Raw genomic sequence first — 216,761 nt, 5'->3', positions numbered from 1 at the left:
AATTTTATTAATTTATGAAAAAACTTCTACAGAGTTTGTTCATTTTGCTATTCGTGGCCACTACGGCTATGGCGCAAAACAGGACAATTACTGGTACGGTTACCTCTAAGGAGGATGGATTACCATTGCCAGGAGTGAGTGTAAAAGTAAGGGGGACTAATGTTGGGGTTTCTACAGGTGCAAATGGTAGATTCTCTTTATCAGTTCCATCTGGTGCAACGGCTCTTGAGTTCAGCTCTTTGGGTTTTAGACCACAATCAATCACTATCGGATCTTCAAATGTTGTAAATGCATCATTAGATGCAGATGCGACTACACTTTCTGATGTTGTAATCACAGGCTATGGTGTTCAAAAGAAAAAAGATGTTCTAGGCGCTACGTCAAGTATCGCTGCTAGAGATATCGAAAACAGGCCCATTGCATCTTTGGATAAAGCAATGCAGGGTAGGGCTGCAGGTGTTGTTGTTCAAGCAAACAATGGTATACCGGGTGGTGCTATTAATGTGAGGATTAGAGGTACAGGTTCGATTCAAGCAGGAACTCAGCCTTTGTATGTAGTTGATGGGGTTCAATTAAACACAAGAAATGATGCTTCGTTTACGCAATCGAATCCGTTGGCGTTTTTAAACACCAACGATATCGAATCTATCGACATTTTAAAAGATGCTGCTTCTGCTGCAATTTACGGTGCGCAAGCAGCAAATGGTGTGGTAATTATCACTACTAAAAAAGGTAAGGCTGGAAAAACTAAATTTAACTTCAACGCCTACGGTGGTGCAGCATCTCCGTTAAAAAAATTAGATGTGCTTAATACGCAAGATTATGTGACTTTGCGTGCTGAGGCGTGGAACAATCAGTATTTAGATGGTTATGAAGCTAACAAGCAATACGTTCTTGGTACAGAAATGAGGATACCAAATGGAGCTACTTTAACGCCTGCACAGATAGCGGAACTACGCACTTATAACTGGCAAGATGAAGTTTTCCAAAATGGAGTTATCCAAAACTATGAGTTGTCTGCAAGTGGGGGTAACGATAAAACTACATTCTATATCTCGGGTTCTTACAACGCAAGTGAGGCTGCTGTTAAAAAAGTAGACTTTAAGCGTGGATCTTTAAAATTAGATTTAAATCATAAGGCTACAGAGAGATTGAATATTGGTGCATCTATCAACTTATCTTCATTTGCGCAAGCTATTCCATTTTCAACAGATGGATCATTCTTAGGAAATCCAGCTTTTTCGGCATCTTTAATGATCCCTTCTAATCAAATTAGAAATGACGATGGTTCATATTTTGGTTTACTAGGTTCTGGACAAGTATTTCCAGGTATCTTAAATCAAAATATTGTTGCTGTTAATGATTACAATTCTGGTCAGCAAAAAAGTAATTTTGTAGTCGGAAATGTTAACGCGTCCTATTTAATTACTGATGGGTTAAGATTTGTTTCTTATTACGGTTTAGATTACAGAGCAGTACAAGGTAAGAGCTACAGAGATCCAAGAACAAATGATGGCTATGCAAGAAAAGGTTTAGGGCAGGTAGAAAGTATTTGGAATACTAACTTTCTTACTACTCAAACCTTAAATTACGATAAATCACTTAACAAACATAACATAAATGCTTTGTTAGGATTTGAATATAAATCTGAAATCCAAGAAGGCTTAAACGCTGCTGCAGATGGTTTTCCATCTCCTCAATTTACCTTCCTAAATTCAGCGGCGAATCCATTATCTACTGGTGAATTCCAATCAGAATTTAGAAGAATTTCGACTTTTGCTAGAGCTTCTTATAACTATGACAATAAATACTACGCAAGTGTAATTGCTCGTATGGACGGTTCTTCTAGATTTGGATCTAATAATCAATTTGGTTTTTTCCCGTCAGTTCAAGTTGGATGGAGTATTTCTGAAGAAGACTTCTTGAAAAGCTCTAATTTGATCTCTCTTTTAAAATTAAAGGCAGGCTACGGAACGACAGGTAATGACCAAATTGCAAATTTCGCTTCTAGAGGTCTTTATGGGTCTGGTGCAGTTTATAATGGATCATCAGGCATTACACCTACGCAACTTCCAAATCCAGATTTAAAATGGGAAAAGAACGAAACTATCAACGTTGGTTTAGATTTTGGCTTCTGGAAAAATAGAATTTCAGGTTCGGTAGAGGTTTACAATAGACTAAGTAATAACCTATTGTTAGATCAACCAGTACAATGGACTTCTGGTTACGGAGCTTTTACTTCTAATATTGGTCAATTGCAAAATAGAGGTATTGAGGTAGAATTGAAGTCTGATAACTTTAGATCTAGTGAGCCAGATGGTTTTAACTGGACATCTACCTTTATTTTTGCATATAATAGAAATAAGGTTAAAAAGTTGTATAGCGGTTTACAAGTTCTTCCTTCTGACCAATCTATTCGTGTTGGACATTCTATCGGAACTATTTTTACACAAAAATATGCCGGGGTAAATCCAGCAACTGGGCGTCCAATGTTTTACGATATTAACGACAATATCACATATTCGCCGGTATTAGCAGATAGAAGAATAATTGGTGATACTCAACCAGAATATACAGGTGGTTTTAATAACTTATTTCAATATAAGGGATTTGAATTAGACTTTATGTTCCAATATGAATATGGAAGAATTCAGAGTGATGGTCAATTAAGCTTTTTATTAGAAAATGGAAACAGAGCATTCAATACGCTTCAAGAAGCTTTTGACAATAGGTGGACTACTCCAGGTCAAATTACTACTTATCCAAGACCTTATAATAATGGTGTAGAGCCAGGAGGGATAAATCATGCAAGTGGTTCAAGCAGACTGTTCTTTAAAACTGATTACATTAGATTAAGAAGCATTACATTTGCTTATAACCTTCCAAAAACTTTAGCAAATAAATTGAAATTGAATAATGTTAGAGTTTATGCTCAAGGAACAAACTTATTTACCTATGACGATTACATGGGTTACGATCCTGAGTGGTTTAGTGCTTCTACAGGTATCATCCCTCAAGCTAAGAACTATACATTTGGTTTACAGGTAGGATTTTAAAAGAAAAATGAATATGAATAAGTTAAAAATATATTTTTCTATAGCTGTTCTTGGTGCTATGTCTTTCACAGGATGTAAAGAAGCGATAGAAACTACTGCAAGACAGTCTATTGATATTGAGACTGCATTGAATTCTAAAGAGAATGTCAATGCAGCTATTATTTCTGTTTATGCTAAACTTAAGTCTGCCAGAGTTTATGGTAGAGATTTAATCGCTTTTCCAGAAGCGCTAGCGGATAATGGTAGGTTCACCAATAGGTCAGGTAGATTTGCTAATGAGGCTAGGAATATTCCTTTGGCTCATTTTGCAGATTGGCAAAACTTATATTACGGAATTAATGAGGCTAATCTAATTTTAGATGCAATACCTTCATTGAATGTTACTCCAGCAGTTACTACCGCAGAAAGAAATGCATGGGAAGGTCAAGTTCAATTTTTAAGGGCTTTATTTTATTTTGAACTGGTAAGACAATATGCTTATGACCCAGGAGCAGTTGTGCCATCGCAAGATAGAGGAGGTGTTCCTATTATAACTAAGGGAGTTAAAACTTTACAAGATGCAGTTTTAACACTTCCTACTAGAGCACCAATAGCCGATGTTTATGCTTTGATTTATAAAGACTTAAAAGATGCAGAAGCAAAATTGGGAAATATTGGTCTATCTCCTGCGCTTGCAACAAAGCAAGCAGCACAAGGTTTGTTAGCTAGAGCTGCTCTTTACAATAAAGATTACGCTACTGCAAAAACATATGCAGATTTAGTTATTGCAAGCCAAGGCTCTAAATTACTTACTCCTAGCCAATATGTAAATGGTTGGAGAAATAAGGTTAATCCAGAGTCTTTATTTGAAGTTACGTTTACTATTAATGCTGAAAATATTGGCGTTAATGAATCGTTGCAAACTTCTTTCACTACTTTAGTAGTTGCTGGCAATAGAGCGCAAACAGGTGGTTTTGGTGATTTAGTTCCAACTAATACTTTACTAGCTGATTTAGGCATTACCGTTTCTGCAAATGGCGGTGCTGCTGCTGCAATTACTGCTAGAAATTCAGACGTGCGTAATTTGTTATTTGAGTTGGGTACAGCTGGTCGTGGTGCTCCTTTCGTAGAATGTACGAAGTATTTGGGTAAAAACGGATTTATCAATTTGGATAATGCTGTAGTTTTAAGAGTTGCGGAAATGTTCCTAGTAAGAGCAGAAGCTCAGTCAACTACTGGCTCGCCTGTTTTTGATGAGGCAGCAGCTAGGACAGATCTAATTAGAATAAAGCAGAATAGGTATACTGATTATGCGACTAGTGCACAAGCCATTACAGATGCTGCTTTGACAGGTACTTCGTTGCAAAATGAGATTCTTAAGCAACGCCGTATCGAGTTCGCATTTGAGGGACATAGATTTTTTGACTTGAAGCGATTAGGTAAGAATATTACAAAAACTCCTCATTATACAGATCTACTTTTTACTGACTATAGGATATTACCAAATATTCCTGCTAGAGAGGTAGATGGTAATCCAGATCGTTTAAAACAAAATTTTGGGTATTAAAAAAGTAAAGAAATGAAGAAAATATATATAGTACTTATAGCTCTTGCTACAGTATTAACTTCTTGCATAAAAAATGAGGATATAGTTGTAACAAATTCGGTATTAGAATTTGACGCGGCTTCATACAATGCAAAAGCCTTAAACAAGAACTATCCAGTTCTAAACCGTGTTCCTGGATATGGTAGACAAGTTTTTACAGCAACATCAATTGGTGGTTTACCTGCTGATCCTAACATTACCAGAGCTTCTGGAACAATTACTTTCAGGGTTAACTTGGTTGGTCCTCATGTTTCAACAGCTACAGAGGTAAAATATCGCGTAGTACCTGGTGAAACGTACGCTGGTTCTATAGCTGGTTTGGCTACCGCGGCTGATGCGGAGGCTGCTGTACAAGGTACGGACTATACTACTTCAGGTACTTTAACAATTCCAGCTAATTCTAGCTTTGGACTTTTAACAATTAATATTGTAAATCCAGGAGTAGCTTTGGCAAAAGAAAAGTTGATTGTACTTGAATTGAGTCCAGGCAGCATTAATCCTAATCCAAATTATTTTAGAATTGGGGTTGTAATTAATAAAGGATAATCCTATATTTATATGTAATGGGTGGTTAAACAACCACCCATTTTTATTTAATTACATTATGAAATATTTGTTGTCAATTGTTTTTGTTTTCGCGTCTATGACTTCATTTTCGCAAAATGATGTGGCAGATGCTAACGGCAAACCCTTTATTAAGAATTCGGTAGAGGTTTACGTGGGGAATCCATACTATACTACTTCCTTCAACAAAGGAAAGGTAAAACTAGCAAGTGGTAAATCGTTTGACAATTACGAATTGAAACTTGATGAGGTAAATAATCAAGTAATTTATAAAGGTGCTGATGGTAGAGATTATTCTTTTGTAGAAGAAGTTATCGCTTTTGACTTTAATCTAGATAATAAGAACTTATCTTTCATCAAAGCAGGAAAAGACAAGGCCTATTACCAGGTTTTACTAAATGGAAAAAACACTCTGTTAAAACGAAATGTGAAAAGTATTGCAGAGCGAAAACAGTATAGTTCTGCTACGACAGAAAAATTTATTCAGAGCAGAGTAAACTACGCTCTGTCTATAGATGATAAGTTCATAGAATTATCCGATAATAAACACTTATTGGAAACATTTTCCAACAATGAAAAAGCTCTTAATTTTATAAAAACCAACAAAGTTTCGGTTAAAAAAGAAGAGAGTTTAATTAAGTTGGTAACTTACGTGAATACGCTATAGGGTTACTTCTTATCCAAACTATATTTTCCCGGCCCGATAAAAATCAAGCTGACGAACACAATGCCAACCTCCATGGCATGAGAAGCGCCCATAATACCTTCGCCTTTGCCAAAGTGAACTGAACAAGGGTGGCTATCATCATTGTAAAAACTAATAACATATTTACCGGACGGAAGAATAAACCCAGCAACAGTAGGAAACCTCCTAATCCTTCTATAATAGCCATAAAGTCCAAAAAGCCGGAAAAATCAACATAACTATTATTGGCTTTAATATAGCTACCTACCTAGCCATAAAAACTAGCTATCGGCTATAGGTTAAAAGATAACAGAAAAGATAGCAAATCAATTCAAAAACACACTATTCAACAACATCTGCTTTCCACTCTCCCAAAAATTCCTAAAAATTAAGCCCGTAGCGAAATACAAAACCTGTCCCTTGCCGATTTCTTGTGCGCCATACAGCATACCCGAAGAAATTTTGCTTTTCACCTTTGCGCCTGCAACGCCCGCAACATAACTATCTGCTTTAAGTGAGCCTAAGTTGTAGCCGTTTTCTAAGGGCTCATAGATGTTGGCATCCGTTTTTAAGGTGAAGTAATATTTGCCAATGCCAAAACTTAAAGGATGTGTTTGATCTAGATACACTTTGTAAATGGCGCCTGGAATGGTATTGCTGAAATCATCATGATCTCTGGAAGTGTATTGCTGCGCATTTTTTGCCTCGGTAGCTTTAGGTTCTTCTTTTCGTTTGATTTGATACGGCTTCTTACCAACAAAGGCAGCAATGGCATCTTCTAATAATATCAATTTGCCTCCTGCAGTAACCCATGGCGTCAATTGATCTGCCAGTTTATCATTGTAATAGCCATCGGGCACGAGCAAGGTATTTACCTTATTGATGTCTAGATTAGCTACAGAGCTCACGTTGATCATCGATATAGGATATTTTAATTCCTGCTCGAAGAAATGCCAAATTTCTCCTAACGACTGCGACGACACTTCCGAGCCACTTAATACGGCTACTTTAGGTCTGCCCAATAATCTGTATACGGAAGAGCCAAAATCTTTCCCTTTTTCTACGTAGCCAGAGTTCAGCGTTTTAAAATCTGCATTTAGGTTAGCAAGCAGTTTTTCTAATTGAGCTTGGAAATTAGGCTTTCGTTTTTCATTTTCTGCTCTGTATATCAATAAAGTGCCCGCTTTGTAAGTAATGCCGCCAATTGTAAAGGCCTGTTCTGCCAATCTTACCTTAACTTCTTGCTGTTGCAAAGCCATTAGCACTTTGGCATCTTCCATCCCATTCCATGACAATATCCATGCGTAAGGTTTGGCTGTATGAAACGCATTTCTTTTCGGCTCTTCTATAAAGGAATGCGTACCCAACAAAATTTCCTTTACGGCATAGGCATTTAATCCATAAGCATAAGGCAATGCCCAAGCGGTGATATCGTAAGTATTAGAATCGGCAACGAATGTTTGCGGTTCAAAGAGGATATTGGCCAGCACACCGTGTTTCTGCGCAACGCTGATCACCATATCGTTACGCTCTAACTTAAATTGTTCTACTTTTTGGCTTTCGTAATTGTAGCCGTTTAGTGTGCGTTCTACCTTTTCAGCACCAAAGGCAAAGCCGATTTTATTCTTTGTGAGCAGCTCTGCTAACTTTCTTAATCTTGAAATATTTTGCGCTTTAACCACATAACTTTTATAGGTGGTTGCAGGCGTTAGGCTCTGCTCAAAAAACTTTCTAAACTCTAGCACCAGTTTCTCTGCATGAGCCGACGCCACTTCTATGGTAGACATCGAGGTGGTAAAATGGTGCGAAATACGATCTTTCAACGTCAACGTATCGCCGCTTGCAGTCACCACTGCCAATCCAGCCCTGCCGCTCCCAGCTTGCTCGTAGGTCATACCAATGGCACCGTTATATAGCGGATAGGTATCACCATAAGATGGATAGAGCAAATCGAAGCGTTCTTTTGTAAAATACTGCCAGCCGTTCTCATCAAAGTACTTCGCATTGTTTCTGCCCACTACCACCTGAAACTCCCGCTGCCAAGGCGTCACCGCTTGATGTATCGGCTCTGCCGCAGGTGCAAAATAATAAGGTTCATTATAACCTTGCTCGTGAAAATCGACATGAATCTGTGGCAACCATTGGTGATATTGTTTTAACCTTTGTTCGCTTTCTATTTGCGTTTGCCAAGCCCAATCGCGGTTCAAATCAAAATAGTAATGGTTTGTTCTGCCTCCTGGCCAAGGCTCGTAATGCTCTCTACTTGTAGGATCTGGATTTGGCATCGTTCCTGCCACACTATTATAAAAGTTCACATAACGTTCTCTCCCATCTGGATTTAAGCAAGGATCAATGATCACCACAGTATTCTTTAGCCATTGCTTAATCTTTTCATCCTTCGCTTCTACCAACGTATAAAGTACTTTCATTGCCGTTTCGGTAGAGTTAGCCTCGTTACCATGAACATTGTAGCTCAACCACACAATTGCTGGCTGTTTAGCGGCTTTTATTGTTTTATCATTGTTAGAGATGGCGATATTGTTGTTTCTAATCTGCTCCAAACTTTCCATATTCGAAGCATCAGAAACTACAGCAAAAAGTAACTCCCTGCCCTCATAAGTTGTACCGTAAGATTGCAATTTAACGTTTTTCGCCTTGCTGGATACATCCTTAAAATAGTCGACTACCTTTTGATGCGATGAAAAATGTGTACCCAGCTCATAACCCAAAAACTCATCCGGACTTGGAACTTGTGCGAATAAAGGCCAGGCAAAAACTCCCAACCACAATATTAGTAACGTTCTTTTCATACATCGCTGTTAAAAGCCACAGATACACAGATTTGATTTCAATAAAAAAGAGCAAGATAACTCTGCGACAAAAAATATTTGTGTATCTGTGGCTACATCAATAATACTAAAAGAATATTTGATTTCACCTAAGCATTCGTAATTTTACAAAGCATATTTTTAAACCAAAGCAATGACCAACATCGAACAGCTTTATCAGCATTACCTCAAACACCCTCTTATTTGCACAGATACCCGATCTATCACTGAGGGTTGCTTGTTTTTTGCCTTAAAGGGCGATAAGTTCGATGCCAACCAATTTGCGGAAAAAGCGGTGGAAGCTGGCGCTGCGTTTGCGATTATCGATAATCCAGATTTTGCCAAGGGCGATAAGTTTATGCTGGTAGATGATGTGCTTGAAACCTTACAAGAACTAGCGAAACATCATAGAAAGCAACTAAACATCCCTGTAATTGGCCTAACGGGTAGTAATGGCAAAACCACGACCAAAGAGCTGATTAGGGCCGTGCTAGCCGAGCATTTTAGCGTATTTGCCACCAAAGGCAACCTCAACAACCACATTGGTGTGCCTTTGTCTATTTTAAGCATAGCTGATACTGTAGAAATTGCCGTGATAGAAATGGGCGCCAACCATCAAAAAGAGATTGAGCTGTTGAGCAGCATTTCAAAACCTACCCACGGACTGATTAGCAACGTGGGAATGGCACATTTAGAGGGTTTTGGTGGTTTTGAAGGTGTAAAGAAAGGCAAAGCAGAACTCTATGCCTATTTGAGCGAAAGCAACGGTTATGCCTTCTTAAATGCGGCCAACAAAGATTTAACTGAAATGGTTATGAAAGCCAGCGTTACAAACGTTGTTCGCTATAATGTGGCCGAAGAAGGTGTGGTACAAGGAGTACTGAAAAACAGCGATCCTTTAATAGAATTTGAATGGAGCTACAATGGAGAAACGCATGAAGCAAAGGCAAATTTAACCGGCACTTATAACTTCGAAAATATATTGGCGGCCATCAGCATTGGTTGTTTCTTCGGCTTAAGTGCTGATGAAATTAACAAAGGTTTGGCAGATTACTTCCCTACCAATAACCGTTCGCAACTTACTAAAACAGAAAAAAACACTGTGATTTGCGATTTCTATAATGCCAACCCTAGCAGTATGGCTGCAGCAATCACCAATTTGAGTAGCTTAAGTGCTGCAAATAAGATTGCCATTTTGGGTGATATGTTCGAGTTAGGCGATGAATCTGCTGTCCAGCACCAGCGCATTATCGAGTTTGCTGTTAAAAATGAAATTGGCACCTTAATTTTCGTCGGTCATCATTTCTATAATGCCAAAGGCGATGTTGATGCCCACTTTTTCGCTACACCAAGCGAAGCTTCGGCATTCATCCAAACACAAGACTGGAAAGATTCGCTTATTCTTTTGAAAGGTAGTAGAGGAATGGCGCTAGAGCAGTTGCTTCCGCTTTTATAGCCCCTCTCTGCCTTCGGCATCTATTGATGATTTTATACATTTGTATTTTGGCATCAATGAGCTGCGTTTCACTTCGGTTCTCCCTAAAAGGGAGAGAAAAGGACTATTAGCGATAATACAGAGATACGATTAACCAGTTTCAACAATTAACCGATTAACCAAAAACAAATCAATTTCCCATATTCTGCAAGGCCTGTCTCAAATCCTTCTTGATATCTTCTGGCGTATTGGCGCTGGCCAACATCGCATTCGCAGTCTCTTTAAATTTATCGGTTTGCTTAGTTTTAATGTAGATAATCGCTTTTACGAAATCTTTAAGGTAAGCCAAATCAGCTTCTTTTGCAGGTACAGGAATGGCATTGAACTTTTCCAAATAGGAATCTAACTTCCCTTCTTCGAACAAGGTTGGGCCAAAACCCATCATGGCATTGCACACATGCTGATAACCAACTTTTGTTGGATTATCTATTATTTCACTAAACGCCGCCAAAGCTGGCTCTATTTCTTTATTCTCTAAGAAATACTGCGTTTTAAAATAATTGAAGACAAAGAACGATCGCTCTGGAACATATTTATCTAGGATACTTTTGATAGCTTCGAAATCAATTTCATCAGTTACCTGAACTTCTTCTGAAAGTGCAAATTGGATCGCCAAGCTTACCAAGCGTTCTTCAAAGTCATCATCGGTATACTTGCCTACTCTTAACACTTTACTTTTGTTATTTTTAAAGTAAGCTAAATCTTTTTCTTTTGGTAAAACGAAAGCATAGTTCATCAAAAGATCTATCAAATCAGCATCGCCTAAAATATCTGGCTTTGCCGCTATAAAATCCTTACTGATGTAACCAAAATCCTCGTCTTGAAGTTCTACTGCTTGTTTTGCAAATTTCAAAAACTGTGCATTCGTCAGCTTTGCTACACTCTTTTTAAGTGTGTAGTACTGTGTCTCTGGATTTTTTGCGGTTTTAGCCAAGGTTAGAAATTCGTTTGCCGCCACAAAACCTACCGCTTTATGCAGCATTACCCCATCTGGATTAATAAAAACTAGGTTTGGATAAGCTGAAACGTAGTAGCGATCTGCCAGCATTGCGCCTTCGCCCTTTTCCATATCGTACTTAACGTTGATGAAATTGGCGTTATAAAAATCGGCCACCGCCTGATTGGTATAGGTTTCTGCATCCATCTGTTTACACGGACCACACCAAGTTGCATAGGCATCCAAAAAGATGATCTTATTCTCCTTTTTCGCTTTCTCCAACACCGATGTCCAGGTTGGGTTTTCTAAAAACTTGATTTCGGCTGCTTTGGCACCAAAGGCTATCGTTAACAAACACAAGGCAAATAATATCTTTTTCATATAATCAATCAGTTTTCCAGTTAGCGGTTTGCAGTTAACCACCGAACAATTTACAATTTTAACCACAAAGGCACCAAGAGCACAAAGTTTTTCTTGATTAGCGAGACAATTAAGCCTATTGCGTCATTGCGAGGAATATCCCAATTAACCAGTTAAACGATTAACCAATTAACCTAAATTACTTCACTTCAATCCCCACATCGCTTACGCCTACCAACGGATTATCTCGCATATTTTGCTCTATTTCTATGCTGTACTTCCCGGTATCCGCAAAGCGATGATTTTTAAGCAAAGGAAAGGTGTAGGTGTACAAATCTCCAGAGCCTTTTCCTAACCAAACGCCATCTTCTTTAGCTACTTTAAACTGATAGCGTATTCTTTTACGGCTTTTGGCATCTTTCATTGTTGCCAAAACGTACAAATTCGAAAATCTGTATTCGGTATTGATACGCAGCTTAAAATTCACCTGATAAGACTTGGTCGCATCTTCAATATCAAACTCTGCTTTTGCCGAATTGGCATATAGCCAGCGGTTATTCTCCATACTTTGATTGGTATCAACTACAGTATCGAAATTGCAGGAAGAGAAAGTAAACAAAAGACAGAAGAAGGCGAAGAGTTTTAGCGACTTTCTAGCATAAAAGATTGCTTCTCCGAATTGTCGGAGCAGGCTGTTGTTCCTCCTCGCAATGACGTAGAAAGGAAGATCCTTGCGCTTTGCTTCCTCAAACACTTGGAATTCATTAAACACAACCTTATTCTCCATTTGGTTTTGGTCCTTGGTCTTTATTCCGTTCTCCTTGTTCCCTATTCTTATTGCGGTTTTTATTCCTATTTCTGTTGTTACGTTTTTGCTCTGTATTTCCACCCTCTGCCTGCGGTGTTTGCGGACCTTTAGGCGCATTGTCGTTAGCTTTAGCCTCTACAGGTTTTTGTTGTGGTCGCTGGTTTTGTTGCGGTTTGTTATTTTCCTGTCTAGGCTGATTTCTCTGGTTTTGATCTTGCTGAGGTCTATCTTGAGCTTTCTGTTGTTGTGGCCTATTTTGGTTTTGCTGTTTGTCTCTATTTTTAAAACTAGCTTGTCCGTTTCTGTTGCCACTGTTCTCTTTATCACCCCCTGGATTAGGCTGAGATCTATTTCTATCACGTTCTCCACGCTCTCCGCGATCTCTATCATTTCTGTTGTTGTTATTACGGTTACGGTTGTTTCTGTTTCGGTTCTTATCGTCTAAACGTGTTAAACTGTCCTGACCAACCACATTCTCGTAATCATGAACTTTCTCAACCACGGTAGTAGTTTTCAATTCTACGGCTTCATCTTTCAAGTTACTTGGTTTTTCGCCACGTTTATTCATTGCCATGATTTCTTTCACACGGTCAACTTTTAGGGGAATCCAATCTTCTTGATTAGCATAGCTGAACCACATCAGTTTTTTGAAGATATCTGTTTTCTGATGACGGGCAACACCAACCTCAGTTTGTAGTGATTCGATACGATCGGGAATATCCTTCAAAGCATCTAAATAAGTGTCTAGCTCGTAGTTTAAGCAGCACTTTAGCTTACCGCACTGGCCGGCAAGTTTTAGGGTGTTTAATGATAAATTTTGGTAACGAGCCGCAGCAGTAGAAACCGTTTTGAAGTTAGTTAGCCACGTAGAGCAGCACAATTCGCGACCACAAGAACCAATACCACCCAAACGACCCGCCTCCTGGCGCATCCCGATTTGGCGCATTTCGATACGAATACGGAAAGATTCTGCCATTTTTTTGATCAGCTCCCTAAAATCTACCCTACCTTCTGCAGTATAAAAGAAAGTCGCTTTCGTTCTATCACCTTGGTAATCTACATCGCTAATTTTCATGGAAAGCTTCAAATCTAAAGCTAGCGTACGTGCTTTGTGCATGGTTTCCCACTCCAGCCCTTTTGCTATTTTCCATTTTTCTACATCAGCCTCTGTAGCTTTTCTGTAAACCTTGCGGGTAACCTGATCTATCGGTGTTTTTCTGCGTTTCAATTGCGTACGCACCAATTCGCCAGTTAACGATACGTGACCAATATCGTAGCCACCAGTAGCACCTTCAACAGCAATTAGCTCACCTATTTCCAAATAGATATCATCGTTATTTACAAAAAACTCCTTTCTAGAGCCTTTAAATTTAACTTCGATAATTGGAAAAGATCTATAATTTGATGGCATATCTAAATTAGACAACCAGTCGTGTACTTCCATTTTTTGGCAGCCTCCAGTAAGGCAAGAGCCGTTACTTTTGCAGCCAGCGGGGGCGCAACCACCTCCCGTCGAGCAACTTCCACATCCCATATTACGTGTATATATATTGAGTCCCTTTCGGGAGCGTTTTAAATTTTATAATTTTTACCAGTTGTAAAGATACATCTAAAAACAGAATTTTCGGATTCGCATTACGTTCGATATGGTAATGTGCCTTTTCCAACTCGTTAATAAGCGCCTCTACCATAGCCATATTTAGCACAGCTGATAATTTTTTTGCCACTTCTAAGTGCTGAGGAGGCAGTTTTACCAAGGCTTGGGCACCACTGAGAATTAAACCACATTCGCGTAAAAAATTGATACCGTATTTGATGTAATTCTTCTGATTTTCCCTGCCCCAGCTTGCTGCAGTTTCGGTAAAAGCCATCATATCTGGCACTTTATTACTGTAGGCCATACGCAGCCACTCCGAAAAATAGCCTGCGTTGTTATTTACTTGATCTGCTAGTAAAGCATTGGCTTCAATCAAATTTCCATCGGCCAAAAAACTGTATTCTTCTGCCTGATGTGCCGACAAATTCGCTTTGTCCATCAAATATTGTTTCACTACCTCATCTGCCAGTTTAGGAATTTTAACTATTTGCGTACGCGACAAAATAGTGGTTAAAATTTGTTCCTGATTTTGGGCTATGAGAATGAACAAGGTGTTTGCAGGTGGTTCCTCGATAATTTTAAGCAAAGCATTGCCTTCTCGATCTAAATATTCGGGCAACCACATAATTAAAACCTTAGTCTCGGCCTCGAATGCTTTGTAGCTTAATTTCTTGATGATATCATGTGCTTCGGCAATGTTAATGTTGGCCTGTTTGTTATCCGCACTTAGTTTAGAACGCCAAATATCCAAATCGAAGTAAGGATTTTCTAGCACCATGTTACGCCATTCTTCCAACACATCAGTGGCTATTTTCACATCTTTCGATGCAAAAAAAGGATAGGAAAAATGTAAATCTGGGTGGATTAAACGCTCGTATTTACGACAAGACGAACACTCGCCGCAGCTATCCTCGGGTGTTTTTTGTTCGCAGTTGATGTATTGAGCATAGGCAATAGCGAGCGGCACAGCGCCACTTCCGGCAGGTGAAAGAAAGAGTTGCGCATGGCTCACCCTATTCTCTGCAACGGTTTGTAATAAGTGTTGCTTTACGCTGTCTTGTCCAATAATCTCTTTAAACTGCATTGGTGCAAAATAAGAAATTGATGCGAGATTTGGCAATGATTGGAGGAGAGAATGATGAATGATAAGCGGAAACGTTCGCTAATAGTCGCTTTTTGCGTATTCTTTCATGTGTGATTCATATGTTGCTTTTGTGTGTTTCATTTGTCATTCTTTTGCCGACCATGTATGATGGTGGTTGAAAACAGGCATTGCAGCAAGTGTTGCTTCTTGTCCAATAATCTCTTTAAAAGTGCATTGGCGTAAATAAGAAATAGATTATATACTTTCTCTAGCACAGAAAAACACTGCTTTACCTATATTTTCAATAGATCATTAGCATTTAATTTATTTCTATCTTTGTAATAGAATCATCCTAATATGCTAAAACACAGTGGTCTTATTTTTTTGATGTTCTTTGGCCTAGCACTAAATGCTCAAAGCACCAATGAAAAACAGATAAAAGAATATCTTAAAAAGTCAAGAAATTATAACATAGAATATAATTACTTGAAGGCGTTGGAGTTTTCCAAACTAGCCTATGATCTTTCAAAGAAAGATAATAATAAACTTCTGATTGCAGAAAGTGCTTACAAAATGGCTGCTTCAGCATCTTACTTAGGTTTGTCTGAACAGGCATTGCAATACGCAGAGGAAGCAAAACAAAATTGCCCCGATGACGATGTGCAATTAAAGGCTATCATCCTTGAAGTGTACGCATCTACTTATGATAAGCTTGGTATGCGTTCCGAATCGCTAAAAATGTACCACGAGTGTGCAAAACTTATCGCTTCTCTATCTCCAAAAAACAGATCAGATTCGTTAAATCTCGCTTCAGCCTATTATAATATAGCAGATCATTATACCGGGAAAAGCGCTAAAATTGGTGCAAAGTTTATAAAACTGGCAGACGAAATTTTAATCTTACTGCCCGAAGATCAAATGTCGATACAGCTTTCCTATTTCAGTTATTATAGATCAAAACACCTATTGGAAGCTGGAGAAAGTAAAAAAGCATATGCAGAAATGAAAAGTGCGGAAAGTTTATTAGATAAATACAAAAATCCCGTAAAGCACATGGTGTATATGGGTTACGCAAAATATTATGCCCAACAAAAAAAATATAAAGAAGCCTTAAAATATTACTTAGAAACAGTGCGGATTATGGAAGAGAATTCCATTCAGGAGCAAAGCTTTTCAGATATAGACAAGTTGATTTCAGATACATATACTGCACTCGGAAATGAAGAAAAGGCAAATATACACCTTAAAAAGCAAGCAGATTTTGATAAAAAAATAACCGAAAAACAAAAAAACGCGACAGATTCGGCAATCAAAATATTGATGAAAGATAAAGAAGAAGAACATTGGTCAAAGCAAAAAAAATTAATCCTTTCTTTAATATTTGCCGGAATTATACTTACTGTGCTTGCTTTTCTCTATATAAAAAACCAAAATAAAACTGAAAAATTTAAGACATCACTTGAAGAAAAAGAAGAAGTGGTGCAGGAACTTACTCAAAAAGTTAACGAATCTTTTGACGAGGTAGTAAAATTAGCAAAAGAAAACTCACCTAAGTTTTGGCCTCGTTTTCAAGAAGTCTATCCAAGTTTTTTAGGGAAAATGTTAATTCTTAGTGCTAAGCTCACCACTGCCGAACTTACCATAGCAGCTCATATTTATTTAGGCTTTACCACAAAGGAAATTTCAACTTATACCTTTAGGTCTCCAAAAACAGTAGAAACTATACGTTATAATTTGAGGAAAAAGATGGAACTTCCTTCGGATGATAATCTTACTGTGTGGTTAAGAAACTACGTCAATAGTAAAACATGATTAATTGTCTGCTTAAAATTTCTTCATAATTAATTGGTAAAGTTTTACACTTATTGAATTAGCACAAAACACAGACAGGTCATTTCTTATTGTCTCAGATTTACCAATCTATATGCAATCACTTGGCGTAATTCAATAAGCTTTCAATAAATCTATCATATTTCAACCATTTTAGGTGTTATTTAGAAAATATGGAGCAAATTTTCTCCATATTAATCTAATATTTCTGAGTTTTTGTAGTTAAAGTGGCGATTTTGCATATTTTTGCGCCGAGAATATGAAGATACCGTCCGAGAAATAGAATTTACCTACCAAAAATGAAAAACATTTATATTAACCTCCTCACCCTACTTGTATTTTTCTCTTTTTTTTGTAACGATGCATTAGCACAATGCACAGGTTGCTCTATAACGGGCCCAACAAGTGGCAATTTTACTTTTACCAGCAATGAAACCGTTTGCTTCTCTAGTAATGCTACTCTAGGAGATGTTGCTTTTCAAAACAATAGTAAGATATGCGTTGCACCGGGTGTAACCTTAACCATACAAAACAACGTTAATACTTCAAGCGGACAAAACATTACCTTTGAGATTGGTGGAACGCTCATATTCAATCAGTCCATTTCCATTCATGCTAATTTATTGGCAAATATCCAAAGCGGTGGTGTTTTAAGAGCTGGAAGCGGAGGAAATAATTTTGAGTTCAATGGGCAAACCAACACTTTAAATAATCAAGGTACAATACAGGTTGGGGTATTAGGATTTCAAAACTCGAACGCCACTAATATTATAGACAACCATGGCACACTAACGATAAATTCAAATATCAATGTTGCTGGAAACACCACCTTTAGAAACTGGAGCCTAATAAACGTTGGCTCTAGTTTTAATAGTAGTTCTGCCACCAAATATATCAATTGTGGTACATTTAATTCTAACAACGGCTATAACTTAAATGGCGGTACGGTAATCAACACCGGTACCTTTAACGTTACCTCTGGGCAAATAGATATAGGTAATAACGGAAAGCTGGAGAATTACGGAACACTTTACAGCGAAGGCACAATCAACGGTACAGGCACTTCTACGTTTTATAACGAAGGGCTAGCCAAGTTGAACAACCTTCAGCCTAACGGCGCAGTCATAAAAGGCCCAACCTCAAACACTAAGCTTGGGTATATTTACATCAAAAACTCAATTAACCCTAATGGTGCAAAAGTGGGGCCCAACCTCGACTTTACGAGATACACAAGTTATAATCCAGATGTTGCAGCCAGTTCCGGTTCCCAAGGCCAGTCGCAGATATTTAATTCGGCACCAGTATTTGTAAATGCAGCAGGCAGTACCGTGGCAAGTGCGGCATTGGCAAATGTTAGTTTTGCCTGTACAAGCTGTGCTGCACCGCAGGTAACTAATATTGGGCTTTGTGCTAATGTCGACGGCACATTGCCGCCACAAGCAAACGACGACACCTATAGCATAACCGCAGGCAGCAGCGCAGCAACAAGTGTTCTAAGTAATGATTTTGCTGTTTTTAACGGTGCGGCTGCTACCACTTCCAATGTTACGCTAAATCAAGTTTCTAGTACCAATTCGGGAGTTTCGGTTAATGCTTCGGGTATTGTTTCTGTTGCTGCGAGCGTACCTGCAGGAACATATACATTGGTTTACAGTATTTGTAGCACTGCCAGTACTTCGAGCTGTGATAATGCAACCGTAACTATAACCGTTATTGGGGGTTGTACCAATCCACCAGCTACGGGAACACCAGACAACTATACCCAGATAGGGATTTCGGATTTGGCGGGCTTTGGCAACGGGTGGCCTAAAAATGTACCTAACGGTTTTATAGCTATAGAATCTAAAGACAAAGGCTTTGTAATTACTAGGGTAGTGAATACTGCCACAATTGCTTCGCCAATAGAAGGAATGCTAATTTACGACAACTCGGCAGGCTGTGTAAAGCTCTATAACGGCACTACATGGAAATGCTTAGAAAAGAATTGTAACGTAAATTAAAAGTACATCAACAATATTGCGGAGCGGTTTTATAGCCAAGGCACAAACTAAATTAAAACGAACACAGTAAGCAGACCGCCAAATAAGCGATGTTGCTATGCAGAACTTTCTTTAACTAGACCTGATGGCAGCGGAAACCCCGCAGGCAAGTGCAGCGCATCCGAGGAGTTGTAGCGTACAGCAGGACGGACATTAATTGAAAAACAGGTATTGCTCTTCTAAAAATCAACTATTCGAACTAGTTGTAGGTTAAACCCAAAAGGAAAATCGTATGCCGATAACTATCGGGACTATTTGTTATCTTTGCGGCTCAAAATTCGATTACAAAAATGTTAAGAACAACTACTTGCGGTGCTTTGAGCCTTGAAAATTTAGGCGAAAATGTCACTTTGTGCGGCTGGATGCAGAACTCTAGGGATTTGGGCGGAATGACTTTTATCGATATCCGCGATCGTTATGGTATTACCCAATTGGTATTTAACATGAACGATAATGCCGATTTGTGCCAGCAAGCCCGTGAACTTGGTCGCGAATTTGTGATTAAAGTGAGCGGTTTAGTGGTTGAGCGCACCAATAAAAATAAAGACATCCCGACTGGAGATATCGAAATTAAGGTTACTACCTTAGAAATTTTGAATGCTGCTAAATTACCTCCTTTTCTAATTGCGGATGAAACCGATGGTGGCGACGATTTGCGCATGAAATATCGTTACTTGGATTTGCGCCGTAACCCGGTGCGTAATAACATGGTTTTGCGTCACAGAATGGCACAATCGGTACGTAGGTATTTAGATGGATTGGATTTTATTGAGGTAGAAACGCCTGTGTTGATTAAATCTACGCCAGAAGGTGCCCGCGATTTTGTGGTGCCTAGTCGTATGAATGCTGGCGAGTTTTATGCTTTGCCGCAATCACCACAAACCTTTAAGCAGTTATTGATGGTTTCTGGTTTCGACAGGTATTTCCAAATTGTGAAGTGCTTTAGAGACGAGGATTTACGTGCAGATAGACAGCCTGAGTTTACGCAAATTGACTGCGAGATGTCGTTTGTGGAGCAAGAGGATATCTTGAACACTTTTGAGGGCCTAATTAGAACTTTGTTCAAAGAAATTAAGGGTATTGATTTACCAGAAGTACCTCGTATGCAATACAGCGATGCGATGCGTTTATATGGTTCTGATAAGCCAGATACTCGTTTCGAAATGCTTTTTGTAGAGCTAAACGATATTGTAAAAGGTAAGGATTTTGCAGTTTTTGATAACGCAGAATTAGTGGTGGGTATTAACGCTAAGGGTTGTGCGCATTATACTCGTAAGCAGTTAGATGAACTGACTGATTTCGTGAAGCGTCCGCAAATTGGAGCTACTGGTTTAATTTACCTACGTCACAACGAAGATGGTTCGCTAAAATCATCGGTAGATAAGTTTTATAACGAGGATGAATTGAAAAAATGGTCGGCAGCGTTGCAAACTGAGCCAGGCGATTTAGTATTAGTTTTAGCGGGTGCAGTAAAAGAGAAAGTGCAAAAGCAAATGAACGAGTTGCGTTTAGAAATGGGTTCTCGTTTAGGATTACGCGATAAAAATAAGTTCTCGGCACTTTGGGTATTAGATTTCCCGCTTTTAGAATGGGATGAGGAAAGTGAGCGTTATCATGCCATGCACCATCCGTTTACTTCGCCGAAACCAGAGGATATTGCATTGCTAGATACCAAACCTGGAGAAGTGAGAGCAAATGCTTACGATATGGTATTGAACGGCACTGAAATTGGTGGTGGTTCTATCCGTATCCACGATAAAGAAACACAAGCTTTAATGTTTAAGCATTTAGGCTTCAGCGATGAAGAGGCTCAAAAACAATTCGGTTTCTTATTAGATGCCTTTGAATATGGCGCTCCGCCGCATGGTGGTTTGGCCTTCGGTTTTGATAGGTTGGTATCATTATTTGCTGGCTTAGATACGATTAGAGACGTGATTGCTTTCCCTAAAAATAACTCGGGCAGAGATGTAATGATTGATAGCCCTAGCACCATTGATGATAAGCAGTTGAAGGAATTGAAGATTAGTGCGGTTGGTTAGCAATTAGCAGTTTTCAGTTAACAGCTCAACAAAGCATAAAAACAGGAGCCTCGATTTACGTCGGGGCTTTGTTTTATAAACATTAAGGAGTTAGGAAGGATTAAGTTAGGCTCGTCGTTGCGAGGCACGAAGCAATCTTTCATGCATTTGGCACCGACGATAAAGATTGCTTCACCCCCTCTCAAAATCCTTACGCTTCAGTTCGCAATGACGAACATCAACACGGAACTACAACAAAAAAGCCTAGTCAATTTCTTAACTAAGCTTCATTTCTTAATTGTTTGAAAACCTTACGCGAGTATCATTTCAATATGTGGAATATCATCTTCCAGATACTCCTCGCTATCTTTTACAAAGCCAAAGCCTTCATAAAATTTCTTTAAATACAACTGCGCTCCAATCCGGATTGGGCGCTTGCCATGGGTTTCGTAAACTTTTTCGATACTCTTTTCCATTAAGGTAATACCTGCGCCAATGCCTCTATACCTAGAATTGCTCAAAACACGGCCAATGCTCGCTTCTACGAATGAAACTCCCGGCGGAACTATTCTTGTGTAGGCAGCTAAATTATCGCCATCCCAAGCCATTAAATGGTGGCATTTTAAATCTTTGCCATCTACGTCTTGATAGTTACAATGTTGCTCTACTACGAAAACCTCACTTCTTAATTTCAAAATGGTATAAAGTTCCTCTTTTGAAAGTTCTGCAAATGATTTGTAAGTCCAGGTTAATATTGGCGTTGACATAATTTGAATTAGTAAATGAGTAATTCACGAAATGATTAAATACCCGCTGATGCCGCGGATAAAAAAACACAGATTTTCGCTGAAACTATATCTGCGAAAATCTGCGTACAAATCTATTAAATCTGCGAGAAAATCGACAGCATGAATGAGTTAACTAACAGATTTCTCCTCATACTTCGTCGAAATGACGTAGTGGTTAAGCCAAGTTTCTACCAGCGTTTACAATACCGTAAACTGTTCTAATGGCTAATTTCTCGTAAGCTTGTTGTTTCTCCTTAGTTAACTCACTTTGCAACTTATCTAAAGCAAAATGTTGAATTAATACTAAAGGCAAAATGATTTTCTCACGCACAGCGATAGATTTCTTCTCTACTGGATAGTTTTCCATCAAAGTTTCGTGACCAGTCAACTTTAACAACATTGATTTAGAAAGTTCGAACTCATCATGTAATTGTTTCCAAAACGAACCGAACTGTTTATCGTTAGCTAAGTAAGCAGTAATCTCGAAATCAGACTTACTCATAGACATGATACAGTTATCTACAATCGTTTTAAAATAACCCGATTGATGATAGGTCTTTTGTACTTGCTCCCAATTGCCCAAATCTTCTTGCGTTTTCAAAGCTGTACCAACTCCGTAAAAACCAGGTACATTCTGCTTCAATTGGCTCCACGAAGTTACAAAACCAATGGCTCGCAAATCATCAAGCTTTAATTTAGTTCCAGCATTTCTTTTAACTGGTCTACTGCTAATTGTAATTTTAGAAAGCAAACTTAACGGCGATAATTTTTCTAAATATTCTAAGAACAATGGGTCGTTACGCAAATCGATATAAGCATCATAACTATCCTTCGCCATTTTGTTAAGGATATCGAAATTCTCCTTATCCAATAAAACATTATGTCTGCCTTTAACACCGGAAGAAATACCTGCGTTAATTAACTGTTCAATGTTAAACGCAGCACTATCCACAGAACCATATTGAGAACTGATGGTTTGCCCCTGAACCGTTAACTGAATATTTTTATTGGCAATTTCCTTACCCATTGAAGCATAGAAACGATGTGTTTTACCGCCTCCACGAGCAGGTGGACCACCCCTGCCATCAAAAAATGCCAACTGAATGTTGTGTTCTTCCGCAACTTTGGTTAATGCCACTTTTGCGGTAAATATCGACCAATTGGCCATTAAATAACCACCATCTTTAGTACTGTCAGAAAAACCTAACATGATATGCTGTTTTCCGCCCCTTAAAGCTAAATGCTTTTTGTAGAACGGATGCGTGTACAACTTCTCCATAATTTCGCCAGCACCAGTTAAATCATTAACGGTCTCGAATAAAGGCACAAAATCGATGGTTAAATCTTCCGCTTCCCAACCATTCCAAAGGAAAAGCTCCATTAATTGCAAAATATCACTTGCTTGCTGGCAGTTACTGATAATAAAACGGTGACAAGCCTCTTCTCCATTTTTTTGTTGGATATCCTTAATCTCAGATATCGTCTGCAAAGCATCTTTAATCAAATTATCTTGCTCGTCAGTATAAATGATTTTTGCCGTTCTAAATGAAATTGCTTTAAGTTTTTCCCCTTCCGACAATTCATCATAGTTTTCACTATACAATGAATTAATTGGTTTTTGGCTCCTACAATATTGATGCACACTTCTTAAAACTCGGCTATCTTGTCTGATATCTAATGAAGCGAAATGACAACGATAAAGTTCTACTTTCCTTAAAAGATCTTGTACAATGCTAACAAATAAACCATCATGGTCTTTATTCAAAGTATCAACAATATCATTTAAGTTTTTGATGATATAATCTGCGATATCTTTCTCTTCTACAGACTTGTTAAATGCATTTTCATAAAATACTTCTTGTAGCAAATTGATGCTATCTTCCACCCCTCTAAAAGTGATACGTCTTTTGATATTTCTAAAATCACGATAGTAACATCTGAACAAAATTTGGCGCAACATCTTAGAAACTTCCAAAGTGGTTTGCGCTTTCACGTTAGGATTTCCATCCCTATCGCCACCTGGCCAAAAACCTAGTTCGATTACTTTCTTAGGGTCTATGTGGTACTCACTTAATAACTGGTTCAATCCGGTTTGGATATTAGCGGCAGCAAAATAGAATACATTTTCTAAGTACCAAGCTAAGCTTAAAGCCTCATCTACAGGTGTCGGTGATTTTTTATTGAAGAAAGGTGTTTTACCCAATTGCTGCAATAATTGGTTAATCGTAGTGAAATCGTTGGTTTTAATTGCCGCAGTTAAATCGTTAATTATACCCAAAACCGGACCTGGGTAAAACTGCGTTGGATGCGCTGTTAGCACTAATCTCAAAGAGAATTCCTCTATTAGCTTGTCGATTTTTTCATGCAAATTAGCATCATCATTTGCTTTAAGGAATAACGCCCTTAAAGAACTTTGCTCATCACTCGTGTTCAATTTGGTAAACGAGGCGTCCTCGACAGCGTCAAATAATACCACCTGACGTTCGATATATTGAATAAATCTGAACAAAAGGTCCACCACACTGTTTTCGTCCTTATCGTGAACATATTTTTCGAAAAACTTTTCAATTAGTTCGCTCGGCTTCTCGTGGTTCTTAATACCTTCTTCACAGCTCTTAAAAAAAAGAGGCAAAAGTGTACCTGTATCTTTAATTTTATAAAACGGAAGCGTTAGAAACAAACTGTTGTACAATTCGAAACGAGAAATAACCTCGTTATTGAAATAGTATTCGCGTTGGCTGGGTTGATTTAATTGCATCCCGAAAAATAAGTTATATTTTCTTGTTACAAAAATAAAAATGGATTTTAACGAGTATTTTAGTAGACTTAAACTTCAGAAACTGTTTAAAAATGGAATAAATATTTGACCGGTTGAGTTTTTCGATAAATCGGAACAAGTTCAAGGACACCAAACTCTAGCGGGTCGCCATGGAGGGGTGTCCCCACCCGTCTAAGTATTTATTTTCATCGAAATTTAAACAGTTTCTCAAATTACATAATCGATTTGATTCTTTAATAAATAATCGCTACCTTGTACCTATGAAAGGTTAAACATATTAAATCTTTTAAAAGCATTACAGATCTTATTTTAAGTTTTGTAAAAATTGTTAATTTTTTGGGAAAAACGTCCCGACTTAAACGTCGGGACGTTTTATTTTAAACTCACGCCAAACTTTTCACAACCTACAGATTTAGCACTTTTGGGAATGCTTTTCCCCACATAGGGCATTCATGTTCACTCGCAAAAAGCTCATTTAGCCCCATTAGATGCCAAAAAAGTTCAGTTTTCAACTAAAACTAGCTATTAAGCAGGTAAAAACCCCCGATTAAAGGTACAATTACTCCTTTTGGCTCTGTCTTTGCCAAATAGAAAGAAATTTTAACTGAATCAGATGTCGTTGATCAATGCTATCCAACAATATTTAGAGCTAATTTCATCGTATCCCTTTGTACTCCAGGTGGCGTTGTATTTTATCTTTTTTAACAGCATTACTGCTATTACTTTTGTGGCATCTATCTATTTAATTCGCGGAAGAAAAGACAAAGAAGAAAAAATTGAAGAAGAGCTGTATCCATTGCAGAGAAAATTTGTGACAGAAAGGCTGGCAAACGAAGAAATTTTGATTAGCGAAAACATCCTAAACGATTACACAGAGGAAATAGGAAAGCTCAACAATAAGACATACGCCCCGTTGATTACCGCTGTCGAAGATCTCATTAAAACTGACGCAGGTATCATCGAAAATAAGAATTATCGCAACATCATTAAAGGACTTAAAATCGAGGAATATTTGATTAAAAAGCTAGATTTTTCTAATACTAGAGAACGCTTGAGAACTTTTCAATCTTTATCGATATTGGATTTGACAGTACCTGATTCTTCTATTTTACCCCATACCTACAGTAAAAACCCATTCCTTAGAAAGGAGTCTAGAAGCTCTTATCTAGCTATCAGTAACCACGATCCTTTTAAATTCTTTGATCAGCAAGACAACAATCTTAATTTTTGGGATCAAATTAACTTGTTAGAGCAGCTAGAAGCTCACCATAAACATAACTTACCTAATTTTAGCAAGTGGATTCTCTACTCAAAAAACAATTCGCAACTATCATTTATTATCAAAGCGGTAGCCTATTTCAACCAAAGTATTTCTGTGCCTTCATTGATCAACCTTATCGATACCGAAGATCACGAAATTAGAAAGGAAGCGATTATTGCACTAGGTGAAATGCGAGTATTCGAGGTAGAAGACAAGCTAAAAACAATTTATTATCACCAACCAGTAATTTGCCAAAATGCCATCATCGAAGCTATTCTATCTATCAACTCTGGCAATTCTTTGGACTTTTTAAAGTCTATTTACACTGGAGCGAACAATCTGGACACCAAAAAATTGATTGCAGAAGTAATTTACAAATACAGTACCGATGGCAAGATATACATCGAAAATTTATACACCAATGAAACAGGTTTCAACCGATTAATTATTGAGCATATCAAAAACCCTCTAATTCCTTCTAGGCTAAAATCTGCAAGAAAAAATTTGAGAAGACCAACTACCCAAATTGAAGAACAATACAATCACAACAATTTAAATTTTTCAATATAGTTTAGCTAGTCGTCACCACCCGTAACATGGACTCCACCGCCTTTAGTTTATTTGAATATTTCGTCTTTTTCTATGCGTCTTCGCTGTTCCTATCTTACTCGGTATTAGGCGTACTTTCTTTTATCAATATCATCCGGTACAAAACGTATAGCTCAAAATTAGACGATAAATTTTTGCTCAATTCACCACTTACACCTGGTATTTCTATTGTTGCGCCAGCATATAACGAAGAGAAAACAATCATCGTTAACGTAAAATCGCTCTTGACGTTAAATTATCCATTATTTGAAGTAATTATTGTTAACGATGGTAGTAAAGACAAAACCCTAGAGCTGCTAATTGAAGAGTTTGAATTGGTAGAAACGCCTTACGCTTACGTAGAAAGAATTAAAACCAAACCTTTCAAGCGTATTTTCAAATCTACCAACCCAAAATACAGTATTTTAACTATCGTAGACAAAGTTAACGGTGGAACCAAGGCTGATGCTTCAAATGCGGGCATCAATGCTTCGCAATATCCTTACTTTTTATGCACTGATGTAGATTGTATCTTACACCGAAATACCATGCTTAGGATGATTAAACCCATCCTTAACTCAAAAGTAGATACGATTGCTGTAGGCGCTACGCTTAGGATGTCGAACAGTTGTGATGTGGAAGATGGTACAATTACCCGAGTTAGACCGCCAAGAGCATTAATTCCACGCTTCCAGGAACTGGAATACCTTAGGGCCTATCTATTTGGAAAAATGGGTTGGGGATTGGTCAACTGTGTACCCAACATTTCTGGAGGATTGGGGCTTTTCAATACAGAAATTGCCATTAACTCGGGCGGTTATAGCGGCGAGTCGCACGCTGAAGACATGGACCTAACCACAAAAATGGCGGCCTTCATGATCAATAATAAGCGCAAGTACCACATCGACTACATTCCTATTTCTTGCTGCTGGACAGAAGGACCACCCAATATTCAAATCTTATCAAGACAGCGTGTAAGATGGGCAACTGGTCTGGCCCAAATCTTTGTTGTACATCGTAAAATTTTATTTAATCCACGCTATGGGCGTTTAGGCATGGTTGTTTTTCCTTTCATGTTCCTTTACGAATTTTTAGCACCAATTATTGAGATATTTGGTTTAGCATGGTTCATTTTACTCATCTTAAAGGGTGATGTGAATTGGAATGCGGCCATGTATATCTTCCTTTATTCATATTCATTTGCAATTACGATAGGAACATTAGTAATTTTATACGATAATTTTATTCAACGTCAATATAAAACGCTCTACGAAACTTTCAAGTTGTGGATCCTCATATTCGTTGAATCCTTCATCTACCACCCATTATTGGCTTTTTTCTCTGCAAAGGGATATTTCAACTACTTCACATCTCGCGAAGTAAAATGGGGCACTATGACAAGACAAGGGGTTAAAACAGTGAAAAAGGCAAGTTAATGAAGATCAATTTACACCGTACGTTTAAATATTTTGTGATGAGCACAATTTTCCTTTTGCTCATTAGCAATCTATCGGCTCAAGATTCATCTGACGAGTACTTCACTATGGCCAGAGTTGCAGGTTCCAAGGGTAATTTTGCAAAAGCAGCTACTTATGCCGAAAAGGGACTTAAAAAGTCACCGTTAGACATGGATATCAAAGAGTATCTGGGTAAGTGCTACATGGAGCTTGGACAGCTTGATAAAGCTCGCTTTACCTTATTGGAGGTACTGAAAGAAAGTCCTAGACGTGTTGACGCTAGACACTACCTGATTAACATTGAAACCCAAACCAAAAGATACTACAGTGCCGTTTGCTACGCTAATGAATTATTAGAAATTACCCCGTATAGCAAAGGGCTTTGGTTGAGAAAAATACAGCTTTATAGCTTAATGCAGAATTATGTAGAAGCAAACAGATCTGCCAAAAGATTATATCAAATTTTCCCTGAGGACAATGAAATTAAATCACTATACAACAACATTTTAAGAGAAGAAGTTACTCGCTTAAACAAAAGTAAAGACCTGCCTTCAAGCGTAGATCAGTTTGAGAAAATTATTGAGATTGCGCCAACAGACCCAGAGGGATATTTAAATCTGATTAACGCTTATACCAAGATGGGAAATTACTCTGCAGCACTTTCTATTGCCGATAGAGGTTTACAAGCGATCCCGTTTCATCAAGGTATTTTAGATAAGAAAATTGGGCTTTTGGATGAAACTCACGAGTATCAAAAAGCAATTGCAGTAATTGAAGAGCGCATGAGAAAAGGAGAAAGTGCGCACTATAAGCAGGTGCTAAACTACATGGTATCGAAAGCCGCTAGGTTTTACAAAAACTCAGATCCTTATGTGCTTTACTCTCGTATTTACGACCAAAACCCTAAAGACAGCGAAGCATTCGATTACCTTTTAAGCACATCTATATCAAGAGGTTACTTTACACAAGCTGAAGAACTGATTAACAAATCATTAAAGTCTAACCCCAACTCTAAAGATCTGTTGGCTAAACAACTTTATGTGTACGAAGCGCAGAAAGATTGGGAGCGTGCTGGAAATAGCATTGAGCGATTGAATACGCTTTATCCAAACGATGCGGATGTAAAAGAAAAATATCGCAATTGGACCTACCAGAAGGCAAAACTAGATTATAACGATCAGAACTACAAAGAGGCTTTATGGGGTTTCCTAAAAGTTTCGCAAACGCCAGAATACAAAAAGTATGCTGCACAGTATATTTTCGCCATCCACAATAACCAAAAAGCGTACGCTGATGCTTTAAAAACCATCAATACTTTAGTTGCTGATTATCCGCAAGAAAATCAATACATCCTTAATAAAATTGATTTATTGATGGCGATGAACGACTTTGAAAGTGCTTATAACTTGGCCAAGGAACAGCAAAGTAAAAATATTGATAAACCAGAATTTGCACACATGTATGCAACGGCTTCGCTGGGCTATATCCGTGATTTGAATAAAAAAGAGGATTTCGAAAAGGTGAAAACCATTGCCAACGAACTGTTATTGAGCGACCCGCAGCAAGTAGAAGCCTATAATTACGGAATTGGTGCTAGAGTAGCGATGAAACAATACGATGAAGCTATTGCGTTTATCCAATCAAAAACCTTTCAGATTGCACAACCGAAAGAATTTAAGCTAAAGTTAGCGGGTGTTTATGCCGAAGCTGGAAAGCACGAAAATGCAACTGCTTTGTTAAAGGAACTGCACCAAGAATATCCTTTTAACGACAGCATTAAAAATACTTTGGTAGAAGAAATGTTGGTGTATGCAAAAACATTGGACGACAGCAGCAATTTCGCTAAGAGCAAGGAAATTTATGGCGAAATTAGAACCGTAGATCCTAAAAATACCACTGCTGCAATTAAGCTAACCAATATTTTAATTGAACAAGGTGATTTAGCTAGATCGATGCAGATTGTTGATTCTACCTTGCTTTACAACAAAGATTATCCAGATTTACTATATCAAAAAGGTTTGATATTTGAGAAAATGGGCGATTTTAAATTGGCAAGGGAGTATCATCACAAATTTATGAAGCCTTTGGAAAAACCACAGGAACATAAAGACCGACTAGATTATCTGGAAAGCAAAGAGTTGAAAAACCAAGTGAATGTAAGTTACTTGAACACCACATCCGACTCGACGATTTTAAATACTTCGATTGCGAGTTTAGAGTATTTGAGGGACTTAAACAAGAATAACAAGCTGGTGATTAGAGGTAATTACGCCGGTCGAAAAACCGGGGCATCAGGACAGGCAGAAGTAGATTGGTACCACACCTTTAATAACAAAGCAAGTTTTCTTGCCAATGTGGGCGTGGCCAATGCCTTTTTTCCAAAACAAAAGGTCGCTTTCTCGTATTTTCAGCCTTTTGCAAAGGTATGGCAGGCAGAAATTGGCGCACGTTACGCCCGTATGCTCGATAACACTAGCTTTACAACAGGAGCAATTGGTATAGAGCGCACCTTTAATAATGTGTGGTTTAATGCTAAGGCTTTAATTATGACAGATGGACAGAACTTGTTTAATACCGTTTTTGCCCAATCTAGGTTTTTCATGAAAAACGAGCGAAATTATGTGGCTACAATGGCATCTATTGGTACAGTACCCGAAGACCAAAGATTACTTTTTCAAACGAATACCTTTACCAATTACATGAATACAATGGTGGGTGCAGGATATTACCATTTTATTAACGCAAAAACCTCTTTTGGCCTACAAGGTAATTGGTACAACTTTAAAGTTGCCGAAAATGCTTATGTAAACCAATACAATCTCTTTTTAACGCTTAGAACTAAGTTTTAAATCGTCGAAATGCAAACTAGAGCAAGTTTATTAGTTGTTATTGTGCTTTTGTTGATGAGCTCATGTGCCAAATCGAACGATTTTGTGATTTACAAAAGGGGCGAAATAAAGCCTGTTGTTTATTATCCGAATGGTGCTAAGACTGTAGCAGATGAATTTGTAAGCTTGTTTAGAAAGCTTGGGGAGGATTTGAGTTTGAGCAATCAGTCGCCAAGAATAGAAAAGCCATACATCAGTCTAAAAATTGATGCAAAAATAGACGGTTTTAAGCTTCAACAAACACAAAACGGATTATTGATTAGTGCTGGCACAGAAAAGGCACTGAAACAAGCCATCTACCACTTTTTCGGCAACTACACCAACCTTAATCAATTCATAGCTAACACGGCAAATTTAAATCAAGAAGCAATTGCTGTTCCATTGGGTTTAGATTATACCTCAGACAGTCCATTTTCGTATAAAGAGCCATATTTCGCGGAAAACTTTGACCAGCAGTTTAGGCTTTGGAACAACACCAACACCCTAGAAGAAAGTTGGGCGCTTTGGGGACACAACATTGGAAAGCTGATTAAGGTAACGCCTAAAATGTACGCTATAGTTGATGGTGAGCCAAATGAAGAACAGCTGAACTTTTCTAGCGTAGACCTACAAAAAGCCCTAGAAAGGGCAATTGAGGAGAAGCTACAGAACGAACCTAGCATCAATAAGTTCATGATCATGCCTTATGATAACGATTTGGTGTGTAACTGTGAATTGTGTTTAAAAGAAGGAAACAGCAGAACCAATGCTAGTCCGGCAGTATTTGCACTGATTGACAGATTAGCCGCTAAATTTCCAAAGGCAAGTTTTTATAGTACTGCTTATGTAAGCACCGAAAAGGCACCTCAAAAGCCTGCAAGGGAAAATGTTGGGGTGATGATTAGCACGATGTCTTTTCCAAAAGGAATTGTAATAGAGCGCTCAAATAAGGCACAACAGATCAGTCAATACTTTAAGAGCTGGCAAAATATTACCAAAAACATCTATTTGTGGGATTACGCCATTAATTTCGATAATTACTTTGAGTTCTACCCCACGGCAAGCACTGCACAAAGAAACCTTCAGTTTTATATCAAAAACGGTGTAAACGGCATATTTATGCATGGAAGCGATGAGGGTTCGTTTGCGGCTTTCGGCAACCTGAAAAGCTACCTCTATGCACAAATGTTAAGCAACCCAGATGCAGACCTTAAAAAGCACATCAATTTGTTCTTAGAAAACACCTATCCCACCGTCGGAAAAGAGCTGGCGACCTACTATATCAGCATAGAAGAACAAGCCTTAAAAAGCAATAAAACATTTGATATATATGGAGGCACTAAATTAGCTGTAAATAAATACCTTAAATACGATGAATTAGACAAAATATTTAAAATAATTTTAGCCAAAAAACCGAAAGTTCCTAATAAGGAATATAACCTTTTATTGATGTCTTTTGTGTTTCAAAAACTAGAACTATTAAGGATAAATGGTTTTAAGGAAAATGGTTACGCAACCTATCAAAACCAACAAAGAAAGTTAAACCCAGAAATTCAAGCTGATTTATCTCTTTTGAAGCAACTGAGTATAACAACTGGAATTAGTCGATACAATGAAATAGGTCTAAAAATTGGGGATTACATTAACGCCTGGAATTCGAGAATAGTGAATGCGTCATATCAAAACCTTCTTTATGGCAGGCAATTAAAAGTTAATACAGACTTAGACGAAGAATACAGCGACGTAACTATGTTGAACGATGGCGCCCTAGGTTTTGAAGACTATTACAACAATTGGCTACTCAATAGTTCAGCCAAGTTAGCTATCAGTGCAAATACTGAAGGGTTGCAAAAAGCTAGTACGGTACAAATCGACTTTTTGTACGATAAGAAACATAAAATTTATCCGCCAGAAAAAGTAAGCGTTTACATCGGAGATCGTAAATTTGAAACCGTACTAGGACAAAAAACAGAGCCAGAAGCGGGTAGAAAAATAATTAGGGCAATAATTCCTGTTAAAATTAACGCAAACGATACTTCGATTAAAATAGAGATCACTAAACAAAGTCAAAAGCAAAAAAGATCGTTTGCCTGCGACGAAATTATAATAAAATAGGATGAAGATAAACGGACATACCACTTGGCAGCGCAAAAAGCTCAGCATATCCATCTATTTAAGCATGGCTATTTTTGCATTCATGACGTTATCGGGATGCTCTGCCGACACTAAACAGAATTTAACCACTGTAAAAATAGAAGATCCTGAACGCAAGTACTTCCCTATTTTACAAGGGCAACGACAAAACATCAATGTAAAGGTTTTCAATACAGGTGACCATCCCTTGAAAATCTACGAGGTATATCCATCTTGCGGCTGCACGGTTGCTAAATATCCAACAAAATTAATTCCAGTGGGCGAATATGGCACCATAGAAATGGAATATAACAGCAACAAAAACTTGGGCTATGTTGGCATTTACACCACCATTAAAACCAATACCAAAGAAGGTTCGCAAACATTCTTTTTCGAGATTAACGTGGTGCCAGATCCACACTACACGAAAGATTACGAAGAGCTTTACAACGCAGACAAGGAAGCAAACAAAAACCTGGTAAAAGAACTGGTTGATGGTGCTGCAAATCAACAAGGCTATATCACAGATCCAAAGCAAATGCGAAAATTCCAATAATGTTCTCGCAGGCAAGCGAAAGGTTTCTGAAAATTATTTATAATTTAGGTTAGAAATACCACATAGACGCATAGATTTTTGATGACCTCATTAATGTGGTAAGTTCTTTAAACCAGACCAACCAAATTTAGCCGCTTGCCATGAGAAAGATATCCTTTTCTGCCTTAGCCTTTGTTTTCAGCATTGCATTTTTACTCTTCATCGCTTTTAAACCTAAAAATCAGCAAAGCTGGATAAGGATTAACCTTTTGGGTTACCAGCCTAAATCTATTAAAGTTGCCGTTTGGGCAAGCAAGGGAACCGAAATACCAACTAGTTTTGAATTGGTAGATCAAAAAACCGGAAAAACGGTTTACACCTCTAAAAACATTAAAGCGTTTGGCGCCTATGGTCCTTTCAAAACATCGGCAAGGTTAAACTTCTCTGATTTCAAAAAAGCAGGGAACTACTACATCAAGGCAGATGGCGTGAATTCTCCCGAAGTCATCATCAATGAAGATGCTTATAAAAACACGGCTGATTTCGCCCTGCGATACATGCGCCAACAACGTTGCGGTTACAATCCGTTTTTAAAAGATAGCTGCCATACGCACGACGGTTTTGTGGTGTATGGTAAAGAAGGTGGCATTAAAGACAGCACACATTTCGATGCTGTTGGTGGTTGGCACGATGCTAGCGACTACCTCCAGTACTCTACCACTACGGCCAACGCAACCTATCATTTGTTAATGGCCTATCGGGATTTTCCAAAAGCTTTTACCGACACTAAGTTAGCAACTGGACTGGATGGCAAAAATGGTGTTCCAGATGTGGTAGATGAAGCCAAATGGGGTTTAGATTGGCTGATGAAGATGCATCCACAGCCCAATATCATGTTTAATCAACTGGCGGATGACAGGGACCATATCACTATGCGTATTCCGAAAGAAGATAGCCAATATGGAAAAGGCTTTGAACGCCCGCTGTATTTTATTGATGGCAAGCCGCAGCAACGAGGCAAATTTATGAATGATACCAAAGGCACAAGTTCTACCGCAGCTAAATTTGCAAGTGCATTTGCCTTAGGAAGTGAAGTAGTTGGTCAATTTAACCATAACTATTCAGAAGATTTGGTTATGCTCTCTAAAACCGCCTACGAATATGCACTTAAGAAAAAAGGTGTAACGCAAACTGCATCTGTAAAATCTCCTTACATCTACGCAGAAGACAATTGGGTGGATGATATGGAACTGGCATTGTCACACATACAATTCCCTCCAAAAGTATCCGACCTAACAAATCCAACTAGCAAAGCAGGTATTTCTGAACTCGATTCTGCTTTCTTTTATGCTAAACAAGAACCTATCACACCTTGGCTAATTGCCGATACCGCCAAACATTATCAATGGTATCCGTTCATCAATTTAGGGCACTACGAGTTGGCCAAACAATCGGATGGCGATAGAAAACGAGAACTGATTGATTACTACAAACAAGGCATCACTCATGTGTGGAACAGAGCCAAAAACAATGCATTTTACAGAGGTGTGCCTTTTATTTGGTGCAGCAATAATTTAACGGTTGCTTTTGCGATGCAGTGCATGTGGTATAAGCAATTAAGTGGCGACGGCACTTTTTCGGAGCTAGAGCAAGCTAACTTCGATTGGTTGTTTGGTTGCAACCCTTGGGGAACAAGTATGGTTTACGGTTTGCCGAGCTGGGGCGATACACCTACAGATCCGCATTCTGCTTTTACGCATATCGGGAAATACCCAATTGATGGAGGTTTGGTAGATGGGCCAGTTTATACCAGCATTTACAAGAATTTGATTGGTATACAACTGACTAAGCCTGATGATTACGCCGAATTTCAAAGTGATTTGGCTGTTTATCATGATGATTATGGCGATTACAGCACTAACGAGCCCACCATGGATGGCACAGCTTCTTTGGTATATTTGCTAGCGGCTTACGATAGTAGAACAGACAAAGAGTTTTCGAGTTACAAAAAGGAACAAGGCGCAATTATTAGGGGCGATACTAAAGAAAAGCAACTCGCCATTGTATTTACTGGCGATGAATATGCAGATGGTAACAAGCAAATCATTGCCGCGTTAGATAAGGAGAAAATCAAAGCATCGTTCTTTTTTACGGGTAATTTTTACAGAAACCCTGCTTTTTCATCATTCATTAAAACTGCAAAAACAAAGGGGCATTACTTAGGCGCACACTCAGATAAGCATCTACTTTATGCCGATTGGAAAAAACGAGATTCACTTTTAGTGACTAAGCAACAATTTGAGGATGATTTGGCAGCCAATTATAAGGCGATGGAACAATTCGGCATTACCAAAAAATCTGCTCCTTACTTCCTCCCTCCTTTTGAGTGGTACAACCAAACCATTAGCAACTGGACAGAGGATTTTGGATTGAAGCTCATCAATTTTACGCCAGGAACTCGTTCTACTGCAGATTATACGTATCCAGAAATGGGCAAGTCTTACAGAAGTAGTGATGAAATTTACCAGTCTATTATTGAGCATGAGAAACAGCAGGGCTTAAATGGCTTTATTCTATTGCTCCACGTTGGTACCGACCCCAGAAGAAAAGACAAGTTTTATGATAAGCTGCCCGAGCTGCTTAAATATTTGAAACAAAACGGCTACAAAGCGGTTACAGTTAACAATTTATTGAGCAATACAACCAATTAATTCCGCTTTTTAAATTAAAAAATTTAACTTTGGCGCAAAAGTTTTAAAACATGAGCAATTCAGAAAATAACAACAATTTTGATTGGGTTTGGTATGTAATCGGTATGCTAGCGTTTGTGCTTGCTTTTTCTGCAGTTACTTTACATATTGGTTATCTATTCCTTGCAGCTATCATCGGTTTAATTTTCGGTGGGGTTTTCTTAAATGTGATTGTAAGAGGAAGACAAGAGCACTAGCCTTCCATACATCTATTTCTGTAAAGCTGTAAATCAAGATACACAACCAACAAAAATATTTTGATGAAAAAATTTAGCTTTCTAATGTTCCTTTTATTAGGAACTTTTGCTGTAAAAGCACAAAACGTAACTACGGCTGTAAACTTTCCTAAGGTAGACACTAGTCCTTTAGATGTGGTTTACTACCCTTTAAACACTACCAAGTCTAAAGATGCAATAGCACCAGTGATGCGTGTTTTATATTCTCGTCCGCAGAAAAAAGGAAGAGAGATTTTTGGCGTACTTGAACAATTCGATAAAGTTTGGCGCTTTGGGGCGAATGAAAACACCGAAATACAATTCTTTAAAACCGTAACTATTGCCGGCAAAAAAATAAAAGCTGGCAGATATAGTATTTTTGCTATTCCGAGCAAGGATAAATGGACGATCATCATCAACAAACAGAATGATAAATGGGGTGCATTTACTTATGATCAACAAAACGATGTTTTAAGAACTGACGTTGTGGTGAATAAGATCGAAAAAATGATAGAAGCGTTCTCTATTACTTTCATTGATGCCCCTGAGGGTGCAAATTTGGTAGCTGCCTGGGATAACACACAAGTTTTCTTACCAATCGCGTTTAAGAAATAAGAAATTGATATTTGAGAAAAGGGAGGATGGTTATTCTCCCTTTTTTTGTGCTGTAAAATAGTGTAATAAGTCAGCCGTCATTGCGAGGTGCGGCTTGTCCCGATTGTTCTCGGAAAGCGTCCGTTAAGTAAAAGTGCCTTAACTCTAATGTTTTAACTATCAAAAACTAATCAAGTACGCTTATCTATTCGCATTCTTTTAAAACTGATGCTGAAATAAATTCAGCATGACGGGAAGGGATACGTCACCCTGAATTTATTTCAGGGTCAGTTGGCTATATTTCATCTACAGTCCAACGCCATTAATCCGAGCAAATCAATCCAAAAGCGAATGTTGTAACCTAATAAAATGTGTTAAGAAGCACGCTGCTAAAGAGACTTACTTTTTACCTGCCTTCTTCATCCCTTTTTGTAGGAAGAAATCTAAATAGATCAATAACAATACTGCGTTTAGGAATACAAATACGCTTAAAGTTGTTGTATTCATTAGCCCGTCTAACTTAGATTCTAAATTGATGCTTGGCATAGTAACCTTAAAATCTGGCGTTGCGGTAGCAATTGCATAAACCAAAATACCGAATAAAGTGACAGAAAAAAATCCGCCGATGGCGTAAATGATACGAGAATCGACCTTTGTCTTCAACTTCACCGGTGCAATTTCTTGCTGCACCTTGTCCATCACATTTCGGGTGAAAGACATTGATGGCTCGTCAATTTCAAGATGCATTTGCAATTGCTCATTTACTTCCAATAATTGATGATATAGCTGCTTAAAATTGTCGTTAGTTTCCAATTTAGCTTCTATTTCGGCTTTTTCTGCATCGTTGCAGAAACCATCAATGTAGCTCCAAAGTTGTTCCTCTTGATTCATCATATCAACTCCTTTACTTCTTCTTTTAACAAAAGTTGTAATTTTTCTTTTAATCTGTGTCGTGCCCTATGCAATTTCACTTTAATAGTGTTAGGCTCCATTACTAAAGCCTCCCCAATCTCCTCTAAACTTTGCTCTCCTTTGTAAAACAGCGTGATAATTGCCGCATCATCTGGTAACAGCATATTTATGGCTTGGTTTAAGTATTTATAGGTCGATTTTTTTTCTACTGTATTGGCATCAAAAGAGCTATCGTTGTTTGCAACCTGCAACACCTGCTCCTCATCATCAATTGATGTAGAATTAAGCTTTTTCTTTCTTAGATAAGTCATCGCTGTTGTATAAGTGATGGTGTATAGCCAAGTAGAAAACTTAGATGTTTGCTTAAAAGTTCCCAAAGCTTTGTAGGCTTTGATAAAACAATCTTGCGCAATCTCTTCCGCATCTTCCCTATTTTTCGCAAACCGCAGCGCCAAAGTAAAAACAAACCGTTGATGACGCTTCACCAACATCGCATAATTAGCCGTATTTCCAGCTAAAATGGAATTGATAAGGTCTAGATCTGTCTCTACTTGCTGCATATTTAACCTTATGACGCGAGGTGTTGGAAGGAGGTTACAGCAAATTACAAATTTTATAGATGATTTGGTTAACTGTTGAAATCGATTAACTGGTTAACTGACCTAACGCTACTATGCATTCGATTTATTTGGTTAATCGGTTAATTGTTGAAATCGGTTAACAGTCTTGGACGACATTGCAAATTCGATTAACCAATTAACCTGTTCAAACAGTTAACCCAATCACATTTCAACCGATTAACCGAACTTAGTGCGATACTGCTTTTAAGCCAATAATTGAGCCGATTAAAGTGAAGATAAAAAAAATGCGCCAGAAGCTAGCAGGGTCTTTGAATATGAAAATGCCCATCAACACCGTACCTACAGCGCCAATGCCTGTCCAAACTGCATAAGCTGTGCCGATTGGCAATGTTTGAGTTGCCTTAATTAATAGCAGCATACTGATAGTTAGCGACACCAAAAAGCCTACAAACCACCAAGCCGCTTCAGTTCCGGTGGTTTCTTTTACTTTTCCTAAACAAGAGGCAAATGCAACTTCAAAAAGTCCGGCAATAATTAATATAATCCAATTCATGTTTTTAATTTCTGCTGCAAAAATGAGGTGTTTGGGGCGTAATTCCTTTAACAAATGATAAAAAATTGATGCTCTAATTTGAGAATTACTTAACTCTTTGATAAGGAAACTCCATTTTTCTTTTCTTTCCGCCAATGTCTCCTTCTATCCAAGCTAAAAGCTCATCTTTTCCTTTATTCTGATAAATGATTTGTTGAGGAAAGTCATGCTGTTTGTTCTCAAAGATGAAAGTATTGTTTACTGAAGATGCCAATTTAAAATCAGTTCTTCCTTCATTGCCCTTCTCGTAACCGGTTACACAAAAACACCAAGTACCTTTTACCTTTTTCAACACGATTGTTTCAGTGAGCACACTATCGCCTTTCTCGTTGAAACGATGCGAGCTGCCGGTTAAGCTATCGCGATGTTTTTGCCAGCGCTCCATAATTTTTCCTGTTTTGGTTTTCATTTCCCATTTCCCGATTAAAAAATCGAAAGACTTAAGGGTTGTTTTTTTAGCGGAAGCATAACATATTGTGCATACCAACACAAAGATTAAGTAGATTTTTTTCATAATTCCTGTTATTCTTTTCGTCATTGCGAGGCACGAAGCAATCTTACAAATCTAATTAAACGCTTTAAGATTGCTTCGTGCCTCGCAATGACGAGTTAGTTACTTACATAATTTTCTTCAACAACTTCAATACCCACTGCTTGGCATGGTACGGCGGATAAACCAGGCTATTAAAATCGATACTGCGCTGTTTAACCACGGTGCGTTCGTGAGAAAAGTTCTTAAATCCAAAAAAACCATGACTACTGCCCATACCACTATGATTTGCCCCGCCAAATGGTAGTTTTGGGTTAGCAATATGAACCAAAACATCATTAATACAGGTGCCGCCTGCGCTGGTAGATTTAATGATCTTTTTGATGCTTTTATTGTTGTTGCTAAAAATATAAAGTGCCAATGGTTTAGATTTTCCGTTAACAAAAGCAATAGCTTCATCTATATCTAAGAAAGGAACAATGGGCAAAATAGGCCCGAAAATCTCCTCTTCCATCAACTTCGCTTCGGCTGGAACTTGCGTTAAAACCGCAGGATATATTGTCTGACTTTTCTCATCAGTTTTACCGCCCCAGTTAATTCTAGCACCTTTATCAACCGCCTCGGTAATTAAACCGCTTAACCTTTCAAAATGCTTCTTGCTAATAATTTTCCCATAAACTTCTGGGTTTACTTCTTCCTTTGCTTTGAAGTACATCTCGGTAGTGAACTTCTTGTATAGACCAACAAATTCATCCAAGCGGTCTTGATGAATGAGCACATAATCTGGAGCTATACAGGTTTGTCCGGCATTTACCAATTTACCCCAAGCAATTTTTTGGGCAGCCTTTTCTAAATCAACAGCTGCATCTACAATGGTTGGCGATTTTCCTCCTAACTCTAATGTAACCGAAGTAAGGTTTTTAGCCGCTGCACTCATCACAATTTTGCCAATTTCGGTGCTTCCCGTAAAAAAGATATGATCGAAAGGCAGTTCCAACAACTGTTTAGAAACATCTGCATTACCTTCAATACAAGCGATGTGTTCTTCCTCAAAAGTGTCCAAAATAATCTTTGCGATAACTTTACTAGTTGCCGGACTTAATTCGGATGGTTTTACCATAACGCAGTTACCCGCAGAAATGGCAGAAATTAAAGGCGATATCACCAATTGGAAAGGATAATTCCAAGGAGCAATAATTAAACAAACTCCTTTGGGCTCGTAGTAAATTCTGTTTTTTGCAAATGGGTTGCTCATCGTTTTGCCAATGCGCTTCGGCGACATCCAGCTTCGCAGGTTACTAATGGCGAAATCAATCTCACCATAAATAAAAAAAAGTTCAGTTACCGATGCCTCGAAACGACTTTTACGAAGGTCTTTATGCAAAGCAAAATAAATGTCATCTTCATTTTCCCGAATGGCATTTTTCAGCTTTCGAAGTGTGTCTATTCGTTGCAGGGCATTACTTTGTCTTAGCACATATTGATGTGCCTGCTGATTTTTAAATACGCAGCCAATTCTGTTCATAAATACCTAACAAATAGCAAGAATAATTGTTAAACTTAGATAAATTCCTTCAAAACTTTTTTATAATTACAAGCAAATTAGCATTTTGTGCCTAAACAAGACCCCGTATACGATCATGAAGAATTATCTGTTTATTTTTTCTGCTTTATTCTTTTCCTTTCAACTCAAGGCGCAGACTTTAAAACCAGATGTTTTTGTGGTTGGAAATAGTAATGCGGCAGTGGCAGCAGCAATTCAGTCGGCACAATCTAATGTGAAAACTATCCTTTTGTTGCAGGCTGGTGGTTTCGATATTGAGCCTATTGGCAAAGACTTGCATTCTGGTGTACAGGCTACCTTTCTCCAAAAAATCAAATCCTTTAAAAAACAAAATGAGAGCGTTATTGAGAGCGTTATTGATAGCATAGCTGATGTAAAGTTTGACAAGCAGACTGCAAACCAGGTACTCACACAATGGACCGATAGCATTAAGAATTTAACCGTACTTAAAAATGTGCAATGGGTAAAAGCAGATAGATCTGGAAAAGGCTGGGTATTCAAACTATCGGACGGGAGAACGATACGTCCCAAAGTTTTCGTGAATGTTGCCGACCAAAAACTAAATACAGCACTAAAAATCGATGCTTCTACAGCAAACGCTTGGCACAAATTCGACTATGATAGCACCATCTATAAAACCAGTGTAGCTGCTGGAAAACACATTGGCGGTAGTACTAATACCATTTATTCTTTGTATCAATTTTTAATGCCGACCCAAGAAAATTTGGTTTATGTAAACGATGCTTCGAGTATGTTAATGGGGCAATCGGCAGGTGCTATTGCTGCCTATGCCGGATTTTTCAACCTAAAAACCTCCGAATCAAACTTAAAACGTATACAGGGGGAGCTAATTGCCTTTAATACTAACCTGGTCCCTTTTACAGACATAGGAGTAAAAGACGCCAATTGGAAAGCTATGCAAATGGTAGGCTTAACCGGAATGTTAAAAGCAGAAGTGGTAAATGGTAAATTGCTTTTCAATGCAGAAAAATTGGTTAGCACAGCTGATATCAGCCAAACCATGAAAGACCATTTTTACAAAGCCCAAATTTGGTTTGATGATCATAAAAGTGCTATCATTACCATTGATGCTGCCTTAGATCTCATTCGATATGTTGGCAATAAAGCGCCAGAAAGCATGCGTAAAGAAGTAGAAAAGAAATGGAAAACTACGTATGCTTTTGTATCAGATTTTAATGCAGGCAGGCAGATTTCGAGACGAGAATTTGCGGTATTGCTGCAAGATTATGCACCTCCGTTTAATGTTACGATTGATAAGACTGGGAAAATTTTGAGATAAAGCCCCTCTAAATCTCCCCAAAGGGGAGACTTTTAATCTAGACGCCCAATAATTTTGTGTTCTTCGTGTCTTTGTGGTTCATTAAGTCTGTAACATTTGTTTTGCGTGTTTTTGAGAACTGCTTTTTTGCATAACTTGCAAGCACAAGCATAAACTAAGCATGAAAAAGCTATCCTTTCTATTTTTCTTATTTGCATCTGTCGCAAATGCGCAAGATTTGGCGCCCTTAACTGTTTCGAAAATAATGCGGGATCCTAAATGGATGGGTACCTCGCCAGAAAATTACCGCTGGTCGGCAGATAGTAAGTCTGTTTATTTTGATTGGAACCCCGAAAACAATGATAAAGTACAACCTTATAAGTTAACTATAGCTAATCGAAAAGTAGATAAGGCAGAAAAAGATGATGCGGAAAAAAATGCTGTCATCAACTACGTTTACAATAAAGATAAATCTTTAGGGTTGCTAGAAAAAGGTGGAGATATCTACTTAACGAATATCAAATCAAAAAAAGAAACTAGATTAACCAGTACGTTGGAAAGAGAAAGCAGTGCCAAGTTTCTGTATAATAACGATGTAGTTTACCAAAGAGCAGATAACATTTATCAGTTGAATTTGGCCACAGGCGAATTAAAACAGCTCACCAATTTTGTAAAGGGAAAATTAGAAGTTCTACCTCCATCTACACGACCAACGGGAAGACCTAATCCCACTGGAACTTCACAACAAGATCTTTGGTTAAGAAACGACCAAACAGCATTGTTCGATATCATTAAAAAGAAAAATACGGAGAGTGGAAACAGAACAACGGGAAGAGGAAGGGGTTTCGGCTTTGGAAATGATGATGTAAAGCCTAGGGTAATTAAGCCAATACATTTAGGCGATGATTTTATGGGGGGCTTAACTGTTAGTCCAGATGGGAAGTACATAAGCTACAGGTTAATTAAACAAGCTTCTGGAAATAAAAATACTATTGTTCCAAATTATGTAACCGGCTCTGGCTATACAGAAGATATCAACTCTAGGGCAAAAGTTGGAGAAGCACTATCAACCTATACAACTTACGTGTTTAATATTGAGAAAGATTCTGTGTATGCAGTAAATGTTTCGCAAATACCCGGCATTAAAGATTTACCAGATTATGCAAAAGATTACCCAAAACAATTAGAAGAGCGTACGAAAAAGAACGAAGATAGAAAAGTAAACCTCTACGCAGTTAATTGGAACGAAACAGGTTCATTTGCAGTAATAACAGGCAGAGCACAAGACAATAAAGACTTCTGGATTTTAAAGCTAGATCCATCAACTGGAAAGTTAGATTTGATTGATCGACAAAGGGATGAAGCTTGGGTTGGCGGACCTGGAATTGCTCGTGATGTAAGATGGATAGACAATCAAACATTTTATTTCCAAAGTGAGGCAACTGGCTATTCGCATCTATATACCTACAATGTAACTACAGGCGAAAAAAAGCAACTTACTTCTGGCAAATGGGAAGTACAGCAAGTACAGCTTTCGAAGGATAATAAAACATTTTTCATCAAGGCGAACAAAGAGCATCCGGGCATAACTCACTTCTATAAATTAAATGTTAATGGAGGTGAATTGGCACAAATTACTTCTATGAAAGGCGGAAATGAGGTGACACTTTCGCCGGACGAAAAATGGCTGGCTATCAATTATTCTTATATGGACAAGCCTTGGGAATTGTACATTCAGGAGAACAAACCGGGTGCAAAAGCGGTTAAAATTACCAAATCCACTTCGCCAGAGTTTGACAGCTACCAATGGCGCCAACCAGATTTAGTATCGTTCAAAAACCGTCACGGCGATGATGTATACGCAAGAGTTTATCCTTCAAAAAAACCACACCCTAATAAGCCAGCAGTAGTTTTTGTACATGGTGCAGGCTATTTGCAAAATGTGCATTACTGGTGGAGTCAATATTTCCGCGAATATATGTTCAACAACTTACTGGCGGATAATGGTTACACGGTCATTGATATCGACTATACTGCTAGCTCTGGCTACGGTCGTAATCACCGCACCGGAATTTATCGCCACATGGGTGGAAAAGATTTGACTGACCAAGTTGATGGTGTAAAGATGTTGGTAGAGAAATACGGCGTTAATCCTAAAAATGTAGGTTTATATGGCGGTTCTTACGGCGGTTTCATTACACTAATGGCATTATTTAACGAATCGGATGTTTTTAGAGCAGGCGCAGCGTTAAGGTCGGTAACGGATTGGGCTCATTACAACCATGGCTACACTTCAAATATTTTGAACGAGCCAGTGAACGATCCGAATTCGTACAAAAAAAGTTCGCCGATTTATTTTGCAGACAAGCTAAAAGGTGATTTAGTGATGCTGCATGGTATGGTTGACGTGAATGTACATTTCCAAGACATCGTTCGTTTATCACAACGTTTTATAGAACTAGGGAAAGATAATTGGGAATTAGCTGTTTATCCTGTAGAAGATCACGGTTTTGTAGAACCAAGCAGCTGGACTGACGAATATAAACGAATTTTTAAACTGTTCGAAAATACATTGAAAAAATAATTCTTGTTAGCAAGGGATATTCTATATATGTTTAAAAATATTAATAAGACAATGATGTTTAGCATTTTTAAAAAGCGATTGATTTATGTAGTCGTCTTCTTTTCTTTCCTTTCAGCTAACGTTAGTAGCGCAAGCTCCCTAACTTTTAATCAAATTAGGTTCGAAAAACCTATTAAAGATAGTGTTATCAAAATTTTGGCTATTGGCAATAGTTTCTCTGAAGATGCCATAGAGCATTACCTATATGGTTTGGCTAAAGCTGGAGGTTACAAAGTGATTATCGGCAATCTTTATATTGGCGGCGCACCATTAGATCTACATGTAAAAAATGCACAAGATGACAAAGATGTTTACGAATATAGAAAGGTAAATCTTGATGGTTCGAAGCAAAAGTTTCCCAAGACGAGTATTTCAAAAGCATTAGCAGATGAAAACTGGAATTACATCAGTTTTCAGCAGGCAAGCCCCAAATCTGGATTGTTTGAAACCTACGTAGAACCACTGCCAATATTATTCAATTATGTAAAGGAGCGTGCAAAGAACCCGAAAGTGAAATATGTGTGGCACCAAACTTGGGCTTATGCACAGAACTCAACCCACAATGGTTTTGCAAGCTATAACAAAGATCAGATGCGAATGTACAATGCCATTGCAGATGCATCGAGTAAAGTAAAAACTTTAGTGCCTATAGATATTGTAGTGCCCGCAGGTACGGCAATTCAAAATGCTCGTACTAAACTAGGTGATGTGCTAACCAGAGATGGCTACCATTTGGATTTGAATGTAGGTCGTTATACCGCAAGCTGCACTTGGTACGAAGCCATTTTCAAAAAAAATGTAGTTGGCAATCTTTATAAACCTGAGAAAGTTAGTGGCGCTGATGCATTGATTGCTCAAAAGGCAGCACGCAAAGCGACCAAAAAACCGTACAAAGTTTCAAGAATAAAATAATTTTCCGCTTATTTCTGCAATTAAAGCCGCTAAACATGCGGCTTTAATTTTTTTCTTGCGTTTTCTTGCGTTTTCAAATTGGTTTTCGTAATATTATCCTATTGAAACTTAGCTCCTTATCCCAACGGCACCAAAAGCACTTAATTGTATACGTTTTTAGTGGATTGGTTGATTTGCGCTAGGTTCTAACCAAACGAAAAACTTTAACCACTAATTAATTAAAAACGTATGAAAAAACTTTTACTATCTTTTGCTTTTTTGGCTATTGGAGTTGCTGCTTCTGCGCAGACTTTACTCCTTAACACCGATTGGTATAAATTGAGAAGAGATGCCGAGGTTGTATTTGGAACCACTCAAGAAAGGTCTAGCATAGCCTATAATAAGTCTACAGATAAACTTTATTTAGTAGATAGAAACAATAAAATCCAAATATTGAATCCTGCTACTGGAGCATTGGCTTCTCCCTCAGAATTGCCTGTTCCGACCAATTTAGCTGCAACTTGGCCAGAGTCCTACAAGTTTAACAAATTAAGAGTGGCAGATGATGGAGCGATTTATGCGATTAACTTAGCTATAAACACTGACGCAAACAATAGAAAATTTTGCATTTATAGATGGGCTAGCGAAACAGATGCTAACCCTACAAGGGTTGAGTGGGCTGTAACTATTCGTAAAGGAGATTCTTTCGCTGTTACAGGAACAGGAAGTAATACAAAATTATATGTAGGAGGGTCAGGGAATGCGGTGATAACCGTTTTTGGAGTAGACGCTGGTGGAACAGTAAGTCAACTTTACGAGATGAGCACAACTACTAACAATCACGCTAGAGGAAGTATTTCGCCAATTTCAGCCAATGAGTTTGTAATAAATGGACCTTCGTCTGTAGGTATAAGGAAAGTAACACTAAATGTGGCAGGGACTGATATAGATAATAGCCAAACTACAACCTTTTTATCAACTGAAAATATTTTTTCAAATGCGGAATATTTTGTGAACGGAACAAAAAAATATGTGGCCCTATCGGGTTCAGTAATAGGAGGAACCCCTACAAACAATGCAGGAGTTAAATTTAAATTGTTTGATATCACAACCTTGGCTTCTCCTGTCTATCTCTCTTACGCCGAGCTTTTCCCAGAAACTCCTACAGCTGTAACAGGCGGCTCTAATCCAAATGGATATGCTGATGTAGCTATAAAAAGACATGCTAATGGTACACATACCTTTTTTCATCTAGTATTTGCTCATGGCCTCGCTTCGTACACTACAACAGTAACCCTTCCAGTATCCTTAACCTCATTTAACGCAGCTTTAGTAAACGGCCAAAGCACCTTAGCTTGGGAAACAGCATCAGAAACTAACAACAAAGGTTTCGAGGTATTGCGTTCTACAGATGGTAAAGATTTCACAAAAATTGGTTTTGTAGATTCTAAGGGGCAGAACGGCAACTCTTCTACAGCTTTAAGTTACAGTTATGTAGACCGTACCGCTAAAGCAGGTGTAAATTATTATCAATTAAAACAAATAGATCTTAATGGTGATAATGAGCTTTTTAAAGATGTTAAAAGTGTAAACGTGAGCTTAAATGGTTCAGATGTGGTAGTGTTTCCTAACCCTGCAACAACTTATGTGACCGTTAGCGCAGGTAGTGCAGATTTTAAAGATATTAAATACGAGGTTTTTGATGCAAGCGGTAAAAAAGTATTAAGCGAAAAGGCTACAGCCGAGCAGCAGGATATTTCTTTAAGTAAATTGCCTGCATCAATATACTTCTTAAAAATATCTAAAAATGGCGATGTTCAAAAGACAGTCAAATTAGTTAAGCAATAGGTTGTTAGTTAATATATGGGTTAATTTAATCCCGGCCAAATGGCCGGGATTTTTTATTATAATCAAAATCTAATCATAACTTGATAATTATAGCTTCTATCTATAACGCTATCAAGATTTAGTATAGCGGCGCCATTGTCGCAGCATAGTTTTTACCTTATCTTTGCGGCAAGAAAAAATTAAAAACAAAAATAATTATGAGTTTCGTAGGAAAAAAATTCCCAAGTATTACAGTTGATGCCATGTCTGAAATGGGTGACGATTTAAAAATCAACGTTTTTGAAGAAGCAGTAAAAAATAACTCTAAAGTATTGTTGTTCTGGTATCCAAAAGATTTCACTTTTGTTTGCCCAACAGAATTGCACGCTTTCCAAGCAGCAGTAGAAGATTTCAAACAAAGAAATACGGTAATTATTGGCGCATCTTGCGATACTAACGAAGTTCACTTTGCTTGGTTAAATACAGCTAAAGACAATGGTGGTATCGAAGGTGTAACTTATCCATTAATTGCTGATACACACAGACAATTAGCAGGTACTTTAGGTATCTTAGATCAAGAGGTTGAATATACTGAAGAAGGCGAAGAAATCTTCTCTGGTTCAAACGTATCTTACCGTGCTACTTACTTAATTGATGAGACTGGTAAAGTATTCCACGAAAGTGTAAACGATATGCCTTTGGGTAGAAACGTTAAAGAATATATTCGTTTAATTGATGCTTACGCTCACGTACAAAAGCATGGCGAAGTTTGCCCTGCTAACTGGGAAGAAGGTAAGTCGGCAATGAACGCTACAAGAACAGGCGTTGCTGAGTACTTAAGCGCTAACTAAGCAAAAGCTTAAAAATGGCTGTTTATTACAGCTGCATGTCACATTGAGCTTGTCGAAATGTTTCTTTACTGAGGCTTCGACAAGCTCAGCCTGACAAACCATATAACATTCTTTTTCAAAATCATTAAACTATGCGATTTCTTAAAACTGACACAGGACTGAAAGTAATGTGATTGCATAGCTATTAAATATAAAATCATGTTTTTAGAGTTAACAGAAGATAGTTTAAGCCAACACCTTTCGGACAATAAGAAAGTGATGGTACAATATGCAGCTTCGTGGTGTGGCAACTGCCGTATCATGAAACCAAAGTTTAAAAAATTAGCAGCAGAAAATGAAGATGTAGCTTTCTTAATTGTGGATGCTGAGAAGTTCCCAGAATCAAGAAAATTTGCTAGAGTGGATAACCTACCTACATTTGCAGCTTTTGAAAACGGCGCATTGGTAGAGCAAGTTCAAACCAATAAAGCAGAAGTTTTAACTGATTTATTTGCTAAAATAAAGTAATTATGAAGGTTCCAGTAATAAGACAGTTTTTTGAAAACTCAACGCCTGAGCAATTAAATGCAACACTTGAAGTATTGGAAGCGTTTTGTGAGTTTAGAGGTGTGAATGAAGCTGAAGTTGACGTAGCCGGAGAAATGATTACTAATATCTGTGGCGCTTTAGAAGTTCATACAAGTGTTCAAAGTGGTTTAGAGCCAAGAGAAGCTTTAAATGCGTTTTCTCAAAAAGTGATGGGTTCTATCGATAGATAGCAATCTCAAAATATAAAGTATGGCCTCGCAGTTTTAAACTGCGAGGCTTTTTGTTTTACTTCCTTTTAATTAATAGCAAGCAATTGGCATAATACCTACAAGTAAGTATCAATTTAGAGAAAAATACCAACTTTTAGGTATTGCCTAACGGGCTGATATTGAAGAAATTTGATTAAAAAGAACCCGTTATGAAAAAAATTTTACTAACAATTTTTATCGTATTGCTCACCACTATAGGCTTTGCGCAGTGGAGCAATAACCCAAATGCAAATACTAACATAGCTGCAGGATCAGCTGGCAGCAGAGTAACTTTAATATCAAATACTCCGGATGGTACGGGCGGACTAATAACCGTATATAGAGAAGAAATTTACAACCCCACAACTTTAACAACGAGTTATAAAATCTACGTTCAGCTTATTTCTCCTACTGGTGTAAAGCAATGGGGTACTAAGGGCGTTGGCATTACCGATTCTGAAAATGAAATTGGCTGGCCAGGAACTGTTAGCGACGGCAATGGAGGAGTGGTACTATTTTGGAATGAAAGAACTATTGCAGGGAACTATGAATCGGAGAAAATTTGTATGCAGCGCATTGATGCCAATGGAAACAGGATGTTGGGCCTTAATGGAATTGATGTTGTAACAGACATTAGTGAGTATGGTTTAGCAGAAAATATTGTAAGAGACACGGGAGGCAATTATGTTTTTGCTTACTCAGACTACGCGGACAACAAAATATATGCTCGCAAAGTTAATTCAAGCGGGGTACACCAATGGGGCGCACCAATTTTATTAAATGAAGGAGCTAATTTAGGTGAGGTAGAAGAAGGTTTAATTTATCCAGACGGATCGGGCTATATTTTTTTATGGATGTCGGAATATCAAATAGCGGGAGAATGGGGCGAAAGTATTTATTGGCAAAAATTAAATGCTGATGGCACAAAAAACGGATCAAATTTAATGCTCTATGACTTTCCTCCTGCAACAGGCTCAACAGATCACTCATTAGAAGGCTTGGCCTCCGATGGAAACGGAGGTTTTTATGTGGCATTAACAGAATATACTTCTACGGTGGCAAAACTCTATTTACAACACATTCTTAGTAACGGCACAAAAACATTTTCTGGCTGGGGTCTAGAAGTAGATGCTTCTATAGGAAAGTACAACGCAGGCGGCAATTACGTAAATTATGGCGTAGCCATTGCGAGTAACGGAGCTGGTGGAGCAGTAGTTAGTTGGACGGATACAAGGTCTGGAAATGATGGGCTCTATGCGCAGAGTTTTAACAGCGCAGGAACAAAGCTTTGGAACGGCGGAGCAGATGTAACTGTTTTTTCTAGTTTGGTATTGGGCGACTTTTATGGCAGTCATTTACAAGTAGATTCAGACGGAAATTTTGTGTTTATGGTGTCTAAGGATGCTGGCACCAATAATCGACATTTGTATGTTCAGAAATTGTCTTCGACCGGAACTGTACTCTATCCTGCTGGAGGAGTTTTTGCTGCCGGAAGAGCCTCAAGCAAATATGGTGAATTATTAGTTATCGGTAATAAAGCAGTTTTAGTTTGGGAAGACTACTTTTATGATAATGTAAATAACGAACAAGTTTATAGCATATATGCGCAAACGGTGTTCTCAGATGGCACACTGCCCGTAGAGCTAAAATCATTCAATGCAACGGCTAAAGTTTATGGTGCCTTGCTAGAGTGGCAAACAGTAACAGAAACAAACAGCTCACATTTTATTGTAGAAAAAAGTATCGATGGAATTAATTTCCAATCCATCAACACTGTTCCTGGCAAAGGCACTACTCAGGATAAATCTAGCTATCAATTTACAGATGCGAATTTTACCCAATCGGCGTATTACCGTTTAACTCAAGTAGACCATAACGGAAACAAAAAAGTTTACGATGATTTAGTGAAATATCTGAAAGCTTTTGGTAATACCGAAAAGATAGTTGTTTACCCTAACCCAACCGTTGCAAGTGTATTTGTTAAATCTAGCGATGCTACTAAAGGATTGACTGCAACTCTGATGGATTTAACCGGTAGAGTAATAGAATCTAAAAATACTTCGGGAACACAGCTCGAGTTTAGTGTAAGCAGGCTTCCAAAAGGAACTTATTTAGTTCAAAGTAAAGATGACAAAGGAACGTTTACAGAAAAGGTAGTTAAACAATAGAACCAAAAAGCCCCAATTTTTGAATTGGGGCTTTTTCTTAAAGATTTTTCCTATACAAATTATAAATAACCTGCTTATCAAACTCAGTGAGTGTATGGGCAATATCTGTTTGCACATAGTGGATTTTAAAAGCCTCAATTGCATAATTAGGACGGGCTATGTTATAACCAATCACCTTTAATCCAATCATCGGGTCAAAGTTTTCTGGAACACTATCCAAAACATCATCATACCATAAGCCATAACCTTGTTGCGCTAGTGTTTTCCAAGGGAAGTTCTTAGGGTCATTTTTTCTGCCCGGCGCAAAATCTGCGTGACCAATAAAGTTAGCTGTTGGAATGCTGTACTTTTTCTTCAAGGTCTTTAACAGAGCGCACAAGCTGGTGATTTGTGCATCTGTCCAAACATCTGTAGTGCCGTTGTTATCCATTTCTATACCGATAGAGCAAGAGTTCATATCTGTAACCGAGCCCCATTTACCAGCGCCAGCGTGTTGTGCCCTTAAATAGTCGTTCACCATTTGCACTACTTTGCCGTCTCTGCTTACCACGTAATGCGAACTTGTACCCGTACGTGGAATAGTGAAGGTTCGTAGCGTTTGCCCCAACGAATCTTGCGCTGTATGGTGGATCATCACAAAATTTGGCTTACGTATGCTCATATTTGTAGTACCCACAAAATACTGCTCGTTAAAAAGCGAATCTATCTGCTGATTTTCTGGTGGTGTGGCAGCAATAATTTTGGAAAAAGTCTTTGCGTTATTTTTGTAAATCTTATCGGTTGCCTTGTATTTGTAAGTACTACAAGCGGCAATTAAGATGGCGCAAGCGATGAACCAAAAGGTATGTGAAATTTTTTGTGGCTTCATTTTAAGGTGTGTTTAGTTTTAATACTAAATTAGCGGCATAATTTTTTACTAATTTAGTACATTCACGCAAAACCCCGAAAAAACAATCGCATATGCGCAAAATAAATATCAAAATTGCTAAAGGACTTCTGCTAGGAACTGCATTGGCAACCGCCCTTACTGCCTGTACAAGCAAAAATACTACAGAAGATAAGTCGGCGAAAAAAGAAGCAGATTCCCTAATAGAATACGTAGCCCAACGATTACCAATTTACGAAAAGGTAAGGCTAACTACAGATTTAAACCTCCTTACACCGAACGAACGCAAGATATTACCACTTCTAATTGAGGCTGCGCAAATTATGGACGAGCTTTTTTGGAAGCAGGCCTATCCGCAACGCGATAGTTTATTAGCAACTATTAAGGATGAAAAAACTCGGGAATTTCTTAAAATAAATTATGGTCCTTGGGATAGATTAAATGGCGACAAGCCCTTTGTTGCTGGCATTGGCGAAAAGCCGCTGGGTGTAACTTTCTACCCTTTGGATATGACGAAAGAGGAGCTAGAAAGGTCTGATGTAAAAGATAAACAAGGGCTTTATTCTGTAATTAGAAGAGAGGAAGGGAAACTGACCTCTATCCCTTATCATATCTATTTTGCTACAGAGCTTCAAAAGGCCAGTAGTTTATTAAAACAGGCGGCTTTAATAGCTGATGATGCAGGTCTTAAAAAATACCTCAACCTTAGAGCTGATGCTTTGGTAACCGATAATTATACCGCAAGCGATTATGCTTGGTTAGATATGAAATCTAACGGATTGGATATCATAATCGGTCCAATTGAGAACTATGAAGATAAATTGTTTAACGCCAGGGCATCTTTTGAAAGCTATGTGCTGATCAAAGATAAAGAGTGGAGCAAACGTTTAGCTAAATACGTTTCAATGCTTCCCGAGCTGCAGAAAGGCTTACCTGTAGATGCTAAATACAAAAAGGAAGTGCCCGGTACCGATTCGGAATTGAACGCTTATGACGTGGTCTATTACGCTGGCGATTGCAATGCTGGATCAAAAACTATCGCAGTAAACCTACCTAACGATGAAAAAATACAGCAGGAAAAAGGAACTCGCCGCTCGCAGTTGAAAAACGCAATGAAAGCCAAGTTTGATAAAATCTTAGTGCCAATATCGAATGTGCTGATTGACAAAGAACAACAGAAGCATATCAAATTTGATGCTTTTTTTGCCAACGTAATGTTCCACGAAGTGGCGCATGGTTTGGGAATTAAAAATACCGTAACCGGAAAAGGCATGGTTCGTACAGCTTTGCAAGAACAATATTCTTGGTTAGAAGAAGGCAAAGCCGATGTTTTGGGCTTGTACATGGTAACAGGCTTATTGAAAAAAGGCGAACTAGAAGGAGACATCAAAGACTTCTATACCACTTACATGGCTGGAATTTTGCGTTCGGTGCGTTTTGGCGCCTCTAGCGCACATGGAAAAGCGAACATGCAGTGCTTTAATTTCTTTCAAGAAAAAGGTGCTTTTGAGCGTAGTGCGCAAGGAACATACAAAGTTAATTACGATAAGTTTGCTACAGCAATGAACGAATTAAGTGCCGTTGTACTTGCTTTACAAGGGAACGGTGATAAAAGTGCCGTAGAAAAAGTACAAAAAGAAAGGGGAATTATCAAACCTGAATTACAAAGAGATTTAGACAAATTAGCTCAAAAAGGAATTCCTGTCGATGTAATTTTTGAACAAGGGGTAGACGTTTTAGGCATGAAATAAAAATTTTAACATTTTAAAAAAAGCGGCTTGACACATCATCAAGCCGCTTTTTTTATGTTTATTGCTACTGCATCAGAAAAATTTGAAAATTTCTTGTAACCTTTCATACTTCTTTTTCGTCTACTCGATACAAACTATAAGAAAGGCTTCGGCCCCTTAAAAAACTAAGCTAAATATTTTTAAACGCTAAAAAATGCACTAAATGCGTATGGGAATTTTTATGCCCAAAAAATAATATTAAAACACGACAAATGAAGAAGATATACTTTTTATTAATTGCTTTTTTTACCTCTACCTCACTATTTGCGACAGCTAATCATACCAAACAAGTTGATATTAACGGAACTGTATTAGATGAACAGCGCAAGCCTATAGATTATGCCACTGTTGGTTTATTTAAATCGTCAGATTCTTCATTGGTAAAGACTTCGATGACTACTCCTGAAGGCAAATTCAGCTTTCCAAACATTGTAGCAGGCACCTATTACATCAAAATTAACATGATGGGCTACCAAATCTATAAAGGCAAAAGCTTTGTAGTAGCAACTACTGCAATGAACTTGCCAGAAATATTACTCATTGCCAACAGCAAAACCTTAAATACAGTAAGCATTGTGGCTACCAAACCACTATTAGAGCGCAAAGCGGATAAAATGGTGATGAACGTAGAAAATAGTGCGGTTGCGGTGGGTTCATCGGCATTAGAAGTACTTCAAAGAGCTCCTGGTGTTACGGTAGATCAAAACGATAGAATTTCGATGCAAGGCAAACAGGGTGTATTAATTATGCTAGATGGCAAACAAACCTACATGAGCCAAGCAGATGTTGCTAATTTGTTGAGGAACATGCAAAGCTCAGAAATAGAAACTATCGAGCTGATTACTAATCCATCATCAAAATACGATGCTTCTGGTAATTCGGGCATCATCAACATCAAAACAAAAAGATCAAAAAATGGCGGTGCAAACGGAAGCTTTGTTGCAGGAGCAGCTTATGGCAAAAACTTAAGAGGAAACACTGGGCTCAACTTAAATTATAGAAATAAAGGTGTTAACGTTTTTGGAAGCTATAACTTCAATAAAGGAACAAGAAGTAACATCATAGATATCGATCGTATTTCTGCTGGCAACGCTACAGAGCCTGACACCTATTTCTCTCAAAAAGGAGGTGACGACCGTGATTTCGAAAACAATAACTTTAAAGTTGGTGCCGATTTCTTCTTGAATAAAAACAACACTATCGGTGTATTAGCAACGGGATATTTAAACAGCGGCTTGGAAAATGCATTCAACAGAACCCGCATTGGTAAATCGTTTACACAACTAGATTCTACGCTACACTCTAACAATACTCAAAAATCTAGCTACAGAAATTTTGCCTATAACCTAAATTACAAATCGGTTTTAGATACCACGGGCCAGGAGATTACTGCAGATGCGGATTATTCTAGATATAATGGCAGGGATAATGCCGAGCTGGTTAATCAGTACTTTTTCCCCGATGGTTCTCCGGTTAAACCGCAAGGGCGCTTAAGAAACAATAGCCCAAGTACAATTGACATTAAGGCGGTAAAGGTAGATTACGTTTTACCCATCAACAAAACAACCAAGTTTGAAGCCGGAGTGAAAAGTAGCTGGGTAGAAACAGATAACGATTTACGTGCAGAAGAGTGGAGAAGCAATGCTTGGCAAAACGATGTACGCAGAAGTAACCGTTTTGTGTACGATGAAAATGTAAACGCAGTGTATTCTAACTTTAGCAAGCAATTTAAAAATACGAGTGTACAATTGGGCTTAAGGATGGAACAAACCAATTCTAAAGGTCATTTAGTTACCACAAACAATGTGGTTGAACGCAGCTACTGGGATTTCTTCCCAACAGTTTACGTACAGCAAACCTTGTCGAAAAACCACCAAATTGGCGCATCGTATGGCCGCAGAATAGACAGACCTAGCTACGATGCTTTAAATCCATTTATTTACTATTTGGACCAGTATACCTACAACAAGGGAAATCCATTCTTAAACCCGCAGTACACCAACAATTATGAGGTAAATTATACCTTGATGCAGAAGTATTTCTTAAATATAGGATACAGCGTAACTGACGATGCCATTACCGAAGTAATTTTACCAGATACAGAACAAAAGGCTTTGTTTCAAACTAATGAGAACCTACAAACGCAAACTGTTTTATCGGCTAACTTAACCGTGCCAGTAAAAATTAAAAAATGGTGGACCATAAATAACAATTTGAATGTATTCCACATGGCTTTTGAAACGCCAAACTTACAAGGGCAAGCGCTAAAAACCGGACAAACTTCGTATCAGTTCCGTATGCAAAACAGTTTCATTATCATGGATGGTTTAACGGCAGAAGTTAACGCCAACTATGAATCGCCGTTAACCTACGGTACACTTGATCTGGAAGAAAGAGCTTTTGTTGATTTCGGTATCAGCAAGTCGATTATGAAGAAAAAAGGAACTTTGAGGTTTGCGGTATCTGATGTTTTTGACACGAATAGAACTAGATTGAGAAGTGCGTTTACCGGTTTAAACTATAACCTTTATCAAAAAAATGAAACGCAGCTGTTCCGTTTAAATTTCACTTACAGATTTGGTAAAAATGAGATTAAGCCCGCTCGTAGAAGATCTACAGGTACCGAAGCTGAGCAGGGAAGGATGAAGAATTAATTTTTTCTAGACTTACGAAGTTTTCAAAACTTCGTAAGTCTACTTTTTATACATCTACCTCCCAATCAACGAAACTACCATTCCTTCCAATTCATCAATATCAAATGGTTTAGGCAAGTAGCGCTCTGCTCCTGCTGTTGCGGCCAAGGTTTTAATGTCGTTATTTGCCGAGAAATAAATAACGGGGATTTCTTTATATACCGGATGTCTTTTAAGCTCTTGTGTAGCTTCAATACCACCTACATCTGGCAACCAATTATCCATTAAAATAATATCCGGTTCGTAAACAGATACCTGAGCAATAATATCATTAGAGGTAGATGAGGTTTTGGTTTCGTAACCCGCACCTTCCAATATCAAAGTGCAGAGATCCAAAATATCTTTGTTATCATCAAAAATAAAAACCTTTTTACTCATCTTTTTTAATTGTTTAGCGATAATGAATTGATATAATCAGCCATTTCGTCTATAGTTAAAATAGCTGATACATTTGCTCTTAAAATGGCTTGCTCGGGCATATACGTTACTTGTGCAGTTTCTGGATTTTGTACCAAAGTAGTACCTCCATTTTTTTTTGCAGCAATTAAACCGTTAACGCCATCGGCATTGGAGCCAGATAAAAGCAAACATGCCAAATTTTGCCCATAGGCATCAGCGGCAGACTGAAAGGTTACGTCAATAGATGGGCGAGAGTAATTTATTTTTTCTGAATAATCGAGCGAAAATGTAAAATCTTTTTCAATTAACAGATGATAATCTGAAGGAGCTACATACACATTTCCTGCCAATATTTTCTCCTTTTCATCGGCCTCTTTTACTTTAAGTTTGGTGCGGTGCGAGAGTAGATCTGTTAGTAATGAATCTGCACCTTGCTTGCGATGAATGACGATAATAATAGAAAAATCGAAATCTGGTTTAATGTCTGGCAGTACTTTTAAGAGCACATCTAAACTGCCAGCAGAGCCTCCAATTATCAATGCTTTTTGTTTTTTCATCAGCCAATTTTCCTCCAAACTTTATCAGTTTCCACTCTTTTGTAAGATTTGGAAACAGGTGAAAAATCGATGGTTTCTTTAGTTCCTAGTGCTAAATAACCTAGGTTTTCTAAGCTTTGGTCAAACAGTTGCAATACACGAAATTGCAGCGGTCTGTCAAAATAGATCAATACATTTCTGCACAGAATTAACTGGAACTCGTTGAAAGACCTATCGGAAACCAAGTTATGCGTAGAAAAAATCATTTTTGCTTTAAGTTCTGTATCAAATTTAGCTAAAGAATAACTAGCCGCATAATAAGAAGAAAAGTCTTTTGTTCCGCCAGAGGCAATATAATTTTCAGAATAATTTTTCATTTGGCTAAGTGGGAACATACCATTACCCGCTTTTTCCAATACTGTAGGATTAATATCTGTAGCATAAATTAGCGACTTATGGAGCAAATTTAGCTCTTTTAGTATAATGGCTACTGAATAAGCTTCCTCTCCAGTAGAGCAACCCGCCAACCAAATTCTAATAAACGGATAAGTATTTAAACTGGGCAAGATCTTTTCTCTTAACAAGCGATAAAAACTCGGATCGCGAAACATTTCGGTCACATTTACCGTAACGCCTTCCACAAAATGCTTGAAATAAACTTCGTCATTCAAAGTTCTATATCTGAATTCGGCAAAGCTTACATGCTTGTCTAAACTATATAATCTGGATAAGCGTCTTTTTAATGATGCCCTAGAGTAGCCCGTGAAATCGTAGCCATGCTGTTCGAGCACATCGTTGATTAAAATTTCAACTTGTTCGTCGCTTATTACTCCAGGGCTAGACACTATAGATATTTATTTAGCAGTTTAATAAGTTCGTCTACATTTACAGGTTTCGAGACATAGCCAACTGCACCAGCTTCTAGGCAGCGCTCTTTATCTCCAAGCATGGCTTGCGCAGTAACGGCAATTACCGGAACATCTTTCAACTGTTCGTCTTGCTGCATTTTTGACATTGCCTGATAGCCATCTAAATCTGGCATCATCATATCAAGCAGCACTACGCCAACATCATTACTTTTTCTGATAATTTCGAAACCCTCTTCTGCTCCATTGGCAGCTAAACAAGCATACTTTTTAGCAGTTAAAACAGCTTTTAACGCAAAAATGTTTCTGCTATCATCATCAATTATTAAAACTTTTTTCTGTTGTGTTTGCATATTTTATTACACAATTAAAGTTTATCGTAAAGCCAAACCCTTAACAATGAGATCAATTGATCTATATCTACTGGTTTCGAGATATAGTCAGATGCGCCCGCGGCAATACATTTTTCTCTATCTCCCATCATCGCTTTTGCGGTTACAGCCAATATTGGCAAGTTTTTGTAAGGAGCCATTGCCCTAATTTGTTTGGTAGTTTCGTAGCCATCTAACTCAGGCATCATCATATCCATTAAAACTACATCAACGTTTGGATTTGCCTTAATAGCTGCTAAAGCTTCCTTACCATCAGTTGCTGGCAAAACCTTCATTTTATGGGGCTCTAAAGCTTTGGTTAGCGAGAAAATGTTTCTCACATCATCATCGGCAATGAGCACAACTTTATCTTTAAGCACATCGGCTACATTTGGTAAAGTTTCCAATTTGCTTGGTTGCTTACCCTTATTTCCCTTTTCTTCTACTAAGTGTAAGAAAACCGCAGCTTCATCTAAAATGCGTTGATAAGAATGAGCAGTTTTCACTACAATAGAATCTGCATATTGCTTAATCCTTGTTTCTTCGCCTTTAGAAAGGTTTTTACCTGTAAAGATGATGATTGGCAGGTTTTCCAAGCCTTCACTTTTCTTGATGGTTTCTAAAGTTTCGTAGGCATTTTTATCAGGAATGCCCATATCTAGAATTACACAATCTACTTCTTTACGTTGCAAAGCTTCTATACTTTCATTGATGTTAGAAGCTACAATGGTCTGCAGATTTGCTGTGCCTAAATAGTGGCTTAAAGCTTGTGCGTGCTGTTTGTTTTCCTCTACAATTAAAACCTTCTTCGGATTTTTACTCAGAGCATATTCCAGCTTTTCAAAAATCAGTTTCATGTGTTCTAATGCAAAAGGTTTGTTAATGAAATCTACTGCACCTTTTTGCAAGCTCTCCCTTTTTGCAGAAAGCGACGACATGATGTGTACCGGAATATGTCTGGTTAACGCATTAGATTTTAGCTCGTCCATAACTTGCCATCCATCTTTAACTGGCAACTGAATATCTAACAATATTGCCAATGGATTGTATTTCTGAGCCATTTCTATACCCACATCGCCTCGAACAGCCACCAAGCCTTTATAGCTACGTTTTCTGGTGAAATCTAGTAGCGTTTTAGCAAAATAAGTATCATCTTCAATAATGAGGATAGCTTTATCTTCTGAGGTGATGTTATTTCGGTCGTCTTCTACATCTGCCGGAATTTTAGAAACAACAAAACGTTCATCTTCTTTGATCACTTGCGGTTGCTCTTCTACCACTTCAGTGGTAGTTTCAGCAAAAAATACTTCTTTCCTATCCTCGTAATTTGCTGGTATGGTAAGTGTGAAAGTACTGCCTTCGCCTTCCTTGCTTTCTAACTTGATGTTTCCTCCTAAAAGTTTTGCGAGCTGCTTGCTAATTGACAAACCTAAACCCGTACCTCCAAATTTACGTCGTGTAGAACCATCTGCCTGTTGAAAAGCTTCGAACACTAAGCCCTGTTTTTCTCTAGGAATGCCTATTCCAGTGTCAGCAACGGCAAAACTTAAGATATCATCTTTCTCGTTATAACCTATAGATAAGCTCACCTTGCCTTGTGACGTAAATTTAAAAGCATTAGATAAAAGGTTCTTCAAAATTTGCGACAAACGCATTTTATCGGTTGTAAAACTTGCTGGAGCATCACCAGAAACGCCGATTACTAGATCCAGGTGTTTATCTTTTGCAATAGGCATAAATAACGACCTAATATCTGCTGTAACTTCATCAATTCTAACATTGCCAATCTCCAATTCCATTTTACCTGCTTCAATCTTCGAAAGATCGAGAATTTCGTCAATTAAGCTTAATAAGCCTTGACCAGAACTTTGAATTACCGATGCGTATTCTGTGTATTCTTTTTGCAGTTCCTCACTTTCAGACATCAGCTTAGAAAGCAATAAAATTGAGTTTAGTGGTGTACGCAACTCGTGCGACATGTTTGCCAAAAACTCCGATTTATACCTCGTGCTTTGTTCCAGCTGCTCTGCTTTTAGCTTAATTTCTTGGTTACGTTCAGAAATTAACTGGTTTCTTTCTTCCAATAAACTGCTTCTTTCCTCCAGTTCCTGATTACTTTGTAGCAGCTCCTCTTGTTGCACTCGTAGTTCTTCTTCCGAAGCTTGTATTTTTTGCGTTTGTGCTTCCAGTTCGGCATTTAGTGCTTCCAACTCACTGTGCTGTGCTTGCAATTCTTCTGCCTGAGATTGCGTTTCTTCCAAGAAGTCTTGCAATTTTTTACGGTTCTGGGCCGCATTTACCGCAATACCAATGTTGGTAGAAACATTGGTCATAAACTCTATCTTACGCTGCGGATAGGCGTTTACCGTAGCCAATTCAATAACACCAAGCACCAAACCATTTCGTACAATTGGAAATGCTACTACGTTTGTAGGCTTAGTTTGTCCTGTAGCATAGCTGATGGTTACTTCGTTGTTTGGTACTTTTTCTAGCAAAATCAACTTCTCCGATTGGAAAGCCTGCCCCACCAAACCTTCGCCAATAGCAATCCTTTTTCTACTTTCGTTAAAATCTAGCGCATATCCGGTAAGTAAATGCAAATGTTGGTCGTCCTCTAAAATGTAGAAGGCACCTACCATACTTTTAGTGTGTTCTACTACAGCAATCAGCACGTCTTTAGCCAAACTCTCCACATCCTTATCCCCAACCATTTTATCGTTAAGTGTAGCTACACCTGTTTGCATCCATTCTTTATCTTCCAAAAGCGTAAACGAATGCTGTAAAGATTCGGCCATGCTGTTTAATGAACCCGATAGACTACCTAGCCCATCTTTAGATGTTTCGTGCAGCCTAACCTTATAATTTCCAGAAGAAATTTGATGCGCAATGCTCTTTATGGTATCAATTCTTTTAGCGGTATCTTCGTTAAGATGCTGCAATTGCTGAAATAATGAAACACGCTCATTAAACTCTGAACTTACTTTTTGGTAGAAAAATACCGTGCTAAGCACAGATAAAACCGCTGCAATTACAATTAGAATTGGAGAAAAACCAGCTAAAGTGTTCATCTCGGCTGTTTTTTCACCTAAAGATCGCTTTTCTTCTAATCTAATTTCTCTAATAACCCTGCGGGCATCGTCCATGTAAACTTTACCTTCTAAAAGTGTTTTTTCTAAAACCGTTCCTCGCTGGCGTTTGGTTTCAATGGTACTAACCAAAACTTCCATTCTTTTGCCAATAATGGTTTTAAGTTCATTTAACTTTTGTTGATGAAAGGCGTTGTCCTTTGTCGCTTCCATTACGATAGCAAAAAGCGAGTCGGTTCTTTTGATACCTCTTTCGTACGGATCTAAAAAAACTGTATTACCTGTTAATAAAAAGCCTCGCTGTCCTGTCTCAGCATCTTTTAACATGGATACGATATTGTCAACATCGTTGATGATGGCATTACTTTCTACCACCATATCGGCACTTTTAATGAGATTCTTTATACTAACAAAAGAAGCTACGGAGGTGATGATTAAAAGTAGCAAGGAAATTCCTAAACCAATGCGCAGGTTAGTTTTTAAGGATAGTTTCATCTATAAATAATATGCTGTTAAACTTCGGTGTTTAATTGATCTACCGGTATAGTAAAATAAAATTCGGAGCCTTCGCCATAAACGGATTTAACGTTAATTTGGCCTCCATGTCTTTTGATAATTTCAGAAGAGATGTAAAGACCAATACCTAAACCCTGAAAACGGTGAGAAGTTTCTTCAACACGATAAAATTTTTCGAAAACTCGTTTTATTTGCTCGGGCTGCATTCCTATTCCAGAATCTTTTACGCCCAAATAAAGTTCGCTGTTTTCCAAACGGACTTTCATGTGTGCTTCTGTTGTTCCTGGCGAATACTTAATGGCATTGGTTAGAAAATTAACCACCACTTGTTCTATCCTCATTTCATCGCCAAAAATTTTTGCATTTACTTTGCCTTCTTTAATGATTTTGAAATCTGGGTTAGACTGATGGATCACCTCAATGATACTATCCAACAAGGGATCGATATCGAAATACTGCTTATTGAACTTAAGTTTGCCACTTTCGATCTTAGAAATATCCAATAAATCGGCAATTAAACCGTTCAACTTTTCTAACTGAACTTGCGCCTTAGATAAATGGCTTTTAACCAAATCGATATCACCTTTGTTTAGTCCCCTTTCTAACAGTTGAATATATCCCTTTACGCTGGTTAACGGGGTTTTTAGCTCGTGACTGGCAATGCTAATGAAATCGTCTTTCTTTCTTTCCGCCTCTTTCCTAAATTCGATCTCTTCCAAAAGTGCTTTTTGCACTTCGTTAAGCTTACGGCTTTGTTCGTAAATACGATAAAAAGTTTTAATTTTTAATAGAAGGATGTTGATGTCTACAGGTTTCGTGATGTAATCTAAACCGCCTGAAGAGTAACCTTTGGCAATAAATCGAAACTCTGTATTTGCCGCAGATAGAAAAATAATTGCTGTTTCTTTTGCTTTGCTGTAGCCAGAAATTACTTCGGCCACCTCAAAACCGTCCATCTCGGGCATCTGTACATCCAAAATGATGAGTACATAAGAGTTTTTAAGCACTTTCTTTAGTGCTTCTTCACCCGAGTTGGCGGTATCTACTTCAAAACCATGTTTTTCGAGAACGTTTTTCAAAGAAATGAGGTTCTCTGGAGTATCGTCAACAAGTAAGATCATTCTCAAATGTAAATAAAAATGATTGGATATGAATTTTATTTACAACTTATGGTTTTGCCAGCCGTATGACTATCGGCGGTTGTTAAAAGTATCTCCTTGGTTAAAATCGCCGCTTTCGAATCCTTTTTTGAACCAGTACATGCGTTGTGCCGAAGTACCGTGCGTAAACGAATCTGGAACAACTTCGCCAGTAGCTTGCTTTTGTAACTTATCATCGCCTATGGCATTTGCTGCAGTTAAGGCTTCTTCTAAATCTCCGGGATCAAGTCTGAAGTTGTCAAGTTTTTGTGCATGATAAGCCCATAAACCTGCATAGAAATCTGCTTGTAATTCTAAACTTACTGATAGCTTATTGTATTCCGTTTCGCTCAATCTGCGGCGGGCACTTTGCACTTTCTCAGAAGTGCCCAACAAGTTTTGTACGTGGTGGCCAACTTCGTGAGCAATTACATAAGCTTGCGCAAAATCGCCAGCAGCACCAAAGCGGTTTTTCAGTTCTTCGAAAAAAGAAAGATCAATATAAACCTTGCTATCTGCAGGGCAGTAAAATGGACCAACAGCAGAAGAAGCGCCACCACAAGCGGTTTGTACGCCGTCTTCAAATAACCTTAATTTTGGTTGTTGATATTGCAAGCCGAGTTGGCTGAATTGCTGTTCCCAAACAATCTCTGTTGATTCTAATACACCAGAAACGAATTGACCTTGCTCATCGCCAGCTGGTACGCCTTGTTTCACTTCGGTTTGCTCGGAAGTTATCGGTAACTGATTTACCAAGCCTGTTAGGTCTTTGCCTAAAAACAAACCAATAATAACGATGATGATACCGATACCACCACCAAGCGCAACTTTTCCACCGCCGCCACCGCGACCGTCTTCCATATTGTTACTGCCCTTACCGAACCATTGCATAGTGTAGATGTTTAAATTTTATTTCAATTTAGGAATTAAATTCTGCAATCCCTTTAGCTATTCTGTTTTGAGTTTCCTCTTTTCCCAATAACTTCACAATATCGAAAACACCAGGGCCAAATTTACCACCAACCAACATAATTCGTAGCGGTAACATCACTTCTCCTGGTTTTAAACCTTTAGCTTCGGCCAATGCCTTAAAACTTGCCTCCAAGTCTACAGCACTCAGTTCGATATTTAATGTGTTAGCAAATTCATTGAAAAAATCTGCTTTTTCTGCGTTCCACTTTGGTTTTACCGCAGCAGAATCATAAGCAGGTGGAGTAACAAAAAAGTAGGCGGTTTGTGTTACAAAATCTGGCAATAAAGTACACCTATCTTTTACCATCTCTATTACTTCTGCTAGTTTTTGTTCGTCACGAACTTCAACACCTTCTTTATCTAGTTCCTTTCTAACGCTTAACGCTAAACACTCAACGCTGGCCGACTTAATCCACTCATGATTAAACCACTTTGCTTTTTCAAAATCGAATTTTGCCCCAGCTTTGCTAATTCTTTCTACAGAAAAACTAGCCTTCAGTTCTTCTAACGAGAAAATCTCTTTGTCAGTTCCATCATTCCATCCCAACACGCCTAAAAGATTTACAAAAGCTTCTGGCATAAAGCCCAACTCTTTAAATCCTTTGGTTAAATCGCCAGTTTTAGGATCAGTCCAATCCATAGCATAAACCGGGAAGCCTAATCTATCACCATCGCGTTTGCTCAGCTTACCGTTGCCATCTGGCTTTAAAATTAAAGGCAAATGCGCCCAAGCAGGCATTTCATCGGCCCAGCCTAAATATTTCCAAAGCAACAAGTGGATTGGTGCAGATGGTAACCATTCTTCGCCCCTAAAAATGTGCGATATTTCCATTGCCTTGTCATCCACAACCACTGCTAAGTGATAAGTTGGCATACCATCAGCTTTTAGCAAAACTTTATCGTCTACTAAATTGGCATCAAAACTTACTACGCCCCTAATCATATCGGTAAAAGTAACCTGCTCATCTGTAGGCATTTTAATACGAATTACATGAGGTGCGTTTTGCGCTAATAATTCGCTTACTTCGCTTTGCGTAAGTGTAAGTGAATTGCGCATTTGCATCCGACTTTTTTGCCCGTACAGGAAGTTAGGTTCTTCTGCTCTCTTGGCTGTTAATTCTTCGGAAGTATCAAAAGCATAGTAAGCGTAACCGCTGGCCACAAGCTGCTCTGCGTATTGGCGGTAGCTAGGTTTGCGTTCACTTTGGCGGTAAGGGCCAAAAGCACCTGGCTTTTGCGGACTTTCATCGGGTGCTATACCACACCATTCTAAACAATCTACAATGTATTGTTCTGCTCCTTCAACAAAGCGGGTTTGATCGGTATCTTCTACTCTTAGAATGAAAGTACCGTTATGTTTTTTAGCAAAAAGATAATTGAAAAGGGCTGTTCTAACTCCTCCTAAATGCAAACCACCTGTTGGGCTTGGCGCAAATCTAACTCTAACTTCTTTACTCATGTTTGTGTTTAATCGTTTGGCGTGACGCGTTTGGCGTAAAGCGTTAGGTTCGCTTATCGCTATGCGCAAAACGCAGACGCTGCAAAGATATGCTTTTCATCTTGATTAAGGTTTTTGAAAATACATCATAATTTGTGGTTTTTACGTTCTGATATTGTAATTTGGCAAAGCATGAATCCGTATCAGAAAAAAAAGCGTTGGAAATTGTTTTTATTGATGTTTGCCGCACTTATTGGCGCAGCGTCAGTTTTTTATTCTGATTTTTTCGTGAAGAAGATGGAACGCGAAGAAGCAACGCAATTCTTACTTTGGATTAAAGTTGCCGAACAGCGGATGAAAATGTATGATAACGAACAACTATCTGAAGTTTTCGAAACTATCAAAAAGAACAACAAAATGGATGTTATCATTACCAAGATGGATGGCTCCATTTATTTATGGGATGGTTTAGACACTAATAAAACGCTCTATCCCGATAATAAAACTAAGCAATACGATTCGGTTTATTTCGCAAGACAGCTGAGCAAGATGAAAGAACAGCATCAGCCAGCAAAAATGAAAGGCATTAACGACGAAGAACTCATTGCCTATTACAAAGATTCTAGCATTTTAACACAGTTGAGATTTTTCCCTTACATTCAGCTAGGTGTAATTGCTCTTTTCTTAATTACCGCTTACGTTGGTTTTAGTGCGGCAAGAAGAGCCGAACGAGATCAGGAATTTGTGGGTATGGCCAAAGAAACTGCCCATCAGTTGGGTACACCAATATCTTCGCTAATGGCTTGGGTAGAACTCATTAAGTCTCGATTTGATGCGGAAAATGATCCGCTGGTTGCCGAAATGGAAAACGATATTCAACGATTGGAGATTATTGCAGATCGCTTCTCTAAAATTGGTTCGATGCCAATATTGGAAGACCATGTGGTTCATGTGATCATCAATAATTTTGTGCAGTATTTCAAAGTTCGTGCATCAGACAAAATCAACTTTGTAATTACTGGAGATATGCAAGTAAGGGCAATGCTTTCGGCACCACTTTTTGATTGGGTGATTGAAAACTTACTGAAAAACGCAGTAAACGCCATAGATAACGATGGTACTATCACCATCAATATTATTGAAAATTTAGCTAAAGAAGAGGTTTTGATTGATGTAACCGATACCGGAAAAGGCATTCCACGCTCTAAATTTGATACTGTTTTTCAACCTGGATACACCACTAGAAAAAGAGGTTGGGGCTTAGGTTTAACTTTAACTAAAAGGATTGTAGAAAACTATCATCGGGGCCAAATCTTTGTTAAAGATTCGGAATTGGGAAAAGGCACTACCTTCAGGATTATTTTAAAAAGTAGCATTACTTATGAACCCACCACAAATACAGGATTACCCTCAGTGGTATAAAGGCTATATCGACCTAGTTGACGGTGATGTGTTGCAGATTTTGGAAACGCAAGCCGAAAATTTCGCTGCTTTTGTACAGCAACATGTTGATAAAGCAGATTATGCCTACGCTCCAGGAAAATGGACCATCAAAGAGATGTTTGGGCATATCATCGATACAGAACGTATCATGGTTTTTCGTTTAACTAGTTTTGCAAGAGCAGAAAAATCGGCTTTGCCTGGTTTTAACGAAGACGATTATGTTACTAATGCACATTTTAAGGATAGAAGCTTAGTAAGCCTGTGCGAAGAATTTGTATTGCTGAGAAAATCGAATATGTACCTGCTCAGCTCGCTTAACGACGAAGAATTAGATAGATCTGGCATCGCCAATGGCAATCCAATTTCAGTTAGGGCATTGGTTTTTATCTTGGCCGGCCATGTGATGCACCACAAAAATGTGATTATTGAACGATATTTAAACTAGCCACAGATGTACAGATATTTAGAAATAAATCTGTGTGTCCGTGGTTTTTACGACTTAATTTATGATTTGGTTTAAAGAATTTACTCCCGAAATGCTCAACAGTCGCCCTAAAAACCACATTGGTGCTTTATTGGGAATAGAATTTACCGAAGTTGGCGATGATTACTTGGTGGCAACCATGCCAGTAGATGAACGTACGCATCAGCCTGCGGGAATTTTGCATGGCGGTGCTTCGGTGGTGCTTGCAGAAACTTTAGGAAGTATCGCTTCCTATATGTGCATCAATCCTGATAAGTACATTGCCGTAGGTCTAGAAGTAAACGCTAATCACATCCGGCCAGTAAGTTCTGGATTTGTAAAAGGAATTTGCAAACCGCTACACATTGGCGGTAAAACACATCTTTGGGAAATTAAACTATATACCGATAAAGGTAAGATGAACTGTGTAAGTAGGTTAACTGTAGCTATTCTGCCGAAGCCGCAAATTTAGGAGTTTAACCATTTTTCCGTCATTGCGATAGTTTACTCCGATTTATCGAAGAGGAACAACAGCCTGCTCCGACAATTCGGAGAAGCAATCTTTCTTCTTAAACCTCAAATCAAACCATTTCTGCATTATCGTTGTTGTTGCCATAAATATAAAATCATGGTAAGCACAGCTGATATCATCAACAACAGTTCTTTAGTTTTTGTAAGCCCGGAAAAGGGTGGTATTTACCGAAAAGGAGAACCCGGAAAGTTCAAGTACGAAGATCACAAAGGCACCAAAATTACCGATGAAGCAGCACTAGAACGCATCAAAAAGTTGGTGTTGCCTCCAGCTTGGACCAACGTGTGGATTGCTCCCAAAAAGAATGGCTACCTGCAGGCCATCGGGACAGACGTAGCTGGCAGAAAACAATATCGCTACCATCCCGAATGGGTAAATAGGCGCTCGGACCATAAATATTTCCGTTTGTTAGAATTTGGAAAGGCACTGCCAAAAGCCCGTAAGCAAGTAGAAAAAGATTTGAAGCGCAGAAACTTCGACGAACGTAAGGTTTTGGCCATTTGTGTGAAAGTTTTGCAAGAAACACTCATTAGAATTGGCAGTTCTATTTACGAAAAAAGCTATAACAGTTATGGCTTAAGTACTTTGAAAGACAAACACTTTAAAGAAAAAGGCCATACGGCGACGCTGTGCTTTGTAGGCAAAAAAGGTGTTAAGCAAGAGATACAATTGACCAATAAAAGTTTGGCCAAAATGGTAAAAAAATGCAAAGACATGCCGGGACAAGATTTATTCCAGTTTTACACTAGCGATAATGAACGCAAAGCGGTAGACTCCGGAATGATTAACCAATACATTAGAGAAATAACTGAAGATGATTTCACTGCAAAAGACTTTCGCACTTGGGGCGGAACTTTAGAAGCGATGCGTCAGCTGGCCGTTTGTACCAACGAAAACCCAGAGATGTCTTCGAAAAAACTGGTGGTTGCCGCCTTAGATTGCGTAGCTGCTAAATTGGGTAATACCCGTGCGGTTTGCAAGAGTGCTTACGTGTACCCTATCCTATTGGAAGCTTTTGAAGTGGGCAATTTACAGCGTTATTTGAAAAAAATCGCCATTACAGAAAAAGACGAAAAGAAAGCGTTAAAAAACGACGAAGCGGTTTTGATTCAGTTTTTGAAGGCCGTAAAACGGAAGAAGAAATAGCGCTACATAGAAAACTTACGAAGTTTTTGAAACTTCGTAAGTTTAAATGCCATAAATTAAACCTAACCCGAGGTTTTAAAACCTTATAGGTTTTTTAGGTTTACCCCTGCTGATCAAGCCACTTCTTCTCTATCACATAAGAGCTGATTAGGCCCAAGCCGCCAAAAATAAAGATGCTTCCAAAATAAACTGCTACCGCCTGGCCTTCCTCTGCATTGGTCATATCATTTCCGAATAAACCTCTCACAGTAAATAACGATACCAATAAACCCAAGCCTATCCCCACCATCAACAAGCCAAATTTTAGGCTTATAAAAGGTTTAGGTGTCGATTTTTTCACCCCTGGGTCAATCCCTCTTTCAATCATGGCCATCTTTTCTTTATTGATAAGGTATCTGATGCCAAAAACTAATGCAAATGCGCCAACAAACATTGTGATGGCTACTAATTCTCCACTCATGGTTTTTATAATTTTTTGTTAAATATTCAATTGTTACGAACCGTGTTCTGTGAATTATGACAACAGCAAAAAAAATTAGGTTACACTATTCACATAAAAAAATTAAATTGTGCTTTAAAATCTCAGCCGTTGACCGTTATATCCAATAAGATAGATGAAATTTTTCTGTTGCCCGCAGCAGAAAAAGAATTGCTTTTAGCTCAATTTGAACAAATTTCTGTTAAAAAAGGAAGAATCTTGGTAAACGCAGGTAAAATTGAGCGCTATATTTATTTCATCGAAAAGGGAATTGCCAGAGCTTATGTAGATGCAGCTAAAGGGCAAACTACAATTTGGTTTGGCGAAGAAGGCGATATCATACTTTCCTACCTCAGTTTCTTTAAAGACAAACCCGGCTACGAAAGCATCGAGGTATTAGAGAGCTGCGTACTTTACAGAATTTCGGGTAATGTGTTGCAAACTCTGTTCCGTCAAAACATTCACTTAGCAAATTGGGGCCGTAAGTTTGCAGAACAAGAACTCGTCAAAACCGAAGAGCGTTTCATGAGCCTGCAATTTAAAACCGCGACAGAACGTTACCGCGATTTAGTGGAACAATCTCCTTCTATCTTGCAAAGGGTGTCACTAGGAAATATCGCCTCTTACTTGGGCATCACGCAGGTTTCGCTTAGCAGAATTAGAGCTAATAAAGGATAACGGCTATGCGACTTTCACAGAAGTCATCGTCAACGAACCTCCAACCGCCTTATCATTAAACAACAAAGCTTCTTCTTTATCGCTCTGCAAACCTAAAATGTACATTAGTGGTAGATAATGTTCTGGTGTTGGAATAGCCAATCTTACATCACTTCCCATTTGCTCAAAATTAATGAGCGAATGATGGTCTTTATTCAAAATTGCCGACTTGAATTTTTCGCTGGCTTCATGCGCCCAATCGTAACCGCCACCGTTAATCATTTCCCAACTAACCATACGCAGGTTGTGTACCATATTTCCGCTACCTAAAATCAATACACCCTTTTTGCGCAAAGCGGATAGTTCCTTTGCCAAATCGTAATGATATTGTGCACCCTTAGTATAGTCGATACTCAACTGCAAAACCGGAATTTCTGCATTTGGATACATATGTCTAACTACCGTCCACGCACCGTGGTCTAAACCCCAATCGTGGTCTAGTTCTACATGGGCCTTAGTAATTAGGTTTTTTGTTTCTTCAGCTAACGCTGGATTTCCAGGTGCTGGATACTGAACATCGAACAATGCCTGCGGAAAACCACCAAAATCATGAATAGTTGGCGGAAAATCCATTGCAGTTATTTTGGTTCCATTAGTAAACCAATGTGCAGAAACTACCAAAACTGCAGTTGGTTGAGGAATTGACTTCGCCATATTTGCCCAACCTTTGCTAAACTCGTTTACTTCGATGCCGTTCATTGGCGAGCCGTGACCCATAAATAAAGCTGGCATCACATCACTCTGTGATAGATTGGAAGTAAAATTCTTGAATTGACTTAGTGTGTTCATTTTGTTAAGTTTTACCCGCAGATTTTCGCTGATTTTTCCGCAGATAAACCAGATGTTTAAATCCGTGAAATCTGCGTTGTTTTCTGCGAAAATCTGCGGGAAATGCTTTTACTTTGCTTGCGCAAACTGCAAATTCAACGTAATGTTTACGTCTTTAGCAATGCCAGCACCAGTTGGGTCATATTTTACGTTATAATCTAAACGGTTAATTTTTGTAGTCGCCAAAAACCCCGCTTTGGTATTGCCTTGTTGATCTTTAGCCGTACCACCAAAAACAACAGTAAAAACAACATTTTTCGTTACATCGCGGATGGTCAGTTTACCAGCTAAAGCATAAGTATTACCTTTAATTTTTTTGAAGGAAGTGCTTTCGAAAGCTAGCTTAGGAAATTTCTCTGCATTAAAGAAGTCATCAGACTTTAAGTGGTTATCTCTTTGATCAACGCCGGTATTAATACTAGCCGCATCTGCCGTAAAACTAATCTTAGCATCAGAGAAATCAGCTTTAGATGAAATAAAACCTCCTTCAAACTTCTTGAAATTTCCATCTACAAATGAAATACCCGAATGTTTAACGGAGAAGTTAACAAAAGAGTGCATTGGATCTACTGTCCACTTTGTTTGGGCAAACGTTGCTATGCTTAAGCTCGTTGCTAATAAAAATAAGAATAATCTTTTCATGTCTTTTGAATTTTTAAATGTGAGGAATTTGGTCTCAACTATTTGAACACAAAGTTACAACAGCAAATAGCGCAAAAGGTTGATGTATGTTAAGAAAGGAAAGTTGTTCGGTTGGTATTTTCCCCACAGATTTACACGGATTTTAGGCGCAGATTTAAGAGAGAATTGACGTTTTTAAGAATGTTCCGAATTAAAGATTGGTTAAAAATCCCCTTCAATCTGCGGATTTCATCAGCGAAAATCTGCGGGAAACTAAATTTTATCTAGCGTCTGGCGTTTCAAATCTTGCTTAAATTGCGATGGTGTTAATCCAGCTTCTTTTTTAAACTGCGCCGACAAATGTGCAACGCTACTGTAGTTCAATTGAAAAGCAATTTCACTTAAGGTCAACTCGCCATAGCTTAACAACTCCTTGGCTTTTTCAATTTTTTGTTGGATATAATAATGCTCAATCGTATTATTTTCTTCTGATGAGAAAGTCGTACTTAACGAAGCGTAATCGGTCGACAGTTTGGCACTTAAATATTCGGAAAGATTTACTTTTAGAGGCTCTTTGCTGTAATGTGCCAACTCCACAATGACAGCTTTGATTTGTGTAACAATAGCTTTTTTCTTGTCTTCTAGCAATTCAAAGCCTAAGTTTTCCAATGCTGCCCTAATATCTTGATATTTCGAGATTGTTAAGTTAGCTTCTTGCAGGTTTACTTCTCCTAAAACTACATTGGAGGGATATAAGCCTTGTTTATTAAAAACATCTTCAACTGCCATTTTGCAGCGGTCGCATACCATATTTTTAATGTAAAGCTTCATCGGTTACTAAGGTAGCCAATTATTTGTTGTGCTTAAAACCGGAGATGATATTTCAACTTTAGGCAGACATTTTCTGCTTTTTAACACATAGAAACATAGATGTTACTGGACTACTTTCGAACTAATCGTAACTATGTATCTATGTGGTTTCATTTTTAAGGTTTTCTAAATAACTTAGCGGAAAATCAATTCGTCATGAAAAAACTTCTATTAATTTGCCTCTTATTTTGCTGCAGTTTTGCATACGCCGCAAAACCAAAATATCAATATATTAAAATTGCAACATCCAAAGGAGAATGTATTGTTAGGCTATACAATGAAACACCACTACATCGTGATAACTTCCTCAAACTAGCAAAAGAAGGTTTTTATAATGGTACTATTTTTCACAGGGTGATTAAAGATTTCATGATACAAGGTGGAGATCCTGATTCGAAAAACGCTACACCGGAAGCAATGTTGGGTAACGGCGGCCCAGGCTATACCGTTCCTGCAGAGTTTAGAGACAGCATTTTCCACAAAAAGGGAGTTTTAGCCGCAGCTAGAGATAATAACCCAGAAAAGGCATCTAGCGGAAGCCAATTTTATTTGGTACAGGGCAAAGTTTTTACAGATGAGCAGTTGAACAATGTTGAAAAAAACCGTTTGCAACATAAAATTCCTGCTAACCAACGTGAAGTTTACAAAACCATTGGCGGCACGCCACATTTAGATAGGAGCTACACCGCTTACGGCGAAGTAGTAAAAGGTTTAGAGATGGTTGATAGCATAGCCAGCGTAGAAACTGGTACGGCAAACCGCCCAAAAGAAGATGTAAAAATGACCGTGACGGTGTTGAAAAAACGGGAAGTGAGAAGATTGGAGAAAGAATTGAAAAAAGCGCAAAAAGAAATGGCTAAAGCCATTAAATCATAGCATCACAAATGAAAATCATATCATACAACGTAAATGGCATTCGTGCCGCAGCAACCAAAGGCTTGTTTACCTGGCTACAAGCTACCGATGCCGACATGGTTTGCCTACAAGAAGTAAAAGCACTAAAAGAACAAATTCCTGATATTTTAGCTTTGATTGAACACTTAGGTTACCATCACTATTGGTTTCCGGCAGAGAAAAAAGGCTACAGTGGTGTGGCAATTTTTACGAAAGTTTTGCCAAAGCACGTAGAGTTCGGTTGTGGCGAACCTTGGATTGATGCTGAAGGCAGAATTTTAAGGGCCGATTTTGAAGATTTCTCGCTAATGAGCGTCTACCTTCCATCAGGTTCTAGTGGCGACGAAAGACAGGTAAAAAAATACGAGTTCATGAAGTTTTTTGACAGTTACATTGGCGAACTTAGAAAAAGCTATCCAAACCTAATCATCTCTGGAGATTATAATATTTGCCACAAAGCAATTGATATTCATAACCCAAAATCTAACGCTAATTCATCAGGTTTTTTACCCGAAGAACGCGAATGGATGGAACTTTTCATCAACAATGGATTTATAGATACATTCCGTCATTTTAACCAAGACCCACACCATTACACTTGGTGGAGCTATCGTGCAGGTGCAAGAGGCAAGAACTTGGGCTGGCGTATCGATTATCACTTATCTACAAAAGAAATGGAAAACAGGTTAAAAAATGTACGCATTCTACCAGATGCATTGCATAGCGACCACTGCCCAATTTTATTGGAACTACAATAAAAGGTTAATCGGTTAACTGTTGAAATCGTTTAATCGCCCTGCAACAGTTAACCAATTCTACAGTTTAAACAATTAACCGATGCTAATCACCAATATCAAAGCCCTAGTCGGTGTACATCCGAAAGAAAAACTCTTTCTTCGCGGCAGCGAATTAAACCAATTGCCTATTTTAGAAAATGCTTGGCTATTGTTGGAAAATGGCCTAATTAAGGATTTTGGTTTGATGAGCAAAATCCCGTCTCAAATCTCAAATCTCAAATCTCAAATCTCGGCAGAAGACCGCTTCGTTTTCCCTTCTTGGTGCGATAGCCATACCCACATTGTTTTTGCGGCACCTCGTGAAGAAGAATTTGCTTTGAAAATTGCTGGTAAAACTTACGAAGAAATTGCAGCAGCCGGAGGAGGCATTTTAAACTCGGCAAATAAGCTTCAAAAAACAACTGAAGATGAACTTTTTGAAAGTGCAAGCAGCCGTCTAAAAGACATGATTAAACAAGGCACTGGCGCTGTAGAAATTAAAAGTGGTTATGGATTAACGGTAGAAAGCGAGTTGAAAATGCTTCGGGTTATCGAACGCTTAAAAGCCAAATTTCCAATTCCTATTAAAGCTAGTTTGTTGGCAGCACATGCTTACCCCACCGAGTTCAAAAACAACCACCAAGCTTATATCAATTTAATTATTAACGAACTTATACCGAAAGTTGCTGCAGAAAATTTAGCCGATTATGTTGATGTTTTCTGCGAAAAAGGCTTTTTCTCTAACGAAGAAACTGCACAAATTTTATCCGCAGCAGCTACTTATGGATTGAAACCGAAAATCCACGCCAACCAGTTATCTAGTTCTGGAGCTGTCCAAACAGGCATTGCTCATCAGGCTATTTCGGTAGACCATTTAGAAGAAACCGACGAGGAGGTTTTAGAAGCACTAAGCAATAGCGATACCATCGCAACGCTCTTGCCGTCTTGCTCGTTTTACATCAACATCCCATTTGCCAATGCCAAAGATTTAATAAACAACAATGCCATTGTAGCTTTGGCCAGCGATTACAATCCTGGTTCTACCCCATCGGGAAACATGAATTTTGTGGTGTCCTTGGGCTGTATCAAACTAAAAATGACACCCGAACAATCCATTAATGCTGCAACACTAAATGGCGCCGCAGCAATGGAAATGAGCAACGAAATGGGCAGTATCGCCATTGGCAAAAAGGCAAACTTATTTATTACCCACCCAATGACTTCATTAGCTTATTTGCCTTATAGTTTCGGTCAAAGCCAAATAGAAACGGTAATTTTAAACGGAGAGATTTACCATGGCTAGCTTCAAAGTTTTTTCGCAGGGCGATATTTTAAACCTCGTAAACAAACGTGACGGGGAAACCAAGCTTGGCGAAAGGGCACAAACAATTCCCCAAACTGCCGACCTATCACAAACTTCTGCCAAATTCGTCCTTTTAGGCATTCCAGAAGATATCGGTGTTAGAGCAAACTATGGTGTTGGCGGGGCACATACCGCTTGGAAACTTGCTTTAAAATCGTTCCTTAACGTACAAGAAAATGCTTTTCTAAAAGGGGAAGATGTTTTAGTGCTCGGCGAATTTGATATACCAGAAAATAACACAAGCGACGTTACTATCCTCAGAAAGGCTGTTGCAGAAATTGATGATCTGATTTTCCCCATCATTCAAAAAATAGTTGAGGCTGGAAAAATACCTATCGTAATTGGCGGCGGGCACAACAACTGTTATCCTATAATTAAGGGAGCTTCATTAGCCCTGCAAACCAAAGTTAATGTGCTCAATATCGATGCACACACAGATCTACGCACCCCAGAAGAAGGAAGACACAGTGGAAATGGGTTTAGCACAGCTATTAAAGACGGCTATTTAAACCAGTACCGCATCTTCGGATTGCACCAAAGCTATGTGAGTGAAGCCCAGTTAGACTTTATCTCCCAAAACGAAAGCATTAAAGCTGTTTATTTCGACGATTTACTGAACGAACACAAAGACATCTTGAACGAAGCGAAAAACCTCTTAAAAGACGTAAAATCGCCTTTAGGCTTAGAAATTGATTTAGATTGTATGGCAAGTATCTTATCTAGCGCTGCTACATCAAGTGGTTTTAGCTTAAACGAAGTAAGAAAGTTAGTTTTGCAGCTACAGAACAAATTTTCTTACCTACACATTTGTGAAGGTGCTTATCAATTAAATGATGGCAGAAAAGATGACACTATAGGCAAAACGATTGCTTATTTGATTAGTGATTTTATTAAAAATAATCTTCCCGCTGATAACCGCTGATTTTTTACGCAGATAACGCAAATCTCGCATCATCTTAAATCTGCGGTTCAATCTGTGAAAATCTGCGGGAAAACAAATTACAGCTCCTCGTCTTCGTAACGTTGGGCAGCCTTGGCCATAATTTCGATATCGGCTAACTCTTTTGCGGTTAAAGGCTCTTCTTGTTCCTGTAATTCAAACATCGCAATCATGGTTTCTTCGTATTGCTTCGCAGTAGTAATTCTAAAGTCCTTTTCCATAATTGTTATTTGAAATAAATTCAAAGGTATAAAAATTATATCCAAGAGTAATTATAACCGATAAACTTGCATAGGCGTAATACACAAATCCAAACGAACATCATCCTCGTGCACATCCGAAATAGCTTCTTTCTCAACTTCAAAAAGCGAAACGCCAACCTTCAATGTTTCAATTCCTGATAAAAATCTATCATAAAAACCTTTGCCATAGCCAACTCGGTAACCCCTCTTATCAAAAGCCAGCAAGGGCACCAAAACCATATCAATTTTACCTTCAAAAAGCACCGTAGTTTGAGGCTCTGGAATGTGATAGGAGTTTACCTTCAAATCTTCTTTACTAAAAGGATGATGGCTCATAGAATGATCTTCAAAATTTGCCCTTGAAACTACAATGTGGATATGGGGACGATTTTCCTGCAACCAATCAATCATTAAATAGGTGTCTGGCTCACGCTTTTTTACGATGGGCAGAAAAACGTGGATACTCGTAATGTCCGTGAAATCTAAGGTTTTAAACTGTGCCAACAGCAATTGGTTCATCACCAAAAACTCGTCGTCAGGTAATGCCTTTCTTTGTGCTAATGCTTGTTTTCTGAGGGTTGATTTTTCTGCCACATCTGGGAGTTTATTAGATTCTTCGCGACGCTCTGAATGACAACGTTTAGTGCTAAGTTATAAAAAATGGCCTTGGAAATCTATCCAAAGCCATCAATTTTATTAAAGATAAAAGAAAATAAATCCTGAAAATCTAAAAATCCTTAAATCCTGACACTATTTTACACGCTCTACATACTCGCCAGTACGCGTGTCTACTTTAATTTTATCACCTTGGTTTACAAACAAAGGAACTTTTACCTCTACGCCATTTTCAAGCGTTGCGGCTTTTAATGCGTTGGTAGAAGTGTCGCCTTTAACTGCTGGCTCTGAGTAAGTGATTTCAAATTCAGCGAAGTTGGGTAATTGCGCCATTATTGGCTCGTCGCTTTCCATAGAAACCAACACACTCATTCCTTCCTTTAAAAACTTGATAGCATTACCAAACAGTGCCTTTTCTACATTAAATTGTTCGTAGCTTTCGTTGTTCATTACTACTAAAGAATCTCCTTCTTCGTATAAATATTGGTAATCATTTGTCTCTACACGACAGATTTCTACCGCTTCGTCGGTATTCATACGGGCTTCTACAATTCTACCTGTTTTAATGTTACGGAACTTTCCAGTATAGAATGCGCCTCCTTTGCCCGGTGTGCGGTGGTTCCACTCATCAACAGTAACCAATTCGTTGTTTACTCGAAGAATGTTGCCTGTTTTTATTTCTGATGCCTTTGCCATTACAATTTTATCTAATAAGTACTTTTATTTTTTGACGCCGCAAGGTAAAAAACAATTTTTAAAATTTAGTACAAAAAAAGATGGCTTCGGGAACCACTCCGAAGCCACAATCAACCTAAACCTAAAACTAAACTATGAAAATTTATTTTACTCTTTCTACGTAATCGCCTGTTCTGGTATCAACCTTAACTTTATCGCCTTGGTTAATAAACATGGGCACGCGTATTTCAACTCCAGTTTCAACAGTAGCATATTTTAACGCACTTGTTGAAGTGTTGCCTTTTACTGCAGGCTCAGTGTAGGTAATTTCCAACTCTACTTTTTCGGGCATTTGCGCCATAATTGGTTCTTCACTTTCGAAAGCAACAATTACTGTCATCCCTTCTTTTAAGAACTTTACACCATCACCAAATAAAAACTTAGGCACGTTGTATTGTTCGTAAGTATTGTTGTCCATAATCACCAAGTAAGTACCATCTTCGTACAAATACTGATAATTATTGGTCTCTACGCGGCAAATTTCTACCTCTTCATCAACACGAAAACGATACTCTACCAGTTTGCCGGTTTTTACGTTACGCATTTTGGCTTGATAGAAAGCTCTTAAGTTTCCTGGCGTACGGTGAATAAACTCTTCAACCTGTATCAATTCTCCGTTAAAACGTAGAATGTTGCCATTTTTAATGTCAGATGCTTTTGCCATTTTTTTGAAATTTTAGGGTAAATATTCGCCCTTATTTCGTGGCGCAAAGGTATACACTATTTTTTAATTACACAATAGCAATTTAAAAATATTTTTTAGATGCGCTTTTAACAGGTTTAAACCTATATTTTGGCACATTTATCATATTAATTTTACTTTTTATAGTCTGATATATTTAGCTGAAATTTACAAAAATCGTACTCGTAAGACTGATTTGAGCCTACTAAAACCAATCTATCTTTTGTAAATTTCTCAACTAGATTTAGATACCATTCCGTGCCCTGGGTATCTAAGTTTGATGTGGGTTCGTCTAAAACCAAGATAGGCGAATTTGTACAAAAAGCCAAGGCCAGCTTTGTTCTTTGCTTCATTCCCGATGAGAAATATTTCAACGGCTTGTCTTCAGCTTTGCTCAGTGCAAGTAAATCTAAAACTGCAGCAGCATTAAAGCCTTCTTGGTAATCTTTAAATTTGAAATGGAAGTTTATCGTTTCTTGCAAAGTAAACTCCTCTATCAAATCTAAATAGGGCGCAGCAAGACTAATGGAATTGAAGATGTTTTCAGGAAGGATTTCTTTTTCATCTTTATAGGTAAGCTTACCTTCAGAAGGTGTGAGGTTGCCCAGCAAAACACTTAACAGAGTTGATTTTCCTGACCCATTTGGTCCAAGCACGGCATATTGTTGTCCTTTAGAAAAAACATAGTTGATATCCCTAAATATCCACTCTTTATTAAATCTTCTACCTAAATTCTCAAGGATAATTTTCATCAGGATAAAGGTTTTTTAAAAGGTGATGAAGCTAGCATGAGCTACAATATTGTAGCCATGTTGGTTGTATAGCAATTAGCTGCCAGAGCCAAAGCCTCTCATTACGCCTCTATTCGAGTTACGAATAAAATCAACAATCTCATCCCGAATTTCTGTTGGCTGAAACTCCGCTTCGATCACATCAAGCGCTTTGGTTACGTTGTTGTTCTTCACGAAAAGTACACGATAAATCTCTTGAATTTCATTAATTTGATCTGAAGAAAACCCTCTTCTGCGCAAACCTACAGAGTTGATTCCTACATAAGAAAGTGGTTCTCTTGCCGCCTTAACATAAGGAGGCACATCTTTACGTACTAACGAACCACCTGTTACAAAAGCGTGCGAACCTACTTTTACAAACTGGTGTATAGCAACTAAACCTGCTAAAACCACATAATCACCAATGGTAATATGGCCTGCCAAGGTGGTACTATTAGAAAAAATACAGTGGTTGCCTATGTGGCAATCATGAGCAATGTGCGAGTACGCTTGGATCAAGCAATTGCTGCCAACCACTGTTTTCCATTTATCTTTTGTTCCTCTGTTAATGGTAACGCATTCGCGGATAGTTGTGTTGTCGCCAATTTCGGCAGTGGTTACCTCTCCGGCAAATTTTAGATCTTGTGGCACACCAGAAATTACCGAACCTGGAAATATACGGCAGTTTTTACCAATACGAGCACCATCCATAATCACCACATTGGACCCAATCCAAGTGCCTTCGCCAATCTCTACATCTTTATGTATTACCGCAAAAGGCTCTACCACTACGTTATCCGCAATTTTAGCCTGCGGATGTATATATGCTAAGGGTTGTATCATTTTGTAGTCTCGCTATCTTTTACTTTTACAATTTGCGCCATCATTTCGGCTTCAACAACAACTTTGTCGCCAACCATACCAACGCCTTTCATTTGTGCAATACCCCTTCTAATAGGCTCCATTAAATCGCACCTAAACACAATAGTATCTCCTGGCAGTACCTGAGCCCTAAAGCGCACATTATCTATCTTAAGAAAGTAAGTAAGGTAATTTTCGGGGTCTGGAACCGTGCTGAGTACTAAAATACCTCCTGTTTGTGCCATTGCTTCAATTTGAATAACGCCAGGAAATACCGGTGCTCCGGGAAAATGTCCTTTAAAAAACTCCTCGTTCATGGTTACGTTTTTAACACCAACTACGTGAGTTTTGCTTAATTCAAGTACTTTATCTACAAACAAAAAAGGTTGTCTGTGAGGTAAAATTTTCATGATATCTACCACATCATACAATGGTTTTGCATTCACATCGTAAACGTTAACCTTTTTCTTTCCCTTTTCCTTCTTAATTGCTGCTTTAATCTTCTTAGCGAATGCCACATTTGCAGCATGACCAGGTCTTGCAGCCATGATATGGCCTTTCAGGTGCATACCAACCAAAGCCAAATCGCCAATCATATCTAATAGTTTATGACGGGCAGGCTCGTTCTGGTAGCGTAACTCCATATTATTTAAAATACCTTGCGGAGCAACATCAATTTCTTCGCGATTAAAGATTTTAGCCAAATGCTGAAGCTCTTCTTTAGTTACTTCTTTATCTACAATTACAATAGCGTTATTTAAATCGCCACCTTTAATAAGATTGTGTTGTAATTGGTACTCTAATTCGTGCAAGAAACAGAAAGTTCTACAAGAAGCAATTTCTTTTTTAAATTCGCCAATAGTGGTAATTCCGGCATGTTGGCTTCCCAACACAGGAGAATTATAGTCAATCATGCAGGTAAAACGATAATCGTCTAGCGGCATCGCAACAATCTCTACACTTCTCTCTGGCTCTGTATAAATAATATTATGAGGGATAGTAAAATATTCTCTATCAGCATTTTGCAAAGCAACACCTACTTGTTCTAAAGCATCAATGAATTTGATAGAACTTCCATCCATAATAGGAGTTTCAGGACCATCTACCTTCATCAAAACGTTATCCAAATCCATCCCAACCAAAGCTGCCATTACATGCTCTACTGTGCTCACACTTGCGCCGTTTTGTGAAATTGTAGTTCCTCTGGCTGTATCGGTCACATTATCGCAGTCAGCATCTATAATTGGTTCGCCAGGCAAATCAACGCGTTGAAATTTAAATCCGTGATTTTCTGGTGCTGGGCTAAAAGTTAAAGTTACGTTTGCTCCGGTGTGTAATCCAACTCCTTTAACTGAGATTTCGCCCTTAATAGTTCTTTGCTTAACGTTCATTATTGTGTTTGTGTTGTTGTCATTTTCTCTAAAGTAGCAGTAAGCGCTGCTATTTTAGCTTCTAACTCTCTTACCCTTTTATCTACTTCTGGCAACTTTTTGAATATCACGGTTGAGCGCATCCAATCTTTTAAAGGTTGGGCCGGACTTCCGTGCCATTGTTTATTTTCTTCTGTATTAAAATTTATACCTGCTTGGGCACCAACTTGTGTTCTGTTGCCAAGTGTTAAGTGCCCTGCAATACCAACCTGACCTCCAATTACCGAATTATCGCCAAGTTTAGTACTGCCCGAAATACCCGATTGAGCGGCAACTACAGTATTTGCACCAACATCTACATTGTGTGCAATCTGTATCAGGTTATCTAATTTTACACCTTTACGTACGTAGGTAGAGCCCATTGTAGCCCTATCAATGGCAGTATTGGCCCCTATCTCAACGTCGTCTTCTATTACTACATTGCCTATTTGAGGGATTTTATTGTAAGACCCATCCGTTTGCGGAGCAAAGCCAAAGCCATCACTACCAATTACAGTATTTGAATGAACGGTAACCCTATTTCCTACAACGGTATGTTTATAAAGTTTTACACCAGGATACAAAGTACAAGCACTGCCAATGATACTGTTTGCTCCAATATAGCTTTGTGCATATATTCTAGTATTATCGCTTATCTCAACGTTTTCTTCTACGCAGCAAAACGGGCCAACATAAACATTCTGCCCTATCTTTGCAGAAGGATGTACGTAAGACGAGTTGTGTATCCCAACCTCTTTTGAACTGCCATTAATTACTTCATTGTATTTATCTAACAGAATAGTAAAGGCACTATAAGGATCCTTCACTTTTACCAAAGTGCTTTTAACCGGCTGTGTTGGCACAAAATCTTGTGAAACGATTACTATAGACGCATCTGTCTGATACAAAAAGTTCTCATACTTAGGGTTTGATAAAAAGCAAAGCGAGCCAGCAGCGCCATCCTCTATCTTAGAAAGCGTACCTACTTGAGCGTTTTCATCGCCTTCTATTGTTCCGTTTAAAAATTCGCCTATCTGCTTGGCAGTAAATTGCATGTTACAAAGTTAAATGTTAAATCGATATGAACAAATTATCAATACTTAGTAATTGTAAGACGAAGTAACGGCAATTTTGTATCAATATTTTGTTAAAAAAGCTTAAATATCTCTAACGTAGCACAGTATGTGCTTTTTAACGGTCTTATCTAACGATTCTAAATTAGATAAATCTGATGCTTTTGCAATGTCAGACAATGTGCCGTTTTTCATTAATATATTGATATTGCTGCTTTCGGCATTGTATGCTCTGTTAGTAATGGTATCTGTGAATACAAAATAAGAAAGGTCTTCGTCATCGATATTTAATGCAACAGCAGTTTGAAAAGCAATTCGTTCTACGCGTTGCGGATCTGGTGCTTCATTACTGATTTCTACTTTATACAGCTTTCTTGCATTCAACATTTTGCACAGCTTAGACAAAATTACATCTTCGGCATCTGCCCAAACTTTTACAGAAGCGTAAATATCCTGATCGTCTAGCTTAGAGAACTGTTGCAAATGGATTTCTTCCTCAAAGAAATTCGCTGAGTTTACGTTATCAACCAAAAAATGCTGCAAGGCCGGTGTAGCGAAAAGTGTAACGCCTTCCAAAGTTAGCTCTTTCGCACGTTCCAAAATTTTCACCAAAAGTTGCTCGCCAGCGATAACGGTTTTATGCAAATAAACCTGCCAGTACATTAACCTACGGGCAATCAAAAATTTTTCTACAGAATAAATTCCTTTTTCTTCTACTACCAATTGGTCATCAACAATGTTGAACATCTTGATGATACGATCAAAACTGATTACACCTTCGCTTACGCCCGTATAAAAGCTATCGCGATTGAGGTAGTCCATCCTATCTAAATCTACCTGCCCCGAAATGAGCTGACAAAAGAATTTCCTATGATACTTTCCTTTAAAGATGTTGATTGCTGTGGTTAGTCTGCCGCCAAACTCTTCGTTTAGCTTGTCCATCATCAGCAAAGAAATATCCTCGTGCTTTATGCCTTGCGCTAAAGTATGCTCTAAAGCGTGAGAAAATGGCCCATGACCAATATCATGCAGTAAAATTGCGATGGTCGCAGCTTCTTCTTCCTCTGCACTAATCTCATGGCCTTTGTTTTTTAAAACCTCAAGGGCCAAACTCATTAAGTGCATTGCCCCCAAAGCGTGGTGAAATCTTGTGTTCAGCGCCCCCGGATAAACAATGTGGGTCATAGCCAACTGTTTAATGTACCTTAAACGCTGGAAATAACGATGCGAGATAAGGTCGAAAACAAGTTCTGTTGGTATGGTGATGAAGCCGTAAACCGGATCGTTAATGATTTTCTTTTTGTTCAAATCTTAAAAAGGGTTAAAAAAAGTATATGCGGTACAAAAATTGCTAATTTTATCGACAGTAGAAAAGCTAAGCGCTTTTAAATCTCTTAAATTACACAAAAACGATATAAAATGCAGGAAACGAAGATATTATGGGCCGATGACGAAATTAACTTACTAAAACCTCATATTTTATTATTGAACGAAAAAGGCTACGCTGTTAGCACTTTTACAAACGGTAATGATGCGCTTGAGGCTTTTGGGAAAGAACATTTCGATTTAGTTTTTTTAGACGAAAATATGCCCGGCCTCACAGGCTTAGAAACGCTCTCTGCCATTAAAAATATACGTTCTGATGTTCCAGTGGTATTGATCACTAAAAGTGAAGAGGAAAATCTGATGGAAGATGCTATTGGCTCTAAAATAGATGACTACTTGATTAAGCCGGTAAACCCGAAGCAGGTGTTACTGACCATCAAAAAACTGATTGATAACAAGCGTCTAGTAAGCGAGAAAACTTCATCGGCCTATCAACAAGATTTTAGAAATATAGGGATGACCCTAAACGACAAATTAAGTTATGATGATTGGGTAGATGTTTATAAGAAACTTGTTTTTTGGGAGCTAGAACTTGAAAAATTGGATGATCCGCAAATGCATGAGATTTTAACCATGCAAAAATCGGAAGCCAACATGCTCTATTCAAAATTTGTTGAAAACAATTACCTAGACTGGATCAATGGCAGTAGTGATGCACCTCTTTTTTCTCACGAATTGATTAAGAAAAAAGTGTTCCCGCTAATTAATGATACCACACCGGTATTCTTTATCTTAATTGATAACTTAAGATACGACCAATGGAAAATCATTAATCCTCTAATTTCTGAGTATTTCCGTTTAGAAGAAGAAGATACCTATTCGAGTATTTTACCCACAGCAACACAATACGCTAGAAATGCGATTTTCTCAGGCTTAACACCGCTTGATATGGAAAAGCGTTTTCCATCGCTATGGCAAAATGATGATGATGAAGGTGGAAAAAATTTGCATGAAGAAACATTTTTGGGTGAACAAATCAAGCGCAGCTTAAGAAAAGATTGTAAGTTCAGCTACAATAAAATCCTCACTTTCGATCAGGGGAAAGATTTGCTAGACCAAGTGAATAATTTGATGCACAACGAGTTTAATGCCATTGTTTTCAATTTTGTGGATATGCTTTCTCACGCCAGAACCGATATGCAGATGATTAGAGAGCTGGCAAATGACGATGCGGCCTACCGTTCGCTAACCTTATCTTGGTTTGAGCACTCTCCACTGTTGGATTTAATTAAAAAATTATCGCAACAACGTATAAAACTAATTATTACAACAGACCACGGAACCATTAGGGTAAAAAATCCTAGTAAAGTAATTGGTGACAGAAGCACAAATACCAACCTCCGCTACAAACAAGGTAAAAACCTCAATTTCAATCCGAAAGAAGTATTTTTAATTAAAAATCCTCATGATGCGAAATTGCCAAAGGTAAATATCAGCTCTAACTATATTTTTGCAAAGGAAGATCAGTATTTCGTTTATCAAAACAACTACAACCAGTTTGTGAATTACTACAATGAGACTTTCCAGCACGGCGGTATTTCAATGGAAGAAATGATTATCCCTATTGTAACTTACGGATCTAAGTAAATGATGAGCACATAGTCACATAGAATTTCAATAGCAGAACTATGTATCTATGTGCTTAAGCTATATCTTTGTGTAAATGAAATCCATCTCTATTAATAGCACAGCTGAATTACCTCACGTTGCAAAAGAATTATTGGCCTTTGCAGAAGGACAAAAGTTTTTCATTTTTGAAGGTGACATGGCGGCAGGCAAAACCACTTTCATCAAATCGCTTTGCGAAGCTTTAGGAGTTGAAGATGTAGTAAGCAGCCCAACTTTTTCTATTGTTAATGAATATGAAAGTACCGATGGCCCGATTTATCATTTCGATTTTTATAGGTTGAAAAACCAACAAGAGGCTTACGATATTGGCTACGAGGAATATTTTTACAGCGGAAATTACTGCCTCGTAGAATGGCCATCAAAAATAGAAGAATTACTTCCAGAAGCTTACATCAAAGTTGAAATAACCGTTACTGGCAATGAGCAGCGGTTGTTTGAATTCGTAAAAGTTTCAACGTAAGATTACCAAAGCTTTATATCGGTTATTTTGCTTCTGCAACCATAGCTCGTATGCCAAAATGTGAATGAGTTTCTTTTGTCCATTTGTGATGTTTAAACAAACTTCGGTGCCATGAGTCTTCACTTTTTTTGATATATGTTTTAATGGCAAGCAGAGGGGCAACAAAATCTTCAACCTTAACAAAACCATTTTTTTCACCATAAAAGGATGCAGGAAATATTTTGAAGCCTACTACAAAGCCATACTTTGGCATCGGCAGATTATACTGTTCTAGGTTTACAGTTACCCATTTGGCGTGTTTCTCGGCTTTTACCAAAATTTCTTCTGTTAACAATGGCTTTCCCGGACTTCCATCGGCATTGGCTTCATAAATGCCAACACCAAATGCGTTATTCAAATCAACCTTAGTCTTTTTTTGAAATGGTTGCTTGGTAACCACAAAATATTGTACCGCTAGAATTTTACTGTCTTTTTTATAATCGTTGGGGAAAAACCTAGCTTCTTCATACCCATAACCTCCCCAATGATTATCGCCGTGCAATAAGGTCATGCCACCGCCAACTAAATGTTTGCTGTACTTTTTCGTACTGATGCTCACTTCATTTAACTGATAAATCGCAGGCTTTAAACGTAAGGTGTCACTAATTTTGGCCTTTTTAACCTGAAGCACTAGTTTTGAATATCCTAGCGAGCTAATGGCGATCCATCTATTGTCATCTAAGCCTAAATCTTGAAAATCAAAATTTCCGTATTGATCCGTAATTTTGATTGGGCTTTCATCAATTATGGAAATGGTTGCTCCTACAATTGGTTGTTTGGTTAATGAATCGACAATTTTAATTTGGGACTTGGCTTTGAAAGATAGACCAACGAGGAAGAGCAAATAGATGATATTTAGGTTTTTCATTGTATATTTTTGTAATGACAATGATAGTAAAAGAAAACAATTCCTTGCGACTGTCTTTAACTAAAATAATCGATGAGGAAAAACCTAAATACAATTTATATATCGGTATAGAACTAAATTTCGTATCTTCAAGGTTTAAACTACACCATAAATAATGGCTACAGGACTACGCGATGAAATGGCTGCCATTGCTCAAAGAGGGTTGTTACAAACCCAGGAAGCAATGCTAGAAACTGGAAAGAAAAGCAACAGCTTATTTATTGGAATTCCTAAAGAGATGTCTTACCAGGAGTGTAGGATTGCTTTAACGCCGCTATCTGTTGCGCTGCTAGTTAATAACGGGCACAAAGTGATGTTGGAAAGCGGCGCTGGTGACGGTGCCAATTTTAGCGACAAAGATTACAGTGAACAGGGTGCACAAATATCCTTCAATAAAAAAGATGTTTGGGCTGCCGATGTGATTGTGAAAATAGCGCCACCAACCATTGAAGAAATTGGCTTAATGCACAAAGGGCAGACACTAATTTCAGCTCTTCAAATTGGTACGCTGAAAGCAGACGTCCTCAAAGCTTTGCTGGCCAAAAAAATCAATGCGCTTTGTTTCGAAAACATCCGTGATGAAGGCAACGTGCTTACGGTTGTACGTGCCATGAGCGAAATTGTTGGTGCAACCTCCATTTTTATTGCTGCAGAATATTTAAGCAGTGCATTTGGCGGTAAAGGTTTAATGTTAGGCGGTTTTACAGGCGTTCCACCGACTGAAATCGTGATTTTAGGAGCGGGTACGGTTGGAGAATATGCCGCTAGAACAGCGCTTTCTTTAGGTGCAGAGGTTAAGGTTTTCGACAGTTCTATTTTCAAGCTCAGACGCTTACAAAATAACTTAGGCAGCAGAGTTTTCACATCTGTAATGCAGCCAATTGTACTAGCAAAGGCTATTACTACTTGTGATGTTGTTATTGGCGCTATCCGTTCCGACCATGGCCGTAGCCCCTGCGTAGTAATGGAAGAAACCGTGGCTAGAATGAAACCACATTCTGTAGTGGTTGACGTGAGCATAGACCAAGGCGGTTGTTTCGAAACCTCAGAAGTGACCAACCACAAAGACCCGGTTTTTGTAAAACACGATGTAATTCACTATTGTGTGCCAAATATTGCTTCCCGCGTACCTCGTACAGCATCTTACGCCCTAACGAACATTTTCGCCCCAATCCTGGTTGATATAGGCGATATGGGCGGACTAATGAATATGGTTTGGAGTAAGCCAGGAATTAGGGATGGTTTGTATTGCTATCAAGGTCATTTAACGAACAAAGACCTAGCAAACATGTACAACCTACCTTACAAAGATTTAGAACTATTGGTCCTTTCCAATCAGTAATTTTATCAAAAAAACATCCCCTATCATGATACGCTTGCTTTTTCTATTTACCATTTTAAACTTAAGCGCTTGCGCACAACAAAATGCCCAAAATAAATACGGCTTAAAAGTAGTTAACGATTATCAACAGTATAAAGCTGATGTCGCTAAAAATCCAAACTTGGAACTGGTAGACATCAAAAAAGCTATTCCTTCGGTGGTGCTAGATATCCGCTATGCCACAACAGACAACTTTATGAAGCAGGTGATGTATAAGCAGGCACGGGCTTTCGCTCGCAAACCTGTGGTAGAAAAGTTAACACTAATTCAAGCAGAATTGAAGAAAAAAGGCTACGGACTTAAAATTTACGATGGCTACAGGCCTTACGCTGTTACCGTTTCTTTCTATCAAAAAGCAAGCGACAAAAACTTTGTGGCCAATCCCGCAAAAGGTTCAAAACATAATAGAGGTTGTGCGGTTGATTTAAGTATCATCGATTTAAAAACTGGAAAAGATGTGCCAATGCCTACACCTTACGACAGTTTCGAAGCCGCAGCGGCACCACATTACAATGATTTACCTGCACACATTATCAAAAACCGCAACTATTTAATCAACACCATGCAGGCACACGGCTTTAAAGTGATTTACAACGAATGGTGGCACTTTGATTTTATTGGCTGGCAAGATTACGATTTGATGGATATTCCGTTCGAAAAGCTATAGGTTTTGAAAAGATACTGCCGTGCTGCTAGGGTTTTGCCAGTCCCGCCAATGTTACTGCCAATTTAACGGCGTAAACTTGTAAAATTGGGCATTCACGTATGTCGGGTTTAGTTAACCACAACCTTTGCAAAACACTCGCTTTGCAGGGCATCAATCAGCGCAAATGCCATATTTAGTTGCACTGCAATTTAGTTAATGCAGCACCAACTCAATAAATTTTAGCAAAAGCTTTTGTAAAATAGACCCGATTGAAAGGAAGCCAATTTTTTTAATTGGCTGCAGAGAAAGCGGGACTACAAGAACCTAGTTGCAGAAATTTGCTCTTCAAAATTTTGTGAAATTGACCTATGGTCTGCTTTTTAAGCCATACTTATTGGTCTTTACGTCTACTTTGTCGCCTTTTACGGTCAAAGAGAAAAGATAATCGTACTCATCATCAGCAATGCTAGGTACTGGCCTCTTGGCACCAAAAGCTTCTATCATTTCTAAAACAGTATTAGAGTGACCGATAATTAAGATCTTTTTGCCTAGAGCATTTTCTTTTAGGGACTTAACCAAATCCTTTGCCATTGCAGGATTGTAAGTTTTTATACTGATGCCGGTAATATCTGCTAAAGGAAATCCTGTTAACTTGGTACGCTTATAATCTGTAGAAAAAATACTGTCAATTCTTTGTCCTTTTAGCTCTTTCTTTAAAGCTTCGGCCCTTTCTGCACCTGCCGAAGATAAATCTGGATCGCGATCTTTCTTATCTGTGGTATCCTTTTCTGCGTGTCTTACAATCCAAACTTTTAGCGTTTTTTGTGCATGCAGCATTTGCTGCAAACCAAATGCTAATACAAACAAGAGTAATAATTTTTTCATACTAAATCCTTTTTACCTTAGCAGGATGCTAGCCAAGGGCCGCAACCAACTTTAAAATGTCGTTTTCGCTATGCCAACTTGATAAGACGATACGGTTTAAATTCTTTCCATTTCTGTCTGGATATGGGAAAGAAGAAATCAGGATTTTATGCTCCAATAACCGCTGGTCTATAGCCGGCTGCTTGGACAAAAATACAGGAAAGTCGGCAACAAAATGCCAATCATTTTTATTTGTTAGCTTTTGCTTAAACAATTTTACGTTTTGTTGAAGCTTATTATAAGCATTTTGGTAAATCTGTTCTGCGTGAATAAAAGCATACAAACCTGCCGCAGCGGGTGGTGATGCACCATAAAATATATCGCTCTGCTTTAGTTTGGCTATCGATTTTTCAGCGCCTAAAACAACACCAGCATCTATTCCTAATGCTTTTGCCATAGAAGCAACCACTACGATTTCTACATTTGCTGCATGGTGAAGATTACTAAACACGCTACTTCCGCTGTTTAGTAAACCAATACCGTGAGAGTCATCAATAATTAAAACAACTTTTTTCGAAGGATTTATTTGATGAACAAAGCTGAAATCGTAGATCTCTGGAACAAGATTATTCAGGGAGTTGCTAATCAAAACCCAGTTATCGTCATCGCTTCCGTTTATTTCAGCAACGATGTTTGTACTCCATGTGGTATACGTCGTCGTAACCGATGGATTTTCATTTTGCCACAAGGCCGGGTGCGTATTTGGTGCATAACGAACCACCCCGCTCTTTGCGTAGGTTGAAACGGTGAGTTGCGCTGCCAAATAGCCACTGGAAGTAATGAGCGCAGCTTCGGCACCAAATCTTTTGGCAATGGAAATTTCCGCATCATCATAAATTTTCAGCTGAACGTTGTTTCCTCTACTGGTGCCATTATTAAGGCCATAAAGTTCTAAACCTTTGATGTAAAGTTCCGTCATTTCTTTATTTTGGGGAATGCCCAAATAGGCTGTTCCCCCAAAATAAAGATAGTTTTCTTGGTGATAAAGTATTTCTGCTGAAATTTTCTGGGACAGCTGATCGAATTTTTTTTCGGTACTCAATAATGATGACCTTACATTTGGGGATTTCATTTTAATTTGGCTAATGGCTTTTAAAAAATTCGAATTGCTGTCTGATTGATTTGGACCAATAAGCCCTATTGTGCGCTCCAGGTTGCGAAATATAAGTGGCTTTCAACTTAAATTCGTCACATTTTTGTTTTAGCTCATTATTATAATCATAAAAAAAATCGTCAGAGCCACAATCAAAAATGAAAGGCTTGCTAATGCCTTTCAGCTTGTGTATATTGGGCACAACGGAATAAGCATCCCACATTGGGTCCTCGCTACTTGGATTTCCAAGTAAATTACTTAACCCGTATTTAGCAGAAAAATCTCTCAATTTAACTCCTCCACTGGTGCTTCCTGCGCTTGCAAATAAATCTGGACGTTTTATAAAAAAAGAAAGAGCTCCATGTCCGCCCATGCTCAGACCAGAAATAAAAATCCTTTGCTCATCTACTTTGTATTTTTTCTTGATATCTAGATAAAGTTCATCGAAAAAGAACGTCTCATATTGCCAATTTTTCTTTACCGGACTATTGATGTACCAACTATCATGCAACCCGTCTGGACAAACGATTATAAACCCGTATTCATCGGCATATTTTTGAGCGTCCATTATACTGTTCCATTGTTTGTAATTACCTCCATATCCATGTAAAAGATATATTAAGGCCAACTTTTTATGGTCTTGGTAACTTTTAGGTTTAAACACCCAAACAGTATCTGATTTTGGTAAATTTTTACTTTGATATACTAATTGATCTTGCGCTCTAACTAGGAAACCAATGCAAATTAAGATAAAAATTAATAGGCTCCTCATTAATTTATTTTTTAACAGTTTGAGTATTTAAAAACGTTCATGAATAGCTGTTACCACCCTTACCATTTCCTTCCTAATTTCGGCGGTTGGTTGTACGTAGTTGTTATTCATAAAAGAGTAAAGCAACAGCTTACCTTTTTTTGTAAGAATATAGCCACTTTGGTTGTGCACACCTCCCAATGTTCCTGTTTTTGCGTACACAAAAGGCGTATCTGTTTTAGGGTAAGCATTTCTAAGTGTGCCCGATTTTCCGCCAGCCGGCATCATGGCAAATAACCTTTGTTGATCGTTAACTTCGTCATAAATTAATTCCAACAATTTGATCAATGATCTCGGAGTAAATAAATTCCCTCTAGAAAGTCCAGAGCCATCTACCCATTTTGGTTTATCTGGCAGTACGGTGAGGTACTTTTCTTGTATTGCAGCAATTACTTTGGAAGTACTGAGTTCCAAACCCAATTTATCGGCATAAGTTAAGAGCAATTGCTCGGCCACAAAATTATCAGAAGGTAGCATTAACTGTTTAAAAACATCATCGCTTTTAGAACTATAGATGGTTTTAGCCTCCTTAGGCATCGCATAATCAACAAGTTGCAAATCTTTGTTCAAAGTATCAGATAGTAAAGTAAGGGTTAATGTAGTGGCCGTTTTAAATGGTATCTGCTGCTCGTAATTTGCCGTTGTTTTTGCGAAGGGATAATGGAACCTGTTGTTCAAAAACTCCCTTTGTACACTAAATTTTGTTGCTTTACTGTTACTGTCTGCTACGAAGCAAGAATTGAAGTGCTTCGGTGAAATATTCATTTCTCCAGCCTGCTTAGCCGTAACGAGCACCACATTATCAAACAAAGGAAGCTCAGAAATTTCTGGCTGGTAGTAATCGTTGTAATCATCCCAGCTCCAACCGTTACCAAAAAAATTTCCAGTATATCGCCCGTTGGCAAAAAAAAGTTTTTTATTGGTATTTCTTAAAAATTCGATGGCCTTAGTGCCTTTTACCGCGGTATGCAGCAAAGAAGGATCTCCTGTTCCCCAAAAAATAAGCGAATCTCCTTTTTCGATATATCTTAAAGAAGGAATGGAGTCGGGAGCAATTTTTAAGCCTGCATAAAGTGTAAAAAGCTTGGTGTTAGATGCTGGCGTGAAATATTTATCCGCATCTTTCTGAAAAATCATTTCCTTTCCTTCTAAATCGTAAAGTGCAAAACCTACCTGATATTTCTTCAACATTTCGGAGGTTTTAAATTCCTTAGCTACCTTTTTTGCAATGATCTGATTTGGCTTGCAGGCATAAAATGAGGAAATCACAGCAAGAGCAGTGCTAAACAAAATAGTTTTAAGGTTGAATTTAATCATGAGCTAGGGTGGCTTTATATTTTTAGAACAGCTTTGGGGTTAAGTGTGCACTAATTTATTAATTTAGATTTATGAACAGCATTAAACCAAGCAATCATTTTACAAAACACCTTGCTTTTTTGGTTCTATTGTGCTTTTTATTCAACAATAACTTGGCGAAATCGCAAGATTTCAAATTTGCATCGGGCCGCAAGCAACAAACGATGTATTTTGAACTGATAAAGAACCTAATCATTATTCCAATCTATATCAACGACAAAGGCCCATTCGACTTTATTTTGGATACAGGCGTTAGCCCTATGATAGTTACCGATACCACTTTAAAAGAGAGCTTGAAGGTAAGCTATCCACGCCCCATAAAAATTAGTGGTTATGGAAATTTTGAAGGTATAGACGCATTCTTAGGCGCAACTAGTGTGAGAATTGGTGATGCCGAAGCAAGCAGTATTCCCGCTGTCTTCCTGAAAAATGACGTGTTTTCTTTATCGGGTTTTGTAGGCAAAAAAATCTACGGTTTGATAGGCTACAACTTCTTCAATAGTTTTACGGTAAAAGTAAGCTACTCTAACAAAACTATAAGGTTTATCTCTCCAGAGAAAAAAACAAAATTGAAAGGTGAACGCATTCCCTTAGAGCTGATGGACAACAAACCTTATGTGCTGCTAAATATTGAGCAAGAGGGTTTGGGTGCAAAATATGTGAAAGCATTAGTAGATTGTGGCGCCAGCCATGCCATTTCTCTTGAATCGTTAGATTCTAAACCTTTTCCCCAACCAGATTTTACCATGCAAGCCAATTTGGGAAATGGATTAACGGGCGATATCAAAGGCAGAATTGGCCGCCTTATTTCGCTTCAATTAGGCAGTTTTAAGTTTAGTGATGTAATTTCGCACTACCCTATATACAATATTGATTCGTTAAGAAACAAAGGACGAAATGCCAATTTGGGAGCAGAAATTTTGACTCGTTTTAATACCATTTACGATTATCGAAACAACTGCATGTATATCAAAAAGAACGATAAGTTCAATCGGATTTTTGAACATGATATGTCTGGTATAGAACTTTACACGGAGAGTGGTCCTCCTTCTAGAACTTTGATCAATAAAATAGAACCCGAATCTCCCGCCGACCTCGCTGGATTAAAAGCCGGGGACGAAATCACTTCTATCAACTTCAAAAAAATAGACGATTATACGCTAGATGAAATTAGCACTACCTTTAAGGCCAAAAATGGTTACAGCGTTATATTAGAAGTTTGGCGTGAAAAATCATTCCTCATTAAATTAATAAGACTAAAAAAACGAATATAAACACAAATGAAAACTCTTTTCCGCGTACTTTTCCTAGCCCTTATTTCGGGTAATTTGTTTGCTCAAAACACCGACTCTTTACGCTTTTCAAAAGCAAAATGGGAGAAACAATCGGTAGCCAAAAAAACAAAGGTTTACACCTATCAATTTTCTGACAGCTCGCTGTTTAAAGCCAACCAGTACATCAGCTTTGTTGAAGTAAAAAATCACAAAAAGGCACCTAAGTTTTATATCGGCTACGATAGCAAAGAACTCATCAAAACATCGGCCTTTGCCAAAAAATATAATGCTACAGCGGTAATTAACGGTACATTTTTCGACATGAAAAACGGTGGCTCCGTAGATTTCCTCAAAGTAAACGACACGATTATTAACGCAACAAGGTTAGATAAAAACAACAAAAGAACCTTCCACCAAGAGGCGGCTGTGGTGATAAACAACGAGCAAATTGCCATAAAAAAATGGGACAGCAGTGAAAATTGGGAAAATTCCCTTACAGATAAAAACGTGATGGTAAGTGGGCCTCTGCTGATTTTAAACGACAAAAATGAACCTTTAGACTCCATTTCGTTCAACAAAGCTAGGCATCCACGTAGTGCAATAGGAATTAGGCCCGATGGCAGCGTTTTGCTACTCACCGTTGATGGAAGACAAAACCAATCTGCAGGAATGAGTCTTTTTGAACTCACCAAAATCATGAAGTGGTTGGGCTGCAGCAATGCCATTAATTTAGACGGTGGAGGCTCTACCGCACTTTGGGTGAACGGTTATGGCGAAAATGGCGTAGTCAACCATCCATCAGATAATAAAAAATGGGACCACGAAGGCGAAAGAAAGGTGGCCAACGTTATATTTATCAAAGGCAAACAATAAATTTGCAGCAAAATGCCTTTATACCATAACATGAAATTTACCCGCTTAACCTGTCTATTTTTACTTGCCCTTTCTTTATACGCCTGCAACAACCAAAACAAAGGAGCAGACGGAAAAAACCCTACCACGGGTTTGACCTTTAAAGATGTAGATGGCATTAGGTTTTACGAAGTGAAAAGGCGCTTCAGCAATGGTCTATCCTTTAACAAAGATGGCTTTATGTTGGTGCCAAACTGGATTATAGAGCACAAAGCTCCCGATACGATGTTGGCTTACAGTCCAGAAAAGCGAGGCATGGAAGCTTTCTATTTGCTACACGACCATGGGCAGATTTACAACTTTGCTCGCGAATACTTTAGGGCAAAAACAATTGCTAAAGACAGTTTGATTTTACAACGCTTACAGGTAGAAGCGCTTGTTATCGCAAAGGGAGAAGTATCTGATGTAAACTCTACCTATTACACCAAAGACTACATTGAAAAAGTGCTAAAAACCACCGTTGGCGAATTACAGCGACCTACCAAGCAAGACACTGCGTTTATTAAAAAACTAGCAGAAAAGACCTACAAACATCCAGCAAACCCTGATACCGCCTTTGCAGCCACCGAGATTGTAGAATTAAAGCCCAACAGCAAAAACGTTTCTGTAAAATTGATTGGTTATGCAGATAGCGGTGCGCACAGGAAATCTTACGCTTATATGTACCCGGAGTACAAAATCGAGATCAACAAATCGTACAAGCAGTTTCGTTATCGCTTTTCGGTAATTGTAGATGTGAAAGGGAACTTATATGTAAACCGGATTCAGGGTGTTTTGCCAGACGATATGCCCTACCGTAAAAAATTGATACAAGGCATAGCAGATGTTTACCTTAAAAACTTACTTTTCATTAAACCAGGTACAACAATAGGCATTCCACACTCTAGCGAAATCACCATTAGTTTGGCCGGCAATCGTTAGCGTCGCTAAAGGTTATAATTTTGAAAAAAATCAAGTTTTGCTTGTAATTAGATTTAAATCTGTACCTTGCAAACTTAATACATAATATAATGCAAGAAGGAACAGTAAAATTTTTCAATGTAACTAAAGGTTTTGGATTTATCGTACCAGCAAATGGTGACGCTGAAATCTTCGTACATTCAACAGGCCTTATCGACGAAATTCGTGAAAACGACAAAGTTCAATACGACGTTGAAAACGGTAGAAAAGGCTTAAACGCCGTTAATGTGAAAGTAATCTAATTATTATCATATTTTACCAAGAAAAAGTCCCAGCCTAGTGGTTGGGACTTTTTTTTATGCGCTCTTTTTTTATATGTTCTTTTTTGAAAAGCACCATCAGTGCCCATGGCAAAAGCAGCCCTTTGCTTTCGCTAATCCCGATGAGGCCTGTGCAATAATGCAAGCAGATACAGAACATCGGGAAACCGCTTCGCCAAGGTTTATTTTACAATGGTTGTGCAATAAAAGCAAAATGCTCAACTACATATTTAAAACAATCCTCAACAGTTTTTAATATGCAATTGATTTAATAAATTAGTTGCATAAAGCAACCTGATTTAGGTTGGCTTTGTCTGACAAGATCAGACATATATACTAGTTATGGGCAAGTTTAAAAACTTAAGAATGCTAAGACATTTTAAATTATTAATCCTACTAGCAACAGTGTTATTCGTTAACTGTCAAAGTTCGACAACTTCCTTCAGAACTTTAACAATTGGATTTCAACATGGAGACGAAGTAATGTCATATGAAGAACTTTACTTTAAGAAAATAGGCGACAATATTATCGGAAGCATTGCTCATCCTAATACAGACAAAGTCCTCATATCAGATATAAAATTAGATAGATATCAAAAAAAAAAACTCTCGACTCTTTTTTATCCTTAACGGCAAAATACAAATCTAAACCTTGTAAAGAAAAATCTGTAAGTTCATATGTTCAATACTACACGGTAATTAAAGATAATGACACAATAAAAATAAATCGATTTTGCGATTGGCAAAACTTGACATTTTCTAGAATAAAGCAACAAATTTTTGGAGCTTACTTGAACTCACTTGAAATAAAGAAGGCAACTAAAAGTGCAGAATATTTTCAAGTCTTAAAAGGGAAATGGAAAGAAAATACTCTTTTAGATAAATTACCTTTGACATCATTATGCAACCTGACTAGAATAATAAAGGATACAGTAACACACGACTACATCGAATTTATTAATCCTACTAAACTTGTACTTCATAGAAAAGACAGAAACATCTACTATAATTACAACTTTGAGTTCAGCGGACAAAATATGTTCCTTCAATTAGAAGCTTACCAAAACGGAGAAGAATTTATGTATGGACACAGCTTTGTCCTAATTCAGTCATCAAACGATCTAATCAAACTATCAAGGGGCTTTCCGTAAACAACCTGCCCATAACAGCGGTTTTAAGTTAAGCCCGGGCGATGCAAAACTTTGTTCTTCAGTAATTAATATTTAAGTTAGTAATAAAGCTTTGGCTTTGCTTCCATTTCGGGCGAAACTTAAAGCCCCATCTGGCCCAAGCAATTGGTCTAGCGCAAGCATTAGCGTAGCGGTGCTTGTGTCTATAACTAATTAGGTTTTTTTAGAACTAGTCCCCAGCGGACGCTAGCGCCAGACTGAGCTTTGCTTTATGGCTTTATCTTTCTAACTAAAAAATAATTATCTTGTAATATGAGTAGTAAATACAAGATAAGAGACCAAAGCTTGCCATACTTTGTAAGCTTTGCAACAGTATATTGGCTAGATCTGTTTGTGCGGAACGAGTATAGAGAAGTGCTGTTGGACAGCCTTAGGTACTGCCAAAAAGAAAAAGGCTTGGTGGTGTACGCATGGTGTATCATGACCAGCCATGTGCATTTAATTATTGGTACAAGCGGCAACAAGATGGAAGATATATTGAGGGATTTCAAGAGCCATACTTCCAGGACATTAAGAAAAGCAATTACTGAGCATCCGCAGGAGAGCAGAAAAGAATGGCTATTGTGGATGATGGAACGGGCAGGGAAACAGAATAGCAATAATAAAGATTTTCAGTTATGGCAGCAAGACAATCATCCGATAGAACTTTGGGACAATTACATGATGGAACAGAAATTAGCATATCTGCACCAAAATCCCGTGGTTTCTGGTTTTGTTTCTTCTGCAGAAGATTACGTTTATAGCAGCGCAAGAGATTATGCAGGAGAAAAAGGCCTGTTGGAGATAAGATTTTTGGAATAGGCACAAGCGGACGCTTGCGCCAGAAAGATGTTTTTACCCTCGTTTTAGAAGGCAAGGTAAAACTTACACTTGAGCAAATGGTCAAATTCAATAAAGCGAGGCCGAACGGCTTCGCCCGGGATTTATACTAAAAATCCGCCACTACCCAAAACGTTACGCAAAATACCTCTTAAATAAAAAACCCCATCCGTTTGCGGATGGGGCCATTTATCATTTAACCAATTACTTTATCTTCGTAAAAAGCAATTCTGGTTCGTTGGTGGTAATGTAATCCACTTTTTGGTTTAAAAACAAATCCATGTCTTTTGCTGCATTTACCGTCCACACATTAATGATTAAGCCTAAATCTTTAGCCTGCTTAATCCAATCTGGGTTTTTCTTGAACACGCTTTGGTTGTAATCCAGTCCGTAAAAACCTTCCTCTTTTAACTGTGCTGGTGCAATTTCGCCATTTAGATAAGAAACCTTTGCGCCAGGTACATTAGCAATTACATATTTGCCAATAAAATGGCTGAAAGTAATGTATTCTACCCAAGGTGCAGCTTTTAGCTCTTTAACCGTAGCAATTACTGCCTTTGCCAAAGCCTCTTCCCTTTCCTGCGTTTTTTGAGGTTTAATTTCTAAAATCAACTTTGTTTTTTTCTGCTTCATGCCAGCTTTTAAATATTCTACCAATGTTGGAATATTTTCGCCGTTGCTCAGTTTTTTGTAATCCAACAGTTCTTGGTAGGTGCTGGTTGCAATGTCTTTACCTAAAAAATCAGCATTGTGGTTCACTACCGGAATACCGTCTTTGGTAAACTGAACATCAAACTCGCTACCGAAACAGCCTAACCTAATGGCTTCCTTTAATGATGCAATAGAGTTTTCGGGCATGCTTTGCGTTTTCCACGCTCCCCTATGCGCAATAACCAAATTTTTGTTCCACGATTTAATTTGCTTTTGTGCCAATGCTGTTCCTGTAATCATTAGTGCTAAAATAGCTACAAAAAGTTTCTTGTTCATTTGTGTATTTAGTTTTATTCGAAGATAAAAATCTTACCGAAGGTTTTAAATTGTTGTATTTTGTTTCTAATTTACGCTTTCGCATCATTTACTCAAAACAATTCGAAAGTTTTTTCAATCTAATTCGCCTATTTTTATTTAGACGCACATTTTTTACCTTTATTGTCGTTTTACATACGGATATACCACATAGACACAGAGCTTTTTGATTTACGCAATTGCATAGCAAATTTCTATGTGTCTATGTGTTTAATTTAAACAACTAAATGGGCAACAACTATAACTTACTGATATCGAAAATCAATGAGTTTACCCGAAAGTTTTATCTCAATAAACTTTTACGTGGTAGCATATATGCTGCTGCCTTAATTTTAAGCCTGTATTTATTCCTTTTCGTTTGGATTTTCTACAGTTATCCAAGCATCTCTACCAAAACACTACTTTTTTACGCTTTTATCGCGGTATCCTTAACCGCAATTCTCTTCTGGATTGTAAAACCTGCGCTATCTTATTTCAAGTTAGGCAAAACCTTAAGTCTCGAAGAAGCCTCAAACTTAATTGGAAATCATTTCTTTAATGTTAAGGATAGGTTATTGAATACTTTACAGCTCAAAGAACTGGCAGACAATTCGCCACAGAACAGTGCGCTAATTTTGGCTGGAATTGACCAAAAGATTAACGAATTAAAACCTATTCCTTTTTCTACCGCAATTAACCTTGGCGATAATAAAAAACACATCAAGTACATCGCTCTCCCTCTTTTTATCATTTTGTTGATTGGGATTATTGCCCCAGCAATTTTGCGGGAAGGCACTAGTAGTTTTATCCGCTACAACGAAGAGGTTTTGCCAAAAGCGCCTTTCAATTTTATTGTCGAGAACAAGAGTTTAAATATTACGCAGGGCGATGATTTGACCATTAAAGTGAAATTAACGGGCGATGAATTTCCGCAAGATATTTATTTGGAAGACGGCCTGAACAGCTACAAATTGGAGAAGCAGGACATCAGTCATTTTACCTATACTTTTAAGAACGTTCAAAAAGATAAGGCCGTCCGTTTTAGCGGTGGTGGATTTAATTCTGCAAGCCATACTATCAGTGTAAAACCACGTCCATCGCTATTAAATTTAAGTGCTACTTTGGCTTATCCAGCTTACCTGAAAAGAAAAAGTGAAGATGTGGCAAACGTTGGCGATTTGCTCATTCCCGAAGGGACAAAAGTTAACTGGAAACTGAAAACTGAAAACAGCGAGCAAATCAGTTTCATTTTGCAGCAAAAAATCCATCAGCTTAGCGTGGTAGAAAACATTGCCAATTTTAGTTCTGTCATCAAACAAAATACGAATTACCAAATCGTTCCTAAAAATCAGTTTGTAAGCCTACGCGATTCGCTAAGTCATCAACTTACCGTAATCAAAGACCAATTTCCTAGCATTTCTGTAACCGAAACTCCTGATAGTTTGAGCAGCAAAGCTTTATATTTTACAGGTGTAATTAATGATGATTATGGTTTTTCGTCTTTGAAATTCAGATATCAAATTAAGGATAAAAACAAAGTTATTGGGCAGGGGGCAAAAGCGATTTCCATTAAAAACCAACAAATAGAAAACAACTTTTTTTACCTCTGGAACTTAAACGAAATTACGGTTAAAGCCGGCCAAAGCATCGATTACTTTTTTGAAGTGGCCGATAATGACGGCGTAAACGGTGCAAAAGTTACTCGTTCGGAAATTAAAACCTACCAAGCGCCAACGCAACAAGAAATTGCTGCAAAACTTGCTGAAGGCAGTCAGTCGTTGAAACAGAAAATGGAGCAAACCATTAAGTTGGCCAACAGCATTGAAAAAGATAGCAAGAAATTGAGCGAAAGCTTACTGGATAAAAAACAGTTGAATTTCGAGGATAAAAAGCAAATTGAGCAATTGCTGGATAAGCAAAAACAGCTAGACCAAGCGGTTAAAGACATTAAGGAACTGAACGAGAAAAATAATTTCGACAAACAGGAAAATGGTCAACTGACGGAAGAGCTGAAAGAAAAGCAGAAAAAAATTGATGAACTTTTTAATAATGTTTTGGATGAAAAAACCAAAGAGCTTTTGCAAAAGCTGCAACAGTTGATGGACCAAAACAGAAAAGATCAAACGAGAGAGGAACTTTCAAAAATGCAGATGGACAATAAATCTGTAAAAAACGAACTTGACCGTATTTTGGAACTTTACAAGCAGTTGGAGTTTGAGCAAAGTTTGCAGAACAAAATCGATCGCTTGAATGAGATGGCCAAGGAACAAAAAGATTTGTCTGACCAGAGCAAGAAGCAAAATTCTTCTCCTCAAGATTTAAAGAGCAAGCAAGAACAACTTAATAAAGATTTCAAGGATCTGAAAAAAGAACTACAAGAACTGGAGAAGAAAAACCAAGCCTTGGAGCGTCCTAACGATTATAAAAATCCGGAAAAGGAAACCAACCAGATTGAGCAGACACAGCAAGAAAGTAAGGAGCAGCTGAACCAAAATAACAATCAGAAAGCTTCGGAAAAACAACAGCAAGCGAGCCAGCAAATGCAGCAGTTGGCACAGCAAATGCAAGAACAGCAGCAAGCTGGTGCCGAAGAAGAAAATAAGGTAAATGCACAAGAGCTTCGTAAGCTGCTAGAAAACTTGCTGAGTTCTTCCTTTGAACAGGAAAAAGTAATGATGGCTTTGCGTAAAATGGGCGCATCAGATCCGGCTTATGTATCCCAGGCACAAAAGCAGAACATGATCCGCGATAACATGAAAACCATTGCCGATAGTTTGTTTTCGTTGAGTAAACGTGTACCACAAATTGAAAGTGCCGTAAATACCGAGGTCGAGAAAATCAACTTCAACATGGGCAAAGCGATAGAATTTTTGGGCGATAGAAGAACTGGCGAAGCCAATCGTTCGCAACAGTTTGCCATGACTTCTATAAACAATTTGGCTTTGATGCTTAACGAAGCTTTGGAGCAATTGCAAAACGCAATGAAAAATGCGAAGGGCGGTAAAGGCAAGCAAAAACAAGGCATGCAACAATTGCAACAGATGCAAGAACAGCTGAACAAAAATATGCAGCAGGCCAAGGAAAAAATGGAACGTGAAGGTAACATGGGTACTGTTCCGAAAGGGCAAATGAGCCAAGAATTTGCTAAAATGGCGCAGCAGCAACAAATGATTAGAGAAGCACTGGAGAAAATTAACAAAGAAGAAAATAAGGACGGCAAAGGTTCACTGGGCAATTTGAACCAGGCCGTGCAGGAAATGAAACAATCGGAGCTAGATTTGGTAAACAAACGCATTAGCCAAGAAACAATTAACCGCCAAAAAAACTTGATGGTGAAATTATTGGATGCCGAGAAAGCCCAGCGAGAGCAAGAACAGGATGAAAAACGCGAAAGCAATGCCGCAAAACAGTTTCCTCCTTCTTATCAGCAAATGCTAGAAAAATTTAATAAGAGTATGCAAAGTGAAAGTGAGCTGATACAGAAATTACCACCAAACTTGAATTATTACTACAAAAACAAAGTTGCCGAGTATTTTAAATTATTAAATTCTACTAAAAAGTAAACTACCATTTAGAGCTTAACCACTAAGACACTAAGGACACCAAGATAAAGATTTGCATTTTTTCGAAAATATATCCTCCGATGCCTTTATAATTTAAATAGCATTACTTTTGACAAAAAGCCTTCGTGTTCTTTGTGCCTTTGTGGTGAATTCTTTTTTAACTTTGCCTTTTCAATTATCTCCATGCCAAAAATCAATTTCTTTACCGAAGACATCAATTACAATTTAAAAGGGAAAAATGCTGTCAAAGCTTGGATCAAAGAAACGATTGCGCAAGAAGGCTATCAATTAAACGAGTTAAACTTCATTTTTTGTTCAGACGAATATTTACTGCGTGTAAACCAAGATTTCCTTCAACACGACTACTATACAGATGTAATCACTTTCGACAACTCAGAAGAGCTTAAAACGATTTTAGGTGATATTTTTATCAGCATTGATAGAGTTAAAGATAACGCGAAACAAAATAAAGCCTCAACCCATGATGAATTATGTCGCATCATCATTCACGGTACATTACACCTTTTGGGTTATAAAGACAAAACAAAGAAGGCTAAAACTGAAATGACAGCCAAAGAAGATTTCTATTTGGTAAAAAGGACTTAGAAAATTTAGACTTACGAAGTTTCGAAAACTTCGTAAGTCTTTCTCCTATCAAACGGTTTTTCGTAACGCGTCCCCTCTTTATAAATCAAACCCAAGTTTCGATAGAAACACCCGGCATCTAACACAGCCACTCAACGCCGCCATCTTTCTATTTTACCAAAATCTTACTTCCCGTTGGTAGAAAAATTACTGGCGTTGGTCGAAACTTTACAATCGATGGTATAATACAGCCATATCTCATGCAACGTTTTCTCCGTATTGCAGTCTTATAGATGTAACAAGTTTAAAAACAAGAAATTATTTACAGATATAAAACACACACAATATGAAAACTTCTATTAAAAATTTATTCGCAGCAGTATTAACAGTAGCAATTAGCGTAACAGCTCCATCTTTCGTAAACGCAAAAGAGACTAAAAAAGTAACAGTGCTTAGCGAAGTTAAAAGCTTCAACAAATTAAACATTGCCGGTAACGTTGAAGTTATTTTGGTTCAAAGTGCTAACCAGAGCGTACAGGTTTACGATAACTACTATGCAAAAAATGCTTTAGTACAAGAAAGAAACGGCGAGTTGAGAATAAGCTCTTTCGAAAAAGAAACTTTAACAGTAGTGGTTTACGCTAATCAATTAAATGAAATTACTGCTAGCGACAATGCTACCGTAAAAACAAGCGGCAAGTTTAATGCACTTACTTTAGAGGTTAATTTGAAAGATCAATCTAAAGCAACCCTCAACACAAACACCATCGATTTATTTGCAAAAGTTAACGGTAAATCTAGCTTAACATTATCTGGCAACACTACCGATTACAACGCAATTATGAATGGTACAGCTGCAATCAACACCGATAAATTTGTTGCCGAAAACAGCAGTATCCAATCTAAGAATACAGCGGTGGCACAGCAACAAGAAGTAAAAAATGAACTTCCAGGCACTGAAGTTTTAACCATCTTTTAAAATTCATATTTACATATAAATTTAGTTTAGTTTTAGTTAATCAAGCGGGTGGATGCCCGCTTTCTTTTTGCACCATATTTTTTGAAGCGCAATATCATTACAACTATCAACCGCAAGTCCCGCTTTCTCTCCAAGTCCGCTCCCGAGTTGACATCGGGATTGCGGGCTTTCCGTTCAATCGGGGCTATTTAACTATATTCAGTACTACTATCCAACTAATTTCTCTCCTGCCTTAACATCAGCCTATTTCAGTATAAAAAATTATAGCTATATTGGAGGTTATTTAACCCAACCAAATATGAAACCTGTTCCAAATTTGGAGCGTTTCATCATCATAAACCGAAGTAAAAGATGAAATTTGCTTACTCTCTAAAACAGAAAACCAAAATAGCTATTCTGCTTTTTTTAATTATGGCTTGTACCATTCTAATCAGACTTTTAGAAGATCGAAGCATAAAAAATATGGAGAAGGCATTCACCTCGCTTTATAATGATAGATTAATTCCCGCCACCGACATTTTTTACATCTCAGAAAAATTATATGCCAAGCGCTTTCTATTAGAAATTTTCGTTTATAGCGATGAAAATAAACTGAGCATTCCACAACTAAACGCAAAATTAAAAGCCTACGATAAGGAAATTGATACGCTTTTAGCTAAGTATGAAAAGACCTATCTGGTAACAAATGAGAAGAACCATTTAACTGAATTAAAAGTAAAGCTACTTGAAAATAAAATATTGGAAAAAAACATTTTATTAAATGCAAATTCCCTAGATAAAGCATCCCTAAGAAAGCTCTACGATAATGGCGAAAAGTCCTTCTTAGATATGTCAGCATTGCTCACCCAACTCACCAAAATTCAAACCGTTGTTGGCGAGCAGCTCAAAGAAGATTCTCAAAAAATTGTACGAGGAACAAGCTTGTACTCTACACTTCAGCTGCTTATTGCTATAGTTATTGGGGGTTTAATCGTATCAATTCTTGCTGCATCTAACGTTATGAATATCCAAAACGATAAATTTAATCTCAACTAAACACAACATCGGCACGTAATTTTTTGCCATTCTACAAACTAATCTGTTAGCTACAAAGCGTTAAGCAGTTATTATTCCTTACTTTTGTAACAATTTTCATCATTTATTTTGATGGCGCTACTTGCAAAAAACGAGTAGCTTAACTACATAACCGTTTCGAAGTATCTTGAGTACACTAATTGCAGCAGAGGGGCTCGGCCACGCCTATCACGACGAATGGCTTTTTAAAAATTTAACATTAGGAATTAATGCTGGGCAGCGTGTTGCCTTAGTTGGGGTTAATGGTGCCGGAAAAAGCACCTTAATGAAACTTCTAGCAGAGCGTTTTGCTCCGTTAGAGGGAAAAATAGTTAAAAATAAATCTACTAAGATTGGATTTCTAGATCAAGAACCTTCTTTTCCAGATAATTCATCAATTAGCGACTTCATATTTTCTGCTGACAATAAGCAACAACAGCTGATTAAAGAATATGAAGAATTAATTGAGCAAGAGCATCCTGATGAAAAGAAGCTCAACAGATTATATGATGAATTGAGTGAGCATAACGCTTGGGAATACGAACACCAAATAAAGACAATTTTAAGCAGAATGGGCATTAACCATTTGCAACAAAAGATAGATACCTTATCTGGTGGTCAACGCAAAAGGCTAGCTTTAGCTAAATTATTAATTGAAGATCCAGAGATATATGTTTTAGACGAACCTACCAACCATCTAGATATTGACACTATCGAATGGCTAGAGAAAATATTAACTTCTGGGGCTAAAACATTATTATTAGTAACGCACGATAGATATTTCTTAGATAATGTTTGCAACACCATAGTAGAATTAGAGCGTGGAAAAACCTATACTTATAATGGAAACTATGCTTATTTCTTAGAAAAGAAATCAGAAAGAGAAGCACAAGACGATGCTACATTCCAAAAAAACAAAAATCTTTTAAAGAAAGAATTGGAATGGATGCGTAGAATGCCGGCGGCTAGAACGACTAAATCCCAATCTAGAATAAATGCCTTTTATGATCTTGAAGAAAGAACAAAACAAAGAAGCGACAACCAAAAGGTAACGCTTAATGTAAAGATGGCCAGGCAAGGAAATAAAATTCTGGAGTTGGACCATATTAACCAAAGCTTTAATAACGTAACTATCATCGAAGATTTTTCTTACGTTTTCAAAAAAGGCGACAGAATTGGTTTAGCAGGGAAAAATGGTACTGGCAAATCAACTTTGTTAAATATCATTACCGGAAACTTAAATCCAGACAATGGCAAGGTTGATATTGGAGATACTACGCAATACGGGTATTACAAACAAGGAGGTTTAAGTTTTAACGAGAAAGAAAGAGTAATAGACATTGTAAAAGCAGACGCTGAATATATCAAGATGGCAGATGGTCAGACCATTTCTGCTTCTGCCCTACTTACTTTGTTTTTATTTCCCCCTAAGAAACAACATGGTCTAGTAGAAAAATTAAGTGGTGGCGAAAAGAAGCGTTTACACTTAATGAAAGTTTTAATGCAAAATCCTAATTTTCTAATTTTAGACGAACCTACTAACGATTTAGATATCGACACATTAAATGTATTGGAGGAATTTTTAGAGAACTTCCCTGGTGTTTTGATGCTTGTTTCACACGATAGATATTTATTAGACAAAATGAGTGATCAGCTTTTCATTATGGAAGGCAATGGAAACGTCAAAATATTCAACGGCAATTATTCAGAACATCGTAACAGCTTAGAACAAGAAAAAGAAGCGGCAGTTAAAAAACAAAAAACAGAAGAACAAAAACCTGTTCAATCGTCCAGCAGTAAATTGAGTTTTAAAGAACAACAAGAATTTAAAAAGCTTGAAGATACTTTAGCTGAAAACGAAAATAAAGTTAAAATACTTACACAAGAACTAAATAATACAGATCCATCCAACTATGTTAGAATTCAGGAATTATCAGAATCGATAGAAGAAATCAATCAAACTATCGAGAAAGAAATGGAGCGTTGGATAGAATTATCAGAAAAATAAATGAAATTTATATGATGTTTCACGTGAAACATCATATAAAAAAGAATAAACACTAAATGTTTCACGTGAAACATAGAAAATATATGTTTAAAGAATACGACGTAATTGTAGTTGGGGCGGGTCATGCTGGCTGTGAGGCTGCTGCTGCTGCTGCAAATTTAGGTTCATCGGTATTGCTAATTACCATGAACATGGAGACTATTGCCCAAATGAGTTGCAACCCCGCAATGGGTGGTGTAGCTAAGGGCCAAATTGTGAGAGAGATTGATGCTATGGGCGGATATTCGGGTATCATTGCCGATAAAACTACTATTCAGTTTAGGATGCTTAACAAGTCTAAGGGTCCTGCGATGTGGAGCCCACGTACGCAAAACGACCGAAAAAGATTTGCAGAAGAGTGGAGGTTATCATTAGAACGTACACCAAATATTGATTTTTGGCAAGAAATGGTAAGTTCTCTTTTGATTAAAAACAATACTGTTGTTGGTGTGAAAACCAATTTAGGTGTAGAAATTAAAGGAAAATCTGTTGTTCTAACTAACGGCACTTTCTTAAATGGTATCATCCATATTGGCGAGAAAAAAATGGGTGGTGGCAGAACTGGCGAAAAATCCGCAACTGGTTTAACTGAGCAATTGGTAGAATTAGGCTTTGAAGCTGGGCGAATGAAAACAGGTACTCCTCCTAGAATTGATGGCCGATCATTAAATTATAGTTTAATGGAAGAACAATGGGGCGACGAAGAAAGAGGTAGGTTTTCATATACCAATGTTGAACTTCCAACAGATCAACGTTGCTGCTGGATCACTTACACCAATGACAAAGTACATGAAACATTGAAGGAAGGTTTCGAAAAATCGCCAATGTTTACTGGCAGAATTAAAGGTTTGGGTCCTCGCTATTGTCCTTCTATTGAAGATAAAATCAATCGTTTTGCTGAACGCGAACGCCATCAGATTTTTGTAGAACCAGAAGGCTGGAATACTTGTGAGATTTACGTAAATGGATTTTCTACTTCTTTACCGGAAGATGTACAATACAAAGCATTAACACAGATACCTGGTTTCGAAAATGCGAAGATGTTTAGACCCGGATATGCCATAGAGTACGACTATTTCCCTCCTACCCAGCTTTCTTTGACTTTAGAAACTAAATTAATCAGTAATTTGTTCTTCGCAGGCCAAATTAACGGTACTACAGGCTATGAAGAAGCTGCAAGTCAAGGGTTTATAGCAGGAATAAATGCTCATCAGAAAGTCAATGACCAACATGAACTGATTATGAAGCGATCTGAATCATATATAGGTGTCTTGATAGATGATTTGGTGACAAAAGGTACTGAAGAACCATACAGAATGTTTACTTCTAGAGCAGAACATCGTTTACTGCTACGTCAAGATAATGCTGATATCCGCCTTACTCCTATTGCGCATAGCTTAGGTTTAGTAAGTGATGAAAGATTAGAAATCGTCAATAAGAAGATCAAAAACTCTGATGATATTGTGGCTTTTACTAAAAAGCAAGGCATAGAAATGTCGGAAGCGAATGCCCTGATGGAAGAATTGGGTACATCTCCTCTTACGCAAAATGTAAAACTATTTAGTGTGCTGAGTAGACCTCAAGTGAATATCAGCGATATTAGAAAAGTTAGCGAACCTTTTAACGAGCTACTAAATAAATTTGAAATTGAAACTGTTGAACAAGCAGAAATCAAAATTAAATACGAAGCATATTTTGAAAAGGAACAAGAGATTGTAAGTAAGATGCAGAAGATGGAAGATAAAGCGATCAATCCAGATTTTGATTACAACACTTTAGTATCTTTATCAAAAGAAGCTCGCGAAAAATTATTGAAGATAAAACCACGAACTTTAGGGCAAGCATCAAGAATTTCTGGAGTTTCTCCATCAGATATTTCCGTTTTAATGGTTCATATAGCTAAATAACTGTAAATCAATTATTTAATTAAATAAAATACAACTTAAAATAAAGCGTTATAAAAGCGTAACTCTAAATTTTAATATTATCAGTTAAAAAAGAATAAAAATCGCTTAAAAAGCCTATAAATGCTAAAAAATAGAAACTCAAAAATTTTAACTCATTTTTCACTGCTTACGTTAGTAGCATTACTAATTTATGGTTGTGCTGCTATGCAAACTCCACAAGGTGGTCCAAGAGATGAAATTCCACCTAAGGTTCTAAAAATGACTCCAGCAAATTTGACTACAAATTTTAACTCAAAAAAAATTGTTATAGAATTTGACGAGTATATTAAATTGAATAATGAGTTTAAAGAGTTTTCTATATCTCCTGAATTGGAAAAAATTCCTGAGCTACGAGCAAAATTGAAACGACTAGAAATTACCTTACCAGATACATTAGAGAAAAACACTACTTATACGCTAAATTTTGGAAAGTCTATTGTAGATTTAAATGAAAGCAACGAATTAAAAAACTTCAGCTATGCTTTCTCTACCGGTCCTACCTTAGACTCTTTGAGTATTAGTGGAAATGTAACTAATGCACTTACAGGTGAAGCTGAGCTAGAAGCTACAGTTTTTATTTTGCCTTTATCTAGAGATAGTTTATTTGGTAAAAAACGTGCTCCAATATTTACACTTACAGATAGCAGCGGAAATTTTAAATTGAATAATCTTAAAAAAGATACCTATAAAATTTATGCATTGAAGGAAAAAGGAGGCGATAGAATTTACCAACAAATTAGTGACGAAATTGGCTTTTTAAAAGAACCTTTCGTATTAGATAAGAATATAGACAGCATTAGATTAGGTGTATTTAAAGAGCTAGCACCAGATTTTCGCATCACAGACAGAAGGTTAAATGCCGACGGGAGTATATTTTTAAGTTTTAATCAACGTTTGAAAAATCCAGATTTAACGGTAGTTTTTCCAGCAGCAGTGGACCAAGGAAAGCAGTTTCAATTTAATAAAACTAAAGATACTGTTAATCTTTGGCTCAACGATTTATCATTCGATTCTGTAAAAATAGCTATTAAAAATGATGGTAAAACACTTGATACCGCTAAACTAACGAGATCAAAAAGAGATACGTACACCCGTGCTGTAACCGCTAACGACAATTTAGAAAGTGGCACATTAAATCCATTTAAAGACCTGACACTAAGTTTTAACTTGCCACTAAAGAATATAGACCAAAGTAAGATTGTACTTTTAGAAGATAGTATTCCACGTCAGTTTACACTAATAAAAGACAGTCTAGACATCTTAAAATATCATATCAAATACAAGTGGCGAGCTAAAGAAGATTATATATTATTACTTAGGGAAAATGCTACAACCGCTATTTTTGATGCAAAGAACAAGGAATTGACGAAGAAATTCATGCTTGGTGATGCTAACGAATACGGAACACTAACTTTAAGTGTAGAACCTACAGATACAGCCAAAAGATATGTTCTAGAAATTGTAAACAAGGATAAAAATGTGATAGCTGCTTATCCAATAGCTAAAAAAACATCTGTTAAGCTAGCCAATTACAAACAGGGTGTTTATTTCGGCAGAATTGTTTACGATAATAACAGAAACGGCATTTGGGACACCGGAAATGTGAAAGAAGGCACACAACCAGAAGCGATTTGGTATTTTACTAAAGAGCTGTCTATAAGAGCAAATTGGGATAGAAATGAAGTCATCAATATACCTTCAACTCCACCTCTGCCAACTCCAACAGTAAAGGAAAAGGCAAAAGTAGAAAATAGACTTCCACAAAATACCGATACTGGCCCTTCAAGAAACGATTAGTTATTTAAACCAATCAGCATACATGATGTAATTATCAGGCAGTTTGTTCAATAAAGCCCTTTGCTCTTCGGTAATGGGCTTTATTTTTTTTGCAGGAGTACCGGCATAAATATAACCGCTTTCGCAAATGGTATTCTCTAGTACTACAGCCCCAGCAGCAATGATACAATATTCATCTACAACTGCATTATCCATTACTATGGCACCCATGCCTATCAAAACGTTGTCTTTCACGGTACAACCATGTACAATAGCATTGTGTCCAACATTTACTCTATTTCCAATAAATGTAGCAGCCTTTAAATAGGTAGCATGAATTACAGCACCATCTTGTATATTGCTTTCGTTACCAATGGTGATGCTATTCACATCTCCCCTAACCACAGCATTAAACCAAATTGAACAGTTTCTTCCAACTTTAACATCACCTACAATGATTGCATTAGGTGCTATAAAACAATCACTTCCAAATTGTGGATATACATTTTTAACAGGGAGAATAACCCCCTTACCCCCTAAAGGGAGATTTGAATTACTGTCATTCATAAACTTATATAATTAACATCATGCTAATAATTCCCCTTTAGGGGCTAGGGGTTAAATAATTGTATCAACTAATTCGTTAGCATGTTGTGGATAATCTGTGGTGTAATGCAATCCCCTACTTTCTTTTCTAGCTTTGGCTGATTTAATTACCATATACGCCACTTGGATTACATTACGTAATTCACATAATTTCACAGACACCTTATTCTTTTTATAGAACTCTTCTGTTTCTTCGAACAACAGATAAAGCCTCCTCAAAGCTCTGTCTAACCTAAAATCGGAACGAACAATACCTACGTAATCGCTCATTATTTTCTGTGTTTCTCTTAGATTGTGTGTAACCAAGATATCTTCGTTAGATTGTATTACACCCTTATCATCCCACTCTGGAATGTTATTTGGTATCACATTGTGTTGATAACGCTCTATAGCTGACACAAATATACGATGAGCAAAAACAGTGGCTTCTAATAAAGAATTGGAAGCCAAACGATTAGCGCCATGTAATCCTGTTGAAGAAACTTCGCCACAAGCATATAAATTGTTGATAGACGATTTTCCATATTCATCTACCAAAATACCACCACACATATAATGACAAGCTGGTGTTACCGGTATATAATCTTTAGTCATATCTATACCAATGGATAAACATTTGGCATAAATATTAGGAAAATGTGTAAGAATATCAGCTTTCTTGCGCATAGTTATATCCAAATACACAAAATCATCTCCCGATTTTTTCATTTCATTATCTATAGCACGAGCAACAATATCACGAGGTGCCAAAGAGCCACGTTCATCATATTCGTACATAAATTCTTCTCCATTTCTTCTTCTTAATACTCCGCCAAAACCTCTAACTGCTTCAGAAATGAGAAATGAAGGATATTCTCCAGGATGATATAAGGCTGTTGGATGGAACTGAATGAACTCCATATTTCTCACTTTTCCTTTAGCTCTGTAAACCATTGCCATTCCATCGCCTGTGGCAATAACTGGATTAGTGGTGTTTGCATAAATATGTCCAGCTCCACCACTTGCCAACACTGTTACATTCGCTAATATTTTCTCAACATGGTTAATCTCTGTGTTAAAAGCATAAATTCCATAGCAATTAATGTCTTTACTACTCTTATCCACATGTTCTCCCAAATGATGTTGGGTAATCAGCTCCAAGCAGAAATAATGCGTTAATATCTCTATATTCTCATTCTGATGGATTTGTTTAAGCAATACACTTTCAATCTCGTATCCTGTAACATCCTTATAATGAAGCACTCTGTGTTCAGAATGGCCTCCCTCCTTTGCCAAATCAAAAACTCCAGCCGGATTTTTATCGAAGTTAATTCCGTAGTCTATAATCTCTTGAATACGTTCTGGACCTTCTTTTACCACAATTTCCACAATATCCTTATCGCACAAACCATCTCCAGCAATTAACGTATCTTGTATATGTTTTTCGAAGGAATCGGACTTATCTACAACTACTGCTACACCACCTTGTGCGTACTTCGTGTTCGACTCGTCTTCGTTAGATTTGGTAACTATCAGTACCTTACCATATTTAGCTGCTTTTAGTGCAAAACTCAGTCCGGCTATACCAGATCCAATCACTAAAAAATCTACTTTCTTCATTAATTTAAATAATATATAACAACTATGTTGATAACGTTAACAAGCCTGTGAATTCAATGTATAAATTATCGTAACAATTACTTTTGATTGTTTAAAGCTAAGTAAAAAGCCAAGTTTGACACAATCTTTTGAAGATTTTTTAAGCACATTTAACTAGGTTATCAACTTTTAACAACATACTTAACAATACACATTTTGATATTGATAATTTAAAAGGATAAAAAGTATAACATTGAGAATCAACGTAAGTTTAAATTAAAAAATCACAAAATTTGTTGATAACTATGGGATAAGTCATTTTACAACATTTTTTTCATGATTCTTTCTAACAGTTTCAACACACTAATAAAGAATAAGAATCTATTTATTTAATTAAATTATATTTTGTTTGAAGCGTTGATAAAGTTCAAAGCCTGTATCTTTACAAAAAAATTAACGAATACTTAAAAAGCATTTGTAGCTAAAAAGCATAGTAATGGAAATTTTAGAAGAACTTAACAGAAAAGGTTACATAGAAGAAAAAATAGATCCAACGCTGGATTTATTTGCCGAAATAGAGCGACTAAAAAAAGAAAAGAATGCAATTATTTTAGCACACTACTACCAAGAACCTGATATACAAGATATTGCAGATTATATTGGCGATAGTTTAGGCTTGTCACAAGAAGCTGCAAAAACCGAAGCTGATGTAATTGTTTTTGCTGGGGTGCATTTTATGGCAGAAACAGCGAAGATTTTATCTCCAGAAAAGAAGGTTTTATTGCCAGATTTAAAGGCTGGTTGTTCGTTGGCAGATAGTTGTCCACCGCATTTATTCAAAAAATTTAAGGAGAAATATCCTGATCATTTGGTGATTACCTATGTGAATTGTACAGCTGAACTGAAAGCACTAAGTGACATTGTCTGTACTTCAACAAATGCGGTACAAATTGTGGAAAGCTTGCCGAAAGACCAGAAAATTATCTTTGGTCCTGATAAAAATCTAGGTGCTTGGGTAGCTAAAAAAACAGGTAGAGATTTAGTTCTATGGAATGGTGCTTGTATGGTGCACGAAATTTTCTCAAGAGAGAAGATTACCAAGTTGAAGGAACGTCATCCGAATGCGAAGTTTATTGCGCATCCAGAGTGTGAAGAAGCAGTGTTGCAAATGGCAGATTACATTGGTTCTACTACCGGATTGTTGAAATACAGCATTAATAGCGACGCAAAAGAGTTTATTGTAGCAACGGAAAGTGGAATTATCCACCAAATGCAAAAGGCTTGTCCAGATAAAACCTTCATTCCGGCCCCTCCTACCAATGCTTGTGCATGTAACGACTGTCCGTACATGAAGAGAAATACTTTGGAAAAACTTTATTTGTGTATCAAAAACGGAATGCCAGAAGTTACAGTACCGGCAAATATTATTGAGGAAGCTAGAAAACCTATCGAAAGAATGTTGGAAATTTCTGCACAATTAGGTTTGTAAATGATTGGAAGAAGCTTTTTTAGAAATTTATTGCTAGTAACTACAGCTTCGTTAGCTGCTTGTTCTTCTGTAAAGGAATATAATGCAACCATTACAGAGAAAAAGCACAGTGTACAAGCTTTGCAAAAAGATATAGATTTAGCTCATCAAATTTTAAAAGATGGGCATCCTGGTTTATATTGGTACATTTCTAAAAAACAGCTTGATTATAAGTTTGATAGCTTAAAAAATGCGATTAACGAACCACTTACTACAACTCAATTTTATCAAAAGTTATCGCCGGTAGTAGCAGCTATCAAATGTGGTCATACCGCTTTAAGATTTCCATCGGTAATTGTAAAAGATAAAACAGAACGAGAAGCTGCTAAAAACAAAGTTTATCCGTTAAATCAGTTTACTTATGCTGTGGCTGATGATAAATTGATAGTGATCAACAATAAGAGTAAAAACAAAAGTATTAAGACTGGAACAGAGATTTTAGAAATTAATGGTTTAGCTCCAAAAGAGATTTTTAACATTGTTTCCACAGGTTTTAGTTACGATGGATATAACTCAGCATCAAAGAACAAACGAATAGAAAGAAACTTCGCAAACCTTTATAAGATTTATTTTTCTGAGCAAGATAGCATTTCTGTTAAGTTTAAAACAGATAGTACAGTTATCAACACCTTCATCTCATTTTATGATAAAAAGAAAGATGCGGAAGAAAAAAAGAAGTTAGATACTGCTAAAACTATTGCGAAAGCACCCGTTAAAAAAGTGAAAGAAACACTAAAGTATAGGGGCAACAAAGTTAACAACGAGTATCAGCTAGATTTTAAATTTCTAGATAAAGAGAAAGATATCGCCTACTTAAAAATTAAAAGTTTTAGCATACCTAGTGCTAATTTTCCACTGTTTTATAAACAAGTTTTTGATAGTATAGCTTTATCAAAAAGTAAGAATTTAGTTATCGATATTAGGAACAATCCTGGTGGAACTTTAAGTGCAAGTTTGGCCTTGTTTTCTTACCTAACGGATAAAGAATTTGTGTATTTAGCTAAGCCAATTAACAATGGTGGTTTTAGTGCAGATAAATATCAAACTGGCTTAAAAAAAATGAGATATTACCTTACTGCATTTAACGACAATGGTAATATTTATGAAGATGAAGAAGGTAATTTCTTCTCATTTATGAAGGGATATAAGCCTCAAAAACCTCATAAAAATAACTACAAAGGCAAAGTTTATGTGCTAATTAATGAGTTTAGTTTCTCTGCTTCTTCATTAATAAGTGCTAATTTAAAAGGTATAAATAGAGCTACTTTTGTGGGTACAGAAACTGGTGGTGGTTTCAATCAATGTACCGCTGGTAGAATGCCGGTAATTACGTTGAAGAATAGTAAATTAGCTTTAAGGTTCGGATTAAATAGGATGGCTCCCATTTATCAACAAGATTTGTATGGTAGAGGCGTTTTTCCAGATGTAGAGATACAATCTACCTTAAAAGATAGAATAAGTAACTACGATAGAGAGTTACAATGGATTTTAAAAGATATTAAAGGAAAAGGATAATGTTCGAGAATAAAGAGCGTACTTCATTAGAAGAATTAGGTGAATTTGGATTAATCAAACACTTAACAGAAAACTTTCAAATTAGACACGAAAGTTCTGTAAAAGGAGTTGGAGATGATGCTGCAGTTTTGAATTTCGGCGATAAGCAAACTTTAATATCTACAGATTTATTGTTAGAAGGTGTACATTTCGATTTGTCTTATGTGCCTTTAATGCACTTGGGTTACAAAGCGGTACAGGTTAATTTGAGCGATATCTATGCCATGAACGGCATTGCTACTCAAATTACCGTTTCTTTAGGAGTTTCTAGTAAGTTTCCATTAGAAGCTATTGAAGAAATTTACAAGGGTATTGAGTTGGCTTGTAATAAATTTAACATCGATTTAATTGGTGGCGATACTTCATCGAGCAAGCAGGGTCTGGTAATTAGCATCACCAGCATCGGCTATGCTAATAAAGAAGATGTAACCTACAGAAACGGCGCACAAGAAAGCGATTTATTATGTGTTTCTGGTGATTTGGGAGGTGCTTACGTTGGTTTGCAAATTTTAGAAAGAGAGAAGCAAGTTTTCTTAGAAAATCCTCAAATTCAGCCAGATTTAGAAGGTAAAGATTATATCATAGAGCGTCAGTTAAAACCAGAAGGACGTAGAGATGTGGTAGATTTATTAGCACAGCTGAAGATAAAACCTACTTCTATGATTGATGTTTCTGATGGTTTAGCGTCAGAGATCTTACACATAGCAACACAAAGTGATAAAGGCTGCACCATTTATGAAGATAAACTACCTATTGACCCGGTAACCTACGAAACTGCTAGAGAACTAGGCTTAGACCCAACTATTTGTGCATTAAATGGTGGCGAAGATTACGAGTTGTTATTCACCATCAAACAAGCCGATTACGAAAAATTAAAAAATGATGTAGATATCAGTGTAATTGGTCATATCACCGATAAAAACTCTGGTGTAAAAATGATTTCAAAATCTGATGTGGTACATGAATTAAAAGCCCAAGGTTGGAATGCTTTTAAAAACTTATAGTTGTTTTATACACTTTTAGCTACATTTCATATATTTTATTTTATATATTTATTTCTTATTCAATATATTGTCTACCTCAAACAAACAACTATTGAAGAGAATTTTTGTATTTTCTTATCATGGTAAGGAAACTTATCAAACTGGATTTAATAGATTACTAAGTATAGCAGAAAGCCTATCTAACTCTTATGAAGTACATTTCGTGTACGGAAATAGAAATAAAATAGAAAGGCCTATTAAAATTAAAGGAAATCTCATTGAAATTCCCTTGAGTTATTCTCCAGGATTTTTTCATAACGCCTATAAAAAACTACTAGATAGCGGTAGAAGAATTGTATCTAAATTTTTGTTGGCTAGTTATTATTTATTCACAGGTAAAGAAATTTTTGATTTAGGAAGAGAATTTAATAACTATAAGAAGAAAACTAATATAGACTTAACTAAAGAAGATATTATATTAGTTTCTTTTCCATCTGCTGCTATACATAATCTAGGCTATGCTTTAAAACAGGAGTTTGGTTGTAAATTAATCTTAGATTACCGAGATCCTGGAGTTTTTGGATATAAATTAATAGAAGATAACAAGATACTTTCATTTCTTAGAAAACGGTTTTTAAAGAGAAAGGAGCTACGTAACTTAAGATCTGCTGATTTAATAATAACCATTTCAGAATCTATTAAAAATTTTTTTCCAGAAAAATTTAAGGATGAAATAAAGGTAATTAGAAATGGGTATGACCTAAAGAAAATAAACTTTAATTTAATAAAAGATCATCCGCATACTTTTAAGTTAACTTATTTAGGAACTGTTTATAATGATCAGTTAGTTGACACCACTTTTTTTGCTGCTTTAAGAAAATATATTGATTTATATGTAATTCAACCACAGTATTTTCAAGTTAGGTTTATTGGTAGCAGCGAGTCGCTTAGGTTAAAGGAAATTATTAAGAACTTCAAACTAGAGCCTTATACTTACATCATTAAAAAAATGCCATTAGAGCAAGCTTATTCTGAATTATATAGTACCGCTATGTTCTTTCATTTAAAGTATGGGGATAGAAAAGAAATTATCACTACTAAACAATATGAATACTTAGCTTTTCAAAAGCCTATTTTACTACCAGTAAATGATCATGGTGATTTGGAGGAAAGCATAAAAAAATACGAAGCGGGCTTTGTTTGTAATAGTGAAAATGAAGTAGTAAAGGTGTTAAATAATGCTTTTAATAAACATTTTAATAGTACTCCACTTAGAACTAAAATAACCGAAGAAGAGCTTTACGAATTGAGTAGACAAGCACAAGAAGAAAAGCTATTGAAGCTTATAGAAAGCTTATAATTCTTCTTCGCCCAAAAACTTGCTATCTATTTGTTTGGTACCTTTTGTTTTAGCACCTAACTTTTTAATTTTTTCTACTTTACCAATCAAATTTCCACTGCCAAATTGCAATTTTTTGAATGCATCGTCATGTGCTTTTTGGGTTTGCTCTAAGTGTTTACCAATTCTTTGCATATCTTCCAGAAAACCTACAAATTTGTCATAAAGTGCACCGGCTTCTTCGGCTATTTCAAAAACGTTCTTATTCTGCCTATCTACTTTCCAAATGCTGGCAATGGTACGCAAGGTAGCTAATAACGTAGTTGGGCTAACCAATACCACTTTTCTATTCCAGGCATAGTTAAAAAGCTCCGAATCTGCTTGTACCGTTACGCTAAAAGAAGCCTCAATTGGAATAAATAGTAGTACAAAATCTGGAGAATTAATACCATACAAATGTTGATAGTTCTTCGCCGACAAACCATCAATATGATTTTTAATGGATAGCAGATGCTGTTTTAAAAAAAGAACCTTTTCTTCTTCCAATTCCGAAGTAATCATTCTTTCATAAGCCACCAACGACATTTTAGCGTCTATAATCAAATTTTTCTCGTCGGGCAGGTTGACTATTACATCGGGTTGAAAACGTTCACCTTCGCTGTTATTTAAGCTCTTTTGAACGCTATATTCTCTGTCCTTCACCAAACCCGAAGTTTCTAATACACGTTCCAGTATAATTTCGCCCCAACTACCTTGCTTTTTGTTATCGCCCTTTAGCGCTTTTGTTAAATTATTGGCATCAGTTTGTATCTGCTTACTTTGGTCCATTAACTGAAAAATAACACCTTTCAGTTGGCTGCGTTCGGCAGCTTCGTCTTTATAAACTTTATCTACCTTTTCTTCAAAAGCTTTAATATTTGCTTTTAGCGGATTTAGGATTTGATCTAGGTTTGTTTGATTTTGTGCTGTAAACTTAGCAGATTTTTCATCCAGTATTTTATTGGCGATGTTGGTAAATTCGAGATTAAATTTCTGTTGTAGCTCTTCTAAGTTTTGTTGCTGTTTTATGGCAATTTCGCGTTGTGCTTTCAAACTTTCTTCTGCCCTTGTTGCTCGGTTATTTTCGTTGATGTAATTAGCCCTTAACTGTGTAAGCTCTTGCTGCAGTTTTTGGTTTTCATCCTTTAAAAAGCCCATAGAAAATAATTCTTGTTCGGTAGGTTTGTTTGATTTTTTGCTAATTAAAACAAAAAGAAAAATCAAGATAACAACTAATAATGCAACAATAGCGATTTCCATATTCAATTTATTTACCACATAGACACAGAGTTTGTTAAAAAATCTATGTGCCTATGTGGTTTATTTAAACAATAAGAATACAAAATAACGAAATTAATGTACGAGCTAAGGTTTGATTATTATATTTAGCTCATGAATAAGCTTTTAGTTTTAATACAATGTAAAGATGAAGTTGGTTTGGTGGCTAATATCACTAGAATTCTGGCTAATCATCAACTCAATATCATCGCTATGCGTGAGTTTGTAGATGAAGAAGAGCAACGGTTTTTCGCTAGAATATCTTGTAGTAATGCAATAGAAGGTACAGAGGAATTAAAAATAGAATTACAAAAAGCACTTCCTTCAAAAGCGTTGATAGAAGTAGTGCCAAAAGCGGATAAAAGTATTGCTGTGTTGGTTACTAAAGAGTTTCATTGCTTGTCTGATATCTTGATAAGAAATTATTTTAAAACGTTGGGAGCTGAGGTAAAATGTGTGATTGGTAACTACGAGAATCTAAAAGAACTTTCCGAAAAATTAGATGTGCCTTTTCACCACATCTCTCATGAAAACTTGAGTAAGGAAGATTTTGAAACTGCTATCATCCATCAGTTAGATAAATACGAGCTGGACTATATTGTTTTGGCTAAGTTTATGCGTATCATTTCGCCAAGCTTTGTAGCTAAATACAAGCATCAAATAATTAATATCCATCATTCGTTTTTACCGGCATTTATAGGCGCAAGTCCGTACCAGCAAGCTTTTAAAAGAGGAGTTAAAATTATTGGCGCAACCGCTCATTTTGTAACTAACGATTTGGATGAAGGACCAATTATTAACCAGCAAACTATACACGTAAATCATACGTACGGCGCCAAGCAAATGGCAATTGCAGGTAGAGAAATAGAAAAATCTGTGTTAAGCAAAGCCTTAGAATTGGTATTTGATGATAGGGTTTTTGTAGTAGGAAATAAGACTGTAGTTTTTGAATAGATTGGTATGAGGTATACTATAATTTTATTGTTGATTTTAATAAGCATAGACTTATTAGGGCAGAATAAGAAATCTGCACCGATCGAGTCCTCAAATTCCTATAAATTTGGAAGGGTTTCTTATGTAAGTTTTTCTAAAAGGATAAAAAATTATCCCTTTAATAGTGCTATCAGTATTCATCTCGTTTCATTTGAAGATCCAACTAATGGGGGTCAGCTTGATACCACCAAAGTTCTTTATAATGAAAACATGCCGAAGTCATACATGGCTGCTTGTATTAACCGGTTTAAAGAAGTTAAAAAATTAAATCTTATCGAAATAGATAAACTAACGGATATATGGTTTAATTACAATGCAATAGGTAATGGTCACGTGTCGAATTTAGGATTATGTTACTCACCTAGAAATGCAATATTATTTTTGAATGAAAAGGGTGAAGTATTTGATTTTATAGAGATATGTTTTAGTTGCTTACGCTTGAAAAATTTTTCTAAGAGAATTGCTGTAGAAGAAGAATGCGATCATAAAATTAACATGATTAAAGAATTCTTCGAAAAAGCAGGTATAAAATATGGAGTTACAGAAAAACAAAAGTGAAATTAAAAACTCCTCAACACCAACTCCCCAGCCTCTTGGCCCGTTTGACTACCAATGGCAATGCCCATTCCATTACAACGAACAGCACAAAAAACATGAGGTGCAACTTCTTCAACAATAGGAGATAACTCATTTCCAAATGCCATAATTCCACTCCATTTCTGTTCAATTTCAAAAGGCGTATCGGGTAAAATCACTTCTTTTAATAAGCGTAACAAGGTGTTTTGAACCAAAGGTGTTTCACCAAATTGATGAGTTTCTTCGGTAAAAAAGTCTAAATTTCTACCACCCCCCAGTAAAACTCTATTGCCCACATTTCTGAAATAGTAATAACCTTTATCGTAATGGAAAGTGCCTTTCAGCTTCAAATTATCAATAGGTTTGGTGATTAGCACCTGCCCACGGCCAGGCTTTAAAGATAATTGCGAGAAAAGCTGGTTGGCAAAAGCGTTAGTGCAAAACAGCAACTTTTTAACTTTAAATTTACCCTGCGATGTAAATACACTAATAAAATTTTCCTCTTCCTTAAAATCATTAACAACGCAATTATTTAAGATTACAACACCTAAAGAAGCAGCAATTTGTACCAAAGCTTTGATCATTTTGCCCGCATCTAGTTGAGCCTCTAATTTATTCTCAATTAGACAATCGATATAGTTAAAACCAAAAATTTTCGGTTTGCTGTTTGTTACGGAAAACACATCAGAAATACTGGTAATATCTTCTACTATAGCGTTAAAATGGCTTATTTTTGATACACATTCGTCTTTAAGAGCAAACTCTTCTGCTTTAAAAAGTTCAAAACCACCGTTAATTTGTAAGTCTAGTTTGTCATCGCCAACTAAAGAACGCAATTTTTGCAGTCCTTCCCAACGTTTCCTTACAAGTTCCCGAAGCAACTCTGTCCCACCAACCTTTTCCTGTTCAATGAGTTCAGAAATACTGCCGAAACATGCAAAACCAGCATTTTTAGTACTAGCGCCAGATGGTAAAAAACCTCGTTCTAATATAGTTACGTTAAGTGTTGGCTGCTTTTTCTTTATAGTTATGGCCGCATTTAAACCAACAATTCCACTTCCTACAATTACAATATCTGTAGTGTAAAAATTGGTCTTTTCCCAATAAGACAAGTTAGGTGCTTCCATGAAAAAAATGTAAAAATTTTATTTCTCATAAATATGGGAACACTTTTTGATTTATCGAAGCAAAATGCTCCAAATATGGAGTTCTTAAGAATACTAAAGATTGAAAAACAAACATTAATAGAAATGGAAACGTATTTAATTTTATTTGTTCCGATACTTCTGCTCAGCATGTTCGTACAATGGCGTTTCAGGAACAAATTTTCGAAATATGCCGAAATGCAGCTTAATTCTGGATTTTCGGGCAAAGAAGTAGCTGAAAAAATGCTGCACGACAATGGAATTTACAACGTAAAAGTACTAAGTTCAGAAGGTCAGTTAACGGATCATTATAATCCTGCTGACATGACAGTGAACCTAAGTACTGATGTATATTATGGAAGGAGTGTAGCAGCAGCGGCAGTAGCAGCTCACGAATGTGGCCACGCCATACAGCATGCTAAAAGTTATGGTTGGTTGCAATTTCGCTCAAACATGGTACCTGTAGTAAGTATTTCATCAAACCTATTGCAATGGGTTTTACTGATAGGGGTACTATTGATAGGATTTACAGGTAACCCTATAGTGTTGGGAATTGGAGTAGTGGGTTTGGCTGTTATTACCTTATTTAGTATTGTAACCTTACCTGTTGAGTTTGATGCCAGCAATAGGGCTCTGCTTTGGTTAAGAAATAATCAAGGGGTAATGAAAACAACAGAAGAAAATACCCAAGCTAAAGATGCTTTATGGTGGGCGGCAATGACCTATGTTGTAGCAGCATTAGGTGCCCTAGCCAATTTGCTTTATTATGCATCAATGCTATTTGGCAGAAGCAGAGAATAACCTATTTTAGAAAAGCAGAAAAAGGGATGGTGAAAGCTATCCCTTTTTTGTTTGCGTTAAAAAGATAAAAATTAGTGCAATCATTAATTAAATTTTAATTTAGTGACGATAACGAACTCAATAAAAACGTATGAAACCATCATGATTTAAACCAAGCTCACAAGGGAAAGAATAAAATCATGATAGCTTCATCACCATTGAAGATAAATTTTATAAGATGAAAAACATTATCAATCAAATCTTCGAAATAGAAACCAAACTTGGTACCGAAAACGGGCAGAACGTAAAGAGAAATTTCGAAAGATTATACTACGAAATAGAGCAGGAAGGTTATAGAATAGTTAATCCGATTGGACAAAGATATGATGAAAGAGACGTTTCGGTAGAGGCTAATTTTCTAAGTGAAAACCATCAAAATAAAATATCAAAAGTAATTAAACCAGTTATTTATCATCAAATTGATGGCGAATATACACTTGTTCAAAAAGCTGTGGTAATAGTAGAATAAAATGGCAAATATAGATTTCGGGATTGATTTAGGAACTACTAACTCTGGCATAGGGAAGTTCCAAAATGGGAAGGTAAATGTTTATAAAAATCCAGTGGGCTTTAGGGAAACCTTACCTTCTGTAGTGGCTTACAGAAATGGTAGGATTTTAATAGGTGATAAAGCTAGGGAATTTACCAAAATACAGCCCGGTCAAGTTTTCTCTTCGTTTAAAAGAAAAATGGGGAGCGACTACATTTATAATACACCATTAAACGAACAAAAAACAGCCATAGATTTTTCTACGCTCATCTTAAAAGAACTGCTGAATTTTGTGGGAGAGGAGAAACCTAAAGCGGCTGTAATTACTATTCCTGCATCTTTTGACACCATACAATCTAACGCCACCAAAACTGCAGGTCACAATGCTGGGCTTAGCGAAGTGGCCTTGTTGCAAGAGCCTATTGCGGCTTGTTTAGCCTATGCAAATACCCAAAGTGCAGAAGTTACCGAAGATAAAAAATGGTTGGTCTACGATTTTGGCGGAGGTACCTTCGATGTTGCTTTGGTAAACATTAGCGACAGAGACCTGCGGGTTATTGATCACGAAGGAAATAACTTTTTGGGAGGGGTAGATATAGACCAGTTGATGGTAGAACACTTACTGTGCCCACAATTAGAGCAGCTTTTTAACGAAAGTGGTCTTTGGAAAAAAATGGTAAACGGTGAAAATTCCGATTACAATAAGCTGTTTGTAGAACTCGCTTATAAGGCAGAAGAGGCAAAGAAAGAACTGTCTATAAATGAAACTACTTATGTTGAGGTAGATTTTAATGGAAACTTTGCAGAAATTGAAATTAAAAGGGAACAGTTTAACAAACTCATACAGCCAAAAGTAGAAGAAACCATCAAGTTAACGAAACTGCTGTTGGAGAAAAATAATATCCAAAACGTACAGATCGACAGAATTATTTTGGTAGGAGGCACTACCTACATTCCATATATTAGAACTAGCTTGGCAAGCAGCTTTAATTGTTATGTAGATTCTACAATAGACCCAACAACGGCAATTATTGTAGGGGCAAGTTATTTTGCCGGAACACGGATGCTTAATGAAACCACAGCAATTGATGTCCAGCAACCAACTACGCAGACCGAGCATTTAAAAGATGTGAAATTGGTATATGAAATTAATTCGCAAGACCCAGAAGAATTGCTAACAGGTTTGGTACCAAACGAGTTTTCGGGCTATTACAGAATAACCCGTTCTGACGGCGGTTTTGACACTGGAATAATGCCATTTCATTCGCGGTTCAACGAATTTTTAAGATTACTGCCAAAGTCTATCAACTATTTTAATGTGAAGATTTTTGATAAACAACAGCAGGTCGTTTTCGAAAAAGATCGCCTGGCAATTAATCACGGTATTTACAACATTTCTGGGCAACCTTTGCCAAACGATATCTGTATAGAAGTTGATGATACCTTAGGAACCACATTTTTAGAAAGGGTATTTAAGAAAAATGAAATCCTCCCTCTCTCAAAAAAGATATACAAAACCATTTCTAAAACCATTTTAAAAGGAACTGATGACAAGCTAATTATCAATATCGTAGAGGGTAACGCAGCTACCTCTCCGGCAAGTAATTTGGGCATTGGTTATTTAGAAATTAATGCAGCAGATTTAGCAGTAAACCTGCTTAAGGGAACAGACATAGAAATCAATTTTGGAATAAGCGAATCCAGAGATTTAACCATAGGGATTTTCATTGATTCTATCAATTTAGAAAAACAAGAGGTATTTAACGCTTCATCTAGAAAAGTTTCTATAGAAAAGATGAGAAAGGAGCTTGAAAATGTGCTAGGAAATATTGATGCAGAAATAGAAGAGTTTAGTTATAACGAAAACGATCAAATTGTAGATAGGCTTAATGCGATTAGAATTGAGATTATTGAATTGTTGCGGGAGCTGATAGAAATTGAAGACGATGTAGTAACCGATAAGATTTTTAACATTGATGAGCGGAAAAGAAAGGTTTTTCAGCAGTTTGATCAATTGGTTAGAGGTAAGAATATACTTTCTGAAATAGAGGAATATCAGGCTTACAAACAGGAAATTAAGGAAGAACTTTTGTTGCGCCCTAACCCTAAAATAGACCGTACTTTTAGCAACGTGATTAAGAACGAACAACTTTTCCTTAACTCGGGGCAGTTGTCTATTATCAGATCTAAAACTAAGGAGTTAAAACGATTGGCAAGAGAGCTGTATTATCAAAACGACGAAGCTTATATTCCACTGTTTTATGACTATGCACACCTCGATTTAAACGAATATGATAACCACAGCCACGTGAAAATGCTTATTACCAAGGGCGAGCAAGCCATTGAGAAAAGAAACTTTCAGGAGCTTAAGGCTGTAATTTCTGGATTGTATAATCAGTTAAAGGTAAAGCCAAAAGATTACTTAGAAGATCAGAACGGTACATTGGGGTTAAGGTAGTTACTTCTTTTTAAGGAGTTGATAGGCAATATTGCCCACAATTACAGCAACCCAAGCGCCACCGCCAAAACTACCAGGTAGTGCAACTGCGAATAGTATAGCTCCTAAAATAACCACAATTAGAATAATGATGTTGGTGGTGGTCCAGGCAACAGACTTTTCCTGCTGCGGATCTATCCAGCTATAGGCAACATCTTGGTTATCTTTTAGTACTGAAGCCAATTCATCGGTATAGGCATTGTAAAATGTTGCGGCATAAAGAATTTTGCCCAGTGCTGCAATGTTTGCCTTTTTCTCTTTTTGTTTAGCTACGGTAATGTTGTTAATCTGCCTAATGTCCTCTTCAAAATAGTACTCATCCATTTCAGATAACAGCGAATAGTAACCGCTATCGGAAGCGTAGGGGTTCCGGTCTACAAAATCGGCATAGTTGCCAGAGGCTAAGGCATCTGCAATGGCTTGATTTTTTAGGCTAAGCGTATCAAAAACCTCTTGCACAATATAGTCGCTTAGCAAAAATGGGTAAGTTTTAAACACACTTTTTATGCTCGACCATCTGCTTTGTGGAATGCAATTTTTAAGGTAGTTTAAAATGTTATCTTCAAACAATTGCACAAATTCATCTAAAACTTCCTCATTTACTTCTTCTTTAAAAGGAGCAAAATTGATGTAATGGCCTTCACCTTTTAAAATGGTGGCTATATTTTTATGTTTTAATAATGGTAGAAATTTAGAGCCGTGTAAATGCAGAAACTCCAATAGATTTTCAATATCATTGATCTTAAAATCGGAGTTTAATTTCGATTCTGCCTTAAGTATTTTCTCCAACTTGATTACATCGGTTTTGTTATCAAAATCGAGTGTTTTAAGCTGTTCTTCGGCAAATGTGAGGTAGTGTAGCTGTATCATTTAAAAACAAGCATTCTTTGTATCAAGGTAAGTAAATCTGCAATAAACAAAGAAATTTTAGCGTTAGATATTTTATTTTTTCGATAAAAAGAAAATTAACTTCATTGCAAGAATAATTACTAAAACTACACCTCTTGGAATTTCTACACCAACTACAAAAATCAAAATCGCTAACAAAATAATGAAAACGATATAAAGGATACATCCCATACGATCGTCGTAGCCCGAGTTGCGGGAAGTAGAACTGTCTGTGATGTTTAGCATGGCATGGGCAGCTCGCTTATTGGCTTCTAATACTTGTTTTACATCCTCGTTGTAGGCATTGTAGAAGCTTAGTGCATACATCATATTCCCCAGCACAAGAAAATCGGATGTGTTTTTAGGAGAACTCGCTAACGCATGGTTTATCCGAAGCATATCCTCATCAAAATAGAAATGATCTACGGCACTTAACATGGCGAAATAGCTTACGTCTGTAGCGTAAGGGTATTGTGCTGTAAAAGCTATAAATTCCTTTTCTTTAATGGCGGTTACAAGCGCCATGTTCTTTAAGCTTAACGACTTTAATGTTTCATCCTTAACCCAGTCGTCAACAACAAAAGGATAGGCCCTAAACAAGTTTTTAAGGTTGATCCATTCGTTCAGTTTGATACATTGCTTAATGTAGTTAAGGGTATTTTCAGCAAAAAGTGTTCTAAATTCTTGGATGGTTTCTTCGGGCAGCTTATCTCTAACTGGCGAAAGTGTGATGTTTTCCCCCTGTCCACGAAGAATTATAGCAATATTTTTATGGTTAAATAATGGATCAAAAGTGTTCCCGTACTTTTCTAAAAACGCAATTACATCTTCTACTTCTTGTGGAGAGAAATTACCAAACAGTTTAATTTCAGCTTTTACAACTTTTGAGAATTTGATGATACCTTCCTTAGTGCTTAAGTCTAAGTTGGGAAATTGTTTCTTAACGGTATCAATTAGTTCGAGACGTATCATGATTTAGATACAACGAAAATAAAGAATTACTAAAGAAAACACGAAATACCTGTTGTGCATTTAGCCACAGATACACTGATTTTTTTGTTTTTAAATAAAATTGAAGCGAAATATTGTCGCTCAATAAAGTGTTTTAGTTCAAAAGTTCAGTTTTTGTATGTTTTAAATCTGTATTTCATTTGTGTATCTGTGGCTAAATCTCACAAATGCACAACAGGTACGAAATATTTAAAATTGAGCATGTTGCAAATGCGACATAGATAGGAATTACAATGAATTTTATTGCTGCGGTGAATACTTTACCAAGTCAATTCCTACACCATTTGGGTCTTGAATAGCAAAATGCCTATCGCCCCAAGGCTCATTTCTAATGTCTATTTTAATTGCTACACCTTTCTTTTTTAAGATTTGATATAAAGTATCGACATCTTCAACCTCAATGGTTAAATACATGCCTGTCCCTTTAAATGGTTGCTGAAATAAAGGCTGTTGAGAGGGATGGTTGGGTAAAAGGAAACTGATTTCTGCACTTTTGTTGGGTGTGTGCAATAATAGATAAAACTCGTTTTCGAAGGTGACACCAAAATCTAAAACCTCGGTGTAAAATTTCTTCGTTTCTGCTAATTTTTCGGTAATGATCCCTGCATTTAGTTTCATGGCATTTTTGTTTTTAGTTTGACCATAAATGTTGCTCGTTAAAGCTAACATCGCAATAATTAGATAATGTGTTACTTTCATTGACACAAAATTGGCTAATCGAGCTTTGCAAAAATTGTAAAAATCGGACTTAGTTTGATATTTAAGCATTAAGCAAAATAAGACGGTATGCTTAAATAATCTTAATTCCTTTGGTTTATTTATCCCAAATCACCTTTCAAAAGCCTTGCTTGGCGTAACTCCATAGAAATGTTTAAAATCTTTGATGAAATGAGATTGGTCAAAATATCCTGCATTAAAAAATAGCTTATTATTCTTTAAACTTTGGGTTGATGGTTTTGCTCTTAAGATATTTTGGAAGCGAACAACTTTACTGAAGGTTTTCATCGAATCGCCTATATAAAAATCAAAAAGCCTACGTAACTGCCGCTGACTTAAACCGATGTCAATCTCATCGATATTAAGAACACCGAAATTCTTCATGATTAAAGAAATGGCATTGTAAAGACGAGCATCATTTTGAAAATCCATTATAGAAACTTGCTCCAAAAGAAATTCGTCTATTAGTTTAACAGCGGAATTGATATCCACATTTGTGTTAAAATAAGATTGAATAAATGATGCAACTTTGGGCAAAACTAAGTTTAATTCTTCCGCTTTATTGCTAATAATCGATGCATCAACTCCAAATAGCTGAGGAAACATGGTTGGCAAAAACCTAATGCCAATGTAGTTAAATTCGGAAGCCAATTCAAACTCGGTATATTTCTTGCAAAATCCCATCACAAAGTTTTCAGACGGGTTTTCGAGCTCGAAGAAAATATCTATGCAGCCATCGGCAACAACACGATAATTAAATGGGGCAGCTAATTTTTCGGATGTTTTAAGTTGCCAGTAACAGTAAATAAATGGTTGTAGTTGCGGGTTCGGTATAAATTCTTGATAAGTGACTGTGCCGTAAGATTTAACCGTAGGTTGAATGGGAATGTACAAATCTCTGATGAACGAAACATTCATCGTAAAACTAGTTCAATCTAAAAGGAACAATCAGCTCAAATTCCGGAATGTCTACTAAAAACTCGGTATTGTCTAAGACGCGGTGCATTAAATAACGACCACGCATACTTCCTATATCAGTTTTAAGATTACTTCCAGAAACATAAGAATAGCTTTCGCCTGGAGCAATAACCGGCTGTACACCTACAACACCTTCGCCTTCAACCTCTCTAACTGTGCCGTTAGAATCAAAAATGAACCATTGGCGGCGCATTAACTGTATTTCGTAATCGGAAAGGTTTTCGATATGGATACGATAGGCAAACATAAAGTGCCCACTTTCAGGACTAGAATGTTCATCCTGATAAATGGTGTCAACCGAAATTTTTACGCCTTGTGTAGTTGCTGTAACCATAATAATAAGTTTTAACAAATAGGATTACTCAATAATCACGCCATTTCAGAAATGGGCGTTACATTGGCATATTTGTCTGCAATTTCATCTAATAGCGCATAGATGGTGTCTATATTTTCTTCCTTAACTAATTGAGTACGATAAGGTTTAAAATCTGGCAAACCTTTAAAGTAGTTAGAGTAATGTCTGCGCATTTCGAATACACCTACTTTCGGTCCTTTCCATTCAATAGATTTTACGAAATGTGTTCGGCAAGCTTCTACGCGTTCTGCGACCGTTGGGCCGGCTAAATGTTCTCCAGTAGCAAAAAAGTGCTTTATTTCTCTAAAAATCCAAGGGTAACCTATGGCAGCACGACCAATCATCATGCCGTCTACACCATATTCTAATCGCCAATTGGCAGCTTTTTCTGGACGATCAATATCACCATTTCCAAAAATTGGAATTTTAATGCGAGGATTACGTTTAATCTCTCTAATCAAGGTCCAATCGGCCTCGCCTTTATACAATTGTGCTCTAGTTCTACCGTGAATAGTTAAAGCTTGTATGCCAATATCTTGCAAACGCTCTGCAACTTCTTCAACGTTTTTGGTATTGTCGTCCCAACCCAAGCGGGTTTTAACGGTAACGGGCAAATGTGTAGCTTTTACTACAGCATCCGTCATTTTTACCATTTTATCAATGTCTTGCAAAAGGGCAGAACCGGCACCTCTACAAGCTACATTTTTAACTGGGCATCCGTAGTTAATGTCCATTAAATCGGGTCCGGCTAGGGTGGCAATTTCTGTAGCTTCACGCATACTTTCTATATCGCTACCAAAAATTTGGATGCCAATTGGGCGTTCGTATTCGAAAATATCAAGCTTTGCTCTACTTTTTGCCGCAGAGCGAATTAAGCCCTCCGAAGAAATAAACTCCGTGTACATCATATCTGCTCCACCTTGTTTGCACACATAACGGAAAGGAGGATCGCTCACATCTTCCATGGGTGCCAATAACAAAGGGAATTCTCCCAAATCAATATTTCCTATCTTTACAGACATTTTTCTATCTTCAAAGCCAATTAAAACGTTGCAAAGTTACGTATAAAAATAAAAATGTATCAAGCTAGTCAGTATAAGCCAGAGAACACCCCATTTGTGCAGCTATTGTTTCTGCTGCTGTTTGCTATTGGCGGGGTAGTTATATTAGCCATTATTAGTGCTGGGTTAATATATGTATGCTATGGTTTGCCGGTGTTGCTAAGTGTTTTAAAATCAGAAATGAAATACCCTGATGCTTTTAAGATATTTTTAGTAGGACAACAAATCGGACTATTTCTAGTTCCAGCGATATTATTGGCGGTTATAGAGCGCAAGCGGTTATCAAAATTTTATGGACTGACGGCTCCAAAACTAAACTTACTAATGCTGGTTGCGATACTTTCTATTTGTTGGATGCCTATAATGGGGCTTTCTATTGAGTGGAACCAGAAAATGGTACTTCCAGATTTTTTAAAAAGCATAGAAAGGTGGATGCGAGAACAGGAAGATAAACTAGCAGAGGTTACCGAAGCCATGTTTAAAATGAAAACGATTGGAGGGTTGTTGTTTAACATTTTGGTGGTTGCAATTACTCCTGCCATTTGCGAAGAATTTATATTTAGAGGAGCTGTACAAAGAATAATCTTTCGCATCAAATCTAACCCTCATGTTGCCATCTGGATTTCTGCAATAATTTTTAGCGCTATCCACTTTCAGTTTTACGGCTTCCTACCCCGTATGCTTCTGGGTGCCGCCTTTGGCTACGTTTACTTTTGGACTGGCAGCATTTGGTATGCAGTTTTTGCACACTTTTTAAATAATGCTTATGCAGTTTGTGCGGCGTACTATTTGCAAATGAATAATCAGAGCTACACAAACGCCGATGATATCGCCCTGCCTTGGTACGGTTATTTAATTAGTGCAATATTAACCTTAGCTTTGTTCGAGTTTGTCCGTAAGCAAAGTGTCCAAAAATCAGCGGATAGTAACTAAATAACTATGTCTCATATCTCACATCTCAATACTCAAATCTAGTCATGAAAACCAGAGCAATTACCGCATTCTTTTTTACTATCGTGATGTTGGGCTCCATCTTTTTAGGAGCATATACCTTCTCTGCTTTCTATCTTATCTTGAGCGTTGTAGCATTACTAGAATTTTACGGAATGGTAAAAATAGGTGGGATACGCCCTCACAGAAATATCGGGGTAGCAGTAGCAACAATTATCTTTTTAACTACCGCTGCTTACCATTTTTTCCAGTTTGAGCTGAAATACCTTTTGCTGATCATTCCTTTGGTTTTTTCTGTATTTATTGCCGAGCTGTACAAGAAAAACAAAATACCTTTTGCTAACATTTCCTACACATTCGTGGGATTTATATACGTTACCGTACCCTTCTGTTTCTTCTATTCTTTAGGGTTTTTGATGGATTTTAATAACTACAGCTTCCATTTTCCTTTGGCTTTTTTGTTGATGCTTTGGGCAAATGATACAGGCGCTTACTTATTTGGAATGAAATTGGGCAAGCGCAAACTTTTCGAAAGACACTCGCCTAAGAAATCGTGGGAAGGCTTTTTTGGAGGTGTATTTACCAGCTTGGTAGTGGCCATCATTATTTCATTTCAATTTACAGAAGTCCAACCAATAGTTTGGGCTGGTATGGCGGCTATTATTTCGAGCTTTGGTACACTTGGCGATTTGGTTGAATCAATGCTAAAAAGAAGCTTGGACGTAAAAGATTCGGGTACTTTTTTGCCTGGTCACGGTGGTTTCTTAGACCGTTTTGATGGCTTGCTCATTGCAGCGCCAATTGTTTACGTTTATTTGTATTTGTTAACGCATTAGTCTTTAGCTAACTCTACTCTTCAATTCCTCATTTATTTTCTTCAATTGTGATGAAAATATAATTACTAAAGGAAAGAAAGCAATTGCTGTTATTGTCATTGCACTAAATCCCTTTTTAATAGATAGAATTATTCCAGAAATCGTCATTATAATCATAGAAACACTGATGGTAATGATCGCTAGCTTCATCATTTTTGCTTTTTTCTCAAGCTCTACGGTAGATATTTTAGTTAAGTCTTCTTGTGCCATAAGCGAAAGTAATAAATTAATTTTTAGTGAAATCAATTATCTCAAAGATAGGTTGGCAAAAGAAAAGCCTTACAATTTATTTTGCAAGGCTCTTTTTTGATATTGCCGTTCTAAGATTTCGTTTTATCAACAAATTCAATTTGTTTACTTAGCTTGTTTATCTTTTCCTGTACCTTATCAATATCCTTTTGGATTTTATTTGACTTTCTTTCGCTGGCTTCAAGTTTTCTATTTGCTTTTTCTACGTCTCTAAGCAGTTTTGCAGTTTCACTTGCTTGTTTAGCGGTGCTGTTAGGATTAGATGCCGAAAATTTATCTGTCTTCTTATTTGCTTGTGCGTTTAAGCTTTGTACATTTTTTTTCAATTGAGCATTGTTAGCCTTCTCTTTTTCTAAGTCAATTCTCAATTGGTTTCTTTTAGTGCTAAGTTCCAGTACCTCTTTTCTAGCTTCTAGTTTCTGTAATTCTGGAGATTTAGTAGTAGAACAAGCCGAGAATAAAAGACCAGCATATATCACGGTAGACAATAATATTTTTCTCATATTAGGTGTGTTTTACCAAATGTTAAACAAAAACTAGACCAAACGGAGTTAAATATGATCTATTTAATTACTGCTGTTGGCTTTTTGTTCTCATCTAGGGCTACAAAAGTGAAATCTCCGTGTATCGCCAATTCTCTACCTTCGGCATACATTTGCTCGATGTAAATTTCTACATTAACTTTTAAACTGGTATTGCCAACGTGGGTAACTTTACCAACTAACTCTACAAACGTACCTCCGGGAATGGCTTTTTTAAAATCAATACGGTCGCTACTTACGGTTACCATTACCTGCCTGCTAAATCTTGTGGCGGTAATAAAAGCAACTTCGTCCATCATGTGCATTGCTGTGCCACCAAATAAGGTATCGTAATGATTGGTTGTATTGGGAAATACAGTTTTAAATATGCTGGTTCTTGATGCCGCTATTCTTTCTTCTAAGGTCATGTTCAAAGATATTTAAAATCAAAAGACTTACGAAGTTTTCTAAGCTTCGTAAGTCTGTAGGTTTAAAAGTAGTATTAACTATTTCTCATCATTTTAGCGGCTTCTACCATTTCTATCAAAGCCCTTTTAGTTTCGTCCCAACCGCGGGTTTTTAAGCCACAATCTGGGTTTACCCAAAGTTGTTCTTTTGGAATAACGGTAGCCGCTTTCTTCAATAAATCAACCATTTCATCTTTATTTGGAACTCTTGGCGAATGAATGTCGTAAACACCCGGGCCAATTTCATTAGGATATTTAAAGTCGGCAAAAGCATTAAGTAGTTCCATTTGCGAACGAGAAGTTTCAATGGTAATTACATCGGCATCCATGGCAGCAATGCTATCAATAATATCGTTAAATTCAGAGTAGCACATGTGCGTATGAATTTGGGTTGTGTCTTTTACGCCGCTAGCCGAAATTCTAAAAGCTTTAATCGCCCAGTCTAAATAAGCTTTCCAATCCGCCTTGCGTAAAGGCAAACCTTCTCTAATAGCAGGTTCATCAATTTGAATAATTTTAATGCCGGCGTTTTCCAAATCAACCACTTCGTCCCTAATGGCCAAGGCAATTTGTGTACAGGTTTCGGAGCGTGGCTGGTCGTTACGCACAAAAGACCATTGCAAAATAGTTACAGGGCCGGTTAACATTCCTTTCATGTATTTCGATGTAAGAGATTGTGCATAGCTGGTCCATTTTACGGTCATGGCAGTTGGTCTGGTGATATCGCCGTAGATGATGGGAGGTTTTACACAACGAGAACCGTAGCTTTGTACCCAACCATTTTGAGAAAAGGTAAAACCGTTCAATTGTTCGCCAAAATATTCAACCATATCATTGCGTTCAAACTCTCCGTGCACCAACACATCCAAATCAATTTCCTCTTGCCAGCGCACCGCTTTTTCTGTTTCAATGGCAATCAGTTGGTCGTATTGTACCTGGTTTAAGCTTCCTTTTTTCAGCTTTGCTCTCCAACTTCTTACCTCTGTTGTTTGCGGAAACGAGCCAATGGTAGTGGTACTAAAAGCAGGCAACTGTAACTCCTCTTGTTGTAAAATCCGTCTTTTCGCAAAGTTGTTTTTGCGTTCAGCATCGGTGTTTATGATGTTTTTAACTCTATTTTTTACTTCCACATTGTGGATTAAAGGAGAGCTTTTACGGCTTTGCTGTGCGCTATTATTTTGTGCCAATTTTTCTTTTGCCAAAGTTGCTTCTTCGCCTAACGCCAGTTGTTTTAATGTACTTAGTTCTGCTACTTTCTGTTTGGCAAAAGCCATCCACTGTTTAATTTCTGATGTTAAAACGGCTTCGTTTTTTTCCAGTTCTAAATCTACTGGAGCATGAATTAATGAACAAGAAGGCGCAATCCAAATGTGGTCTTTTCCAAGTTTTTCAACCGCTGTTTTAATGATGGAAAGCGAGTTTTCAAAATCATTTTTCCAAATGTTTCTGCCATCAACTAGTCCTAACGAAAGCGTTTTTTCCGAAGGGATTTTGCCAATCACTTCGTCTAACTGCTGTGGCCCCCTAACTAAATCAACATGGATGATATCAACAGGTAAACTTAATGTCAAATCGGTATGATCTTCTAGCGCACCAAAATAGGTGGCTAAAATAAATTTCAGTTCCGGAAAGGCTTTTCTCAACTGTTGATACGTAGTTTGGTACGCCTGTTTTTCTTTCTCAGATAAGTCTAAAACCAAAAAAGGTTCATCAAATTGTATGTGCGTTGCTCCTAAAGACTTCAACCTTTTTAACAATTCTACGTAAACGGGAAGAAGATTTTTGAGCAAATCAATTTTATCGAAACCAGCTTCTTTCTCTTTACCTAAAAGGAGATAACTTACTGGGCCAATTAGTACGGGTTTGGTGGTAATACCTAACTGAAGGGCTTCATAAAACTCATCAATTACCTTAGTTGAAAAGAGGCTGAAAGATTGATTTTTATAAAATTCTGGAACAATGTAATGGTAATTGGTATCGAACCACTTGGTCATTTCCATGGCTATAATATCCAAGCCATCTTTTTGGCAGCCTCTGGCCATAGCAAAATAAAGATCTAATTCTGAATGACCTGCTTTGGTAGCCACAGCATTATAACGTTGCGGAATGGCACCAAACATTAAAGAATGGTCTAATACTTGGTCGTAGAAAGAAAAATCATTAGATGGAATAATGTCTACTCCTAAGTTTTTTTGTAACTCCCAGTTTTCCTTACGGATGTTTTTTCCCACCTGAAGTACATTTTTGTAACCAGTGGTGCCTGCCCAATAGCTTTCGCAGATTTTTTTCAATTCTCTTTGACTACCAATTCGCGGGTAGCCCAAAATTTGAGTTTGCATTTTAAAAGGGTTTAAATGAAAAAATATTTAAAGCCCAACTCTAAATAATGCCTAGAAATAGTGTTTAGGGAATAGAAAAACATAGCCACAGCAAAAATGCTGTACGCTAGCTCATCATACCTGACCCTTTGTCCTATTACGCGAAGACATCGTCAATTCGATTATGGCAGGTCTCCTGACTTATCCCCAGTGCTACCGCCTTCCCGCTACAATATTTGTAACAGTGGCATTGTTGGTAACGCTGTTCTTCCTAAAAAGAGGATTTACAGTTGCGCGACAGCTCGTGATTTGCACACGATTCCCTATTAATTCCGATATTACTCGGAAACCATCATCGGTTTGATTTGAAATAAAGTTAAGAACTTATGATGTGGGCGAAGTTATGCAATAGCACTGAGTAAAAGAAACAAATATTGGATAGGAGGATTTATTAGCGCTAGCTAAAAGCGCTATAAATTTTGTTCCACCAATTATACCACCTATATTTACCAATATAATAGCACGGGGTGCCGCAAGGCTGAGATGATACCCGATACCTGATTTGGATAATGCCAACGTAGGGATGCAAGTGGAGACAATCTATTTTCAGACTCCTTCCGTTGGTTTTTTTAACGACATAGTTTAAGAAAACAGAAATGGATTTAGAAAAATTTTCGACCAATTTAATTCCGATAAGCCAACAAAACTGGCAGGGAAGACCAGAATGGTTTTTTAACCGAGAACACACCGATACTTACGAGCAATGGTACGAAGGGCCTTATAAAAGGGCTGAAATTTGGCAAAAAAAGGTAATGGAGCAGCTGGTTGGCAATGACCAACGTGTTAAAACCTTGCTAGAGTTTGGCTGCGGAACCGCACGTTTTACCAGATGGTGGAAAGAAATAGGAATAGAAGCAACGGGAGGCGATATTTCTCCATTGATGTTATCACAAGCAAAGCATCTTTTTGAAGGTGATTTGGTAATGGCAGATTCACATCATATGCCGTTTAAGGATCATACTTTTGATGCTCTGGCATTTATTACCACTTTTGAATACTATAAAGACCCGGTAAAGGTAATACGAGAAGCGGCAAGAGTAGCCAAGTATGGCGTAGCCATGGGCATGATGAACCGCTACTCTACCAAAGTAGTAAGGCGAAGGGTACAACAAATTTTTGGAAAGAATCCTTTCTACATTACCGCTACTTTTTACTCTCCACAAATGCTTACAAAGATTATCCATAAAGCACTCGAAGGCCGCGAATATACCATTCATTGGAATTGTACAGGGCTTCCAAAATGGTTTCCTGTCCAGCAATGGGGGCTTCCATTTGGCGATTTTTTTGGGCTATACATACAGCTAAAAGATGTAAAATAATGAATGATAAGCTTGGTAAAATAGACCATCAATTATTCGAGCAGCTCATTTATAACAATTGCGGTTACAAGCGTAAAGAGGTGGTTACTGGAGCTGGGTTTGGTGTTGATGTTTCGGTTATTGATTTGCCGGGAGATATGGCTTTAGCATTAACTAGTGATCCTTTATCTTTAGTACCCTCTCTTGGGCTAGAGGAATCAGCATGGTTGTCTGTTCATCTTATGGCAAATGACATGGCTACCACAGGCTATGCACCTATGTATGGCCAGTTTGTATTAAACCTTCCTTCCACTTTTTCAAAAGCCGATTTTAAGGTATATTGGGAATATATACATAAATTCTGCTCGGCAATAAAAGTTGCTATAACGGGAGGACACACAGGGTTTATTGAAGGCCAGAACTCTACAATTGCTGGAGGAGGGACTTTAATTACAATAGCGCCTAAAAACAAACTATTGGTGTCAACATCGGCAAAGTCAGGGAATGCAATTTTGGTAACAAAAACTAGTGCATTATTGTCGTCTGCAATTCTTGCCATGAGCTTTCCGGAAACCGTAAAAAATAAAGCCGGAATAGAAATCTATCAACAAGCATGTAATTCGTTTTACGATACATCATCATTGCAAGACGCATTGGTTGCAGCGGGTAAAAATGATGAAAATTCATACGTTACAGCAATGCATGATGTGACTGAAGGAGGAGTGTTGGGTGCAATATATGAACTGGCCGTAGCCTCTGGAAATGGAGCTATTGTTTATAATAACAAGTTACCAATTGCAGAAATTCAGGCCGAAGTTTGCAGGATTTTTGATATAGATCCAAGGTATTCTGTTGGGGCGGGTTCCATGATTATTGCTTGCGAAAAACAAGCATCGGCTAAAGTGATAGCCCAACTGGGCGAAAAAAATATTCCCTGTATAGAAGTTGGGGAGCTATGTGAAAAAGAAAAGGGAATAACTCTTGTTGCCAACGATAAAGCTGCTGTAATGGAGTATATGGAAACAGATCCTTATTGGGCTGCGTTTTTTGGGGCGTTAAAAAATGGATGGAAATGATGAAAACAGTGCAAAATGGAATTTATCTCATTATTGACCCGTCTGTAAAAAGAGAAACATTGTTGAGCAAGCTTAACGAAATTCTTAGTGAAGAGATAGCAATAATTCAAATATGGGATAATTTTAAGCCTAATGAAGATCCCTTAGAAATTACTGATGAAATACTGAGGTTGTGCCATAAAAAAAATATTCCTGTGCTTATCAATAACCAGTGGCAGCTATTAAAAAAAATAGATTTAGATGGTGTTCATTTTGACGAAATTCAAAATAACATCTATGAAATAAAACACGATCTAGGCCGAAAAATTATTACAGGAGTTACGTGTAATAACGATTTATCTGTGGTTAAATGGGCAAATGATAATGAACTTAACTACATTTCTTTTTGCTCCATGTTCTCCTCATCAACGGCAAATAGTTGTGATTTAGTAACATTTAAAACAGTTAAAGATGCTAGAAAAATTACATCGTTACCTATTTTTTTAGCGGGAGGCATAAAACCAGAAAATATAGAAATGTTAAACGAACTACCTTATTCGGGAATTGCAATAGTTTCTGGAATAATGGAGGCTGATAAACCGTCCGAAGCGATTAGAATTTATAAGCAAAAAATAAAAGCCCAATAAAATGAGAATAGAAACTATTAATAAACTTTGTTGTTCGTTTGATAAAGCCGATTTAAAATTAACCATCACATTAAAAGACATTGATGAAAACATTTTAGAAGGAATTTTAATTTGTGATGAGTGTAAACGAGTTTACCCCATTGTATCGGGCATTCCTATTATGAGCCCTGATGAATATAGGGAGTTTAAGATAGAACAGCCCCTATTAAAACGCTTAACAAAAGATCAGATTTCGGATAATTTTAGGCTTATAGAAGAAGCCTCTGAGCAGCAACCTTTAGGCGGCTAACTTCGTTCATGTAACAAATTTAATGAGGTCCTTCGCCACCGCTTTATCTGTCATATATTTGATATAACCTTCAAACATAAAATAGTATGATAAAAAGATATTTAAAGCAAGGCGTTTGGATGTTCTTGTTGGCTACCAGTTTCAATGCGGTTGCGCAGGAAGTACCATCTCCTAAATCACATTTTGGTTTTACCATTGGCGATAATTACCAATTGGCTAATTATACTCAAACCGAAGCTTATTTTAAAAAATTAGCAGCCAGTTCAAAACGGGTAAAACTGGTTGATATTGGTAAAACCGAAGAGGGCAGAAGCCAGTATATGCTCATTGTTACTTCGCCAGAAAACCACAAAAACTTGGAGAAATACAAAGCCATTTCTCAAAAATTAGCAAGAGCTGAAGGTTTGACCGACCAACAAGCGAAAGATTTGGCTCAGCAAGGTAAAGCGGTAGTTTGGATTGATGGCGGCTTACATGCCAACGAAACAGTGGGTGCACACCAATTAATTCAAACGGCTTATAATTTGGTGAGTAGAACTGATGCAGAAACTACGAAGATTTTAGATGAGGTTATTATTTTAATGACACATGCCAACCCAGATGGACAAGAATTGCAAACCAATTGGTACTTGAGGGAGAAAACTCCAGAGAAAAGATCTTTAGCAGGTTTGCCAAGGATGTACCAAAAATATGCAGGGCACGATAATAACCGCGATTTCTTTATGCTGAATTTGAAGGAAACGCAGAATATGGGGCGCCAGCTGTTTATCGAATGGAACCCGCAAATTATGTATAACCATCACCAATCTGGACCTGCGGGAACAGTAGTGGCTGGTCCTCCATTTCGTGATCCACATAACTACGTTTTCGATCCAATTATCCTGACAAGTTTAGATGCTGTTGGAGCAGCAATGCACAACCGCTTAAATGTGGAAGATAAGCCGGGTTACACGCAACGTAACGGTTCTGTTTTCTCTACTTGGTACAATGGAGGTTTAAGAACAACAACCTATTTCCATAACATGGTAGGTTTGTTAACCGAAATTGTGGGTAGTCCCACGCCAATGGAAATTCCTTTGGTGCCCTCTCGTTTGTTGCCAAATAGCGATTCTCCAAATCCGGTTACGCCGCAAAAATGGTATTTTAAAAATGCGATAGATTATTCGGTTTCCTTAAACTATGCGGTATTAAATTATGCGCAACGTTATCACGATGAGTTGCTGTTTAATGTGTATAAAATGGGCAAGAACTCTATCGAGAGAGGAAGTAAAGATACTTGGTCTTTCTCGCCTCAAAAGATAGAAGCCATAAATGCTGCGGCAAAGAAGGAAAAATCGGATAACAGCGGAAGTAGAAGAGGTATGGATCCAAAGTTTTTTGATGAAGTAATGAAAGATCCTAAGTTGCGTGATGCCAGAGGTTATATCATTTCTGCAGATCAGCCAGATTTTACTACGGCAATCCGTTTTTTAAATGCTTTGATTAGAACCGGTGTGGTGGTGCAAAAAGCTACTGCTCCTTTCACGGTAGAAGGTAAACAATATCCGGCAGGTTCTTATATAGTAAAAACAGACCAAGCATTTAGACCACATGTGTTGGATATGTTTGAGCCACAAGACCACCCAAACGATTTTAAATACGAAGGCGGCCCGCCAACAGCACCTTATGATGCCGCAGGTTGGACTTTGGCTTATTTAATGAATGTAAAGTTCGATAGAATTGTAAATGCTTTTGATGGCCCGTTCCAAAAAACACCTTTTGGCGAATTGCTGAAAGCAACTCCTCAAGCTTTGCCTAACGCTAGCGGTTACGCCTTAAGCGCACAAGCTAACGAGAGTTATTTGGCTGTAAATGAACTGTTAAAAGCAAAGGTTGAAGTATTGAGAAACCCAGCTGATGGTTCATTCTATGTTCCTGCTTCGGCAGCGGCTAAGACTGCATTAAACAAAGCAGAGCATAATTTTGGAATGAAGGTAACTGCGGCAAGCAAACCAAAAGGAGCGGTAAAAGTTAAACCATCGCGTATTGCACTTTGGGATACTTACGGTGGCTCAATGCCATCGGGTTGGATCAGGTACATCATGGAGCAGTACCATTATGATATTACAGTAGTTTATCCGCCAGATATTGATGCTGGCAAATTGAAAGATAACTATGATGTATTGATTATGATGGGCGGTTCGGTTCCTGCTTTTGGTAATGAAGGATCAGGAAGAGGATTTAATCCGCCAGCAGTTGAAAATATCCCAGATGAATTTAAAGGAAGAGTTGGCAGAATGACTGCCGAGAAATCGGTGCCACAATTGAAAGCTTTCCTAGAAAATGGAGGAAATATCGTAGCCATAGGTTCGGCGACGAATTTGGCGGCTCATTTAGGCTTGCCAGTTAAAAACGCTTTGCTTACTGCAGATGGAAAACGTTTACCTAACGATAAGTACTACGTTCCTGGAAGTGTTTTGAGTGTAAAAACGGATGCTAAATTGGCAGCAAACTGGGGCTTAGATGAAAATACCGATGTGTATTTTGATAACAGTCCGGTATTTAAAATTACCGACGACAAAGCGAAGGTGAAACCTTTAGCTTGGTTTGCTACCGATAAACCGTTGCGCAGTGGTTGGGCTTGGGGACAAGCTTACTTGAAAGATGGTGTGGCAGCCTTCGAAGCAGATTATGGAAAAGGGAAGTTATATGCTTTTGGTCCAGAAATTACTTTCAGATCGCAAACTCACGGTACATTTAAATGGCTGTTTAACCAGCTGTATAAATAGAGAATTTTAATGTTTGATTTTTGACGGACAGTTCTTAATTGGGCTGTCCGTTTTTTTTGTCTTTTGCTTTTAAAATGGAATAAACATAAATACCCGTAGTGCATTATCATAAAATGAAATCAACATCAAAATAACCACCCCGCCTTTTAGGCACCCCTCCAAAGGAGGGGAATTTCGTTCTCCATTCCCCTCTTTCAGAGGGGTGGTCGAAGACCGGGGTGTTCAATAAAAGTGGTTAAATTGTTTAAGTACTTATAGGTAAGAATGCTATGTTTTTCAAATTAAAAAAAGTATAATGCACTACGGGTAAACATAAATTATTTACAGTTTTGGAAAACAAGGCCCGTACAATCCTAATTTCTAATTAAAAGCCATAAATTTTAAAAACATTATCTTTGCCCACATGGCACGTATCATGGCTTTCGATTATGGCACCAAACGTATCGGCATTGCCGTAACCGATCCGCTGCAAATTATCGCAACAGGACTAGATACCATACACCCTAAAGACGTGGTTGAGTTCATCAAAAAATACTTGATGGCAGAACAAGTTGATGCTTTTGTTTTAGGCGAACCCAAACAAATGGATGGTACGCCTTCGGAAAATTACCAGCACGTTAAAGGGTTTTCTACCATTTTAAAAAAGAACTTCCCAACTATTCCGCAGCATTGGGTAGATGAACGTTTTACTTCAAAAATGGCGCATGCTACTATTATGCAAAGTGGATTGAAAAAGACAGACAGAAGAGATAAAGAAAGAGTAGATACCATCTCGGCCACAATAATTCTGCAATATTTTATGGAACAAAACCGTTTATAAGCATAATGGTAAGCGAAGAAGAGAACGTTAAAATACAACAACTATTAATAAAATATTGCGAGCCCGAAGACCAGTTGCTGCAACATATCGACAGAGAAACCAACCTTAAAGTTTTGATGCCACGAATGCTGAGCGGCCATTATCAAGGCAGGGTTTTAAGTATGCTTAGCAAAATGATTTCGCCTAAAAGGATATTGGAAATTGGCACATTTACTGGCTATGCCACCTTGTGTTTAGCCGAAGGTTTAACTGAAGACGGTATTATCTATACTTTAGATATCAACGCAGAGCTAGAAGATATGGTGCGTGGAAATTTTGCTAAATCTCCTTTAAACTCAAAAATAAAATACACCATAGGCGATGCCCAAGAAAGTTTAAAAAGCATCAGCGAAACTTTTGATTTAGTATTTATCGACGCTGATAAAAAAAACAATGGAACTTATTACGATTTAATCTTTGACCAAGTGCGTGCTGGCGGATTAATCATTGTTGACAACGTACTTTGGAGCGGCAAAGTTGTAAACAACGCACAAGATAAAGACACTAAAAACATCAGTTCTTTTAACGATAAAATAAATGAAGATACTAGGGTAGAAAAGTTGATTTTGCCCGTTAGAGATGGCTTGTTTGTCATTAGAAAGAAGTAATTACACCCCGTCATTTCGACCGTAGGGAGAAATCTCCAGGATAGTATTGCTGCAGCAACATAACAGATTTCTCCCTACAGTCGAAATGACGCTAAAGGATAACACAATGAAAAAAACTCTACTTCTCCTTATTCTTGTTACCGCTGCTTTTTTTGCAAAGGCACAAACAACCGAAGAATACATCGAAGAATATGCAGACATTGCACAAGACCTTTCGGAAGAACATCATATTCCAGCAAGTATTATCTTAGGCGTTGCCATTCACGAATCTGCTGCAGGAAAAAGTAAAATTGCCCGTCACCTCAAAAACCATTTTGGTTTTAAGGGCAAAAATTCAAATACCGAAATCCGCTCTGCGTACAGAGATTTTCCAACGGTAGATTCGTCTTATAATCATTTTATCACTTTCTTAAAAAGCCGTAACCATTTTAACACGCTTTTCGATAAGCACGACCAATACGATTTTAAAGCTTGGGCAAGAGGAATACAGCGTGGCGGCTATGCCCACAGCAGAACTTGGGCTTCGCAGGTCATTGCACTTATCAATAAATACGAACTTTACCAATATGATAATCGCCCAGAAGATTACATAGAACCTGTTGAGCCAAAACCTGTTTATCGACCTAAAAAGAAAAATAGCAGAACTTATACCGTAAAGCAGGGAGATAATTTAAGTATCATTGCCAAGCGAAACAAAACTACCGTTAAAGCACTAATAAGCAAAAACGGGCTTAAATCAAACGCTTTAAAACCGGGACAAAAACTAAAACTTTAATGCCGCAACATGAGTAAAAATAGACAACTCTTTTTCTTAGCTTTTTTAATGGTTTTTGCCAGTGCTTGTAAAACAAGACAATACAGTAAAAACAACAAGCAAATTGAAAAAAATGCTAAAAAGGACAACCCTACTCCTATTTCTTACACCACCCTATCCTATATCGATGCTTTTAAAGGCATCGCAATAGAAGAAATGAATAAATTTGGTATTCCTGCAAGCATCACTTTGGCGCAAGGTATTTTAGAATCGGGCAGCGGCAGTAGCGATTTGGCAAAGTACGCTAACAATCATTTCGGCATTAAATGTACCTCAGATTGGAAAGGTAAAGCCTACTACAAAGACGACGATAACCGCGACGACTGCTTTAGAGTGTACAAAGATCCTCGGGAATCTTACAAGGACCATTCAGAGTTTTTAAAACGTAAACGCTATGCGGCACTTTTTGAGCTAGATAAAAACGACTACAGAAATTGGGCTATTGGCTTAAAAAATGCGGGTTATGCCACCAATCCAAGGTATCCGGAACTGCTCATTAACATTATTGATAAGTACAAGCTATATCAGTACGATCAGTCTGAAAGCGAACGTGAAAAACTGGCTAGAGAAGATAAGGTCTTTAAGGAAATTAATGCCAATATCCCCAACGAAAAGAAATTATACACGCCAGTTAGTGTGGCACCAAAAGATCCGCCAGCAAGTTTAGAAAACGGCAAATTCCATACCGTATCGCAGGGCGAAACTTTGTATAGGATTAGTCAGCTCTATAAAATATCGGTAGATGAGCTAAAAGCTATCAATCAATTGCCAGACAATAATATTAAAATTGGGCAAAAACTGCAGGTAGTTAAATAATGTTAAGATAAATAGCCCAATTTTTATAAATTGTAGCTTTGCTTAATTAATGAGAATACTATTTTGGTCCATATTATTTCTGAGTGCCCTAAACACGTTTGCGCAACAAAAAACGGTTCCAGGATTTGTGGTAGATAAAGACACCAAACTCCGATTGGCAAAAGTTTACATCTACAACTCGTCTGTAGACGAAGGTTTTTACAACAACACCAAAGGTGAGTTTTCTGCGCCAGTAAAATTGGGCGACACCCTTTTTGCTGCATTAAGTGGTCATGCAATGGATACAGTGGTTTACCGCGGACAAAGCGCTATCGTTTTTCAGCTCCGTTCAATGGGTATCAGATTAAAAGAGGTTAGCATTTATGGCAAAGCTAAAACTCCGCAAGAACTGTATAAATCTAAGCTAGAAGAATACAAATACAAACTAGACAAGGGGAGCAGTAAAGATTTGCTAAACTTGGGTATGGGCAGCGTTGGATTGGGTATCGATGCCATTTATAACCTGCTGAGCAGAGAAGGTAAAAATGCCCGTCATCTACAAAAAATCCTCGAAAAAGATTACAAAGAGCAAGTGATCGACTATCGTTACAGACCAAATTACGTGTCGGCGTTAATAGATATCAAAGAAGAAAACCTACAAGACTTCATGACACAGTACCGCCCAACCTACCAGTTTGTGTTGAGCGCTTCCGAATATCAATTTATCCAATTTGTGAAAAATAGCTATGCTTCTTACAAGCGTAACCCATCAATGTTTCGTTTGCCAACCTTGCCTAAGCTAACCATAGACCAACATTAATGGCACTTTTTATTGTCTTTAAAAAACTGCCGGCAGCTGCAATGGCTATTTATCCTTTTATTTTAGTTAAAAGTAAGGCCTATAAAAATGATGTGGTATTGATTAACCACGAGAAAATACACCACCAACAACAGCTAGAGCTGCTTTTAATTCCTTTTTACCTGCTTTATTTGCTCAATTACCTCATCAACCTGCTTATTTACAAGTCACATTATAAAGCATATTTAAATATTGTGTTCGAAAAAGAAGCCTATCTACACGAATGTGAACTAACCTATCTAACTACGAGGAAAAGATATAATTGGTTAAAATTAATAAAGGCTTAATTTTGTAGCATAAAGCTAATTCCCTTATCAATATTTCATAAAATTTTGCGTTATTTTGTAGAAAATGAAGCGTTTAATACTTACCCTTTTTGCGATTTCAGGATTTTACCTCTCTACTTCTGCCCAAGAAATAGACACTGTTCCTATTCCCTTAAAAGATATGGAGATTAAATTGAAGCGAAATCCGTTGCCATCTAGGTTGGGTACAATCACTTTCCAACCCGTAGAGCTTAAACCCGCTTTGGTACAGGCAAAAATCAACTATTGGAAAACAAAGGCTACCGTTGGTATCAATGCCAACCAAGCTTCATTTAGCGATAACTGGAAAGGAGGTGGTACCAACTCTATTGCCATTGGCGCACTGTTAAACCATAAAGCAGAGTATAGCAAAGAAAGTTACAGTTACACCAGCGAGGTTATTTTGCAATACGGAAAGGTGAAGAACAAAGACCAGCTGCAAAAGAAAACCAACGACCGTATTTATTGGGATAACAAAGCCGCTGTACAATTATCTAAAAACTGGTATTTCTTCGCTTCTTTAAGTTTCGAATCGCAGTTTGATAAAGGTTTTTCTTATAGTAGAGATGCCAATGGTAACGAGGTTGCAAAAATACTTTCTAGGTTTATGTCGCCAGGTTATTTAACCCAATCACTGGGTTTCGAGTATAAGCCAAGTAAAGTGTTTTCTACTCGTATTGGTACAGGTACGGCTCGCCAAACTTTTGTGTTAGATACCACCATTTACAAAACTAATCCCAAAAACTTTGGTGTAGAGGTTGGCAAGAAATTAAGAAACGACCTTGCTTTTCAGGTGGTAAGCAATTTGGAAAAGGAGATCATCAAAAATACCATCTTAAAGGCCAAATATAATATGTTCATACCCTACGAAGATGTTAAAGAAACTGATCATCGTTTAGATGTAGTAGTTACCTCGAAATTGAACCGCTTCTTGAACGTTTCGCTAACCGGCGTTATTTTGTACGATAAAGACATGGACCTAAAGGTGCAAAGCAGTCAGGCTTTGGCGCTCGGTGTAAGTTTTACCTTTCCAAGATAATTTTTTATTTGAAGCGCAAGTGTAGTGCTGCTATTTAGTGGCAGTCCCGCTTTTCGTTGCAATCTTTTTGTGATCGTTGGCAAAAACACTAACAGAAATACATCAAAAAGTATTTTCACTGCTGTCGGGGCTAGTTTCTAGGATTAAGATAACCACAAAGGCACAAAGAACACAAAGTTTCCTTATTCTCTTGTTGGCGTCCCGGCCAACGGATTTATATCAATCCTTAATTTTTTACATTTCTCCCCAGCCCACGATTTAAATCGTGGGCAAAAAGCGAACGCCCTAACAATGGTTTCAACCATTTTTTAAAGTAGTACACGTTGGCGAAGACGCCAACGCGGGAAATACCATAATGCAAAAAGCTTTGACAAACCACGATCCCATTTGCCAGACGTCTGTCAAAGTTCATAGTAGTACAAAATTTGTGATCTAAATCCGATTGCAGCGAACACGTAGGGGCAAACCTGTGTGTTTGCCCCAAGTAAAGCGGAAAGCGGCACTATCGGAACTTTCTTCGCTGCTATTGCTTTTCAAAATATTTAGCGCTACAATTTCAATTCAAAATCGTTCCTTTTCGTAAGGGATAAAATCGTAAATTTCTTTACCTTTGCAATCTTAAAAATTTAATTATCAAGCAATGTTTGAAAATTTACAGGATAAGTTAGATAGGGCATTTAAAGTTCTAAAAGGACAGGGAAGCATTACTGAAATCAACGTGGCAGAGACCATGAAAGAGATTAGAAAGGCTTTACTTGATGCAGACGTAAATTACAAAACGGCCAAAACTTTTACCGATCAAGTGAAAGAAAAGGCTTTGGGATCGAACGTATTGACCAGCATTTCGCCAGGGCAATTGCTTACCAAAATTATGAACGACGAGCTTGCTGCCTTAATGGGTGGTGAAGCTACCGAGTTGGATTTGAAAAACAACCCAACGGTAATATTAATTGCTGGTTTAAATGGTGCGGGTAAAACAACCTTCACTGGTAAATTGGCATTACACTTAAAAAGCAAAGGCAAAAAACCTTTAATGGTTGCCGGCGACGTTTACCGCCCCGCTGCTGTTGACCAGTTGCAGGTTTTAGGTGAGCAAGTTGGTGTGCCGGTTTACGCAAATAAAGAATCGAAAGATCCTGTGGCTATTGCCTTGGAAGGTATTGCCGAAGGTAAAAAGAACAACAATAACGTAATTATTGTAGATACTGCTGGTCGTTTGTCTATTGATGAGGCTTTGATGAACGAAATTTCGGAGGTTAAAGTACAGACTAAACCACACGAGATTTTATTCGTGGTAGATTCGATGACTGGTCAGGATGCGGTAAATACAGCTAAAGTATTTAACGATCGTTTAGATTTTACAGGTGTGGTATTAACCAAATTAGATGGTGATACCCGTGGTGGTGCTGCGCTTTCTATTAAATCGGTGGTTGATAAACCTATTAAGTTTATTGGTACTGGTGAGAAAATGGAAGCTTTGGATGTATTCTATCCAGATAGGATGGCTTCTCGTATTTTGGGCATGGGCGACGTGGTTTCCCTTGTAGAGCGTGCTCAACAACAGTTTGACGAGAAGGAGGCTGCCGAATTACAAAAGAAAATCCGCAAGAATAAATTCGATTTTAACGATTTCTACGGTCAGATCCAACAAATCAAGAAAATGGGTAACATGAAAGATTTGATGGGCATGATACCTGGCGTTGGAAAGATGATGAAAAACGTAGATATCGACGATGATGCATTTAAAGGAATTGAGTCGATTATTCAGTCGATGACACCCTACGAAAAGGAAAATCCAGATTCGATACAACAAAGCCGCAGGCTTAGAATTGCAAAAGGTTCTGGCAACAAGGTAGAGGATGTAACTAAGCTTTTAAAACAATTTGAGGATATGAGAAAGGTGATGAAACAGTTCTCTAATCCAGCGGCGGCTGCAAAAATGATGCGCAACATGCCGAAAATGCCGCAACGCTAATAAGAAAGTTAAATGTATTGAAAACCCGAAGTATCGGGATTAAAACTCAAAAAATATAAAGCCCGAGATATTTAAAAGATATCTCGGGCTTTTTTATGTTCGGTCGAAGCCCCTTCAGGGGTTTGGGGTTTAATCTTCCAAAACAACTGCAGTTCCGCTAGCAGTTACCATTAACATGCTACCCCCGCTTCCTACAGTTTCATAATCCAAATCAACACCTATAATAGCGTTGGCACCCATTGCTGCTGCATACTGTTGCATTTCGCTAACTGCGGTATTTTTTGCTTCACGCAATACCTGTTCATACGAACCAGAACGTCCTCCTACAATATCTCTAATTCCTGCAAAAATATCTTTGAAAAAGTTTGCTCCTATAATTGTTTCTCCTGTTACAAGGCCAATGTATTTAACTACTTTTTTACCTTCTACATTATTTGTTGTGGTTACTAACATAGCTTTAAGTTTTTTATGATTCGATGGTTTTAAAGATGATTTGTTACATCATTACCATAAATTTTCATGTGAGAGGCAATTATAAATTGCAAATTAACAGCGCTAAAGTGTTTGGAAAATAACGATTTAACTATTGTAACTTAAAATTTATATCTTTGTGCTGTGAATTGTCTTGGATGTTGTAGCCTAAACCAAGCCATGACGGTTTCCAAGCCAATGAAAATATAAATAGATGAAAAAAATCTACCTACTTGAGATATTCACACTCTCAACGCTATTAACCTTATCAATTGGTACTGCAAATTTTGCAAACGCACAAAACGTTGTTGGACCAAATGCCGAGCAAAATCATCAGCCTCAATTATCTGTTAACTTGGCTGTGTTGGGCAATGCTAGTCGCACCGCTGCCGACGAGTTTTTTGAAGATGCGGAGCGTTACGAACGTTTTGGCGATTTTGATGCTGCCATAGTTACCTTTAACAAAGCAGCAAAAGAATACAAGCAAGACAAAAAATATAACCGCTACGGCGCAACGCTAATCCGCTTAAGTAACATTCATGTACTACTTTCTAACTATAGCGAAGCTGAGCAAATTGTTTTAAAGCAGGTCTTAAAAAATTACAGCAGAATAGGTAGCAAAGTGGGACAAATGTCGGCCTACCAACAGCTGGGCAAAATCTACTATGCGGCAAATAAACTTCCGCAATCTTTGTGGTTTTACACCCAACAAGGAATATTAGCTCAGCAGTTGAAGGATAACAACGCCTACATCGAATCTGTTCTAGGTATTGCTTCTGTTAAAATCAAAAAGAAAGACTACCAACTGGCTGTTAAAGATCTAAATACCGCAGAGCTTCTTTCCAAGAACAACAATACCGTACAATACAATCAGCTTATTAAAAGCTCTAGAGCTATAATAGCCGAAAGAACTTTAAAAAAGGGATAATCGAATTTACGTAAAATACCTATTTCTGGGTATTAACCTGATTTTCTTGTTCTCTAATTTTATCTAAATAAAGCCCTCTCTCATGAAACCTAAAACAAACCTTGCGGCGCTGTTAAGTGCTCGCGAACTAGAAATTATTCGTTTAATTACACAAGAGTATAGTAACGAAGATATTGCCGCACATCTGAGCATCAGTAAGAGAACGGTAGAAACGCATCGAAAGAATATCTTCAAGAAAACAAAAGTGAAAAGTATTGTGGGGCTGGTTGTTTTGGCAATGAAAAACAATTTAGTAAGATAGATCCCGTTCTTTTTACAATCTTTACAAAAAAGATACAGACTAAAACTGTATCTTTTTTGTTTATTTAAGAAATTGGTATCATATTGGATAATGATTTTATAAGAATGGATTTTAAAACAGTTAGAGAAATGCTGAAAAGAATATTTGCCATTACCTTTACCGCTGCAGTTTTAGCCTGCACAGCCTCGCCAAAGGCCCAAAAACCGGTAGATGGTATTTCGAACATAAAACCAGACGAGCAACAAAGTTTGGTAGCTAAAGAAGTAGTGGGGTTAATTGAGAATTATAACTACAAGAAGATAAAGCTAAACGATTCGATCTCATCGATTATTTTTGATAGATACATCAAAGCCTTAGACCCGTCTAAATATTACTTCTTAGAAAGTGATATCAAAGAATTTGAAGCTAACAGACACAGCTTAGATGACGATTTAAGAATTGGGGATCTTAGTACGCCTTTCTACATTTTTAATGTTTATTTAAAGCGATATAATGAGCGTGTAGATTATTCCGTTTCTCAGATTAAGAACAAGTACGATTTTAGTCAAAACGACACTTATGTTTACGATAGGGAAAAACTTCCCTGGACCAAAAGCAAAGCTGAGCTAGACGAAATTTGGAAAAAACGTGTGAAATATGAGCTGGTAAACCTTAAGATTGCTGGTACAGACGAAGCGAAAAATGTGGAAACGTTAACTAAACGTTATACCAACCTAAAATCTCAAGCGGCAAAATTCAACAATCAGGATGTATTTCAAATCTTGATGGACTCATTTACCGAAGCTATTGATCCGCATACCAACTATTTTAACCCACGTAATGCTGAAGCCTTTAACCAAGAAATGTCGCGTTCGTTGGAAGGTATTGGCGCTGTTTTACAATCTGAAAATGAAGTGACCAAAATTGCCTCTGTAATGCCTGGTGGTCCTGCTTTTAAAAGCAAAAAGCTTAACGCTGGCGATAAAATCATTGCTGTTGCGCAAGGTACCGATGGTGAATTTGAGGATATTATTGGATGGAGAATTGATAACGCAGTATCTAAAATCAAGGGGCCAAAAGGTACCACAGTTCGTTTAAAAGTTATTCCTTCGGGACAAGAACTTTCATCTAAGCCGCAAATTATTACCTTGGTAAGAGAGAAGATCATCTTAGCTGAGCAATCGGCTAAAAAGATTGTAAAAACTGTAGAGAATGATGGCAAACCTTACAAAATTGGGGTGATTAAAATTCCTGCTTTTTATGCAGATTTTAAAGCTGCAAATGCCGGAGATCCGAACTATAAGAGCACCACTAGAGATGTTCGTTTATTGATTGACACACTTAAAAACATGGACAAGGTTGATGCTATTGTGGTTGACCTTAGGGCAAACGGTGGTGGTTCTTTAAACGAAGCGATTGAACTTTCTGGTTTATTTATTGGCAAAGGCCCTGTAGTGCAGGTTAAGGATTACAGAAATAGTGTAAAAGTTTATAAAGATGAAGACAATGCCATTACTTGGGATGGACCTCTTGGGGTAATGATTGACAGATTAAGTGCTTCTGCTTCTGAAATTTTCGCTGGTGCGATACAAGATTATGGACGTGGCATTGTAATGGGAACCCAATCTTATGGAAAAGGAACGGTTCAGTCTTCTATCGATCTAAACTCTTTAATGAACTCTTCGATGCTGCAAAAGTTGGCGGCATTGTTTAAAAAGAACGAAGACGAGAAAAAAGCAGCGAAGAAAGATCTTAACTCTCCAACAGTAACTATTGTAGATAAAAATGGTGTGCCTCAGTTAGGTCAAATTAACTTAACTATGGCTAAGTTTTACCGTGTAAGCGGAAACAGTACACAGCATAAAGGTGTAATCCCTGATGTGAATTTCCCATCTATCTATCCGTTAGATAAAATTGGAGAAGACACCGAGCCTTCTGCTTTGCCTTTCGATGTGGTAAATCCATCAACTTATAACACTGTTTATGATTTGAATGCGATTAAGGTTAATCTGAATAAGTTACACGAAAAACGTATGACGAAATCGCTAGATTACAAAATGCTGAAAGAAGACATCGCTGAAAGCAAGAAAAGAGAAAACGAAACTTCGGTAACTTTAAATGAAACGAAATTAAAAGCAGAACGTGAGGCGCTGGAAGCTAAATCTTTGGCAAGGTTAAACCAAGTTAGAGCAGAAAAAGGATTAGCTCCACTTAAAAAAGGAGAGAAAACACCGAAACAAGAAGCTTCTGATTTTATTGAGGATGAAAGCATGAATATCATGGTTGATTTCATGAAGCAAACCGAAAGCTCGAAGCTGAGCAAAAACACAAATAAGTTGGCTCCTTTGAATAAATAATAGTAAGCAACAAATTAAAAAAAGGCGATTAGAATTTCTAATCGCCTTTTTTTTATAATTTGCCTTCATTGCGAGGCATGAATCATTAACGTCGGTCTCTATACCTCACAACCATTCTCATCGCAACTATTAGCATCCGTTGTATTTAAACTTTTTAAGGATGAATTTTCTTGTGCTACTTTCCATTCGTTATAACTTTGCGTAATCGTTTGTTTAAACGCATCTACAGGCTGCGCTCCTGATAGTGCATACTTTCTGTCCATCACAAAAAATGGGACGCCTCTAACACCTAATTGCTGGCTTTCGTAAATATCGTACCTCACTTCTTCTTCAAAAGCATTGCTTTCTAAAACAGATTTTGTTTCATTTCTATCTAAACCTAAGTTAGTAGCTATATCTAAAAGCGCATTTACATCGTCAATATTCTTCGCATCTTCAAAATGAGCTTTAAATAATTCTTCTTCTGCTAAATCTTGCTTGCCTTTGCTTGCAGCAAAATGTATTAACCGATGTGCATTAAAAGAATTAGCTGGAATACTCTTCTCAAAATCAAGTTTTAAACCCACATTATTAGCCATTTCTGCAACTTGGGTTGTCATTTGCTTGGCTTGCGCTAAACTGATGCCTTTGTTGGTTGAAAGGTAATCGTACAAACTTTCGCTATTCTCGTTTTTATATGCTGGGTTAAGTTGGTAACTTTTCCAATCAATCTCGATATCTTTTTGAAAAGGAAGATCTGCCAATGCTTGTTCTAAATGTCTTTTGCCTATGTAGCAGAAAGGACACATCACATCAGACCATATTTCTATTTTCATTTCTTTCTATTTAATTACACAAAGGTAGATGTTAGCAGAAAAAGCTTAGTCTCAGGAAGGTAAAATATGAGAGAGTCTGGGTTACGTTATTGAAGGTGAATGAGAAATTTATAATGGTGAGATTTATCTTTCAGTTTATCTACATTTGAACTAGCGGGAGAGGGATACAAGGATTACAGCGTAAAGCAGAACTCCGAAAATAGTAACAATGAAACTGCTTTTCCTAAAACAAATAAAATATTTTTGTAGCACGGTGCAACGTTTTGAAAACCACGTTGTCTTTTGATTAGAACGCTTTAGAGAATGTTTAAAATTTGGAAACAGTTTACATAGACAAGCATGCAGATTTAGTAAACGAATGCCGCAACGGCAGTCGGAAAGCACAATTTGAAATTTACAAGCTGTATGCTACGGCTATGTACAACGTGGCACTGCGAATTGTGAATGACGATGCCGAAGCTGAAGATGTTTTGCAGGAAGCTTTTTTAGATGCTTTTAATCGCATTGCGGATTTTAGACAGGAAACAACTTTTGGGTTGTGGTTAAAACAAATCGTGATTAACAGGTCTATTAATTATTTGCGTAAGCGAAAAATGGAAACCGTTAGTGTAGATGAGGTAGATGTGCCAGATGAACCAACGCCAGATTTTGAAGAAACACATTTAAAGGTAGAAGCTATAAAGAGTGCAATGGCTGAACTACCTGATGGCTATAGAGTGGTGTTAAGTTTATACCTTTTTGAAGGGTACGACCACGAAGAAATTGCACATATTTTAAAAATAACAGAAAATACATCGCGTACACAGTATATGCGAGCAAAAAGAAAGTTGAATAGTTTATTAGTAACGAAAGGAGTAGCAAGATGAGCAATAAATTAGAGGGGTTTGTAAAAGACAACAAAAGAGAATTTGAGGTAAAAGGTCCATCGGATGTGCTGTGGAGCAAAATAGAAGCCGAATTGGATAAAAAAAAGCCAGTTAAAAAGACCTTTGGAATGTATCAATGGATGAGTATTGCTGCAATGTTGGTGCTTACAGTAGGGGTTTATTTTGGCTACCAATACCAAAGAACAAGTGCTGAGATTTTGGTTGCAGATGTTAACCCTGGGATGGGTAAAAAGGAAGTAAGGTTCACTAGTTTAATCGAAGAAAAAAGAGACAGTCTGCAAACTTTAGCGGGAGCAGATCCTGAACTTTATAAACAGTTTATAGCTGATATGGGAAAGTTAGATAACGACTATCAGGAACTGAAAAAACAATTACAAACAAGCCCTAATAAAGGTTTGGTGGGCAAAGCGATGATGAAAAATCTAGAGATACAATTGCAGATGATTAGTCAGCAATTATATATTATCAATCAAGTCAATCAATATAAAAAAGAGGAGAAAACCATCTAATACTTATTTCGTTCGACGTCGGTTATAATGTATTTGAAACAGGTTTGCTCTAAACAAACAAACGAGTAATAAACTCAAAACAATTTAAAGCAAATGAAAAAAATCATATTTAGCATATCGACCTTCTTTGGGGTTCTTATGCAAGCAAGTGCACAAGTAGGCGGTACACTGCCTACGCCACCAACACCTCCAACACCACAAGTTGAGTCGTATAGTAACAGTACTTCAAGGTCAACCACCACTACCCGTCATAGATCAACCAAAAACGGTAAGACGGAAACATTTACGGAAACCTATACGACTTCCACTCCACAACAGGGTCAGTACGATGATCCTCAAAGAACAAAATCTTTTTCAAAATCTTATGGTTTGGGCAGGGGAGAGAAAGTGAATATTTCTAATATCTATGGAAATCTTATTGTTAAAACCTGGGATAAAAATGAAGTAAAAGTTGATGCTGACATTAGAGCATTTGCTAACTCGGAAGATGAAGCCCAAAAGCTAATCGACAATGTTTCTATCTCGAGTTCGAAGAATGGTGATGAGGCTGTTTTCAAAACCCAAATGGAAGATAGAAATGGTAATTGGGGAAATGGCAGCAGAAACGGTAAAAGATGGCGTAGAGAAGTGAAAATATTTATGACCGTCTATTTGCCTTCAAGCGCTGCACTCACTGCTTCGCAGCAATACGGAAATGTAGAATTACCAGATTTTTCGGGACCAACATCGCTTAGGGTACAGTACGGAAAACTAATTACAGGAAATTTAAGCAATATCAATAACTTTATTTCGGCACAATACACTAGTGTTGATTTGCAAGATGTGAATAAAGCAACTATCAAACAGCAATATGGTAGCGGATTAACCATCGCCTCTATTGGAGATTTGAACCTTAACGCTCAATACGCTACTGTACGTATTGGTGATGTGAAAAGAAACGCAAGCATTAGACAACAATATGGCAGTGGTTTAACTATTGCTTCAGTAGGTGGTAACTTAGATTTAGATGCACAGTACGCTTCGGTAAAAGTAGGAGCGATTAAAGGAGATGCAGGGATTAAGATACAATATGGTAGCGGTTTAAATATTGAGCAAGTTGATAACTTAAGCCTTACCGCTCAATATGCGGCAGTTAGAGTTGGAAGATTAACTGGAAACATGACTGCCAAAGGTCAATATGGCAGCAGGTTGTCTGTAGAGAAGGTAGAGGCAAGTAGTAAAATAGTAAATATAGATGCACAATATTTAAGCGTAATGTTAGGTTTTGCCTCAAACTATGGAGGCAGCTTAAATGTAGATACCCAATATGGAAGTTTAAAAGTAGGAGAGGGTATAAATGCTAGAAGAGTGGGAGATGACGATGATAGAGGTAGCAGCTCTAGAAAAGATTACACTGGAACAATTGGTAGAGGTGGTGCTTCTAATGTGAAAGTAAGCGTGAGGTATAACTCGGCAACTTTGAGGGTTAATTAAAACGAGTTTTATTATAAAAACGGGATGTTCAGATGAACATCCCGTTTCTGCTACTAACCCAACTTCGATTAAATAAATCGACTACAACAGGCTCCTAAAAGCTAGTCCCGTTTATTTCGGGAGACGAACCGCAAATATCTCGTCACGCTGACCTGTAGCGAAGCGGAAAGCTATGTAATAAATTTATTTCAGGGTCAGTTAGAAAAGGAAAAGGGATGTTCAATTTGAACATCCCTTTGTTTTTTTGCCGTATCTTAAGAGAAGTAAATGCATGCAATATTTCGGCGTAGAAGACTAGGACGTCATTTAAACAGCATTATATAGGTGTATCTCAAATTAAATTTATCACGAGAGGAGTTTTAATATTTTCCCCCCGCGATAAAAATAATCATTGTTAATTCACCTTAAGTGTAGATATTTTTATGGCAAATCCACCCCCTGGTGCCATATCTACTTTTAAAGTTCTATTTTCTGAAAGTTGGATTTTTTTTCTTTTGTAGTCTCTCGCAACCCTGTCAGCATTAATTCCATCAACAAAAATTTCCACTTCTTTAGCGTCTTTATTTAGAAACGAAAGGTCCAAATTAATACTTCTTTTGTTCCAATTGTTTAAGCCGCCTATAAACCAGTCATCACCTTTTTTTCTGGCGATAACAATGTATTCTCCAATTTTACTTTCTAAAGGAAAGGTTTGGTCCCAAAAGGTTGGTATTTTAGAAATAAATGAGATGCTTTCTTCTTCCTTCTCATAATTTACTGGATTATCACATAGCATAGCTAGTGGCGCATCAAACACGATATAGGAAGCTAATTGTCTACATCTGGTACCTTGGCTCATGGCTTCTTGACTAACTGCTCTGTAGTTGTTCTTAGATGCATTTCTCATTGCGCCTTGTGTATAATCTACAGGCCCCGCTACCATTCTGATAAATGGAAAAGTAACATCGTAAGTAACTTGGTCAGTTTTGATATCTACCCATTTCATTTGCTCCATACCATGTATGCCTTCAAAATTAAGCACATTTGGATACGTTCTCTGTAGTCCGGTAGGTTTGTAAGCACCATGAAGGTTAAGGATTAGTTTATACTTTGCTGCTGTTTTTGCCGCTTTATAATAGAAATCCACCATCAACTGGTCGTCTCTATCCATAAAATCTACTTTAAATCCCTTTACTCCCAAAGCCGAGTAATGCCTGCAAACTTCTTCCATATCCTTTTCGAAAGCATAATATCCTGCCCATAAAATGATACCCACATTTTTTTGCTTAGCATAATTGATTAGCTCTGGTAGGTTGATAGCTGATACAACTTGCTTGAGGTCGAACTTTAAGTTTACAGCCCAACCTTCATCAATCACTACATATTCCAATCCTTTTTTTGATGCAAAATCAATATAGTATTTATAGGTTTCAGTATTTATTCCGGCTCTAAAATCTACGCCGTATAAGTTCCATGCATTCCACCAATCCCAAGCTGCTTTTCCTGGTTTTATCCATGAAACATCATCAATTTTAGATGGAGAAGCCAATTTATAGACCATATCATTATCTAGAAGTTCTGCATCATTTTTTACTACGGAAATAATTCTCCAAGGAAAATTTCTAGGAGACGAAACTTTAGCAATGTAAGGCTCTCTTTCTTTAACTAATAACTGTAATTTGTTATAGCCGCCGTGTTCTAAAGTTTTAGGATAGGGCGCAAATACAGCCGAAAGCTTATTTTTTCTATCAATGTTCCTGAGGTACATCCCTGGATATGCTTCTAGGTCAGCTTCTGTAATCAGTACTTTTCTCTTGCTCTTTGTTTCTATAAGTAAAGGCAAAAAGGCAAGCCTATTCGTATCCATAGCCGTTAGTTTCCCATAGGTATAAGTGTTTTCGAAAGAGTTGTTAAACTGACGTTCCATCGTTAGTTCAGCACCTCTCACTTTTACATAGGGGATATAGGCATTAGCATCGTCGGGGAAAATAAAATCGGCAGTTTCATTTTTAACTAAAAAAGGTTCTTTTAAAGAGCTCGAAAAATGATAAGCTACCCCCTCATTATAAGCTCTAACGGTTAGGCTATAGTTTCCTTTAAATGAAAGGCTTACTTCATTATAAGTGTCCGAAATAGTACTTTTCTTATAAAAAGGGCTTTCTATTTTTTGTCGTTTATTTTTCGAAAAAATGCTCTTTACAACTTTCGGATTAGTTCCAAAAGAAGGTTTTCCAACAATATCCATTTTAATTGTTGAAGGCCTTAGAACGGTATCTTTTTCTTGAAGCACGCAAATATCAATACGTTTATCTGTATTAATTAATGCTTTAAGCCTTCCGTCTGGAGAAGCTAGTGTGAAGCTGCCTTTTTGTGCCCATGCACTATTGGCTAAAAGAAAAATTATTAGGAAAATCTTCTGTCTCATATCGCAGGTACAGCCACTGTTTCTAAAGTATGATAAACCTGATATAATGCTCTTGGAATGTGGAAACAACCCTTCCATTTACCACCCTTTGCAGGAATAGAAACTTCGCCTCTGCGATTTAAATAACCGTACCACTCGCCACCATTTTCTGCATCTCTAAAGTTCTTCCAAGTGTAATCGTGAAGTTTTTCGAACCACACTGCACACTTTTCATTTTGGGTAATGGCGTAGCCTTTTGCCATAGTTACCAAAGCCTCTACGTGTACCCACCAAAGCTTTTGGTCCCACTCTAATTGTTGTACCGGATGCCCTTTGATATCTTTGAAGTACAAAATACCATCATGTTTATCATCCCAACCAAATTCTAATGCTGTAAATGCAATTTCAAGAGCTTTGTCTACTAACGCTTTGTCGTTTTTCCTTACGGCCAAATCCATGATAAACCACATGGCTTCGATAATGTGACCAGGGTTTACTACTCTTCCTTCATAAGAATTTGAGAAGCTACCATCCTGATAAACGTTCTCCAAAATCAATCCCGATTGTGGTTGATAAAACACAGACATCACTTCGTGTAAAACCTCGTCAATTAAACCATCTACGGTAGATTTATCTAACAAGTGCTCTAACTCTAAAGATAGATTGCACAAAATCATCGGTAACGAGAAGTTCTTTAAATCTCTGGTACCGAGAAAGCCTTTACTGTATTTACCTTTTGGATTGTTTCTTCTCTCTAAAATTCTGTTGAAAGTCTTTAATGCGATGTCGGCATCTTCATTGCTGTTGTTGATTTTACAAAGTGCGCCAAAGCCCATTGTAGCAAAGCAATCAGAGAAAATGTTGTAAGGTTGCACTAAAGGTTTCCCCTCTTTGGTAAAAGAAAAATACCAATCGCCATTGGCATCTCTACCATGTTTTCTCATGAAAGAAGCACCCAATTCTGCAATATCTTTCCATTCTTGTTTGGCTTCTACTTTATCAAAAAGCATCGAATATGTCCAGATTTGACGGCCTTGCAACCAAGCAAATTTATCGGTATCGTAGACATTTCCTTTGGCATCTAAACAGGTAAAATATCCCCCTGCATCTCTATCTAAAGAGTTTTTGCTCCAAAAGGGAACAATCTCGTTTAGCAATTCGTTCTTGTATATATCTATGTACTTGTTCATCTTATAAAGTCTTTGCGTATTCTTGGTATCTATTATAAAGGTGTTGCGCTTGTAAGTAAGCCGATTGTGGGCTCATAAAGTGTGAAAACTCGAAAGTGATGGCTTTATCGTAACCTGCTTTTCTTGCCGCTTCTAGTTTTAATCTTAGTTTTTCGAATTTGATAGGAAGGAATTTGATGGGCATATCGCGGTCGAAACTTTCGGCGTTGGTCCAGCATTGCAAACCGAATTTATCAGCCATTTTCTTGTTCACTTCAAAGAAATCTTGCAGCTCGTGGTAATCTACGTGGCCATCCTGAAAAGCAACTGCATCGATAGAACCTTTTAAGCCAGCAAAAATCTCCGACCACTCATCTTCGTGTTCTTTCAGCGATACTGCGTTTTCTTTGGTCAAGGTCGCTTCCGCAGCCATTACCGCTTTTTTACCATCAATCCATGGGGAGATGAAAGTTGGCAAACCATTGCTTACGCCTTTGCACTGCAAGCCCAAAGTGTTAAAAGCTTCGGTAGCTCCTTTGGTGCGGCGACTGATTTCCATGCTCAGGTACCAACCACCGAAACTTTTGTGGTGTCCGTACTTGGCCCAAACTTCATCGATAACGTAGCGGTTAGCATCAATTTCGTGCTGTAAATTTCCTGTATCCCAGTAATGGCCACTGTCGTACAAACCGAAATAGAATTTCATGTCGTGTTCATCCGCCAGTTCTAAATACAGTTCTACCAAATCGATAGGCGGTTCGTAGCAGCCAAATTTATTTTTTAGGTAAACCGATGGATAGGTAATAAACCTGCGATAACCGCTCCTAATGAGAATTACTGTATCAATCCCCATTGCTTTCATGTGCGCAAAATCCTTTGCCCATTCTTCTCTTCCCCAGTTTTGGTGTGGGATATCGTGAGAAATCTCATCAATAAAAGTTCCCGTTATTCTCATTCTTTTTCTTCTTAATTATGTTGATGAAAGGTTTTTAACCAACCTTACAAATACTTATTATCCTTTAAAAATTTTACCCAATCGATATAGGCTGCGGCTTTTAAATGCACGCCATCCATCGTAAATTCTTGCTTTAATACACCTTTATCATCCTGAAATAGCGGACAGATATCGATGTAAGTCACGCCTTCTTCTTCGGCCAATGCCTTAATTTTTTTATTGAGTGCTGGCACCAAAACATTGCGGTCTTTGGTGTAAGCCTCTTTGGTCATGCTTTCGTTAATAGGCAAACAGCTTTCCACGTAAATTTTCGTGTTTGGCGACTGCTGTTTAATCTTTCTGATGATGCGTTTGTAGTTGTACACACTTACATCATGAGGCAGCTTGCGGAACTGGTCGTTAATGCCATCCATTAAGTAAATGGCTTTAGGTTTTGCGGCTACAATTTCGTCCATTCTAGCTAAAATGCCGAAAGAGTTATCGCCACCAATGCCTCTGTTTACTACCGGATATTTGCTATCTGCCAATAATTCTTGCCACTCCGCTCTCTCGGTAATGCTGTTTCCTAAAAAGATAATCGCATTTTTAGGGATGGGCGTTTTGGCAAAATACTCCATGCGTTGTTGATAGTACCAATTGGCGTAATTGCTATCGATTTTTACGGTTTGTGCTTGGGCGGCGCTAAAGAATACGGTTGCTATGATAAGCAGACTTGTGCACCCTGCCGTCATTGCGAGGCACAGTTTATCCCGACGCTTCGGGAAAGCAATCTTAAAGCGAGAGGTTATCATATTTGAAAGATTGCTTCGTCGTTCCTTTCCGACATATCGGAGTAAACTCTCGCAATGACGATTTAATTTATTTTTTGTATTCCTCATCCTTAAATAACCTTTAATCTTTTTAATTCCTCAGCCCAATACACATAAGAAGCGTGGCGCAAGTGCAAGCCGTCTAGGCTCAATTCCTTTTTCAAATTCCCTTTTTCATCAGCTAACGCTGGATGTAGGTTGATGTAAAACACACCCATTTCTTTACAAAGTGCTTCCAGCTTTTGGTTCAAATCATTGATTTTGCTGTTCTTCACTTGGGCATAAGTCGCTGGTAACATCGCTTCATTAACTGGCAGTAAGCTTTGCATATACAGTTTGGTTTTCGGCGATTGCGTTTTTACCATCACAATCATGCGTTTGAAATTGGCTAAAATCACATCATTTGGAGTGCCACGTTTCATATCATTTACGCCGCTCAACAAAAATATTTTTGCAGGTTTCGACTCTAAAACTTCATCCAAACGAGCCAAAATACCATAAGTTACATCGCCACTAATGCCTCTGTTAATGATGTTTTTCTTGCGAATAAGTTCCTGCCATTTTCCGCCCTCGGTTAAGCTGTTGCCTACAAAAGCAATTTCTCCTTTGCGGTTGGGCATCTTTCTAAAAAAATCCAATCGTTGCGTATAGTGGCTGTTTACATAGCCACTATCTACAGCAACGGTTTCTTGCGCATTCAACGAATGAGCAGCAACGATAAAGTAAAAGGTGTATATTAATTTCTTCATGTTATTCGTTAATCAATTCCCCTTGGTTCTTCTCTTCTTCAGATTTCTTTAAAGGCACAATCCAAGTGGCAATAAAAGCTGGGATAGTTGCAATTAGCACCCATATAAAAAAGTCTTTGTAACCTAAATAATCGCTAATTGGACCGCTAATCATACTGGCCAACGTATAGCCGAAATAAGTGATAGCGCTACCAAAAGCATAATGTGCCATTTGATATTTGCCTGGTGCAATTTGCTGCATGATAAACAATATGATACCGATAAAACCGAAACCGTAACCGAAATGCTCGATAGCAACCGAACTTCCAATGATAAATAAGTTTGATGTTTGTGTAAATGCCAAGTAAGCGTAAGTAATAAACGGCAGGTTAAAACAAGCACAAAGCAACAGTAAAGTTTTACGGTTCAAGCCTTTGTTTGATACAAAATATCCGGCAGTTAATGAGCCCAGTACGAAAGCAATGGTGCCATAAATACCGGTGAGCATACCTAAAGTGGCTTCACTAAGCCCCAAACCACCAACATCTTTCGCGGCTTTAAAAAACAGCGGCATAATTTTAATGGCTTGTCCCTCCGCAAAGCGATATAAAACGATGAATAAAATACCGAACCAAATGTGTTTCTTTCTGAAAAAGCTGGTGATTACGTCACTTAGCGTTTGCCAAACTTGTGCCGTAGTTTGCACTTGAACTTGGGTTTGTGTTTGAGGTAAAGCTTTTTTGTTGTACAAACCCAACAAAAACATTACTGCGGCGTAAACCAATAAAATAATCGCCCAAGCTTTGGTGTTGCCGTAAAGCGGAATAAGTACGCCTACTAAAAACACCATTCCTCCGTTAGAGAAAAGTTTGGCGAAGTTATAGAACGTTCCTTGCCAACCTACGTATTTAGCTTGGTCTTTATTACTTAACGATTGTAGGTACAGACCATCGGCAGCGATATCTTGCGTAGCACCTAAAAAGGCAATCAGTAAAAAGACAACTACAGAAGCGGCGAAGAAATTATCTAGAAACAATAAACCAGCGGCAACGGCGAACAATAGCCCTGCTAATATTTGAGAACCGTAGATGTAGAACTTTTTGGTTTTGTACAGCTCCATAAACGGCCCCCAAAGTGGTTTAAAGCTCCAAGGTAAAATGATGATACCCGTGTAAACGGTAATCTCAGTATCTGAAAAACCCATGTTTTTGTACAAAAGCGATAGCAATGTACCGCCCAGTACCAAGTTGGGTAAACCCATAGCAAACCATGTGCTCGGTATCCATTTTATGGGGTTGATATTTTTATTTTGTTCCAATTGTGTGTTTGTTAGGTTTTCCAGAAAAATTTGAGGCGTGTAAATAGAACGGTAATTAATGCAACAATACCTGTAAATATAACACCTCTGGCAAAGCCGATAAAGGCACTGGTATTCATTGCATCTAAAAAAGTAGAGAGCGTAGTAATTTTTAATAATGGGATAAGCAATAAATTTCCTGCAGTGTAGGCAATCATTGGGTTTTTACCATTGCTGGCTAAAAAGTTTGTTACTGATTTTAGATAGCCCAATTTCTCAATTAAGCTGAAAGCTAATAAGGTTAAGAACGATAATCCAGAGCAAACAAAATAATAGCTGTAGGTAGAAAAATCTTTCTTGATACCGCCTTCGTAAGCTTCGAAAAATAAGCCTAATAAAAGTAGATATGCTCCAGCTGAAATCATATTCTTAACGAGGTCGCTCTTTTTTACATCTCTTGCTAGAAGTAATAAGCATGTGCATCCTAAAATATTAAGCAAAAGGTTTGCTTCTAAGTTTCTGGTAAATAATCCCCATAGGTTTACAAAAACGATGATAATAGCAATTAACGCAATAAGCGACAATACTTTTTTAGGGGTGGCCTCGGAATTTTCGTTCTTACTTTCTTTAATAAACCATTCTCCAGCAAAAGTGCCCGGAATAATAATGAACAAATATTTAAGGTAGTAGAACTTGTAAATCCAGTCGGCAGGAGTGCTGTTAAAAATCAATTCATTAATGCTGCCATCTTCTTTGGAAGCTAAAAATACCGCCATCACAAAAGGTAAAATCGCAATTCGCCAAAGTGGTTGCTTACGAGTGAAGTACCAAATCAAGCCACCGAAGAAAGCCATATTAGCTAATACGATGATAATGATATCGCTCTTTGCCAAACTGAAATCGCCGTAGGCAAAAGCATAAAAAGCTAAGAAAGCAACAGCTAAGCTAATACCGATAATTTTTAAAGCTGCGGCAAGTTTGGTGTTTACAAAAACGTTCCAATTTCCGTAAATAAGGAACAGACAGGCAAACGCCGCAATAGAAATTAGATGTGTAAATGTGCTTGGTGTTTTTTCCATTACCCAAGCCCTAGCATGGAAGGTGAAAATTGCGAAAAGCACCAAAAGTGCTAATCGTGTAAATAGTTGTATGAATATCTTATAGAATGGTTCCGCCTCAGCCTTTTTATTTAATGCCAAAGGAATGGCCGCCCCCATAGAAAACAAGAAAAACGGAAATACCAAATCGACCCATGTAATGCCCGGTAAGTTGGGATTAAATACATGGTTTGGCGGAGGAACCTGGGCATGAAACATCCAAGCCGGCATCATTTCGCCAAAAGCAATGCTACTAGAGAGCACCATACAAAGTATGGCAAGCCCTCTAAAAGCATCGAGACTATTTAAACGTTTGTTCATTAAGTACAGCCTAAGGCACCACTTTAATTTCTACTTCTTTAACTACTTGTTTCTGGCCGGTGTAGTTTACATTAGACGCAACGAAAGTAACTTTGTAAGTTCCGGGAGTGCTAAATGCATAGTTGTAGCTTTCTCTACGCTGGCTATATTCTTTTATTGGAACGCCCTTGTCTGGAGAAACGCCATCTGCCAAAAGCGCTTTTGTTACGTACCAGCCTTCAGAAGCTAAAAGACTTGAAGCAGGGTCATAGTAAAACATGGTACTGATATAAACCCATTTGCTATTGCCATTAGCTAGTACAGCATCGGTAACATTGATAGGTTGCCAACCGCCGGTGGCACGGGTAGCTATTGCGGCTACTGTTCCATCTGGGAATGTATTGTTGAGGTTAAAATCGTATATTCTCCACCCTCTTTGTGTGGTAGTTGTACCGGTTGTGGTAGCTTCCCCTTGGTATTTAAAACCAAAGAACAAAGGTTTGCCCTCAACAAAAAGGTCTGATACATCTACTGTTGGAGAGGTTGTTTGTGGACCAAGTACACCCGCAGGAGACACGGACCATGTAAATCTACTAGTAATATCTGTCCACGTTGCCGCCTTTAGAGATTCGACGGTATAATTTCCATCAAAGTTAGAAGAAACCATTAGTCTAAGGTTATCAGTTTGACGACCATAGGTAACTTGACTTTTTATAGTTAATTCTTTTTTTCCTCCTTCCAATTTGGTTCTATCTTTGTGCTGGTATTCGCGGTTCTTTTCTCCAGAATAAAAAGTAATAACATCTGGGGTGCCAGCGAAAGTAAAGGTGATAGAATCGTTTACTTTTACCTCCTTTTTATTTACATCGACATTAAAATCTGGCGTAACAACATCATCTTTATTGCACGCCGAAAGGAACAGCGCAGAGATTAATGCCAGTGAATAAATTAAATTTTTCATGATTTAATAATTAATTACCAACCTTTATTTTGACTAATTGCTTTATTAAGCATAACTTCTCTAGAAGGAATCGGATTTAAAACATCCCTATCTGTAACATTTGAGGCCCCAGTTGCTGCAAATCTGTAATTAGTAGGAGCGCCTAATCTGATTTCGGTAGCGAGATTCTGCATTGTACTAACATACTCGCCCCATCTTACAAGATCAAACTTTCTCAAACCCTCATAGCCTAATTCTTTGCTACGCTCTTCTCTAATAAGCTCTTTAAAATCAACTTTATTAATGCTTCTATTTACATCCGCATCGGTTAAGTCAGTTAATGCTGCAGTGGCGGTTGCCCCTGTACCTGCACCTCCCGTAAGAGAGATGGTTGGTATTGAAGTAAACTTAGAACCTCTTAAAATGATGTTGATAGCATTAACGCTGCCATTGCTTATTGTTGCTACAGCCGATGCTCCAGAGCCGCCACCGCCAGAAATACTCACTGTTGGAGCTGCGGTATAACCAGCGCCTCCCGAAGTAACATTGATAGTTTTGATGATGCGCCCTTTAAAGTCAATCGCATAACCTCTTTTACGAACCAGCTCTACATATTCAATAGCTTCTTGGGTTGGGCCATTAATTTCATTGTCAGCTTCAGCAAACATTAAAAGCACGTCAGCATAACGTAAAATAGGGAAGTTAATTGGAGTTGTCCCTAAGTTTTTAGGCTGTGCTGTTTCATACTCTCTTCTCCATTTTGCAGTATTCCTGTTATAGATTTGTGTGGAATTAAAATAAACTCTCGAATTAGCAATTCCATTTACTGTTCCATAACTGTATGGACCGATGTTCCAATCTCTTCTAGCATCTGTTGGTTCAAAAGAATCAAAGTATTTTTGGGTAACACGGGGCACGCCATAGCTATAGCCAAAAACTCTATCTGAATTTGCTATCCCATTGATAGAACCAACAGATCCTTCTTCTTCCTGCCCACCTGTAGATATTTTGTTGAACTCAACTTCCCACATACTTTCACGATATTGGGTATCATATTCGTCTCGGCACATCTTAATGAACACGTTCTCGTAATCAGGATTTAAAGAATGTTTGCCATCATCGATTACCATTTTAGCCCATTTTCTTGCTTCAGCATAACGTTCGGTTTTGTTTAGTGGTGCTCCAGCCATTTTAAGATTTACCCTTGCCAAAATGCCCCAAACAACTGTTTTTGTTATTCTGCTGTTATATTGGAAAGAAGTGCTTACGTCAACAAGATCGGCTGCTTTTTCCATTTCGGCAGCTACAAAGTCGTAAATTTGAGCAGATGGTGTGTTCTTGAAGTTAACTTCTTTAGCACTAGTTACTGAAGTAGTTCTCAAAGGAACATCGCCCCAATAGTTACAAAGCAGGAAATAATAGTAAGCACGTAAGAACATAGCTTCGCCTTTAGCAAAATTTTTCTTTTTTGTTTCTATCTCTGCTCTATCTACATTTTCTAAAAAGATATTTGCTCGCTTTACACCGTCATACAATAATTCCCATGTGGTGTTGATTGTATTATCCGATATGGTATAATTGTTCACGGTCATTCCTGTAATCACATTACTTCTCGAATCAAACCATTGGTCATTCAAGTCGAACTCTACATAGAATGATCTACCATAAGTGCCCGTTTTTCCGAGGATATCATAGACACCCGCCAACGCGGTATTGATATCGGTCTCTGTTTTGAAATAGTTTCCTGGCGAAACAAAATCAGTAGGCTTCGTGTCTAAAAACTTCTTACAAGAAGAAAAGAGTAAGCCTAAAGCCAATAATATATATAATTTCTTCATAATATACTTTTTTAAAAGTTAACATTTAACCCTAATGTGGCTACAAAAGATCTAGGATAAGCTGAATAATCAAATCCAGGAGTTAATGCAGTTCTTCTAACTGAAACTTCTGGATCGTAGCCAGAATAGTTAGACCATGTAAGAATGTTCTGTGCCGAAGTGTATACTCTAGCATTTTTCAGTTTCACCTTATTTAAGAATGCTTTAGGAAGCGAATAAGAAAGCTGTACAGTTTTTAAACGTAAGAAAGAACCGTCTTCAACTATTCGGGTGGAATAGGCGCTGGTTAATGTGCCCCTTACGCCTGGAATATTAGATGTTGGATTTTCAGGCGACCAGCGGTTAGCATAAGAGGCGAACTGGTTGACGTTAAATCTAGGTCCTGTTTCTAACATTAACCTATTGGCATTGTAAATATCATTACCATAAGACCATTGAAAGAAAATACTTAAATCGAAATTCTTGTAGCTGAAATTATTTGAAAAACCACCAGTATGCTTAGGAATAGGATTTCCTATTACGACCCTATCATTTTGATCTATAACTAAATCGCCATTTACATCTTTATACTTAACGTCTCCTGGTTTAATATTCTCTCTAACAGTACCGTTTGCAGTAATATTATCTTTTAACTTATAGCTATTTGGACCAAGTTTTATAAAATCGTCATAGTTGTAAACACCATCCCAAACATAACCATAAAACTGAGCGACAGGTTTGCCAACTTTAGCAATATAGCCAGGTATCAAAGCCCAATCATCTCCCCAGTATTGAGAGGTTAGCATCGACAATTCATTTTGAGCTAGCTCAAGTACCTTGTTACGGTTAAAAGCAATATTAAAACTACTGTTCCATTTAAAGTCGCCTTTGTTTAATGGAGCAAAGTTTAAAGTAAATTCCAAGCCTTGGTTACGTACCTTACCTACATTCATGAATTGTCTGGTATAGCCGGTACTAGCGGGAAGGTTTGCGTTTAGCAAAAGATCGTCTGTAGTTTTTCTATAAGCGTCTATTTCTAAGGTTAATCGCTCTTTAAAGAAACCGACATTAAGCCCCAAATCTATTTGTTGTGTAGTCTCCCATTTTAAGTCAGAATTTCCTATGCTAGAAGCATAACTCCCATTAATAAGCTGGTTTCCGAAAGAGTATCCAGCAGATAGTGGAAGTACAAAGCTTGGATAAGCAGAGAAGTTACCAACGCCATTATTTCCTGTGTAACCAAAACTTGTTCTCAATTTAGCAGATGAGATAGCCTTAAGTTGCTTCATAAAAGGCTCCTCACTTATTTTCCAAGCAAAAGCCGCCGATGGGAAATATCCCCATTTATTATTGATAAATCTTGAAGATCCATCAGCTCTAAATGATGCTGTAAATAAGTACTTCGATTTATAATCGTAATTTACCCTAGATAAAAAAGAAGAAAGGGTGTAGTGAGATGAGCTAGAGGTGATAGATAATGGCACGCCTTCATCTAAACCGCTTAGCCCTAAGCCTTCGTTAGGCATTAGTTTGGCGTAAGCTCCAAATACCCTTGATGTGCCTTTTTGAGATGTAAAACCACCAACAACATTAATCAAGTGGTCTTTTGATAACCTTTTACGATAGCTTAACGTATTTTCATTTAGCCAGGTAGTAGAATTAAAGATGTTGATACCTCCATTAACTTTATTGTTCGTTCCTGGGTTTCCAGAGCGGGTAAGTGAATTGTTAAAAGTATCGTATTGCGTAGTACCTTTAGTTATACCTCCTGATATTCTAAGTTTTAAATCTTTAATGATTTCGTATTCTAAAAAAGCATTAGTAATTAAGTTTTCACCGCGATTTTCCCTAAGCTCATTCTGTGTTGTTAAGATCGGATTGTATCGAAATTCAAAAGCACCACCATCTATCTCTGGATCTACTGGCACTTCTATCAAATCAACAGTTGAATTTAATCTAGTAACAGGTCTGTATGACCAAACGCTGTAAAGAAGGTTAAGTTGGTTTTGATAGGTAGATTGCGATGGAGGCGTACCAAAGTTTTTGGTGCCAGAATAGTTCACATTCATACCAAACTTTGCCTTACTAGAAATTTCTTGATCAAGGGTTAATCTTCCTTGTAGACGATTAAACCCGGAGTTGATGATTACACCATCTTGATCAAAATAGGATAAAGAACCGCTGTATTTGGTTTTTTGAGTACCGCCAGACATACTTACATAATGACTTTGCATACCTGCTGTTCGCATAATTTGATCTTCCCAGTCAATTCCTCTTACGTTTTTGTAATAATCTAGGGGTAGTATAGTCGTTTCTGTTCCTTCAACCTTAGTGAGGTATAAGTTTCTAGTTTGAATAGGGTCCAACTCATTTTGTAACTTCACAAACTCATAAGGATTTAATAGTTCCATGCGTTTATTACTATTCTGCAATCCGTAATATGTATTGTAGGTAATGGTTGGATTTCCCACTTTACCTCGTTTTGTAGTAACTACTACTACACCATTTGCAGCACGAGCACCATAAATAGCAGTTGCCGATGCATCTTTTAATATGTCTATAGATTCGATATCGTTAATATCTATAGAGCTTAAAGGGTTTGAGGCATTTAGTCCAGAGTTGTTTAGATCTTCCATTGGGAAACCATCAATAACATATAAAGGGTAGTTGCTTTGGGTAATTGAGTTACCTCCTCTAATAACAATATCTACCGAAGCGCCTGGGCCACCTTCTGAAGATGAAACCTGCACCCCAGCTACCCTACCTGCTAAGGCTTCTTCTAGTGATCTTACTGGTGCTTTTTGCATATCCGTTACGCTTACGCTCCCTACAGATCCTGTCAAGTCTTTTCTAGCAACTGTTCCATAACCCACAACTACTACGCTATTTAAGGTGGAAACATTTGCCTTTAGAGAAATATTTAGCGTTCCGGCAGAAGTTTGTACTTCCCGAGTCTCGTAACCTACATAGGTAAAAACTAAGGTCGAGGAGGCGGAAGGTAACACAATTTGGTATTTGCCATCCTTGTCTGAAATGGAAACCTGCTTGGTTCCTTTAACTGTTACGCTTACGCCAGTTAGAATTTCTCCTTGTTCATCGGTTGTTATTCCGACTACCCTTGTTTGTGCCATAGCAGACACAGACAAGGAAAGCAAGAAAACCAACAAAGGGAAAAACCAACTTCTCTTTTTTTGAAATCGTTTCTTCATGGTTAAAAAATATTAATTGTTAGGTTGTTTAATTCTTATTTTGTTTTTCCAGTAAAATCTATCTCCATTTTAAATGGATTTAAGAAATGATCTAAAGCGTGTGCTACCATTCTTCTTGTTAGCATGCTTTCTGGAGTTATATTTTTGAAATTGTTTTGCTTCAGAAAATCGATCACTTGGTTTTCGCTCACCTCTTTTTTGCCGATTTCTTTAATTGTGCCAGCTAAATAGCTAGCAGTAACTAAATTTCCTGATGGATGTAGTTCGCCAAATGAAGGGTAAAGAGATTTCAATCCATTTACCAAATCCCACTCGCTAACTAGCAGGTCTGGATAAAACCAAGTTTGATTTGCCCATTTGTAAGACAAGCCCGTTCCTTTTAAAATTCCTGTAGCACCAATTCTTTGGATTACTTTGAAAGAAGCATCGCTAGGTTTAACATCAATAAAAGGCATCAAATAAGCGTTGCTTTCTAGTAAGGCATTTTGTACTGCTCTGATGTTGATTTTGGAAGGATCGGTATTGCTTAACACCGCAGTTGCAGCTAAAGCTCCGGCTGCTTGCCCAATTCCTAAAACTACAGGCTGCAATCTGCTAGCACCATTTACGATATTGGTTACGCTAATACTTTTCTCTGCAACAATTAGCCCTTCGGTATCTTTAGGTACCAAAGCACCCAGAGGGATATTGTAAGAAGGCACTTTTATTTTTACGAAATCAATTTGTGGTGCTTCCGGATTTTTAAGGTGGTGATGATCTATTGTGTAATCGCCCACGGCAACACCAGTTCTATAAAGCGAAGTTTTCTGAGTATAAGGAGCGCTTACATCATTCAACGTTAAGGTCACTTTTCCATCTAAACGACGCGATTCTCTGTGATAAGCAATCATTGGTAGTTTATCTGCCGTCGGAAATTCATCATCAGCTATGCCCAAGTTTTTAAAACCAAGCTTCGTTTGTAAATGATAGATGAAACGTAAACTATGTAGTTTTGCTTTTTTCAAAGCTTCTTTGCGCTCAGCATCGCTCATCTCAATAACGTTCATATAGATGTCGTTACCACATTTTGGCCAGTTAATCATGTATTTTCCGTTTGGCAATTTGCCGTAGGTAATCATCTGGCTACAATCAATTTTTGGGGTATTGTCATGCGAAGCAGGATCTTGAACATCGCAGCAGCAATCAAATTCTTTAGGGTCATATCCCTCTGGTTTTTTAATGGTTTTGTTTGCTTTTGCGCCGAAATCCTTTAATACCACTACATAAGTTAAGTCCTGTACAATGTTATTTGCTTTCTCTGGTGCAAAGCTTTCGCCGGTATCGTGGCGACTGTCCATGCCCACACGGTAAGGAACTTTCAGCTTTGCCATCACATCGCCAAGCTCAGTAGCATCAATTAAAATCTTGGCTTCTACGTTTTGTTTTTTGCCTTTACTGCTCACTTCGGCTGCCCAAAGCATACCATTTTTAGCAATGTTGGTTAAACCACTTTTATACCAAATGGTGATGTTTGGGTGGTTTGCCATGGTTTTCAACGTCTTGTTTCCAAACGATGGTTCAAATAGGGTGTTGCTTACCCAGCCTGTTTCTACAGCTTTAGGTCCGCCATAATAATCGTAAAGATGTTGTCTAAACTCGCCCCACAAGCCAGAAGGCATATTGTGGTTGCCGTCTATAGCCGAAACGCCCGCCGAAGTAAGCATGCCGCCCAGCCATTCTGTTTCTTCTACAATAAGCACTTTAACACCCATTCGAGCAGCTTGAATTGCTGCAGTTGTGCCGCTTGCACCGCCGCCAATAATCAGCACATCTGTTTTATGGGCAACTTGTGCAAATGCTTGAGCGCAGGTAATTAATAAGGAAAAAAGAAGAAGTTTGGTAAAATTCAAATTCATACTCGGTTGTTTTTTGGAGAGGTACGAATCTCTCTACTATCTGTAAGTTAGTTGCACGGTAAATATAAAAACTTTTTTAAAAAAATTAATAAGTTGAATTAGTTTTTTAATTTTTTGTGTTTATGAATTGGCTAAATCGATAAAATAACTACGTTATAGTAGGTTAAATCAGATATTATTTTATTTTTGATTTTTAAAATTTCTTAAGAAGATGACATTTTTTGCCGAATTAAGCAACGAAAACACCTCTGGTGTTGCCTATAAGAACCTCACACTAAAGAAGGCCATTGTTGCTTACTTTAGCAAAAATGGCAATTGTACTATTGCAGATTTGTGCGCAGAGCTAGGCTTAAGTACGCCTAAAATCAATAACATATTGAACGAATTAATCAACGAAGGTTTGGTTAAGGATTTTGGCAAACTGCAGTCTAGAGGTGGTAGAAAGCCAAATATTTACGGCCTGGTAATGGAGTCTGGTTACTTTCTTGGGGTAGATGTAAAGAAGTCGCACATTAATATTGGCCTAACCGATTTACAGAAGAACCTAGTACACGTTAAAGCTAATATCCCTTACAGTTTAAATAATAGTGAAGAATCCCTAAATCAGCTTTGTGAGCTTATTAATAATTTTATAAAAGAAGCGCCTGTAAAAAGAGAAAAGATTTTAGGAGCTGGGTTGAATTTATCAGGACGTATCAATTATTCTACAGGCTATAGTTACAGTTTCTTCCATTTTAATGAGGAGCCGCTTAGCCGCGTGATAGAAAGAAATATCGGAATGCGCATATTTTTAGAAAACGATTCGAGGGCAATGGCCTTCGGCGAGTTTTCAGCAGGCGTAGTTCACGAAGAAGAGAATGTACTTTTCTTAAATATGGACTACGGAATGGGTATTGGTATCATGATTAACAGTCAGCTCTATTACGGTAAGTCTGGCTTTGCCGGAGAGTTTGGACATATTCCATTCTTTAACAATGAAATTCTTTGTAGCTGCGGTAAAAAAGGCTGCTTAGAAACAGAGGCTTCGGGTTGGGCTTTGGTACGCAAGTTTAAGGAGAAGCTTGCAGAGGGATCTACTTCGGTTCTTTCAAATATGCCTGTAGATGACATTAAACTAAATGATATTATTGAAGCTGCGATGAAAGACGATGTATTGGCAATAGAATTAGTAGCTGAAGTTGGAGAGCGCCTAGGTAAAGGTATTGCGGTGTTGATCAATATCTTTAATCCAGAAATGGTGATTTTAGGAGGTAGTTTGGCGGAAACGGGAGAGTATATCCGTTTACCTATTAAAAGTGCTTTGAACAAGTACTCGTTAAGCTTGGTTAATAATGATACGCAGCTTAAAATGTCGAAATTAGGTGAAAAAGCAGGAGTAATCGGTGCCTGTTTATTGGTTAGGAACCGATTACTCGGGTTGGTTTAGAAATTGTAGCTCATGGGAGCGCATGCTCTAATGCTATTTTAGCTCGGTCGAGGTATATTTAATAGATCCTTCGCTACGCTCTGGATGACAAATTTCCTAAGTTAATGGTACTGTCGCAGTAAACAAGTGTCCTTTAAATATAGATGATACATTGCTAAGAACGAATATCGGCCTCTTAGCATAGCGCCGTGAAAGCCGATAAAACGTAAGCAGTCACGCAAAGCATTTACAGTACAAGCTGGGTGCAGAAGTGTTTTGTCACTTTCGAGTTTTTTCATACGTTCACACGTTTCAGCCAGCGCAATTAAAGTTTTATCGAGCTGTAACAAGCTAGGCTAAGCAGCCTTGATTTTTGCCAACTTTTTATCAAGAAAAAGTTGAAGATCAAGTTAAATTTAAAGATATCTCTGCTGCGGTAGATATGACGTGGATAATCGATTTATATTCAAGTAGCGAAAGATCTAAATTGTAGATTAAAATAGATCCTTCGCTGCGCTCTGGATGACAAATTTCCTATGTTAATTACTACTTTGGCCGCCAGCTTAAAACGTTGCTAAAGTTTTGCTCTTCTTTTAAGTTCTGCAATTGGAAGCTTTACTATCCTGCTTTTCTGCGTGTCGCCACGATAGCTAACCATTCTTATATTTTTAGCTCCTTTGGGTATAGCAATTGCTTGTCCTTTATATTTTGGGTAAAACTGATCCGGATCGGTATCGTCAAAAGCATAATGTACAGCGATATTAGGAACTTCAGTATCAATGGTTAACACAATATCTCCGTTATCACCCTTTTTAGCAAATACAATTGGATCGTAGAAATAAGCACTATAATTTGTACTATCTAAAGTCAATAAAGGCAAATGGCTTTCAATTTTTTTAAGGAAAATCGGCCAGGTCGGTTTTGGAGCTGCAGACCACAGGTTTTCTGCCAAGGTTAGTCCCCTTGGCCAAGTCATAAATTGCAGTTTACGCTCATTTGGCACTTGCTCTGTCCATAAACTTCCTTGTCCGCCTAATACGTTTTTAACGTTAATCCCTTCTGGCAGTGGATTAAATTTATAGCTGTTGCTCAATCGGTTTACTGTAAATGGCGCATTTTCCAAATAAGGATCTCCTTGATAAAAATCTAAATAGGTTAAAAAAGCAGGTGTTAAAATTACTTTGTGACCTTCATTCGAAGATTTTACAGCGCCTTTTTCATCTTTCCAGCTCATTTGCACAATTCCGGTATCCAAACCTTTTTCTAATGTTTCGTACCAGCCAATTGGTGTTTTGCCTTTAGCCTTTACGATTTTGGCAACTCTATTAATGAAGTAGCTTTGCAGCTCATCTACATTTTTAAGACCTTCGTCTTGTATGCGTTTTTGACAAACTTTGCAGTTGCTCCAATAGTTCCTGGTCACCTCATCTCCACCAATGTGGATGTATTTAGAAGGGAAAATCTCAGCTAGCTCGCCGATAATTTGATCTATTTTGGTGTAGGTAGAGTCGTTGCCTACGCAAACCACGTTGGTTCTTTTCGCATTCCATGGGTCGCCAGCCAAAACCTGCTGCGGCGTTTTAGTACACGAAACTTCTGGATAGGATGCTACGAAAGCCAAACTATGTCCCGGTAAATCTACCTCTGGTACAATATCCACAAAGCGTGTACTGGCGTATCGAACTAGCTCCTTGATGTCGTCTTGAGAGTAAAAACCTCCGTAAGTGGTAGCTTCGCCGGGTTCGGGAGCTGGCATTCCGCTCCAATAGCCAGTTCTAGGCACACGCCATGCGCCAACACTGGTTAATTTAGGCAATTGCTTTATTTCAATCCGCCAGCCTTGGTTATCCGTTAAATGTAAATGCAAAACATTGAGCTTGTATTTCGACATCTGGTCGATGTATCTTTTCAGCACAGCCGTGTCAAAAAAGTGTCTGCTTACATCGATCATTAAACCACGCCAAGCAAATTTCGGTTCATCAGTAATCGTTACCTCTGGAATTTGATGACTATTTCCGTTTAGTAGATTTAACCTAGCAATTTGCATAAGTGTTTGCCAACCATAAAACCAACCAGAAGGCTTAGCAGCACTTATTTCAATTTTTTGCTTGGTAACTTGTAGCTTATAAGCTTCGTTCCCTAAATCTTTATTTATAGAAAACTGAATAAAATTTTTACCGCTTGTTTTAGTGTTAGTCTTAACTTGTTGTTTTAAAATTCCCGAAAGCTGTTCGCTAAAGTTTTTGATTAATGCAGTATGCTCATCGCCTTTTGGCAGCAATAAAGTAGTTTGCTTATCAAATTTAAAAGTAGCTGTACCCCACGTTACGGATGATGGCTGTGGTATTAAAGTCAACTCATTTTTTTGCTGAGCTTTTGCGAATGAAATGGATGTAACTAGCAAAAACAGGGCTTTAGTGAGCGTTTTTACAAATATTTTCATGGTATTTATTTCTTTAGATGTTCCGAAAAGAATTCGAAATGTTTTAAAATAGATTTGCTCCAATAACCTCCTGTGTGACCTCCTGGTTGTGCAACATAGGTGGCTTTTATTTTAAGATCATCACATTTTTGTCTAAACTGTTTACTGGTGATGTATAAATAATCTTCTGTTCCGGTATCGAAAATGAGCGCCTTGTTTAAACCTTGGAGCGACTGTAAATTGTTCACTGGAGAATACTCGTCGTATAGTTTGTTCTTTTCATCGTAAGAGCCAATTAGGTAAGCAATGGTTGTTTTCCTAAAGGCCGAATAATGAAGGTTTAATACCCCAGATGTACTTCCTGCGCCAGCAAATAGCTGCGGATGTTTAATCATCATGTACATCGCTCCAAAACCGCCCATGCTGGCTCCCGTTACGAATATGTTGTTTTGATCTACGTTGTATTTTCGATTGATGGTGGGCATCAACTCCTCTAAAAAGAAAGACTCGTATTGTAAACTATCTTTGTTTGGCGAGTTTAGATACCAGCTCTTCTTTAAACCATCGGGGCAAACCACAATAAACTGATATTGATTGGCCAACTTTTGCAAATCGGCTAGTTTGCTCCAGCTTTTGTAGTTGGCATTATGCCCGTGCAAAAGGTAAACAACAGGTAGTTTTTCTAAGAAACTTTGCTGCGGTTTATAAACTAAAACCGAGTCTGTTTGCTTCAGGTTTTTTGGGGAGGATATGGTCAAAAGATCTTGAGCATGTAAATTGCACACGCTCAAGATCAGTATCGTTAAGATGAGTTTGATAAGCCTCATCATTATGGATTTAAGTCAACTGGGACGAAAATTAAAGGAGTTGGCAAACATGAAGCTCCCGGAGGTGAATACGTTAACTTGATGGTTTGTTCTTCGCCATTTCCAGTTGGTTTAAAAACTTGTATCAACACCGCTTCTGGTGCGGCTTTAGTTACCAATTGGTCTTTTGGCAGTTGAATAATTCCTTCGTTAAACTTTCCACCGCTAACTTTCATTGCTGCTGCCATTCCGCTGCACCATTGGTTGTCTGCCGAGCGTGAGTTCCAAGTGATTAAAGCTAAACCCTTGCCGTCTGTACTTTTCCACTTCAGTTCGATATCGTACATTACTCCGTAATTGCCCGCTAATTTAGCGATTTGGCCAGTAGTGCCCTCACGACCGATAATCCAAGGGTCACTTGCGCCGTCAGCAACAACTAAAGCAGAAGTTCCGTTTTTTGTATCTATTACCGAAGTATTGGCTACGTGATAATTGCTTACGCCGTAAAGACCTCTGCCAGCACCACTCTTTGTTTTCGGAGGCAATACATTTGTAATTCTTTTCAAAGCATCTTTACCGCTAGTTTTGAGATCTGTTTGTAGTACTGTAATTTCTGCAGGCTGATCTACCAAAAACTCGTAAAATCCGTGTACAAGCTCATCATACTTCACCACATATTGTTCTAGTTTTTCGTCTATAGGCACAGCTTCACCAGGTTTTACTACACGTACCTCTTCGCTTGGTTGCGCAGCTAAAAACGATGCTAAGCCTTCTTTTCCTAGCTTGAAGTAATTCGTGCTAGGCTTTTGTGTAACGTATTTCAACATCTTGATGCGCATTGGAGCTTTGCCCGTGTTTTTAATCATGGCGATGATTTTTCTATCAATCTTTTGAGGCTCTTTAATGCCATTAACATTATATAGGTAGAAGCGAACTGCGCCTGGAACAACACTTTCTTTTAGCGCAATGGCTTCAGGTACCCTGATATATTCAGGATCGTCGGAGATGATATATTGTGGGCCCGGAGTAGGGTATTTCTGATAAGCAATTTGAGCGGTTTTTTCTGTTAAAAATCCATCTAACCTAACTATTGCTCCTTGTTTTGCTTTTAGCAACTCATCATTTTGGGCTTTAGTAAGCTGTTGTGCATAACCATTCGAGCCAACAAAGCAAATGCCCGCAACGAATAGTGTAATCTTGGTCAGTTTCATCATTTTATATTATGGTTTCATTTGTTAATGGAGTGAAGATAATAAAAAACAGTAATTAAAAAAATTTAATAACTAAATATTGGTTAAATAAAAATATTACAAACAGCTTTAATATTTCAGCTTTAACCATTACACTTAAACTTGTCGTTAAAAAAATAAAGCCTTCCCAATTAAGGGAAGGCTTTTCAATCAATCAATATTAAAAAGGAGAACCTTTCTAATTACTTTACAATTACAGCGCCTTTTGCTTCAAAAACGATTTCTTTTTTAGGCTCAGTAATTTTAGCTATTTCTTCTGGAGATTTTTTGGCGTCTTTGGCGTAGTGTTGTAGGTCTTCAACCGAAGTAACTTTTCTTTCTGCAAAACCATCAATTACTACTTTTGTACCAGGTGCCATATCTTTTGGCATGAAAAATCCGTAATCTTTAAATTTTACGAACATGGTTTCTTTATCAGAAATTTTAACGTTCATGAAACAACCTTTTTTCTTGCAAACGCTAACTACTTCTCCTTCAACCTTCATGTCTGCCTTAGTTTCTTTGCCTAATTTAGCATTAACTTCATTAGCTGAAATGATATTTCCTTTAGTAACGCCTTCGCCAAACGATTGACCTTCTACTTTTTCTTGTGCAAAGCCCATAGTTGCCAATGCACAAAACGCTAAACTTAATATTAATTTTTTCATACTTATAATTTTATCTAGTTGATGTTGTGCACAAAGATATTTAAAATCTTTCTAAATAAAATGTGTTCTTCATCAATCTCTTATAACACTTTTCCGGTGTTTGTCCCAATAACGTTTCCACTAGAGTTTCTGGTATATCTTCCGTTGATTATGACATTGCAAGTACCAACAAATTCTATCGTTCCATTTAAATCGAAATCGCCATTAACAACTAAGTTTGTATTTACCAAGCGAAGACGACCACTGCTGTTAATACTTAGTTTATTGCTGATCTGTAAACTGCCGTTGTTGATTTCGGCCAATCCGTTAACGTTGAAGTCGCCTGTAACAGGATAAATTTCGCCATTTACTTTTGGTAGTAATTTCAGTTTGCCATTGCTATTAACTGTAAGCGTATTCTTGAAATTTGCACTGCCCACTACCTCTGTAAAAGCATTGATGTTAAATTGCTGGTTAGATACGAAGGCTCCGTTCACTAAAAATGCACCTCCAGTATTAATGTTAGAACTGTAGTTTAAAGTAAGACTTCCACAGAAATCAAAAATAGCATTCGTATTTACGTTTAAACCACCTAAAGTAGTGGTTCCAGTAAAGTATTCTTTAACACCAGTGTTTAAATTTCTCCAACCATTTGCGTCCGAAGCTAGCGTAGCTCTGCCATCGCAAGCTACAGTAGAGCTACTATTGGCAATTGCGGTCATCTTTAAAATTTTTAAACCACCAGTACCCGTAGCCACAAAAATTAAATTGCCACTAGATTTAACGTAGTTGGTTGATGCACCTAAGCTAACTTTACCTAAAAGTACCAATGTACTGCCTTCAAGCTTGGCTACATACAAACCAGCCGCCCCATTAGCAATGTAGATGAGGTTATTATTGATAGAAACATTGTTGGTTACAATATCTTCCGGATCTACGCCTGCAATAACTGGAACAGGGATGTTGTCAATTAAAGAGCCTGTGCTGCTCAAATAATTCAATCCAGCCTTTCCTGCAGCATGTAGAAAGTTGTCATTTATAGTTTCTATGTGCGAGGCCGTTTCTGGTAAGTCTGCTGCTAAATTGATAGTTTTTGCTACGCTCAAATCGCTAGCGTTTAAACCTAGTATTTGACCGGGCTTATCTTTTAATACGAATATATTACTTCCACTTGCATTACTTGCCAAGGCACTAGAACCAGTAATAGCTACAGATTTTTCTTCCTTGAAATCGGTTGGGTTAATAACACTTAATCCGCCTTGTGTGCTCGAAACTACATAAATCTTGTTGTTTTTAGCTAAGATGTTTTTTCCTACAAAACCTTTGAGCTGTACACGCCCGCTTGTGCTTGTCAGTACGCCATTGCTCAAGGCAATTCTATCTAACACTGCTGGAGCTGTTAACGAAGCGTCTTTATCAACATCAGTAGCTGAGGCCAAGTAAACGAAGTTGTTGTTGAAAACAACCGATGAAATGTCGGTATTGGGCATGATCGCCTGAGAAATTAATCTTGGTTGCGCCTCATTGCTTACATCAAAAACATCAACACCGCCTAAATAGGTTTCGCCACGGGTATTGTAAGATACGTAGACTTTGTTGCCAGAGAAATCAATATGGGTAGCTTGCAGGGTTTTCCCTTGGTGCGTTGGGGCGGCAACCTCGGCTATAAGCTGTAAATTGTACTGACTAAAATCTTCTCTAAATTCTACACCTTTTGTACCCACGCTCATTAAGGAAACCGCAGTATTTGGATAGCTTATCCTCGCATTTAGAGCACTTTCATTATTATTTAAAACAACTTCAGGACCTTTTTTATCTAAGATTGGTTCATCACCATCTTTTGGTGTTGATTTTTTACAACCAATTGTGGCTACAGTTAGCGCTATTATACAAGCCTTTACTAAGTAATGTTTTTTCATACTGCTGTATATTCTTTTTTAGAGTAAAGCAAATTTAATGAAAAAGTGTAAGGCTCAAAGTTATTTTGCTTAAAATCAGCAGATTATTTTGGTTTATGTCTTGAAATAAACGATGTTTTTGATTGTTGGCAGGGAATGTTTTACTCGTTTTGAGAATGATGCTTCACGGCTATCCAAACAGTGCAGAAAAAACTTCTTCAATTTTAGCAACAGTAACCAGTTCAATTTTAAACTTATCCTTGTTAATCCCTTTTAGGTTATAACTTGAGATAAATATTTTTTCAAATCCTAGCTTTTCTGCTTCCGAAATACGTTGCTCAACTCGGTTAACTGCTCTAATTTCTCCAGATAGACCAACTTCGGCAGCAAAGCAAATTTTTGAAGAAACCGGAATATCCTCATGTGAAGAAATGATGGCCGCAACAATAGACAAATCTATAGCTGGATCTTCTACTTTAATTCCTCCAGCAATATTTAAGAAAACATCTTTGGCACTTAAACGGAAACCGCATCGCTTCTCAAGTACGGCCAGTAGCATATTCATTCTTTTGGTGTCAAAGCCTGTGGCCGAACGTTGCGGAGTACCATAGGCAGAAATACTTACCAAAGCTTGTGTTTCTATCACCATTGGTCTGGCGCCTTCAATAGTTGCACCAATGGAAATGCCGCTCAGTTCTTCATCACGTTGTGAAAGCAACACTTCCGATGGATTGGAAACCTCTCTCAGCCCATTGCCATGCATGGCATAAATTCCTAATTCTGCAGCTGCGCCGAACCTATTTTTAATAGAGCGTAAAATGCGATAAATATGATGTCGATCTCCCTCAAATTGCAGTACGGTATCTACCATGTGCTCTAAAATTTTCGGCCCAGCAATAGCGCCATCTTTGGTAATATGACCAATCAGAAAAACTGGCGTGGCGGTTTCTTTGGCAAAACGAAGTAGCTCGGCAGTACATTCCCTAACTTGAGATACACTTCCTGGCGTAGATTCGATGTGTGCAGAATGTAGGGTTTGTATCGAATCGATCACCAAAATTTCTGGTTCTAACTGTTCTAACTGCTTAAATATATTTTGGGTTGATGTTTCTGTAAGGATAAAGCATTCAGCTTGTGGGGTTTTGGTAATGCGCTCAGCTCTCATCTTGATCTGTTGTTCGCTTTCTTCCCCCGAAACATACAGCACACGTTTTTTCTTAATGTTCAATGCCAGTTGTAACATCAACGTAGACTTTCCTATGCCTGGTTCGCCGCCAATTAAGGTAACAGATCCAGGAACTAAGCCTCCTCCTAAAACTCTGTCTAATTCAATATCTCCAGTTAAAATTCTTTCTTCGGTGGCGCTTTGAATTTCTTCAAGCTTGCTTGGCTTATTTACTCTTTGTGTTCCGCCAACAGTAGTTTTCCATACGGCCGCATTGCCAGCAGATGGTTTTTCTACTACTTCTTCTACAAAAGTATTCCATTGGTTGCAAGAAGGGCATTTACCCAACCATTTTGCAGATTCATACCCACAACTCTGACAGAAATATGCTGATTTGATTTTAGCCAAGGGATTTATGATTTTAGATGTACGAGTTACGATTTTTTACCTTGCGAATTTAAGTTTAATCGCTTTAAAAGCACCAGCAAGTTTAAAAAATCTTATATGCCTTATATGGTTAAAATATTGACCATATAAGGCATATAAGATTTAGAGTACCGTAAACGAAAAAGTCCCGATTTTCATCGAGACTTTTTATTGCTTAAGGGTTAGAGCTTAATCTCTTCGTCTTTAGCAGACAAGAAGTGAAACTCTGTTAAGTGATAAGAAGAAGACTCTCTCACCTTTACCCATTGCCCAAATTTAAAGTACCATTTCCATTGTAAGGAAATCAATCCTTTTTTAATAAAGGCTGCTATGTAAGGATGTACACATAGCGTAATATTTTTTTCGTTCTGCTCACGCAGGATATAGGTCATATTGCTTTCAATGTCATCCATTAATACAATACTTGCCTTTATCTCGCCAGTTCCATCGCAGGTAGGACATTTTTCTACCGTTACAATGTTCATTTCTGGTCTTACCCTTTGACGGGTTATCTGTACCAAACCGAATTTACTAGGAGGCAGAATGGTATGTTTAGCTCTATCCAAAAGCATCAGCTCTCTTAAGTGGTCAAACAGTACTTTTCTGTTGGCTGGTTTGTGCATATCAATAAAATCGATCACCACAATACCGCCCATATCTCTTAGCCTCAACTGGCGGGCAATTTCTTTTGCTGCTTCTTTGTTAACCTGCAGCGCATTTTCTTCTTGGTTCTCTTTGCTAGCGGTTCTATTACCACTATTTACGTCTATAACGTGCAAAGCTTCGGTGTGTTCTACCACTAAGTAGGCGCCACCGGCCAAGTTTACAGTTTTTCCAAAACCGTTTTTAATTTGCTTTTCAACCCCAAAGTGGTCAAAAATTGGTTCTTTGTGCTTGTAATGTTTTACAATACGCTCCATTTCTGGAGAAATTTCGTGCACATAAGAACGAATGTCTTCAAATAATGCTTGGTCGTTTACATATACGTTGGTGAAATCGGTACTTAAAATATCGCGGATAAGCGTTGATGTTCTATCCATTTCACCCCAAACACGCTTAGCAGGCTCTGTTTCCGGAAGCTTTTTCATAAAGCTTTCCCATTTAGAAATAGAATCAAGTAAGTCTTTTTGTAACTCGGCAACGCCTTTTCCCTCAGAAACTGTTCTAATGATTACCCCAAAATTTTTAGGCTTAATACTTTCGATAATCTTTTTTAAACGATTACGTTCGGTATTGCTTTTTATCTTTTTAGAGATGGAAATTACATTAGAAAAAGGAACAAGTACAGTGTATCTTCCTGCAATAGAAAGATCTGAACTTAGTCTTGGACCTTTAGTAGAAATGGGTTCTTTGGCAATCTGTACAGGTACCAATAAATTTTTGCTAACAACTTCCGAGATTTTTCCCGCTTTGTTGATGTCGGCTTCTAATTTAAAGTTATCTAGTAAAGTGCCCGGTGTGCCGTTACGTCTAATCTTCGTTAGCTTTATCAAAGATTGCACCTGTGGACCTAAATCAAAGTAATGCAAAAATGCATCTTTTTCGTAACCAACATCCACAAACGCAGCGTTTAGGCCGGGCATAATTTTCTTAATGCGGCCTAAATAAATATCGCCTACAGCGTAGTTGTTGTTAACGTGTTCTTTGTGAAGTTCAACAAGTTGTTTGTCTTCAATTAAAGCTATGGTTACCCCCGTAGGAGTAGAATCTATTATTAATTCTTTTACCAAAGCTACAGATTTTAAGGCTTTTACGCCTTATTAACACATGGACCAAAAAACTTAGAATCCAAAAGTAAACACCTTTAAAAAAGCATTTACTTTCGGCCATACTATCAAGAAAAATTATTTTTTCTTGTGTCTGTTTTTTCTTAAACGTTTTTTGCGTTTGTGGGTAGCCATTTTATGTCTTTTTCTTTTTTTACCGCTTGGCATAATTTTAAAATTTAAATGTTGTTAATTCTTTTTTATTTTTTCAACTCAGCTACCTTTTTATCTACGAAACTAGATAAAGTTGGGTTAGCCGCAAGTTTTTTGCTTTGTAAGTAAGCATCAATAGCTTCTTGGTTTTTTCCTAGGCTTTCATAGGCGAAAGCTAAGTTAAAATAAGCGTCTGGAGTTGCTTTAATGTTTTTAATGATGTCTTGAAAACGAGTAATCGCCTTGTCAAATTGACCAGATTTTATAGCGAACATACCTAAGTTCATGTTGGCTTTAAAGTTTTTCGGGTCTTTTTTAACCACATCTAATAGCATGGTAATACCTGCCATTGGTGCGCCGCTACCATTTACCATTGTAATTCCCATTCCTGTTTTTGCATCAAGGTCTGTAGAATCAATAGCAATGGCTTTTTCATAAGCATGATTTGCTTTTTGCAACATCACAGGTTTAACCAAGCTATCTCTAGTAATATCAAATACTTCCAGAAATTTATCGCCTGCTTTCAACCAGTTTTTTAAAGAAGATTCGCCTAAAGCAGCATCTTCCAAATAAAAAGCACTAGGAACCGATTGTCCTAAATCATCCCATCTTTGAGCCAAAGACTTAGCTTGAATTACCTTTTCTTCGCCTTTCGCTTTTAGATAAGCAGCTTCTAGAGAAGTAAGTTCTTTAGCAGCAGCGTTACTAATAAGGTTTTTGGCAGTTGCAGATACTTCTTCTATACTTAAGCTAGGTGCTTGTGCCTCTTGTGGCATTTCGGCGGTTGCTTCTTCTTTGGGCTTTAAGCCTTTAATATCTTGGCTAAATAAAAAGCCCACAAGCAATACAATGCCTGCAATAATTACAATTTGTGTTGTGCGTGGGCTTTTCATAACAATCAATATTAAGCCTCAGCTTTAGCTTTTTTAGTGTTGTTTTTCACTTTGTCAACAAATACTTTTGCTGGTTTAAAGCTAGGAACAAAATGCTCTGGAATAATGATGGCTGTGTTTTTAGAGATATTTCTAGCAGTTTTTTGAGCTCTTTTTTTCACTACAAAACTGCCAAAACCTCTTACGTATACATTTTCGCCAGCAATCATGTTGTTTTTGATTACTTTAAAAAACGCTTCTACTGTTTCTTGAACGTCAACTTTCTCGATCCCTGTCTTTGTTGATATTTCAGCAATAATATCTGCCTTAGTCATATTTCTAAAATTAATTAATTATTGTGTGTGTTTTTTAATTACATGTAATTTGGGGTTGCAAAAGTATTGCTTTTTAGTGAGATAGGAAAATAAAAGATGATTTATTTGTACCGTCCACCATCATCTTACTGCAACTTTTGCCTTTTTAAACGCATTTGTTGTACTTTTGTTACAATGTCTTTTCAGTCGGAAATAGTTGCTTGGTATCTAAAAAACAAGAGAGATTTGCCTTGGCGAGGCATTACAGATCCTTACGTGATTTGGTTATCGGAAATTATTCTACAACAAACAAGAGTAGAGCAGGGAATGCCCTACTTTCTTAAGTTTTTGGAAAATTTCCCACACGTAAGGGACTTCGCAAACGCACCCGAGGAACGCGTGTTAAAGCTCTGGCAAGGTTTGGGTTATTATTCTAGAGGCAGGAACATGCTGCATACGGCAAGGCACGTGGTCTCAAATTATGGAGGCATTTTTCCTTCCAGTTACAATGAATTAGTTAAATTGAAAGGGATTGGCAATTATACAGCCGCCGCGATATCTTCCTTTTCAAGCAATGAAAGTCGTGCAGTGGTAGATGGTAATGTTTACCGTGTCTTGGCAAGATATTTTGGAATTGAAGAGCCCATCAATTCAAATGCTGGGATTAAACAATTTGCAAATCTGGCACAAGAATTAATTGCAGATCAACAGCCATCCATTTACAATCAGGCAATAATGGAATTTGGTGCCCTGCAATGCAAACCAAAATCTCCAAATTGTGGTGTTTGCCCATTACAGACAACATGCTATGCTTATAAAAACAACAAAATAGACCAGCTACCTATCAAGCTAAAAAAGGTAAAAATTAGAAAACGATGGTTTAATTATTTTGTTGGTATAACTGATGGTGAAATACTCGCTAAGCAGCGCCAACCTGGAGATGTTTGGCAGCACTTATATGATTTTCCTTTGATAGAAACACAGGAAGAAACGCCTATTGTAAACGCTGAGTTTTTATTGGAAATCGAAAAGCTATTTGGCAAGGGTTTAGAGCTAAGGGTTTTAGAGAGTAGAAAGCACGTGCTAACCCACCAAATAATATATGTTCAATTTTTTGCAATAGATAATTATATTGTTAACTTTAATCAACACACCGACATTAAATCGGTGAAAATTGAAGCTTTTAAACAATTACCTCACCCAAAAATTATTGGGGATTTTATTGAAAAACATATAGACTAATCAAATATATTTATGTCAGGTATTAACAAAGTAATCTTAGTGGGCCACTTGGGAAAGGACCCCGAAGTTAGGCACTTAGAAGGAGGTGTTACCGTAGCGAGTTTTCCATTAGCCACCTCAGAGACATTTAACAAAGACGGAAAAAGGGTTGAACAAACAGAATGGCACAATATTGTGTTATGGAGAGGTTTGGCCGAAGTAGCATCTAAATATTTACAGAAGGGCAAGCTAGTTTACATTGAAGGCAAATTGAGGACCCGTTCTTTTGAAGACAAAGAAAAGGTAAAGAAATATGTTACAGAAGTTGTTGCAGAGAATTTCACCATGTTAGGTAGAAAAAGTGATTTTGAACCTACGCAGAACAATGGTAATACAACAAACAATAAAATAGAGGATGATTTCTCTACATCTATAGACGAAACGGGAGATTTACCTTTCTAATCGTTCTTACAACCAACTAACTTAAATAACAAACGCAGAAGCCCCGAACAATTGCTGTTCGGGGCTTCTGCGTTATTGTATATGGGTTTGGTGTACTTATTCAACCGTTACAGATTTTGCCAAGTTTCTAGGCTGATCTACATTGCAACCTCTCATTACCGCTATGTGGTAAGATAATAACTGCAAGGGAATAGTCGCCAACAGAGGTAAAAATGCTTCGCTAGCATCAGGTATTTCAATGCAATAATCTGCCATCTTTTTAACGTCTGTATCACCTTCGGTTACAATGGCAATTACTTGTCCTTTTCTTGCTTTTACTTCTTGGATATTGCTAATTACTTTCTCGTAAGACGAATTTTTGGTAGCAATAAACACCACCGGCATTTCTTCATCTATCAAAGCAATTGGTCCGTGTTTCATTTCTGCTGCCGGATATCCCTCGGCATGGATATAAGATATCTCCTTTAGCTTTAATGCGCCTTCTAACGCTACAGGGAAACCACTACCCCGACCTAAGAACAAGCAGTTGCTTGCATCCTTAAACTTAGCCGAAACCTCTTTAATGATCTCGTTAGATTGAAGTGCCGTTTGTATTTTCTCTGGAATACAATCTAACTCGGTAAGTAGTTCTGTTAATTTAGAATTGGTAAGTGTGCCTTTTTGTTGCGCCATGTAAAAAGCCATCAACGTAAGTACGGTAACTTGTGCAGTAAATGCTTTGGTAGAAGCAACGCCAATTTCTGGGCCTGCATGTGTGTAAACGCCAGCATGTGTAATACGAGGAATGGAAGCGCCAACTACGTTACAAATTCCGAAAATGGTTGCTCCTTTTTCCTTTGCCATCTCAATAGCGGCCATAGTATCGGCAGTTTCGCCAGATTGCGAAATAGCAATTACCACATCCTTTTCAGTAATAATTGGGTTTCTGTATCTAAATTCCGAAGCATACTCTACTTCTACCGGTATACGAGCATATTCTTCGATTAGATATTCGCCAACCAAGCCTGCATGCCATGAAGTTCCGCAAGCTACAATGATAATTCTATCGATGTTCTTCAGCTTATCTGCAAATTCCTTAATGCCACCAAGTTGTACTTTGCCTTCTTCTGGATATATGCGTCCTCTCATGCAATCGCGGATAGAACGAGGTTGTTCGTAAATCTCTTTCAGCATGAAGTGTTCGTAGCCACCTTTCTCCAGCATCTCCAGCTTCAATTCTAATTCTTGGATGTATGGGGTTTGAACTACATTATCCAGACGTTTTATTTCTAGCTCATCTCTTTTTAAAAAAGCAATCTCATTATCGTTTAGATAAATTACGTTTTTGGTATACTCTACAATTGGTGTAGCATCCGAAGCAATAAAGTACTCGCCTTGACCAACACCAATTACCATCGGGCTACCTTTTCTTGCGGCAATTAGCTGGTTTGGATTTTCTTCGTCCATAATGACGATAGCGTAAGCGCCGGTCACCTCATTTAAGGCCAAACGTACCGCTTCAGTCAGGTCAGTGTTGTTGTTTTGGTAGATGTCTTCGATCAGGTGGATCAGCACTTCTGTGTCGGTGTCGCTGCTAAAAGAATGACCTCTAGAAATGAGCTCTTCTTTTAGGGTTGCATAGTTTTCTATGATACCATTATGGATGATACTAAGGTTTCCTTTTTGCGAAGTATGCGGATGGGAATTTCTGTCGGAAGGTGCACCGTGAGTGGCCCAGCGGGTGTGTCCCATGCCAATTGAGCCTGAAAGATCTTTTCCCTTAGAGAAATCTTCGAGCTCTTTTACCTTTCCTGCTTTCTTATAAATGTTTAAATTTTCGTTGTTAATCAACGCAATTCCAGCGCTGTCATAACCTCTATACTCCAGCCTTTTTAGACCTTTTAATACTATCGGCCAGGCCTCTCTAAAGCCTATGTAGCCTACAATTCCACACATAAAATTTCGGGGGTTAAAAAATAAATCACCCTAAAATATCTCTTTAGGGTGATTTAATCAAACGTTTGCGTGAAATTTAATCTAATTCGATTTCGTGTAGTAGATATTGAGTTTCAAAAGGTTATCTCCGGCTGCGGGATTTTTCTTGAAGCTGCCGATTATTGCTCTTGATGCTGTGCTAAATGACGGCGTAACTTGAAGTGCCGATGCGGGAGTTACCGCTAGGTAAGTGCCATAATCTTCGGTCTTTCCATCTAACAAATCTTGTATATAAGCAGTAACCGAAAACACATAACGTTTATTAACCGAGTCGAAGTATCCACCGAACGTTGTAGGATTTGCTCTTGGATCGCCAAAGTAAGTTTGTCCATTTCCGGTATCATTGTCGGGCAAGTTCTGTCTTTGGCCCGCAATATCGAACCTATAAAGCGCTAAACGAGGTGCCGCTCTAAACGGAGCGACATCCGTCCCACTTCTTAAGTCAATAATAAGTTCCGCTTTGTTTACTACCATTTTACCAACTTCAGCTTTTAGCTTTTTCAAATAAGGAAAGCTAAGCTTGTTTCTTAAGCCACCTAGAGGTTTAAGGTAGGTAAAACCAAACTGCTGAGTTGTTGGAGCACTTAATTGTGTTTGAACTTCTGCAGAATAAGTGTGTGCAACAGTGCTTGCCACCGGAGCCAATGTATTGCTGATAGGAAAGTTTACAGAGACGGTATCTGTTAGTGTAGTTGTAGTAGCATTTTGCTTTCTGTAATACAATACCAAACCAGAAGTTGAAGGACTGGCTGAAGTATTCGAGAAATTAAAGAACATTACTCCTCCATTACCCATTGCTCCTGTAGAACTTGGTCTAATTTGTACATGCAAGCCTTTAAATGCTTGTTGGAAATAAGAATTGTACTTCTTGGTTGCCGCTGGCAAAGCAACCACATTATCGGTTATAAAACTATTGTTAAGCTTAAGGCGCAACTGAGGTGTAACCGTCATTAATGTATCTGGTGCGCCAGTTAGCACGTTGGTAACTTTAAAAGGTGTAGTAGGAAAAACCTTTCCGTTGTAGGTTGCCAACAATGTATTTTCTTTTGCGTAAGTTCTTGAGCTTAGAAATGAGGTTTCCTTAGCCAAATTGTTGCTTAGCTGATGAACGTCGATATTGTAATTTACGGTACTATCACCATAAAAATCAGTGCTGAAATTCATAATCAAAACCGCCGAATCAAGAACAGGATTTGTTCCAAAGTCGTAAGCGTCATTTGGTAGGTTTACCGCAAGCGCTAAGCTAACGTTAGTAGAGCCCAATATGGGGTCGTTAGCGTAACCAAATGGGTAACGAGCAAGTCCTGCTGTTGCGGCAGCATCTTCTTGTACTGTTCTAGAAGAGACGGTTGCAGTATCAATTAGGTTGCCCTGTATGGCACTGCCAGGGTCAACTTCCAAACCTATGGTAGAAGTACTTTCGCACGAGGCGAAAAGAAAAAGACTTATCAACAGGGTTAATAAGTCTAATTTTAAAAATCTCATATTTATTCTTAAATAAAGCTTTTTATTATGCTATAGAAACCAATTCATCACTAGTAACTTCTTCATAAAAAGAATAGAAGTTGTCGTAATTTTCGGTTAAATTAAAGGCTAAAGTTGGCTTATTAGAATCTTTAACAAATTTTAACACCGCATCATCAACCTTCTCGTCAGCAAAAACTACTGCATCTGAATGGGTTATAGCACCAATATGTAAACTATTGCAATCGCCTTCGGCAAAAGCTTTAGTATCATCAGCTGTCATGTGGTTCATAACGGCCTTCTTGTGAAAGTCGGCATTCAGTTTTTCACCGAAGCAGTTCTCATAAACCGAATAAACAACTTTTGAATTTTTAAACGTTGGGTCGTTTTTGTAGGTAGTTTTGATATAAGCAGGAACTAAAGCAGTCATCCAACCGTGGCAGTGTACCACATCAGGCGACCAGCCTAATTTCTTAACTGTTTCTAAAGCTCCTTTACAGAAGAAAATTGTTCTCTCGTCGTTATCTGCGTAGAACTTATTTTCTTTATCCCTAAACACGTACTTTCTGTGGAAATAATCTTCATTGTCCAAGAAATACACTTGCATACGAGCCGCTGGTATAGACGCCACTTTGATGATTAAAGGATTGTCATTGTCATCAATAATGATGTTCATCCCTGATAATCGGATCACCTCGTGCAACCTATTTCTTCTTTCGTTAATGTTGCCAAACTTAGGCATCAAGATGCGGATTTCAAATCCTTTTTCTTGCATAGCCTGCGGTAATTGGCGGGTAATTTCAGAAATTTTAGTGAGTTCGAGGAAAGGCGACATCTCATGGGTAATAATCAGTAGCTTCGTTTTTGCCATCTCCATATATTATTAAATTACTGTTAATTTAAAGATTATCAAGGGGCAAAGGTACGGAAAATATTAATATTTATCAATATCTTGCTATTGCCGCTTTGTAAGTTATGCAGAAATGTACAATTTAGCGGTTTCAAAACACCACAAGATATTGGAAGTAATAACCACTGTTGCCCAACTCGAAAGCTCATTAAAGCCTTTGAAGGTAAAAGGATTAAAAATAGCCTTGGTGCCCACCATGGGTGCTTTGCATAACGGACACCTTTCGTTAATTGCAGAAGCGCAAAAACAGGCAGATATTGTAGTTTGCAGCATTTTTGTGAACCCAACACAATTTACCGACCCAAAAGATTTAGAGAAATATCCACGTCCGTTGGAGCATGATATTAAAATGTTGACCGAAGCTGGCTGCAATTTTGTTTTCATGCCGACGGTTAAAGAGATGTACCCTAACTATCCAACACCAGAAAGTTGGTCAATTGATTTAGGCAAAGCGGAATTTGTATTGGAAGGCGAGTTCAGAAAAGGACATTACCAAGGGGTTACCCAAATTGTGTTTAAGTTGTTCGATGCCGTAAAGCCGGATATTGCATTTTTTGGTCAGAAGGATTTCCAGCAGGTGCTGATGATTAAGAATATGGTGACAGCGCTAAATCTTGATGTGCAAATTGTTACTTGTCCTATAATTAGGGAGGCCGATGGTTTGGCCATGAGCTCTAGGAATATCCATCTTAGTAAATCTGATAGGGAACACTCGCTGGTTTTGAGCAAAGCCCTGTTTTTTATAGAAGCGAACTACAATAAATATCCATTAGCAGATTTGTTGGCGCAAGCAAAGCAGATTATCAACGCTATTCCGGGGGTAGCTTTAGATTATTTGACCATTACAGATGGCGATACACTTTTGCCCATTACAGAAAAAGCAAATCAAAATACAGTGGCTTTGGTGGCTGCAAAAGTTGGCGAAACCAGGCTGATAGACAACGTAATTATTAATTAGCATTATTTTTTTACCATCTTAGATATCTAAGAAAATCTAAGACTTAAATGTACTAAGGTGCCTTAGGTGGTTAAATTAATTGGTTCTATAATTTAGCTGCAAAGTAATAGCGATGTTATTTATTTTCGTTAACTTTTGTGACTTTAAGCTGAAAACTGTTTGATGTAAACTGTAAAACTTAATCACTAACTTTGCCGCATGATTATCGAGATTCTAAAATCGAAAATACACCGAGTAAGGGTAACCCAGGCCGAGTTGAATTATGTAGGAAGTATAACCATTGATGAAGATTTGATGGATGCAGCCAACATTATTGCAAATGAGAAAGTGCAAATCGTTAATAACAACAACGGCGAGCGTTTTGAAACCTATGTAATAAAAGGCGAGAGAGGTTCGGGTGCTATATGTTTAAACGGCGCAGCGGCAAGAAGGGTGCAAATTGGCGATATTCTAATCATTATATCTTACGGTTCGTTACCGATAGAAGAGGCTAAGAAATATGAGCCAATCTTGGTTTTCCCAGACGACAACAATAGGTTGTTGAAATAGAAAATCTTTCTTGTTCAGATATTTCACTGCACAAACGTTTGTTTCCTGTGCCTAAAGAACGATGGCAAAGGGTATCTTAGGGTTAAATACTAACCACTAACCTAATGAGAATATCCTTACGTGTGCTATGCGTTTTGTTTTTGCTGATCGCATCTTTTTCTTGTAAAAAAAAAGCCAGTAAGCCAGCGTTGGCTACGGCTAAATTAGTTTCATACACACTTAAGAAGGAAAATAACCCAACCGTTTTATCAAACGATATTATTGCAGAAATAAAAGGCAACGACATTCTTGTTACATTGTCAGAAGGAATGAACTTGTCTAAAATGGTGGCATCGTTTAGCTATGAAGGAACAAGTATTACCATTAATGGCGTTGCGCAAAAAACAGACTTTACATCTAATAATTTTGCAAATGTTATTGTTTATGAAATTGCCGGAGAAGATGGGGCAGCAGTTAAATACACCTTAAAAATAAACGCTATTACCGATGATGAGCTAGTTTTCGAATCGTTTATATTAGAAAAGGCAAAAAACAGCGATTTACAGCAGGATGTAGGCTTTCAGTTTAAGGGAGATTCTGTTCTGGCAACAACAACGACATTAGACAACAAGCAACTGAAACCAACTTTTGTTACCAAAGCAAAAGAAGTTTTAATAAATAACGTAAAGCTTATTAGCGGGCAAACTACTGTTGATTTTTCAGCAAACAATGTGGTGTCATTAATATCTAGCAAAGGATATCGAAAAGATGTAAATATAAAAGTAAAATGGGTATCGGCTACGCCACATATCTACATTGTAACAGACGGCAATAGCCCTATTGTTTCAAAAGATAACTATCTAAAAGCAACCGTAAATATAGATGGCAAAGGAATTTATGCCGATGTAAATACTACTACAAGTATTAAGGGCAGAGGAAACTCAACATGGCTTTATGCAAAAAAACCGTATCGGTTAAAACTAGATAGCAAAACTTCTATTTTTGGTTTGCCTAAGGCTAAAAATTGGGTGCTTCTGGCAAATTATTTAGATGGCACGTTAATGTTAAATGCAGTAGCATTAAAAGCCGGACAATTGCTAAATATTCCATATACCAATCATTTTGTGCCGGTAGATGTGACCATTAATAACACCTATATGGGGAGCTATTTGTTTACAGAGCAGGTAGAAGTAGATGAAAATAGGGTTAATATTGCTGATGGAGGTACTTTATTGGAGTTGGACTCATATTACGATGAAACGTATAAGTTCAAATCTACAAATTATCAATTACCTGTAAATATTAAATATCCAGAATTAACGGCGCAAAGCGAAGTTGCGGCTCACCAAATGGCCTTTCAAACCTTAGAGAATTTAGTTTTTGCAACTAGCTTTCCTAATAATAACTACCTCGATTATATGGACAAAGATATTTTGGTGAATTTTTTAATTGTGGCCAATTTAACAGATAATGAAGAGTTAAGCCATCCTAAGAGCACCTATTTATATAAGCCCAAAAATGGCAAGTATTGTATGGGGCCGTTGTGGGATTTCGATTGGGCTTATGGCTACGAGGGAAGCGGTGTACATTTCTCGTCGGCAACAAGACCGTTGTTTAGCAGTAGCGTGTCTACCAGGCCTGGCTATAAGTTTTTTATGAGGCTGCTAAGCGACCCAACGATTAAAGCTTTGTACAAACAAAAATGGCAAGCATTTAAAACCAATCAGTTGCCAGTGCTATTAACCTTTGTTGATAATTATGCGAAGCAGATCAAATTGTCTAAAGATGCGGATTATGTGCTTTGGAAAAAGGGCGATGTCAATTTTACCAATGATGTGGCCAAGCTTAAGCAATACCTAACAAACAGGGCTAACTATATAGATACTTATGTGGCTTCTTTCTAGTTGCGAGGCTGATAAAATTATTATGTTTGCATAGTATTATTTAAAAATACTATATTTGGCATTAACCAATATACCTTAAATACTATGCATTTTGAACTGAGCGAAGAGCAGCAAATGATTAGGCAAGCTGCTAGGGATTTTGCCCAAAATGAACTGAAACCAGGAGTAATAGAAAGAGACGAACATCAGAAATTTCCTGCCGAGCAAGTAAAAACAATGGGCGAGCTGGGCTTCTTGGGAATGATGGTTGACCCAAAATACAACGGGGGCGGAATGGATACCATTTCTTATGTGCTGGTAATGGAAGAGCTTTCTAAAATAGATGCGTCTGCGTCGGTAGTGGTATCGGTAAACAACTCATTGGTTTGCTATGGTTTGGAAAAATACGGCTCTGAAGAGCAAAAGGAAAAATATCTTAAACCCTTAGCTTCTGGTGAAAAAATCGGCGCATTTTGCCTCTCTGAACCCGAAGCTGGTTCTGATGCAACTTCGCAGCAAACCACAGCAGAAGACAAAGGCGACTATTATCTACTAAATGGCACCAAAAACTGGATTACCAATGGTAGTACAGCAAGTACTTATTTAGTAATTGCACAAACTCATAAAGAATTAAAGCATAAAGGCATCAACGTATTTATTGTAGAAAAGGGAATGTCTGGCTTTACCGTTGGTCCTAAAGAAAATAAGCTTGGCATTAGAGGTTCAGATACGCACTCGCTGATGTTCAACGATGTGAGAGTGCCTAAGGAAAACCGCATTGGCGAAGATGGTTTTGGTTTTAAATTCGCCATGAAAACCTTAGAAGGTGGAAGAATTGGCATTGCAGCTCAGGCGTTAGGTATTGCTGCAGGCGCTTACGAATTGGCCTTGGCTTATGCACAAGAGCGTAAAGCTTTCGGTAAACCCATTGCAGATCATCAAGCCATTGCTTTTAAACTGGCAGACATGGCTACCCAAATAGAAGCAGCCAGATTGTTGGTTCATAGAGCGGCTTGGCTAAAAGATCAAGGTTTGCCTTATACTTTAGAGGGTTCTATGGCTAAACTCTATGCCAGTAAAGTAGCTATGGATGTTACTGTAGAAGCTGTTCAAATTCACGGTGGTTACGGTTTCGTAAAAGAATATCACGTAGAACGATTAATGCGTGACGCTAAGATTACCCAGATTTATGAGGGAACTTCTGAAATACAGAAAATGGTGATTAGTAGGAGTATTTTGGCTTAAATTTCTTTTGAACCACATAGACACATAGGTTTTTTACAGATTTTCTCAGTTATACTCCTATTGTGCCTATGTGGTTTCATTTTATAGAAGCTTAAGATTTCTCCATCCCAAAAGCAGCATCCAATATCATTTTAATAACGGTAACCACAATAGCTAAAATTGCTGCCGATAAAAATCCAGAGGTATTAAACCCCTTCATCCAGCTATCTACCAATAAAATCATCAATACAGAGATAATAAAAGAGACCAAGCCAAGCGTAAGAATGTTTAACGGAAAGGTGAAAAACCTCAATACCAAACCGATGGTAGCATTGGCAATAGCAACTAAAATGGCGGCAATAATAGCGCTTCCGTAACCATCTACAGAAACACCAGGGACTAAAAATGCGCCAATCATCATGGCCAAGCCCATTAATAGTACTTCAAAAATTAGTTTAATCATAGTAACTTAGTTAAATGTTTAGCAAGATAACATTATTCGCAGCTTGTTGTTTATTTTTTACTTCCTGTAGTTTTAACAAGGAAAAGGATTTAAGCATCGCCTTTTCCAACGATAGCAGTAAGATTGTTTTCGCAGGAATTGAAGAAGCCAATTTATTCCAGCTAAAGCAAGCGCTTACCAACAAAACTGTTAGTGCTAATTTAGTCAATATCGTTCAAATTGATGACGATTTTCCTGATAAGGATAAAGATATCGATGGAAAGCTGTCGGTAGTTGGAAACGATTTGCTTTTTATGCCAGACAGCGCTTTAGTTAAGGGCCGCAAATATCTAATCAGAACTGTGCTACAATCATCTTTTGGTAAAACGAGTGATATCCTAAAATCAGATTTGGGGCACAACATTAAGTGGAAAGAAAAAATATTGCAGCGATAGGCTATCTTTGTGCTGCAATCCCCAATAAATGTCAACAAAGCAATCGAGCACTTTTTCTGCCTATCAAAAACTGGTTATCTTTTTACTGGCCGTTACCCAATTTACCGTCATCTTAGATTTTATGGTGATGTCGCCATTGGGCGATATTTTAATGAAATCGCTGAGCTTAAGTCCAACAGATTTTGGTATAGCTGTGTCTGCTTATGCCTTTAGTGCTGGTCTGTCTGGATTGCTAACCGCAGGTTTTGCAGATAAATTCGACAGAAAAAAACTGCTACTTTTCTTCTATGTCGGTTTCATTTTAGGTACAGCTTTCTGTGGTTTGGCCCATACCTACGTTCAGTTGGTGGCTGCCAGAATTATCACCGGACTTTTCGGTGGGGTCATCAGTTCTATTTCTATGGCCATAGTTACCGATTTATTCAGTTTGCAACAACGTGGTAGAGTGATGGGGTTCGTACAAATGGCTTTTGGTGCCAGTCAGGTTTTGGGTGTGCCCATCGGACTTTATCTTGCCAACATTTGGGGCTGGGAAGCACCTTTTTGGTTAGTAGTGGGTATAGCTATCGTAATTGCAGTGCTCATTGCCCTTCAGTTAAAACCTGTAAAAGAACACCTGTTGATCCAAAGAAATAAATCTGCAATTGCGCATTTGTGGCATACGGTAATCCAGAAAAAACACAGAATTGGTTTTACATCAACTGCACTACTTTCTATTGGTGGCTTTATGATGATGCCTTTCGGCAGTGCGTTTGCTATCAATAATTTAGGGATTACCGAAAGTCAGTTACCAATGTTATTTATGGTTTCTGGCGTCAGTTCGCTACTTATCTTGCCAATGATAGGCAGACTTAGCGATAAAATAAGCAAGCTGAAAATATTTGCTGTGGCCTCTATCTGGATGATGGTGATGTGCGTCATTTATACCAATCTTTCAGTTACACCTTTCATTTGGGTGGTTGTGCTCAATGTACTAATGATGGCTGGTATTATGAGTAGGATGATCCCTTCGCAAGCGTTAACCAGTGCTATTCCAGAGCCAGAAGATCGTGGAGCTTTCATGAGCATCAACTCTTCGTTGCAGCAAATTGCTGGAGGTGTTGCTGCGGCAGTATCGGGCTTAATTGTAACGCAGGCGGGCAAAGGTCAGCCACTACAACATTACGATATAGTCGCTTACATCATCGTTGTCATTACCATCATCAGTATTTGGTTAATGAGCAGGGTAAGTAAAATTGTAAAAGCTAAGGGAACTAAATTGGCAAGCAGTGCGCCGGTTTTGGAGCATTAATTTTTGTTTGCAATAAACGTATTCTCTATCTTCACATCAACTATTTAAAACCATCTAAATAATCATGAAGAAATTATTTTTTGCACTTCTAGTAGCCTGCGCTATGAATGCCAGTGCACAAGAAGAAACTAAAACCAAAAAGCTAGAAGGAGGAAAATTCAGGATAGCGCTTAATGGCGGTTTCAGTAGGCTGTTGGCAAAAACCGCCGAAAGCGTTGGTGCTGAGAATAAAGACTATGTTTCGGCTTTAAAATCAGGTATCAACTATGGGGTAGATGGAGCATATTTCGTTTCTAATATCATAGGTGTAGGCTTAAAGTTTAACCAATTTCGTAGTTCGCATGAAGGACTTTTAACGGTTGGGCCAGGGGCAAATGCTAATATAAAAACAGATCAGGTTCACACATTTATTGGCCCTACTTTTGGAACAAAATTTGGAAGTGCAGACAATAAACACTTATTTGTTTTTACCTCTGCTCTAGGTTATATGGGTTTTTGGAGCCATAATGGTTTTGTAAAAACTACTGGCGATACTGTAGGCTCTGCTTTAGATTTGGGCTACGACTATAACATTACCAAACAATTCGCAATAGGCACCCAGATTTCTTTTGTAGGAGGAACTTTGAGCAATATTACCTATACAAGCGCAAATGGTTCGGTTAATGAAAAGCTTGATAAAAACAACAGAGAGAGTATGGCAAGAATGGATATATCTTTCGGCGCTAGATTTAGTTTCTAAAACATTCAAGCTAAGCCAAATCGATTTTTTAAATTAAAAATATTTTTTTACCTTTGCAGGGCAAAACAAGAAAAGAGGGGACGAGTGTCCCCTCTTTTTATTTAGCAATAATTTAATACGATGCAGGTAGAAAAGAGAGTTAGAGCGCTGGTAGAAGAAAAAATTGCGGACAGACCAGAACTGTTTTTGGTAGCCGTAAAAATGTTGCCCAACAATAAATTGATCATCCATGTAGATGGCGATCAGGGGATAAGCATACAAGATTGCGTGGCAATTAGCAGGCATGTTGGCTTCCATTTAGAAGAAGAAAACGCAATTGAAACTGCTTATAATTTAGAAGTTTCTTCTCCTGGCGTTGGCGAGCCTTTAGTGTTAAATAGGCAGTACGCAAAAAATACAGGTAGAACCTTGGCTGTAAAATTGGCAAATGGTGATACGAAAGAAGGCAAGCTTATCGAGGTGACGGATAACAACATCACCATCGAAGAAGCAATAAAGGAAAAAGGTAAAAAAGTGCAATTGGTAAATAGCCAAATTGCATTGAATGATATAACAGAAACAAAGGTTTTAATTTCATTTAAATAGAATGAACAATATTAATTTAATCGATTCTTTTCAAGAGTTTAAAGACTTTAAGAACATCGACCGCCCTACGGTAATTAGCGTGTTGGAAGAGGTGTTTCGTAGTATGTTGCGTAAAAAATACGGAACAGATGAAAACTGCGACGTGATTGTGAACCCAGATAATGGAGATTTGGAGATCTGGAGAACCAGAAAGGTAATGGAAGATGGTTTCTCTGAAGATGATGATCTAGAAATTGAATTGGCAGAAGTACATCAGTACGATGCTGATTTAGAAGTTGGCGATGACTATATCGAGCAAATTACCTTAGAAAGTTTTGGTCGCAGAGCGATATTAGCCGCTCGCCAAACATTGGTTTCGAAGGTTTTAGAACTAGAAAAAGACGAAATCTTCAAGAAATATAAAGATAGAGTTGGTGAGATTGTTACTGGAGAGGTTTACCAAGTTTGGAAAAAAGAAACTTTGGTATTAGACGACGAAGGAAACGAGTTGTTAATGCCTAAAACAGAACAAATTCCTGCAGATTATTTCAAAAAAGGCGATTCAGTTAAAGCGGTAATTTCTAAAGTAGACATGATCAATGCTACGCCGAAAATTATCATTTCTAGAGTAGCTCCAGAATTTTTACAACGTTTATTCGAATTGGAGGTGCCAGAAATTTTCGATGGTTTAATTACCATCAAGAAAATTGTTCGCGAACCAGGAGAGCGTGCTAAAGTTGCTGTAGAATCTTATGATGACAGAATTGACCCAGTAGGTGCTTGTGTGGGTATGAAAGGTTCTCGTATTCACGGTATCGTTAGAGAGTTAAAGAACGAAAATATAGATGTAATCAACTTTACGAACAATATTTCGTTATATATACAACGTGCTTTAAGTCCGGCAAAAATCACATCTATTAAATTAGATGATGAAACTAAGCGTGCTGCGGTTTACTTAAAGCCAGATCAAGTATCATTGGCAATTGGTCGTGGTGGCCACAACATTAAATTAGCTGGTAAGTTAACCGGTTATGAAATTGATGTATATCGCGAAGCTGATGAAGAAGATGAGGATGTGGATTTGGAAGAATTCTCAGACGAAATTGAAAGCTGGATTATTGACGAGTTGAAGGCTATTGGATTAGATACAGCGAAAAGTGTATTAGCTCTTTCTTTAGATGAATTGGTAAAACGTACCGATTTGGAAGAAGAAACGATTAAAGAGGTAGTCGCTATTTTACAGTCTGAATTTGAATAAGAGCTAGATACTTGAATTAATAAGAATAAACGTTACTTTTGTATAATTAGAAAAAATAGAGGATAATCAATGTCAGACGACAAAACCATAATGTTATTAAAAGCAGCAAAGGAGCTTAACATAGGACTCGCTACCGCGGTAGAATTCCTTGGTAAGAAGGGCTATGCTGTGGATAATAAGCCTAATACCAAGCTTTCGGGCGAGCAATACAATGTCTTGTTGAGAGAGTTTCAAGGAGATAAAATTGTTAAAGAAGAGGCTAACCAAATAGTTATTGGCAAAATTCGTCGCGATGAACCTGAAGTAACAATAGAAAAAACTCCTGAACCTGCGAAGAAAAATCAGGATTTTGAAAGTGAGGGTGTTCTAATTAAGAACCTTAATCAATTTACACCTGCAGAAAAGCCTGTAGTTGAAAAACCAGTGGCAGAAAAGCCTGCAGAGCCAGTTAAGGAAGCTCCAAAGGTGGAAGAAACTAAGCCTGTTGAAACAACGGAAGACTCTTCTCGCCCTGGAGTTAAAGTGGTAGGCAAAATCAATCTTAGTGATTTAAATCCTAAGACACGCCCTGCGGCTAAAAAAGAAGAAGCTCCAGCACCTGCTCCTGTTGTGAAAGAGGAGAAACCGGTTGCAGAAGCGCCTAAAGTGGTAGAACAACCTGTTGCTAAGCCTGTAGAGCCTGTAAAAGCAGAAGAAAAAGTTGAAAGCAAGCCTGTAGAGGCAGCTAAACCTGTGGAAACGCCTGCTGCAAAACCTGTAGAGGCACCAAAAGACGAAGTAATCAAAGCTCGTTCGGTGAAATTATCTGGTCCAAATATTATTGGTAAAATTGAATTGCCAACTACACCAGATAGAAGAAACCAGCCTGTGGCATCGTCTTCTAGCGACGCTGATGCTAGACGTAAGCGTAAACGTAAGAAAACACCGGGCGCTCCTGGTGCTGGCGGACAACAACAAGGTCAGCCTGGAACTGGTGCGCAAGGCGGTGGTAACCAACAAGGAGGCGGTCAAAGAACGCCTTATCAAGGTAACCGTCCTGGCGGTGGTCAAGGTGGTGGCTATCAAGGTAACAGAAATAATAACCGTCCAGGCTATCAAGGAAATAGAAATGCTGCTGGTGGTAATACTCCAAAAGAGGAACCAACAGAAAAGGAAATCCAAGATCAAATCAAGGCAACACTTGCTCGTTTAAGTGGTGCTGGTAAATCTGGTAAATTTGCACAGAGAGCTAAACTTCGTCGTCAAAAACGTGATGATGTGGCACTTTCTGCAGAAGAAGCAGCATTAGAGGAAGAATTGCAATCGAAAGTGTTGAAAGTAACAGAGTTTGTTACTGCCAACGAATTAGCGAACATGATAGACGTACCGGTAACCAAAATTATTGGTACCTGTATGAGCTTAGGTATGTTCGTGTCAATTAACCAACGTTTAGATGCAGAAACCTTAACCATTGTTGCTGATGAGTTTGGTTACGAAATCCAATTCGTAAAACCAGATGAAGAGGAAGATATCAATATCGAAGAGGAAGATTCGGAAGAGAATTTACTGCCAAGAGTTCCTGTGGTTACCATTATGGGTCACGTGGATCATGGTAAAACTTCGTTATTAGATTATATCCGTAAAGCAAATGTGGTAGCTGGAGAAGCCGGCGGTATTACGCAGCACATTGGTGCATATAAAGTTACTACCAGCGCTGGCAAAGAAATCACTTTCTTAGATACTCCGGGTCACGAGGCCTTTACAGCGATGCGTGCTCGTGGTGCTAAAGTTGCAGATATTGCAATTATTGTAGTAGCTGCGGACGATGCGGTGATGCCACAAACTAAAGAAGCAATTAACCACGCACAAGCGGCAGGTGTTCCTTTGGTATTTGCATTTACTAAGATCGATAAGCCAGGTGCAAACTCAGATAGAATTCGTGAACAGTTATCTGTAATGAATATCTTGGTTGAGGATTGGGGTGGTAAATATCAATCACAAGAAATCTCAGGTAAGAGCGGTTTAAACGTAGACTTACTATTAGATAAAGTATTATTAGAAGCTGAGTTATTAGAGTTAAAAGCTAATCCTAATAAACGTGCCACAGGTACTGTTATTGAGGCTACTTTGGATAAAGGACGTGGTATTGTAACTACGGTTTTAGTACAAGGTGGTACTTTAAGAGTTGGAGATCCAATTTTAGCAGGTAGCTACAGTGGTAGAGTAAAAGCATTGTTTAACGAACGTGGAGCTAAGGTAAACGAAGCAGGTCCATCTGTACCGGTACAGGTATTGGGTATGCAAGGTGCACCAACTGCAGGAGATAGATTTAATGCGTTAGAAAGTGAAACTGAAGCAAGAGATATCGCGAATAAGCGTTTGCAATTAATGCGTGAGCAAGGATTGCGTACCCAGAAACACATCACTTTGGCAGAGATTGGTCGTCGTTTGGCGATTGGTAACTTTAAAGAGTTGAACTTGATCATCAAAGGTGACGTGGATGGTTCTATTGAGGCATTAGCAGATTCATTGTTGAAACTTTCTACGCCAGAGATACAAATCAATGTGATCAGCAAAGCAGTAGGTCAAATTTCTGAAAGTGACGTATTGTTAGCTTCGGCATCAGATGCGATCATTATCGGTTTCCAAGTACGTCCATCAACAGGTGCACGTAAGTTAGCTGAGGCAGAGCAAATCGATATTCGTTTGTACTCTATTATCTACGATGCAATCAATGAGATTAAGGCGGCTATGGAAGGCATGTTGGCACCAGAATTCGAAGAGAAGATTGTGGCTAACGTAGAAATCCGTGAGACTTTCAAAATCACTAAAGTTGGTACAATTGCTGGATGTATGGTATTAGATGGTAAGATTACCAGAAATAGCAAAATCCGTATCGTACGTGATGGTGTTGTAATTTACACAGGTGAATTGGCTTCATTGAAACGTTATAAAGATGATGTTAAAGAAGTTTCTAAAGGTTACGAGTGTGGATTGAATATCCAAAACTTTAATAACATTGAAGTTGGAGATATCGTAGAAGCTTACGAACAAGTAGAGGTAAAACGTAAGTTATAGGCTTGCTTGCGTTTAATTGATATAAAAAAGGAGCGGGCAGTCGCTCCTTTTATTTTTTAAACCAAAAACAACCGCATCCGTACGCCTGTTTTTCCAATAAGCCTTCGCTTGGGTCTGCTATTAGGCCGCCATCTTTTTCATCCTCGGGAATAAGAGTAAACTCTTGGAGGGTTAGGTCGGCAAACAAAGACAATACACTTTCTTTCGTATATATTCTATGAGCATTAAACATTATCTTGCTTTGATTTCCCAAGGGAACAACGAATAATAAATTTCCTCCTTCGACTAACACTCGTTTCAGTTCAGCTATAGCTTTTAAATCGCCATCATAATCCAGAGGCTCATTGTACCTTCCTAGGCCAACATGCTCAACCGTGTGCATACATGAGATAGATGCCACGCTTCTATCCGGAAAAGGAAGATTTAATAAATCCCCTGGCAAAGATTTTAAGTTAGGCAGTGAAAGATTCGCGGGCCTATAATCATAAAATTCAACTGGAATAAATGCCGATAAAATAGAACAAAAATGTAACGTAGAAGAGATGTCAATATGTTTGTCCGGATTGTAAGACTTAACTATCCTAGTGGCCCAAGCCGGGTGGTAAATATAATGTCTATCGAAACCAGTATTAGATGTTGCATCATCTAAACATGGGTACAAATCAACTTCATTTAGATCAAACCTTTTTAGGGTTGATTTCTCTTGCTCCTTTAAAATCTTAAATTGTTTTATAAAAAGTTTTGATGCTGATTTCGAGTGTTTAAAAAAGTTTTTTATTTTTTTAAGCATAATTAAAAATGTGTTTTACCGATTTTTTAAATACTTTTCTAAATTGTTTAGCTGTAAAAGAGTTTAAATTGAAAACTTCGGACGCCATAAAAACTTTTAGGGCGTTTACTTTAATATTTTGATCCATGACGATGGAATACCATAAGCGATGTAAGATATCTTTAAATTCTTGGATGTGGTATTTTTTGATTTTATCATTGGCTGATTTAATTTCGGCTAGCAACCGATTATAATATTCCAGATTGGCTTGAGATAATTGATTAGAAAAAATCTCGTAATATAGATTTGTTTTTGTCTCTATTTCTGTAAGTCCAATAGACGACAGTATATATTCGATCACTCTTTTTTGGTAGACAACCAGATTGTCAGCGTAAATCGTAGTGGTATTAGTTCCATGAATACGATAATCAACCAGAATGCTGTCTAAATTAGTTACCACTCCCATTTCCGACATTCTTACAAAACAGTCGTAATCTTCGGCTATAGGGAAATCTCTATAACCCCCAATCGACATAAAGGTATCCCGTCTAAACATGGTGGATGAATTTATAAACGGATTTCTAAGTAACAAGTACGGGCCTAGGTCTACCCCGCTAATCACTTCAATGAGTTTTCCTTCAAAATTGCCATTTTCATCGATTTGCCGCCCATGACCGCCACATAAAACAACATCAGGATTTGCTGACAGATAATCGTGTTGCAACTTAATTCTATCGATGTGAGCAATATCGTCACTATCTAATATGGCAATATATTTGCCTTCAGCAAGTGTTTTTAATCTATTTCGGGTAAATACTAGCCCCATGTTTTTTTCATTCTCATAATAACGAATTCTGTTATCAGAAAATTTCTGTACTACTTTGCTAGTTTGATCCGTGGATCCATCATTAACAATAATGATTTCAAAATCAGTAAAGGTTTGCCTAAGAATACTAATGATCGCTTCGGCCAAATATCTCTCGGCATTATAAGCTGCTATAAATACTGATACTTCTGGCATTTTTATAGTTTTATCCAATCATTTAATGATAAGGTAAGCTCAGAATTCTTTATCCATTGAGACGGGCTTATTACAATTTTAGTAGGGTTGCTGTTAAGCCATGCGCCCCACCAACTAAAGGAGCTATTTGCGATAATATTGTGTTTGCAATTACTCATCAGGTACATGTCATTATAACTATCCATCCCAGTATTCCAATCAACAAATATCATGTTTTCTTCATCAGAAAGATGATTTTTACACCAAGTTATATCATCAGAAAAAATATAAAATTTTGGAGCAGTTACTTTGTTTTTTATGTAGGTTATAGCTAAATTATAGTATTCGGAGGTGCATATTTCGCCTAAATTTTGGTCCTTTAGATAGTCGCCCCTTCTCACGTGCAAACTTACACTAACACTGTCCATTATGTCTTTCAATACACTTTCGTTTCTCTTGTCTTCGGGCTTAGGAAAATTAAAGTCATGTAAGAGATTTACTCTGATATTATTAAAATAGCTTTCGTTTTGCCAATAGCCCCACAAGTAATTATTTCCTTTAGAATAGACATTGGGATCATAAGAAAATTCTATTTTTTCCTCCTGATAACTTTTTCTCAAACCGAGCACTCTTCTCGCTTTCCTATAAATCCATTTTTCTTGTTGTGGTTTTAACAGCTCTAAAAATAGATTTGGCGCATGCTTAAGCCGTATTCCAAAAATTCTTGAAAGTTCATACCCGTTATGTTTGTCATAATTGCCAAAATGAGACAGGTCTGCATATACCTTTATATTTTGATATTCTAAACTCTTGTAGAAAGCATACTGGAACATCTGATTTCCTAGACCGCCTAAAAACCGCACAATTTTCATACTGTTTACAAATAAACACATAAATTTACGAACTTAAATATTTGATAGAACTTTAGATCAAAATGTTGATTACTATAATCATACCTAGTTTTAATTACGGAAAGTTTATTGCGCATACGCTAGGAAATGTAACGTTGCAGACCTACAGCAATATAGAGGTATTGGTTGTGGATGATGGGTCGGTGGACAATACCAAAGAGATCGTATTGAATTTGGCCGAGAAGGACAAACGCATAAAATATATTTACCAAAACAATAAAGGGCTTTCTGCCGCAAGAAATACAGGATTAAGACACTCTAAGGGGCAATTCATACAGTTCCTAGATGCAGATGATCTTTTGTCTGAGAGAAAGCTGGAAATTCAACTACAGCATTTTTTGAGAGACCATACTTTAGACATTTCGTATACAAATGCAGTTTATTTCTCGAATGAAGACCCAAAAACATTTTACAAAACATTAGAACTTACAAATAGAGATTGGATGCCTAAACTAGTAGGGGATAAATTTTCAACTTGGAAGGCTCTAATTGACTATAATATTATGCCAGTTAACGCAGCGCTTGTAAAGAGAAGCATTATAGATAAAACGGGATTCTTTAATGAAGAGTTAAGGAGCCTTGAAGATTGGGAATATTGGTTGAGGTGCTCTGTTGTTGGCAAAGTTACTTTTGTAGATAATGTAGAGGCTTTTGCTATGATTAGAGTGCACGATAACAGTATGAGCCAGAACAAAGCTCGTATGCTAAGCCTAGAGATAGACTTGCGAGGATATATACAAGATTTAATTAATAGCTTACCATTAAATCGTAAAGATTCAAAGAAATTACTAGCTCAAAATGCAAAAAAAATTAAAAACTTATTAGCGAGGGAAATTAGTAACCTCGGTTTGTTTGATTTTGCCTCGTTTGGGGGGCTAGTTAAAAAAATAGGCTTCAAAAACTTTTTGCGAGGATATTTTAAAGCTATCAATGAGTATAGAAAGAAATCATCGCTTAAAAATGTTACTTTACTTTAAATTTTAAGGCGTAAAAGAATCTCGCCAAAAGACTTCTAGGCTTTTGGTCAGGTAAATAGCTGTTATATCTTGAAATAATTATCCAAACGAAATACAAACTAAAGCGTCTCTGATAAGCGGTAGCAATTTTTCGGATTAAATCTCGATCTTTTGATGTAAGATTTTTATAAGATTTAAACGATATCAGTTGAGTTGTTAGGTCGCTACAAATTGCTTTTTTTAGCTTTTTTTTATCCATGCTGCTAATACTCCCAATCACCGATTTATGATGTACGCGATATAAAGTAAGACACCGATTAACGTAAGTGATCTTGTCGTGATAATGCGCTATGAAGCCCATCCACCAATCGTAGTAACCGACTGCTGGAATTGGTGAAAAATATTTTACAAAGTTTTTTGAGAATAGCGTTGTGTGTCCCGTTACATAATTATTTAGTATGATACTTTTGAAAGTTCTTTCGCTAATATTGAAATCAATATTTAATAGCGTTTTTCCTAACGGCTGGTCATTTTTATCTATTAAATCTGAATTCGAAAAAGCTAACCAATTATTACCAATATTATCACTTAGCACCGACAGTTTTTCTGGAATCCAAATATCATCTTGATCACTAATTGCAATAAAATCGCCGGTACATAAACTTATAGCTTTTTCAAAATTTTTATTAAAGCCCAAATTAAACTCATTTCTAAAAACTTTTAGTTGTTTATTCTGCTCTTGTAATTTTATCAAATACTCGTAGGTTCCATCATTGGAGCGGTCGTCAACAACAACGATTTCGATGTTTTTATAAGTCTGTGCAAAAATCGAAAGAAGTTGTTTCTCTAAATATTCACCAGCGTTATAAGTACAAAGCGCTACTGAAATTAATGGCTTTTTCGGCGTGTTAGGAAAGCTGTCTTCTATACTTTTCACTTTTGATTTAATGCTTAGCTAAAGTTATCTCTAAAAATAGGATTAATTCTTCGTTGAAATCCTTAAGAACAAGTATGAGGTGATTTTTTTGAGTCATTTTAAACAATAGGAAATATACTGTCTTAGAGTCTTACGGTAGACTAATTAAGCAAATAAGCTATGTTTACTGAAGCACATTTCTACTACTACATCATATTAGTATAAATATTTTTATTCACTAAAAGTTTGCATTTCAATTAAGCGATGGTATAGCCCCTTTTTTGCTAAAAGCTCACTATGGCTGCCCTCTTCTACTACTTCTCCCTTGTCGATTACAACAATAGTGTCTGCATGTTGAATAGTACTTAACCTATGCGCAATTACAATAGAAGTTCTGTTTTGCATTAAATTATTGAGCGCATGCTGAACTAACTTTTCTGATTCTGTATCTAAAGCCGAAGTAGCTTCGTCTAATAACATAATTGGCGGATTAGCAAGTACAGCCCTTGCAATACAAACACGCTGTCTTTGTCCGCCAGATAACTTGTTACCCCTGTCGCCTACGAAAGTTTGATAACCGTCTTCAGCGTTAACAATGAACTCATGGGCGTTAGCTATTTTAGCGGCATTAATTACTTCTTCTTCCGTGGCATCGGGCTTGCCATAGGCGATATTGTTAAAGATGGTGTCGTTAAACAAAAACGATTCTTGGTTTACGATGCCCATCTGGCTTCGAAGACTTTCAACGGTTAAATCTCTATAGTCGTGCCCATCAATTTTAATAGTGCCATTTTGGGGGTCGTGAAAACGAGGAAGTAAATCCATCAGTGTGCTTTTCCCTCCTCCCGAAGGCCCAACAAGTGCTACTGTTGTGCCTTTTTTAATCTCTATGTTGATGCTCTTAAGTACTTCCTTTTCCGCGTAAGAGAAGCTAACGTTTTGTAAGGCGATACTTTGACTAAAATTTCCCAAAGGTTGTGCTTCGGTTTTGTTTGCAAATTCAGGTTTGGTGTCTATCAAGTCCAGCACTCTTTCTCCAGCGGCGATACCAGAATGGATTCCACTAAAAGAGTTTCCTATTGCTTTTGCTGGGCGCATTACTTGAGAGAAAATGCCGATATAGGTAATGAAATCAGCCGCAGCCAAAGCGTTCTCATCATTAGTTAAAATCAATGTACCTCCATACCATACAATAAATGCAACCATTAAAACGCCTAGAAATTCTGAAACAGGCGAAGCCAATTGTTGGCGGCGCACCATTTTTCGGTTTAGATTGGAATAAAAAACATTCTCTTCATTGAACTTTTCTTTGGTCCTTTCAGTGGCATTAAAGGCCTTGATAATCTTAATTCCGCCAAGAGCTTCATCCAAAAATCCAATCATTTTTGCAAAAGATTCATGAGCTTCTTTGGCTTGTCTTTTTAATCGCTTTACAATTTTACTAATGATAAAACCGGCAATAGGAATTACAATTAATGAAAGCAAAGTTAGTTTAACGGATATATTAAGCAGAACTACGATATAAAAAATGAGTTGTAGTGGTTCCTTAAAAACAACCTGAAGCGTATTGGTTACTGTGAACTGCACTACTTGAACATCAGAAGCTACTTTAGAAATAATATCGCCCTTGCGTTCATTGTTAAAGTACCCTACGTGCAAATTCATCACGTTGTTAAATACTGTTCTACGGAAATTTAAGAGTGTGTGTACCCTAAGGTCTTCCATTATTCTTTGAGACAGATACCTGAATACATTAGAAAGTAAAACAGAAGAAACAATAACAATACAAACATAAACTAGTGTTCTTTCTGCGCCAACAGCATCGATAGAATCGTTAACAAACTCCCTGAATGTTCCCAAAATATCAAAACTAGAAGAATTTTCTTGATCAATATTACTGCTGATAGCGGATTGCTTTGTCTTCAATAATGTCTCAAACAGAGGAGATAAGAGTGCTAGATTTAAAGTGCCAAAAAAAACAGACAATAGCGTAGCAATGACATAAGGTATCGCAAATTTTTCAATTGGTTTGGCGAATGATAATAATCTAAAATATATTTTCATTTAAAATGCATAAGAAAACAAAGTTACAGTTTTTAAAAAATCTTCTGTCATTATAATATATTAAGGTATTCTATTACATATAACTGATTAATTGTGTTTATTTGCCAATATGATTTCTAGAAAGATTGATATCGAGAAATTAAGGAAAGAAATTAAAGCAGGTAATTTTCTATCGGTAGCTAGGGCATTAACCTTGGTAGAAAACAATATCCAACCTGCCGAAGACTTGTTAAAAAGTCTTGATATAAACAGTGAAATTCCTGTAATAGGGATTACTGGTCCTCCAGGCGCCGGAAAGAGCACCTTAGTAAATGCCATAATAGCAGAGTTCTCTAAGAAAAATAAAAAGGTTGCTGTATTGGCAGTAGATCCTACTTCTCCGTTCAATTTTGGTTCGCTATTGGGCGATAGAATCCGTATGACTAAACACTTCAACAATGAACATGTGTTCATCCGTTCAGTTGCTACAAGAGGTTCTCTAGGAGGGATGTCAGCAAAAACTATAGAAATGACAGATGTGCTCAGATCAGCTAATTTCGATCTTATCATTATTGAAACAGTTGGTGTAGGGCAGTCTGAAATTGAAGTTGCAGGTTTAGCCGATCAAACAATTTTGGTTTTGGTCCCCGAAGCCGGAGATGAAATACAACATATCAAATCGGGCCTGATGGAAGTTGCACAAGCTTTTGTGGTCAACAAGGCAGATAGAGAAGGTGCTGATGTTTTTGCAAATAGGTTGAAAAAGATGGTGGATGAACAACACCAGGAAACACCCGTATTTAAAACGGTAGCTGATAAACAGTTGGGAGTTGATGTGCTTTGCGAATGGATTGAAAATATAGAAACTAATAAGAGTAGAATGGCTAAAGATTATCTCTTTGCAGAGCATGCCTATAGGCTAATCCAAACCAGGAGAATGTTTGGTGTCGATAAAGGAGAATTGTTAAAGGAAATTAGTAGGAGTAGGTTGGAAGACGGTTTTAACCTGTATGGTTTTATAGAAAAATGGATTTAATGTGTTGTTGCAAATGTATATATTTTAGGACTTATACTACATAGTGTGTTTTGTACAATACAGCACTTTAACCTATTTTGTATTAAATATTAATATCTCACTGTTGTGTTTCAAAGTGTTGATTTTCAGATTAAAACTATAGGTTTTAAGAATAAATACTAAAACTATGGTTGTTTGGAACGGAGTTTGTATAAAGGTTTTGAGATTATAAAAATTTGTTTAATTTTGTAAGACAAAAAATTATACAATAAAATATTTTGTTTAACCTTAAAAAGAAAATTATGAATTATTCTACTTTAAAAAAGGGCGTTGCAGCTTCTTTAGTAGCATTAGTAGGAGTTTCTTCTCTAGCTAGCGCTCAAGATGCACCTGCAACCAACTCTTCTGCCAAGGTATTTGGTGGTAGAGCACAGTACAGAACTTGGTCACTAGGTGTTAACGCAGGTGTATTGGCTCCTGTTGTTGTAACTGGCGGATCAAACGACTTCACTAACTGGGACGTTAACTTAGGTTACGGTATCTCGTTACGCAAGCAATTAGGTCACGCTTTCGGTTTAGAAGGTAACGTTTTCCGTGGAAAGCTTTCTGGCAACAATGAAAAAGCTCCAGGTGGTGCTAAAGCTGGTATCAGAGAATTTGAAACAGAGATTGCTTACTCAACAGACTTAAGAGGTGTTGTAAATGTAGCTACTGTAGATTTCTTACGTCGTGAGAACTCTGTTAACTTCTTCGTGACTGCTGGTTACGGTGTTGCTGCTTACAGAGCTGCCTTGAACGGTGCTGATCCTAAAAATTTAGCTGAAGTTTATGGTGATAATGGAGACAAAAAATATATCAAAGAAGCTTACGTTCCTGTAGGTGCTGGTATTAAGTTCAAAGTTTCTGATCGCGTATCTTTCAACTTAGCTTATACAATGAACTTTGTTGATGGTGATAACTTAAACGGAGTTTACTCTACTACTGGTTCTAAAGATAAATTCTCTTATACTTCAGCTGGTTTAGAATTCTCATTAGGTTCTAAATCTAAACCAAACTTGGATTGGGTTAACCCATTAGCAATGATGTATGATGAATTGAAAGATCCTTCATTACGTCAAGAAGTTGAGGCTTTGAAAAACCGTGTTGCTAACGTTGAAAAATCAGTTGATGATTTGAAAAAAGATAGCGATGGTGACGGTGTAGCTGATATGTTTGACAAAGAACCTAATTCAGCTCCAGGTGCTGTAGTTGATGGTTCAGGTCGTACAATCAAATTCCCTGAGCAAGCTGCAGTAACTGCTCCTAATTCAGGTGTTACTGGTTTCGAAACTATCGGTTTTGAATTCAATAGCTCAGTATTAAAAACAGAATCTTATCCAACTTTAGATAAATTATCTTCAGTATTGCGTGAAAACGGTGGTAAAGTAACAGTTGCAGGTCATGCATCTAGTGAAGGTACTGCTGCATACAACATGAAGTTATCTAAAGACAGAGCTAACTCTGTTAAAACTTACTTAGTAAACTCTGGCGTTA

At 37.7% G+C, this 216,761-nt stretch carries 183 protein-coding genes and 2 riboswitches; of the genes, 97 read left to right on the top strand and 86 right to left on the bottom strand.

The genetic code is table 11. From position 1 onward, the window contains the following. The first annotated feature begins 14 nt into the window (after positions 1–14). The 4 genes from REI64_RS10145 (at position 15) to REI64_RS10130 (ending at position 5,872) form a co-directional block, all read left to right on the top strand. On the top strand, positions 15–3,056 hold the full coding sequence (locus REI64_RS10145; protein ID WP_308850003.1) for a TonB-dependent receptor: 3,042 nt from the start codon (positions 15–17) through the stop codon (positions 3,054–3,056). 13 nt (positions 3,057–3,069) lie between these two features. Next, positions 3,070–4,602, top strand: a complete 1,533-nt coding sequence (locus REI64_RS10140) for a RagB/SusD family nutrient uptake outer membrane protein (protein ID WP_308850002.1) — start codon at positions 3,070–3,072, stop codon at positions 4,600–4,602. A gap of 12 nt (positions 4,603–4,614) precedes the next feature. Next, positions 4,615–5,187, top strand: coding sequence for a hypothetical protein (locus REI64_RS10135; RefSeq protein WP_308850001.1), 573 nt, complete (start codon positions 4,615–4,617; stop codon positions 5,185–5,187). A gap of 97 nt (positions 5,188–5,284) precedes the next feature. Beyond that, on the top strand, positions 5,285–5,872 hold the full coding sequence (locus REI64_RS10130; protein ID WP_308850000.1) for a hypothetical protein: 588 nt from the start codon (positions 5,285–5,287) through the stop codon (positions 5,870–5,872). Positions 5,873–5,915: 43 nt separating this feature from the next. On the opposite strand, the gene REI64_RS10125 is transcribed toward REI64_RS10130, so the two are convergent. After that, positions 5,916–6,098, bottom strand: coding sequence for a DoxX family membrane protein (locus REI64_RS10125; protein ID WP_308849999.1), 183 nt, complete (start codon positions 6,096–6,098; stop codon positions 5,916–5,918). A gap of 118 nt (positions 6,099–6,216) precedes the next feature. Further along, entirely contained in the window at positions 6,217–8,700 is a 2,484-nt protein-coding gene (locus tag REI64_RS10120) for a M14 family metallopeptidase (protein WP_308849998.1), read from the bottom strand. 172 nt (positions 8,701–8,872) lie between these two features. On the opposite strand from REI64_RS10120, the gene murF reads away from it, so the two are divergent. Further along, positions 8,873–10,174, top strand: a complete 1,302-nt coding sequence (murF, locus tag REI64_RS10115; RefSeq protein WP_308849997.1) for a UDP-N-acetylmuramoyl-tripeptide--D-alanyl-D-alanine ligase — start codon at positions 8,873–8,875, stop codon at positions 10,172–10,174. Positions 10,175–10,343: 169 nt separating this feature from the next. Here the strand turns inward: murF and REI64_RS10110 are convergent, their stop codons facing one another. The 4 genes from REI64_RS10110 to REI64_RS10095 form a co-directional block, all read right to left on the bottom strand. Continuing rightward, entirely contained in the window at positions 10,344–11,531 is a 1,188-nt protein-coding gene (locus REI64_RS10110; protein ID WP_308849996.1) for a thioredoxin family protein, read from the bottom strand. 178 nt (positions 11,532–11,709) lie between these two features. Beyond that, the gene (locus REI64_RS10105) at positions 11,710–12,297 is read right to left on the bottom strand and encodes a gliding motility lipoprotein GldH (RefSeq protein ID WP_308849995.1); all 588 of its coding nucleotides are present in this window, start codon (positions 12,295–12,297) and stop codon (positions 11,710–11,712) included. Further along, entirely contained in the window at positions 12,287–13,852 is a 1,566-nt protein-coding gene (ricT, locus tag REI64_RS10100; protein ID WP_308849994.1) for a regulatory iron-sulfur-containing complex subunit RicT, read from the bottom strand. The genes REI64_RS10105 and ricT overlap by 11 nt, the downstream gene beginning before the upstream one ends. Before the next feature lies 1 nt (position 13,853). Continuing rightward, a complete protein-coding gene (locus REI64_RS10095) occupies positions 13,854–14,999 on the bottom strand; it encodes a hypothetical protein (RefSeq protein WP_308849993.1) in 1,146 nt (381 codons plus the stop codon). A 357-nt stretch (positions 15,000–15,356) separates the two neighbouring features. Between REI64_RS10095 and REI64_RS10090 the strand changes: the two genes are divergently transcribed. From REI64_RS10090 to aspS, 3 genes are all read left to right on the top strand, one after another. Continuing rightward, the gene (locus REI64_RS10090; protein WP_308849992.1) at positions 15,357–16,811 is read left to right on the top strand and encodes a LuxR C-terminal-related transcriptional regulator; all 1,455 of its coding nucleotides are present in this window, start codon (positions 15,357–15,359) and stop codon (positions 16,809–16,811) included. A 317-nt stretch (positions 16,812–17,128) separates the two neighbouring features. Next, entirely contained in the window at positions 17,129–18,829 is a 1,701-nt protein-coding gene (locus REI64_RS10085; RefSeq protein ID WP_308849991.1) for a hypothetical protein, read from the top strand. 329 nt (positions 18,830–19,158) lie between these two features. Further along, positions 19,159–20,907 (top strand): aspartate--tRNA ligase, encoded by a 1,749-nt coding sequence (gene aspS, locus REI64_RS10080; RefSeq protein ID WP_308849990.1) that lies wholly within the window; start codon positions 19,159–19,161, stop codon positions 20,905–20,907. A 290-nt stretch (positions 20,908–21,197) separates the two neighbouring features. Here the strand turns inward: aspS and REI64_RS10075 are convergent, their stop codons facing one another. Next, entirely contained in the window at positions 21,198–21,653 is a 456-nt protein-coding gene (locus tag REI64_RS10075; protein ID WP_308849989.1) for a GNAT family N-acetyltransferase, read from the bottom strand. Positions 21,654–21,849: 196 nt separating this feature from the next. Continuing rightward, the gene (locus REI64_RS10070) at positions 21,850–24,432 is read right to left on the bottom strand and encodes a phosphoenolpyruvate carboxylase (protein WP_308849988.1); all 2,583 of its coding nucleotides are present in this window, start codon (positions 24,430–24,432) and stop codon (positions 21,850–21,852) included. A gap of 634 nt (positions 24,433–25,066) precedes the next feature. On the opposite strand from REI64_RS10070, the gene REI64_RS10065 reads away from it, so the two are divergent. From REI64_RS10065 to REI64_RS10030, 8 genes are all read left to right on the top strand, one after another. Next, a complete protein-coding gene (locus tag REI64_RS10065) occupies positions 25,067–26,284 on the top strand; it encodes a HEAT repeat domain-containing protein (protein WP_308849987.1) in 1,218 nt (405 codons plus the stop codon). Positions 26,285–26,310: 26 nt separating this feature from the next. After that, positions 26,311–27,738, top strand: coding sequence for a glycosyltransferase (locus tag REI64_RS10060; protein ID WP_308849986.1), 1,428 nt, complete (start codon positions 26,311–26,313; stop codon positions 27,736–27,738). After that, entirely contained in the window at positions 27,738–30,608 is a 2,871-nt protein-coding gene (locus REI64_RS10055; protein ID WP_308849985.1) for a tetratricopeptide repeat protein, read from the top strand. Before REI64_RS10060 ends, REI64_RS10055 begins: the two co-directional genes overlap by 1 nt. A gap of 9 nt (positions 30,609–30,617) precedes the next feature. Next, the gene (locus REI64_RS10050; RefSeq protein WP_308849984.1) at positions 30,618–32,741 is read left to right on the top strand and encodes a DUF4838 domain-containing protein; all 2,124 of its coding nucleotides are present in this window, start codon (positions 30,618–30,620) and stop codon (positions 32,739–32,741) included. A gap of 1 nt (position 32,742) precedes the next feature. After that, positions 32,743–33,315 (top strand): DUF1573 domain-containing protein, encoded by a 573-nt coding sequence (locus REI64_RS10045; protein WP_308849983.1) that lies wholly within the window; start codon positions 32,743–32,745, stop codon positions 33,313–33,315. Positions 33,316–33,455: 140 nt separating this feature from the next. Then, on the top strand, positions 33,456–36,005 hold the full coding sequence (locus REI64_RS10040) for a glycoside hydrolase family 9 protein (RefSeq protein ID WP_308849982.1): 2,550 nt from the start codon (positions 33,456–33,458) through the stop codon (positions 36,003–36,005). Positions 36,006–36,055: 50 nt separating this feature from the next. After that, entirely contained in the window at positions 36,056–36,241 is a 186-nt protein-coding gene (locus REI64_RS10035; RefSeq protein WP_308849981.1) for a hypothetical protein, read from the top strand. Between the two features lie 63 nt (positions 36,242–36,304). Then, a complete protein-coding gene (locus REI64_RS10030) occupies positions 36,305–36,874 on the top strand; it encodes a DUF2911 domain-containing protein (RefSeq protein ID WP_308849980.1) in 570 nt (189 codons plus the stop codon). 378 nt (positions 36,875–37,252) lie between these two features. Here the strand turns inward: REI64_RS10030 and REI64_RS10025 are convergent, their stop codons facing one another. From REI64_RS10025 to REI64_RS10005, 5 genes are all read right to left on the bottom strand, one after another. After that, the gene (locus REI64_RS10025; RefSeq protein WP_308849979.1) at positions 37,253–37,747 is read right to left on the bottom strand and encodes a hypothetical protein; all 495 of its coding nucleotides are present in this window, start codon (positions 37,745–37,747) and stop codon (positions 37,253–37,255) included. Continuing rightward, positions 37,744–38,325 carry a sigma-70 family RNA polymerase sigma factor gene (locus REI64_RS10020; RefSeq protein WP_308849978.1) on the bottom strand — a complete coding sequence of 194 codons (582 nt, stop codon included), beginning with the start codon at positions 38,323–38,325 and terminating at the stop codon, positions 37,744–37,746. The genes REI64_RS10025 and REI64_RS10020 overlap by 4 nt, the downstream gene beginning before the upstream one ends. A 247-nt stretch (positions 38,326–38,572) precedes the next feature. Beyond that, positions 38,573–38,899 carry a multidrug efflux SMR transporter gene (locus REI64_RS10015; protein WP_308849977.1) on the bottom strand — a complete coding sequence of 109 codons (327 nt, stop codon included), beginning with the start codon at positions 38,897–38,899 and terminating at the stop codon, positions 38,573–38,575. Between the two features lie 85 nt (positions 38,900–38,984). Next, entirely contained in the window at positions 38,985–39,452 is a 468-nt protein-coding gene (locus REI64_RS10010) for a DUF6265 family protein (protein ID WP_308849976.1), read from the bottom strand. Between the two features lie 103 nt (positions 39,453–39,555). Beyond that, positions 39,556–40,953 carry an aldehyde dehydrogenase family protein gene (locus REI64_RS10005; protein WP_308849975.1) on the bottom strand — a complete coding sequence of 466 codons (1,398 nt, stop codon included), beginning with the start codon at positions 40,951–40,953 and terminating at the stop codon, positions 39,556–39,558. Positions 40,954–41,068: 115 nt separating this feature from the next. On the opposite strand from REI64_RS10005, the gene REI64_RS10000 reads away from it, so the two are divergent. The 8 genes from REI64_RS10000 to REI64_RS09965 all read left to right on the top strand — a co-directional run bounded on the left by REI64_RS10000 (position 41,069) and on the right by REI64_RS09965 (position 51,407). Next, positions 41,069–42,292: a hypothetical protein gene (locus REI64_RS10000; protein ID WP_308849974.1), complete on the top strand. Its 1,224-nt coding sequence runs from the start codon at positions 41,069–41,071 to the stop codon at positions 42,290–42,292. Between the two features lie 160 nt (positions 42,293–42,452). Further along, complete coding sequence (locus tag REI64_RS09995; protein WP_308849973.1) at positions 42,453–44,855, top strand: prolyl oligopeptidase family serine peptidase; 2,403 nt, start codon at positions 42,453–42,455, stop codon at positions 44,853–44,855. Between the two features lie 51 nt (positions 44,856–44,906). Continuing rightward, positions 44,907–45,806, top strand: coding sequence for a DUF4886 domain-containing protein (locus REI64_RS09990; protein WP_308849972.1), 900 nt, complete (start codon positions 44,907–44,909; stop codon positions 45,804–45,806). A 228-nt stretch (positions 45,807–46,034) separates the two neighbouring features. Further along, positions 46,035–47,633, top strand: a complete 1,599-nt coding sequence (locus tag REI64_RS09985) for a T9SS type A sorting domain-containing protein (protein WP_308849971.1) — start codon at positions 46,035–46,037, stop codon at positions 47,631–47,633. A gap of 197 nt (positions 47,634–47,830) precedes the next feature. Beyond that, positions 47,831–48,463: a peroxiredoxin gene (locus tag REI64_RS09980; protein ID WP_308849970.1), complete on the top strand. Its 633-nt coding sequence runs from the start codon at positions 47,831–47,833 to the stop codon at positions 48,461–48,463. 198 nt (positions 48,464–48,661) lie between these two features. Next, positions 48,662–48,970: a thioredoxin family protein gene (locus REI64_RS09975; RefSeq protein ID WP_308849969.1), complete on the top strand. Its 309-nt coding sequence runs from the start codon at positions 48,662–48,664 to the stop codon at positions 48,968–48,970. Positions 48,971–48,972: 2 nt separating this feature from the next. Next, positions 48,973–49,221, top strand: a complete 249-nt coding sequence (locus REI64_RS09970; RefSeq protein ID WP_308849968.1) for a DUF6952 family protein — start codon at positions 48,973–48,975, stop codon at positions 49,219–49,221. A 188-nt stretch (positions 49,222–49,409) separates the two neighbouring features. Further along, positions 49,410–51,407 (top strand): T9SS type A sorting domain-containing protein, encoded by a 1,998-nt coding sequence (locus REI64_RS09965; RefSeq protein WP_308849967.1) that lies wholly within the window; start codon positions 49,410–49,412, stop codon positions 51,405–51,407. 37 nt (positions 51,408–51,444) lie between these two features. Here REI64_RS09965 and REI64_RS09960 read toward each other — a convergent pair whose 3' ends face one another. Continuing rightward, positions 51,445–52,275: an N-acetylmuramoyl-L-alanine amidase gene (locus REI64_RS09960; protein WP_308849966.1), complete on the bottom strand. Its 831-nt coding sequence runs from the start codon at positions 52,273–52,275 to the stop codon at positions 51,445–51,447. A 92-nt stretch (positions 52,276–52,367) separates the two neighbouring features. On the opposite strand from REI64_RS09960, the gene REI64_RS09955 reads away from it, so the two are divergent. Together REI64_RS09955 and REI64_RS09950 are read left to right on the top strand one after the other, a co-directional pair. Beyond that, the gene (locus tag REI64_RS09955; protein ID WP_308849965.1) at positions 52,368–54,044 is read left to right on the top strand and encodes a Zn-dependent hydrolase; all 1,677 of its coding nucleotides are present in this window, start codon (positions 52,368–52,370) and stop codon (positions 54,042–54,044) included. A 251-nt stretch (positions 54,045–54,295) separates the two neighbouring features. Then, a complete protein-coding gene (locus REI64_RS09950; protein WP_308849964.1) occupies positions 54,296–56,737 on the top strand; it encodes a TonB-dependent receptor domain-containing protein in 2,442 nt (813 codons plus the stop codon). Positions 56,738–56,791: 54 nt separating this feature from the next. On the opposite strand, the gene REI64_RS09945 is transcribed toward REI64_RS09950, so the two are convergent. The 8 genes from REI64_RS09945 to gltX form a co-directional block, all read right to left on the bottom strand. Further along, entirely contained in the window at positions 56,792–57,154 is a 363-nt protein-coding gene (locus REI64_RS09945) for a response regulator (RefSeq protein WP_308849963.1), read from the bottom strand. 5 nt (positions 57,155–57,159) lie between these two features. Next, positions 57,160–57,732, bottom strand: a complete 573-nt coding sequence (locus REI64_RS09940; protein WP_308849962.1) for a chemotaxis protein CheB — start codon at positions 57,730–57,732, stop codon at positions 57,160–57,162. After that, complete coding sequence (locus REI64_RS09935; protein WP_308849961.1) at positions 57,732–58,556, bottom strand: protein-glutamate O-methyltransferase CheR; 825 nt, start codon at positions 58,554–58,556, stop codon at positions 57,732–57,734. The genes REI64_RS09940 and REI64_RS09935 overlap by 1 nt, the downstream gene beginning before the upstream one ends. After that, on the bottom strand, positions 58,556–58,930 hold the full coding sequence (locus tag REI64_RS09930) for a response regulator (RefSeq protein WP_308849960.1): 375 nt from the start codon (positions 58,928–58,930) through the stop codon (positions 58,556–58,558). The genes REI64_RS09935 and REI64_RS09930 overlap by 1 nt, the downstream gene beginning before the upstream one ends. A 14-nt stretch (positions 58,931–58,944) precedes the next feature. Next, on the bottom strand, positions 58,945–62,529 hold the full coding sequence (locus REI64_RS09925; protein WP_308849959.1) for a response regulator: 3,585 nt from the start codon (positions 62,527–62,529) through the stop codon (positions 58,945–58,947). Positions 62,530–62,546: 17 nt separating this feature from the next. Continuing rightward, positions 62,547–63,671, bottom strand: a complete 1,125-nt coding sequence (locus REI64_RS09920; RefSeq protein ID WP_308849958.1) for a hybrid sensor histidine kinase/response regulator — start codon at positions 63,669–63,671, stop codon at positions 62,547–62,549. A gap of 69 nt (positions 63,672–63,740) precedes the next feature. Further along, entirely contained in the window at positions 63,741–64,580 is an 840-nt protein-coding gene (locus REI64_RS09915) for a neutral zinc metallopeptidase (protein WP_308849957.1), read from the bottom strand. Between the two features lie 28 nt (positions 64,581–64,608). Beyond that, the gene (gltX, locus tag REI64_RS09910; RefSeq protein ID WP_308849956.1) at positions 64,609–66,120 is read right to left on the bottom strand and encodes a glutamate--tRNA ligase; all 1,512 of its coding nucleotides are present in this window, start codon (positions 66,118–66,120) and stop codon (positions 64,609–64,611) included. A 171-nt stretch (positions 66,121–66,291) separates the two neighbouring features. Between gltX and REI64_RS09905 the strand changes: the two genes are divergently transcribed. The 4 genes from REI64_RS09905 (at position 66,292) to REI64_RS09890 (ending at position 69,683) form a co-directional block, all read left to right on the top strand. Then, positions 66,292–67,521, top strand: coding sequence for a HAMP domain-containing sensor histidine kinase (locus REI64_RS09905; RefSeq protein ID WP_308849955.1), 1,230 nt, complete (start codon positions 66,292–66,294; stop codon positions 67,519–67,521). Next, entirely contained in the window at positions 67,481–67,987 is a 507-nt protein-coding gene (locus REI64_RS09900; RefSeq protein ID WP_308849954.1) for a DinB family protein, read from the top strand. The genes REI64_RS09905 and REI64_RS09900 overlap by 41 nt, the downstream gene beginning before the upstream one ends. 61 nt (positions 67,988–68,048) lie before the next feature. Further along, entirely contained in the window at positions 68,049–68,477 is a 429-nt protein-coding gene (locus tag REI64_RS09895) for a hotdog fold thioesterase (RefSeq protein ID WP_308849953.1), read from the top strand. Between the two features lie 156 nt (positions 68,478–68,633). After that, positions 68,634–69,683: a DNA topoisomerase IB gene (locus REI64_RS09890; protein ID WP_308849952.1), complete on the top strand. Its 1,050-nt coding sequence runs from the start codon at positions 68,634–68,636 to the stop codon at positions 69,681–69,683. Between the two features lie 100 nt (positions 69,684–69,783). Here REI64_RS09890 and REI64_RS09885 read toward each other — a convergent pair whose 3' ends face one another. Further along, positions 69,784–70,143, bottom strand: a complete 360-nt coding sequence (locus tag REI64_RS09885) for a DUF6249 domain-containing protein (protein ID WP_308849951.1) — start codon at positions 70,141–70,143, stop codon at positions 69,784–69,786. 129 nt (positions 70,144–70,272) lie between these two features. Between REI64_RS09885 and REI64_RS09880 the strand changes: the two genes are divergently transcribed. After that, on the top strand, positions 70,273–70,839 hold the full coding sequence (locus REI64_RS09880) for a Crp/Fnr family transcriptional regulator (protein ID WP_308849950.1): 567 nt from the start codon (positions 70,273–70,275) through the stop codon (positions 70,837–70,839). A 3-nt stretch (positions 70,840–70,842) separates the two neighbouring features. Here REI64_RS09880 and ygiD read toward each other — a convergent pair whose 3' ends face one another. From ygiD to REI64_RS09865, 3 genes are all read right to left on the bottom strand, one after another. Continuing rightward, the gene (gene ygiD / locus REI64_RS09875) at positions 70,843–71,667 is read right to left on the bottom strand and encodes a 4,5-DOPA dioxygenase extradiol (protein ID WP_308849949.1); all 825 of its coding nucleotides are present in this window, start codon (positions 71,665–71,667) and stop codon (positions 70,843–70,845) included. A gap of 108 nt (positions 71,668–71,775) precedes the next feature. Further along, positions 71,776–72,348 carry a YceI family protein gene (locus REI64_RS09870; RefSeq protein WP_308849948.1) on the bottom strand — a complete coding sequence of 191 codons (573 nt, stop codon included), beginning with the start codon at positions 72,346–72,348 and terminating at the stop codon, positions 71,776–71,778. Positions 72,349–72,600: 252 nt separating this feature from the next. Continuing rightward, on the bottom strand, positions 72,601–73,158 hold the full coding sequence (locus REI64_RS09865; RefSeq protein WP_308849947.1) for an AraC family transcriptional regulator: 558 nt from the start codon (positions 73,156–73,158) through the stop codon (positions 72,601–72,603). A gap of 195 nt (positions 73,159–73,353) precedes the next feature. Between REI64_RS09865 and REI64_RS09860 the strand changes: the two genes are divergently transcribed. The 4 genes from REI64_RS09860 to REI64_RS09845 all read left to right on the top strand — a co-directional run bounded on the left by REI64_RS09860 (position 73,354) and on the right by REI64_RS09845 (position 77,152). Further along, positions 73,354–74,073 (top strand): peptidylprolyl isomerase, encoded by a 720-nt coding sequence (locus REI64_RS09860; RefSeq protein WP_308849946.1) that lies wholly within the window; start codon positions 73,354–73,356, stop codon positions 74,071–74,073. A gap of 8 nt (positions 74,074–74,081) precedes the next feature. Then, entirely contained in the window at positions 74,082–74,849 is a 768-nt protein-coding gene (locus REI64_RS09855) for an exodeoxyribonuclease III (RefSeq protein WP_308849945.1), read from the top strand. 79 nt (positions 74,850–74,928) lie between these two features. Next, positions 74,929–76,170, top strand: a complete 1,242-nt coding sequence (hutI, locus tag REI64_RS09850) for an imidazolonepropionase (RefSeq protein WP_308849944.1) — start codon at positions 74,929–74,931, stop codon at positions 76,168–76,170. Continuing rightward, complete coding sequence (locus REI64_RS09845; protein ID WP_308849943.1) at positions 76,163–77,152, top strand: formimidoylglutamase; 990 nt, start codon at positions 76,163–76,165, stop codon at positions 77,150–77,152. Before hutI ends, REI64_RS09845 begins: the two co-directional genes overlap by 8 nt. A gap of 77 nt (positions 77,153–77,229) precedes the next feature. Here REI64_RS09845 and REI64_RS09840 read toward each other — a convergent pair whose 3' ends face one another. The 9 genes from REI64_RS09840 to REI64_RS09800 form a co-directional block, all read right to left on the bottom strand. Further along, positions 77,230–77,391 (bottom strand): hypothetical protein, encoded by a 162-nt coding sequence (locus tag REI64_RS09840; RefSeq protein WP_308849942.1) that lies wholly within the window; start codon positions 77,389–77,391, stop codon positions 77,230–77,232. Positions 77,392–77,442: 51 nt separating this feature from the next. Next, entirely contained in the window at positions 77,443–78,006 is a 564-nt protein-coding gene (locus REI64_RS09835; RefSeq protein ID WP_308849941.1) for a 5-formyltetrahydrofolate cyclo-ligase, read from the bottom strand. Positions 78,007–78,162: 156 nt separating this feature from the next. Next, positions 78,163–78,723 carry an elongation factor P gene (gene efp / locus REI64_RS09830; RefSeq protein WP_308849940.1) on the bottom strand — a complete coding sequence of 187 codons (561 nt, stop codon included), beginning with the start codon at positions 78,721–78,723 and terminating at the stop codon, positions 78,163–78,165. A gap of 142 nt (positions 78,724–78,865) precedes the next feature. After that, positions 78,866–79,426, bottom strand: coding sequence for an elongation factor P (gene efp, locus REI64_RS09825; protein WP_308849939.1), 561 nt, complete (start codon positions 79,424–79,426; stop codon positions 78,866–78,868). 152 nt (positions 79,427–79,578) lie between these two features. Beyond that, a complete protein-coding gene (locus tag REI64_RS09820; RefSeq protein WP_308849938.1) occupies positions 79,579–80,196 on the bottom strand; it encodes an ATP-binding cassette domain-containing protein in 618 nt (205 codons plus the stop codon). Between the two features lie 75 nt (positions 80,197–80,271). Continuing rightward, positions 80,272–81,057 (bottom strand): acyl-ACP--UDP-N-acetylglucosamine O-acyltransferase, encoded by a 786-nt coding sequence (lpxA, locus tag REI64_RS09815; RefSeq protein ID WP_308849937.1) that lies wholly within the window; start codon positions 81,055–81,057, stop codon positions 80,272–80,274. After that, positions 81,054–82,466, bottom strand: a complete 1,413-nt coding sequence (locus REI64_RS09810; RefSeq protein WP_308849936.1) for a bifunctional UDP-3-O-[3-hydroxymyristoyl] N-acetylglucosamine deacetylase/3-hydroxyacyl-ACP dehydratase — start codon at positions 82,464–82,466, stop codon at positions 81,054–81,056. Before REI64_RS09810 ends, lpxA begins: the two co-directional genes overlap by 4 nt. Further along, complete coding sequence (gene lpxD / locus REI64_RS09805) at positions 82,466–83,539, bottom strand: UDP-3-O-(3-hydroxymyristoyl)glucosamine N-acyltransferase (RefSeq protein ID WP_308849935.1); 1,074 nt, start codon at positions 83,537–83,539, stop codon at positions 82,466–82,468. Before lpxD ends, REI64_RS09810 begins: the two co-directional genes overlap by 1 nt. Positions 83,540–83,641: 102 nt before the next feature. Beyond that, positions 83,642–84,865: an HD domain-containing protein gene (locus REI64_RS09800; protein WP_308849934.1), complete on the bottom strand. Its 1,224-nt coding sequence runs from the start codon at positions 84,863–84,865 to the stop codon at positions 83,642–83,644. A 111-nt stretch (positions 84,866–84,976) separates the two neighbouring features. Here REI64_RS09800 and REI64_RS09795 point away from each other — a divergent pair, with 111 nt between their 5' ends. Further along, positions 84,977–86,530 carry a bifunctional response regulator/alkaline phosphatase family protein gene (locus tag REI64_RS09795; protein WP_308849933.1) on the top strand — a complete coding sequence of 518 codons (1,554 nt, stop codon included), beginning with the start codon at positions 84,977–84,979 and terminating at the stop codon, positions 86,528–86,530. 76 nt (positions 86,531–86,606) lie between these two features. Then, positions 86,607–87,032 (top strand): tRNA (adenosine(37)-N6)-threonylcarbamoyltransferase complex ATPase subunit type 1 TsaE, encoded by a 426-nt coding sequence (tsaE, locus tag REI64_RS09790; RefSeq protein WP_308849932.1) that lies wholly within the window; start codon positions 86,607–86,609, stop codon positions 87,030–87,032. A gap of 22 nt (positions 87,033–87,054) precedes the next feature. Here the strand turns inward: tsaE and REI64_RS09785 are convergent, their stop codons facing one another. Beyond that, positions 87,055–87,939, bottom strand: coding sequence for a carboxypeptidase-like regulatory domain-containing protein (locus REI64_RS09785; protein WP_308849931.1), 885 nt, complete (start codon positions 87,937–87,939; stop codon positions 87,055–87,057). Positions 87,940–88,093: 154 nt separating this feature from the next. Between REI64_RS09785 and REI64_RS09780 the strand changes: the two genes are divergently transcribed. Further along, positions 88,094–89,320 (top strand): alanine dehydrogenase, encoded by a 1,227-nt coding sequence (locus REI64_RS09780; protein WP_308849930.1) that lies wholly within the window; start codon positions 88,094–88,096, stop codon positions 89,318–89,320. Between the two features lie 25 nt (positions 89,321–89,345). Then, positions 89,346–90,026, top strand: coding sequence for a M15 family metallopeptidase (locus REI64_RS09775; protein ID WP_308849929.1), 681 nt, complete (start codon positions 89,346–89,348; stop codon positions 90,024–90,026). 345 nt (positions 90,027–90,371) lie between these two features. Here the strand turns inward: REI64_RS09775 and REI64_RS09770 are convergent, their stop codons facing one another. Genes REI64_RS09770 through REI64_RS09755 form a run of 4 tightly spaced genes read right to left on the bottom strand, consistent with a single transcriptional unit; the run spans position 90,372 to position 94,150 of the window. Further along, positions 90,372–90,890: a phosphoglycerate mutase family protein gene (locus REI64_RS09770; RefSeq protein ID WP_308849928.1), complete on the bottom strand. Its 519-nt coding sequence runs from the start codon at positions 90,888–90,890 to the stop codon at positions 90,372–90,374. A 28-nt stretch (positions 90,891–90,918) separates the two neighbouring features. Next, positions 90,919–92,001 (bottom strand): aminotransferase class I/II-fold pyridoxal phosphate-dependent enzyme, encoded by a 1,083-nt coding sequence (locus REI64_RS09765; protein ID WP_308849927.1) that lies wholly within the window; start codon positions 91,999–92,001, stop codon positions 90,919–90,921. A 10-nt stretch (positions 92,002–92,011) separates the two neighbouring features. After that, positions 92,012–92,794: an alpha/beta hydrolase family protein gene (locus REI64_RS09760; RefSeq protein ID WP_308849926.1), complete on the bottom strand. Its 783-nt coding sequence runs from the start codon at positions 92,792–92,794 to the stop codon at positions 92,012–92,014. A gap of 27 nt (positions 92,795–92,821) precedes the next feature. Further along, positions 92,822–94,150: a D-alanyl-D-alanine carboxypeptidase gene (locus REI64_RS09755; RefSeq protein ID WP_308849925.1), complete on the bottom strand. Its 1,329-nt coding sequence runs from the start codon at positions 94,148–94,150 to the stop codon at positions 92,822–92,824. Positions 94,151–94,221: 71 nt separating this feature from the next. Here REI64_RS09755 and REI64_RS09750 point away from each other — a divergent pair, with 71 nt between their 5' ends. From REI64_RS09750 to REI64_RS09730, 5 genes are all read left to right on the top strand, one after another. Further along, entirely contained in the window at positions 94,222–95,463 is a 1,242-nt protein-coding gene (locus tag REI64_RS09750) for an aspartyl protease family protein (RefSeq protein WP_308849924.1), read from the top strand. Between the two features lie 6 nt (positions 95,464–95,469). Continuing rightward, complete coding sequence (locus REI64_RS09745) at positions 95,470–96,336, top strand: phosphodiester glycosidase family protein (protein WP_308849923.1); 867 nt, start codon at positions 95,470–95,472, stop codon at positions 96,334–96,336. Positions 96,337–96,348: 12 nt separating this feature from the next. Further along, positions 96,349–97,296, top strand: coding sequence for a hypothetical protein (locus REI64_RS09740; RefSeq protein WP_308849922.1), 948 nt, complete (start codon positions 96,349–96,351; stop codon positions 97,294–97,296). A gap of 89 nt (positions 97,297–97,385) precedes the next feature. Further along, on the top strand, positions 97,386–97,577 hold the full coding sequence (locus REI64_RS09735) for a cold-shock protein (protein ID WP_293303034.1): 192 nt from the start codon (positions 97,386–97,388) through the stop codon (positions 97,575–97,577). Positions 97,578–99,037: 1,460 nt separating this feature from the next. Further along, a complete protein-coding gene (locus REI64_RS09730) occupies positions 99,038–99,586 on the top strand; it encodes a transposase (RefSeq protein WP_308849921.1) in 549 nt (182 codons plus the stop codon). Positions 99,587–99,808: 222 nt separating this feature from the next. Here REI64_RS09730 and REI64_RS09725 read toward each other — a convergent pair whose 3' ends face one another. Then, positions 99,809–100,591: a glycerophosphodiester phosphodiesterase family protein gene (locus tag REI64_RS09725; RefSeq protein WP_308849920.1), complete on the bottom strand. Its 783-nt coding sequence runs from the start codon at positions 100,589–100,591 to the stop codon at positions 99,809–99,811. A gap of 266 nt (positions 100,592–100,857) precedes the next feature. On the opposite strand from REI64_RS09725, the gene REI64_RS09720 reads away from it, so the two are divergent. From REI64_RS09720 to REI64_RS09690, 7 genes are all read left to right on the top strand, one after another. Further along, positions 100,858–104,172 carry a DUF4175 family protein gene (locus REI64_RS09720; protein WP_308849919.1) on the top strand — a complete coding sequence of 1,105 codons (3,315 nt, stop codon included), beginning with the start codon at positions 100,858–100,860 and terminating at the stop codon, positions 104,170–104,172. 183 nt (positions 104,173–104,355) lie between these two features. Continuing rightward, a complete protein-coding gene (gene ybeY, locus REI64_RS09715) occupies positions 104,356–104,778 on the top strand; it encodes an rRNA maturation RNase YbeY (protein WP_308849918.1) in 423 nt (140 codons plus the stop codon). A gap of 325 nt (positions 104,779–105,103) precedes the next feature. Next, positions 105,104–105,736, top strand: coding sequence for a GIN domain-containing protein (locus REI64_RS09710; protein WP_308849917.1), 633 nt, complete (start codon positions 105,104–105,106; stop codon positions 105,734–105,736). 351 nt (positions 105,737–106,087) lie between these two features. Continuing rightward, complete coding sequence (locus tag REI64_RS09705) at positions 106,088–106,771, top strand: MCP four helix bundle domain-containing protein (RefSeq protein WP_308849916.1); 684 nt, start codon at positions 106,088–106,090, stop codon at positions 106,769–106,771. A gap of 166 nt (positions 106,772–106,937) precedes the next feature. After that, the gene (locus tag REI64_RS09700; protein WP_308849915.1) at positions 106,938–108,797 is read left to right on the top strand and encodes an ABC-F family ATP-binding cassette domain-containing protein; all 1,860 of its coding nucleotides are present in this window, start codon (positions 106,938–106,940) and stop codon (positions 108,795–108,797) included. A gap of 83 nt (positions 108,798–108,880) precedes the next feature. Then, positions 108,881–110,743, top strand: coding sequence for a tRNA uridine-5-carboxymethylaminomethyl(34) synthesis enzyme MnmG (gene mnmG, locus REI64_RS09695; RefSeq protein WP_308850006.1), 1,863 nt, complete (start codon positions 108,881–108,883; stop codon positions 110,741–110,743). A gap of 120 nt (positions 110,744–110,863) precedes the next feature. Beyond that, positions 110,864–112,579, top strand: a complete 1,716-nt coding sequence (locus tag REI64_RS09690; protein WP_308849914.1) for an Ig-like domain-containing domain — start codon at positions 110,864–110,866, stop codon at positions 112,577–112,579. On the opposite strand, the gene REI64_RS09685 is transcribed toward REI64_RS09690, so the two are convergent. Together REI64_RS09685 and nadB are read right to left on the bottom strand one after the other, a co-directional pair. Further along, complete coding sequence (locus REI64_RS09685; RefSeq protein ID WP_308849913.1) at positions 112,580–113,125, bottom strand: gamma carbonic anhydrase family protein; 546 nt, start codon at positions 113,123–113,125, stop codon at positions 112,580–112,582. It abuts the gene before it with no gap. A gap of 51 nt (positions 113,126–113,176) precedes the next feature. Continuing rightward, the gene (nadB, locus tag REI64_RS09680; protein WP_308849912.1) at positions 113,177–114,763 is read right to left on the bottom strand and encodes an L-aspartate oxidase; all 1,587 of its coding nucleotides are present in this window, start codon (positions 114,761–114,763) and stop codon (positions 113,177–113,179) included. A gap of 475 nt (positions 114,764–115,238) precedes the next feature. On the opposite strand from nadB, the gene nadA reads away from it, so the two are divergent. From nadA to REI64_RS09660, 4 genes are all read left to right on the top strand, one after another. Next, entirely contained in the window at positions 115,239–116,231 is a 993-nt protein-coding gene (nadA, locus tag REI64_RS09675) for a quinolinate synthase NadA (RefSeq protein WP_308849911.1), read from the top strand. Beyond that, positions 116,232–117,785 (top strand): S41 family peptidase, encoded by a 1,554-nt coding sequence (locus REI64_RS09670; RefSeq protein WP_308849910.1) that lies wholly within the window; start codon positions 116,232–116,234, stop codon positions 117,783–117,785. Continuing rightward, complete coding sequence (gene thiL, locus REI64_RS09665) at positions 117,785–118,828, top strand: thiamine-phosphate kinase (protein WP_308849909.1); 1,044 nt, start codon at positions 117,785–117,787, stop codon at positions 118,826–118,828. The genes REI64_RS09670 and thiL overlap by 1 nt, the downstream gene beginning before the upstream one ends. Before the next feature lie 91 nt (positions 118,829–118,919). After that, a complete protein-coding gene (locus REI64_RS09660) occupies positions 118,920–120,167 on the top strand; it encodes a hypothetical protein (protein WP_308849908.1) in 1,248 nt (415 codons plus the stop codon). On the opposite strand, the gene REI64_RS09655 is transcribed toward REI64_RS09660, so the two are convergent. Beyond that, positions 120,162–121,445 carry a DNA recombination protein RmuC gene (locus tag REI64_RS09655; protein WP_308849907.1) on the bottom strand — a complete coding sequence of 428 codons (1,284 nt, stop codon included), beginning with the start codon at positions 121,443–121,445 and terminating at the stop codon, positions 120,162–120,164. The genes REI64_RS09660 and REI64_RS09655 overlap by 6 nt on opposite strands. Before the next feature lie 132 nt (positions 121,446–121,577). Between REI64_RS09655 and purU the strand changes: the two genes are divergently transcribed. Then, a complete protein-coding gene (gene purU / locus REI64_RS09650; protein ID WP_308849906.1) occupies positions 121,578–122,417 on the top strand; it encodes a formyltetrahydrofolate deformylase in 840 nt (279 codons plus the stop codon). 6 nt (positions 122,418–122,423) lie between these two features. Continuing rightward, positions 122,424–123,014 carry a hypothetical protein gene (locus REI64_RS09645; RefSeq protein WP_308849905.1) on the top strand — a complete coding sequence of 197 codons (591 nt, stop codon included), beginning with the start codon at positions 122,424–122,426 and terminating at the stop codon, positions 123,012–123,014. 2 nt (positions 123,015–123,016) lie between these two features. Here REI64_RS09645 and REI64_RS09640 read toward each other — a convergent pair whose 3' ends face one another. Beyond that, positions 123,017–124,159 carry an FAD-binding oxidoreductase gene (locus REI64_RS09640; protein WP_308849904.1) on the bottom strand — a complete coding sequence of 381 codons (1,143 nt, stop codon included), beginning with the start codon at positions 124,157–124,159 and terminating at the stop codon, positions 123,017–123,019. Positions 124,160–124,282: 123 nt separating this feature from the next. Between REI64_RS09640 and REI64_RS09635 the strand changes: the two genes are divergently transcribed. The 3 genes from REI64_RS09635 (at position 124,283) to REI64_RS09625 (ending at position 127,965) form a co-directional block, all read left to right on the top strand. Next, positions 124,283–124,978 carry a zinc metallopeptidase gene (locus REI64_RS09635; protein WP_308850005.1) on the top strand — a complete coding sequence of 232 codons (696 nt, stop codon included), beginning with the start codon at positions 124,283–124,285 and terminating at the stop codon, positions 124,976–124,978. A gap of 217 nt (positions 124,979–125,195) precedes the next feature. After that, positions 125,196–125,486, top strand: a complete 291-nt coding sequence (locus tag REI64_RS09630) for a hypothetical protein (RefSeq protein WP_308849903.1) — start codon at positions 125,196–125,198, stop codon at positions 125,484–125,486. Position 125,487: 1 nt separating this feature from the next. Further along, positions 125,488–127,965 carry an Hsp70 family protein gene (locus REI64_RS09625; RefSeq protein WP_308849902.1) on the top strand — a complete coding sequence of 826 codons (2,478 nt, stop codon included), beginning with the start codon at positions 125,488–125,490 and terminating at the stop codon, positions 127,963–127,965. Here REI64_RS09625 and REI64_RS09620 read toward each other — a convergent pair whose 3' ends face one another. The 6 genes from REI64_RS09620 to dusB form a co-directional block, all read right to left on the bottom strand. Continuing rightward, entirely contained in the window at positions 127,966–128,874 is a 909-nt protein-coding gene (locus tag REI64_RS09620; protein WP_308849901.1) for a hypothetical protein, read from the bottom strand. Between the two features lie 72 nt (positions 128,875–128,946). Continuing rightward, a complete protein-coding gene (locus REI64_RS09615; RefSeq protein ID WP_308849900.1) occupies positions 128,947–129,864 on the bottom strand; it encodes a hypothetical protein in 918 nt (305 codons plus the stop codon). Between the two features lie 279 nt (positions 129,865–130,143). After that, on the bottom strand, positions 130,144–130,602 hold the full coding sequence (locus REI64_RS09610) for a VOC family protein (protein WP_308849899.1): 459 nt from the start codon (positions 130,600–130,602) through the stop codon (positions 130,144–130,146). Between the two features lie 129 nt (positions 130,603–130,731). After that, positions 130,732–131,538, bottom strand: coding sequence for a helix-turn-helix domain-containing protein (locus tag REI64_RS09605; RefSeq protein WP_308849898.1), 807 nt, complete (start codon positions 131,536–131,538; stop codon positions 130,732–130,734). Between the two features lie 7 nt (positions 131,539–131,545). Next, a complete protein-coding gene (apaG, locus tag REI64_RS09600) occupies positions 131,546–131,932 on the bottom strand; it encodes a Co2+/Mg2+ efflux protein ApaG (protein ID WP_308849897.1) in 387 nt (128 codons plus the stop codon). Positions 131,933–131,967: 35 nt separating this feature from the next. Beyond that, on the bottom strand, positions 131,968–132,975 hold the full coding sequence (dusB, locus tag REI64_RS09595) for a tRNA dihydrouridine synthase DusB (protein WP_308849896.1): 1,008 nt from the start codon (positions 132,973–132,975) through the stop codon (positions 131,968–131,970). 54 nt (positions 132,976–133,029) lie between these two features. On the opposite strand from dusB, the gene REI64_RS09590 reads away from it, so the two are divergent. Both REI64_RS09590 and REI64_RS09585 read left to right on the top strand, forming a co-directional pair. Continuing rightward, on the top strand, positions 133,030–133,947 hold the full coding sequence (locus REI64_RS09590; protein ID WP_308849895.1) for a CPBP family intramembrane glutamic endopeptidase: 918 nt from the start codon (positions 133,030–133,032) through the stop codon (positions 133,945–133,947). A gap of 44 nt (positions 133,948–133,991) precedes the next feature. After that, on the top strand, positions 133,992–134,801 hold the full coding sequence (locus tag REI64_RS09585; RefSeq protein ID WP_308849894.1) for a phosphatidate cytidylyltransferase: 810 nt from the start codon (positions 133,992–133,994) through the stop codon (positions 134,799–134,801). A gap of 3 nt (positions 134,802–134,804) precedes the next feature. On the opposite strand, the gene REI64_RS09580 is transcribed toward REI64_RS09585, so the two are convergent. The 4 genes from REI64_RS09580 to metE form a co-directional block, all read right to left on the bottom strand. Continuing rightward, positions 134,805–135,050 carry a hypothetical protein gene (locus tag REI64_RS09580; protein WP_308849893.1) on the bottom strand — a complete coding sequence of 82 codons (246 nt, stop codon included), beginning with the start codon at positions 135,048–135,050 and terminating at the stop codon, positions 134,805–134,807. A 110-nt stretch (positions 135,051–135,160) separates the two neighbouring features. Further along, complete coding sequence (locus tag REI64_RS09575) at positions 135,161–135,592, bottom strand: hypothetical protein (RefSeq protein ID WP_308849892.1); 432 nt, start codon at positions 135,590–135,592, stop codon at positions 135,161–135,163. Between the two features lie 59 nt (positions 135,593–135,651). Continuing rightward, positions 135,652–136,038: an acyl-CoA thioesterase gene (locus REI64_RS09570; RefSeq protein WP_308849891.1), complete on the bottom strand. Its 387-nt coding sequence runs from the start codon at positions 136,036–136,038 to the stop codon at positions 135,652–135,654. Positions 136,039–136,112: 74 nt separating this feature from the next. Continuing rightward, positions 136,113–138,416 carry a 5-methyltetrahydropteroyltriglutamate--homocysteine S-methyltransferase gene (metE, locus tag REI64_RS09565; protein ID WP_308849890.1) on the bottom strand — a complete coding sequence of 768 codons (2,304 nt, stop codon included), beginning with the start codon at positions 138,414–138,416 and terminating at the stop codon, positions 136,113–136,115. Between the two features lie 147 nt (positions 138,417–138,563). Continuing rightward, positions 138,564–138,764: riboswitch (cobalamin riboswitch) on the bottom strand. Between the two features lie 144 nt (positions 138,765–138,908). After that, a riboswitch (TPP riboswitch) is annotated at positions 138,909–138,996 on the top strand. Between the two features lie 55 nt (positions 138,997–139,051). On the opposite strand from metE, the gene REI64_RS09560 reads away from it, so the two are divergent. The 13 genes from REI64_RS09560 (at position 139,052) to ffh (ending at position 151,766) form a co-directional block, all read left to right on the top strand. Continuing rightward, positions 139,052–139,774 (top strand): class I SAM-dependent methyltransferase, encoded by a 723-nt coding sequence (locus tag REI64_RS09560; protein ID WP_308849889.1) that lies wholly within the window; start codon positions 139,052–139,054, stop codon positions 139,772–139,774. Further along, positions 139,774–140,829: an AIR synthase family protein gene (locus REI64_RS09555; RefSeq protein ID WP_308849888.1), complete on the top strand. Its 1,056-nt coding sequence runs from the start codon at positions 139,774–139,776 to the stop codon at positions 140,827–140,829. Before REI64_RS09560 ends, REI64_RS09555 begins: the two co-directional genes overlap by 1 nt. Continuing rightward, the gene (locus REI64_RS09550) at positions 140,826–141,455 is read left to right on the top strand and encodes a thiamine phosphate synthase (RefSeq protein WP_308849887.1); all 630 of its coding nucleotides are present in this window, start codon (positions 140,826–140,828) and stop codon (positions 141,453–141,455) included. Before REI64_RS09555 ends, REI64_RS09550 begins: the two co-directional genes overlap by 4 nt. Before the next feature lies 1 nt (position 141,456). Next, complete coding sequence (locus tag REI64_RS09545) at positions 141,457–141,744, top strand: Trm112 family protein (protein ID WP_308849886.1); 288 nt, start codon at positions 141,457–141,459, stop codon at positions 141,742–141,744. An 86-nt stretch (positions 141,745–141,830) separates the two neighbouring features. After that, positions 141,831–144,512 carry a M14 family metallopeptidase gene (locus REI64_RS09540; RefSeq protein ID WP_308849885.1) on the top strand — a complete coding sequence of 894 codons (2,682 nt, stop codon included), beginning with the start codon at positions 141,831–141,833 and terminating at the stop codon, positions 144,510–144,512. Between the two features lie 403 nt (positions 144,513–144,915). Next, positions 144,916–145,332 (top strand): Holliday junction resolvase RuvX, encoded by a 417-nt coding sequence (ruvX, locus tag REI64_RS09535; protein ID WP_308849884.1) that lies wholly within the window; start codon positions 144,916–144,918, stop codon positions 145,330–145,332. 5 nt (positions 145,333–145,337) lie between these two features. Next, positions 145,338–145,979 carry an O-methyltransferase gene (locus tag REI64_RS09530; protein ID WP_308849883.1) on the top strand — a complete coding sequence of 214 codons (642 nt, stop codon included), beginning with the start codon at positions 145,338–145,340 and terminating at the stop codon, positions 145,977–145,979. A gap of 106 nt (positions 145,980–146,085) precedes the next feature. Then, positions 146,086–146,754, top strand: a complete 669-nt coding sequence (locus tag REI64_RS09525) for a glucosaminidase domain-containing protein (RefSeq protein WP_308849882.1) — start codon at positions 146,086–146,088, stop codon at positions 146,752–146,754. Positions 146,755–146,763: 9 nt separating this feature from the next. After that, positions 146,764–147,609 (top strand): glucosaminidase domain-containing protein, encoded by an 846-nt coding sequence (locus REI64_RS09520; RefSeq protein ID WP_308849881.1) that lies wholly within the window; start codon positions 146,764–146,766, stop codon positions 147,607–147,609. A gap of 49 nt (positions 147,610–147,658) precedes the next feature. Beyond that, complete coding sequence (locus REI64_RS09515) at positions 147,659–148,408, top strand: hypothetical protein (RefSeq protein ID WP_308849880.1); 750 nt, start codon at positions 147,659–147,661, stop codon at positions 148,406–148,408. After that, on the top strand, positions 148,408–148,734 hold the full coding sequence (locus REI64_RS09510; protein WP_308849879.1) for a hypothetical protein: 327 nt from the start codon (positions 148,408–148,410) through the stop codon (positions 148,732–148,734). The genes REI64_RS09515 and REI64_RS09510 overlap by 1 nt, the downstream gene beginning before the upstream one ends. Positions 148,735–148,798: 64 nt before the next feature. Further along, a complete protein-coding gene (locus REI64_RS09505; RefSeq protein WP_308849878.1) occupies positions 148,799–149,791 on the top strand; it encodes a DUF3078 domain-containing protein in 993 nt (330 codons plus the stop codon). 640 nt (positions 149,792–150,431) lie between these two features. Beyond that, entirely contained in the window at positions 150,432–151,766 is a 1,335-nt protein-coding gene (gene ffh, locus REI64_RS09500) for a signal recognition particle protein (RefSeq protein ID WP_308849877.1), read from the top strand. Positions 151,767–151,895: 129 nt separating this feature from the next. Here the strand turns inward: ffh and REI64_RS09495 are convergent, their stop codons facing one another. Continuing rightward, complete coding sequence (locus REI64_RS09495; protein ID WP_308849876.1) at positions 151,896–152,219, bottom strand: YbjQ family protein; 324 nt, start codon at positions 152,217–152,219, stop codon at positions 151,896–151,898. 232 nt (positions 152,220–152,451) lie between these two features. Between REI64_RS09495 and REI64_RS09490 the strand changes: the two genes are divergently transcribed. The 3 genes from REI64_RS09490 to REI64_RS09480 all read left to right on the top strand — a co-directional run bounded on the left by REI64_RS09490 (position 152,452) and on the right by REI64_RS09480 (position 155,802). After that, positions 152,452–153,165 carry a hypothetical protein gene (locus tag REI64_RS09490; RefSeq protein ID WP_308849875.1) on the top strand — a complete coding sequence of 238 codons (714 nt, stop codon included), beginning with the start codon at positions 152,452–152,454 and terminating at the stop codon, positions 153,163–153,165. A gap of 82 nt (positions 153,166–153,247) precedes the next feature. Beyond that, positions 153,248–153,466, top strand: coding sequence for a LuxR C-terminal-related transcriptional regulator (locus REI64_RS09485; RefSeq protein ID WP_308849874.1), 219 nt, complete (start codon positions 153,248–153,250; stop codon positions 153,464–153,466). A gap of 128 nt (positions 153,467–153,594) precedes the next feature. After that, on the top strand, positions 153,595–155,802 hold the full coding sequence (locus REI64_RS09480) for a carboxy terminal-processing peptidase (RefSeq protein ID WP_308849873.1): 2,208 nt from the start codon (positions 153,595–153,597) through the stop codon (positions 155,800–155,802). Between the two features lie 98 nt (positions 155,803–155,900). Here the strand turns inward: REI64_RS09480 and REI64_RS09475 are convergent, their stop codons facing one another. Beyond that, on the bottom strand, positions 155,901–156,617 hold the full coding sequence (locus tag REI64_RS09475) for a DsbA family oxidoreductase (RefSeq protein WP_308849872.1): 717 nt from the start codon (positions 156,615–156,617) through the stop codon (positions 155,901–155,903). A gap of 314 nt (positions 156,618–156,931) precedes the next feature. Between REI64_RS09475 and REI64_RS09470 the strand changes: the two genes are divergently transcribed. The 3 genes from REI64_RS09470 to REI64_RS09460 all read left to right on the top strand — a co-directional run bounded on the left by REI64_RS09470 (position 156,932) and on the right by REI64_RS09460 (position 159,486). After that, the gene (locus tag REI64_RS09470) at positions 156,932–157,483 is read left to right on the top strand and encodes a sigma-70 family RNA polymerase sigma factor (RefSeq protein WP_308849871.1); all 552 of its coding nucleotides are present in this window, start codon (positions 156,932–156,934) and stop codon (positions 157,481–157,483) included. After that, positions 157,480–158,013: a hypothetical protein gene (locus tag REI64_RS09465; RefSeq protein ID WP_308849870.1), complete on the top strand. Its 534-nt coding sequence runs from the start codon at positions 157,480–157,482 to the stop codon at positions 158,011–158,013. The genes REI64_RS09470 and REI64_RS09465 overlap by 4 nt, the downstream gene beginning before the upstream one ends. Before the next feature lie 93 nt (positions 158,014–158,106). After that, positions 158,107–159,486 (top strand): hypothetical protein, encoded by a 1,380-nt coding sequence (locus tag REI64_RS09460; protein WP_308849869.1) that lies wholly within the window; start codon positions 158,107–158,109, stop codon positions 159,484–159,486. A gap of 394 nt (positions 159,487–159,880) precedes the next feature. Here the strand turns inward: REI64_RS09460 and REI64_RS09455 are convergent, their stop codons facing one another. The 11 genes from REI64_RS09455 to REI64_RS09405 all read right to left on the bottom strand — a co-directional run bounded on the left by REI64_RS09455 (position 159,881) and on the right by REI64_RS09405 (position 176,085). Next, the gene (locus REI64_RS09455) at positions 159,881–161,890 is read right to left on the bottom strand and encodes a glycoside hydrolase family 97 protein (RefSeq protein WP_308849868.1); all 2,010 of its coding nucleotides are present in this window, start codon (positions 161,888–161,890) and stop codon (positions 159,881–159,883) included. Beyond that, a complete protein-coding gene (locus REI64_RS09450; protein ID WP_308849867.1) occupies positions 161,887–163,059 on the bottom strand; it encodes an AGE family epimerase/isomerase in 1,173 nt (390 codons plus the stop codon). The genes REI64_RS09455 and REI64_RS09450 overlap by 4 nt, the downstream gene beginning before the upstream one ends. 1 nt (position 163,060) lies before the next feature. Further along, entirely contained in the window at positions 163,061–163,993 is a 933-nt protein-coding gene (locus REI64_RS09445; protein WP_308849866.1) for a DUF4434 domain-containing protein, read from the bottom strand. A 44-nt stretch (positions 163,994–164,037) separates the two neighbouring features. After that, complete coding sequence (locus REI64_RS09440) at positions 164,038–164,724, bottom strand: GDSL-type esterase/lipase family protein (protein WP_308849865.1); 687 nt, start codon at positions 164,722–164,724, stop codon at positions 164,038–164,040. A 149-nt stretch (positions 164,725–164,873) separates the two neighbouring features. Further along, positions 164,874–165,551, bottom strand: a complete 678-nt coding sequence (locus REI64_RS09435; protein ID WP_308849864.1) for a GDSL-type esterase/lipase family protein — start codon at positions 165,549–165,551, stop codon at positions 164,874–164,876. 1 nt (position 165,552) lies between these two features. Then, the gene (locus REI64_RS09430) at positions 165,553–166,848 is read right to left on the bottom strand and encodes an MFS transporter (protein ID WP_308849863.1); all 1,296 of its coding nucleotides are present in this window, start codon (positions 166,846–166,848) and stop codon (positions 165,553–165,555) included. Between the two features lie 11 nt (positions 166,849–166,859). Then, the gene (locus REI64_RS09425) at positions 166,860–168,245 is read right to left on the bottom strand and encodes a DUF5009 domain-containing protein (protein ID WP_308849862.1); all 1,386 of its coding nucleotides are present in this window, start codon (positions 168,243–168,245) and stop codon (positions 166,860–166,862) included. Positions 168,246–168,255: 10 nt separating this feature from the next. Continuing rightward, positions 168,256–169,185, bottom strand: a complete 930-nt coding sequence (locus REI64_RS09420; protein WP_308849861.1) for a DUF5017 domain-containing protein — start codon at positions 169,183–169,185, stop codon at positions 168,256–168,258. A gap of 14 nt (positions 169,186–169,199) precedes the next feature. Continuing rightward, the gene (locus REI64_RS09415; protein WP_308849860.1) at positions 169,200–171,002 is read right to left on the bottom strand and encodes a RagB/SusD family nutrient uptake outer membrane protein; all 1,803 of its coding nucleotides are present in this window, start codon (positions 171,000–171,002) and stop codon (positions 169,200–169,202) included. Between the two features lie 11 nt (positions 171,003–171,013). Then, a complete protein-coding gene (locus REI64_RS09410) occupies positions 171,014–174,190 on the bottom strand; it encodes a TonB-dependent receptor (RefSeq protein ID WP_308849859.1) in 3,177 nt (1,058 codons plus the stop codon). A gap of 35 nt (positions 174,191–174,225) precedes the next feature. After that, positions 174,226–176,085, bottom strand: coding sequence for an FAD-dependent oxidoreductase (locus REI64_RS09405; RefSeq protein ID WP_308849858.1), 1,860 nt, complete (start codon positions 176,083–176,085; stop codon positions 174,226–174,228). A 211-nt stretch (positions 176,086–176,296) separates the two neighbouring features. On the opposite strand from REI64_RS09405, the gene REI64_RS09400 reads away from it, so the two are divergent. Then, positions 176,297–177,511, top strand: coding sequence for an ROK family transcriptional regulator (locus REI64_RS09400; protein ID WP_308849857.1), 1,215 nt, complete (start codon positions 176,297–176,299; stop codon positions 177,509–177,511). 553 nt (positions 177,512–178,064) lie between these two features. Here REI64_RS09400 and REI64_RS09395 read toward each other — a convergent pair. The 9 genes from REI64_RS09395 to REI64_RS09355 form a co-directional block, all read right to left on the bottom strand. After that, positions 178,065–179,933: a family 20 glycosylhydrolase gene (locus tag REI64_RS09395; protein WP_308849856.1), complete on the bottom strand. Its 1,869-nt coding sequence runs from the start codon at positions 179,931–179,933 to the stop codon at positions 178,065–178,067. Positions 179,934–179,938: 5 nt separating this feature from the next. Then, on the bottom strand, positions 179,939–180,670 hold the full coding sequence (locus REI64_RS09390) for an alpha/beta hydrolase family protein (protein ID WP_308849855.1): 732 nt from the start codon (positions 180,668–180,670) through the stop codon (positions 179,939–179,941). A 71-nt stretch (positions 180,671–180,741) separates the two neighbouring features. After that, the gene (locus REI64_RS09385; protein WP_308849854.1) at positions 180,742–181,932 is read right to left on the bottom strand and encodes a copper amine oxidase; all 1,191 of its coding nucleotides are present in this window, start codon (positions 181,930–181,932) and stop codon (positions 180,742–180,744) included. A 218-nt stretch (positions 181,933–182,150) separates the two neighbouring features. Beyond that, complete coding sequence (locus tag REI64_RS09380) at positions 182,151–182,615, bottom strand: DUF4920 domain-containing protein (RefSeq protein WP_308849853.1); 465 nt, start codon at positions 182,613–182,615, stop codon at positions 182,151–182,153. An 80-nt stretch (positions 182,616–182,695) separates the two neighbouring features. After that, entirely contained in the window at positions 182,696–184,513 is a 1,818-nt protein-coding gene (locus REI64_RS09375; RefSeq protein ID WP_308849852.1) for a hypothetical protein, read from the bottom strand. Between the two features lie 169 nt (positions 184,514–184,682). Then, a complete protein-coding gene (gene radA / locus REI64_RS09370; protein ID WP_308849851.1) occupies positions 184,683–186,065 on the bottom strand; it encodes a DNA repair protein RadA in 1,383 nt (460 codons plus the stop codon). A 200-nt stretch (positions 186,066–186,265) separates the two neighbouring features. After that, positions 186,266–187,813 (bottom strand): Rne/Rng family ribonuclease, encoded by a 1,548-nt coding sequence (locus tag REI64_RS09365; protein WP_308849850.1) that lies wholly within the window; start codon positions 187,811–187,813, stop codon positions 186,266–186,268. A gap of 236 nt (positions 187,814–188,049) precedes the next feature. Then, positions 188,050–188,895 (bottom strand): tetratricopeptide repeat protein, encoded by an 846-nt coding sequence (locus REI64_RS09360; RefSeq protein WP_308849849.1) that lies wholly within the window; start codon positions 188,893–188,895, stop codon positions 188,050–188,052. Positions 188,896–188,906: 11 nt separating this feature from the next. Continuing rightward, complete coding sequence (locus REI64_RS09355; protein WP_097133391.1) at positions 188,907–189,209, bottom strand: HU family DNA-binding protein; 303 nt, start codon at positions 189,207–189,209, stop codon at positions 188,907–188,909. A 174-nt stretch (positions 189,210–189,383) separates the two neighbouring features. Here REI64_RS09355 and mutY point away from each other — a divergent pair, with 174 nt between their 5' ends. Together mutY and REI64_RS09345 are read left to right on the top strand one after the other, a co-directional pair. Further along, entirely contained in the window at positions 189,384–190,430 is a 1,047-nt protein-coding gene (gene mutY / locus REI64_RS09350; protein WP_308849848.1) for an A/G-specific adenine glycosylase, read from the top strand. Between the two features lie 12 nt (positions 190,431–190,442). Then, positions 190,443–190,871 (top strand): single-stranded DNA-binding protein, encoded by a 429-nt coding sequence (locus REI64_RS09345; protein WP_308849847.1) that lies wholly within the window; start codon positions 190,443–190,445, stop codon positions 190,869–190,871. Positions 190,872–190,967: 96 nt separating this feature from the next. On the opposite strand, the gene glmS is transcribed toward REI64_RS09345, so the two are convergent. The 3 genes from glmS to REI64_RS09330 form a co-directional block, all read right to left on the bottom strand. After that, positions 190,968–192,806, bottom strand: a complete 1,839-nt coding sequence (gene glmS, locus REI64_RS09340; RefSeq protein ID WP_308849846.1) for a glutamine--fructose-6-phosphate transaminase (isomerizing) — start codon at positions 192,804–192,806, stop codon at positions 190,968–190,970. A gap of 81 nt (positions 192,807–192,887) precedes the next feature. Further along, positions 192,888–194,330, bottom strand: a complete 1,443-nt coding sequence (locus REI64_RS09335; RefSeq protein WP_308849845.1) for a DUF4270 family protein — start codon at positions 194,328–194,330, stop codon at positions 192,888–192,890. Positions 194,331–194,355: 25 nt separating this feature from the next. Next, positions 194,356–195,180 (bottom strand): glycogen/starch synthase, encoded by an 825-nt coding sequence (locus REI64_RS09330; protein WP_308849844.1) that lies wholly within the window; start codon positions 195,178–195,180, stop codon positions 194,356–194,358. Positions 195,181–195,328: 148 nt separating this feature from the next. On the opposite strand from REI64_RS09330, the gene panC reads away from it, so the two are divergent. The 4 genes from panC (at position 195,329) to REI64_RS09310 (ending at position 199,833) form a co-directional block, all read left to right on the top strand. Next, complete coding sequence (panC, locus tag REI64_RS09325) at positions 195,329–196,177, top strand: pantoate--beta-alanine ligase (protein ID WP_308849843.1); 849 nt, start codon at positions 195,329–195,331, stop codon at positions 196,175–196,177. A gap of 198 nt (positions 196,178–196,375) precedes the next feature. Then, positions 196,376–196,726, top strand: a complete 351-nt coding sequence (gene panD / locus REI64_RS09320) for an aspartate 1-decarboxylase (RefSeq protein WP_097133386.1) — start codon at positions 196,376–196,378, stop codon at positions 196,724–196,726. A gap of 104 nt (positions 196,727–196,830) precedes the next feature. Next, positions 196,831–198,609, top strand: a complete 1,779-nt coding sequence (locus REI64_RS09315; RefSeq protein WP_308849842.1) for a CotH kinase family protein — start codon at positions 196,831–196,833, stop codon at positions 198,607–198,609. A gap of 84 nt (positions 198,610–198,693) precedes the next feature. After that, the gene (locus REI64_RS09310) at positions 198,694–199,833 is read left to right on the top strand and encodes an acyl-CoA dehydrogenase (RefSeq protein ID WP_308849841.1); all 1,140 of its coding nucleotides are present in this window, start codon (positions 198,694–198,696) and stop codon (positions 199,831–199,833) included. 91 nt (positions 199,834–199,924) lie between these two features. On the opposite strand, the gene REI64_RS09305 is transcribed toward REI64_RS09310, so the two are convergent. After that, entirely contained in the window at positions 199,925–200,272 is a 348-nt protein-coding gene (locus tag REI64_RS09305) for a phage holin family protein (RefSeq protein WP_308850004.1), read from the bottom strand. A gap of 17 nt (positions 200,273–200,289) precedes the next feature. Between REI64_RS09305 and REI64_RS09300 the strand changes: the two genes are divergently transcribed. From REI64_RS09300 to infB, 6 genes are all read left to right on the top strand, one after another. Then, the gene (locus REI64_RS09300) at positions 200,290–200,709 is read left to right on the top strand and encodes a hypothetical protein (RefSeq protein ID WP_308849840.1); all 420 of its coding nucleotides are present in this window, start codon (positions 200,290–200,292) and stop codon (positions 200,707–200,709) included. A gap of 28 nt (positions 200,710–200,737) precedes the next feature. Continuing rightward, the gene (locus REI64_RS09295; protein ID WP_308849839.1) at positions 200,738–202,000 is read left to right on the top strand and encodes an MFS transporter; all 1,263 of its coding nucleotides are present in this window, start codon (positions 200,738–200,740) and stop codon (positions 201,998–202,000) included. 64 nt (positions 202,001–202,064) lie between these two features. After that, positions 202,065–202,739 carry a hypothetical protein gene (locus REI64_RS09290; RefSeq protein ID WP_308849838.1) on the top strand — a complete coding sequence of 225 codons (675 nt, stop codon included), beginning with the start codon at positions 202,065–202,067 and terminating at the stop codon, positions 202,737–202,739. A gap of 120 nt (positions 202,740–202,859) precedes the next feature. Then, on the top strand, positions 202,860–203,324 hold the full coding sequence (rimP, locus tag REI64_RS09285) for a ribosome assembly cofactor RimP (RefSeq protein WP_308849837.1): 465 nt from the start codon (positions 202,860–202,862) through the stop codon (positions 203,322–203,324). Position 203,325: 1 nt separating this feature from the next. Beyond that, the gene (nusA, locus tag REI64_RS09280) at positions 203,326–204,561 is read left to right on the top strand and encodes a transcription termination factor NusA (protein WP_308849836.1); all 1,236 of its coding nucleotides are present in this window, start codon (positions 203,326–203,328) and stop codon (positions 204,559–204,561) included. A 69-nt stretch (positions 204,562–204,630) separates the two neighbouring features. Beyond that, positions 204,631–207,618: a translation initiation factor IF-2 gene (infB, locus tag REI64_RS09275; protein WP_308849835.1), complete on the top strand. Its 2,988-nt coding sequence runs from the start codon at positions 204,631–204,633 to the stop codon at positions 207,616–207,618. A gap of 49 nt (positions 207,619–207,667) precedes the next feature. On the opposite strand, the gene REI64_RS09270 is transcribed toward infB, so the two are convergent. Genes REI64_RS09270 through REI64_RS09260 form a run of 3 tightly spaced genes read right to left on the bottom strand, consistent with a single transcriptional unit; the run spans position 207,668 to position 210,259 of the window. Beyond that, on the bottom strand, positions 207,668–208,408 hold the full coding sequence (locus REI64_RS09270; protein WP_308849834.1) for a DUF268 domain-containing protein: 741 nt from the start codon (positions 208,406–208,408) through the stop codon (positions 207,668–207,670). After that, a complete protein-coding gene (locus tag REI64_RS09265; RefSeq protein ID WP_308849833.1) occupies positions 208,401–209,408 on the bottom strand; it encodes a glycosyltransferase in 1,008 nt (335 codons plus the stop codon). Before REI64_RS09265 ends, REI64_RS09270 begins: the two co-directional genes overlap by 8 nt. Before the next feature lie 2 nt (positions 209,409–209,410). Continuing rightward, entirely contained in the window at positions 209,411–210,259 is an 849-nt protein-coding gene (locus REI64_RS09260; RefSeq protein ID WP_308849832.1) for an alpha-1,2-fucosyltransferase, read from the bottom strand. Between the two features lie 62 nt (positions 210,260–210,321). Between REI64_RS09260 and REI64_RS09255 the strand changes: the two genes are divergently transcribed. Continuing rightward, positions 210,322–211,275 (top strand): glycosyltransferase, encoded by a 954-nt coding sequence (locus REI64_RS09255; RefSeq protein WP_308849831.1) that lies wholly within the window; start codon positions 210,322–210,324, stop codon positions 211,273–211,275. Here the strand turns inward: REI64_RS09255 and REI64_RS09250 are convergent. Continuing rightward, the gene (locus tag REI64_RS09250; RefSeq protein WP_308849830.1) at positions 211,262–212,191 is read right to left on the bottom strand and encodes a glycosyltransferase; all 930 of its coding nucleotides are present in this window, start codon (positions 212,189–212,191) and stop codon (positions 211,262–211,264) included. The two genes, REI64_RS09255 and REI64_RS09250, sit on opposite strands and share 14 nt — an antisense overlap. 210 nt (positions 212,192–212,401) lie before the next feature. Further along, a complete protein-coding gene (locus tag REI64_RS09245) occupies positions 212,402–214,234 on the bottom strand; it encodes an ABC transporter ATP-binding protein (RefSeq protein ID WP_308849829.1) in 1,833 nt (610 codons plus the stop codon). A gap of 109 nt (positions 214,235–214,343) precedes the next feature. Here REI64_RS09245 and meaB point away from each other — a divergent pair, with 109 nt between their 5' ends. Beyond that, the gene (gene meaB / locus REI64_RS09240) at positions 214,344–215,249 is read left to right on the top strand and encodes a methylmalonyl Co-A mutase-associated GTPase MeaB (RefSeq protein ID WP_308849828.1); all 906 of its coding nucleotides are present in this window, start codon (positions 214,344–214,346) and stop codon (positions 215,247–215,249) included. Positions 215,250–215,530: 281 nt separating this feature from the next. Then, on the top strand, positions 215,531–216,761 hold a 1,231-nt coding region (locus REI64_RS09235; RefSeq protein ID WP_308849827.1), incomplete at its 3' end, for an OmpA family protein.

Source organism: Pedobacter sp., assembly GCF_031119335.1.
In the GTDB taxonomy this organism is placed as follows: domain Bacteria; phylum Bacteroidota; class Bacteroidia; order Sphingobacteriales; family Sphingobacteriaceae; genus Pedobacter.
The sequence above is the reverse complement of the archived record's forward strand: the minus strand, read 5'-3'. Positions and strand labels throughout refer to the sequence as shown.

Excerpts from the sequence above, each read along its gene's own strand:
- nadB (WP_308849912.1), bottom strand. The coding sequence starts at position 114,763 with ATGAAGAAAGTAGATTTTTTAGTGATTGGATCTGGTATAGCCGGACTG.
- REI64_RS09685 (WP_308849913.1), bottom strand. The coding sequence starts at position 113,125 with ATGAATGACAGTAATTCAAATCTCCCTTTAGGGGGTAAGGGGGTTATT.
- REI64_RS09920 (WP_308849958.1), bottom strand. The coding sequence starts at position 63,671 with ATGATCTTACTTGTTGACGATACTCCAGAGAACCTCATTTCTTTGAAA.
- glmS (WP_308849846.1), bottom strand. The coding sequence starts at position 192,806 with ATGTGTGGAATTGTAGGCTACATAGGCTTTAGAGAGGCCTGGCCGATA.
- REI64_RS09460 (WP_308849869.1), top strand. The coding sequence starts at position 158,107 with ATGAAAAAAATCATATTTAGCATATCGACCTTCTTTGGGGTTCTTATG.
- REI64_RS09425 (WP_308849862.1), bottom strand. The coding sequence starts at position 168,245 with ATGAACAAACGTTTAAATAGTCTCGATGCTTTTAGAGGGCTTGCCATA.
- REI64_RS10140 (WP_308850002.1), top strand. The coding sequence starts at position 3,070 with ATGAATAAGTTAAAAATATATTTTTCTATAGCTGTTCTTGGTGCTATG.
- thiL (WP_308849909.1), top strand. The coding sequence starts at position 117,785 with ATGTTCGAGAATAAAGAGCGTACTTCATTAGAAGAATTAGGTGAATTT.
- REI64_RS09455 (WP_308849868.1), bottom strand. The coding sequence starts at position 161,890 with ATGAGACAGAAGATTTTCCTAATAATTTTTCTTTTAGCCAATAGTGCA.
- REI64_RS09670 (WP_308849910.1), top strand. The coding sequence starts at position 116,232 with ATGATTGGAAGAAGCTTTTTTAGAAATTTATTGCTAGTAACTACAGCT.
- REI64_RS09705 (WP_308849916.1), top strand. The coding sequence starts at position 106,088 with ATGAAATTTGCTTACTCTCTAAAACAGAAAACCAAAATAGCTATTCTG.
- REI64_RS10040 (WP_308849982.1), top strand. The coding sequence starts at position 33,456 with ATGAGAAAGATATCCTTTTCTGCCTTAGCCTTTGTTTTCAGCATTGCA.
- REI64_RS09360 (WP_308849849.1), bottom strand. The coding sequence starts at position 188,895 with ATGAAAAGCCCACGCACAACACAAATTGTAATTATTGCAGGCATTGTA.
- REI64_RS09450 (WP_308849867.1), bottom strand. The coding sequence starts at position 163,059 with ATGAACAAGTACATAGATATATACAAGAACGAATTGCTAAACGAGATT.
- REI64_RS09445 (WP_308849866.1), bottom strand. The coding sequence starts at position 163,993 with ATGAGAATAACGGGAACTTTTATTGATGAGATTTCTCACGATATCCCA.
- REI64_RS09405 (WP_308849858.1), bottom strand. The coding sequence starts at position 176,085 with ATGAATTTGAATTTTACCAAACTTCTTCTTTTTTCCTTATTAATTACC.
- REI64_RS09945 (WP_308849963.1), bottom strand. The coding sequence starts at position 57,154 with ATGAGTAAAAAGGTTTTTATTTTTGATGATAACAAAGATATTTTGGAT.
- REI64_RS10120 (WP_308849998.1), bottom strand. The coding sequence starts at position 8,700 with ATGAAAAGAACGTTACTAATATTGTGGTTGGGAGTTTTTGCCTGGCCT.
- REI64_RS10060 (WP_308849986.1), top strand. The coding sequence starts at position 26,311 with ATGGACTCCACCGCCTTTAGTTTATTTGAATATTTCGTCTTTTTCTAT.
- REI64_RS09970 (WP_308849968.1), top strand. The coding sequence starts at position 48,973 with ATGAAGGTTCCAGTAATAAGACAGTTTTTTGAAAACTCAACGCCTGAG.
- efp (WP_308849939.1), bottom strand. The coding sequence starts at position 79,426 with ATGGCAAAAGCATCTGACATTAAAAATGGCAACATTCTACGTTTTAAC.
- REI64_RS09385 (WP_308849854.1), bottom strand. The coding sequence starts at position 181,932 with ATGATGAAACTGACCAAGATTACACTATTCGTTGCGGGCATTTGCTTT.
- REI64_RS09625 (WP_308849902.1), top strand. The coding sequence starts at position 125,488 with ATGGCAAATATAGATTTCGGGATTGATTTAGGAACTACTAACTCTGGC.
- REI64_RS09870 (WP_308849948.1), bottom strand. The coding sequence starts at position 72,348 with ATGAAAAGATTATTCTTATTTTTATTAGCAACGAGCTTAAGCATAGCA.
- REI64_RS10135 (WP_308850001.1), top strand. The coding sequence starts at position 4,615 with ATGAAGAAAATATATATAGTACTTATAGCTCTTGCTACAGTATTAACT.
- REI64_RS09990 (WP_308849972.1), top strand. The coding sequence starts at position 44,907 with ATGATGTTTAGCATTTTTAAAAAGCGATTGATTTATGTAGTCGTCTTC.
- murF (WP_308849997.1), top strand. The coding sequence starts at position 8,873 with ATGACCAACATCGAACAGCTTTATCAGCATTACCTCAAACACCCTCTT.
- ygiD (WP_308849949.1), bottom strand. The coding sequence starts at position 71,667 with ATGAACACACTAAGTCAATTCAAGAATTTTACTTCCAATCTATCACAG.
- REI64_RS09785 (WP_308849931.1), bottom strand. The coding sequence starts at position 87,939 with ATGAAAAACCTAAATATCATCTATTTGCTCTTCCTCGTTGGTCTATCT.
- REI64_RS09795 (WP_308849933.1), top strand. The coding sequence starts at position 84,977 with ATGCAGGAAACGAAGATATTATGGGCCGATGACGAAATTAACTTACTA.
- rimP (WP_308849837.1), top strand. The coding sequence starts at position 202,860 with ATGCAGGTAGAAAAGAGAGTTAGAGCGCTGGTAGAAGAAAAAATTGCG.
- REI64_RS09995 (WP_308849973.1), top strand. The coding sequence starts at position 42,453 with ATGAAAAAGCTATCCTTTCTATTTTTCTTATTTGCATCTGTCGCAAAT.
- purU (WP_308849906.1), top strand. The coding sequence starts at position 121,578 with ATGAATAAGCTTTTAGTTTTAATACAATGTAAAGATGAAGTTGGTTTG.
- REI64_RS10085 (WP_308849991.1), top strand. The coding sequence starts at position 17,129 with ATGAAAAACATTTATATTAACCTCCTCACCCTACTTGTATTTTTCTCT.
- REI64_RS09380 (WP_308849853.1), bottom strand. The coding sequence starts at position 182,615 with ATGAAAAAATTAATATTAAGTTTAGCGTTTTGTGCATTGGCAACTATG.
- REI64_RS09270 (WP_308849834.1), bottom strand. The coding sequence starts at position 208,408 with ATGCTTAAAAAAATAAAAAACTTTTTTAAACACTCGAAATCAGCATCA.
- REI64_RS09420 (WP_308849861.1), bottom strand. The coding sequence starts at position 169,185 with ATGAAAAATTTAATTTATTCACTGGCATTAATCTCTGCGCTGTTCCTT.
- REI64_RS09900 (WP_308849954.1), top strand. The coding sequence starts at position 67,481 with ATGAACCCACCACAAATACAGGATTACCCTCAGTGGTATAAAGGCTAT.
- REI64_RS09855 (WP_308849945.1), top strand. The coding sequence starts at position 74,082 with ATGAAAATCATATCATACAACGTAAATGGCATTCGTGCCGCAGCAACC.
- REI64_RS09590 (WP_308849895.1), top strand. The coding sequence starts at position 133,030 with ATGTATCAAGCTAGTCAGTATAAGCCAGAGAACACCCCATTTGTGCAG.
- REI64_RS09905 (WP_308849955.1), top strand. The coding sequence starts at position 66,292 with ATGAATCCGTATCAGAAAAAAAAGCGTTGGAAATTGTTTTTATTGATG.
- REI64_RS09605 (WP_308849898.1), bottom strand. The coding sequence starts at position 131,538 with ATGAATGTTTCGTTCATCAGAGATTTGTACATTCCCATTCAACCTACG.
- REI64_RS09895 (WP_308849953.1), top strand. The coding sequence starts at position 68,049 with ATGATTTGGTTTAAAGAATTTACTCCCGAAATGCTCAACAGTCGCCCT.
- REI64_RS09530 (WP_308849883.1), top strand. The coding sequence starts at position 145,338 with ATGGTAAGCGAAGAAGAGAACGTTAAAATACAACAACTATTAATAAAA.
- REI64_RS09985 (WP_308849971.1), top strand. The coding sequence starts at position 46,035 with ATGAAAAAACTTTTACTATCTTTTGCTTTTTTGGCTATTGGAGTTGCT.
- REI64_RS09435 (WP_308849864.1), bottom strand. The coding sequence starts at position 165,551 with ATGAAGAAATTAATATACACCTTTTACTTTATCGTTGCTGCTCATTCG.
- REI64_RS09755 (WP_308849925.1), bottom strand. The coding sequence starts at position 94,150 with ATGATTAAATTCAACCTTAAAACTATTTTGTTTAGCACTGCTCTTGCT.
- REI64_RS09520 (WP_308849881.1), top strand. The coding sequence starts at position 146,764 with ATGAGTAAAAATAGACAACTCTTTTTCTTAGCTTTTTTAATGGTTTTT.
- REI64_RS10125 (WP_308849999.1), bottom strand. The coding sequence starts at position 6,098 with ATGGCTATTATAGAAGGATTAGGAGGTTTCCTACTGTTGCTGGGTTTA.
- REI64_RS09630 (WP_308849903.1), top strand. The coding sequence starts at position 125,196 with ATGAAAAACATTATCAATCAAATCTTCGAAATAGAAACCAAACTTGGT.
- REI64_RS09560 (WP_308849889.1), top strand. The coding sequence starts at position 139,052 with ATGGATTTAGAAAAATTTTCGACCAATTTAATTCCGATAAGCCAACAA.
- REI64_RS09645 (WP_308849905.1), top strand. The coding sequence starts at position 122,424 with ATGAGGTATACTATAATTTTATTGTTGATTTTAATAAGCATAGACTTA.
- REI64_RS09750 (WP_308849924.1), top strand. The coding sequence starts at position 94,222 with ATGAACAGCATTAAACCAAGCAATCATTTTACAAAACACCTTGCTTTT.
- REI64_RS09580 (WP_308849893.1), bottom strand. The coding sequence starts at position 135,050 with ATGGCACAAGAAGACTTAACTAAAATATCTACCGTAGAGCTTGAGAAA.
- REI64_RS09620 (WP_308849901.1), bottom strand. The coding sequence starts at position 128,874 with ATGATACAGCTACACTACCTCACATTTGCCGAAGAACAGCTTAAAACA.
- REI64_RS09810 (WP_308849936.1), bottom strand. The coding sequence starts at position 82,466 with ATGAACGTTAAGCAAAGAACTATTAAGGGCGAAATCTCAGTTAAAGGA.
- nadA (WP_308849911.1), top strand. The coding sequence starts at position 115,239 with ATGGAAATTTTAGAAGAACTTAACAGAAAAGGTTACATAGAAGAAAAA.
- REI64_RS10050 (WP_308849984.1), top strand. The coding sequence starts at position 30,618 with ATGCAAACTAGAGCAAGTTTATTAGTTGTTATTGTGCTTTTGTTGATG.
- efp (WP_308849940.1), bottom strand. The coding sequence starts at position 78,723 with ATGGCAAAGGCATCAGAAATAAAAACAGGCAACATTCTTCGAGTAAAC.
- REI64_RS09615 (WP_308849900.1), bottom strand. The coding sequence starts at position 129,864 with ATGATACGTCTCGAACTAATTGATACCGTTAAGAAACAATTTCCCAAC.
- ruvX (WP_308849884.1), top strand. The coding sequence starts at position 144,916 with ATGGCACGTATCATGGCTTTCGATTATGGCACCAAACGTATCGGCATT.
- REI64_RS10090 (WP_308849992.1), top strand. The coding sequence starts at position 15,357 with ATGCTAAAACACAGTGGTCTTATTTTTTTGATGTTCTTTGGCCTAGCA.
- REI64_RS09965 (WP_308849967.1), top strand. The coding sequence starts at position 49,410 with ATGAAAAAAATTTTACTAACAATTTTTATCGTATTGCTCACCACTATA.
- hutI (WP_308849944.1), top strand. The coding sequence starts at position 74,929 with ATGCTAATCACCAATATCAAAGCCCTAGTCGGTGTACATCCGAAAGAA.
- REI64_RS09780 (WP_308849930.1), top strand. The coding sequence starts at position 88,094 with ATGGCTACAGGACTACGCGATGAAATGGCTGCCATTGCTCAAAGAGGG.
- ffh (WP_308849877.1), top strand. The coding sequence starts at position 150,432 with ATGTTTGAAAATTTACAGGATAAGTTAGATAGGGCATTTAAAGTTCTA.
- REI64_RS09930 (WP_308849960.1), bottom strand. The coding sequence starts at position 58,930 with ATGCAAACACAACAGAAAAAAGTTTTAATAATTGATGATGATAGCAGA.
- REI64_RS10010 (WP_308849976.1), bottom strand. The coding sequence starts at position 39,452 with ATGAAAAAAATCTACTTAATCTTTGTGTTGGTATGCACAATATGTTAT.
- gltX (WP_308849956.1), bottom strand. The coding sequence starts at position 66,120 with ATGAGTAAAGAAGTTAGAGTTAGATTTGCGCCAAGCCCAACAGGTGGT.
- REI64_RS09775 (WP_308849929.1), top strand. The coding sequence starts at position 89,346 with ATGATACGCTTGCTTTTTCTATTTACCATTTTAAACTTAAGCGCTTGC.
- REI64_RS09495 (WP_308849876.1), bottom strand. The coding sequence starts at position 152,219 with ATGTTAGTAACCACAACAAATAATGTAGAAGGTAAAAAAGTAGTTAAA.
- REI64_RS10110 (WP_308849996.1), bottom strand. The coding sequence starts at position 11,531 with ATGAAAAAGATATTATTTGCCTTGTGTTTGTTAACGATAGCCTTTGGT.
- REI64_RS09940 (WP_308849962.1), bottom strand. The coding sequence starts at position 57,732 with ATGAAAAAACAAAAAGCATTGATAATTGGAGGCTCTGCTGGCAGTTTA.
- REI64_RS09260 (WP_308849832.1), bottom strand. The coding sequence starts at position 210,259 with ATGAAAATTGTGCGGTTTTTAGGCGGTCTAGGAAATCAGATGTTCCAG.
- REI64_RS09760 (WP_308849926.1), bottom strand. The coding sequence starts at position 92,794 with ATGAGGAGCCTATTAATTTTTATCTTAATTTGCATTGGTTTCCTAGTT.
- lpxA (WP_308849937.1), bottom strand. The coding sequence starts at position 81,057 with ATGATACAACCCTTAGCATATATACATCCGCAGGCTAAAATTGCGGAT.
- REI64_RS09295 (WP_308849839.1), top strand. The coding sequence starts at position 200,738 with ATGTCAACAAAGCAATCGAGCACTTTTTCTGCCTATCAAAAACTGGTT.
- REI64_RS09885 (WP_308849951.1), bottom strand. The coding sequence starts at position 70,143 with ATGAGTGGAGAATTAGTAGCCATCACAATGTTTGTTGGCGCATTTGCA.
- REI64_RS09465 (WP_308849870.1), top strand. The coding sequence starts at position 157,480 with ATGAGCAATAAATTAGAGGGGTTTGTAAAAGACAACAAAAGAGAATTT.
- REI64_RS09820 (WP_308849938.1), bottom strand. The coding sequence starts at position 80,196 with ATGAAAATTATCCTTGAGAATTTAGGTAGAAGATTTAATAAAGAGTGG.
- metE (WP_308849890.1), bottom strand. The coding sequence starts at position 138,416 with ATGCAAACTCAAATTTTGGGCTACCCGCGAATTGGTAGTCAAAGAGAA.
- REI64_RS09845 (WP_308849943.1), top strand. The coding sequence starts at position 76,163 with ATGGCTAGCTTCAAAGTTTTTTCGCAGGGCGATATTTTAAACCTCGTA.
- REI64_RS09400 (WP_308849857.1), top strand. The coding sequence starts at position 176,297 with ATGACATTTTTTGCCGAATTAAGCAACGAAAACACCTCTGGTGTTGCC.
- panD (WP_097133386.1), top strand. The coding sequence starts at position 196,376 with ATGATTATCGAGATTCTAAAATCGAAAATACACCGAGTAAGGGTAACC.
- REI64_RS10020 (WP_308849978.1), bottom strand. The coding sequence starts at position 38,325 with ATGCAGCAAGTAGAGACAGATCTAGACCTTATCAATTCCATTTTAGCT.
- REI64_RS09515 (WP_308849880.1), top strand. The coding sequence starts at position 147,659 with ATGAGAATACTATTTTGGTCCATATTATTTCTGAGTGCCCTAAACACG.
- REI64_RS10005 (WP_308849975.1), bottom strand. The coding sequence starts at position 40,953 with ATGAACAGAATTGGCTGCGTATTTAAAAATCAGCAGGCACATCAATAT.
- REI64_RS09740 (WP_308849922.1), top strand. The coding sequence starts at position 96,349 with ATGCCTTTATACCATAACATGAAATTTACCCGCTTAACCTGTCTATTT.
- REI64_RS09315 (WP_308849842.1), top strand. The coding sequence starts at position 196,831 with ATGAGAATATCCTTACGTGTGCTATGCGTTTTGTTTTTGCTGATCGCA.
- REI64_RS09510 (WP_308849879.1), top strand. The coding sequence starts at position 148,408 with ATGGCACTTTTTATTGTCTTTAAAAAACTGCCGGCAGCTGCAATGGCT.
- REI64_RS09310 (WP_308849841.1), top strand. The coding sequence starts at position 198,694 with ATGCATTTTGAACTGAGCGAAGAGCAGCAAATGATTAGGCAAGCTGCT.
- REI64_RS10035 (WP_308849981.1), top strand. The coding sequence starts at position 36,056 with ATGAGCAATTCAGAAAATAACAACAATTTTGATTGGGTTTGGTATGTA.
- REI64_RS09480 (WP_308849873.1), top strand. The coding sequence starts at position 153,595 with ATGCTGAAAAGAATATTTGCCATTACCTTTACCGCTGCAGTTTTAGCC.
- REI64_RS09840 (WP_308849942.1), bottom strand. The coding sequence starts at position 77,391 with ATGGAAAAGGACTTTAGAATTACTACTGCGAAGCAATACGAAGAAACC.
- dusB (WP_308849896.1), bottom strand. The coding sequence starts at position 132,975 with ATGTCTGTAAAGATAGGAAATATTGATTTGGGAGAATTCCCTTTGTTA.
- REI64_RS09975 (WP_308849969.1), top strand. The coding sequence starts at position 48,662 with ATGTTTTTAGAGTTAACAGAAGATAGTTTAAGCCAACACCTTTCGGAC.
- REI64_RS09490 (WP_308849875.1), top strand. The coding sequence starts at position 152,452 with ATGAAAAAAATCTACCTACTTGAGATATTCACACTCTCAACGCTATTA.
- REI64_RS10075 (WP_308849989.1), bottom strand. The coding sequence starts at position 21,653 with ATGTCAACGCCAATATTAACCTGGACTTACAAATCATTTGCAGAACTT.
- REI64_RS09375 (WP_308849852.1), bottom strand. The coding sequence starts at position 184,513 with ATGAAAAAACATTACTTAGTAAAGGCTTGTATAATAGCGCTAACTGTA.
- REI64_RS09635 (WP_308850005.1), top strand. The coding sequence starts at position 124,283 with ATGGAAACGTATTTAATTTTATTTGTTCCGATACTTCTGCTCAGCATG.
- mnmG (WP_308850006.1), top strand. The coding sequence starts at position 108,881 with ATGTTTAAAGAATACGACGTAATTGTAGTTGGGGCGGGTCATGCTGGC.
- REI64_RS10015 (WP_308849977.1), bottom strand. The coding sequence starts at position 38,899 with ATGAATTGGATTATATTAATTATTGCCGGACTTTTTGAAGTTGCATTT.
- REI64_RS09475 (WP_308849872.1), bottom strand. The coding sequence starts at position 156,617 with ATGAAAATAGAAATATGGTCTGATGTGATGTGTCCTTTCTGCTACATA.
- REI64_RS09980 (WP_308849970.1), top strand. The coding sequence starts at position 47,831 with ATGAGTTTCGTAGGAAAAAAATTCCCAAGTATTACAGTTGATGCCATG.
- REI64_RS09300 (WP_308849840.1), top strand. The coding sequence starts at position 200,290 with ATGTTTAGCAAGATAACATTATTCGCAGCTTGTTGTTTATTTTTTACT.
- REI64_RS09655 (WP_308849907.1), bottom strand. The coding sequence starts at position 121,445 with ATGGAAATCGCTATTGTTGCATTATTAGTTGTTATCTTGATTTTTCTT.
- REI64_RS09335 (WP_308849845.1), bottom strand. The coding sequence starts at position 194,330 with ATGAGATTTTTAAAATTAGACTTATTAACCCTGTTGATAAGTCTTTTT.
- REI64_RS09890 (WP_308849952.1), top strand. The coding sequence starts at position 68,634 with ATGGTAAGCACAGCTGATATCATCAACAACAGTTCTTTAGTTTTTGTA.
- REI64_RS09330 (WP_308849844.1), bottom strand. The coding sequence starts at position 195,180 with ATGGCAAAAACGAAGCTACTGATTATTACCCATGAGATGTCGCCTTTC.
- REI64_RS09545 (WP_308849886.1), top strand. The coding sequence starts at position 141,457 with ATGAGAATAGAAACTATTAATAAACTTTGTTGTTCGTTTGATAAAGCC.
- REI64_RS09745 (WP_308849923.1), top strand. The coding sequence starts at position 95,470 with ATGAAAACTCTTTTCCGCGTACTTTTCCTAGCCCTTATTTCGGGTAAT.
- nusA (WP_308849836.1), top strand. The coding sequence starts at position 203,326 with ATGAACAATATTAATTTAATCGATTCTTTTCAAGAGTTTAAAGACTTT.
- REI64_RS10105 (WP_308849995.1), bottom strand. The coding sequence starts at position 12,297 with ATGGAGAATAAGGTTGTGTTTAATGAATTCCAAGTGTTTGAGGAAGCA.
- REI64_RS09245 (WP_308849829.1), bottom strand. The coding sequence starts at position 214,234 with ATGAAAATATATTTTAGATTATTATCATTCGCCAAACCAATTGAAAAA.
- REI64_RS10030 (WP_308849980.1), top strand. The coding sequence starts at position 36,305 with ATGAAAAAATTTAGCTTTCTAATGTTCCTTTTATTAGGAACTTTTGCT.
- REI64_RS09575 (WP_308849892.1), bottom strand. The coding sequence starts at position 135,592 with ATGAGAAAAATATTATTGTCTACCGTGATATATGCTGGTCTTTTATTC.
- REI64_RS09720 (WP_308849919.1), top strand. The coding sequence starts at position 100,858 with ATGGGCAACAACTATAACTTACTGATATCGAAAATCAATGAGTTTACC.
- REI64_RS09960 (WP_308849966.1), bottom strand. The coding sequence starts at position 52,275 with ATGAAGCCACAAAAAATTTCACATACCTTTTGGTTCATCGCTTGCGCC.
- REI64_RS10045 (WP_308849983.1), top strand. The coding sequence starts at position 32,743 with ATGAAGATAAACGGACATACCACTTGGCAGCGCAAAAAGCTCAGCATA.
- REI64_RS09725 (WP_308849920.1), bottom strand. The coding sequence starts at position 100,591 with ATGAACAAGAAACTTTTTGTAGCTATTTTAGCACTAATGATTACAGGA.
- REI64_RS09485 (WP_308849874.1), top strand. The coding sequence starts at position 153,248 with ATGAAACCTAAAACAAACCTTGCGGCGCTGTTAAGTGCTCGCGAACTA.
- REI64_RS09585 (WP_308849894.1), top strand. The coding sequence starts at position 133,992 with ATGAAAACCAGAGCAATTACCGCATTCTTTTTTACTATCGTGATGTTG.
- REI64_RS09925 (WP_308849959.1), bottom strand. The coding sequence starts at position 62,529 with ATGAAACTATCCTTAAAAACTAACCTGCGCATTGGTTTAGGAATTTCC.
- REI64_RS09525 (WP_308849882.1), top strand. The coding sequence starts at position 146,086 with ATGAAAAAAACTCTACTTCTCCTTATTCTTGTTACCGCTGCTTTTTTT.
- infB (WP_308849835.1), top strand. The coding sequence starts at position 204,631 with ATGTCAGACGACAAAACCATAATGTTATTAAAAGCAGCAAAGGAGCTT.
- REI64_RS10130 (WP_308850000.1), top strand. The coding sequence starts at position 5,285 with ATGACTTCATTTTCGCAAAATGATGTGGCAGATGCTAACGGCAAACCC.
- REI64_RS09915 (WP_308849957.1), bottom strand. The coding sequence starts at position 64,580 with ATGCAATGGTTCGGTAAGGGCAGTAACAATATGGAAGACGGTCGCGGT.
- REI64_RS09440 (WP_308849865.1), bottom strand. The coding sequence starts at position 164,724 with ATGACGGCAGGGTGCACAAGTCTGCTTATCATAGCAACCGTATTCTTT.
- REI64_RS09410 (WP_308849859.1), bottom strand. The coding sequence starts at position 174,190 with ATGAAGAAACGATTTCAAAAAAAGAGAAGTTGGTTTTTCCCTTTGTTG.
- REI64_RS09610 (WP_308849899.1), bottom strand. The coding sequence starts at position 130,602 with ATGAAAGTAACACATTATCTAATTATTGCGATGTTAGCTTTAACGAGC.
- REI64_RS09355 (WP_097133391.1), bottom strand. The coding sequence starts at position 189,209 with ATGACTAAGGCAGATATTATTGCTGAAATATCAACAAAGACAGGGATC.
- REI64_RS10025 (WP_308849979.1), bottom strand. The coding sequence starts at position 37,747 with ATGATGAATCAAGAGGAACAACTTTGGAGCTACATTGATGGTTTCTGC.
- REI64_RS10000 (WP_308849974.1), top strand. The coding sequence starts at position 41,069 with ATGAAGAATTATCTGTTTATTTTTTCTGCTTTATTCTTTTCCTTTCAA.
- REI64_RS09540 (WP_308849885.1), top strand. The coding sequence starts at position 141,831 with ATGATAAAAAGATATTTAAAGCAAGGCGTTTGGATGTTCTTGTTGGCT.
- REI64_RS09415 (WP_308849860.1), bottom strand. The coding sequence starts at position 171,002 with ATGAAGAAATTATATATATTATTGGCTTTAGGCTTACTCTTTTCTTCT.
- REI64_RS09550 (WP_308849887.1), top strand. The coding sequence starts at position 140,826 with ATGATGAAAACAGTGCAAAATGGAATTTATCTCATTATTGACCCGTCT.
- REI64_RS09770 (WP_308849928.1), bottom strand. The coding sequence starts at position 90,890 with ATGAAAAAATTATTACTCTTGTTTGTATTAGCATTTGGTTTGCAGCAA.
- REI64_RS09345 (WP_308849847.1), top strand. The coding sequence starts at position 190,443 with ATGTCAGGTATTAACAAAGTAATCTTAGTGGGCCACTTGGGAAAGGAC.
- lpxD (WP_308849935.1), bottom strand. The coding sequence starts at position 83,539 with ATGCAATTTACTGCCAAGCAGATAGGCGAATTTTTAAACGGAACAATA.
- tsaE (WP_308849932.1), top strand. The coding sequence starts at position 86,607 with ATGAAATCCATCTCTATTAATAGCACAGCTGAATTACCTCACGTTGCA.
- REI64_RS09555 (WP_308849888.1), top strand. The coding sequence starts at position 139,774 with ATGAATGATAAGCTTGGTAAAATAGACCATCAATTATTCGAGCAGCTC.
- REI64_RS10070 (WP_308849988.1), bottom strand. The coding sequence starts at position 24,432 with ATGCAATTAAATCAACCCAGCCAACGCGAATACTATTTCAATAACGAG.
- REI64_RS10145 (WP_308850003.1), top strand. The coding sequence starts at position 15 with ATGAAAAAACTTCTACAGAGTTTGTTCATTTTGCTATTCGTGGCCACT.
- REI64_RS09505 (WP_308849878.1), top strand. The coding sequence starts at position 148,799 with ATGAAGCGTTTAATACTTACCCTTTTTGCGATTTCAGGATTTTACCTC.
- REI64_RS09860 (WP_308849946.1), top strand. The coding sequence starts at position 73,354 with ATGAAAAAACTTCTATTAATTTGCCTCTTATTTTGCTGCAGTTTTGCA.
- REI64_RS09640 (WP_308849904.1), bottom strand. The coding sequence starts at position 124,159 with ATGGAAGCACCTAACTTGTCTTATTGGGAAAAGACCAATTTTTACACT.
- REI64_RS09865 (WP_308849947.1), bottom strand. The coding sequence starts at position 73,158 with ATGAAGCTTTACATTAAAAATATGGTATGCGACCGCTGCAAAATGGCA.
- REI64_RS09265 (WP_308849833.1), bottom strand. The coding sequence starts at position 209,408 with ATGCCAGAAGTATCAGTATTTATAGCAGCTTATAATGCCGAGAGATAT.
- REI64_RS09955 (WP_308849965.1), top strand. The coding sequence starts at position 52,368 with ATGCGCAAAATAAATATCAAAATTGCTAAAGGACTTCTGCTAGGAACT.
- ricT (WP_308849994.1), bottom strand. The coding sequence starts at position 13,852 with ATGGGATGTGGAAGTTGCTCGACGGGAGGTGGTTGCGCCCCCGCTGGC.
- REI64_RS09710 (WP_308849917.1), top strand. The coding sequence starts at position 105,104 with ATGAAAACTTCTATTAAAAATTTATTCGCAGCAGTATTAACAGTAGCA.
- REI64_RS09765 (WP_308849927.1), bottom strand. The coding sequence starts at position 92,001 with ATGAAATCCCCAAATGTAAGGTCATCATTATTGAGTACCGAAAAAAAA.
- REI64_RS09255 (WP_308849831.1), top strand. The coding sequence starts at position 210,322 with ATGTTGATTACTATAATCATACCTAGTTTTAATTACGGAAAGTTTATT.
- REI64_RS09690 (WP_308849914.1), top strand. The coding sequence starts at position 110,864 with ATGCTAAAAAATAGAAACTCAAAAATTTTAACTCATTTTTCACTGCTT.
- REI64_RS09950 (WP_308849964.1), top strand. The coding sequence starts at position 54,296 with ATGAAGAAGATATACTTTTTATTAATTGCTTTTTTTACCTCTACCTCA.
- REI64_RS09730 (WP_308849921.1), top strand. The coding sequence starts at position 99,038 with ATGAGTAGTAAATACAAGATAAGAGACCAAAGCTTGCCATACTTTGTA.
- REI64_RS09290 (WP_308849838.1), top strand. The coding sequence starts at position 202,065 with ATGAAGAAATTATTTTTTGCACTTCTAGTAGCCTGCGCTATGAATGCC.
- ybeY (WP_308849918.1), top strand. The coding sequence starts at position 104,356 with ATGCCAAAAATCAATTTCTTTACCGAAGACATCAATTACAATTTAAAA.
- apaG (WP_308849897.1), bottom strand. The coding sequence starts at position 131,932 with ATGGTTACAGCAACTACACAAGGCGTAAAAATTTCGGTTGACACCATT.
- meaB (WP_308849828.1), top strand. The coding sequence starts at position 214,344 with ATGATTTCTAGAAAGATTGATATCGAGAAATTAAGGAAAGAAATTAAA.
- REI64_RS09570 (WP_308849891.1), bottom strand. The coding sequence starts at position 136,038 with ATGACCTTAGAAGAAAGAATAGCGGCATCAAGAACCAGCATATTTAAA.
- REI64_RS10095 (WP_308849993.1), bottom strand. The coding sequence starts at position 14,999 with ATGCAGTTTAAAGAGATTATTGGACAAGACAGCGTAAAGCAACACTTA.
- aspS (WP_308849990.1), top strand. The coding sequence starts at position 19,159 with ATGTTAAGAACAACTACTTGCGGTGCTTTGAGCCTTGAAAATTTAGGC.
- REI64_RS10055 (WP_308849985.1), top strand. The coding sequence starts at position 27,738 with ATGAAGATCAATTTACACCGTACGTTTAAATATTTTGTGATGAGCACA.
- REI64_RS09395 (WP_308849856.1), bottom strand. The coding sequence starts at position 179,933 with ATGAAAATATTTGTAAAAACGCTCACTAAAGCCCTGTTTTTGCTAGTT.
- REI64_RS10065 (WP_308849987.1), top strand. The coding sequence starts at position 25,067 with ATGTCGTTGATCAATGCTATCCAACAATATTTAGAGCTAATTTCATCG.
- mutY (WP_308849848.1), top strand. The coding sequence starts at position 189,384 with ATGTCTTTTCAGTCGGAAATAGTTGCTTGGTATCTAAAAAACAAGAGA.
- REI64_RS09735 (WP_293303034.1), top strand. The coding sequence starts at position 97,386 with ATGCAAGAAGGAACAGTAAAATTTTTCAATGTAACTAAAGGTTTTGGA.